The 230,686-nt window shown below is 36.2% G+C and carries 187 protein-coding genes, 15 tRNA genes, 3 rRNA genes, 9 pseudogenes, 5 riboswitches and 1 other annotated feature (1 of these 220 only partly in view); of the genes and pseudogenes, 154 read left to right on the forward strand and 60 right to left on the reverse strand.

The genetic code is table 11. The annotated features are described in order from the left end of the window. Positions 1-402, forward strand: the 3' portion of a protein-coding gene (locus tag QRE67_RS01975; protein WP_286123300.1) for a methionine ABC transporter permease. It extends 264 nt beyond the left edge of the window; 402 of the gene's 666 nt are visible here — the last part of the coding sequence; the start codon falls outside the window, past its left edge; its stop codon occupies positions 400-402. A 20-nt stretch (positions 403-422) separates the two neighbouring features. Beyond that, on the forward strand, positions 423-1,262 hold the full coding sequence (locus QRE67_RS01980; protein WP_286123301.1) for a MetQ/NlpA family ABC transporter substrate-binding protein: 840 nt from the start codon (positions 423-425) through the stop codon (positions 1,260-1,262). Between the two features lie 173 nt (positions 1,263-1,435). On the opposite strand, the gene QRE67_RS01985 is transcribed toward QRE67_RS01980, so the two are convergent. From QRE67_RS01985 to QRE67_RS02000, 4 genes are all read right to left on the reverse strand, one after another. Next, positions 1,436-1,924 (reverse strand): HXXEE domain-containing protein, encoded by a 489-nt coding sequence (locus QRE67_RS01985; protein WP_483298660.1) that lies wholly within the window; start codon positions 1,922-1,924, stop codon positions 1,436-1,438. Between the two features lie 74 nt (positions 1,925-1,998). Then, on the reverse strand, positions 1,999-2,193 hold the full coding sequence (locus QRE67_RS01990; protein WP_286123303.1) for a DUF3926 domain-containing protein: 195 nt from the start codon (positions 2,191-2,193) through the stop codon (positions 1,999-2,001). After that, positions 2,186-3,364, reverse strand: coding sequence for an ArsA family ATPase (locus tag QRE67_RS01995; RefSeq protein WP_286123305.1), 1,179 nt, complete (start codon positions 3,362-3,364; stop codon positions 2,186-2,188). Before QRE67_RS01995 ends, QRE67_RS01990 begins: the two co-directional genes overlap by 8 nt. A gap of 78 nt (positions 3,365-3,442) precedes the next feature. Further along, entirely contained in the window at positions 3,443-3,925 is a 483-nt protein-coding gene (locus QRE67_RS02000; RefSeq protein ID WP_286123306.1) for a MarR family winged helix-turn-helix transcriptional regulator, read from the reverse strand. A gap of 419 nt (positions 3,926-4,344) precedes the next feature. Here QRE67_RS02000 and QRE67_RS02005 point away from each other — a divergent pair, with 419 nt between their 5' ends. From QRE67_RS02005 to QRE67_RS02050, 10 genes and pseudogenes are all read left to right on the forward strand, one after another. Then, positions 4,345-4,581, forward strand: coding sequence for a YiaA/YiaB family inner membrane protein (locus tag QRE67_RS02005; RefSeq protein WP_286123307.1), 237 nt, complete (start codon positions 4,345-4,347; stop codon positions 4,579-4,581). Positions 4,582-4,723: 142 nt separating this feature from the next. Next, positions 4,724-5,014 carry an Asp-tRNA(Asn)/Glu-tRNA(Gln) amidotransferase subunit GatC gene (gatC, locus tag QRE67_RS02010; protein WP_003194647.1) on the forward strand — a complete coding sequence of 97 codons (291 nt, stop codon included), beginning with the start codon at positions 4,724-4,726 and terminating at the stop codon, positions 5,012-5,014. 14 nt (positions 5,015-5,028) lie between these two features. Next, entirely contained in the window at positions 5,029-6,486 is a 1,458-nt protein-coding gene (gene gatA / locus QRE67_RS02015; RefSeq protein ID WP_286123308.1) for an Asp-tRNA(Asn)/Glu-tRNA(Gln) amidotransferase subunit GatA, read from the forward strand. A gap of 14 nt (positions 6,487-6,500) precedes the next feature. Further along, positions 6,501-7,931, forward strand: coding sequence for an Asp-tRNA(Asn)/Glu-tRNA(Gln) amidotransferase subunit GatB (gatB, locus tag QRE67_RS02020; RefSeq protein ID WP_286123309.1), 1,431 nt, complete (start codon positions 6,501-6,503; stop codon positions 7,929-7,931). 666 nt (positions 7,932-8,597) lie between these two features. After that, positions 8,598-9,509 (forward strand): diacylglycerol kinase, encoded by a 912-nt coding sequence (locus QRE67_RS02025; RefSeq protein ID WP_286125170.1) that lies wholly within the window; start codon positions 8,598-8,600, stop codon positions 9,507-9,509. A 19-nt stretch (positions 9,510-9,528) separates the two neighbouring features. Then, positions 9,529-9,890, forward strand: a pseudogene (locus QRE67_RS02030) (HAD family hydrolase); the annotation flags it as partial. A 151-nt stretch (positions 9,891-10,041) separates the two neighbouring features. Beyond that, a complete protein-coding gene (gene gabT / locus QRE67_RS02035; RefSeq protein ID WP_286123310.1) occupies positions 10,042-11,403 on the forward strand; it encodes a 4-aminobutyrate--2-oxoglutarate transaminase in 1,362 nt (453 codons plus the stop codon). Positions 11,404-11,601: 198 nt separating this feature from the next. Next, positions 11,602-12,969 carry a sigma-54 interaction domain-containing protein gene (locus QRE67_RS02040; protein WP_286123312.1) on the forward strand — a complete coding sequence of 456 codons (1,368 nt, stop codon included), beginning with the start codon at positions 11,602-11,604 and terminating at the stop codon, positions 12,967-12,969. After that, on the forward strand, positions 12,962-14,413 hold the full coding sequence (locus QRE67_RS02045; protein ID WP_286123313.1) for an NAD-dependent succinate-semialdehyde dehydrogenase: 1,452 nt from the start codon (positions 12,962-12,964) through the stop codon (positions 14,411-14,413). The genes QRE67_RS02040 and QRE67_RS02045 overlap by 8 nt, the downstream gene beginning before the upstream one ends. A gap of 296 nt (positions 14,414-14,709) precedes the next feature. After that, a complete protein-coding gene (locus QRE67_RS02050; protein ID WP_286123314.1) occupies positions 14,710-15,033 on the forward strand; it encodes a DMT family transporter in 324 nt (107 codons plus the stop codon). A 46-nt stretch (positions 15,034-15,079) separates the two neighbouring features. On the opposite strand, the gene QRE67_RS02055 is transcribed toward QRE67_RS02050, so the two are convergent. The 4 genes from QRE67_RS02055 to QRE67_RS02070 all read right to left on the reverse strand — a co-directional run bounded on the left by QRE67_RS02055 (position 15,080) and on the right by QRE67_RS02070 (position 20,688). After that, positions 15,080-16,309, reverse strand: a complete 1,230-nt coding sequence (locus QRE67_RS02055) for an aminopeptidase (RefSeq protein WP_286123315.1) — start codon at positions 16,307-16,309, stop codon at positions 15,080-15,082. A gap of 148 nt (positions 16,310-16,457) precedes the next feature. After that, complete coding sequence (locus QRE67_RS02060; RefSeq protein WP_286123316.1) at positions 16,458-17,543, reverse strand: polysaccharide deacetylase family protein; 1,086 nt, start codon at positions 17,541-17,543, stop codon at positions 16,458-16,460. A gap of 529 nt (positions 17,544-18,072) precedes the next feature. Further along, on the reverse strand, positions 18,073-19,191 hold the full coding sequence (locus QRE67_RS02065) for a polysaccharide deacetylase family protein (protein ID WP_286123317.1): 1,119 nt from the start codon (positions 19,189-19,191) through the stop codon (positions 18,073-18,075). Positions 19,192-19,491: 300 nt separating this feature from the next. Beyond that, positions 19,492-20,688 carry a NupC/NupG family nucleoside CNT transporter gene (locus QRE67_RS02070; protein WP_286123319.1) on the reverse strand — a complete coding sequence of 399 codons (1,197 nt, stop codon included), beginning with the start codon at positions 20,686-20,688 and terminating at the stop codon, positions 19,492-19,494. A 206-nt stretch (positions 20,689-20,894) separates the two neighbouring features. Next, positions 20,895-20,996: riboswitch (purine riboswitch) on the reverse strand. Positions 20,997-21,116: 120 nt separating this feature from the next. Here QRE67_RS02070 and rlmD (QRE67_RS02075) point away from each other — a divergent pair. Together rlmD (QRE67_RS02075) and QRE67_RS02080 are read left to right on the forward strand one after the other, a co-directional pair. Continuing rightward, positions 21,117-22,493 (forward strand): 23S rRNA (uracil(1939)-C(5))-methyltransferase RlmD, encoded by a 1,377-nt coding sequence (rlmD, locus tag QRE67_RS02075; protein ID WP_286123320.1) that lies wholly within the window; start codon positions 21,117-21,119, stop codon positions 22,491-22,493. 261 nt (positions 22,494-22,754) lie between these two features. After that, positions 22,755-23,717 carry a tRNA dihydrouridine synthase gene (locus tag QRE67_RS02080; RefSeq protein ID WP_028399801.1) on the forward strand — a complete coding sequence of 321 codons (963 nt, stop codon included), beginning with the start codon at positions 22,755-22,757 and terminating at the stop codon, positions 23,715-23,717. Between the two features lie 274 nt (positions 23,718-23,991). On the opposite strand, the gene QRE67_RS02085 is transcribed toward QRE67_RS02080, so the two are convergent. Next, positions 23,992-24,225 (reverse strand): hypothetical protein, encoded by a 234-nt coding sequence (locus tag QRE67_RS02085; protein WP_286123321.1) that lies wholly within the window; start codon positions 24,223-24,225, stop codon positions 23,992-23,994. Between the two features lie 136 nt (positions 24,226-24,361). Then, positions 24,362-24,655 carry an RNA polymerase alpha subunit C-terminal domain-containing protein gene (locus QRE67_RS02090; protein WP_286123322.1) on the reverse strand — a complete coding sequence of 98 codons (294 nt, stop codon included), beginning with the start codon at positions 24,653-24,655 and terminating at the stop codon, positions 24,362-24,364. A gap of 115 nt (positions 24,656-24,770) precedes the next feature. On the opposite strand from QRE67_RS02090, the gene QRE67_RS02095 reads away from it, so the two are divergent. Further along, a complete protein-coding gene (locus QRE67_RS02095) occupies positions 24,771-24,995 on the forward strand; it encodes a hypothetical protein (RefSeq protein WP_286123323.1) in 225 nt (74 codons plus the stop codon). Positions 24,996-25,158: 163 nt separating this feature from the next. Here the strand turns inward: QRE67_RS02095 and QRE67_RS28555 are convergent. Further along, positions 25,159-25,422 (reverse strand): annotated as a pseudogene (locus QRE67_RS28555) (recombinase family protein). Between the two features lie 122 nt (positions 25,423-25,544). Between QRE67_RS28555 and QRE67_RS02105 the strand changes: the two are divergent. Both QRE67_RS02105 and QRE67_RS02110 read left to right on the forward strand, forming a co-directional pair. Continuing rightward, positions 25,545-26,648, forward strand: a complete 1,104-nt coding sequence (locus QRE67_RS02105) for a lactonase family protein (RefSeq protein ID WP_286123324.1) — start codon at positions 25,545-25,547, stop codon at positions 26,646-26,648. Positions 26,649-26,878: 230 nt separating this feature from the next. Then, positions 26,879-27,787: an alpha/beta fold hydrolase gene (locus tag QRE67_RS02110; RefSeq protein WP_286123326.1), complete on the forward strand. Its 909-nt coding sequence runs from the start codon at positions 26,879-26,881 to the stop codon at positions 27,785-27,787. A gap of 307 nt (positions 27,788-28,094) precedes the next feature. On the opposite strand, the gene QRE67_RS02115 is transcribed toward QRE67_RS02110, so the two are convergent. Further along, positions 28,095-28,613, reverse strand: coding sequence for a general stress protein (locus QRE67_RS02115; RefSeq protein WP_286123327.1), 519 nt, complete (start codon positions 28,611-28,613; stop codon positions 28,095-28,097). 460 nt (positions 28,614-29,073) lie between these two features. Between QRE67_RS02115 and QRE67_RS02120 the strand changes: the two genes are divergently transcribed. Beyond that, positions 29,074-29,607, forward strand: a complete 534-nt coding sequence (locus tag QRE67_RS02120) for a YehS family protein (protein ID WP_286123328.1) — start codon at positions 29,074-29,076, stop codon at positions 29,605-29,607. A 344-nt stretch (positions 29,608-29,951) separates the two neighbouring features. After that, on the forward strand, positions 29,952-30,659 hold the full coding sequence (locus QRE67_RS02125; RefSeq protein WP_286123329.1) for a M48 family metallopeptidase: 708 nt from the start codon (positions 29,952-29,954) through the stop codon (positions 30,657-30,659). A gap of 445 nt (positions 30,660-31,104) precedes the next feature. On the opposite strand, the gene QRE67_RS02130 is transcribed toward QRE67_RS02125, so the two are convergent. From QRE67_RS02130 to QRE67_RS02140, 3 genes are all read right to left on the reverse strand, one after another. Then, a complete protein-coding gene (locus QRE67_RS02130) occupies positions 31,105-31,596 on the reverse strand; it encodes a hypothetical protein (protein WP_286123330.1) in 492 nt (163 codons plus the stop codon). 538 nt (positions 31,597-32,134) lie between these two features. Further along, on the reverse strand, positions 32,135-32,830 hold the full coding sequence (locus tag QRE67_RS02135) for a GNAT family N-acetyltransferase family protein (RefSeq protein WP_286123331.1): 696 nt from the start codon (positions 32,828-32,830) through the stop codon (positions 32,135-32,137). Between the two features lie 13 nt (positions 32,831-32,843). Continuing rightward, a complete protein-coding gene (locus QRE67_RS02140; protein WP_286123332.1) occupies positions 32,844-33,953 on the reverse strand; it encodes a mandelate racemase/muconate lactonizing enzyme family protein in 1,110 nt (369 codons plus the stop codon). A 302-nt stretch (positions 33,954-34,255) separates the two neighbouring features. Here QRE67_RS02140 and QRE67_RS02145 point away from each other — a divergent pair, with 302 nt between their 5' ends. From QRE67_RS02145 to QRE67_RS02155, 3 genes are all read left to right on the forward strand, one after another. Further along, the gene (locus QRE67_RS02145; protein WP_286123333.1) at positions 34,256-35,362 is read left to right on the forward strand and encodes a M20 peptidase aminoacylase family protein; all 1,107 of its coding nucleotides are present in this window, start codon (positions 34,256-34,258) and stop codon (positions 35,360-35,362) included. 201 nt (positions 35,363-35,563) lie between these two features. Further along, the gene (locus tag QRE67_RS02150) at positions 35,564-36,490 is read left to right on the forward strand and encodes a DUF4145 domain-containing protein (protein ID WP_286123334.1); all 927 of its coding nucleotides are present in this window, start codon (positions 35,564-35,566) and stop codon (positions 36,488-36,490) included. A gap of 303 nt (positions 36,491-36,793) precedes the next feature. Then, entirely contained in the window at positions 36,794-37,402 is a 609-nt protein-coding gene (locus QRE67_RS02155) for a methyltransferase (RefSeq protein ID WP_286123335.1), read from the forward strand. Positions 37,403-37,977: 575 nt separating this feature from the next. Here QRE67_RS02155 and QRE67_RS28815 read toward each other — a convergent pair. Beyond that, positions 37,978-38,145: a helix-turn-helix domain-containing protein gene (locus tag QRE67_RS28815; RefSeq protein WP_483298696.1), complete on the reverse strand. Its 168-nt coding sequence runs from the start codon at positions 38,143-38,145 to the stop codon at positions 37,978-37,980. 188 nt (positions 38,146-38,333) lie between these two features. On the opposite strand from QRE67_RS28815, the gene QRE67_RS02165 reads away from it, so the two are divergent. From QRE67_RS02165 to QRE67_RS02200, 8 genes and pseudogenes are all read left to right on the forward strand, one after another. Continuing rightward, positions 38,334-39,119 (forward strand): hypothetical protein, encoded by a 786-nt coding sequence (locus tag QRE67_RS02165; RefSeq protein ID WP_286123336.1) that lies wholly within the window; start codon positions 38,334-38,336, stop codon positions 39,117-39,119. A 90-nt stretch (positions 39,120-39,209) separates the two neighbouring features. Continuing rightward, entirely contained in the window at positions 39,210-39,701 is a 492-nt protein-coding gene (locus QRE67_RS02170; protein ID WP_286125171.1) for a type I restriction enzyme HsdR N-terminal domain-containing protein, read from the forward strand. A 121-nt stretch (positions 39,702-39,822) separates the two neighbouring features. Further along, positions 39,823-40,425: pseudogene (locus QRE67_RS02175) on the forward strand (SAM-dependent methyltransferase). 219 nt (positions 40,426-40,644) lie between these two features. Then, complete coding sequence (locus tag QRE67_RS02180) at positions 40,645-41,046, forward strand: (deoxy)nucleoside triphosphate pyrophosphohydrolase (protein ID WP_286123337.1); 402 nt, start codon at positions 40,645-40,647, stop codon at positions 41,044-41,046. Positions 41,047-41,173: 127 nt separating this feature from the next. Further along, a complete protein-coding gene (locus tag QRE67_RS02185; protein WP_286123338.1) occupies positions 41,174-44,065 on the forward strand; it encodes a DEAD/DEAH box helicase in 2,892 nt (963 codons plus the stop codon). Positions 44,066-44,487: 422 nt separating this feature from the next. Next, a complete protein-coding gene (gene mtnK / locus QRE67_RS02190; RefSeq protein WP_286123339.1) occupies positions 44,488-45,717 on the forward strand; it encodes an S-methyl-5-thioribose kinase in 1,230 nt (409 codons plus the stop codon). A 13-nt stretch (positions 45,718-45,730) separates the two neighbouring features. Further along, positions 45,731-46,789: an S-methyl-5-thioribose-1-phosphate isomerase gene (mtnA, locus tag QRE67_RS02195; RefSeq protein ID WP_286123340.1), complete on the forward strand. Its 1,059-nt coding sequence runs from the start codon at positions 45,731-45,733 to the stop codon at positions 46,787-46,789. Positions 46,790-46,893: 104 nt separating this feature from the next. Further along, complete coding sequence (locus tag QRE67_RS02200; protein ID WP_286123341.1) at positions 46,894-47,535, forward strand: L-fuculose-phosphate aldolase; 642 nt, start codon at positions 46,894-46,896, stop codon at positions 47,533-47,535. Positions 47,536-47,594: 59 nt separating this feature from the next. Here the strand turns inward: QRE67_RS02200 and QRE67_RS02205 are convergent, their stop codons facing one another. From QRE67_RS02205 to QRE67_RS02215, 3 genes are read right to left on the reverse strand one after another with little or no spacing between them, the layout of a single operon-like run. Beyond that, on the reverse strand, positions 47,595-48,599 hold the full coding sequence (locus tag QRE67_RS02205; protein WP_286125172.1) for a FecCD family ABC transporter permease: 1,005 nt from the start codon (positions 48,597-48,599) through the stop codon (positions 47,595-47,597). Further along, the gene (locus QRE67_RS02210) at positions 48,599-49,633 is read right to left on the reverse strand and encodes a FecCD family ABC transporter permease (protein ID WP_286125173.1); all 1,035 of its coding nucleotides are present in this window, start codon (positions 49,631-49,633) and stop codon (positions 48,599-48,601) included. The genes QRE67_RS02205 and QRE67_RS02210 overlap by 1 nt, the downstream gene beginning before the upstream one ends. Before the next feature lie 48 nt (positions 49,634-49,681). Beyond that, positions 49,682-50,605: an iron-hydroxamate ABC transporter substrate-binding protein gene (locus QRE67_RS02215; protein ID WP_286123342.1), complete on the reverse strand. Its 924-nt coding sequence runs from the start codon at positions 50,603-50,605 to the stop codon at positions 49,682-49,684. Between the two features lie 306 nt (positions 50,606-50,911). On the opposite strand from QRE67_RS02215, the gene QRE67_RS02220 reads away from it, so the two are divergent. Continuing rightward, entirely contained in the window at positions 50,912-51,961 is a 1,050-nt protein-coding gene (locus QRE67_RS02220) for an NAD(P)/FAD-dependent oxidoreductase (protein ID WP_286123343.1), read from the forward strand. A gap of 152 nt (positions 51,962-52,113) precedes the next feature. Further along, on the forward strand, positions 52,114-53,049 hold the full coding sequence (locus tag QRE67_RS02225; RefSeq protein ID WP_286123344.1) for a DUF1963 domain-containing protein: 936 nt from the start codon (positions 52,114-52,116) through the stop codon (positions 53,047-53,049). Between the two features lie 304 nt (positions 53,050-53,353). Here the strand turns inward: QRE67_RS02225 and QRE67_RS02230 are convergent, their stop codons facing one another. Further along, positions 53,354-53,722 (reverse strand): hypothetical protein, encoded by a 369-nt coding sequence (locus QRE67_RS02230; protein WP_286123345.1) that lies wholly within the window; start codon positions 53,720-53,722, stop codon positions 53,354-53,356. Between the two features lie 188 nt (positions 53,723-53,910). Between QRE67_RS02230 and QRE67_RS02235 the strand changes: the two genes are divergently transcribed. The 3 genes and pseudogenes from QRE67_RS02235 (at position 53,911) to QRE67_RS02245 (ending at position 56,525) form a co-directional block, all read left to right on the forward strand. Further along, positions 53,911-54,150, forward strand: a complete 240-nt coding sequence (locus tag QRE67_RS02235) for a helix-turn-helix domain-containing protein (RefSeq protein WP_286125174.1) — start codon at positions 53,911-53,913, stop codon at positions 54,148-54,150. A gap of 518 nt (positions 54,151-54,668) precedes the next feature. Next, a pseudogene (locus QRE67_RS02240) lies at positions 54,669-55,895 on the forward strand (ATP-binding protein). 249 nt (positions 55,896-56,144) lie between these two features. Then, entirely contained in the window at positions 56,145-56,525 is a 381-nt protein-coding gene (locus QRE67_RS02245; RefSeq protein ID WP_286123346.1) for a hypothetical protein, read from the forward strand. A gap of 24 nt (positions 56,526-56,549) precedes the next feature. Here QRE67_RS02245 and QRE67_RS02250 read toward each other — a convergent pair whose 3' ends face one another. Next, positions 56,550-57,182 carry a cyclase family protein gene (locus QRE67_RS02250; protein WP_286123347.1) on the reverse strand — a complete coding sequence of 211 codons (633 nt, stop codon included), beginning with the start codon at positions 57,180-57,182 and terminating at the stop codon, positions 56,550-56,552. 91 nt (positions 57,183-57,273) lie between these two features. Beyond that, a riboswitch (SAM riboswitch) is annotated at positions 57,274-57,386 on the reverse strand. Positions 57,387-57,540: 154 nt separating this feature from the next. Here QRE67_RS02250 and QRE67_RS02255 point away from each other — a divergent pair. Continuing rightward, positions 57,541-58,650, forward strand: coding sequence for a PRK06851 family protein (locus QRE67_RS02255; protein WP_286123348.1), 1,110 nt, complete (start codon positions 57,541-57,543; stop codon positions 58,648-58,650). Positions 58,651-59,036: 386 nt separating this feature from the next. Next, on the forward strand, positions 59,037-59,816 hold the full coding sequence (locus tag QRE67_RS02260) for a nucleotidyltransferase domain-containing protein (RefSeq protein ID WP_286123349.1): 780 nt from the start codon (positions 59,037-59,039) through the stop codon (positions 59,814-59,816). 18 nt (positions 59,817-59,834) lie between these two features. On the opposite strand, the pseudogene QRE67_RS02265 reads toward QRE67_RS02260, so the two are convergent. Then, a pseudogene (locus tag QRE67_RS02265) lies at positions 59,835-60,044 on the reverse strand (MFS transporter); the annotation flags it as partial. Between the two features lie 62 nt (positions 60,045-60,106). Beyond that, complete coding sequence (locus QRE67_RS02270) at positions 60,107-61,633, reverse strand: FAD-dependent oxidoreductase (protein WP_286123350.1); 1,527 nt, start codon at positions 61,631-61,633, stop codon at positions 60,107-60,109. Between the two features lie 665 nt (positions 61,634-62,298). On the opposite strand from QRE67_RS02270, the gene desB reads away from it, so the two are divergent. Continuing rightward, positions 62,299-63,384 (forward strand): Delta(10) desaturase DesB, encoded by a 1,086-nt coding sequence (gene desB, locus QRE67_RS02275; protein WP_286123351.1) that lies wholly within the window; start codon positions 62,299-62,301, stop codon positions 63,382-63,384. A 228-nt stretch (positions 63,385-63,612) separates the two neighbouring features. Here desB and QRE67_RS02280 read toward each other — a convergent pair whose 3' ends face one another. From QRE67_RS02280 to QRE67_RS02290, 3 genes are all read right to left on the reverse strand, one after another. Continuing rightward, positions 63,613-64,305 carry an amino acid ABC transporter permease gene (locus QRE67_RS02280; RefSeq protein WP_286123352.1) on the reverse strand — a complete coding sequence of 231 codons (693 nt, stop codon included), beginning with the start codon at positions 64,303-64,305 and terminating at the stop codon, positions 63,613-63,615. A 165-nt stretch (positions 64,306-64,470) separates the two neighbouring features. Continuing rightward, the gene (locus QRE67_RS02285; protein WP_286123353.1) at positions 64,471-65,265 is read right to left on the reverse strand and encodes an ABC transporter substrate-binding protein; all 795 of its coding nucleotides are present in this window, start codon (positions 65,263-65,265) and stop codon (positions 64,471-64,473) included. A gap of 168 nt (positions 65,266-65,433) precedes the next feature. Beyond that, the gene (locus QRE67_RS02290) at positions 65,434-66,156 is read right to left on the reverse strand and encodes an amino acid ABC transporter ATP-binding protein (RefSeq protein ID WP_286123354.1); all 723 of its coding nucleotides are present in this window, start codon (positions 66,154-66,156) and stop codon (positions 65,434-65,436) included. A 522-nt stretch (positions 66,157-66,678) separates the two neighbouring features. On the opposite strand from QRE67_RS02290, the gene argR reads away from it, so the two are divergent. From argR to QRE67_RS02345, 11 genes are all read left to right on the forward strand, one after another. Continuing rightward, complete coding sequence (argR, locus tag QRE67_RS02295; RefSeq protein WP_286123355.1) at positions 66,679-67,128, forward strand: arginine repressor; 450 nt, start codon at positions 66,679-66,681, stop codon at positions 67,126-67,128. A gap of 635 nt (positions 67,129-67,763) precedes the next feature. Further along, a complete protein-coding gene (gene arcA / locus QRE67_RS02300; protein WP_286123356.1) occupies positions 67,764-68,996 on the forward strand; it encodes an arginine deiminase in 1,233 nt (410 codons plus the stop codon). Positions 68,997-69,026: 30 nt separating this feature from the next. After that, the gene (argF, locus tag QRE67_RS02305; protein ID WP_286123357.1) at positions 69,027-70,025 is read left to right on the forward strand and encodes an ornithine carbamoyltransferase; all 999 of its coding nucleotides are present in this window, start codon (positions 69,027-69,029) and stop codon (positions 70,023-70,025) included. Positions 70,026-70,118: 93 nt separating this feature from the next. After that, the gene (arcD, locus tag QRE67_RS02310; protein ID WP_286123358.1) at positions 70,119-71,534 is read left to right on the forward strand and encodes an arginine-ornithine antiporter; all 1,416 of its coding nucleotides are present in this window, start codon (positions 70,119-70,121) and stop codon (positions 71,532-71,534) included. A gap of 62 nt (positions 71,535-71,596) precedes the next feature. Beyond that, entirely contained in the window at positions 71,597-72,559 is a 963-nt protein-coding gene (gene arcC, locus QRE67_RS02315) for a carbamate kinase (RefSeq protein WP_286123359.1), read from the forward strand. Between the two features lie 313 nt (positions 72,560-72,872). Beyond that, positions 72,873-73,562 (forward strand): Crp/Fnr family transcriptional regulator, encoded by a 690-nt coding sequence (locus QRE67_RS02320; protein WP_286123360.1) that lies wholly within the window; start codon positions 72,873-72,875, stop codon positions 73,560-73,562. Positions 73,563-73,952: 390 nt separating this feature from the next. After that, on the forward strand, positions 73,953-74,624 hold the full coding sequence (locus QRE67_RS02325) for an ABC transporter permease (RefSeq protein WP_286123361.1): 672 nt from the start codon (positions 73,953-73,955) through the stop codon (positions 74,622-74,624). 464 nt (positions 74,625-75,088) lie between these two features. Next, complete coding sequence (locus QRE67_RS02330; RefSeq protein WP_286123362.1) at positions 75,089-76,753, forward strand: glycoside hydrolase family 13 protein; 1,665 nt, start codon at positions 75,089-75,091, stop codon at positions 76,751-76,753. 186 nt (positions 76,754-76,939) lie between these two features. Continuing rightward, positions 76,940-78,577 (forward strand): PTS transporter subunit IIBC, encoded by a 1,638-nt coding sequence (locus QRE67_RS02335; RefSeq protein WP_286123363.1) that lies wholly within the window; start codon positions 76,940-76,942, stop codon positions 78,575-78,577. A gap of 3 nt (positions 78,578-78,580) precedes the next feature. Continuing rightward, positions 78,581-79,372, forward strand: a complete 792-nt coding sequence (locus QRE67_RS02340) for an endonuclease/exonuclease/phosphatase family protein (protein ID WP_286123364.1) — start codon at positions 78,581-78,583, stop codon at positions 79,370-79,372. A 307-nt stretch (positions 79,373-79,679) separates the two neighbouring features. Then, positions 79,680-82,358: a YhgE/Pip domain-containing protein gene (locus QRE67_RS02345; RefSeq protein WP_286123365.1), complete on the forward strand. Its 2,679-nt coding sequence runs from the start codon at positions 79,680-79,682 to the stop codon at positions 82,356-82,358. 169 nt (positions 82,359-82,527) lie between these two features. Here the strand turns inward: QRE67_RS02345 and QRE67_RS02350 are convergent. Further along, positions 82,528-84,402 (reverse strand): annotated as a pseudogene (locus QRE67_RS02350) (DNA topoisomerase III); the annotation flags it as partial. A gap of 140 nt (positions 84,403-84,542) precedes the next feature. On the opposite strand from QRE67_RS02350, the gene QRE67_RS02355 reads away from it, so the two are divergent. From QRE67_RS02355 to QRE67_RS02385, 7 genes are all read left to right on the forward strand, one after another. Continuing rightward, positions 84,543-85,790, forward strand: coding sequence for a tyrosine-type recombinase/integrase (locus QRE67_RS02355; protein WP_286123366.1), 1,248 nt, complete (start codon positions 84,543-84,545; stop codon positions 85,788-85,790). Further along, on the forward strand, positions 85,768-87,720 hold the full coding sequence (locus QRE67_RS02360) for a helix-turn-helix domain-containing protein (RefSeq protein WP_286123367.1): 1,953 nt from the start codon (positions 85,768-85,770) through the stop codon (positions 87,718-87,720). Before QRE67_RS02355 ends, QRE67_RS02360 begins: the two co-directional genes overlap by 23 nt. After that, complete coding sequence (locus tag QRE67_RS02365) at positions 87,710-89,347, forward strand: site-specific integrase (protein ID WP_286123368.1); 1,638 nt, start codon at positions 87,710-87,712, stop codon at positions 89,345-89,347. The genes QRE67_RS02360 and QRE67_RS02365 overlap by 11 nt, the downstream gene beginning before the upstream one ends. Then, complete coding sequence (locus QRE67_RS02370) at positions 89,334-90,023, forward strand: hypothetical protein (protein WP_286123369.1); 690 nt, start codon at positions 89,334-89,336, stop codon at positions 90,021-90,023. The genes QRE67_RS02365 and QRE67_RS02370 overlap by 14 nt, the downstream gene beginning before the upstream one ends. A 431-nt stretch (positions 90,024-90,454) precedes the next feature. Next, a complete protein-coding gene (locus tag QRE67_RS02375; RefSeq protein WP_286123370.1) occupies positions 90,455-91,975 on the forward strand; it encodes a class I SAM-dependent DNA methyltransferase in 1,521 nt (506 codons plus the stop codon). Further along, entirely contained in the window at positions 91,965-93,230 is a 1,266-nt protein-coding gene (locus QRE67_RS02380; RefSeq protein ID WP_286123371.1) for a restriction endonuclease subunit S, read from the forward strand. The genes QRE67_RS02375 and QRE67_RS02380 overlap by 11 nt, the downstream gene beginning before the upstream one ends. Next, positions 93,231-96,326 carry a type I restriction endonuclease subunit R gene (locus QRE67_RS02385; protein ID WP_286123372.1) on the forward strand — a complete coding sequence of 1,032 codons (3,096 nt, stop codon included), beginning with the start codon at positions 93,231-93,233 and terminating at the stop codon, positions 96,324-96,326. It abuts the gene before it with no gap. Between the two features lie 403 nt (positions 96,327-96,729). On the opposite strand, the gene QRE67_RS02390 is transcribed toward QRE67_RS02385, so the two are convergent. After that, positions 96,730-96,960: a helix-turn-helix domain-containing protein gene (locus tag QRE67_RS02390; protein WP_286123373.1), complete on the reverse strand. Its 231-nt coding sequence runs from the start codon at positions 96,958-96,960 to the stop codon at positions 96,730-96,732. Between the two features lie 133 nt (positions 96,961-97,093). Here QRE67_RS02390 and QRE67_RS02395 point away from each other — a divergent pair, with 133 nt between their 5' ends. Both QRE67_RS02395 and topB read left to right on the forward strand, forming a co-directional pair. Further along, positions 97,094-97,348 (forward strand): transposase, encoded by a 255-nt coding sequence (locus tag QRE67_RS02395; protein WP_242302731.1) that lies wholly within the window; start codon positions 97,094-97,096, stop codon positions 97,346-97,348. Between the two features lie 75 nt (positions 97,349-97,423). Next, entirely contained in the window at positions 97,424-99,613 is a 2,190-nt protein-coding gene (topB, locus tag QRE67_RS02400) for a DNA topoisomerase III (RefSeq protein WP_286123374.1), read from the forward strand. Between the two features lie 98 nt (positions 99,614-99,711). On the opposite strand, the gene QRE67_RS02405 is transcribed toward topB, so the two are convergent. The 5 genes and pseudogenes from QRE67_RS02405 to QRE67_RS02425 form a co-directional block, all read right to left on the reverse strand. Beyond that, positions 99,712-100,329 carry a hypothetical protein gene (locus tag QRE67_RS02405; protein ID WP_286123375.1) on the reverse strand — a complete coding sequence of 206 codons (618 nt, stop codon included), beginning with the start codon at positions 100,327-100,329 and terminating at the stop codon, positions 99,712-99,714. A 29-nt stretch (positions 100,330-100,358) separates the two neighbouring features. Beyond that, on the reverse strand, positions 100,359-101,564 hold the full coding sequence (locus QRE67_RS02410; RefSeq protein WP_286123376.1) for a phosphorylase family protein: 1,206 nt from the start codon (positions 101,562-101,564) through the stop codon (positions 100,359-100,361). A gap of 1 nt (position 101,565) precedes the next feature. Next, the gene (locus QRE67_RS02415; RefSeq protein WP_286123377.1) at positions 101,566-102,027 is read right to left on the reverse strand and encodes a response regulator; all 462 of its coding nucleotides are present in this window, start codon (positions 102,025-102,027) and stop codon (positions 101,566-101,568) included. Continuing rightward, positions 102,008-105,658: a hypothetical protein gene (locus tag QRE67_RS02420; RefSeq protein WP_286123378.1), complete on the reverse strand. Its 3,651-nt coding sequence runs from the start codon at positions 105,656-105,658 to the stop codon at positions 102,008-102,010. The genes QRE67_RS02415 and QRE67_RS02420 overlap by 20 nt, the downstream gene beginning before the upstream one ends. A 688-nt stretch (positions 105,659-106,346) precedes the next feature. Further along, positions 106,347-106,661: pseudogene (locus QRE67_RS02425) on the reverse strand (toprim domain-containing protein); the annotation flags it as partial. A 439-nt stretch (positions 106,662-107,100) separates the two neighbouring features. Between QRE67_RS02425 and QRE67_RS02430 the strand changes: the two are divergent. The 7 genes from QRE67_RS02430 to ilvA all read left to right on the forward strand — a co-directional run bounded on the left by QRE67_RS02430 (position 107,101) and on the right by ilvA (position 114,184). Further along, entirely contained in the window at positions 107,101-108,054 is a 954-nt protein-coding gene (locus QRE67_RS02430; RefSeq protein ID WP_286123379.1) for an ABC transporter permease, read from the forward strand. Continuing rightward, positions 108,044-109,015, forward strand: coding sequence for an iron chelate uptake ABC transporter family permease subunit (locus QRE67_RS02435; protein WP_286123380.1), 972 nt, complete (start codon positions 108,044-108,046; stop codon positions 109,013-109,015). The genes QRE67_RS02430 and QRE67_RS02435 overlap by 11 nt, the downstream gene beginning before the upstream one ends. Beyond that, complete coding sequence (locus QRE67_RS02440) at positions 109,009-109,767, forward strand: iron ABC transporter ATP-binding protein (protein WP_286123381.1); 759 nt, start codon at positions 109,009-109,011, stop codon at positions 109,765-109,767. The genes QRE67_RS02435 and QRE67_RS02440 overlap by 7 nt, the downstream gene beginning before the upstream one ends. Positions 109,768-109,999: 232 nt before the next feature. Continuing rightward, on the forward strand, positions 110,000-110,947 hold the full coding sequence (locus QRE67_RS02445; RefSeq protein ID WP_286123382.1) for a siderophore ABC transporter substrate-binding protein: 948 nt from the start codon (positions 110,000-110,002) through the stop codon (positions 110,945-110,947). A 106-nt stretch (positions 110,948-111,053) separates the two neighbouring features. Next, positions 111,054-111,163: riboswitch (TPP riboswitch) on the forward strand. 74 nt (positions 111,164-111,237) lie between these two features. Next, positions 111,238-112,047 (forward strand): hydroxyethylthiazole kinase, encoded by an 810-nt coding sequence (thiM, locus tag QRE67_RS02450; RefSeq protein WP_286123383.1) that lies wholly within the window; start codon positions 111,238-111,240, stop codon positions 112,045-112,047. A 15-nt stretch (positions 112,048-112,062) separates the two neighbouring features. Then, on the forward strand, positions 112,063-112,716 hold the full coding sequence (gene thiE, locus QRE67_RS02455; protein ID WP_286123384.1) for a thiamine phosphate synthase: 654 nt from the start codon (positions 112,063-112,065) through the stop codon (positions 112,714-112,716). 259 nt (positions 112,717-112,975) lie between these two features. After that, on the forward strand, positions 112,976-114,184 hold the full coding sequence (gene ilvA, locus QRE67_RS02460) for a threonine ammonia-lyase (RefSeq protein WP_286123385.1): 1,209 nt from the start codon (positions 112,976-112,978) through the stop codon (positions 114,182-114,184). Positions 114,185-114,268: 84 nt separating this feature from the next. Here the strand turns inward: ilvA and QRE67_RS02465 are convergent, their stop codons facing one another. After that, the gene (locus tag QRE67_RS02465) at positions 114,269-115,582 is read right to left on the reverse strand and encodes an anaerobic C4-dicarboxylate transporter family protein (protein WP_286123386.1); all 1,314 of its coding nucleotides are present in this window, start codon (positions 115,580-115,582) and stop codon (positions 114,269-114,271) included. 790 nt (positions 115,583-116,372) lie between these two features. Then, a riboswitch (TPP riboswitch) is annotated at positions 116,373-116,476 on the forward strand. A gap of 101 nt (positions 116,477-116,577) precedes the next feature. Here QRE67_RS02465 and QRE67_RS02470 point away from each other — a divergent pair. From QRE67_RS02470 to QRE67_RS02540, 15 genes and pseudogenes are all read left to right on the forward strand, one after another. Further along, positions 116,578-116,898 carry an MTH1187 family thiamine-binding protein gene (locus QRE67_RS02470; RefSeq protein ID WP_286123387.1) on the forward strand — a complete coding sequence of 107 codons (321 nt, stop codon included), beginning with the start codon at positions 116,578-116,580 and terminating at the stop codon, positions 116,896-116,898. Beyond that, the gene (locus QRE67_RS02475) at positions 116,870-117,646 is read left to right on the forward strand and encodes an ABC transporter permease (RefSeq protein WP_286123388.1); all 777 of its coding nucleotides are present in this window, start codon (positions 116,870-116,872) and stop codon (positions 117,644-117,646) included. Before QRE67_RS02470 ends, QRE67_RS02475 begins: the two co-directional genes overlap by 29 nt. After that, positions 117,643-118,641 carry an ABC transporter substrate-binding protein gene (locus QRE67_RS02480; RefSeq protein ID WP_286123389.1) on the forward strand — a complete coding sequence of 333 codons (999 nt, stop codon included), beginning with the start codon at positions 117,643-117,645 and terminating at the stop codon, positions 118,639-118,641. Before QRE67_RS02475 ends, QRE67_RS02480 begins: the two co-directional genes overlap by 4 nt. Then, on the forward strand, positions 118,638-119,387 hold the full coding sequence (locus QRE67_RS02485) for an ABC transporter ATP-binding protein (protein WP_286123390.1): 750 nt from the start codon (positions 118,638-118,640) through the stop codon (positions 119,385-119,387). The genes QRE67_RS02480 and QRE67_RS02485 overlap by 4 nt, the downstream gene beginning before the upstream one ends. Positions 119,388-119,813: 426 nt before the next feature. Beyond that, the gene (locus QRE67_RS02490; RefSeq protein WP_286123391.1) at positions 119,814-121,349 is read left to right on the forward strand and encodes an ABC-F family ATP-binding cassette domain-containing protein; all 1,536 of its coding nucleotides are present in this window, start codon (positions 119,814-119,816) and stop codon (positions 121,347-121,349) included. Positions 121,350-121,557: 208 nt separating this feature from the next. Continuing rightward, a riboswitch (SAM riboswitch) is annotated at positions 121,558-121,676 on the forward strand. Positions 121,677-121,762: 86 nt separating this feature from the next. Then, positions 121,763-122,575, forward strand: a complete 813-nt coding sequence (locus tag QRE67_RS02495) for a MetQ/NlpA family ABC transporter substrate-binding protein (RefSeq protein ID WP_286123392.1) — start codon at positions 121,763-121,765, stop codon at positions 122,573-122,575. Positions 122,576-122,587: 12 nt separating this feature from the next. Beyond that, complete coding sequence (locus QRE67_RS02500; protein WP_286123393.1) at positions 122,588-123,628, forward strand: methionine ABC transporter ATP-binding protein; 1,041 nt, start codon at positions 122,588-122,590, stop codon at positions 123,626-123,628. Then, positions 123,603-124,271 carry a methionine ABC transporter permease gene (locus QRE67_RS02505; RefSeq protein ID WP_286123394.1) on the forward strand — a complete coding sequence of 223 codons (669 nt, stop codon included), beginning with the start codon at positions 123,603-123,605 and terminating at the stop codon, positions 124,269-124,271. Before QRE67_RS02500 ends, QRE67_RS02505 begins: the two co-directional genes overlap by 26 nt. 314 nt (positions 124,272-124,585) lie before the next feature. Further along, positions 124,586-124,708: a DnaJ family domain-containing protein gene (locus QRE67_RS02510; protein WP_483298661.1), complete on the forward strand. Its 123-nt coding sequence runs from the start codon at positions 124,586-124,588 to the stop codon at positions 124,706-124,708. Then, entirely contained in the window at positions 124,689-124,940 is a 252-nt protein-coding gene (locus QRE67_RS02515; protein WP_286123396.1) for a thioredoxin family protein, read from the forward strand. Before QRE67_RS02510 ends, QRE67_RS02515 begins: the two co-directional genes overlap by 20 nt. Positions 124,941-124,958: 18 nt before the next feature. Continuing rightward, positions 124,959-125,201 carry a YxzE family protein gene (locus QRE67_RS02520; RefSeq protein WP_286123398.1) on the forward strand — a complete coding sequence of 81 codons (243 nt, stop codon included), beginning with the start codon at positions 124,959-124,961 and terminating at the stop codon, positions 125,199-125,201. A 225-nt stretch (positions 125,202-125,426) separates the two neighbouring features. Next, positions 125,427-125,573, forward strand: a complete 147-nt coding sequence (locus QRE67_RS02525; RefSeq protein ID WP_483298697.1) for a histidine kinase — start codon at positions 125,427-125,429, stop codon at positions 125,571-125,573. Between the two features lie 82 nt (positions 125,574-125,655). After that, positions 125,656-126,237: a TetR/AcrR family transcriptional regulator gene (locus QRE67_RS02530; protein WP_286123400.1), complete on the forward strand. Its 582-nt coding sequence runs from the start codon at positions 125,656-125,658 to the stop codon at positions 126,235-126,237. A 60-nt stretch (positions 126,238-126,297) separates the two neighbouring features. Beyond that, a complete protein-coding gene (locus QRE67_RS02535; protein WP_286125176.1) occupies positions 126,298-127,497 on the forward strand; it encodes an MFS transporter in 1,200 nt (399 codons plus the stop codon). A 103-nt stretch (positions 127,498-127,600) separates the two neighbouring features. Continuing rightward, positions 127,601-127,684, forward strand: a pseudogene (locus QRE67_RS02540) (helix-turn-helix transcriptional regulator); the annotation flags it as partial. A 60-nt stretch (positions 127,685-127,744) separates the two neighbouring features. Here QRE67_RS02540 and QRE67_RS02545 read toward each other — a convergent pair. Together QRE67_RS02545 and QRE67_RS02550 are read right to left on the reverse strand one after the other, a co-directional pair. Then, entirely contained in the window at positions 127,745-129,028 is a 1,284-nt protein-coding gene (locus QRE67_RS02545) for an MFS transporter (RefSeq protein ID WP_286123401.1), read from the reverse strand. Positions 129,029-129,135: 107 nt separating this feature from the next. After that, on the reverse strand, positions 129,136-130,449 hold the full coding sequence (locus QRE67_RS02550) for an alkaline phosphatase family protein (protein WP_286123402.1): 1,314 nt from the start codon (positions 130,447-130,449) through the stop codon (positions 129,136-129,138). 347 nt (positions 130,450-130,796) lie between these two features. Between QRE67_RS02550 and QRE67_RS02555 the strand changes: the two genes are divergently transcribed. Both QRE67_RS02555 and proS read left to right on the forward strand, forming a co-directional pair. Then, positions 130,797-131,081 (forward strand): YesK-like family protein, encoded by a 285-nt coding sequence (locus QRE67_RS02555; protein WP_286125177.1) that lies wholly within the window; start codon positions 130,797-130,799, stop codon positions 131,079-131,081. Between the two features lie 102 nt (positions 131,082-131,183). Continuing rightward, positions 131,184-131,391, forward strand: a binding site (T-box leader). 193 nt (positions 131,392-131,584) lie between these two features. Further along, on the forward strand, positions 131,585-133,015 hold the full coding sequence (proS, locus tag QRE67_RS02560) for a proline--tRNA ligase (protein WP_286123403.1): 1,431 nt from the start codon (positions 131,585-131,587) through the stop codon (positions 133,013-133,015). 54 nt (positions 133,016-133,069) lie between these two features. On the opposite strand, the pseudogene QRE67_RS28820 reads toward proS, so the two are convergent. Continuing rightward, positions 133,070-133,230: pseudogene (locus QRE67_RS28820) on the reverse strand (sortase family protein); the annotation flags it as partial. Between the two features lie 425 nt (positions 133,231-133,655). Between QRE67_RS28820 and QRE67_RS02565 the strand changes: the two are divergent. The 8 genes from QRE67_RS02565 (at position 133,656) to QRE67_RS02600 (ending at position 143,930) form a co-directional block, all read left to right on the forward strand. After that, the gene (locus QRE67_RS02565; protein ID WP_286123404.1) at positions 133,656-137,243 is read left to right on the forward strand and encodes an SH3 domain-containing protein; all 3,588 of its coding nucleotides are present in this window, start codon (positions 133,656-133,658) and stop codon (positions 137,241-137,243) included. 84 nt (positions 137,244-137,327) lie between these two features. Next, positions 137,328-138,206: an ROK family protein gene (locus QRE67_RS02570; protein ID WP_286123405.1), complete on the forward strand. Its 879-nt coding sequence runs from the start codon at positions 137,328-137,330 to the stop codon at positions 138,204-138,206. 128 nt (positions 138,207-138,334) lie between these two features. Further along, positions 138,335-138,931: a TerD family protein gene (locus QRE67_RS02575; protein ID WP_286123406.1), complete on the forward strand. Its 597-nt coding sequence runs from the start codon at positions 138,335-138,337 to the stop codon at positions 138,929-138,931. Positions 138,932-138,956: 25 nt separating this feature from the next. Further along, entirely contained in the window at positions 138,957-139,541 is a 585-nt protein-coding gene (locus QRE67_RS02580) for a TerD family protein (protein ID WP_286123407.1), read from the forward strand. Positions 139,542-139,624: 83 nt separating this feature from the next. After that, the gene (locus QRE67_RS02585; protein ID WP_286123408.1) at positions 139,625-140,203 is read left to right on the forward strand and encodes a TerD family protein; all 579 of its coding nucleotides are present in this window, start codon (positions 139,625-139,627) and stop codon (positions 140,201-140,203) included. 71 nt (positions 140,204-140,274) lie between these two features. Beyond that, positions 140,275-141,066, forward strand: coding sequence for a TerC family protein (locus QRE67_RS02590; protein WP_286123409.1), 792 nt, complete (start codon positions 140,275-140,277; stop codon positions 141,064-141,066). Positions 141,067-141,194: 128 nt separating this feature from the next. Beyond that, positions 141,195-142,826, forward strand: a complete 1,632-nt coding sequence (locus tag QRE67_RS02595) for a YceG family protein (protein ID WP_286123410.1) — start codon at positions 141,195-141,197, stop codon at positions 142,824-142,826. 18 nt (positions 142,827-142,844) lie between these two features. Then, the gene (locus QRE67_RS02600; protein WP_286123411.1) at positions 142,845-143,930 is read left to right on the forward strand and encodes a toxic anion resistance protein; all 1,086 of its coding nucleotides are present in this window, start codon (positions 142,845-142,847) and stop codon (positions 143,928-143,930) included. A gap of 38 nt (positions 143,931-143,968) precedes the next feature. On the opposite strand, the gene QRE67_RS02605 is transcribed toward QRE67_RS02600, so the two are convergent. Together QRE67_RS02605 and QRE67_RS02610 are read right to left on the reverse strand one after the other, a co-directional pair. After that, positions 143,969-146,635 (reverse strand): cation-translocating P-type ATPase, encoded by a 2,667-nt coding sequence (locus tag QRE67_RS02605; protein ID WP_286123412.1) that lies wholly within the window; start codon positions 146,633-146,635, stop codon positions 143,969-143,971. A gap of 192 nt (positions 146,636-146,827) precedes the next feature. Beyond that, entirely contained in the window at positions 146,828-147,052 is a 225-nt protein-coding gene (locus QRE67_RS02610; protein ID WP_286123413.1) for a DUF1128 domain-containing protein, read from the reverse strand. A 170-nt stretch (positions 147,053-147,222) separates the two neighbouring features. Here QRE67_RS02610 and QRE67_RS02615 point away from each other — a divergent pair, with 170 nt between their 5' ends. From QRE67_RS02615 to QRE67_RS02625, 3 genes are all read left to right on the forward strand, one after another. Then, complete coding sequence (locus tag QRE67_RS02615) at positions 147,223-147,687, forward strand: low molecular weight protein-tyrosine-phosphatase (RefSeq protein ID WP_286123414.1); 465 nt, start codon at positions 147,223-147,225, stop codon at positions 147,685-147,687. A gap of 198 nt (positions 147,688-147,885) precedes the next feature. Further along, entirely contained in the window at positions 147,886-148,350 is a 465-nt protein-coding gene (locus QRE67_RS02620; RefSeq protein ID WP_286123415.1) for a DUF4075 domain-containing protein, read from the forward strand. 6 nt (positions 148,351-148,356) lie between these two features. Continuing rightward, the gene (locus tag QRE67_RS02625) at positions 148,357-149,226 is read left to right on the forward strand and encodes a YihY/virulence factor BrkB family protein (protein ID WP_286123416.1); all 870 of its coding nucleotides are present in this window, start codon (positions 148,357-148,359) and stop codon (positions 149,224-149,226) included. Between the two features lie 182 nt (positions 149,227-149,408). Here the strand turns inward: QRE67_RS02625 and QRE67_RS02630 are convergent, their stop codons facing one another. Next, positions 149,409-151,334, reverse strand: coding sequence for a heavy metal translocating P-type ATPase (locus QRE67_RS02630; RefSeq protein WP_286123417.1), 1,926 nt, complete (start codon positions 151,332-151,334; stop codon positions 149,409-149,411). Between the two features lie 276 nt (positions 151,335-151,610). Between QRE67_RS02630 and QRE67_RS02635 the strand changes: the two genes are divergently transcribed. From QRE67_RS02635 to lepB, 3 genes are all read left to right on the forward strand, one after another. Then, positions 151,611-152,558, forward strand: coding sequence for a DMT family transporter (locus tag QRE67_RS02635; protein ID WP_286123418.1), 948 nt, complete (start codon positions 151,611-151,613; stop codon positions 152,556-152,558). 131 nt (positions 152,559-152,689) lie between these two features. Continuing rightward, positions 152,690-153,370 carry a lysoplasmalogenase gene (locus QRE67_RS02640; RefSeq protein WP_286123419.1) on the forward strand — a complete coding sequence of 227 codons (681 nt, stop codon included), beginning with the start codon at positions 152,690-152,692 and terminating at the stop codon, positions 153,368-153,370. A gap of 204 nt (positions 153,371-153,574) precedes the next feature. After that, positions 153,575-154,111: a signal peptidase I gene (lepB, locus tag QRE67_RS02645; protein ID WP_286123420.1), complete on the forward strand. Its 537-nt coding sequence runs from the start codon at positions 153,575-153,577 to the stop codon at positions 154,109-154,111. A gap of 56 nt (positions 154,112-154,167) precedes the next feature. On the opposite strand, the gene QRE67_RS02650 is transcribed toward lepB, so the two are convergent. Further along, the gene (locus QRE67_RS02650) at positions 154,168-156,966 is read right to left on the reverse strand and encodes a dynamin family protein (RefSeq protein WP_286123421.1); all 2,799 of its coding nucleotides are present in this window, start codon (positions 156,964-156,966) and stop codon (positions 154,168-154,170) included. A gap of 556 nt (positions 156,967-157,522) precedes the next feature. On the opposite strand from QRE67_RS02650, the gene QRE67_RS02655 reads away from it, so the two are divergent. Next, positions 157,523-158,122: a DedA family protein gene (locus QRE67_RS02655; protein WP_286123422.1), complete on the forward strand. Its 600-nt coding sequence runs from the start codon at positions 157,523-157,525 to the stop codon at positions 158,120-158,122. Between the two features lie 9 nt (positions 158,123-158,131). Here the strand turns inward: QRE67_RS02655 and QRE67_RS02660 are convergent, their stop codons facing one another. The 3 genes from QRE67_RS02660 to QRE67_RS02670 form a co-directional block, all read right to left on the reverse strand. Next, positions 158,132-158,560, reverse strand: a complete 429-nt coding sequence (locus tag QRE67_RS02660) for an EamA family transporter (RefSeq protein WP_286123423.1) — start codon at positions 158,558-158,560, stop codon at positions 158,132-158,134. A gap of 241 nt (positions 158,561-158,801) precedes the next feature. Then, on the reverse strand, positions 158,802-158,951 hold the full coding sequence (locus QRE67_RS02665) for a BH0509 family protein (protein ID WP_000977681.1): 150 nt from the start codon (positions 158,949-158,951) through the stop codon (positions 158,802-158,804). Between the two features lie 152 nt (positions 158,952-159,103). After that, positions 159,104-159,520, reverse strand: coding sequence for a pyridoxamine 5'-phosphate oxidase family protein (locus tag QRE67_RS02670; protein WP_286123424.1), 417 nt, complete (start codon positions 159,518-159,520; stop codon positions 159,104-159,106). 187 nt (positions 159,521-159,707) lie between these two features. Between QRE67_RS02670 and cax the strand changes: the two genes are divergently transcribed. Further along, complete coding sequence (gene cax / locus QRE67_RS02675; RefSeq protein ID WP_286123425.1) at positions 159,708-160,763, forward strand: calcium/proton exchanger; 1,056 nt, start codon at positions 159,708-159,710, stop codon at positions 160,761-160,763. A 385-nt stretch (positions 160,764-161,148) separates the two neighbouring features. Next, positions 161,149-161,946 (forward strand): YfkD famly protein, encoded by a 798-nt coding sequence (locus QRE67_RS02680; RefSeq protein WP_286123426.1) that lies wholly within the window; start codon positions 161,149-161,151, stop codon positions 161,944-161,946. A 47-nt stretch (positions 161,947-161,993) separates the two neighbouring features. Here QRE67_RS02680 and yfkAB read toward each other — a convergent pair whose 3' ends face one another. Continuing rightward, complete coding sequence (gene yfkAB, locus QRE67_RS02685) at positions 161,994-163,121, reverse strand: radical SAM/CxCxxxxC motif protein YfkAB (RefSeq protein WP_286123427.1); 1,128 nt, start codon at positions 163,119-163,121, stop codon at positions 161,994-161,996. Between the two features lie 257 nt (positions 163,122-163,378). Between yfkAB and QRE67_RS02690 the strand changes: the two genes are divergently transcribed. The 9 genes from QRE67_RS02690 to truA all read left to right on the forward strand — a co-directional run bounded on the left by QRE67_RS02690 (position 163,379) and on the right by truA (position 172,145). Continuing rightward, positions 163,379-163,561, forward strand: coding sequence for an SE1561 family protein (locus QRE67_RS02690; RefSeq protein WP_002174720.1), 183 nt, complete (start codon positions 163,379-163,381; stop codon positions 163,559-163,561). 190 nt (positions 163,562-163,751) lie between these two features. Beyond that, positions 163,752-164,204 (forward strand): hypothetical protein, encoded by a 453-nt coding sequence (locus tag QRE67_RS02695; protein WP_286123428.1) that lies wholly within the window; start codon positions 163,752-163,754, stop codon positions 164,202-164,204. After that, positions 164,185-165,066: a tetratricopeptide repeat protein gene (locus QRE67_RS02700; RefSeq protein WP_286123429.1), complete on the forward strand. Its 882-nt coding sequence runs from the start codon at positions 164,185-164,187 to the stop codon at positions 165,064-165,066. Before QRE67_RS02695 ends, QRE67_RS02700 begins: the two co-directional genes overlap by 20 nt. A gap of 14 nt (positions 165,067-165,080) precedes the next feature. After that, entirely contained in the window at positions 165,081-166,337 is a 1,257-nt protein-coding gene (locus QRE67_RS02705) for an AAA family ATPase (protein ID WP_286123430.1), read from the forward strand. 111 nt (positions 166,338-166,448) lie between these two features. Continuing rightward, the gene (fumA, locus tag QRE67_RS02710; RefSeq protein ID WP_286123431.1) at positions 166,449-167,972 is read left to right on the forward strand and encodes a class I fumarate hydratase; all 1,524 of its coding nucleotides are present in this window, start codon (positions 166,449-166,451) and stop codon (positions 167,970-167,972) included. Positions 167,973-168,217: 245 nt separating this feature from the next. After that, positions 168,218-169,000, forward strand: coding sequence for a delta-lactam-biosynthetic de-N-acetylase (gene pdaA / locus QRE67_RS02715; protein WP_286123432.1), 783 nt, complete (start codon positions 168,218-168,220; stop codon positions 168,998-169,000). Positions 169,001-169,059: 59 nt separating this feature from the next. Beyond that, positions 169,060-169,923 carry a DNA-3-methyladenine glycosylase family protein gene (locus QRE67_RS02720; RefSeq protein ID WP_286123433.1) on the forward strand — a complete coding sequence of 288 codons (864 nt, stop codon included), beginning with the start codon at positions 169,060-169,062 and terminating at the stop codon, positions 169,921-169,923. A gap of 10 nt (positions 169,924-169,933) precedes the next feature. Next, the gene (gene rlmD / locus QRE67_RS02725; protein ID WP_286123434.1) at positions 169,934-171,313 is read left to right on the forward strand and encodes a 23S rRNA (uracil(1939)-C(5))-methyltransferase RlmD; all 1,380 of its coding nucleotides are present in this window, start codon (positions 169,934-169,936) and stop codon (positions 171,311-171,313) included. A gap of 94 nt (positions 171,314-171,407) precedes the next feature. Continuing rightward, entirely contained in the window at positions 171,408-172,145 is a 738-nt protein-coding gene (gene truA / locus QRE67_RS02730) for a tRNA pseudouridine(38-40) synthase TruA (RefSeq protein ID WP_286123435.1), read from the forward strand. Positions 172,146-172,418: 273 nt separating this feature from the next. Here the strand turns inward: truA and QRE67_RS02735 are convergent, their stop codons facing one another. Further along, complete coding sequence (locus QRE67_RS02735; RefSeq protein WP_286123436.1) at positions 172,419-173,849, reverse strand: sigma-54 interaction domain-containing protein; 1,431 nt, start codon at positions 173,847-173,849, stop codon at positions 172,419-172,421. A 532-nt stretch (positions 173,850-174,381) separates the two neighbouring features. On the opposite strand from QRE67_RS02735, the gene QRE67_RS02740 reads away from it, so the two are divergent. Both QRE67_RS02740 and QRE67_RS02745 read left to right on the forward strand, forming a co-directional pair. Beyond that, positions 174,382-175,803, forward strand: a complete 1,422-nt coding sequence (locus QRE67_RS02740) for an amino acid permease (protein WP_286123437.1) — start codon at positions 174,382-174,384, stop codon at positions 175,801-175,803. Between the two features lie 294 nt (positions 175,804-176,097). Beyond that, positions 176,098-176,256: a hypothetical protein gene (locus QRE67_RS02745; protein ID WP_080743487.1), complete on the forward strand. Its 159-nt coding sequence runs from the start codon at positions 176,098-176,100 to the stop codon at positions 176,254-176,256. 21 nt (positions 176,257-176,277) lie between these two features. On the opposite strand, the gene QRE67_RS02750 is transcribed toward QRE67_RS02745, so the two are convergent. Together QRE67_RS02750 and glsA are read right to left on the reverse strand one after the other, a co-directional pair. Then, on the reverse strand, positions 176,278-176,619 hold the full coding sequence (locus QRE67_RS02750) for a DUF3969 family protein (protein WP_286123438.1): 342 nt from the start codon (positions 176,617-176,619) through the stop codon (positions 176,278-176,280). Between the two features lie 216 nt (positions 176,620-176,835). Continuing rightward, positions 176,836-177,765: a glutaminase A gene (glsA, locus tag QRE67_RS02755; protein WP_286123439.1), complete on the reverse strand. Its 930-nt coding sequence runs from the start codon at positions 177,763-177,765 to the stop codon at positions 176,836-176,838. 436 nt (positions 177,766-178,201) lie between these two features. On the opposite strand from glsA, the gene nagE reads away from it, so the two are divergent. The 7 genes from nagE (at position 178,202) to QRE67_RS02790 (ending at position 188,386) form a co-directional block, all read left to right on the forward strand. After that, positions 178,202-179,704: an N-acetylglucosamine-specific PTS transporter subunit IIBC gene (nagE, locus tag QRE67_RS02760; protein ID WP_286123440.1), complete on the forward strand. Its 1,503-nt coding sequence runs from the start codon at positions 178,202-178,204 to the stop codon at positions 179,702-179,704. 290 nt (positions 179,705-179,994) lie between these two features. After that, positions 179,995-181,179 carry a serine hydrolase domain-containing protein gene (locus tag QRE67_RS02765; RefSeq protein WP_286123441.1) on the forward strand — a complete coding sequence of 395 codons (1,185 nt, stop codon included), beginning with the start codon at positions 179,995-179,997 and terminating at the stop codon, positions 181,177-181,179. Positions 181,180-181,342: 163 nt separating this feature from the next. Further along, positions 181,343-181,993, forward strand: coding sequence for a DsbA family oxidoreductase (locus tag QRE67_RS02770; RefSeq protein WP_286123442.1), 651 nt, complete (start codon positions 181,343-181,345; stop codon positions 181,991-181,993). Positions 181,994-182,198: 205 nt separating this feature from the next. Continuing rightward, positions 182,199-183,161: an N-acetylmuramoyl-L-alanine amidase gene (locus tag QRE67_RS02775; protein ID WP_286123443.1), complete on the forward strand. Its 963-nt coding sequence runs from the start codon at positions 182,199-182,201 to the stop codon at positions 183,159-183,161. 507 nt (positions 183,162-183,668) lie between these two features. Continuing rightward, entirely contained in the window at positions 183,669-185,918 is a 2,250-nt protein-coding gene (gene pflB, locus QRE67_RS02780) for a formate C-acetyltransferase (RefSeq protein WP_286123444.1), read from the forward strand. Between the two features lie 66 nt (positions 185,919-185,984). Further along, the gene (pflA, locus tag QRE67_RS02785) at positions 185,985-186,716 is read left to right on the forward strand and encodes a pyruvate formate-lyase-activating protein (RefSeq protein WP_286123445.1); all 732 of its coding nucleotides are present in this window, start codon (positions 185,985-185,987) and stop codon (positions 186,714-186,716) included. Between the two features lie 503 nt (positions 186,717-187,219). Continuing rightward, positions 187,220-188,386, forward strand: coding sequence for a diglucosyl diacylglycerol synthase (locus QRE67_RS02790; RefSeq protein WP_286123446.1), 1,167 nt, complete (start codon positions 187,220-187,222; stop codon positions 188,384-188,386). A gap of 451 nt (positions 188,387-188,837) precedes the next feature. Here QRE67_RS02790 and QRE67_RS02795 read toward each other — a convergent pair whose 3' ends face one another. From QRE67_RS02795 to QRE67_RS02810, 4 genes are all read right to left on the reverse strand, one after another. Next, positions 188,838-188,957, reverse strand: coding sequence for a YfhE family protein (locus QRE67_RS02795; protein ID WP_286123447.1), 120 nt, complete (start codon positions 188,955-188,957; stop codon positions 188,838-188,840). A gap of 396 nt (positions 188,958-189,353) precedes the next feature. Beyond that, the gene (locus tag QRE67_RS02800; protein WP_286123448.1) at positions 189,354-189,911 is read right to left on the reverse strand and encodes a GNAT family N-acetyltransferase; all 558 of its coding nucleotides are present in this window, start codon (positions 189,909-189,911) and stop codon (positions 189,354-189,356) included. 241 nt (positions 189,912-190,152) lie between these two features. Then, the gene (locus QRE67_RS02805; RefSeq protein ID WP_286123449.1) at positions 190,153-191,283 is read right to left on the reverse strand and encodes an amidohydrolase; all 1,131 of its coding nucleotides are present in this window, start codon (positions 191,281-191,283) and stop codon (positions 190,153-190,155) included. 422 nt (positions 191,284-191,705) lie between these two features. Then, complete coding sequence (locus QRE67_RS02810) at positions 191,706-192,614, reverse strand: TIGR01777 family oxidoreductase (RefSeq protein WP_286123450.1); 909 nt, start codon at positions 192,612-192,614, stop codon at positions 191,706-191,708. An 82-nt stretch (positions 192,615-192,696) separates the two neighbouring features. On the opposite strand from QRE67_RS02810, the gene recX reads away from it, so the two are divergent. Next, positions 192,697-193,509, forward strand: coding sequence for a recombination regulator RecX (recX, locus tag QRE67_RS02815; protein WP_286123451.1), 813 nt, complete (start codon positions 192,697-192,699; stop codon positions 193,507-193,509). 9 nt (positions 193,510-193,518) lie between these two features. Continuing rightward, on the forward strand, positions 193,519-193,836 hold the full coding sequence (locus tag QRE67_RS02820; protein ID WP_286125178.1) for a YfhH family protein: 318 nt from the start codon (positions 193,519-193,521) through the stop codon (positions 193,834-193,836). A 62-nt stretch (positions 193,837-193,898) separates the two neighbouring features. Here the strand turns inward: QRE67_RS02820 and QRE67_RS02825 are convergent, their stop codons facing one another. Next, entirely contained in the window at positions 193,899-194,051 is a 153-nt protein-coding gene (locus QRE67_RS02825; RefSeq protein ID WP_286123452.1) for a YpzG family protein, read from the reverse strand. Positions 194,052-194,109: 58 nt separating this feature from the next. Continuing rightward, positions 194,110-194,268 carry a small, acid-soluble spore protein K gene (locus QRE67_RS02830; protein ID WP_017153990.1) on the reverse strand — a complete coding sequence of 53 codons (159 nt, stop codon included), beginning with the start codon at positions 194,266-194,268 and terminating at the stop codon, positions 194,110-194,112. A 466-nt stretch (positions 194,269-194,734) separates the two neighbouring features. Between QRE67_RS02830 and QRE67_RS02835 the strand changes: the two genes are divergently transcribed. Beyond that, positions 194,735-195,001: a YfhJ family protein gene (locus tag QRE67_RS02835; protein ID WP_286125179.1), complete on the forward strand. Its 267-nt coding sequence runs from the start codon at positions 194,735-194,737 to the stop codon at positions 194,999-195,001. A gap of 30 nt (positions 195,002-195,031) precedes the next feature. On the opposite strand, the gene QRE67_RS02840 is transcribed toward QRE67_RS02835, so the two are convergent. Then, complete coding sequence (locus tag QRE67_RS02840; RefSeq protein WP_286123453.1) at positions 195,032-196,012, reverse strand: metal-dependent hydrolase; 981 nt, start codon at positions 196,010-196,012, stop codon at positions 195,032-195,034. 150 nt (positions 196,013-196,162) lie between these two features. Here QRE67_RS02840 and mutY point away from each other — a divergent pair, with 150 nt between their 5' ends. Both mutY and QRE67_RS02850 read left to right on the forward strand, forming a co-directional pair. After that, entirely contained in the window at positions 196,163-197,257 is a 1,095-nt protein-coding gene (mutY, locus tag QRE67_RS02845) for an A/G-specific adenine glycosylase (RefSeq protein WP_286123454.1), read from the forward strand. 115 nt (positions 197,258-197,372) lie between these two features. Further along, positions 197,373-202,628 (forward strand): lamin tail domain-containing protein, encoded by a 5,256-nt coding sequence (locus QRE67_RS02850; RefSeq protein ID WP_286123455.1) that lies wholly within the window; start codon positions 197,373-197,375, stop codon positions 202,626-202,628. Positions 202,629-202,767: 139 nt separating this feature from the next. Here the strand turns inward: QRE67_RS02850 and yfhS are convergent, their stop codons facing one another. Further along, complete coding sequence (gene yfhS, locus QRE67_RS02855) at positions 202,768-202,992, reverse strand: mother cell protein YfhS (protein WP_286123456.1); 225 nt, start codon at positions 202,990-202,992, stop codon at positions 202,768-202,770. A gap of 124 nt (positions 202,993-203,116) precedes the next feature. Between yfhS and QRE67_RS02860 the strand changes: the two genes are divergently transcribed. The 4 genes from QRE67_RS02860 to QRE67_RS02875 all read left to right on the forward strand — a co-directional run bounded on the left by QRE67_RS02860 (position 203,117) and on the right by QRE67_RS02875 (position 206,991). Continuing rightward, complete coding sequence (locus tag QRE67_RS02860; RefSeq protein ID WP_286123457.1) at positions 203,117-203,422, forward strand: gamma-type small acid-soluble spore protein; 306 nt, start codon at positions 203,117-203,119, stop codon at positions 203,420-203,422. Between the two features lie 387 nt (positions 203,423-203,809). After that, positions 203,810-204,064 (forward strand): YgaB family protein, encoded by a 255-nt coding sequence (locus QRE67_RS02865; protein WP_286123458.1) that lies wholly within the window; start codon positions 203,810-203,812, stop codon positions 204,062-204,064. Between the two features lie 261 nt (positions 204,065-204,325). Beyond that, positions 204,326-204,856 carry a nucleoside tri-diphosphate phosphatase gene (ntdP, locus tag QRE67_RS02870; RefSeq protein WP_286123459.1) on the forward strand — a complete coding sequence of 177 codons (531 nt, stop codon included), beginning with the start codon at positions 204,326-204,328 and terminating at the stop codon, positions 204,854-204,856. 374 nt (positions 204,857-205,230) lie between these two features. Further along, positions 205,231-206,991 (forward strand): ABC transporter ATP-binding protein, encoded by a 1,761-nt coding sequence (locus QRE67_RS02875; protein WP_286123460.1) that lies wholly within the window; start codon positions 205,231-205,233, stop codon positions 206,989-206,991. A gap of 11 nt (positions 206,992-207,002) precedes the next feature. Here the strand turns inward: QRE67_RS02875 and QRE67_RS02880 are convergent, their stop codons facing one another. The 3 genes from QRE67_RS02880 to hemL form a co-directional block, all read right to left on the reverse strand. After that, positions 207,003-208,091, reverse strand: a complete 1,089-nt coding sequence (locus tag QRE67_RS02880) for an aromatic acid exporter family protein (RefSeq protein WP_286123461.1) — start codon at positions 208,089-208,091, stop codon at positions 207,003-207,005. A gap of 550 nt (positions 208,092-208,641) precedes the next feature. Next, entirely contained in the window at positions 208,642-213,078 is a 4,437-nt protein-coding gene (locus QRE67_RS02885; RefSeq protein WP_286123462.1) for a glutamate synthase-related protein, read from the reverse strand. A 205-nt stretch (positions 213,079-213,283) separates the two neighbouring features. Beyond that, entirely contained in the window at positions 213,284-214,579 is a 1,296-nt protein-coding gene (gene hemL / locus QRE67_RS02890) for a glutamate-1-semialdehyde-2,1-aminomutase (protein ID WP_286123463.1), read from the reverse strand. A 143-nt stretch (positions 214,580-214,722) separates the two neighbouring features. Between hemL and QRE67_RS02895 the strand changes: the two genes are divergently transcribed. The 6 genes from QRE67_RS02895 to perR all read left to right on the forward strand — a co-directional run bounded on the left by QRE67_RS02895 (position 214,723) and on the right by perR (position 219,039). Beyond that, positions 214,723-215,736, forward strand: a complete 1,014-nt coding sequence (locus tag QRE67_RS02895; protein ID WP_286123464.1) for an ABC transporter ATP-binding protein — start codon at positions 214,723-214,725, stop codon at positions 215,734-215,736. Further along, complete coding sequence (locus QRE67_RS02900) at positions 215,729-216,520, forward strand: ABC transporter permease (protein ID WP_286123465.1); 792 nt, start codon at positions 215,729-215,731, stop codon at positions 216,518-216,520. The genes QRE67_RS02895 and QRE67_RS02900 overlap by 8 nt, the downstream gene beginning before the upstream one ends. A gap of 4 nt (positions 216,521-216,524) precedes the next feature. Then, positions 216,525-217,310: an ABC transporter permease gene (locus QRE67_RS02905; protein WP_286123467.1), complete on the forward strand. Its 786-nt coding sequence runs from the start codon at positions 216,525-216,527 to the stop codon at positions 217,308-217,310. 85 nt (positions 217,311-217,395) lie between these two features. Next, positions 217,396-217,800: a potassium channel family protein gene (locus QRE67_RS02910; protein WP_286123469.1), complete on the forward strand. Its 405-nt coding sequence runs from the start codon at positions 217,396-217,398 to the stop codon at positions 217,798-217,800. Between the two features lie 45 nt (positions 217,801-217,845). Next, a complete protein-coding gene (gene bcp, locus QRE67_RS02915; RefSeq protein ID WP_286123470.1) occupies positions 217,846-218,301 on the forward strand; it encodes a thioredoxin-dependent thiol peroxidase in 456 nt (151 codons plus the stop codon). Between the two features lie 309 nt (positions 218,302-218,610). Beyond that, complete coding sequence (gene perR / locus QRE67_RS02920) at positions 218,611-219,039, forward strand: peroxide-responsive transcriptional repressor PerR (protein ID WP_286123471.1); 429 nt, start codon at positions 218,611-218,613, stop codon at positions 219,037-219,039. 74 nt (positions 219,040-219,113) lie between these two features. Here perR and QRE67_RS02925 read toward each other — a convergent pair whose 3' ends face one another. Next, positions 219,114-219,470, reverse strand: a complete 357-nt coding sequence (locus QRE67_RS02925) for a YgzB family protein (protein WP_286123472.1) — start codon at positions 219,468-219,470, stop codon at positions 219,114-219,116. A gap of 362 nt (positions 219,471-219,832) precedes the next feature. On the opposite strand from QRE67_RS02925, the gene QRE67_RS02930 reads away from it, so the two are divergent. The 22 genes from QRE67_RS02930 (at position 219,833) to QRE67_RS03035 (ending at position 230,607) form a co-directional block, all read left to right on the forward strand. Further along, positions 219,833-221,384: ribosomal RNA gene (locus tag QRE67_RS02930) — 16S ribosomal RNA — on the forward strand. A gap of 142 nt (positions 221,385-221,526) precedes the next feature. Then, positions 221,527-224,448: ribosomal RNA gene (locus QRE67_RS02935) — 23S ribosomal RNA — on the forward strand. A gap of 101 nt (positions 224,449-224,549) precedes the next feature. After that, positions 224,550-224,665, forward strand: a 5S ribosomal RNA gene (gene rrf / locus QRE67_RS02940). Together the 16S, 23S and 5S rRNA genes with 15 tRNA genes alongside form the textbook arrangement of a ribosomal RNA operon. Positions 224,666-224,674: 9 nt before the next feature. Then, positions 224,675-224,749, forward strand: a tRNA-Asn gene (locus QRE67_RS02945). A gap of 4 nt (positions 224,750-224,753) precedes the next feature. Then, positions 224,754-224,845, forward strand: a tRNA-Ser gene (locus QRE67_RS02950). 10 nt (positions 224,846-224,855) lie between these two features. Beyond that, positions 224,856-224,930, forward strand: a tRNA-Glu gene (locus QRE67_RS02955). A 4-nt stretch (positions 224,931-224,934) separates the two neighbouring features. After that, positions 224,935-225,010 (forward strand) — tRNA-Val (locus QRE67_RS02960). 24 nt (positions 225,011-225,034) lie between these two features. Next, positions 225,035-225,111, forward strand: a tRNA-Met gene (locus QRE67_RS02965). A 2-nt stretch (positions 225,112-225,113) separates the two neighbouring features. Continuing rightward, positions 225,114-225,189, forward strand: a tRNA-Asp gene (locus QRE67_RS02970). A gap of 10 nt (positions 225,190-225,199) precedes the next feature. Further along, positions 225,200-225,275 (forward strand) — tRNA-Phe (locus tag QRE67_RS02975). A gap of 16 nt (positions 225,276-225,291) precedes the next feature. Beyond that, positions 225,292-225,367: transfer RNA gene (locus tag QRE67_RS02980), tRNA-Thr, on the forward strand. A gap of 10 nt (positions 225,368-225,377) precedes the next feature. After that, positions 225,378-225,461, forward strand: a tRNA-Tyr gene (locus tag QRE67_RS02985). Positions 225,462-225,475: 14 nt separating this feature from the next. Then, positions 225,476-225,549 (forward strand) — tRNA-Trp (locus QRE67_RS02990). Between the two features lie 12 nt (positions 225,550-225,561). After that, positions 225,562-225,637 (forward strand) — tRNA-His (locus QRE67_RS02995). Between the two features lie 64 nt (positions 225,638-225,701). After that, a tRNA-Gln gene (locus QRE67_RS03000) sits at positions 225,702-225,776 on the forward strand. A 5-nt stretch (positions 225,777-225,781) separates the two neighbouring features. Continuing rightward, a tRNA-Gly gene (locus QRE67_RS03005) sits at positions 225,782-225,856 on the forward strand. 10 nt (positions 225,857-225,866) lie between these two features. After that, positions 225,867-225,937, forward strand: a tRNA-Cys gene (locus QRE67_RS03010). A gap of 95 nt (positions 225,938-226,032) precedes the next feature. Further along, positions 226,033-226,115: transfer RNA gene (locus QRE67_RS03015), tRNA-Leu, on the forward strand. 378 nt (positions 226,116-226,493) lie between these two features. Continuing rightward, positions 226,494-226,955: an NUDIX hydrolase gene (locus tag QRE67_RS03020; RefSeq protein WP_286123473.1), complete on the forward strand. Its 462-nt coding sequence runs from the start codon at positions 226,494-226,496 to the stop codon at positions 226,953-226,955. 204 nt (positions 226,956-227,159) lie between these two features. Beyond that, complete coding sequence (locus QRE67_RS03025; RefSeq protein ID WP_286123474.1) at positions 227,160-227,750, forward strand: DUF6241 domain-containing protein; 591 nt, start codon at positions 227,160-227,162, stop codon at positions 227,748-227,750. A 1,236-nt stretch (positions 227,751-228,986) separates the two neighbouring features. Further along, a complete protein-coding gene (locus tag QRE67_RS03030) occupies positions 228,987-229,763 on the forward strand; it encodes a transglycosylase domain-containing protein (protein WP_286123475.1) in 777 nt (258 codons plus the stop codon). Positions 229,764-229,953: 190 nt separating this feature from the next. Beyond that, positions 229,954-230,607, forward strand: a complete 654-nt coding sequence (locus tag QRE67_RS03035) for a DsbA family protein (protein ID WP_286123476.1) — start codon at positions 229,954-229,956, stop codon at positions 230,605-230,607. Positions 230,608-230,686 lie beyond the last annotated feature (79 nt).

Raw genomic sequence — 230,686 nt, forward strand, 5'->3', positions numbered from 1 at the left:
ACAATCGGCACAGCCGCTGCTATCTTTCCGATGACGCTAGTAGCTTCTATTGGGATTGCAAGGATGGTAGAAACAAATTTGATTTCTGTTCCAAAAGGTATTATTGAGGCGGCACAAGCGATGGGGGCATCACCGCTGCGAATTGTTTTTGAGATTCTGGTTCCAGAAGCGTTAGCTCCATTAATTTTAGGTGTTACGTTTATGACAGTTGGTTTAATTGAATTTTCGGCAGTTGCTGGTCTTGTTGGCGGTGGCGGTCTGGGTGATTTGGCAATGACGTATGGTTATCAACGTTTTGATACTTCCGTTATGTTCGTGACAGTTGTATTACTTATTATTCTTGTACAAATTGCACAAAACTTAGGAAACTATTTTGCAAAGGTCTTTTTACACAGATCATAAAAGGAAAAGGGGAAAATGACATGAAAAAAATATTAGCATTTGTATTGTCAGCGATTGTGGGGATTTCACTTTTAAGTGGTTGCGGAGCTGATGCAAAAGAGAAAGTGGTTCGCGTCGGTGTAACAGGAACGGATGGAGATTCATGGAGTATTTTACAGAAGAAAGCTGAAAAAGAAGGAATTAAAATTAAGCTTGTGGAGTTCTCTGATTATACAACACCAAATAAAGCATTGGCTGACGGAGATATTGATTTGAACTCATTCCAACATATTGCTTTTTTAGAGCAATTTAAAAAAGAGCATAAGTTAGATATTACAGCAATTGGTACAACGCAAATTGCACCAATGGGATTGTTCTCTGAAAAATATAAGAAGCCAAGTGATATTCCAAATGGCTCAGAAATTGCAATTCCAAATGACCCAACAAACCAAGCGCGTGCATTAAAACTCCTTGATACAGCAGGATTATTAAAATTGAAAAAGGATTTTGGTCTGTTTGGTGACCCAAGTGGCATCGCTGAAAATCCGAAAGAGTTAAAAATTACACCGGTAATTGCACAGCAAACACCGCGTGTATTAAAAGACGTAGCAGCTTCTGTTATTAACAATGGTGTTGCGGGTCAAGCTGGTTTAAATCCAGCGAAGGATCCTATTTTCTTAGAAGATCCAAATAATGAGAATGCGAAGCCATATATTAATATCTTTGCAGCTCGCACGAAAGATAAAAACGATCCAACGCTCCAAAAAGTTATTGAATTGTATCATTCAGAAGAAGTGACAGAAGCCGTTAAAAAAGAAACAAAAGATGGTGCAATTTCAGTAGATCTTTCACTGGAAGAGTTAGAGAAAATCGTAAAATAATATTGAGTTAAACGAACTAACAGAAGGAACCCCTCCGCTGTTAGCTCGTTCAACATATATCATACCTAACAGACGATACCCTAATTTTGTACCTTCCAATTCTGTATAACATAGAATCTAATGTCTGTTAGGTAGAGTGAAAAAACCAGGAGTTTTCCTGGTTTTTTATTTGGTTAAGTAAAGAAACTAGCTGAAAATAAGGTAATCCAAATAATAATTGGATAGGAAAGTAAACTAAAAAACAGTGTAAGGGCCAATTTCCTTTTTTGAATTTTTACTAAGGAGAATAAGTAGAAGGAAAACAGTACAATTATAAATGCTGATATTGTCCCAGGATTGTAAGAACGGTAAATTAAAAGTAAAACAATATGTTGAACCGCGTTCAAGAAAATAGCTCCTTGTATGAAAATAATCCAGTAAATAGAAGATATAATTTGAAGTTGATATAGGATAATGAAGAGTAGAACAATGGCTGTTAATATACAAATCGCTATTATAAATTGATGATTACTTATGAAATTGATAGAGAATTGATTAGCAAGATACTGTGGCATTTGGTTAGCTTCTTCAAGATTGTGAATTAAAAAGAATAAGGGAATACACCAAATTATAATATCGGTGGCCATATTTTTACTTCTAGGTGTTTTAAACAAATGAATCATCTCCAATAGATGAATAGGTAGATAGTTGAAGGCATAGAAAGCCCGTAAGAAGAGGGCTCCCTATGTTATTAGAGTTATTCAATCGTAATGCTCTTTAAGTTACTTTCTGTAGACTGTGTTTTTTCTTCTATACAAGAAGAAAGCTCTTCTTGTAAAATGTTGATCACCTTTTTAGCTTGTTGCCCAATGGGAGTAGGTAATTCATGTATGATATACATCCCAACCTCAATCTTCGTCCGAATGATTTTTCGTAGTAAGTCTTCACGCATGTACAACACCTCCGAACCGAATGTTTAGTACATCCCCTTCAAATTTTGCACCTTGAATGGATAAATGCGTTAATGTTTTCGGTAATGTAATGTTTCGTTTGACAGAGCCAGCGCGAATGATGAGTTCATCACCTTTTTGATTTAAAGCTAGTTCATTTTTATCAGAGAATGGGATAGAAAGTACAAAAATGTACTCGTCTCCGTCCTTTGTTACATATTGCGTCCGTCCGTTAAATTTTACAGCAGTTGGATCGGGATCATTTTTGAACAAGGCATCTCCAACACGCTCCAGCATCGATAAACCGACGACTTCTTGCTCGAACATGGGTGCTTCATAAATAGGAAGTGGCTGAAAGCTATCTTGAATCAATGTTTTATATTTTTTTTGTGCATCTTTCCATGCTTGGAAGTAAGGATCGGTAACTGTATGAGGGATCACACGATTGATCATGACCGCATCAACGTTGTAATCATATAAATTTAAATACGTAAAACTGCGCTGTGCTTCTTTAATGACCATTTTTTCTGGATTTACAACAACGCGAATACTTGTTACTTCCCGGTTTGATAAAATATCTCTCATTTCACCGAGCTGTTCAAGTGTATTTGTTAGTTCACCCATTACATCATCGGTAGGAAGCGGGATTCCAAGAAGCGGCTGTGCAACAGGTCGCGCAATTTTTAATATTTTTCGTTTAATCGGGAATAGTTTTTCCATCCACCAGCCGAGCATATCAGGAAAACTTAACATGGCAAGTGTTTCTCCAGTTGGTGCACAGTCAATAATGATAACATCGTATGAGCTTTGTTTATAGTAATCTAATACACGCAGTAAGCTAATTAAATCTTCCATACCTGGGAACATTGTTAGTTCTTCGGTTGTAATATCGTCAGCAGCTTTTGAGGTGAATAGTAACGTAATATATTTTTGCAGCTTGCCCCAGCCTTTTTCCATTTCATAAATCGTATTAATTTCTTGTGCCCATAAGTTTTCGCGAATTTCTTGCGGTTCAGAAGATAGCTTAATGCCAAATGAATCTCCTAAACTATGTGCAGGATCTGTACTCATCACTAATGTTTTTAAACCTTGTTTTGCACTTTGGATTGCTGTTGCTGCTGAAATACTTGTTTTTCCTACGCCGCCTTTACCTGTGTATAAAATAATTCTCATATCCATATCCCCTTTGTTTCGATAGTCGAATATTACGGAAGTCGAAATATTTATTTGAATAAAAACCCGTAATGGGCTTTATTCAATCGGAATGTTTTTCATTTTAGGTGAGGGAAGCTTTTCTTCTTGCTTTTGTTGTGACGTAGCAATGTGATTCATAATCTTTTGGAAGATTTGCAGTAAAAATGCTTTTTCTTCTTCTGATAATGCTTCGGTCACAAGGTTAAAGTAATGAGCAGCATTTTGTTTCACTTCCTGGACAAGCTGTATTCCTGTTTCTGTTAGACGAATCAATACAATACGTCGATCACTTTCATTACGATAGCGCTCAATATACCCTTTTTTAACAAGGCGATTAACGACACCTGTCGTTGTACTCATTGGAATATCAAGAAGTTCCGTAATTTTAGTCATCGTAATGTCTGTATTTCGCTCCATCCATAGCAGGCAGAATACTTCTGTTTTCGAAAGTGATAAATCAAGGCTGACCCATTCTTCTGGATAGAAAAGCTTCCTAGCGTTATCTAGCAGTAAGTCTAAAAAATGTTCATATTGCAACAATTATTTCCACTCCCGTATATTTCGAGGTTCGTAATATTTATTTTATGTTTCAGTGTAATAAATGTCAAATATTATTTTTATTTTTCAAACTATATAAATCCATTTTGATTTTTCGACATATAGCCGCGGCTATGGATAACAAATGCACTCGTTTTCTCTCTTTGTTTTCATCACTTGGCATGGGGCAGGAAAAGGATCTGACCGCTTCTATGCATGGCCGGATGCTCTCTCCCACCTAAGAAGAAGGGTTTTATGTCTGCTTTTTAATTTATATTTATATATAAATTAAAAAGTTCTTTATAAAGAATTTCATATATGCTAGAGTAATAAAAAGAGAAGAGCATTTTACATAAAAATCCATAATAGAAATAGTAATATGCTCACCTATAATGGATTTACAGCTGATAAGGGGGAGAACAATGAGAAGGAGAAATACCCAAGCGTTCACATTTTTAGCATGGACTTCTTTTGTTTGTGCACTTTCCGGTATGTTAATTGGTATTTATACATTAGATGAAACACTTAGTGTAAAAGGATATTATTTAATCGGAACGTTATTTTTAACAATGTCTTGTTTTGTATTACAAAAAACAATTCGTGATAATGAGGAAGATAATGAACATCTTCCTAAAAAAGAACCAGTGGATAAATCATAAAATGATAGGAAAGGCACAAGCCTTTCTTTTTTTTGTGTAAAAATGCTGTAAGTACCGTGTGTTGACTTGCTTGAAGTACTGAAAATTTGGTATCATCAATAGTATTGTAGATTGAACGAAATATTATGGAGGTGGCCTAGCCGTGTCAAGAATTTCCGTTGAAAATGTAAAGCATGTTGCGCATTTAGCACGTCTTGCAATTACAGATCAAGAAGCAGAAAAATTCCAAAAGCAACTCGATGCAATTGTTACATTTGCTGAGCAGTTAAATGAATTAGATACAACAGGTGTTAAACCAACAACTCATGTATTAGATATGAAAAATATTATGCGTGAAGATGTACCAGAAAAAGGTTTACCAGTTGAAGAAGTATTAAAAAATGCACCGGATCACAAAGATAATCAAATCCGTGTTCCAGCAGTATTAGAATAGAGGAGGGAATTTCGATGTCATTATTTGATCATTCTATATCACAGTTACATAAGAAATTAAACAGCAAAGAAATTTCCGTTACGGATTTAGTAGAAGAATCTTACAAACGTATTGCTGATGTTGAAGACAATGTAAAAGCTTTTCTTACATTAGATGAAGAAAATGCGCGTGCAAAAGCGAAAGAGTTAGATGCGAAAATTGGTGCTGAAGATAATGGCTTACTATTCGGTATGCCAATCGGTGTAAAAGATAACATCGTAACAAATGGTCTTCGTACAACTTGTGCGAGCAAAATATTAGCAAATTTTGATCCGATTTATGATGCAACAGTTGTGCAAAAGCTAAAAGCTGCTGACACAATTACAATCGGTAAATTAAACATGGACGAGTTTGCGATGGGGTCTTCTAATGAAAACTCTGGATTCTATGCAACGAAAAACCCTTGGAACTTAGACTACGTACCGGGTGGATCTAGTGGTGGTTCTGCAGCAGCAGTAGCAGCAGGAGAAGTATTATTCTCATTAGGTTCTGATACTGGTGGTTCTATCCGCCAACCAGCTGCATATTGCGGCGTTGTTGGTTTAAAACCAACATACGGTCGTGTATCTCGCTTTGGTTTAGTTGCGTTCGCATCTTCTCTTGACCAAATCGGACCGATTACACGTACAGTAGAAGACAATGCATACTTATTACAAGCTATTTCAGGTGTTGATCGTATGGATACAACTTCTGCAAACATTGAAGTAGGCAACTACTTAGCTGGTTTAACAGGCGACGTTAAGGGCTTACGCATTGCTGTGCCAAAAGAATACTTAGGCGAAGGTGTTGGCGAAGAAGCTCGTGAATCCGTACTAGCGGCTTTAAAAGTGTTAGAAGGCATGGGAGCAACTTGGGAAGAAGTATCTCTTCCGCACTCTAAATATGCACTAGCAACTTACTACCTATTATCTTCTTCTGAAGCATCTGCTAACCTTTCGCGCTTTGATGGCGTTCGTTACGGCGTTCGTTCTGATAATGTGAATAACTTACTAGACCTTTACAAGAATACGCGTAGCGAAGGCTTCGGTGACGAAGTAAAACGCCGCATTATGCTTGGTACATTTGCACTTAGCTCTGGTTACTATGATGCATATTACAAAAAGGCACAACAAGTACGTACATTAATCAAAAACGACTTTGAAAATGTATTTGCAAACTATGACGTTATTATTGGACCAACAACGCCAACTCCAGCATTTAAAGTGGGCGAAAAAGTGGACGATCCAATGACAATGTATGCAAACGACATTTTAACAATTCCAGTAAACTTAGCGGGTGTTCCAGCGATTTCTGTTCCATGTGGATTCGGTGCAAACAACATGCCACTTGGTTTACAAATTATCGGTAAACATTTCGATGAAGCTACAATTTATCGCGTTGCACATGCGTTCGAGCAAGCAACAGATTATCATACAAAAAAGGCAAGTTTGTAAGGAGGCGAGCATAGATGAATTTAGAAACAATTATTGGTTTAGAGGTTCACGTTGAGTTAAAAACAAACTCTAAAATTTTCTCTGCAAGTCCAACAGAATTCGGAGCGGCTCCAAATACACAAACAAGTGTAATTGATTTAGGATACCCTGGGGTGCTTCCAACTCTAAATAAAGAAGCAGTAAACTTTGCGATGAAAGCAGCAATGGCATTAAACTGTGAAATCGCGACAGAAACAAAGTTTGACCGTAAAAACTATTTCTATCCAGATAACCCGAAAGCGTACCAAATTTCCCAATATGATAAGCCAATTGGAGAAAATGGTTGGATTGAAATCGAAGTAGACGGCAAAAAGAAACGTATCGGTATTACACGTCTTCACTTAGAAGAAGATGCAGGTAAATCTACGCATACAGACGAAGGCTACTCATTAGTAGACTACAACCGTCAAGGTATGCCGTTAATCGAAATCGTATCTGAGCCAGATATGCGTACACCAGAAGAAGCATATGCATACTTAGAAAAATTAAAATCAATCATTCAATATACAGGCGTATCTGACTGTAAGATGGAAGAAGGTTCTCTTCGTTGTGATGCGAACATTTCCCTTCGTCCTGTTGGAAGAGAGAAATTCGGTACAAAAGCAGAACTGAAAAACTTAAACTCTTTCGCTTACGTACAAAAAGGTCTTGAGCACGAACAAGTGCGTCAAGAAAAAGAACTATTATCTGGTGGTATTATCCAACAAGAAACACGCCGTTATGATGAAGCAACGAAGAAAACAATCTTAATGCGTGTGAAAGAAGGATCTGACGATTACCGTTACTTCCCAGAGCCAGACTTAGTTGAACTTTACATCGATGATGAGTGGAAAGAACGTATTCGTGCTTCTATTCCTGAGCTTCCAGATGCTCGTAAAGTACGCTACGTTGAAGAGCTTGGGTTACCAGCTTACGATGCGCACGTATTAACATTAACGAAAGAGATGTCTGATTTCTTTGAAGCAACAGTTGCAAATGGTGCAGATGCGAAATTAACATCAAACTGGTTAATGGGTGAAGTACTAGCATACTTAAATAAACAACAAAAAGAATTAAAAGACGTGGCATTAACGCCAGCTAGCTTAGCAAAAATGGTTCAATTAATTGAAAAAGGTACAATTTCGTCTAAAATTGCAAAAAAAGTATTTAACGAATTAATTGAAAAAGGCGGAGAGCCAGAAGAAATCGTAAAAGCAAAAGGTCTTGTTCAAATTTCTGATGAAGGCACACTTCGTAAGATCGTAACAGACATTCTTGATAATAACGAACAATCTATTGAAGACTTCAAAAACGGTAAAGACCGTGCAATTGGCTTCTTAGTTGGTCAAATCATGAAAGCAACAAAAGGACAAGCAAACCCGCCACTTGTTAACAAAATCTTATTAGAAGAAATTAATAAGCGATAAAAAAGAAAAGTGGAAGCGGCTCGTTTAGAATAGGAGGGCATTGGAGCTTCTGACAGAGAGGCGCTCTTTGCCTCGTAGGAAGAAGTGAAATGACCGAGTATTCTAGCCGCTGGAACTGGACAAAAACGAAAAGCGGAGCTAGCTCGATTAGAACTATCAAACATCAAAGATTAAACAGAAAAAACACCCATATTTGGGTGTTTTTTCTGAATTAAACAAACGTTTAATTAATGGCTGTTTAATCAAACGTTTGTTTAACTGACAAATGTGCAAAAATGTTTATATAGCAACTATGGTATGATAGTTGCAAAAAGGTGGGAATAATGATAAATCTAGACATAGAGAGTTTTTCATCTCATGTAGGAATAGGGAATCAGTATTTAATAGATCCGTTTTTTTTTATGAAAGAGATAGAATGAAATAGAACGCATTATGAATCATGGAACGTCATATATTTCTTGGTAACATAAAGTGAAACTTCCATCAGTGGGAGGTTCCTTATCCGGAAATGATGGTTAGCCCTCATTAATTGGGCTTTTACTGCCCGCTAGAGCGGGATAAAAGAAGGATATGGAGATGAGAGGAGGTAGGCATAGGAATACTTGGATAAAGGTTCGGTATATTCTTTTTCTTTGAGGATGAATGAGAGTTTTCCTGTGCTAACGAATTATGAAGCGAGCGAGAATAATTTATAATCCTACTTCTGGTCGTGAGTTATTTAAAAAAAGTTTACCAGAAGTACTGCAAAAATTAGAACAAGCTGGATACGAAGCGTCATGTCACGCGACAACTGGTCCTGGAGATGCGACCGTAGCGGCGAGGCAAGCTGCGGATCGTAAGTTTGACGTTGTGATTGCAGCAGGTGGTGATGGGACGCTAAATGAAGTTGTAAATGGTTTAGTAGGACATGAGCATCGTCCGAAGTTCGGTATTATTCCAGTTGGTACAACAAATGATTTTGCACGTGCAATTGGTGTGCCGCGTTCCATTGAAGATGCAGCTGATATTATTTGTGCGGGTCAAACAGTTCCGCTTGATCTTGGGAGAGCGAACGATACATACTTCATCAACATCGCTGGAGGCGGCCGTATTACAGAATTAACATATGAAGTGCCAAGTAAGCTAAAAACGGTACTTGGACAGCTTGCATACTATTTAAAAGGGATTGAAATGCTGCCATCACTACATCCGACATATGTTGAAATTGAGTATGATGGAAAGTTATTGCAAGAAGAGATTACGATGTTTTTAATTACGAATACGCGCTCTGTTGGTGGTTTTGAAAAAGTTGCACCATATGCGTCGATTAACGATGGTTTATTTGATTTATTAGTGCTGAAAAAAGGTTCCATTGCTGATTTAATTAAAGCAGCAACACAAGCACAGCGCGGTGAGCATATTAATAATCCAAAAGTATTATATACACAGGCGAATCGCATTAAAGTTCATTCGCCAGATAAATTGATGATTAACCTCGATGGTGAATACGGCGGAGATGCACCGATGGAGTTTGAAAACATATACCACTGTCTTGAGTTGTTCGTTCCAGAACGAGAACATGACGAGGATGCCTTATAAGGCATCCTTTTTTTATTGCGTGCTATCTCACGATTTTGTACCAACAGAACTATTTTTAAAGCAATAACAATTAGAATCCTTTTTTGATTGTATTGTAGCTTCAGATACATTTCTAGCACAAAAACCGGATAAACAAATTGTAGAAGCATTCTGTGAGAGGTTTAGGCTCTTGATCCGTGTGAAATAGCGGTGATTGGAGATACGCCGACAAATTTGTATTTAGCAAAAAATAGTGATGTGCGGTATGCGATTGGGGTTCTTTCTGGAACTAGCGATCGTCAAACGTTAGCCCCATTTGCTGATATCGTATTAGATTCTGTGGCTAATTTGATTTCTGAATCCGGTGAGTTTATTTGGGAGCAAGAGGAGTCTACTATGTAAGTAAAAATAAGTCTATACGGACTCATGGTAAGTCTGTATAGACTTATTTTTTATGTCGTAATTCTCAACAGATTAGAGTGTTATCGTATTTATAAGTTGGCATGCATTTTGCAATATAAATAGAAAATCATAGAAAAGGATGGAAGATACGATGAATACAAAATTTGCTAAAGTAAATGAACAAATTCCAGGACCAAAAGCGGCCTCTTTATTTGAGCGCCGTCAAAATATCGTTCCAAGAGGAGTTAGCAATGGCATTCAAACATTCGTACAGTCAGCTGATGGCGCACTTGTGACAGATGTAGATGGAAATCAATTTATTGATTTCGCTGGAGCAATTGGAACAATTAATGTTGGACATTGTCACCCTGCTGTTACAGAAGCGCTCCATAAACAAGTAGATCAATATATTCATACTGGTTTTAATGTAATGATGTATGAACCATATATTGAACTAGCAGAGAAGCTCGCAGCTTTAGCACCTGGAGAGTTTGATAAGCAAGTACTATTTCTAAATAGCGGTGCAGAAGCAGTTGAAAATGCAGTGAAAATCGCTCGTAAATATACGAAACGACCTGGTATTATTGCTTTTTCAAAAGGGTTTCATGGCCGTACATTGATGACAATGACGATGACAAGTAAAGTAAAGCCTTATAAATATGGATTTGGCCCATTTGCACCAGAAGTATACAAAGCGCCATTCCCATATGAATATCGTCGTCCAGAAGGGCTAACAGAAGAACAATACGATAACTTTATTATTGAAGAATTTAAGAGCTTTTTAATATCAGAAGTTGCGCCAGAAAGCATAGCGGCTGTTGTAATGGAACCCGTTCAAGGTGAAGGTGGTTTTATTGTTCCAAGTAAAAAATTTGTACAGGAAGTACGTCGTCTTTGCTCTGAACATGGCATTTTATTCGTCGCTGATGAAATTCAAACTGGCTTTAGCCGTACAGGAAAATATTTTGCGATTGAACATTATGATGTGGTTCCAGATTTAATTACTGTATCGAAATCATTAGGAGCAGGAGTGCCGATTAGTGGCGTAATTGGTCGCAAAGAAGTTATGAATGAATCCGCTCCAGGTGAGTTAGGCGGAACATATGCTGGAAGTCCATTAGGCTGTAGTGCGGCATTAGCTGTTCTTGATGTAATCGAGAAAGAAAAATTAAATGAACGAGCTGTACAGATAGGAAAAGTCGTTATGAATCGATTTGAAGAAATGAAGAAAACATATAACTGTATTGGTGATGTTCGTGGTTTAGGAGCAATGTGTGCATTTGAACTTGTTAAAGATCGTACAACGAAAGAGCCAGATAAAGTATTGACAGCAAACTTATGTGCAGAAGCAAATAAACGAGGCTTACTCCTTTTATCTGCAGGAACGTATGGGAATGTAGTTCGCGTTTTAATGCCACTGGTTATTACTGATGAACAATTAGAAGAAGGACTGACAATTATTGAGGATTCTCTTCAAGCTTGTTATGAGCAAGCTGATATAGCTCGGGTGTAAATCATGTAATATATTAAAATCTTGTTTGCGACCATTCTAGTTTTCTCTGGTTGATTCGAAAAGAGGGCGAATCATTAAAGTGAATGAATAAAATCCCCACGAATGGAAGTTTCACTTTATAATAAGGATAAATGTAAACGGTGTAGTAAAGTGAAACAATGGACTTGAAAAACTTTCATACTTCGGGGAGTGGCTAGAATGGTTACAGAAAAGGAACGAGCGCTTATGGATTTAAGAGATGTATTTGAGTATGCGTTTGATGAAATTTTTGTTACGGATGAGCAAGGTATTGTAGTTCGTGTAAATAGTACGTGTGAAAGACACTATCAACTACCGGCTGAGAAATTGATTGGTAGACATGTAAAGGATCTGCAAAAGGAAGGTATTTTTTATCCATCTGCGACATTGGAAGTTATTGAGAAGCAGAAGCCGATTGAACTTGTTCAAACAACAAAATCAGGAGAATATTTGCATGTCCGTACAAGACCAGTGTTTGATGAACAAGGAAACTTGCGACGAGTCATTAGCTATTCACGTGATTTAACGGAACTTTATCAATTACGAAAAAAAGTAGAAGAGATGGATGACCAGTTAAAAACGTATAAAAAAGAATTGCGAGAAACATATGAGCACGAAGGTCTTATTTTTAAAAGCGTAGCTATGCAAAAAATAGTCAAAACAATCAAAAAAGTATCCGTGGTAGATAGTACGGTTCTTGTCTTAGGAGAGACGGGAGTAGGGAAAAGTAGATTAGTGCGTCATTTGCATGAAGTGAGTCATCGTAAAAATGAGATGTTTTATGAGATAAATTGTGCAGCCTTGCCAACAAATTTAATTGAATCAGAGTTATTTGGGTATGCAGGCGGTACATTTACAGGGGCAAATCGTGAAGGAAAAAAAGGGATTTTGGAACTAGCTCATAAAGGAACTCTTTTTTTAGATGAAATTGGTGAAATGCCGCTTGAAATTCAAGCGAAGCTTTTACAAGTGTTACAGGAAAAAACATTTCGCCCGGTAGGAGGAAGAGAGTTAAAACAAGTAGATGTTCGTATTGTTGCAGCAACGAATCGGGATTTAGCGGAAATGGTGAAACAAGGAACATTTCGAAAAGATTTATACTATCGGCTAAATGTTATACCGATTCATATTCCGCCATTACGTGAAAGAACGGAAGATATTTTACCTTTAGTTTATCATTACTTGGATCATTCTAATGAAAGATATGGGCGTAATGTGAAATTATCCCCGGGTGTATTACAAGTGTTTGTAGGATGCCCTTGGGAAGGAAATAATAGGGAAATAGAAAATGTGATAGAACGGATTGTTATTACCGCGGATGACCTTGTTACAACAGAAGATTTACCATTGTCTATGCAAAAATCTACAATCGAACAATCCGGTAAAAGTCTTTATGAAATGTTAGAAGAAGTGGAAGGAAATATCATTCTTAAAGCGTACAAAACACATGGATCGAGTTATAAAGTAGCAGAGTCTTTAAAAATAAGTCAATCAGCAGCGACTAGGAAAATTAAGAAGTTTATAGGGGAGGAAGAAAACATTGGATAAGAAAGCAGCGTATATTAATTTAGATCAGAAGGCGATGTATATAAACGGGGAATGGATTCAACTGCAGGAACAAATTGAAATTAATAATCCGGCGACACAAGAAGTTTTTGCGGCCGTTCCGAAAGGTGGAGTAACTGAGGCGAAGCAAGCAGTGGATGCTGCGTACGAAGCTTTTAAAAGTTGGTCAAAGTTAACGGCAGCTGATCGTGCCCAAAAGTTGAGAAAGTGGTTTACATTAATTGATGAGAATAAAGAAGAAATTGCAGCGATTATGACGAAAGAGCAAGGAAAGCCATTTGCAGAAGCGCTTGGCGAAGTGAATTATGCAAATAGCTTTGTAGAATGGTATGCGGAGGAAGGAAAAAGAGTATACGGTGAAATGATTCCAGCTTCTCATCCGGACAAGCGCATTCTTGTAACGAAGCAGCCTGTTGGTGTTATCGCGGCTATTACACCGTGGAATTTTCCAGCTGCTATGATTACGAGAAAAGTAGCACCAGCACTAGCAGCAGGTTGTACAGCAGTCGTGAAGCCTGCAAGTCAAACACCGCTAACAGCGTTAAAGCTAGCAGAACTTGCACATGAAGCTGAAATTCCAAAAGGTGTTTTGAACATTGTAACGGGTAGTGCAAAAGCAATCGCTGATACGTGGATGAACGATGGGCGCGTGAGAAAGGTTTCTTTTACAGGATCAACTGAAATTGGGAAAGAATTAATGTGCGGTGCTGCGAAAACAATGAAAAAAGTTTCACTTGAACTAGGTGGGCATGCTCCATTTATCGTAATGAACGATGCAGATTTAGATAAAGCTGTAGAAGCAGTGATCGGCTCAAAATTCCGTAACGCTGGGCAAACATGTATATGTACAAACCGAGTGTTTGTTCAAGAAGCAGTGTATGACAGATTTGTAGAGAAGTTTCAAAAAGCTGTAGGCGAGCTTAAGGTAGGGGACGGATTTGGAGAAGGAACGACTGTAGGGCCACTTATTGATGGAGCTGCTGTTGAAAAAGTGCAGGAACATATAGAAGATGCCATCCAAAAAGGTGGAGAATTACTTTACGGAGGACAAAAAATCGCAGAGTTGAATGGTCACTTTATTCAGCCGACTGTAATTGGCGGTGCCAATGATACGATGTTATGCATGAATGAGGAAACATTTGGACCTGTTGCACCTGTCGCAAAATTTGAAACCGCTGAAGAAGTAATTGAACGTGCTAATAATACGCCGTACGGTTTAGCGGCATATGTATTTACAAAAGACATTAGCCAAGCATTTCAAATTAGCGAAGCATTAGAATACGGCATTATCGGTTTAAATGATGGTCTTCCATCTGTTGCACAAGCCCCATTTGGTGGGTATAAAGAAAGTGGCATTGGCCGTGAAGGTGGTCACTTTGGAATTGAGGAGTATTTAGAAATTAAATATATTTCGTTAGGATTGTGAAAAGAAGTAACTATATAAATGCAAATTAAAAACCCTTCTCTTTAGGTGGGAGAGAGCATCCGGCCATGCATAGAAGCGGTCAGATCCTTTTCCTCCCCCATGCTAAGTGAAAACAAAGAGAGAAAACGAGTGTAGGTCAGCTTTTGTTATCCATAGCCGCGGCTTATATGTTGAAAAATCAAAATGGATTTATCTAAGTTACAAGCAGATGTTATTTCGAATGAAGGAAATCTTGTTTGGGATAAAAAGAACATAGTATACTAGAATTCCAAATGATGAAAAATAAGGAGTTCTATATGGTCTATTGGTTATTACTACTTGTAACGATTGTATTTGAAGTAGCTGGAACAGTCGCAATGAAATTATCAAATGGCTTAACAAAGCTTGTTCCGAGTGTTCTTATTTTTGTATGTTACGGTATTTGTTTTAGCATATTTGCAGTGGTTGTAAAGAAGATTCATTTAAGTATTGCATATGCAATCTGGTCCGGTTTAGGGACATTATTTATTACAATTATTAGCGTATACTTTTTTAAAGAGCATATTAGCTTATTTCAAGCGTTCTGTATCCTTTGCATTGTTCTTGGTGTAATTGGATTGAAAGTATCATCAGCATCATAAAATAAAATGGCTACCTTCCTGAGAAGGTAGCCATTTCGTTTTCTTATTAAAATGCCCAGTTACCTTTACGGAAAATTGGCTCATGTGTTCCGTCGGCTGTAACACCATCAATGTCCAATGCTTCATTACCGATCATGAAATCTACATGTGTAATACTAGCGTTCGCTCCATTTTCAGCAAGCTCTTCTTTTGTCATTGTTTTCCCGCCATCTAAGTTAAATGCATAGGCATTTCCAATTGCTAAATGACAAGATGCATTTTCATCAAACAATGTATTGTAGAACAAAATGTTTGTGTTAGAAATTGGTGAATCGTGAGGGACTAATGCAACTTCTCCTAAGAAGTGCGATCCTTCATCTGTTTCTACTAAGTGTTTTAAAGTTTCTGCTCCAACTTCAGCTTTATAATCGACAATGCGTCCGTTTTCGAATGTAAGTGTAAATTTATCAATTACATTACCTGCAAATACTAGAGGTTTCGAACTTGATACATAACCACTTACGCCTGTTTTTAATGGCATTGTAAATACTTCTTCTGTTGGAATATTAGCCATGAACGGTACATTCTTTTCATTCAAGCTACCAGCACCAGCCCATATGTGTTTTTCGGGAAGTTCAATTGTTAAATCTGTTCCAGGGGCTGTATAGTGAAGAGCTTTATAACGTTTTTCATTTAAGTAGTCTACCTTTGTATGTAGTGTTGCATCATGTTCTTTCCATGCTTCTACAGGGTTTTCTAAGTCAGCACGAGTCGCTTGGAAAATAGCATCCCATAGTTTTTCTACTTGCTCATCAGGAGCGGCGTCAGGGAACACTTTTGCTGCCCACTCTTTCGTAGGAACAGAGATAACGCACCAGCTAACTTTATCTGCTTGCACATAATCACGGTACACTTTCATCGCTTCGCCAGCAACTTTCTGAGCAGCGGCAATATGTTTAGAGTCTACACCTTTTAATAAATCTGGATTTTCTGCGTAAATTGATAGGAAGGCAGCACCTTCTTTTGCTAATTCTTCACGTGCATGAGCTTTCCAAGCAGGAAATTCAGAAAATGCTTCTTCAGGAGCTAAATCAAACTTTAAACGTGTTAATGTTTCATCGTTCCAATCTACATAAACATGTTTCGCGCCTGACTTATATGCTTTTTCTGTAACAAGGCGTACAAATGGAGCAGCTTCAAGTGGAGCGTTAATAGATAGTGTTTGCCCTGGTTGAATATTGACACCGACATTCACTGCAAGAGCAGCATATTTTTCTAACGTTTGTTCAAATGACATAGGTATAATCTCCTTTATTTGAAAAATTTATCCCGCAGCAACGGGCGGTAATACTTCTAGCTCAAAGTTTCACTTTATTATATACATAATACTAGAAAATTCAAAAAATATAAATAGAGCTCAATCAACATTGAGCTCTATTTTTCCATTATTTAATAGAAAGTCCAAATTGTTCAACGGTTGTCGAGTTATGCATACGAATGCGCTTCATTTTTAGCAGTTCATCGGGTTCACCTTTTGTAATAAACTGCCCTGATTTTGTCGTTGTCGCAAACTGATAATATTTTCTCGTTTCTTCCACAACTTTATCATTTACATGACCAAACGGATACGCAATTGCAATAACGGGCTTGCCTGTTATTTTTTCAAGTTTCTCTTTTGATGCTTTTAATTCTTCTTCATAGTTTGTGATTTTTGGTAAATCAGCATGTGTTGCAGTATGAGATTGTACAGAGAAAATACCAGAGTCGACCATTTCTTTTACATCCACTGTTGATAAAGAACCTTCTACATCAACGTTATCAACAATCATATATTCAGTTGCAGTTGGGTTAAATGTATCATCCTTTAGCTTTTGTAAAATACGAAAGGCATTCATATTATTTTTCATACCGTCATCAAACGTAACAAAAATTGGTTTGTTTACTTTATTCATATCATTCCAGCGTTCGAACGTTAACAATGTATAGCCGTTTTCTTTTAAATACTTCATTTGTGCTTCAAAGTTAGCTGGAGACACAAATAAATCTTTAATTCCTTGGCCATGATAATCATCAATCGCATGATACATTAAAACAGGAACATGCTGCTGAAACGTAATAGCAGATGTCGCGAGTGGAATGGTTTTTCCATCTTCTTTTATACCAACTGTCTCGATTTGGTACTCGCCGCGTTTCCCTTCAAACTCTTTTACATCGAAAGGAAGAGAAAATTGCTTGCCTTTTTCTTTAGAAGAAAATGATTTTGCACTTTCTTTTCCATCGGCCGTACGCCAAATTTTATATTGTACCTCGGTTAAAGAATCTTTTATATCCGTTATATGAATAGATGTGTTTGTTGATTCATGCGTAATGGAATTCCAAGAGATTTTACCCTGTGTTTGAACCTTTACCTCTTGCTTTTTCGGTTGTTCTTGAACCGTTTTCTCTTTTTTCGGCTCTTGATGTGTAGTGCTCGTGTTACACCCTGTTAGAATAACAGATGTACATAAAGCGATCGCTGTGTATTTTTTCATAACAATCATCCTTCTATTGTGTATTATCCGTTATCACCATAGTAAAACGCCCACCGCTGTGAAAAAGTGGTGGGGAATGTTTCAAACTTCTGTAATGATGATAAGTACTTCTTTACCCTTGTTCATCATATCGTTAGGGGAAATATTTTTGGGGGGAGAATATATTATAGAAAGATCGGCCTATCTACGTCGAGCTACTTTTCTTTTTGTAGATTTGTTACAAGAAATAATAATATAACCTAGCGCAAAAATTGTAGGAATTAAAAATACATAACTAGGTATGCCAAAAACGTAATAACTTTTCATACTCAAAAATAGCAAATGTAAAAAGTCAAAAAGAGCATGTAATTTCATAAGAGCCTCCTGCACAAATATTTAACAAATTATAACATTTTTGTATGGGATATATATGTCCAGGGTTGTGATTTAAGCTGAATTTAAGGTAGGGAAAGAAATTTAACATTTATTATTTATAGAAAACAGGCAAGAAAAAAAGGCTGCTTTTGAAATAAAACAGCCTTAAAAACTATTAATATTTTTCTTTTACAAGAGATATAAATTGTTCCATTGTTGTATAAGGACCGACAAAGTGTCGTTTAATTAAATATTGTTCGTTCGGTGTACCTTTTGTAATATGAGTTCCGTGATCTGTTGTGACCGCAAATTCGTAATGTTTCTTTGTTTCTTCCACGGCTTGATCATTGTAAGAGCCTACTGGGTAGGCAAGAGCAATAATTTTTTTACCTGTAATACTTTCAATTTTTTCTTTAGATGTATGTAATTCTTCATCGTAATTATTTGTATGGGCCATCATTGTATGATTAGCAGTATGAGCTTGAATGGAAAAAATACCGGAATCAAGCATTTGTTTTACCTCATCTGTTGTGAGACGATTTGGTTTATCAAGGTCATTTGAAACAACAAATTCTGTGGCTGCCGGTTGGAACTTATCATCTTTTAATTTTTGTAAAATATGAAGAGCATTCATATTGTTTTTTCGGCCATCATCTAATGTGATAAAGATCGGTTTGTTCACACGGTTCACATCGCCCCAGCGTTCAAACGTTAACATCGTATAACCGTTATCTTTTAAATATTGCATATGTTTTTCAAATTGTTCTGGTGGCACGTACAAACCTAATTCGCCATCAGCTGGTCCAGGGTATTTCTCAATGGCATGATACATGAGAAATGGTACATGTTGTTGGAATGTAATCGTAGATTTAGTAAGAGGTACTTCTTTGTTGTCTTCTTTCAAACCTATCGTTTCAATTTGATATTCTCCGCGCTTTGAATTGAATGCTGTTAAATGAAATGGGAGCGCGAAATTATGATCTTTTTCCTGAGATACAAAGGTTTGCTTACTTTCAGGTCCATCAGCCGTACGCCAAATATGGTAACGTACTTGTGTAAACGAATCTCGTAGGTCTTTTGTGTAAAGTGTGGTGTTCTTTGCGTTGTATTCAAATGGGTCCCACGCCACTATTCCTTGTGTCAAAGGTACTTCTACTGTTTTTGCTTCTACCTTTTTCGTTTCTTTTTGACTCTCGGCAATTGCTGGTTTTGTCTGTTTATCACTAGTTGTACTAGTGTTGCAACCTACGAGAATGGTAGAAGAAAGTACAGCAATACATGCATATTTCTTCATCGAATCATCCTTCTATTGTGTTTTTTATTGTCTCCCATGTGCAATAAGATCCCTCGCTTCGATCTCCTAGAAAGGCGGGGGATAACTGTTCATAAGAGCCAATTCATTCAACTGTCCTTGCGTGAAGGAAGTTGAACGATACCCTTGTCCCATCATATCACTATGAAATATAGAGGGGAATATCCTTTTTTGGATGAATTCGACAAAAATTCTATTTATTCGAAGTTTGTAGATCGTATGTAAAATTTTTGTGAAGCAAAAAAAAAGCAGCTTTCTGTTTAGAGAAAGCTGCTTTTTTGACTAAATAAATAATCCGGCAATCGTTGCGGATAAAATAGAAGCAAGTGTAGATGCAAATAGCATTTTCCAACCGAAGCGAGATACGACGCTTCCTTGTTTTTCAGAAAGTGCACGAATTGTACCGACGATCGCACCGATTTGACTAATGCTTGCAAAGCTAATTAAGAATACTGTTACAATCCCAACTGTACGTGGAGATAATGTTTTGGCAACTTCTTTTAAATCAAGAATCGCTACAAATTCATTTAGGACAATTTTTGTACCCATAATGCCCCCAGCTGGAATGATATCATGTGCTGGAATTCCCATTAAGAATGCAAATGGTGCAAGAATGTAACCGAAAATTTGTTGTAGTGTAATTGCATATCCCATTGCTCCTGAAGCGGCGCTAATGACATAGTTTACAACTTCCATAACACCGATAAAGGCGATCATTAAAGCTGCAACAATACCAGCTACTTTTAAGCCATCTAACGCACCATTAATCATGGCACCGATTAAGCTATCACCAAATAGGTTTTTATCGAATTTCTGGATTGTTTCATCTTCCTTTGCTGTATCAACCGGTGTTAATAATGAACAAACGATTAAGCTAGAGAATAAGTTCAGCGGCAGAGCTGCTAGTACATACTTTGCATCTAACATCATGACATAAGATGCTGTTACGGAAGCTGAAACAGAACTCATTGCTGAACAGCAAATAATGAACATACGGTTTTTATTAAAATGTTTTAAATCATTTTTAATAACAATTAATGCTTCACTTGAACCGAAGAATACGGAGTTTACCGCATGGAATGATTCAACACGTGGCAGACCAGTAATTTTAGAAATTGCACCGCCAACAATGCGAACGATGAATGGTAAAATGCCTAAATAGCTAAAAATAGAAAGTAGTGCAGAGAAAAAGACGATAATTAATAGGACATTTAAGAAAAAGACAAAGTCTCGTTGGATTCCGTTGAAGAGAAAATCCACACCTGTTGTACCAAGTTTAATGAGTTTATTGAAGACCTTACTAATTACAATAATGATTTGCTGCCCAATTTTTGTACCAAACATAAACCAACCAATTAAAATTTGGAAAACAATCATAATAGCAATTGCACGGAAATTGATTTTACTTTTGTTGTTTGAGAAAGCAAAACATAGACCTAGTACGGCAAGAATACCGATAACACTCATTACATATTGCATGTAGTTGCCCCTTTCAGCAGTTCGTATAAAGTTTTTACATAAAACCGTCGTTATATAACTAATAAATAAAGTAACAGAGGTTTCATGTCATACGTAAGATGTCTGACCTTTTAGAAAAATAAAAAATAAAAAAGACTCATATGGATTCACTTTCATCTATGCGAGAAAGCTAATCCATATGAGTCTTTGTATACACAAAAAAGCTAATATTTATTAGTTTTCCCCATAGTCCAGCAATTTCCGGTTGCCAGGTAGAAACTCTCGATCCATATTATCGAGTATATATGAGGTAACATCATCCGTATTAAATTAGTAGTAGCGTATCATTAATCGACAAAATTCGTCAATAGCTTTTTTTCTTCCAATAGCTAAAGGGTAAAGGAATATGGTAAAATGTAACGCAGTGTATGGAAAAGAGAGGTCGGAAAATGAGTAATAAAATGACGCCACCAGTTGAAAAAAACGAGTTTATAGATGTAGTGTTTGAAGATTTAACACATGACGGTGCCGGTGTTGCGAAAGTAGAGGGTTATCCTATTTTCGTGAAAAACGGATTACCAGGTGAAGAAGCACAAATTAAAATTATTAAAGTGAAAAAGAACTTTGCTTTCGGGCGTTTAATGAAGCTTCATAAAGAAAGCCCATATCGCAAAGACGCAGAATGTCCAGTATATAACCAATGCGGTGGTTGCCAGCTTCAGCACTTAACGTATGAAGGGCAACTACAAGCAAAAGAAAAACAAGTGCGTGATGTGATGCAGCGCATTGGTGGACTACATGATGTACCCGTTCATCCAGTTCTTGGTATGAAGAATCCATGGGTATACCGAAATAAAGCACAAGTACCAATTGGAGAACGTGAAGGCGGACTTGTTGCTGGTTTCTATCGACAAGGAACACATGACATCATTAATATGGAAACATGCTTAATCCAGGCAGAAGAAAACGATACATTAATTCAAGAAGTAAAACGTATTTGTGAGAAGCATGATGTAACAGCGTACAACGAAGAACGTCATAAAGGAACGCTTCGACATGTGATGGCTCGCTACGGACAAGTAACAGGGGAAATCATGCTTGTCTTTATTACGCGCAGCGCAGAACTTCCAAATAAAAAGGCAATCATTGAAGAAATTACAGCGAAGTTCCCAAATGTAAAATCAATCGTTCAAAACGTAAATACGAAACGCACGAACGTCATCTTTGGTGACACAACAACAGTTCTATACGGATCGGAATATATTTATGACTTTATCGGTGACATTAAATTTGCTATCTCAGCACGTTCTTTCTATCAAGTAAACCCGGAACAAACGAAAGTGCTATATGACAAAGCATTAGAATACGCAAAACTAGATGGAAATGAAACAGTCATCGATGCTTACTGCGGAATCGGATCAATCTCCCTATTCCTAGCGCAAAAAGCGAAAAAAGTATACGGCGTCGAAATCGTCCCAGAAGCAATTGAAGACGCAAACCGCAACGCTGCCTTAAACAACATGACAAACGTTGAATTTGGTGTAGGCGAAGCAGAAGTAGTCATTCCAAACTGGTACAAACAAGGCGTTATCGCCGATACAATCGTAGTCGATCCACCGCGCAAAGGATGCGACGAAGCACTACTAAACACAATCATCGACATGAAACCAAAGCGTGTCGTATACGTATCATGTAACCCAGCAACGCTTGCACGTGACTTAAAGATTCTTGAAGAAGGCGGATTTAAGACGCAGGAAGTACAGCCTGTTGATATGTTCCCGCATACGACGCATTGTGAAGCGGTCGCGTGGTTGGAGTTGGTATAATAGAAAAGCAGTTGATATAGAAAAAATCTATACCATCTGCTTTTTTGTTTATAAAAATACCATTCAGGACCGATTTTAGTTAAAATAAACATTGCCGATTTTCACAATAGTTTTTCACAAATTATAAATGTCCAAATGTACTTGTGTTTGATAATAAGTTATTAAGCATGATATAAGTGTAAAAGAAATGGAACATTTGGCTTTATATTTTTTGACCGAGAGTTTGAAGTTGTATCCATAGTGAGAGGATTTGAGTTTGAAATGATAGATAATTTTTGGCGTGATTTACCACGACCATTTTTTGTACTTGCACCAATGGAAGATGTGACAGATGTTGTTTTTCGTCACGTAGTAAGTGAAGCCGGTCGACCGGATGTATTTTTCACAGAGTTTACAAACTCGGATAGCTATTGTCATCCAGAGGGTATGAAAAGTGTGCGTGGCCGTTTGATTTTTACAGAAGATGAACAGCCAATGGTGGCACATATTTGGGGGGATAATCCCGAATATTTCCGTCAAATGAGTATTGGCATGGCAGAGCTAGGATTTAAAGGCATCGATATTAATATGGGCTGCCCTGTACCGAATGTGGCATCGAGAGGGAAAGGTAGTGGCCTTATTCTGCGTCCAGACGTTGCGGCAGAACTTATTCAAGCAGCAAAAGCGGGCGGACTGCCTGTCAGCGTGAAAACACGACTTGGCTATAAGGATGTAAATGAGTGGGAGGAGTGGCTAACGCATATTTTAAAACAGGATATTGCGAACCTTTCTATTCATTTACGTACAAGAAAGGAAATGAGCCAAGTAGATGCGCATTGGGAGCTAATTCCGGAAATCAAAAAATTACGTGACCGTATCGCACCAAATACGCTACTAACAATCAATGGAGACATTCCTGACCGTCAAACTGGGCTGCAGCTTGCTGAACAATATGGTATTGATGGCGTTATGATCGGGCGAGGTATTTTTAAAAATCCTTTTGCTTTTGAAAAAGAGCCAAAAGAGCATAGCAGTAAAGAATACCTTGATCTTTTAAGACTGCAGCTTGATCTTCAAGATCAATATGCGGAAGCACTGCCACGTTCAATCACAGGGCTTCATCGCTTTTTCAAAATTTATGTCAAAGGATTCCGTGGAGCTGGTGAATTAAGAAATCAATTGATGAACACGAAATCAACAGATGAAGTGCGTGCATTGCTTGATAACTTTGGAAAAGAATGTTGATGGGACGGGGACAGTGAAATGATGTAACTCTCAAAAAGTTAGAGAAAAAATGAATCACATCAACTCATGTGTACTTATTTTATTCAGTTTCAAGTTCCTTTGCAGCCGGCAACTTTTGTTTTGATAAAGTCTGTTTTCTGAAAGAAAAAGGTCTTAAGAATGTAATAAACCCACCAGCACCCTTGTGTTGCCACATACACTCTGCACATGTGGAGTGTGTGGCTTGGCTCATTTTAAAAGAAGGCAACTAATCCCCTTGGGGAAGTTGCCTTTTTTACGTTTTTTGTAACGGATTTACAAAGCTGTATTGAATATGGACAGTGCTATCGTAATCACAAGTAATCTTTTCCACCAGTGAATGGAGTATTGTTGGTGTTAATTCCTTTAAGTTTATTATATCTTTTAGCTTTTTGCCGATATTGATGGCGTAATTTTCGTTTTCGCATTCCTTCAATTTTTCATCAAGTTGTGCTTTTTTGATTTGAAGATCTTTTATCTTGTTATCCATTAATTATCACTTTGAGCGTTGGTTTTAATGTTGTACTTAATCAATTAATGCATCCTTGACTTGCAGAAATAATCAAATAAAATCATACTCCCGTAGTCATAAAATACATTCCTGTAAGTATAATAATTCTTGGTGTTTAGTTTTTGAATGATAACCCATTTTCCATCAAAGCAGACCTAAGTTTAGGTAAAGAAGCTGGTCCCATACCGTGAAATTGCAAAATCTCTTTTTCACTAAATTTTGATAGCTGTTGTATAGAAGTTATCCCATTGTTTTCCAATGCTCGTCTGGCTGGTGCCGAGAGTAGTGAAAGAAATCCGTTGTCAGGTTTGCGTTCTTGCTCACAAATCGGGCAGGTCGGACAGTCGCTACTTTTATAGTATTTATGTCCTTTGTTGCAAGTCCTTAAATTTTTCTTTGAAGTTGTCATTTTTAATGTCTCCTTTTCTCAAGAATTTTTTTTATCTTTTTGATATTCCATCAGATGATTTATCGCTATTGATAGCACTATTTTAACAGTAAATTAAATATTATAAATGAAACATATGGCACTTAATAAAATAAAGGTTTACCGAAAAAGAGGTGGATTTCCTTATAATAGAACTCAAATTGGAAAAGGAATAAAAGGAGCTTTTGAATTTAATACAGTAGAAGTTGAACAAAAGATTTCTAGTACATTAGACGAAGCAGAAATGTGGGAGTTCGTATCCAAACTGGTGCAACAAATATTAAAAATAGTAACAAAAGCATCTGGATTCTTGTTTCGCTAACAGATGCTTTTGTTTAAGAAGAAAAATAAAAAAGGTATTTACATATTAGACATATCTAAAATGTAAATATCTTTATTTATTAGGGATTTTTAAAATTTAGGTCTTGATAACTAATAGTAAGTGCTCACCCTTTTTTCTCTTATTCTTGGGATGTCAGTAAGGATTATTTCAATAAGGTCTTTTTCTTTAACTGCATGATTCGTACAGGCAATATTCGTGAAAAAATATTTTTTCTTTCTCGTTTTACCTCTGCCTCTTTTAGCCTTTTAGCTTGGTCGAATCCTTCACTTGAAGTAATCGGCTCATAGGCATTAGGAATGACTATCAGATCTTCTTCACTATTTTCCTTTCGTTTCTTATTGGTGAAATTAATTGTTGTTTCTCATCCTTGAACAAGGTCGCCTACATAGTGCGGGTTCTGTAAAATCTTTTTAACAGATGAGCCTTGCCAATATAGACCTGCATTACTATGAAGGTACTAATACATTTTAGGGGGAATTGAAATGGCAAAAGCACCATATAAAAATATAGAAGGAGGGGATTCATAAAATGCAGATAATGAACAAATATTTTCGTGCGAGTATGGTTTACATTATGACCAATAATGAAGTAATGAATCAAATCATTGCCTTTTACAGGGACATGAATGGTATGCTCACCTTTGCGGGTTCCTACCCAACTTATGGCAGAGGTACTGGTACAAAGGAAGTCTCCACTGCAACAGCAAACGATGGCGTCGATCCCCTTGCCGCACAAGGCGCCCTGACTCTGTCCCGTGATGGACGTTTCCTACTTGCAGTTAACGCAGGCAGCAATAGTATTAGTAGTTTCATCATCACCGACAGCGGAGCACCCGTTCTCGTGGATATGAAGCCATCAGGAGGTGCTCAGCCCAATAGCGTAGATGTGTTTGGTAATCTTGTCTATGTTTCCAATGTAGGTAATGCCGCTAACAATTTTGCCTCCAATATCACTGGTTTTCGTATAGATACTAACGGACGCCTTACCCCTATTCCCAAATCCACCCATTCTCTCAGCACCTTCAATGCACAGCCGGCGCAGGTTCTCTTCACTCCAGATGGCAGTAAAATTCTTGTCTCCGAGCTTACATCAAACCATCTCAGTATATTCCATGTAAATAAAAATAGTACGATTACAGGACCAATCGTTAATGATTCTTATGGTCAAGGACCATTGGGCGCCTATTTTCTATCGTCTGGAATCCTCTTAGTTACAGAAGCAGTTTCAAATGCGCTGTCCTCTTATTCATTGACTAACGATGGTATCCTTCATGTGATCAGCGGCTCTGTACCAAACGGATATAAGACTGCTTGTTGGGTTGTAACAACGAGGGATGAACGTTTTGCCTACACTACCAACACCTTAAGCGGTACCATTTCCACCTACCGAATCGATCCCAATGGAGCACTGTCGGTGGTAAGGCATATTACCAGTACACCGTCAGGTACGGTACCAGGTCTGCCGATAGATGCTGGAGTGAGTAAAGATGGACGGCATTTTTACACCCTTAACGGAAATCAGGGCACGGTCTCAGTATTTAATATCCAAGATGATGGTAGTCTTGTCAGATTGCAGGTTGCTGTATGGACCGACTTTCCGTATTTTGGATCGCAAGGTTTAGCTGTTCTTTGATTCTATTTGGTCCATCACATTTGACGGAGTAGAAAGTTTCTCTTAGTGTATGAGTCATCTTCAACTAACGGGGGCTTGAGTTCAAGAGGGTCAGTTGCTGCAGCGACTACTTTTTTCTTCCTTTCTATTAAAAAACGTTCGCAAAAGTCTATCAAACTCGACGAACGTTCATAAATGTTTTTATAGACACATACCTTGGTTTGAAAAGTTTTAAAAAAGGGGGAATAAAAATGGATAGACAATTTCAATCAACTTATTATCCGCAATATACTGGTTACCATCCTCAATATTATCCGCAATATACTGGTTATCATCATCAGCATTATCCACATTATCCATACCATCATTATTATCCACATCAACAGTATTACCATCCTGGATATAAGGTGATTGATAAAATGCAACCAGAAGATAAATTTGCTTCTATCGGGGATTATAAGCTTCATTATAAGCAATCCGGTACAGGGACTCAAACTGTAGTTCTCCTGCATGGTATACCAACCAATTCCTTTTTGTGGCACGGGGTTATACCTTATTTAAGTGAAATGTATACAGTGATTGTACCTGACTTACTTGGCTATGGATTGTCTGAACGGGCACCACAAGATGAGTTAGCACTTCCCAATCAGGCAACGCATATTTTAAAACTTCTTGATACCCTTAATATCCAGCAAGCTCATTTCGTAGGTCATGACCTGGGTGGAGGAATTGTCCGAATATTGTCTGTTAAGTATCCAGAACGTGTGTTAAGCATAGTTGTAGCTGACGGAGTATGCTGTGCTAACTGGCCTCTCCCTTTAGTTACAGCGATACGTTGGCCTACTGCACCTGAATTCGAACCAGGCACAGCATTAATTGGGCGAATGATTCGTGGTGGTGTACATAATCCTGAAATCTTAACCCCTAAAGTTATGGAAGCTTTTACTGCACCTTTTGCTACTCCATCAGGCCCAGAAGAGCTCAAACGCGCTTCTCTCGCACTTGACCATCATCAAACTGAAGATATTGTACCTGATCTTCCGAACTTAAAAGTACCAGTTACTCTCTTATGGGGACAACATGACCCTTATACTACTATAAGTTTGGGGCAGGAAACGGGCAGTGTTTTTGAGAAATCAAAGCACTGCTTTTTCTTTTAGTCAACGCTGCGGGCTATTTTTACTGCAAGCATGATTTATGGAGATGTACTTGAATTCATGGTACCGAGGCAATGTCTATGGTTGCTATCTCCAGTTCTGTACAAATGGCAGCATGGGGCTGTGTAGAAGTAATAAAGTTCTTTAATTTTACTCTTAAAAACACAAAGGAGGTACTACTAAGAATGTAGCATCTCCTTTTAAAGTTATTTAAAATATCCTCTATTTCATAATTAGATTAATAAAAACAAATAATGGAGTTGTTTAATTTTTCTTATTCTTAAAGCTTCATAAGTTCAACATAATATTTTTATAAAATACGTTTAAAATCTTTGTTTATACTTGCTTGTTTTAGTCTTTTTGATTTCACCAGGTATTTAATATCAGAGATATTATCATATGAAAGTTGAACATAATAATAGTTAATATACTCAAGCAATGCAAAAACATAAATAAATCCCGCAATTGATAATCCTCCTAAAGGTAATAAAGGATACCAATAAAAAAAATCGATAACAAACATAATAAGTCCGGCGATAATCATTCCAATATTCACTTTCTGTAAATTTTTTAATCGTTGAACAATCCAAACGGGAGTAATAGATGTCTTTTCCTTTTTTAGTCTTTTCCATTTTACGTACCAGTAAACAGTCCCTTGTAGTAAGAGAAACTCCAAAAGAAGAAATGAAATCCAAAAAGAATATAGCGAGTATAAATGTAATTTAGGATAAACATAATTAATTAAATAACTTAGAAAAACAAAACTAATTATTGAAAATAATTCACCTGTATATAAATAGAATAGCCTCTTTTCTATATTTCTTCTCATAGTTCTCACCTTTTATCATTATTATTAGGTTTTAAACATCTTTATTATTTTTTTACTGACTTTATTATTTTTTCAACAACTTTATTGTTCACGAACAGCGGCGGAAAGAGTCTTATAAGCGTACTTCCGGGTTTAACAAATATGGACCAGATCCACAGGCGCAATGAAAGAGACAAGAATGAATCAAAACATCATTTTAATCTTTCCTCAGACTCAAGGTCTTCTTGGGGTTTTTGGTATAACCTTCACAAATATTAATTCGAGTAAAACTATAAAACATGTCTTTAAAGTGTTAAAGTATTAATTTAGCGGGCATTAGCTTAAAAGTGTTGGGTGATCCAATCTTAAGGACGATTCTTGGTGATACGATTATATTTAACATGATAATTTGGAATTTAGAGCATGTTAGAGGATACGCTTTGACTGCTGTGCAATAGTCAATATTTTAGGAGGGTTAACGATGAGTATGAGCAATAATGATATATTAATTAGATTAAGATATGCTCTGGATATAAAAGATATAGATATGGTGGAGATATTTAAACTTGGTGGCATTGAATTAACAAAAGAAGAAGTGCTGGAGATGCTTACAAAATCAAAAAACAGTTACCATAATGAAGCTGACAATGATGATGATATAGTTGAAAATGATTACGTAATAAAATGCAATAATATTATGTTAGAGTCATTTTTGAATGGTTTTATTACTTTTAAAAGAGGAAAACAAGATCCAAAACCAGGGCAACCGGATAGACAAGCGATGTCTTTAAAGAATAAAGGAAGTGTCAATAATCTCATTCTAAAGAAATTGAAAATAGCACTAGCATTAACAAGTGAGGATATGCTTGATATATTAGAAGACGTAGGAGTCATGGTAACAAAAGGAGAATTAAGCGCTCTATTAAGAAAAGAAGGCCATAAGAATTATAAAGAGTGCGGTGATAGATACGCAAGGAATTTCTTAAAGGGATTAACTGTAAAATATAGAGGATAAGGAATCACCAATTAATTCTTTAATATAAATTATAATTAGGACACATCTTTTACGCATAAATGATGCAGGGGAAAACTATCCCGAAGCAACAAGCGTTGTAACTAATTAACGTTCCATGTATTTCCATAAACGCTCGCTGCATGGTGAGCGCGCATGTATATTCATGTTAAGAAGCTAAATGATACAATGGATGGAGTAGGAATTTTTATCCTGCTCTCATTTTTTTCATCATTTTTGATGTTAATTTTATCATTTGTAGTTTTGAAACAATGCATTTTTCTCAACCAAATACCACGCATAGTCATAATGCGAAAATAACATGAACGAATACTCTAGGTGATGAAATGATACATACATACTCAGGTGAGACAATTAGTTTTGATATAAATTACAAAAAGCGGAAATCCATAGGCATTTATATAGATTCTTACGGAAATGTTGAAGTTCAGGCTCCTAAAGGGACGCCTGTTGAATACGTTCTCCAATTGTTAGAGGAAAAATGGGATTGGATTCAGAAAACATCCAAGGAAATGAAGGATAGAATGCTTGGGCCACAGGAGAAGGTCTATAATCATGGGGAGAGCTTTCTATATTTAGGGAACACATATCCTATACAGATCTCTCAAGATGCAAGTATTCAACAAGACCATGCAGTGTTTGAAGGGGATAAGCTGCATATATATGTGAAACAGCTTGAGGATGAGAAAATAAAACAAGCCTTAAAACGATTTTATTATCAGCAGTGTAAAGCGTTAGTAGAGAAGAGTATCCAATCCTATCAAAGCAACTTTAAAACAAAGCCGCGTTCAATCCGTATTTCAGATAGTAACCGTACCTGGGGAACCTGTGATTCAAAGCTGCAGTTAACATTTAATTGGAAGCTGGCAATGGCACCGCTGAGGGTGATCGACTATGTAGTCGTTCACGAAATGTGCCATATGGTCCATCTAAATCATGATCGATCCTTTTGGCGCCTTGTTGGGAAAATAATGCCTGATTATAAGGAACTGGAGAACTGGTTAGCATTATCAAGCTGGAAAATGACTGTTTAGCAGTGATATCGTTGGAGCGATTACTATTGCACTACAGTTTTAGTTTATAATTGCTTCTTCTCTTATAACTGAACTCACCAACATCCCATTGTATTGCCGCATACAATCTGGACATGTGGAGTGCATGGCTTGGCTTGGCTTGGCTTGTTAGAAAAGAAGAGTAGAGATGTAGCAGTGAGTAAGAGCCTCTCCGTGTGAAGAGGCTCTTGTTGATTTGTGAAGATAAGAAGAGGGGGCATGCTATTACATTTATTTTTTCGTTCGCGTCATCATAGTGGTTAAAATCAAAACCATCAGCAAGAGTAAATACTCGGAATCTATTTTAAAATACTGATTGAAATGACCTGTGTAACCATCCTATATTGAGACTGGTACACAATGAATATCCAGACATCAAAGCCTTTAGTGAATTTTAAGTGAAAATTGAGATGGGTTTTAAGTTCCTTTAACACATTACAATAATTTTATAGGGAGTGGTTTGGGCGGGTATACTTTTGGTGGTAGCGCCATAGACAACAATTAGATTCCGGTTTACAGGAATTCTGGTAAAGGTTTGCCCATTTACTAATAAAATTTGAGTATATGGGGAAATATTTAATCTTAAGTTGCCATCACTACTCTCTAATTGGCTGTTAAAATAGTCTACTTTCACATTTTGATATGGTGTATCTTTTGCCATAACAAGTGCTCGAAATTGTGGAGGGAATATGAGGGGAACAGCCGCGTTTGCATCATAAAATCCAGTTACTCTATCTCCTACTCCCACTATTACATTGTCAACAAAGTAAGTAGTGGGTGCCACTATGAAATTTATTAAAGTTCCGGATCCGTTATCTACAGATATTAATTTGTAACAACCGGCTCCTTCATCATTTTGCCCTATCAAAAAATCACTAATGCTGGTTACGGTACCATTAAAAGATTGAAAATTTATCATTCTTTTACCTCCATAGCTAATTAAACTCATACCTATATAGATTATGCATTCCTCAGACTTTGTGTTATTTGTCGTGCGATTCTTTCAAGTTCCCCAAAAATAAATCACTATTTTTTTATACAAGCAAAGTACGGAAAGAAACGTAATAGCGTTTACATGGCAACATCGAGTTTTTCAACCAAACCTGATAAGCTAGGATGAGGTATTTTTAAATTTGATGGTAACAGGGCGTTACAGTGCCCATTTATTAAAGGAAATACAGTAGGATCCTTTTCCATAGACTTTTTTGAACTATCGCGCAGTTCTTTTTGAATGCTTCTCCGTTCTAGAACGCTAAGTAGAACCCTAATTTTAATCAGGGTTCTTTTTTAGAAAGAGGGCAAATTTTGTATTAAATGAAACAGCCTAATCTCTGAAGATGGGTGTTTCATTTAAAGAAAGGTGAGCACTTACTATCAGTAGTGTCTCAGCTTTCTTCTATTTAGAATGATAAAAATCACCAAAAAGAATCGAATATCAGGGAGTAGCAGCCACCGTTCTACTTCCCAAACCGAACCCAATACTCTCCATCTCGCTCTTCCATCTCATACCCTCGATAACCTTCTGCCAACAGTCTTTGTTGACCAACTATGTCGCTCATTCGAAGTACTTCAATGCTTGTCCAATCTTTCTTGTCATCGCCCTGCAATTCTTTGACAAAAATATAACGTATCCGGTCGCTATATTTTTCTTTTAGCGCAGCAACTTCCATCCCTTGGGCAAATTTGTCTTTTAAACTAGGGATATTAAATGGTGCAACGGTGCAACAAACGTAATCGTATTTGTTATCTGACTGCTTTAATTGCTCCATAATAAGGTTTGCTAATGTTTTTTGGATCCCGTTCCCACGGTAGGCTGGATGAACGTTTGAGATTTCTTGATAGATGACACGTTCTAATTCCTCAGCTTTTAAGCCGATATCAAACCCTAAATGGTCGTCATCGATGGGAGGAACTAAGAGCCCGCGAAACGCAATCAGTTGTTCGTCCACAAACGCACCAATCATCAATCCATTTCCGTTTAATATATATTGATATTCTTCTAACGTAAGAGGTTGTAAGCTATCCTTATTTTCTAATGCTTCAATCACCACATCTTGTAAGAATAAAATTTGGTGGATATGGTCTAGAGACAATGGTGCAACCTTGAATGTTTCCTCGTTTTGTTGCAGCGTTCCTTCATAAAGAATGTTCATACTTTGGCCTCCTTTAGCGAACAATATCTTGAAAAACAGTCAATTCATTGAGTATATCTTCATCGACATCAACACCTAATCCAGGCTTTTCTGTTAAGCGAATAAAGGGTACATCATAGGAAAGGTTTCCGATATTTTTTGTGAATTTTAATGGTCCTGTTAGTTCAACACTTGTAATAATCTTTTTAGAAAAAGCAACATGGAATCCTGCGGAAGATGCAACAGATGATTCAACCATTGAACCAATTTGACATTCAATTCCAGCCATCTCTGCTTGATGAGCTAGCTTGACGGCTGGATAGATTCCGCCACATTTCATTAATTTAATGTTCACTTTATCAGCTGCCTGCTTTTGAATAATCTGCCGCATTTCACGTGATCCTTTCAATCCTTCGTCAATCATAAGCGAAAGATCTGTTTTTGATCTAATATAAGCCATTGCGTCGATATCATCGGCTATAACAGGCTGTTCAATCCAATCAATGTCCAAATGTCTAAGTGAACGTAATGCAGTTAACGTTGTAGCACTGTTTTTCCAACCTTGGTTCACATCAACACGAATAGCTATATCATTTCCTACCCGTTCACGTACAGCTTCAATTCTCTCAACATCTTTTTTGACATCTGTTCCGACCTTCATTTTAAAGGATTGATAACCTTTGTTTATCATGGAAGCGGCTTCTTCGGCCATGTTCTCTGGGGAAGCAATGCTTAAAACATGAGTAATTGGGAATTCTTCATGATAGCGACCGCCAATTAATTGATAAACAGGTTGCCCGAGCTTTTTCCCCATTACATCAAAGCAAGCAATATCAATCGCGGCTTTTGCGGTAGGTACCCCGTAGATGGTTTGATTCATTATGTCATGTATCTTCTCAATATTCATTGGGTTCACACCTAGTAGGGCCGGAGCTAATGTATGTTTTAAAACATGGAAGGTGCTTTCCCATGTTTCACCTGTGACATGATCATCGGCTACTCCTTCACCGTAACCGACAATACCTTCATTCGTCTCGAGTTTCACAATAATAGAAGGCATATCATGATAAGTGCCGTAGCTAATAATAAATGGATGACGAAGTGGTAAACGAATCGCATAAAGATGGATTGCTGTAATTTTCATTGAGTAGACTCCTTCCTGTGTATCATATTTTTTTAATAGACTCGACATTACATATTCATAAGGAGTTCGAACAATTTACGGTTAATATTTTGGTTATTCTAAAATGAATTTTCAGAATTTAATTATTTACCTTATTATATTTCAAAAGAAATGCGGGAACAATCTCTTGACATTTGAGTGAATATTCAATATGTTTTCGGGATAGGGCTGTTATAAATAAAAAAGCTGTTTTGTATCGAATAAATGTTATTTCAAAACATTCTTAAGAGAACTGCTTCGAGTCTAGGAAGGAGAATGGAAAATTGAAAACAGTAGAGTTACAGGATCGTTTAAATGAAATTTTTCAGTATTTGCATGAGAACCCTGAAGTGAGTTGGAAAGAATATAATACAACGGCTTATATTACTAAATTTCTAGAAGAAGAAGGAGTTTCATATAAAGTATTTGATGATTGTCCTGGAGTTATAGCAGAAATGGGGAACGGGAAACCAGTTGTTGCTATTCGCGCTGATATGGATGCGTTATGGCAAGAAGTAGATGGGGAATTTAAAGCAAATCATTCATGTGGCCATGATGCTCACATGACGATTGTGATGGGGCTTATTTTACAGTTGAAAAATGTAGAGTGGCAAAAAGGAACAGTCCGCTTTATCTTTCAGCCTGCAGAAGAAAAAGGAAGTGGCGCTTTGAAGATGGTGGAGAAGGGAGCTATAGATGATGCGGATTTCTTATTCGGTGTTCACCTAAGGCCCATAGAGGAACTACACTTGAAGCAAGCGGCACCATCTATTCGACATGGAGCTGCTGATTTTTTAGAAGCTGAAATATATGGGACTGATGCGCATGGCGCGCGGCCACACCAAGGTGTGAACGCAATTGATGTTATTTCAATGATTAATATGGGGTTAAAAAATATATGGCTTTCACCGCAACATTCATACTCCGTCAAAATGACGAGATGCCAAGCGGGTGGTGAAAGTTTAAATATTATTCCAGGGAACGGCCAATTTGCTTTAGATGTAAGGGCAGAAAGCAATCTACTGTTGGATGAATTAAAGAACAAGGTAGAAAAGGTTATCCAATCTACTGAATCGATGGGTGTGAAAATTTCATATAAATGGGTCGATTTTGTACCTGGAGCAGAGGTATCAGAGGAAGCAGAACAGTTACTTCGTAAAGGAATTCTTCCAACATACGGAGAAGAGGGCTGTACCGCATCGCTTCTCACAGCAGGAAGTGATGATTTTCATTATTATACGGTCAAAAGGCCCCATTTAAAAGCTACCATGCTAGGATTAGGCGCGAATCTAAAGCCAGGATTACATCATCCCCATATGAAGTTTGATCAATCTTGTGTACTAGATGGAGTGCAAATATTGAAGCAAACAGTAATGGGAGTTTTAAAATAATATTGTTTTTCCTGAAATTTAAGTGTTTTATTCCTTAAATTAAGAGATGATAGCTATCCTAAAAGGTCAAATTTACTTTTCCTTTTAGGATAGCTTTTTAATATGGTGCAGGTTCGAAACTTATATATGATAAAATTGAATGATATGTCATTAAAACACTATAAGATTTGATAAATACATAGTTATTAAGGAGATATGATAATGCCTAATCATTCTTTATTTGAATTTGTTGGACAATTTTCAAGTGAGTTAGCTGAACTTGCTCATCGTATTGAAAATCAGCTGTTGGATCAACCTCATGCGTCAATGATGCAGGCTCGTTTATATAGTGAACAACTGGTGAAGATCGTTAGTAAAGAAGAAGGGCTTGAGGATATCTATCCGCTTAAGCACTCAGAGAAAATACATAAATTATATCGTCAAAATTTGATTGAAGAAGATATTTATATGAAATTGGAATGGATTAGAAAGAAAGGAAATAAAGCAGTGCATGATGTAAAAGAAGTGGACATTCATGATGTGCTGCAAGCTCACAAGTTTCTATTTGAGATCAGCGTCTGGTATATGCAAGTATATGTGAGCTACGATTTTGAACCTCCCATTTACAATCTCCCTATTAAGGTTTCCAAAGAAACGAATCCACTAGAAGCAAAGGATTTTGATGGTTTGATCAAGCCGTATTTAGATCAAAAGATTGATGAGATGTGGTCAGAAGTTCAGCAACAACTTGAAGCGATTAGGGAGGAGAAGGGACAAGGCCCAGAAAGTGTAGTAGTTAATGAAGCAGCAAATAAAATGAGTAAAGTGCCGGAGAATCTATCTAATGTTTTTCTGAAAAATAATTTTCACTTCATAAATAAAACTACTAAAGCGGCAGAATTTGAAAATATTAATAATAAAGAAGTTGTGTATTTATTACCGAATAAAGAATTGACGGTTGTAATTCATCCGAATACAGCCGAAAATCATTCAAGCTTAAAAAGCGAAAGTGCCTATCATAATACTGGGCTGAAAAAATTCCCGAAGAAAATAAACAACGGAAAAACGCCAACGAATTATGGATATCCTTTCAAATTCCAAACAGAAGCTGAGCTAGATTCCTTTTTAAATCGTTTAGGTAATATTTAATTTATCCCGCTATTCGCGGGCAGTAATATCCCCGCCCAAAAATTCAGCAGAACCAAGGAAGATAGGTGGGGGATAAACTGCCCGTAAAACCCCCACTGATCATTAGTTGAACTTTATATACAGAGTTTAAAAAGATTATTTGAAGGAGCCCGAGTGCTTCTAGGTTGGTTCTTCAGTTTTTACCAACATCACATATTTTGTTGCATATACTTTGGACATATGGCGTGTGGCTTGGTGAGAAAAGAATGATAAGTAGAACCCTGATTTTTATTGGGGTTCTTTTTTAGAGAGAAGGAGAGTTTGATGAACGAACAATATTATGATGCATTGTTGAACATAAAAACAGTCGGAGACCAAAAGGGATTCAACAAATCTTTGCACTATCATCGTTATGAGCCAACGCCATATAGTGCATTAGAAACGCTATTTAATCAATATAACTTAAAAAGTAGTGATCGAGTTGTCGATTTTGGATGTGGAAAAGGAAGATTGAATTTCTACATTCATCATGTATGTGGTGCTTCAGCTGTTGGAATAGAAATGAACGAGACTTTCTACGAAGAAGCAATGGAAAATCGAGAACGTTATGCGAAGAAAGTGAGAAGTAGTAAAGATCAAATTCAATTTCAATGTTGCTTAGCGCAGAGATATGAGATTGATCCGCGCGATAATCGATTTTATTTCTTTAATCCATTTTCGGTGCAAGTGTTTATGAATGTTATTAATAATATATTGGTTTCAGTGGAGGAAGCAGGACGGCAAATAGAGCTTATTTTGTATTATCCATCGGAAGATTATATCTATTTTTTAGACAATCAGACGGCATTTGAGTTGAAAGAGGAAGTTAGGTTGCCTGGGATGTATGAGCGGAATGGGAATGAGAGGTTTTTGGTTTATCGGTTGGGAGGTTAAAAGGTGAAGTAGTATGATACTACTTCGCCTTTTATATAAGTAGCTAGAGTGGATGGGAATTTCAATAGTTAATTTCAGTAAGTAGTGGGGACTATTAATTTGCTTGGAGTAGATTGTAGTCAATATCTTGGACACTAAAAGTGAAATTAAAGCTATTTTTTAGCTCCACCTTCGATTGCTTGAGGAAATACTACTATGAATTCATTTGTGGTTCTATCATTCTTTAATGTATTAAAATAATGATCTATATTTGTTTGTTCAAAGCTTTTGTATACATTTTCTCTCTTTGAGATAGTGTGAGGGTACCTATGGACAATCTTTCGTACTAAAGGACGGGACTATTTTATAACTAGCGAGTAAATCTTGAAATTTCCAACTTATGTATTACGTTCGGAAATCAGTATACAGAAGTAAACCTTTAGGTGGATTTTGTGTATGGTAAGTAATTTTTAGCGATTTCACCACAGGATTTGTTGTTATATTTTGCGAAACAATACGAGCAATCCCATATTGTATAGAGATAGGTGATATCCACTACCAATTTTTCATTAATTGTATTTATAAAAAAAAGAATCTCACTTATTGGCGTAATAGGTGAGATTCTTTTTAATCCATTTGTAAATCGTAATTTCGGATACGTTATACTCGTTGCTTAGTTTTTTGATTAATCGTCCTGAATGATACAACCTAATTACCGTTTTGTGGAATTTTTCGTTATATTTTTTGCTCGTACTATTTTTTATCCGTACACATTTATACTAAATCTAAAGTATCAAGGATGTATTGTTACTAAATGTTTGCTGTTAAACAGTAAGAGGTATTAGTATGTATAAATTATACTATTTCATCTAGAATTAAATGGTATAATTTTACTACACAAGTGTGTTTTAATAATAAAAATGTTTTATTTGTTAAGGAGAAGAGGAGCTAGATGAAACTTTCAATTAACGTTCTTGACCTAATTCCTAATTTTATAAAAAATTTTTGTGGACGATATTCAAACAATAAGTTATTTGATTTCTATGGGCTAAAGGTATGGAGAAATCAATTAATTGAAATAGCGTGTAATCATGATGCTTTTGATGAACAATTGGCTAGAAGATTTGCTTATAGTAGAACTTTAACAAGAATATATTATTCAATGTTTGACCAGGGGAAAAGTTTAGAAATAAAAAATATTGCATTATCATTAGCTATGGAAGTTATTGATAATCACATTCAAATAAATGAGAAGATAATAATTCAATATGCCGTTGCTATTTATAAACAGTGGCATAAAGAACTTTTAGAGAATGAAATATTACGTGAACGATATGAGAGAATATCCGAGCACCCAGTGAAAAAATTCCCATTAAAACTAGATTCTAATATTGAGAGCGATCTATTAGACATCTTAAATAACAAAACAATAATAAGACAGGAGTTCTTTAAAAGTTACTCCATGAAAGAATGGGAATCTAATGAGACAATAATAGTATATTTACCTAATGATTTGGGGTTTATTGATTGGAGTTCAAAATTTTGTATTGAAGTAAAGGTGAATGCTTATGAGGGAATAGATTTGGGGTTTTTTAGAGTAGGCTATGATTATAACATCTTACCAAATAATTCAGGTGCTTGGTACGTCAGTATTTCTAAAAATAAAAGAAAAGAAGCAGTAAATTTCTTTGATAGCACAATTGGTAAAACAACGACAAATTATATCTGGGTCAAATAAAGAATTAATAAGGAGCTTGATTTGTTTATGTCTTTAAGAGTTAAATTTTTCTCATTTATTATTGCAATGGGAGTATACTTTTAATTATTTATAAATAGTAATCCCCTAGTAGTAATTGAACTAAAGAGGCCAAATGAAAAAATCACATCAAGGGATAGCGATCAAGGAATATCATATGCTCGATTACTTGATGAGATGCCTCCTATTGTAGTTGTAACCAATGGAATTGATAATGAATTTTATACAACATATGATAAGAAAAAATGGGAGCCTAGTACCATTGATGAAGAAACTTTACAAAGGGTATTTAAACAAATTTTGGAGATGGCAGCTACTGATAAAGATGAGGCGGTTCGTCTGCTACTTAGTACAAATGAAGGCATTTGGGAAGAAATAATATTGCAATTAAATCAAAGAAATTTAGAGAGTAAAATAGGTGAACTACAAAATTTTAGTAAACCAGTTGTTACGGAATTTCAAATTCCGAGAAAAATAACCGAGACACTAAGAGGAATGCTGTTAAAGAAAGTGCCTTTAATTACTTTAATTGGTGAACCATTAAGTGGAAAGACTAATATTTAACTTCAGTACTTCATACCTGTGGAATGTATAGCTTGATTTGAAAAGTGAAACAAGTAGAACTTTGGATTTATTAGAGGTATTTTGGTAGTTTATCGTTTTTGAATTAGGCGTAAAATGATGAATGAAGCAGTATTATGACGCAGTGCCAAACATAAAAACAGTAGGAGACTAAAAGGGATTCAACAAGTCTGTGCACTATCATCGTTATGAGCCAACGCCATATAGTGCGCTAGAAACGTTATTTAATCAATATGAATTAAAAAGCAGTGATCGAATTGTCGATTTTGGATGTGGAAAAGGAAGATTGAATTTCTATATTCATCATGCATGTGGTGCTTCAGCTATTGGAATAGAAATGAATGAGACATTCTACGAAGAAGCAAAGGAAAATCGAGATCGTTACTTGAAGAAAGCGAGAAATAGTAAAGATAAAATTCATTTTCAATGTTGCTTAGCGCAAGAGTACGAGATTAATCCACGTGACAATCGATTTTATTTCTTTAACCCGTTTTCGGTACAAGTGTTTATGAATGTTATAAATAATATATTGCTTTCAGTGGAGGAAGTAGAGCGGGAAATAGAGCTTATTTTGTATTATCCATCGGAAGATTATATCTATTTTTTAGATAATCAGACGGCATTTGAGTTGAAAGAGGAAGTTAGGTTGCCTGGGGTGTATGAGAGGAATGGGAATGAGAGGTTTTTGGTTTATGGGTTGGGGTAGTAGAATGTTGAGGAGAAAACTTTTTTTATTGTTTTTTCTGGCCAAGACTTCTCGTTATTAAGCAGTGCCATGGTACAATTCAGTACTATTTGATGGCTTGAAGTATTGTTATTTACTCTTATTTCAGCTACTCAAAAAATTAAGTTATAATAAAAAGAATTACTCGTATTTTAAGTGTGAAAATCGAGAATTATATAGTTTCTGTATAAGGAGGATATTATGAAAAAGGATATTCATGTTGTTGGAGCAGTAATCATTGAAAACGAGAAAATCTTATGTGCACAAAGAGGTTCAGCTAAATCATTACCTCTTAAATGGGAATTCCCGGGTGGAAAAATAGAAGAAGGAGAGTCACCTCAAGAAGCATTACGACGTGAAATAAGCGAAGAAATGCATTGTAAAATAGAGATTGGTGATCAAGTTGAACATACTGTATATGAATATGATTTTGGAATTGTTCATTTAACTACATTTTATTGCAAGCTTATCGAAGGAAAACCAGTTTTAACTGAGCATGTATCGATTAAATGGTTGTCACCAGATGAATTGAAATCTTTAGATTGGGCACCGGCAGATATCCCTGCAATTGAAAAGTTATCAAAGGGACTTTTGGTGAATTAATATTATAGAAAAGTACATCAAGCTACTCACTGTATGTGAATAGCTTTTTTAATTCCATAAAATATTTGATCTCCAATACAGCGAGTATTAAAATGAACACAAATAACTGTAAATGAATGGGGATCATATGGTGAATTTTATACAAAATTTAGAAGCATCCTTACATAAGGGATTTATCGATCAAAAGTATAGTAAATCTGGAAGTTATAAACCGAAGCTATTAGTCAATAATACGAAAAAAAATGAAAATGTATTAACGTCATTGTTAGAAGAACTCGATACTTGTCAGTCCTTTATTTTCTCAGTTGCTTTTATTACTGAAAGTGGACTAGCTACTCTTAAATCTCATTTTCTTGATTTAAAGCGAAAAGGAATAAAAGGGCGTATATTAACATCAACGTTCTTAAATTTCAATCAACCTAAAGTATTTAGAGAACTACTGAAAATTACGAATGTAGAAGTGAAATTGACAGATTTAGCAGGTTTTCATTCGAAAGGATATATATTTAACAATGAAAGCCATTATTCGTTAATTGTCGGGAGCTCTAACTTAACTGCACATGCATTGAAAGTAAACTATGAATGGAATGTAAAGCTGACTTCACATGAAGACGGTGAAATCGTCCATCACTTCAAAAATCAATTTGAAGAGGTATGGAAAGATGCCCAAACATTGACGGAAGAATGGATTGCTAATTATGAAAAGACATACACCCAGATTGTAGATAGTAGAGTAATAGGTCAAGTAACTGAGTTCCCTACCCCATACCAACCCAATTCTATTGAAGAAGCTCTGAAAATTGTGCCAAATAAAATGCAACAAGCGGCACTACAAGGAATCCAAGCGGTACGAGAAGCTAGTAAAGAAAAAGGATTGATTATTTCGGCAACGGGGACGGGGAAAACGTATCTATCAGCGTTTGATGTGAGACGTTTTGCTCCTAAACGCATGCTATTTATTGTTCACCGAGAGCAAATATTAAAGAAAGCAAAATCAGATTTCAAACGAGTTCTTGGTGGGCTTGAAGAAGACTTTGGGACCTTATCAGGTTCAAATAAACAAACAGATGCTAAGTATTTATTTGCTACGATCCAAACCATTTCAAAAGAAGAAACCTTGTATCAGTTCGACCCTGAAGCATTTGATTATATTTTAATAGATGAGGTTCATAAAGCAGGTGCCCAATCTTATCAAAAGGTGATGGATTATTTTAAACCTAAATTTCTCATGGGAATGACTGCTACCCCGGAACGTTCAGATGGTTTTAATATTTATGAACTATTTGATTATAATATTGCTTATGAAATTCGTTTACACGAAGCACTTGAAGAAGATATGCTTTGTCCTTTTCATTACTTTGGAGTGACAGATCTTGAATATAATGGAGAGACAATTGATGATACTGCACTTTTATCGAGGCTCGTAACAAAAGAGCGTGTAGATCATATGATTGAAAAGATTCAATACTATGGTTTTTCTGGTGAAAAAATAAGAGGATTGATATTCTGCAGTAGAAAAGAAGAAGCGGAGAAGTTATCTCTGGCATTGAACGAAAAAGGTTTTCGTACAGTTGCATTAACTGGTGAACATTCTCAAGAAGAAAGAGAACTACGAGTAAACGAATTAGAAAACGGTGTACTGGATTATATTTTAACTGTGGATATTTTTAATGAGGGAATCGACATTCCCAGCATTAATCAAGTCGTCATGTTAAGACAAACTCAGTCGAGTATCATCTTCATACAACAGCTAGGACGAGGCCTCCGTAAACATGATTCGAAGGATTTTGTTACGATCATTGATTTTATTGGTAACTATAAAAATAACTATTTAATTCCAGTTGCTCTTTCGGGAGACAAATCACAAAACAAAGACAATATACGCCGACGTATGAAGGATACAAGTTATATTAAAGGCATCTCAACGGTTAACTTTGAAGAAATAGCAAAAAAACAAATCTTTAAAGCGATTAATAACAATAATTTAACGACAATGAAGATCTTAAAAGAAGCCTTTGTCGAGTTGAAAAATAGAATTGGTAGAGTTCCATATTTATATGACTTTGTACTAAATCATTCTATTGATCCCGTGGTCATTGTAGAGAGATATTCGAATTACCAACAATTTTTATTAAAAATGAAAGAAGAAGTTTCTACATTAACTAGCTATGAAAATAAAGTTTTAACAATGCTTTCATTAGAGGTGTTGAACGGAAAGCGTGAGCATGAAATTATTTTGTTAGATTTATTATTACATCAGGAAAAGGTTGAATATCTCAATTATTTAGCTGAATCTAATTGTCAAATAGATGATGATACGATGGCATCAGTGCGGCGCATTTTTGATTTGTCTTTTTTCACACAAACATATAAGGTCAAATATGGAGAAAAACCCATTATTCTCTATAAAGATGATTCTTTTATATTTAATGAATCGATCATAGAGAGTATAAATTCAAATAGTCATTTCAAAAATATGATTATCGACATTATTCAAAGTGCAAAAAAAAAGAGCAAATTATATCAAGGTAATAAGCGATTTACGTTGTATGAAAAGTATACAAGAAAAGATGCTTGTAGGCTTTTGAATTGGAATAATGATGAAAGTTCAACTATGTATGGATACAAAACAAAACACCATACTTGTCCGATATTTATTACATATCATAAAAACGATGAGGTAGAATCCAGTGTGAATTATGGAGATGAGTTTCTCAGTCCAGAAGTTCTTAAATGGTATACAAGAAGTAATAGATCTTTGGAATCAGAAGAAGTTAAAAAGATTATTGAGGCAAAAGAAAACAATATTGATATTCATATCTTTGTGAAAAAGGATGACGATGAAGGAAGCGACTTTTACTATTTAGGTAAGGCAAATCCTGATAAAAATAGTGTTCAACAAGATAAAATGAAAGATAAGAATGGACGAGAACTTCCGGTTGTTCATATGAATATGGTTATGGAGCAATCCATTGATAGTAAGCTTTATCACTATATTAAGAGTGGGATAAATGATTAAGAGATGCGCGAACTAAGGAAAGCTACTTGAACCAAGGTGATTTGAAAGATTTGGTTGTAAGAATATCTCTAAAGCAGAACATCTAGCGAATATTTAAAACGTTATTTATAATACGGTGAACCGTATCATAAATAAAACACAATAAGCTATATCATATTTAACTGTGAGCATTATTATATCCAAAAACATATTGAAATAAATAAAAAAAGAAAACGAGAAGCGCTAAAATACAAACAGCTTCTCGTTTTCATATAGGAAAATATTGACTCCCACCCCCAACAAGCTATAATAAAAACGAGATGTTCGTTTCAAACAAAATCTGATTCAAAACAACCTATCACATAGATTGAATAAAATACTATCAATCTATTATTTTTTACGGCTTTTGGAAAACGCTTACATTTAGTGTGGAGGGAGAAACCATGTCTAAGTTCACGAAGTATTTTTTAATGGAAGCTCATGATGTAATCGAGTATGTGAAAGAGAAGTTACCTGCATTTGAAAATGCACAAAATTTACGTTGCAAGGAAATTGGGGATGGCAATTTAAATTATGTGTTTCGTGTTTGGGATGAGGAGAATGGAAGTTCTGTTATTGTGAAGCAAGCCGGGGATACGGCACGTATTTCGGATGAGTTTAAGTTGTCTACGAACCGGATTCGCATTGAGTCGGATGTGCTGCAGCTAGAGGGGAAGCTGGCACCTGAACTTGTGCCGGATGTGTATTTGTTTGATCGTGTGATGAACTGTTGTGTGATGGAGGATTTATCTGATCATACAATTTTGCGAACTGCACTTATGAATCATCAAGTTTTTCCGAAGCTTGCAGATGATTTGACGACGTTTATGGTGAACACACTTTTATTAACATCAGATGTGGTGATGAATCATAAAGAGAAGAAGGATCTTGTGGAAAATTATATAAATCCAGAGCTATGTGAGATTACAGAAGACCTTGTGTACTCCGAACCGTTTACAGATCATAACAAGCGCAACGAGTTGTTTTCTTTAAATGAAGGGTGGATTCGAGAACATATATATAGTGATGACGTCCTACGTATGGAAGTGGCGAAGCTAAAGTTTTCGTTTATGACGAATGCACAGGCGTTATTGCATGGTGATTTACATACTGGGTCTGTATTTGTACGAAAGGATTCTACAAAGGTGATTGATCCAGAGTTTGCTTTCTACGGGCCAATGGGCTATGACATTGGAAACGTGATGGCCAACTTAATGTTTGCATGGGTAAATGCGGAGGCAACAATGGCTGCTGGAGCAGAGAAAGATGCTTATATGAGCTGGTTAGAGTCTACGATTACAGATGTGATTGATCTATTTGGAACAAAGTTTTTAGAAGCTTGGAGTACTCATGTGACAGAGATTATGGCAAAGGAACCTGGGTTTGATCGCTGGTATTTACAGTCTGTGTTAGAGGATACAGCGGCTGTGACTGGCTTAGAGTTAATTCGCCGTATTGTTGGATTGGCGAAGGTGAAGGATATTACATCAATTATAGATGACGAAAATCGTGCAAGAGCAGAACGGATTTGCCTGCAAGCAGCGAAATTATTTATTTTACAAGCAAGTAAACATAAAACAGGCGCTGATTTTTTACAAACGTTAAAAGAACAAGCTGTGCATAGCGCAAAGTAAGGGAGAGAAGATCATGTCAGAGCAATTGATACCGATTCAGTGGAAAGATGATGCTTTAGTTTTGTTAGATCAAACGCTATTACCGAATGAAGTTGTCTATGAATCTTTTACAACTGCTGAGGGTGTGTGGGATGCAATTCAAGTCATGAAAGTACGCGGAGCACCAGCAATTGGTGTTTCAGCAGCGTACGGCGTGTATCTAGGAGTGAAAGAAGCATCTGAAGATTCCATGGAATCTTTTATAAAAGAGGTGCAAAAGGTATGCGCTTATTTAGCGACATCAAGACCAACAGCGGTGAATTTATTTTGGGCACTTGAGAGAATGGAGAATATCGCAAAAGAACATGCTCATTTATCTATTGTAGATTTGAAAAATAGATTGTTAGAAGAAGCGAAAGCGATTCATACAGAAGATGAAGAGATTAACCGCCAAATTGGTGAGCATGCATTAACGCTATTTCAAGATGGTATGGGCGTATTAACGCATTGTAATGCCGGAGCGCTTGCTACAACGAAATACGGAACAGCGACAGCACCGATGTATTTAGCGAAGGAAAAGGGCTGGGATTTAAAGATTTATTCTGATGAGACACGTCCTAGATTACAAGGGTCTACGTTAACGGCATTAGAATTGCAGCGAGCTGGTATTGATGTAACAGTGATTACCGATAATATGGCAGCGATGGTTATGTCACAAGGAAAGATTGATGCTGTAATTGTTGGTTGCGACCGCGTGGCAGCCAACGGTGATGTAGCGAATAAAATTGGAACGTTAGGTGTGTCAATTCTAGCGAAATACTATAACATTCCATTCTATGTAGCGGCACCGACACCAACAATTGATGTAAAAACAGAGACAGGAAAAGATATCCCGATTGAAGAGCGTGATGCTTCTGAGGTGATTAATCGTTTTGGACAATATTCAGCGCCAAAAGAAAGCAAAGTGTACAACCCAGCATTTGATGTAACGCCGCATGAGAATATTACGGCAATCATTACAGAAAAGGGCATTGTTCGTGCACCGTTTGCGGAGAATTTACAAAAGTTATTACAGATGAGCTTGCACCACTGACACCGCTGCAGCAAGAATGTATGACGAGCTATAGAGAATATGGTACGACAGTCATTCTAGTAAACTAGCCGTAACAAGTCTCTTACCGAGGAGGATGTATGTATATGTTACTACAACAAGAAAGAGAAGAAATTGTAGCGTACGGAAAGAAAATGATCGCTAGTGGATTAACAAAGGGGACTGGCGGTAATATTAGTATCTTTAATCGTGAACAGGGGCTTGTCGCGATAAGCCCAAGTGGTTTAGATTATTTTGAGACAAAAACTGAAGATGTAGTTGTTCTGAATTTAGATGGTGAGATTGTAGAAGGTGAGAGAAAGCCTTCAAGTGAATTAGATATGCATCTTATTTATTATAGAAAGCGTGAGGATATAAATGCGCTTGTGCACACTCATTCGCCTTATGCAAAAACAATTGCATCATTAGGATGGGAACTTCCAGCAGTATCTTACTTAATCGCCTTTGCAGGACCGAATGTACGCTGTGCACCTTATGAAACATTTGGAACGAAAGAATTAGCAGAAGCAGCATATGAAGGAATGGTGGATCGTCGTGCAGTTCTCCTTGCAAACCACGGATTAATTGCAGGCGGGCATAATATAAAAATGGCGTTTACTGTTGCAGAGGAAATTGAATTTTGTGCGCAAATTTATTATCAAACGAAGTGTATTGGAGAACCAAAATTGTTGCCAGAGGAAGAGATGGCAACATTGGCTAAAAAGTTTGAAGGATATGGTCAACAGTAAAACTAGTAATAAGAGAATAAAAAATCCCTCGAGAACAACTCCATTCTCAAGGGATTTTTTTATTTCTTCAACAACAAATACATAAAATAAGGAGCACCAATCAAAGCAACCATAATCCCCGCAGGAATACCACTTGGTTCAACGATATGCCGGCCAATTGTATCAGCAAATAACAATAGCCATCCACCAATTAAAATGGCAACAGGGATGAAGAGTTGATGTCTAGGCCCTACTAAAGATTTTGCAATATGAGGAGCCATGAGTCCGATAAAGGCGATTCCTCCTGTGACCGAAACGGCAGAAGCTGCTAATGCAACGGCTGCTAAAAGGAGGGAGCGGCGTTCTTTTTCAAGTGCAACACCAACACCAATTGCCACATGTTCGTTAAGTGCAAGGAGATTTAATCGATTTGCTTTATAGAAAGTAAATGGAATCAGCACAGCTAACCACGGAAGGAGTGCTAAAACAAAGACCCAATCATCTCCCCAAATGTTTCCGGCGATCCATTTTGCGATAAAGTCTACTTTCGTGCGTTCAGCAGATGAAATCAGTACAATCATTGCGCCAGAAAGCGCGAATGAAAATCCAATGCCTGTTAATGTTAATCTTACAGGTTGAAGTCCAGCAGTTTTGCTGTATGAAAAGACATAGATGAGACAGGCAGTAATGAAAGCACCGATAAAAGCAATAACTGGTAGTAAATAAACAAATGAATCGGCTTGTATTGGAAAATATAAAAAGAAAATCGCAATTGCGACGCCTGCTCCGGAGTTAATGCCGATAATGCCAGGTTCAGCTAAATCATTTCGGGTAATGCCTTGTAATATAGTACCCGATAATGCAAGTGCCATACCCGCTAATAGTGTAATTACAATTCTAGGTAATCGAAGAGAAAATAAAATAAATTCTTCTTTAAACGTACCTTGACCAAGAAGGGTTGGTATCAGCCTATCGTAGGATAGAGAAGCATCCCCTAGGCCCATTCCGATTGCGATCGTAGCGATAATGAGTATGAGTAATGCCAATACAATGACGCGTTGTTTTTTTGTTATAGATTGTTGAATCATGAGAATGCTCTTCCTCCTTTACGTACGATGAATAGGAAGAATGGTAGACCTATTATTGAGATAATCGCTGCGATTGGCGTTTCGTATGGAGCGTTAATTGTACGTCCAAGTGTATCCGCTAATAGCATGAGAGAGGCTCCGGCAATGGCAGACATCGGTATAACAAAACGATAGTCTGGTCCGACAATTGGACGAACCATGTGAGGAACCATTAAACCGATAAATGCCATGTTTCCAACAAGTGCGACAGAGGCACCAGCGAGAAGGATGATGACAATAAAAAGAATTGTTTTGATGACGATTATTTTTTGACCTAACCCAACTGCCACTTCTTCGCTTAGACTAAGAATCGTTAACTGTTTTGCAAATAAGAGGGCAATTAGGATACTAATTGAAATAACAGGAACGATAATTTGTAATTGACTCCACGATGTTCCAATTACGCCTCCTGCAGTCCACATGGATACATCTTGTGAGATTTTGAAATAAATCCCGACTCCTTCTGAAATGGCGATTAAGAATGCAGAGACAGCAGCACCAGCTAGTACAATTCGAAGAGGAGAAAGTCCACCTTTTTTCATCATTCCAATTCCAAATACCATAATGGCTCCGACAGCTGCTCCGATAAAACAAGCAATCATCATATAAACATAGTTTGCAGAAGGGATAAAGGCAATTGTAATTGCCAAGGCAGCATTGGCACCACCAGTTAGTCCAAGTAATCCTGGGTCTGCAAGTGGGTTTCGGGTGATCCCTTGCATAATTGCACCAGAAACAGCGAGTCCTGCCCCCACAAAAATTGCTGCAATTTCACGTGGCAAGCGGAGTTCACGGATGACGGAGATTTTTTCGCCACTTGCGTTAGAAGTAAGCGCCATCCATACATCCTTTACAGTAGTATCTGCCGCTCCAAATACCAACGCAATCATAAATATAATAAAGAACGCGATGATACTTAAAATGAACTTATATACAAAGGAAGTGGAACGTAGATTATCTTTTTTCATCAGTTTCACATCTTTTCTTTTTATAGAATAAACGAAGAGGAATCCTTATTTTAAGAATTCCTCTTTTTTGTATTATTTACCAAGAAAGCTTTTCTTAAAGAAATCTAATTGGAAATCTAATGTAAGTGGATCATTAAAGTAGAATTCTTTGTCATCTACTTCAAAAGCTTTATTGTTTTTTACTGCTGGAATGTTTTTATAAGATTCTGTTTCTTGGAATGAATTATCTAATTTATTGTTTGTACTTATAATCATATAATCTCCAGCGTACTCAGGAAGAACTTCGGCAGATAATGCAAAGTAACCATCTTTTGATGTTTTTTCTTTAACTTTTTCAGGCATTTTTAATTTCATTTCTTGATAAAGAATTTCTGTTCCATGGCCCCAGTTATCGCCGAGTACATAAAGTTGTTTGTCGAATTTGTTAAAAACAGAAACAGTTGTGTCTTCACCAATTTTTGCCTTAATATCTTTTCCTGCTGCTGCAGAACGTTTTTTGAAATCATCAATCCAAGCTTTTGCTTCTTTTTCTTTATTTAATAGTTTTCCGATTTCTAAGTGTTGTGTTAAGTAATCAACTTTTCCATATGTGTACGTTACAGTAGGAGCGATTTTCTTTAACTTATCGATGTTTTTAATGTTAGATAAACCAATAATTAAATCTGGATCTAGTTCAATAATTTTTTCAATATTTTCATCGGACACTTCTGCAACATCTTTTAACTCTTTTTCAAAACGTGGATTTATTTTAGACCATGAATCTACACCAACAAGATTTACGCCTAAAGACATTACGTCACCTGCGAATGAGGACAGGACAACAACGCGTTTTGGATTTGCGGGAACTTCAACTTTACCATTTTCAGATTGGTACGTAATCGTTCCTGATTTGTTTTCCTTTGCACTTGAATCGTTCTTCTTGTCTGTAGAGCCGTTACTACAAGCACTCATGACTAGCACGAATAGAACCGTGAGTGAAATGAATAGTTTTTTCATGTTGTATTCTCCTCTTAGAAAAGTTTATGTGATGCGTATGGCCGAATAATATGAGTGTTTTTTTTTCATTGTAAATCTCTCGTAGTCGTTTAGATCGTATACAATGAAATATCTATAATAGTGTAAGCTATATAAAAATTGTTAATAGTTTACAAAATGATAATGATTATCAATATAGATTCTTTAATAATATAATTTCATCTTTTCTATTGTCAATAGTTATTTTGATTGAAAATTAAAAAGAAAAAAGGTATATTTTACTGATAATGATAATCAATTAAAATGGTGGCTGAGGAGTGAACGCAAATGAATCAAGAGGAATTATTTGATGTAACCGTGATTGGAGGAGGTCCGGCAGGGCTTTACTCAGCGTTTTATAGTGGACTTAGAGAAATGAAAACGAAGATAATTGAATTTCAACCACAATTAGGTGGGAAAATACATGTATATCCAGAGAAAATGATTTGGGATATTGGAGGGCAGCCACCTATTACGGGAGCAAAATTAATTGATCAGCTTGTGGAGCAAGGGCTAACATTTCATCCAGAAGTAGTATTGAACGAAAAAGTAGCGTCAATCACTCGGAATCAAGAGGGGATTTTTGTGTTAACCACTTCCTCCGGCCAAAAACATTTTTCAAAAACAGTTATTGTAGCTATGGGAAGTGGAATATTAAAACCGCAAAAGCTAGAGATAGAAGGTGCGGAGCGATTTGAAGTATCAAATTTAAATTACACAGTGAAATCTTTAAAGCATTTCAAAGATAAAATAGTCATTGTTTCAGGTGGAGGAAATTCTGCAATAGATTGGGCAAACGAATTAGAGCCTATTGCGAAAAAAGTTTATTTAACATATAGAAAAGATGCTTTAGCAGGTCATGAAGCACAAGTAACACAACTGATGAATAGTTCAGCTGTTTGTTTTTTGAATACGTCGATTACAAAACTTATTGCGTGTGAAAATCATGAAGCGATTGAACGTGTTGAACTGACGAATCATGAAACAGGAGAAATTTCGTATGTATCAATTGATGAGGTAATCATTAATCATGGTTATGAACGTGATATGACATTATTGGAGAATAGTGAACTAGATATTGCAATAGCAGATCATTATTATATTGCAGGTAATTCTATTAGCGAATCTTCGATACCTGGACTTTACGCTGCTGGAGATATTTTAAAGTACGAAGGGAAAGTGCATTTAATAGCTGGTGCTTTCCAAGATGCGGCAAATGCTGTAAATAAAGCAAAACCATTTATCGAGCCAAATGCAAGTGATCATGCAATGGTTTCTTCAAATAATGAAATGTTTAAACAGCGTAACCGAGAACTCGTTAAGCAAATGATGAAATAAAAGAAGCATACATAGAAAAAGAGCATTCGTACAATAACGAATGCTCTTTTTTCTCTGTTTTAATCGCTTACAGCGGTAGACGAAAGTAAAATTATGGTATGATTTTGTTAGTTGTATTTAACTGGAAATAACAATAATTAGGAGGGGAAAAAATGCTACCAAAAAGTCTACAAATGGAATTAGATAATATTATAAAAGAGTACGGTCTTGAGGAAATAAAAGCTCAGCTTAACAAACATGCTGAAGCGAGTATTGAGCTTGTGCTAGGAGAACAAGAGAATTATGAAAAAATCGGTAACAGTAGAATTGCAGGATATCCAGATTTACCTTCTTCTATAGAATGGCCTTGTGATGAAGATGGGGAATATTGGACGTTTATTGCACAAATCAATTTGTCTGAACTTCCGCGAAATGTAGTAAATGAGCTACCTCAAGAAGGCATATTGTATTTCTTTTTAGGGTTAGATGAACCTGCTTACGATGTTGATCATAAAATTTTTTATTACAATGGTGATTTTAATGACCTACAAAAAACTCTTCCGCCAGAAGGTAAAGAAGAGATTGATTTTGAAAATAGAGATTTTATATCGCATCAAATTTCCTTTATAGCGAAGGTACATATACCATCTGAAAGTGAACTTGAAGAAATCCTATTAGAAGATTACGAAGATGTATACGAAATTTTATGTTATCATACTGATCGACTATGGGGGAATAGTGATACATACGCGGGTGATCCGAAAGAAGATGCTTATTTCTGTCGCAATGGATTAGAGAATTTGTTATTTCATTCTTACATGAAAGAAGAAGACCTTTTGAAAAAGATAGATAAAGTGGTTGCTGAAGGTAAAAAAGAATATGCAAAAACATTGGGAACTTGTGTGTTGCCACAATTAAGAGAATACAATTCTAATAAAGAAATGCATAAAAAGGGTATTGAGAATTGGCATTCCCTTTTAAAAATAGGTTCTATAGATGAAGTAGGTATGTGTTGGTGGGATGCTGGAGATCTAGAATTCTTAATTGATACAAATGATTTAAAGAACAAGAATTTTTCTAATACATATGCTCATATTTGTACTAGTTAACCGGAATAAAGTTATCCGTAGTAAAAAAACAAGTAGAATGAACTTATGGAAGATAGTTCAATATCTTTCGTGATATATACAAACACCCAGTCACTTTTCTATTTTTAATAAGTAGAGAAGTAGGCTGGGTGTTTGCGTTTTGAATCCTTGTTTTATCATTTTTATTACACCAGTTTCTTAAGTTCACGTCTTTTTGATGTATTCTCGAAAGAAGAGAATACATCAAAAAGACGTGAACCTTTCATTTGTAAATATCCCCAGAGTCCATGTAGCTTGTTCTGAGTAAGTTGTGCCATTCAACAAATCATGCAGTTCCTTTTTCGCGGTAATTAGGAAATTGCTCATTTTGTATAGAAGCAATATATTGTTTCCCATGTCTTCTAGCGACTGCTTCTAGCATGTTACGTACACGTTTTGTAAGGTATCCTTGGTTTTGCAACGCTTCACAGTATGCGTCATAGTAAGTGTATTTCGCCCACAGAAAGTCATTCTGTTGGAATAAGAAATGGTTTGCGTACCATTCTCCAATTGTGTTGTAGCTAACATCTTCATTTGTATTCTCTGTTTGCTGAATAATACGATTCGGCAGAGCTTGAGATAACTTAGAAGCAGTGTGTTTTGTTTCAGCCTGTAAAGATTGTTCTAATGTTGTAAGAATGTGATGTGTATTCATTTTTAACTCCCCTTTGTATGAATGATGATTGTTATCTGTTTTTAGGCTCACTATATTATTATACAATATCTGGTATGCTATCACCTGCATTTTGATCTGTATTTACAAAAACTTTTTATTTCATTTACAAAACTAAGTTATAATAAAGTACGATGAATCATGTGGAAATAATAAAAAATAATAAAGGAATGACTCCATTGTATATAACGATAAAAGAAGCAGCGGAATATTTAAATCTTCCGGAATCTTATATTGAAGAATTAGTTCAGCAAAAGCGTATTCGAGCTTTGTATGACGGTGAGCAATATTTGCTTAATAAAGAACAATTCAATACGCACTTAGAGCAAATGGAAAAATATAAGCAGTTAGTGGAAGAAATCTTAAATGAACCAATTCCAGAGGATATGGATGTGAAAGACGAGGACTAGATCATTTTGTATTCCAAATGTTATATGGTGTCATTTTTAAATACCGTTTTAAGATGTATAGGATAAACATCTCGAAACGGTATTTTTTTATGATGAAATAATCAACTTGAGTGAATGAGTAGGGGGCTAATATTATGCTAGGTATTGAAGAGAGCCCTGCTATATAAATACAAATTAAAAAACCGACATAAAACCCTTCTTTTTAGGTGGGAGAGAGTATCCGACCATGCATAGAAGCGGTCAGATCCTTTTCCTGCCCAGACATAGTGAAAACAAAGAGAGAAAACGAGTGCAGGTCACCTTTTGTTATCCATAGCCGCGGCTTATATGTTGAAAAATCAAAATGGATTTATATAGTTAGAGAATGCACGTACTTTATGAGAGTAGCTGTATAATATAAGGTTTTTAATATGTTTAGACAGATGCATGTTGTTCTGAAAGCAATTTCATAAGTATAATTTATAGCACTAGCAAGTGAAATGTAATATGCTGTTGCACCGCTTAAAAGGAGTATTCATATGAATAAGTTTCAAAGTTTGATTTAAGAAGAAAAGGAAGCTTTAAAGGTATTTTTAATATTATTTTATTTTATATTTTTGTTGTATGACATTATATATTATTTTATATATCCTGCAATGAACATAAATGAAGCACAGGTCGGATGGCCAGAAGGTGGATTGGGAATTGGAGTATATATTTTTGTAGGTTCATTACTCCCAATTTCAATTTATCTCCAAAAAAGGGATCATACTTATTTTGTGAAATATTTATTTTTTATTGGGTATATGCTAATTGATTTGATTAATAATTTAATGATTTATTTACGTACGGATCGAGTATTTGAAAATGGAAACATAGTAGAGATATTTTTCATACTTTTTGCACCAGTCTTTGCAAATAGAAAATACTTTTGTTTAGTCTCTTTTGGTGCGATTGGCAAGTATGTTTTCTTTGCTTTATTATTATGGGATTTAAAAGTAGTCATTCCTCTTGTGCTATGCATCTTTTTTTTCATTATTTCACGTTCTTTATTAAAGAGATTCCAATCGTATGTTAGCACAGTGGTGAAAGCATTAACGAATATAAAACAAACTGAAAACCTGGTATTGATCGGAAAAATATCTACAGCAATTGGGCATGAAATTCGAAACCCATTAACCGCTTTAAAAGGATTTACTCAAATTCAAAAAGACCGTAATCCTACTGATGTTGTTAGCTATGACATTATGTTACAAGAAATTGAGAGGATTAATGGAATTGTTAGTGAGTTAATGTTATTTGGAAAGCCAAAACCAATAACGTATCAATTGTGTGATATGCAAAAGATTTTGTTATATGTTGTTCAATTGATGGAAAGTTATGCAATGCAATATGCTGTGAATATTCATATACAAACAGATGAGCCTTTACCTCATATAAACGGTGATGAAAAACAATTAAAGCAAGTCCTATTAAATCTTATGAAAAATGGAATCGAATCTATGATGAATGGCGGAAATTTAAACGTTCATGCGTATAAAACTGGTGAAGGACACCTTTGTATTTGTATTCAAGACGAAGGGTGCGGTATGGATAGAGAGAAAATAAAGAAAATTGGTGAAGCGTTTTACACGACAAAGGAGAATGGAACAGGTCTTGGTTTAATGATTACATATAAAATTATTGAAGAACACCAAGGGGATATAAAAATTGAAAGTAATGTGGGCGTAGGAACAAAAGTTGAAATAATCTTACCGATTATATAATATATGAGAACAAGAGCACTTTGTCAGAAAAGTGCTCTTGTTGTGTAAATATAAACATTTTATAAAAGGTTCAAGAAGGCTTTTTTTTATAAAACACTTCGTTTATAATGGAGGAAAATATCGACATGTAGCATATAGCTAATGTACCGGTTTCAATTATTTAGATTTAAATAAAATTTGATTTTAAGTGAAAAAAGAGATGCGCACGCATCCTTTTTCTATGCTGATATTATGAAAGAGGTGGTATGGATGGAGTTAACATTATGGTCAAATGTATGTTTACACACGATTCAATTTCAAAAAGATGAAAAGAATTATATTGTAAAAGATACAGTTACAGGAGAAGCTTATAAAATGCCGCCGCTTTGTATTGATGCACTTGCGATGATGCGTGACGGGTTTTTACTAGGAGAAATTGAAGAAAAGTTAAAGGAAGAGTACCCAGAAGAAAAAGTGAATATTCTCGAATTTACGAGACAACTGTTAGAATTAGAGCTTGTTGGGATGATTGATGGGGAAGAAATTATTTGTACAAAAAAGAAAGACAAAGATTATCTTTCTTGGATCCGTCCTCGAATTGGACAGTTATTCTTGAACTGGAATAGAAAATATCGAGGCAGAGATCAATAATGGTCTCTGCTTTTTTGTGATGAACTAAAAGATAACAGCAAATGCTCTCGCGAAAGCACCATCACTATTTTTAATTTTTAGAGGTGCTGCGGAAAAGAAGAAACGCTGCTTTCCAATCGCATCTAAATTTGTTAAGTTTTCGATTAAGTAAATATCATTACCTAATAAAATATGATGGATAGGTGATGTTTCCGTTGTGACTTCATCTGGTGAAATGAAATCTAATCCAACAGATTTCACTTGTAATCGCACTAATTCTTCAGCAAGCTCTTCAGAGAGAGAGAATGCTTCTTCTGCATAAGCTTCTGTATTCCATTTTTTTGAGAGATTGGAATGGAAAATCACAATATCTCCTTCTTTCACTTCAACATCACGTAACACTTCTTTTGATAATTTTCTTTCTTGCACATGTGTTACATCAATGAGAATGGCTTCGCCTACAAACTGATCAAGCGGTAGTTGATCGATTGTTGTTGCTCCTGAAATAAAATGAGCGGGTGCATCACAATGTGTACCGACATGAACAACTGAATGAAAATCTGTTACTTGAAACCCGGTTTCTTCCACGCTTGTAATCGGTTCTAGATGAATCGGTGGTGTTCCAGGAAATTGAGACATATTATTTTCAAATGTTTGTGATAAATCGATAACTTTCATACTTGTATTCCTCCATTCGTGTTAGGTAAAAATAAAAAGCCCTTCTTTCAACCGAGAAAGAAGGGCTTTACATACAGTTATGTAAATTCATGTGTTATCTTCCAAAATGCAATGCATTTTGCAGGATTTAGCACCTGTTCAGTTTGTATAAACTGAGGTTGCCGGGCTTCAAAGGGCCAGTCCCTCTGCCTCTCTCGATAAGAAGTTTTATTAAGTTTTAAAATTAAGAATTTTCGTTATTTTGATTGTAATTCATTTCCTTTTCTATTGCAAGACGAAAAAAATAGGTGTTCACCCAATTGACGGGTGATGCATATTGTAGCTTATGTAAGTAAACTTCTGCAAAGGAGTGAGTGCAGTGACAGGGAGAATTTTAAATTATTATGCTGGTGGTAACACAGCGAGAGGTTTTTATAGCTTATATGAGGAAAATTTAATTGGGCTTGAAAGATTATTCATTTTAAAAGGCGGACCAGGAACAGGGAAATCATCACTGATGAAAGCGATTGGCCGCGAATGGGCTGAAAGAGGATATGATATTGAACTGCTACATTGTTCGTCTGATAATAACTCGATTGATGGTGTGATTATTCCAAAATTAAAAGTAGGGATTGTAGATGGCACCGCACCGCATGTTATTGAGCCGAAAGTGCCTGGCGTTGTGGAAGAATACGTAAACCTAGGAGTTGCTTGGGATTCAGAGCACTTGCGAAAGTATAAAAATGAAATTACACGTTATGTATCAGAAGCAAGTGGTGCGTTCCAATCTGCGTATGCATGTTTTCAAGAAGCGTTAGCAGTTCATGATGATTGGGAGAAAATTTATATTGATAATATTAATTTTCAAAAGGCGAATGAACTAACAGAAGAGCTCATTCAAAAACTGTTCACGGATAAACAAGGGAAACATGCGATTGTGAAACATCGTTTCTTAGGAGCTGCAACGCCAAAGGGTGCGGTTGATTTTGTTCCAAATTTAACAGAAGGTCTTCCGAATCGTTATTTTATAAAAGGGCGTCCTGGTTCTGGAAAATCAACGATGTTAAAAAAAATAGCAGTCGCAGCCGAAGAAAAAGGTTTTGATGTTGAGGTATATCATTGTGGATTTGATCCAAATAGCCTTGATATGATTATTGTAAGAGAATTAGGGTTTGCCATCTTTGATAGTACAGCACCGCATGAATATTTTCCGGTGCGAGAAGGCGATGAGATTATTGATATGTATGATCTTATTGTTACTCCAGGAACCGATGAAAAATACGCTACGGAAATTCGTGATGTTTCCATTCAATACAAAACCAAAATGAATGAAGCAATGTCTTTCTTAGCGAAAGCCAAAGCAGTGCGAGATAAATTAGAGCGCATCTATATTGCTGCGATGGATTTTACAAAGGTAGATGCTTATAAAAAAGAAATACAGAGCGAGTTTGAGCGAATTGCCAAGCTTGTTGCTCAAGGGCAGAAATAACGATAGCTGGACCACTTTTAAAAGGTGGTCCATTTTGTATATATATCCATTTTGATTTTTCGACATATAAGCCGCGGCTATGGATAACAAAAGGTGACCTGCACTCGTTTTCTCTCTTTGTTTTCACTATGTCTGGGCAGGAAAAGGATCTGACCGCTTCTATGCATGAACGGATGCTCTCTCCTACCTAAAAAGAAGTATTTTATGTCGGTTTTTTAATTTGTATTTATATAGAAAGCTGGATTCGGATTAGAATTGCTATAATCTTATATGGTATATTTTTCTAGAGAAGAAACGATAGGAAATATAGTTTTCAACATAATGAAGGAATTCTATTATTTTTGTCGAATTTCCGGGGAAATGATCAGAAAATGAGAGTGATACATATGAAAGAGAAAATTCAATTTGAACTACAGAGAATCGAGAAAGAGAACAACGTAAAAATCCTATTTGCAGTTGAATCAGGAAGCAGGGCATGGGGATTCCCATCGAAAGATAGTGATTATGATGTTCGTTTTGTATATATTCATCCAGTAGATTGGTATTTATCGATAAATGAAAAACGTGATGTCATTGAATACCCAATTAATGATGCTTTAGATATAAGTGGCTGGGATATTAGAAAAGCACTGCGGTTATTTGCAAAATCAAATCCAGCGCTATTAGAGTGGATTCGTTCCCCAATTTTTTATTCCAAGCAATCTGACTTTCCAGACCGCTTACAGAAGATGAGCGAAAATGATTTTGATCCAAAAGCAACGATTTATCACTACTTACATATGGCATCAAAAAATTATCGTGAATTTTTACAAGGTGAGAGAGTCAAATTGAAAAAATACTTCTACGTACTGCGTCCGATTTTAGCTTGTAAGTGGTTAGAAGAGAAAGGGGCATTGCCACCGGTGGAGTTTGAGCGGTTGATAACTGAACTAACATTGGATTCAATAATCGTAAGTGAAATTGAAGATTTACTAGTAAAGAAAAAAGCGGGTGTTGAGCTGGATGTTGGACCGGAAATTGCGGTATTAAATGAATTTTTAGAAGGGCAGATTGCGTATTATCAGGAGTATGTGAAAGGGATTGAAAAAGGGACGGGGATAGGTGTTGAGAAGTTAGATGTGTTGTTTCGGGATATGTTATTTGAAATAGAAAAAGAGCACCGATAATTTGGTGCTCTTTTTCTATTAGCTGATTTTCCTTTGTTTGTTAGGTATAAAGAAAACAGCAATGGATACAAGGAGTCCAGCGATTGCACCGATGCGTCCAAGACCAAGTCCCCATCCTAGCGATGTAGCACGAGCATGCGAAGGAAAGTATTGTGTTACATATGCATTTAATATTTGAGTGATTCCAACTGAGCCAATACCAGTTAGTCCAATTAATACATAAATAATGGGATGAAATGCATAATAAAGTAACTGTTTCAATTACATAGTTAAGTTTATTTTATAGGAAGTTAATTTCCGTCAACCCGTTTCAACGGTTCATCCGCTGGCCCCTCAATCACATCGCCATCAATCGAAAATCTTGATCCATGACAAGGACAATCCCACGTGCAATCACCGCTATTCCATTCCACCTCACAGCCAAGATGCGTACAAGTCGTGTCGACGATGTGTAGTTTTCCATCATCATCTTTATAAGCACCAGCACGCTTTCCATGTACTCTTACAACGGCACCTTCGCCATTTTCTAGGTCTTCTGGTTTGCGAAGAGCAAATTCTAATTTGCCTTCAATCAAATGTTTCGCGACATCTAGGTTTTGAGAAACAAATGTTTTAATATCTGGATCTGCATGGAATCGTGACGGAGCAAATAGTTCTTTGTAAGGGCTATCTACTTTTGTAATGGAAGCTTTCAGTAGTAGTGCTGCTGCTGTTCCAGTTGTCATGCCCCATTTTCGGTAACCTGTTGCGACGAATATGTTTGGGTTGTTTTCATTGATATGGCCGATGTAAGGAAGTTTATCTAGTGTGATTAAGTCCTGTGTTGACCATCTGTAAGGAATTTCATCTATCCCAAGCGTGTCTTCTGCAAAAGAGTGCAGCGCTTCATAGTGCAGCATTGTGTTAATTCCTTGCCCCGTTTTATGACTTTCTCCGCCAATAAGAATGAGTTTTTCTCCATCTACTGTTGTGTAGCGTACGGAACGCTTTGGATTATCAATGTTTAAGTACATGCCTCCGGGATAGTCTTGTTTTGCTTTTATTGCGAGAACATAGGAGCGTTCGGCATATATTCTCGCAAAGAAAAAGCTGTTTGCATCATAAAATGGGAAATGTGAACAAGAGACTATATACCCACACGTGATACGATGACCATCTTTTGTAATAACTTGTGGATAAAATCCTTTCTCTACATCGATCGCGGTTGTTTGCTCATAGATAATTCCACCAGCTTCAATAAATTGCTCTACAAGACTTTTTAAATAGCGAAGTGGATGGAATTGTGCTTGTTTTTTCATCACAAGTGCTGCTTGAATTGGGACCGGAAGGGGAATAGATTCGACGTATTCACAAGGGATATTTAGTTTTTTATAAGCTTCGTATTCTTTTGTTAACTTTCGAAGGTTCTCTGTATCATTTGTATATAAGTAGGCATCTTCTTCGGTGAAGTCACAATCAATGTTATGAGTTTGCACAGTTTTTTTTATAAATTGCAGTGCTTTGTCGTTTGCTTCATAGTATAAACGGGCCTTATCGGTTCCAAAGTGATTCATAAGCTCATCATAAATGAGATCGTGTTGCGCTGTAATTTTTGCGGTTGTATGTCCCGTTGTTCCATTCAAAATGTTTCCAGAGTCAATTAAAGTAACTTTCATACCTTCTTTTGCAAGCAAATAAGCGGTAGTAATTCCTGTAATGCCTCCGCCGATAATCGCAACTTCTGTTCTTATATTTTCTGATAGCTTAGGAAAAGTAGGCAGTGTAGTAGAATCTCGCCAGTACGGTTCCGGGAATTGGGGAAATGAATGTGTTTCCATAAGTATAGTCCTCCTAGTTTAGATCAATGTATTACTTAATTTTTCCAATTGCTATAGAATTTATGTACATCATTCTTAGTTCAGGAGAAGGAATGGATTTGATTTGCATAGAAGCGGTCACCTTTTGTTATCCATATAGCCGCGGCTATATGTCGAAAAATCAAAATGTTATATAAATATTTTTTCAAACAGAAAAACTATTTTAATATAATAAAAAAATGTGTGTATTTTACGAATGCATTTTGGGAATATTCAATTTTATAAAGCGGAATTCATATTCATATATAAGATATTCTTAAGTAAAGGTGGCTTCATTATATGTGTGATTATTTATATATATAATGGGTAGATGCCTATAAAATCTACGTTTTTCCTTTGGTGGAATACAAAGTAATTATAAAAATATAACCACATTTTATTACTAGGTCATAAAAGCTATTGACAATATGGAAAGTCTATTGATATGATTCATCATGTGGAAAGGTTGATAAAGAGTAAAAAGAGAAATGTTTTTCATTGATAATAAAAGCAAAAATGAGTGACAATAGAGTGAGTATGATTTACTTATTATAAATGCTTTTTGTAAGTACGTAGTGTTATCAATCTGGAAACAAGAATTGATTTATGCAAGTTGCGTAAGCGCGGCATAAGAAAGGGGCAAAAGGATGAAGGAGCTTCATACGTTTGGATGGTATGCAGCACGTGTAACGCCGCATTTGCCAAAAAAAGCATTTAAACCAGTTCCAACCCGTCTGTTTGGTGGACTGGCTTATTTACTTGTGGCGGTAGCTGGATTAGTAACGATTGGTTTATTTGATTTGAATGTGTGGGCAAATCTCGGGATTGCAATTGTTCTTGGGTTATGCTTTGCTTCACTTGGATTTTTAGGACATGAAATTTTGCATGGTACAGTTGTGAGAAAGGCTTGGCTTCGCGACTTTTTGGGAGCGATTGCATTTATGCCGTTGTCTACTGGTCCAAAATTGTGGAGAAAGTGGCATAATGCGACTCACCATGTGCATACGCAACATGAAGAGAACGATCCTGATGCTTGGCCGACGTTTGAAAAGTTAAAGAAAAGTAAATTTTTGAGCTGGGTATATCATTTGCCATTGCATGTGCGTTCTTTCTTTAGTTTTCTGTCGCTAACAATTCAATTTACATTGCATTCAACTCGGATGTTCTTTCATTTTATAAAAGAATTTAAGTCATCGAATCAAAAATCCGTATGGCTTCAGCTTCTTTTGCCGTGGACAGTGTGGATTAGTTTACTATTTATTATGGGTCCTGGGAAGTGGTTTTTTGCCTATATCATTCCATTATTTATCGCAAACTTTATCGTAATGGGATATATTGCAACAAATCATCGCTTAAATCCAATCGTTCCTGTGAATGATCCACTAGCTAACTGTTTGTCTGTAACAGTGCCGCGCTGGGTTGACGTTTTGCATTTCAATTTCTCATATCATACAGAACATCATTTGTTCCCTGCTATGAGTTCAAAATATTATCCGTTAGTAAAAGAGAAGATTAAAGAAATGTGGCCGGAGCGTTATCATGAAATGCCAATGACGAAAGCAATGGTAGCGCTTTGGAACACGCCTCGTGTGTACTATCAAGATAGTGAATTAATTGATCCTCATAGAGAGCATTTCTACGGTTCTTTAGGGCATGGGTTAGACCCTGAAAATATTTCCTATCGTCAGGAACACATTGAAGAACAGGAAGCTGTTAAAAAAGTGAATCAATGATTACTGAATAATAGTATAGAAACCCTATAAAAATAAAACGCAAGCTACAGAAAAAGTAGCTTGCGTTTTATTTTTATCCCGCTATTTGTGGGCAGTAATACCTTCACCTCAAAGTTCAGCAAAAAACAAAGAAGTTAGGTGGGGGATAAACTGCCCGTAAAAGCCCGATTGGTGAGGGCTAATAATCAGTGGGGGATGAAGAAAACCCCCGCTGATTAAAGTTTCACTTTATAAAGAAACTGCTTTTTCTTTCTTCGTATTGACTTGCGTAGAATTATTTTGTTTACGCTGTAGTCGTTTTTCTAATTGATTTACGAGATAAGTAAACAAAAGTACGAGCACAAGGTAATAGGTACCGACAACAATATACGTTTCTAATTGCTGAAAGTTAGCTGCAGCTATAGATAAACCAGAGCCCCATAACTCAGACATTCCTACGTATGCGACAAGTGAGGAATCTTTTAAACCAATAATAAATTGATTGCCAAGCGGTGGGATAGAAAAGCGTAAAGCTTGTGGCAAAATGATACGACGCATAGCGAGTGGATAAGACATTCCTAAAGAACGGGCTGCTTCTAATTGCCCTCGGTCAACTGATTGAATGGAGCCACGAAAAATTTCTGTAATATATGCACCGTTATGAATCGCTAAAGCGATTGCACCTGCCCAAAATGGGGAGAAGACGATAACAGATGTAATACCAAAGTAAAGAATAGCGATTTGAACAATAAGTGGTGTGCCACGGATAACCGCAATATATACATTTGCAATACTATTTAGCACTTTATTATTGGAAATGCGAAAGAAGGCAAATAGGAGTCCAATTAATGAACCAAGTAGCAGTGAAGTTAATGTTAATTGCAGTGTAATGACAACTGCTTTTAGAAATGTTGGATACGTAGATACGAAAATTTCAATCATTAGGGTCACCTCAATTTAAATAAATTGTATTTTAGTAAATAGATGCAAATGCCCCACGGGTCAGGTGGGGCATAGCTTATGGATTAAACATAGATCATTCTTTTTAAGGATAATAAAGGCTAAGTGATATAAGCACTTTCAAGTTATGAAAAGGATTGCGTTACTTTATTTCGTCTTAGCTTCTTCTCCAAGAATATTACGACCAAACCATTTTTTACTAATTTTTTCATATGTGCCATCTTTAATGATTTCATCTAATGCTTTGTTAACTTTCTTCACCATTTCTTTATCATCTTTGTGAACTGCAATACCCATTTCATCAAGGTTCAACGGTTTGCCAGCTTCTTTTATATTGGATTTTCCCTCTTTTATCATGCGAAGACCTACCATTTGATCGGTAATAACAGCATCTACACGACCTGGCTCTAAGTCCATAAGAGCCGTAATATCACTGTCGTATTCTGTGATTTGATCTGTATGCTTTTCAACAAGTGCTTTAAATGTGCTTGCTTTTACAACACCAATTTTTTTCCCTTTTAGATCTTCTGCTGAAGAGATAGCATTGTTCTTTTTAGCAACGAAAATTTGGGCGCCAGAGCGATAATATGGATTCGTAAAGTTAACGGCTTTCAAGCGATCTTCTGTAATTGCCATACTTCCTAAAATCACATCATATTTTTTTGCTTTCAGTCCTTGAATTAATGTTTCCCAAGGATTTGTAACAGGAACAGGTTTCATGCCCATTTTTTTGGCAAGTGCTTCACCGATTTCAACATCAAAACCGACGAGTTTTCCGTCATTTTCTTTATAATTAAAAGGTTTATATAAACCACTCATTGCATAGCGAAATTCTTTCTCTCCACTTGTCGAAGTTGAGCTACTTTCCTTACTACAGGCTCCAAGTATTAAAGATGTACATAACGTAATCGCTGCAAAAACAGTAAACATTTTCTTTTTCATAAAACCCCTCCTTTATATTTATCCTGCACATACGGGCAGTAAGGCCGTATTTTCAAGATGCTATGGAAAAGTTTCTATGGGTGGGGAGGCTAATCTGCCCGTAAGCGTTTAAATCGTTAAACTGACCATCAGCGTCGAATGAAGAACCTTGTTAATGGAAGTTGCGTTTTATAAAATGTTTCGTAAAAACTGTTTTGCTCGTTCATTTGATGGTGCTGAAAAAAATTGTTCTGGTGCTGCATCTTCCACAATTTGTCCATCATCCATAAAGATGACTCGATCTGCTACATCTCGTGCAAAGTTCATTTCATGCGTAACAATTACCATTGTCATTCCTTCTTGAGCTAGTTCTTTCATAACTTGTAGTACTTCTCCAACAAGTTCGGGGTCAAGAGCCGATGTAGGCTCGTCGAACAGCATAATTTTTGGATTCATCGCAAGTGCTCTTGCGATTGCGACACGTTGTTTTTGACCACCAGATAAAAGGTGTGGCGTTACGTTCGCTTTGTCTTGCAAGCCGACTTTTTCTAATAAGTCATTTCCAATTTCTTGAGCTTTTGTTTTTTCTAGCTTCTTAACGTGAATAGGTGCTTCTATGATGTTTTCTAATGAGGTCATATGAGGAAAGAGGTTAAAGTGCTGAAATACCATTCCAACATTTTCGCGGACTGTATTTAAGTTTGTATGCTTTGGATCAATTCGCTTTCCCTGTAAGTGTATTTCACCTTCATCGTACATTTCTAAAAAATTGAGACAGCGGAGTAAAGTACTTTTCCCTGAACCGCTGGCACCGATTAAAACAACAACTTCTTTTTCCTTTACTTCTAAATTGACGCCTTTTAATACGTCTAGTGAGCCAAATGATTTTACTAGATTTTGAACTTGAATCATACCAATCCTCCAGTCAAAATTGTATTTTACAAATGTTGCCCCTTATTTTTGTTATTAGTCATAAAACGGCAAAACCCTTTATTTTTTGCGAAAAAACATTGTTTAGATGCAGAGGATACTAGAAAGGTTGGCCCATTTTTTACTATATAAATCCATTTTGATTTTTTGACATATAGCCGGGGCTATAGATAACAAAAGGTGATCTGCACTCGTTTTCTCTCTTTGTTTTCACTATGTCTGGGCAGGAAAAGGATTTGACCGCTTCTATGCATGGCCGGATGCTCTCTCCTACCTAAAAAGAAGGGTTTTCTGTCGGTTTTTTAATTTGTATTTATCTTAAATGATTGATGTTTGAATACATTTGTGATCTGTATAGGAGAGAATATTTCATGGATTACAGATGAATTTGTTATAAAAAATATTTAAAACTATGAACGTTTCCGTAACATTTGTCTTCGTATCTTTTATATGAAAATTATAGCAAGATATAATAAAGTTATAATATTTGAAAGGGTGTCTTTTATGAAAAAGGAGAAAAGACAACAGTTAATTAAACAATTGGTGAGAGAGTATGAAATAGATACACAAGAGAAATTGGTAGAGTTGTTAGAGGAGCAAGGGGTATTAGTTACACAAGCAACTATTTCTCGAGATATTCATGAATTGAATTTAATAAAGGCAACCTCTTCAACAGGGGTAGTAACATATAAGATTTTTACAGAAGATAGTCTACAAGTCGATATGCAGTTAAAGAAAAAGTTAAGAGAAGTTGTTGTAAAGATCGATTATATAGATCAACTAACTATTATTAAAACAATGCCAGGTAATGCTCATGTGATTGGTGCTTTATTAGATTCTTTAAACTGGAAAGAAAAAATAGGGTGTATATGTGGAAATGATACATGTCTTGTGATTTCTCAATCAAAAGAAGATAGGGAAATTTTAGAAGGTAGAATAAAGTTGATTATGTAAATGAAAAGACTGTTTCTAATTATAATTAGAAACAGTCTTTTTTATCCCGCTATTCGCGGACAGTAATACCCTCACCTCAAATTTCTGCAGAAAGCAAAGAAGTTAGGTGGGGGATAAACTGCCCATAAAAGCCCGATTGGTAAGGGCTGATAATCAGCGGGGGATAAAGAAAACCCCCACTAATTAAAGTTTCACTTTATAAAGAATATATATGTATCCATTTTGATTTTTCGACATATAAGCCGCGGCTATGGATAACAAAAGGTGACCTGCACTCGTTTTCTCTCTTTGTTTTCACTTCGCATGGGGCAGGAAAAGGATCTGACCGCTTCTATGCATGGCCGGATGCTCTCTCCCACCTAAAAAGAAGGGGTTTATGTCGGTTTTTTAATTTGTATTTATATAGAATTTTAATATAAAATAGTAAACCAATATGCATTTAATATACGTAATATACGGCTGTTCTTTCATTTATGAGATGAAAGAACTTATAAAAATACGAACATATATATATTAAAAAAATAACTTGTGAAATATTTCACTTTGAAATGTTAGCGTTTTCACGGAGGTGTATGTACATACCGTTTATTATGTAATTGTAAGGCAGCAAACAAATTTAAAAGGAGGTACAACAAATGAAACATCCGATACATGTTACTTCAGAAATTGGAGAGTTAGAAACGGTTTTACTAAAACGTCCTGGTAAAGAAGTTGAAAATTTAACACCAGAATTTTTACAGCAATTATTATTTGATGATATCCCATACTTACCAATTATTCAAAAAGAACATGATTATTTTGCACAAACGTTACGCAATCGAGGTGTTGAGGTTCTTTATTTGGAGAAACTAGCAGCTGAAGCGTTAGTTGACAAAAAGCTTCGGGAAGAATTTGTTGATCGTATTTTAGAAGAAGGGCAAGCAGATGTAAATGTTGCACACCAAACTTTAAAAGAATATTTACTTTCCTTTTCAAATGAAGAATTGATTCAAAAAATTATGGGTGGAGTGCGTAAAAACGAAATTGAAACCAGTAAGAAAACACACCTTTACGAATTGATGGAAGATCATTATCCATTCTATTTGGATCCAATGCCGAATTTATATTTTACTCGGGATCCAGCAGCGACAATTGGTGACGGATTAACTATTAACCAAATGAGAGAACCAGCACGTAGACGTGAATCATTATTTATGGAATATATTATTAAACATCATCCACGTTTTGCAAGTCATAATGTGCCGGTTTGGTTAGATCGTGACTATAAGTTTCCAATTGAAGGTGGCGACGAACTTATCTTAAATGATGAAACAATTGCGATTGGAGTATCCGCTCGTACTTCTGCCAAAGCAATCGAACGTTTAGCAAAAAATTTATTTAGTCGTCAAGATAAAATTAAGAAGGTACTAGCAATAGAGATTCCAAAATGTCGTGCGTTTATGCACTTAGATACAGTATTTACAATGGTTGATTATGACAAATTTACGATTCATCCAGCTATTCAAGGTCCAAAGGGAAATATGAATATTTATATTTTAGAAAAAGGACAGGATGAAGAGACTCTCAAAATTACACACCGGACATCTTTAACTGAGGCTTTAAAAGAAGTATTAGGTTTAAGTGAATTGGTACTCATTCCTTGCGGAGGAGGAGATGTTATTGCTTCTGCTCGTGAACAATGGAACGATGGGTCTAATACGTTAGCAATTGCACCGGGAGTAGTTGTTACATATGATCGCAATTATGTATCAAATTCTTTATTACGCGAGCAGGGTATAGAAGTTATCGAAATATTAAGCTCTGAAGTGTCTCGCGGTCGTGGGGGTCCACGTTGTATGAGTATGCCAATTGTTCGAAAAGATATTTAGTACAAATAATAGAGAAGGTAGGGATGAATTATGTTAATGACAAAACCAAACTTAAAAGGAAGAAGTTTTCTTGCAGAAAAAGATTTTACAGAAGAAGAGTTGTTATACTTTCTTGATTTAGCAGCAGAATTAAAAGAGAAAAAGAAAAATGGCATCCCACATCGTTATTTAGCCGGTAAAAATGTTGCGCTCTTATTTGAAAAAACTTCAACTCGTACACGCTGTGCATTTACGGTGGCATGTACGGATTTAGGTGCAAATCCTGAGTATCTAGGTAAAAATGACATTCAGCTAGGAAAGAAAGAGTCTGTTGAAGATACAGCAAAAGTTTTAGGACGTATGTTTGATGGTATTGAATTCCGGGGATTTGAGCATTCTACAGTGGAATCTCTAGCAAAACATTCTGGTGTACCAGTATGGAATGGCTTAACGGACATGTGGCATCCAACCCAAACACTTGCAGATCTGTTAACAATAAAAGAACATGTAGGACACTTGAAAAACGTCAAACTGGTTTACGTTGGAGACGGACGTAACAATGTTGCTAATAGCTTATTAGTTGGTGGAGCGATTGTTGGAATGGAAGTACGTATTTGTTCCCCAGAATCATTATTGCCAGCACAGGAAATAATTGATATAGCGAAAAAGTATAATGACCGCGTAATGGTAACAAGTAACATCGAAGAGGCTGTTGCAGGTGCAGACGTTATCTATACAGATGTATGGGTATCTATGGGGGAAGAAGATAAATTTGCTGAACGTATTGAACTTCTTCAGCCATATCAAGTAAACATGAAAATGCTTAGAAAAACCGGAAATGAAAATGTGATTTTCTTACATTGTTTACCTGCATTTCATAATGTAGAAACGATGTATGGAGAGGAAACATACAAGAGATATGGATTGAAAGAAATGGAAGTAAGCGATGAAGTATTCCGCAGTGAGCATTCAAAAGTATTTGATCAAGCAGAAAATAGAATGCATACAATTAAAGCGGTTATGGCAGCTACTTTAGGAAATATGGAATAAAGAAGGAGGAGAATCTTCCTTCTTTATTCTCCCTTATACCACATAATTCACTATTTTTATCTATTCCTATCTTATAAAAGAGAGGTGAGTGTAATGGGTGAAGAAAAGAAACTAGGACTGTTTACTTTAACGGCTCTTGTTGTTGGTTCCATGATAGGTGGTGGAGCATTTAACTTAGCCAGTGATATGGCAAGAGGTGCCGGTGCGGGTGCCGTTATTATTGGTTGGATTATAACAGGTATTGGTATGATCGCCCTTGGATTATCATTTCAAAACTTAACTGTTAAAAGACCAGATTTAGATGGTGGCATTTTTAGTTATGCAAAAGCAGGATTTGGTAATTTTATGGGCTTTAACAGTGCATGGGGATATTGGTTGTCCGCTTGGCTTGGAAACGTAGCTTACGGTACATTGTTATTTTCATCACTCGGTTATTTTTTTCCAATCTTTGAAGGTGGTCAAAATGTAGCTTCGATTATTGGAGCGAGTGTATTACTATGGTGTGTTCATATGCTAATTTTACGAGGTGTGCAATCAGCAGCACTTGTTAATTTAGTAACAACGATAGCAAAATTAGTCCCTGTTTTTGTGTTTATTATTGTAGGAATCTTTGCATTTCATATTGATATTTTCTTAGATGGATTTTGGGGACAAGGAGCTACTTTTTCCTGGGCATCAGTAGGGAGCCAAGTTAAGAGTACAATGCTTGTAACTCTTTGGGTATTTATCGGAGTAGAAGGTGCCGTTGTCCTATCAAGTCGTGCAAAAAGCCGAAGCGACGTTGGAAAAGCGACTGTCATTGGATTAATTGGTACTCTCATTATTTACATCTTACTTACATTATTATCTCTAGGCGTCATGCAGCAAGCTGATGTTGCTAATCTGAAAAACCCATCAATGGCATATATATTTGAAAGTGTTGTTGGGAAATGGGGAGCCATTTTTATTAACTTAGGTTTAGTTATTTCAGTATTAGGTGCCTGGTTAGGGTGGACTTTACTAGCATCTGAAATTCCGTATTTAGCTGCTAAAGACGGCGTATTTCCGAAATGGTTTGCGAAGGAAAATAAAAATAAAGCCCCTGTAAATTCTTTATGGTTAACAAACGGTTTAATTCAAGTCTTCTTGTTAACATTTGTTGTTTCAGATCAAGCATATAATTTTGCGTTTTCTCTTGCTTCCTCTGCCATTTTAATTCCGTATGCCTTTTCGGCATTCTATCAATTTAAGTATAGTCTACAATCTGAAGAAAAAGATCGAACAAAGAATATAGTAATTGGTTTGGTTGCGAGTATTTATGGAGTCTGGTTAGTTTATGCAGCTGGTTTAGATTATTTATTATTAACAATGACTTTATATGCACCAGGAATTTTCATCTTTTACAATGTTCAAAAACAAACGAATCCAAAAAAAATATTTACTCGTGTTGAACTTGCTTCCTCTATAGCCATTGGAGCTTTAGCATTTTTTGCGATTTATGGATTGATTACAGGTAATATTACTTTTTAAATAAACGGGATGCATTCTCGTATAAGATCTTGTAAACATGAAACCAATTGGAGGGATGAAGTATGAAACGGAGAAAAATCGTAGTTGCATTAGGAGGAAATGCGATACAATCTGGAAATCCTACTGCACAAGCGCAACAAGAAGCATTGGAAAAAACAGCGGAACAACTTGCTAAAATTATGGAAAATGATGTGGATATTGTTATTGCACATGGAAATGGTCCGCAAGTAGGCAACATTTTATTGCAACAAAAAGCAGCGGATACGGAAAAAACACCTGCAATGCCATTAGATACTTGTGGTGCAATGAGCCAAGGGATGATTGGGTATTGGATGGAAAATGCGATTGAAAAGGCTTTGAAAAAGCGTAAAATAAAAAAAGATGTTGCGACGGTTATAACACGCGTTATTGTAGATGAAAAGGATGAGGCATTCGAAAATCCAACAAAACCAATTGGGCCTTTTTATACAGAAGAGGAAGCAAGAAAGTTAATGGAAGAAACAAAAGCGGTATTTAAAGAAGATGCAGGACGTGGTTGGAGACGCGTTGTACCATCACCAATGCCTGTGAGTATTCATGAACATAAAGTAATTAATTCTTTAGTGGAGGATGGAAATATAGTAATTGCTGTTGGAGGTGGAGGAATTCCGGTTATTGAATCTGAAGAGGGATTAAAAGGAACTGAGGCTGTTATTGATAAGGATTTTGCTGCTCAAAAACTAGCTGAATTAGTAGATGCCGATACACTTGTTATCTTAACTGCAGTTGATCATGTTTATATAAACTTTAATAAAACAGATCAAAAGAAATTAGAGGCTGTTACAGTTGATGAATTAGTACAATATATACAGGATAATCAATTTGCTGCAGGAAGTATGCTCCCGAAAATTCAAGCTGCTATCAACTTTGCTAATACAGATCCAAAGCGAAAAACGATTATTACCTCACTAGAAAAAGTGTATGACGCATTAGAAGAAAATGCGGGTACTATTATTTCTAAGCAGGATGCATGTGTTTGCGTATAAAATACAACTCTTTCATCACTATTACCTTCTATATGTATAAAAAGAATGAAGTGATTTGCTTCATTCTTTTTGTGTATAAATTATTTTTATCCCGCATTAACGGGCAGTAATACCCCACCTCAAAGTTCGGCAGGAAGCAAAGAAGTTAGGTGGAGGATGAAGAAAACCTCCATTGATCAAAGTTCCACTTTATGTAATTAACGTTCATAAAGTATTCATGATAAACAAACAATTCGGAAATTAATTATGATAAAATAATTTTTGAAGGCGCTTTCTTTAAGTTTCACTCCGATATATAGAAAGAGGGAGTTTTATGAAAAGGCGAAACGTAGTTGAAGACTTGAAGCAATTTGAATTATTTGCTCATTTAACAGATAAAAAATTGAAGAGTCTAACAGAACTTATTTATTGGCGAACCTATAAAAAAGGTCAATTTTTATTTCTAGAAGGCGATTCAAGAGAACGAATTTACCTTATGTTAGATGGATTTGTAAAATTAGAACGAGTCAATCAAAGTGGAAATTTATTATATGAAGACTATGTAAAGCGATTTTCTATGTTTCCTTATAGCGGTATGTTTACAGATGAGGCATATAATTATACGGCTGTAGCAATGACAGACGTAGATGTATATTATATTCCTACTATTATTTTTGAAGACATGGTTAAATCAAGCCGAAAACAGCTTATATACACTGTTCACCAATTATCTTCTATGCTGAAAGCAAATGAAAGTCGTGTACAAAATATTACAATTCCAAATGCACAAGATCGTGTCATTCAGACGTTAAATTACTTAATGAACGATTTAGGAGAACAAGAGGGAGAAGAGATTGTAATTCCATGTCCATTCACAACAATTGAAATTTCTAAAATGTCTGGAACGTCTCGTGAAACAGTTAGTGGAGTGTTAAAACAATTAAAAAATGATAGTATAGTTACAATTCTCGGTAAAAAAATTACGATACATGATCCAACATATTTTGAGGAAGTCTCGATGTGAAAACTTCATAAAGGTATTGTTACAATGATCATAAAATTGATTGTGAATTCTTCTTTTCATATTTTATATATATAAATCCATTTTGATTTTTCGACATATACCCGCGGCTACGGATAACAAAAGGGGACCTGCACTCGTTTGCTCTCTTTGTTTTCATTTGGCATGGGGCATGGGGCAGGAAAAGGATCTGACCGCTTCTATGCATGAACGGATGCCCTCTCCCACCTAAAAAGAAGGGTGTTATGTCAGTTTTTTAATTTGTATTTATATAATTAAAGTTCTTTATATATTTATAAAGAACTTTTTTCATGTTATTTAATATAAAAAGATTGTATATTCCTGTACTGTTGGCTAAAATCGATAATAAAACAAAGGGGGAAGGAAAAGAGAATGATTCGGATTGAATATGATAGGTTAGTAGCCATTTCCTACAGTATAGGAGTATTACTATTAATAAAGATGCCAGGTGATAATGAGTCAATCGGAGAAAAGTTGTTCCAAACGTATAGTATTCCAGCAGATACGCATATTTATATGAATTATAAAATTTCTAATATATGGATTTTGTCGTTTGTATTACAGTTCACTTCTGTTCTATTTCTTGTGAAATGGCTGAAAACAAAGGATTCTAATTGGTTACAAAAAATAAATAAAATAAAAGTAACGACTGTGTGTGTAGTGATTATAGGAATGCCATTTTTTCTAAATAAAATGCTCCAAACTCTTGATAAAACATGGTATTACACAGGCAAAAAGGGGACAGAAGCAATCGAATACAAAAAAGAGGATAGTAAATGTACATTCGAGAAAAAGGGAGATAACATTGCGGGAAATTGTTTCATTACTTTAAAAAACTATCAAAATCATTCACAAGCATTACAGCTCGTTTTATATCAAGATGGAAATCAGAAAGTACAGAGTTATAAAGTACCGAAACCTGTATACTTACATCGACATGAAACAAAGAAATTTCAATTTCAAATTCCAGTTGTCTACGGAGAATCCAGATTAGAAAACAGGGCACCAAATATTAAATTACAGTTATTAAATGAAAAGCTTTAGGCTTAAAATTAGCTGATGAAAAAGTCAGTTTGTATAAACTGTAAAGAAGTTATATAGGAGAAATATTTACAAATGAAAAAGAAAATTGAACTTTAGTCATCCAAAATGTCCTTAGTAGTGAGACAAAATTGGATGACTTTTTATTTTATCCCGCTATTCGTGGGCAGTAAAACCCCCACCTCAAATGTCTGCAGAAAGAAAAGAAGTTAGGTGTGGGATAAACTGCCCGTAAAAGCCCGATTGGTTCAACTAATAATCAGTGGGACCACTGATTAAAGTTCCACTTTATGTAAGATTAACCAAACTTACACGTTATTAATAAAATAGGAGTATTATTTCTTAGCTGAAAGTAGATATTTAATAGGAGTAACAAAATTCTCGTTGCAAACTCCTCATATTTTGTTATGATAGTGTTACGAAAACGTTTGCATAAATTTTAAAGAATGCAAAAGGAGAGAACTATTATGAATAAAACATGGTGGAAAGAAGCAGTAGCTTATCAAATTTATCCGCGGAGCTTTATGGATTCTAATGGCGATGGTGTTGGAGATTTACAAGGCATTATTGCAAAGCTAGATTATTTAAAGGATTTAGGAATAGATGTAATTTGGATTTGCCCAATGTATAAATCGCCTAATGATGATAATGGCTATGATATTAGTGATTATCAAGATATTATGGACGAATTTGGTACGATGGCGGATTTTGATAAGTTATTGGATGAAGTGCATAAACGTGGCATGAAGTTAATTATTGATCTAGTTATTAACCATACAAGTGATGAACATCCTTGGTTTATTGAATCACGTTCTTCCAAAGACAATCCAAAGCGTGATTGGTATATTTGGCATGATGGTAAAGAAGGAAAAGAACCGAATAACTGGGAAAGTATTTTTAGTGGTTCTGCTTGGGAATACGATGAGGCGACAGAGCAATATTTCTTACATTTATTCTCACGTAAACAGCCGGATTTAAACTGGGAAAATAAAGAGGTTCGTGAGGCTTTATATGGCACTGTGAACTGGTGGTTAGATAAAGGAATTGATGGATTCCGTGTGGATGCAATTAGTCATATAAAAAAAGAAGAAGGGTTGCCTGATATGCCAAATCCAGAAGGGCTAAAATATGTACCTTCTTTTGATAAGCATATGAATGTAAACGGAATTCAACCTCTCTTAGAGGAGTTGAAAGAGAATACATTTTCAAAGTACGATATTATGACTGTTGGTGAAGCAAATGGTGTGAAGGTTGAAGATGCTGATCTTTGGGTTGGAGAAGAGAATGGTAAATTCAATATGGTATTCCAGTTTGAGCATTTAAGTTTATGGGATGCAGAAAAGAAAAAAGAACTTGATGTTGTGGAACTGAAAAAGGTATTAACAAAGTGGCAAAAAGGATTAGAAAATAAAGGATGGAACGCGCTGTATATTGAAAATCACGATAAGCCACGTATTGTCTCTACATGGGGTGATGATAAAAAGTATTGGCGTGAAAGTGCAACGGCTTTAGGGGCAATGTACTTCTTTATGCACGGGACGCCATTTATTTATCAAGGTCAAGAAATTGGAATGACAAACGTTCAGTTCCCAAATATTGAAGATTATGATGATGTTGCGATTAAGAACTTGTATCGTCAAAAGATCGAAGAAGGTGTACCACATCAAGAAATGATGGAAATTATTTGGGCATCTTGTCGTGATAATTCACGTACACCGATGCAGTGGAATGGTGAAATGAATGCTGGTTTTACAACAGGTACTCCATGGTTTGGAATGAATCCAAATTATGAAGACATTAATGTTCAAAAGCAGCAAACAGAGCAAGATTCTATTTTAAATTTCTATAAAAAGATGATCGCATTGAAAAAAGAGCATGACATATTCACTTATGGTATGTATGACTTAATTTTAGAGGATGATCCGCAAATTTATGCGTATACGCGTACGTTAAATGATGAAAAAGTTGTTGTAATCAGTAATATATCGAAAGAAGAAGCTGTGTTTAATGAGGATACTTTCACTATAGAACGCAAACGTTTGCTTTTAAATAACTATGAAGTAGCAGAACATGATAATATTACTTCAATCGCGTTAAAACCTTATGAAACAAGGGTTTATCGTATTTCTTAATAAAAAAAGGATGCTCTCGTAGCATCTTTTTTTATAAAAATAATAAATTTGTATTGCAATGTGAAAACGCTTTTATTAAAATAGATTTATGAAAACGGTTGCGTAAAAAGAGATCGGTTTCAGAGTAAAAGAGAAATTATCATTTATATAATTAGGGAAGATAGAGTTAAAGGGAGGAAGAGACAGATGAAAATTACTTCATTTGATTTTTGGCAGAAGTTCGGGAAAGCGTTATTAGTAGTTGTAGCTGTTATGCCAGCTGCGGGTTTAATGATTTCCATTGGTAAACTCATTGGTATGTCTGCTGGTGATATGGCTTTTATCCATACAATTGCTAGAGTTATGGAAGATATCGGTTGGGCTATTATTACAAATCTTCATATTTTATTTGCAGTAGCAATTGGGGGATCTTGGGCGAAAGATCGTGCGGGCGGTGCATTCGCAGCGCTATTAGCATTCGTCTTAACAAACAGAATTACAGGAGCTATATTTGGCGTAAACGCTGAAATGTTAGTGGATTCAAAAGCGAAAGTTTCTTCTTTAGTAGCAGGGAATTTACTTGTAAAAGATTATTTCACTTCTGTGCTTGGTGCACCGGCATTAAACATGGGAGTATTCGTAGGAATTATTTCAGGTTTCTTAGGAGCTACATTATACAATAAATATTACAACTATAATAAATTACCACAAGCATTAGCATTCTTTAACGGAAAACGCTTCGTACCATTTGTAGTAATTGTCGGTTCTACAGTTATGGCAATTGTTTTATCGTTCGTATGGCCATTCATTCAAAGTGGATTAAATGAATTTGGTCGCTGGATTGCTGCTTCAAAAGATAGCGCACCAGTTGTTGCACCGTTTGTATACGGAACGCTAGAGCGTTTATTATTACCATTTGGATTACATCATATGTTAACGATTCCGATGAACTACACGGAACTTGGTGGCACGTACACGATGTTAACAGGTGCAAAGGCTGGTCAAATCGTCGCAGGGCAAGATCCATTATGGCTTGCATGGATTACTGATTTAAACAATTTAGTTGCAAATGGGGATATGAATGGATATAAGCAACTGTTAAATGATGTTGTTCCAGCTCGTTTTAAAGCAGGACAAGTAATTGGTTCTACAGCAGGATTAATCGGGATTGCATTTGCAATGTACCGTAACGTAGATAAAGAGAAACGCAGCAAATATAAACCAATGTTCTTATCGGCAGCATTAGCAGTATTCTTAACAGGTGTTACAGAGCCAATTGAGTTTATGTTCATGTTTATTGCACCGGTATTGTATGTTGTGTATGCGATTACAACAGGTTTAGCATTTGCATTAGCAGATTTAATTAACCTACGTGTTCATGCATTTGGTTTTATTGAGTTATTAACTCGTACACCAATGATGGTAAAAGCAGGATTAACGAGAGATTTAATTAACTTCGTTGTTGTATCAGCTGCATTCTTTGGCTTAAACTTTACATTATTCAATTTCTTAATTAAGAAGATGAATTTGCCAACACCAGGACGTGCTGGTAACTATATCGAGAATGAAGATGAGTCTGAAGGTAGTACAACAACTGGAAAAGCAGATTCATTAGCAACAGCAGTTATTGAAATGTTAGGCGGGAAAGATAACATTGCGGACGTAGATGCTTGTATGACTCGTTTACGTGTAACTGTAAAAGACTTAGATGGCGTTGCGCCAGAAGCACAATGGAAGAAAAATGGCGCGCTTGGTTTAATTGTAAAAGACAAAGGTGTACAAGCTGTTTACGGTCCAAAAGCTGATGTGTTAAAGTCAGACATTCAAGATATTCTAGGTGTGTAACCAATGAAAGTATTAACGTTAAATTGTCATTCTTGGCAAGAAGAGAATCAAATGGAAAAAATAAAACATCTTGCTAAAACGATTCAAGAACAAGATTATGATGTGATTGCGTTGCAAGAAGTAAGTCAGTCTATTACAGCCGAAAATGTATGCGGTAACATGAAAAAGAATAATTTCGGACTTGTGTTGCTTGCGGAGCTTGAGCAGCTAGGTGCAGAAGGTTATGATATTATTTGGGATTTTTCGCATATTGGCTATGACGTATATGAAGAAGGATTAGCGGTTATAACGAAACATCCAATTGTGAAACAAGATTCCTTCTTTATATCAGAAAATATGGATATGACTTATTGGAAAACACGTAAAATTGTCAGTGCAACAATCTCTTATAAAGGTAAGAACATAACATTCTATTCTTGTCACCTTGGCTGGTGGAATGATGAAGAAGAATCATTTCAAGGACAAGTGGATCGTTTGATAAAGCAAGTGAATGAGAAAGAACTTTCTTTCTTAATGGGTGATTTTAATAACAACGCTCGTTTGCAAGGAGAAGGGTATGATTATCTCATGCAACAGGGGCTCTATGACACATATGAATTAGCCAAGCAAAAAGATGAAGGAACAACCGTACAAGGGAAGATTGCTGGTTGGGATGAAAATAAGCAAAACTTACGGATTGATCTTATTTTAAGTAACCAACCTATAGAAGTTATTTCTTCGGAAGTTATTTTTAATGATATGAATCGAAGCGTGATTTCGGATCACTTTGGAGTTGAAGTAAAAATAAGTATATAAATAGAAGAAAATCCTCATAGCTACTCAAGGGCTATGGGGATTTTTTAATGAAGACAAGTATTTCCAAGACAAAATAGTTGTCTTTTTTATGACATTTCCTATATATTAGTTATTACTGAATGTAAAACCAAATTGGTCATTTTGTATTAATACTTTCATTTATTTATTATATAATGGAATGTATAAGGAAGTTTGATGGGAATATAGTGCATTTTCGTTTAATCTCCGATAAAGGAAATGATATAATGGCGAAATGCGTGTATCATTTTCACAAGAAAGAAAAATATATAATTAGGTGATAGCTTATATGAAACAAATATGGCGTATTTATACGACAGACTTACGGAATGTAGCAAAGCATTGGGCTGCAATTGTTATTGTGTTAGGGCTTACGATTTTACCATCACTCTATGCGTGGTTTAATATTGAAGCTTCCTGGGATCCATATGGAAACACAAAGGATGTTCCAATCGCAGTTTCAAATGAAGATGTAGGATCAAACTTACGAGGGAAAGATATTAATATCGGGAATGAGATTGTAGATTCATTAAAAGATAACAAGAATCTTGGTTGGAAGTTTGTTGATGAGGAGCAGGCAATTGATGGAGTGAAACACGGAGAGTATTATGCAAGTATTACGATTCCGAAAGACTTCTCAGAAAAAATTGCAACGGTAATTAGTGATAATCCGCAAAAACCAGAACTTGAGTATTTTGTGAATGAAAAAGTGAACGCCATTGCACCGAAAATTACAGCAAAGGGTGCATCAGGTATAACCGAAGAGGTAAGTAAAAACTTCGTCAAAACAGCAAACGGCGAGATTTTTAAAATCTTCAACGATCTTGGAATCGATTTAGAAGCAAACTTACCAAGCATTGAGAAAGTAAAAGAGCTTGTTTTCAAATTAGAAGCACAATTCCCAGAAATGTATAAGCTTGTTGACACGGCCTTAACAGATGCTGGTAAAGCACAAGGACTTGTGAAAACTGCGCAAGATACATTACCAACGGTGGAAAATGTGATTAAAGATGGACAGCAAATGACGAAGGATTTAGATGCATTTTTTGCAAGAAACAATGAAACTTTAGAGAAAGCACCAGCGACTGTGAAACAGGATTTATTAATGTTAAAACGAGGTGCTGATGGTGCTTCGCAAATTACAGACTTTCTGTTAAATCCATCTTCTCAGATTGACTTTAATAAACTGAATAAAGAAGGATATAAAAATATAGCAGAGAATGTAAATCAAACTGTGACAGGAGCATTGGGAACAACAAGAAATGTATTAGATGATTTGCAAAGTGGTGTGAATCGCATGCAAAATAATCAGCTCATCAATCCTGAAGAGAAAAAAGCGGCTCTCCAGGATTACTCGAATCGTATTCAAGGACGTATTGAGGGTATTTCTTCAGTTATTGAGTTTCTTCAAAAGCTTCAAGCAGGAGCCTCTACTCAGGCGGGTAAAGACTTCCTAGAGAACAGAATTGTTAATTTAAGCAAAGTACAAACCAGCCTTACGGGAATAGATGTGATTAATAACGGACAAGAAATTAAACAAACGGTTATTGATGACTTGAACAAAGGTATTAAAAATGCAAATGATTCAGTTAACAAAGCTGAAAGTGATTATAATAATACGTTTGTAGCTGATTATCAGACAATAGTTGGCGCAGTAGATGATTTAAAGAATAAAGGAATAAATGGATTAGACTCATCTAAAGAAGCATTAACTACTTTAAATGCAAGATTTACAACGATGAATCAAATGATTGATGACATAATTCCTGTATTAAATGATGCGAATAAGATTGCTGCTGATGTAAACAGTAGTAAAAATTTAAATGGTCCAATTGATAAATTAAATAAAACAAAAGCAGGTCTTGAAAAAGGAATTAATGCAACGAATGTGGCAATTAATGCAATTAATCAAGGCCAAAAGCCAGCAAAGGATGTTATTGAAAGCATCAACGCGGTATCAAAGGACACTTCGGCACAATTAGGCGACATTTTAGCAAGATACGATTCTGAGATCGTTCCAAGCTTCAACGAGGCAATTGCAAAAACAAAACAAATGTCAAAAGACACATCAAAGATTTTAGGTGAAGCAAATAAAAGTCTTCCAGATGTGAAAAAGTTGTTAGAAGATTCATCAAAAGGATTAGTAGAAGGTACAAAGAAAGTTGAAGATGTAAAAGCAGAGATGCCAGCTACTGAGAAAAAGATTAAAGAACTAGCAGATAAAATTCGTGAATTTGAATCACATGAGGATTTGAAAGACATCATACGCTTATTAAAAAATGATGTTGAAAAGCAAAGTGATTACTTTGCAAATCCAGTGAATTTAAAAGAAAATAAATTATTTGCGATGCCGAACTATGGTTCAGCAATGTCACCGTTTTACACAGTGTTAGCACTATGGGTAGGGGCATTGTTAATGGTTTCGTTATTAACAGTAGAAGTACATGAGGAAGGCGCAAATTATAAGAGCCATGAGATTTACTTCGGACGTTTCTTAACCTTCTTAACGATTGGTCTTGCACAGGCGTTTATTGTATCGATGGGGGATATATTCTTACTTGGTACGTACGTAGTTGATAAATTCTGGTTTGTGCTATTCAGTTTATTTATTAGTGCAGTCTTTGTTTGTATCGTATATTCGCTCGTTTCCGTTTTTGGAAACGTCGGAAAATCGATGGCAATTGTTTTACTTGTACTGCAAGTAGCTGGATCAGGCGGAACATTCCCGGTTCAAATGACACCGGCGTTCTTCCAAACGATTTATCCGTTCTTACCGTTTACGTATGCGATTAGTATCACTCGTGAAACAGTTGGCGGTATGCTTTGGGATATTGTATTACGAGATCTACTCGTGTTGAGCGTCTTTATCGTAATTATGCTCATTATTGCATTGGTACTGAAAAAGCCGATTAACAAGTCGAGTGAAAAATTTGTTGAGAATGCAAAAGGAAGTAAAATCATTCATTAATGAAAAAGGTTTCTACCAAGTTTGGTAGAAACCTTTTGTTTATCCCGCTATTTGCGGGCAGTAATATCCTGTGTGAAGAATCCATTTTGATCCAACTTTATTTAAAAGCTACAAAAGGGGCTATTCATAAAGATATTTAATCTTTATGAGTAGCCCCTTAAATATGGGTTTAATCAAACTTCAATCCCTTTAATGCTTCTGCTAACGCATTATTTAGAGGTTCTTCTTGTTTCTGTTGTTGTTTCATATAATTTTGTACATAGCGCTTATCTACTTTACCACCGGATTCTTTCTTACGGCGTTCTTGGAATGCAGAAAGTTTCTCGCGATAGCCGCATTTACATGCGAAGATTTGGCCGTCTCCTTCACCACGAAGTTCTAGTTTTTTCTTACACTGAGGGCAGCGTGCGTTTGTAGTACGGGATACATTTTTACGATGGCCACATTCACGATCCTGGCATACAAGCATTTTGCCTTTTTTGCCGTTTACTTCTAGCATCGGTTTACCACAGTCTGGACAAGTTTTTGTTGAAATGTTGTCGTGTTTATATTTTTTATCGCTCGATTTAATTTCGGCAACAATTTCTTTTGTATAGTTTTTCATTTCTGAAATGAATACTTCTTTTTTTAATTTGCCATTCGCAATTGCATCAAGCTTTTGCTCCCACTCAGCAGTTAGTGTAGGGGATTTTAATTCTTCTGGTACTAAATCAAGTAACTGACGGCCTTTTGATGTAATGTGAATGTCTTTACCGCGCTTTTCGATTAAGAACGAATTGAATAGCTTGTCAATAATGTCAGCACGTGTAGCGACAGTACCTAGTCCACCAGTTGATTTTAATGTGTCTGCGAGTTGTTTGTTTTGCGTACCCATGTACTTTGTAGGGTTTTCCATTGCTGAAAGTAATGTTGCTTCATTAAAGCGTGCAGGTGGCTTTGTTTGACCTGATGTTTGTACAATTAGTTTCACGTTTAATGTATCGCCTTTTTCGATGCGAGGTAAGATTTGTTCTTTTAAATCGTCTACTGCATCGTCATCTTCAAAGCGATTTTCGTATACTTCTTTCCAGCCAGAATTAAGAATTGTTTTGCCACGTGCGACAAATTTTTCATCACCAATTTTTGAACGTAACGTTAGTTGCTCGTATTCGAAGGCTGGGAATAAAACTGCTAAGAAGCGTTTTACAACTAAATCGTAAATTTTGCGTTCTCTATCTGTGAAAGCTGAGAAGTTTACATAACTTTCTGTTGGAATGATTGCATGGTGATCACTTACTTTACTATCATCAACAAACGCTTTAGAAGCTTTTATAGGTTTATTTAAAACCTTATTAGCTAAAGAACGATATTCTCCTACTCCACACGCTTTCAGACGTTCTGGAAGTGTTCCTACGATGTCGGATGAGATATAGCGCGAATCTGTACGAGGGTATGTTAATACTTTGTGCTGCTCATACAGTTTTTGCATAATATTTAACGTTTCTTTTGCAGAGTAACCAAAGATTTTATTCGCATCACGTTGTAGCTCTGTTAAGTCATAAAGACCAGGAGCAAACGACTTCTTAGGCTTTTTCTCAATTTCCACGACAATAGCATTTTGTTTTCCTAGTTTTTCCACAATCGCATCGGTTTTTTCTTTATCAAAACTACGACCATTTCCTTTAGCATCTTGCCAAGTCAGTTTTAACTTGTCTGTTGTTTGGGCTTCGATACCGTAGTATGTTTGTGCTTTGAAGTTTTTAATTTCGTCCTCACGACCTGCAATCATCCCTACAGTAGGTGTTTGTACACGACCGCAGTTTAGTTGTGCATTGAATCGAGTGGTTAATGCACGTGTTGCGTTAAGACCGATATACCAGTCAGCTTCCGAACGTGCGACAGCTGAAGCATATAAATTGTCATATGCTTTACCAGGCTTCAAGTTTGCGAAGCCGTCTTTGATCGCTTTATCGGTAACGGATGAAATCCATAGACGTTTGATAGGTTTATTAATTTTAACTTTATCAATAATCCAACGAGCGACTAATTCTCCCTCTCTCCCTGCTTATCTCCATAATGATGTACAATAATAATAATACTCAATATTAAAGAACATCAAAGATGCTTAGTTATTAATTTTAGAAGGATATAGGGGATGATAAACTATAAAATTCATTGCACATAATTAAAACAGGGGGAGAGCTAGTGGGGGAATTAATCTCAGTAAAAAGTGTGAATGAAAATTTAAAATTTATAACACAACCAGTTTGGATTGATTATGTAATTGAAGAAAATCAAACAGTTAAAGAGAAAAAACATATTTCATTAATTGCTCTTAAAAACATCGAAAAGAACACATATTTAATTCATCACCTTAGTAATTTTATTATTGAAAAATGGGGGTATAAGTCATTTAATACGCAGAAAAAACATGCTACAAATATAGTGAAGTTTTTAAACTACTTAATAAAATATTATCCAAGTTTGAAAATCAAAAATTTAACAGAATTGACTATTTCACATGGCTCAGCATACTTAAATTGGTTGGGTACCAATGGGGTTTCTCAAGATACTGTTAAAGACGCTGAAAGAACCCTAGTGTACTTCTATATTTGGGGAATAAAAAAGTTACTATTCTCAAAAGTTAGTTTGACCGATTTTAAACAAGAAAAAAATGAACACAATACGTTATATTATAAATCTCCTTTTACAGTGGTTTATCCACAAAAGAAAGTCAAAGAGATTGAACACATTTTACCATTCGAATACATACCATTATTTTTAGAGATTGCCTCTACACATACGCCCAGAATCGCTTTAGGAATATATCTACAAATATTTGGAGGACTACGAGTTTCAGAAGTAGTTAATTTAAAGCGTACACAAATTTCAAAATCTATAGCAAATAAAGAGTTGATATTAAAAATAGAAAATCAAAATTTTAGAACAGATCTAAAAGAGCATGCCTCAGTAAAAAAGACACGATCTCAGGTAGCATTAGATGTGAATGGTTGGGGAACTACCTTGATTCGACAACATTTAAAGTTATACTCCTCTAAACAAACCAATGCTTTGTTTTTAAATACTAATGAACAACCGATGTCTGGTAGAAGCTATAGACAGTACTTCGAAAAATGTAAAATTAAATTAATATCCACTCTAGAAACTTCAAACAATATTGAACATCGCTTAGTAGCTCAACATTTAAAAAGTATTAAATGGTCTACGCATATAGGACGGGGAACATTTACAAATCTCATTGCAAATGAGGCACAAAATCCTTATGAAATTGCACATTTACGAGGTGATTCTAGTTTAGAATCTGCGCTCTCTTATATGGTTTCAACACCAAGAATGCATCAAAAAATTGAAGGGAAATTAGATAATATGCATGAGAACTACATTCCTAAACTGATTGAAAGGAAGTTGAATGGCCGTGGTTCATTTGAATAAAGATTATTACTCAGTTAAAGAAGCCTCAGAAATTCTCAATAGGAGTATTGCTGCTATTCACAATAATATTTATTCGAAAAGATTGAATCATAAAATAAATGTAAAAAAAATAAATGGTCGAGTTTTTATATCAAAAGAAGAGTTAATAAAATATAAACAGTTTCTCAATGACCGTGATAACATTGTAGAAATTGACTGTGAATATGCGATAAATAAAATATTTAATGAAACAAAACAAAGTAATCTGTTTATCGATACTCGAAACATATTTTTAGCGTATTCACGAGTTTACTTTAATAAAAGTACAGGCTCTACAGTTCATAAGCAAAATACTATTAATCAATTTATTAACTTTCATAACAAACTCCAAAGAAACTTATCTAGAGAAATTTTCAAAAGCGATATAGAGGAATTAAATCAATTATCCTTAAAAGAAGGTTTGTTTACTTCAAAAGAAAAACTGTTATTTACTCGGTTTCTCTCATATGCATTTGATCAAAAAAATATACCTCAAAAGAATAAATTGTTAGCTGTTCAAAAGCATGAACATAAAGAACAAGAAATTTATTCGGCTTCAACCTTTAATCAAATATATAAGCATGTACAAAATATAGAACTTCATATCGAAAAAAGTCTTAATAGCAGACCGTATGCAAATATGTGGGTGTATGTTACTTTATTATGCTGTGACTTTATACGAGGAAGTGATTTAATTCTTAATACACCCAACTTGAATTTAAAAGAACTTGGCATTCAAGAATCAGATTTTTACACTGAAAATTTCACATTAAATGAACATCAAATTCAAATGATAATTAAAACTTTGTACCTTGCTTTTAGAAATAAGCGGGCATCTAAAACTAATGAGATACTTACTTTCTTAGTACCTTCAAACTTGGAGAAACCACTAGCTTATGCATTAGTTTTATCGGAGCGATTAAGAGAAACTAATACATTACAGCTGGAAACTTTTATTGAAGGCAAGTATCGTAAAACTAAAACCCAAGGTAGAAGAGGAACACATTCAAATTTCTTTGAAGGTTATAAAGAGTTTGAAGGGTTTAGATTTAGTAGCTTAATAATGAACCGTTCTTTGGCAACATACTTATATGGATCAGTAACTGAAGGAGATGCCTTTGATTCTGAACTAGCACTAACTTTAGCCCAAAATGCAAGGTCACATAAAAACGAAGATACCACAAAAACTTATATACAGCTAATGAATAAAGATGGCTCCATTGGAAGGGCTTCTATCAATATTTTTCGAAGAGGAAATTTTGGGTGGTTATATGAGCAATTATTAAGATTTACGTATACCGATAACTATAAAACCTTAAGCCTAGAAGATAGAACAACTATTGTGGAAGAAGTAAAAGAACATTTCTCTCTTAAAGAAATTGAGTCAATAGCTGCTTATGTTTCTGATTATTTAACCCCTGCCTTTATAGAGGAGACTGATAATGATTCGGTTGTGGAAGTAATGAATGTAATCTATGAAAAGCGATTAAAAGTTATACATCAAGTTATGCGTTTAAATAAACAGCAATTACATGAGTTGTTTTTGGAATTATCAATTTATTCTATGCCATCTAAAATTGAACATGCACAATGTTTAGTATTTCCAAATTGTGCTTATCCAGCTTTAATGAATTGCATGTATTGTGAATATGTCCTTCCACAAAATTTGATTCTAATTCAATTAAATCAGGAGATTCTAAGACTCCTAACTTCAATACAGGGAAGTGATAATGAAAATCTTTTAAAAAGGCAAAGTCGCTTTCTACTGCAATGTTTATTGATACTGAGTGAAGCTAATAACACTTTCGGTAAAAGTTATGTAAAAGCTTATGTAGATGTTAATCAAATCAATGGTTTATTGAAGCGATATGCTCACAAAATCTACTTGCCAGGAGTTGAATATGGAAATTAGAAAGCTTTTAAATGAATCGAGTTTTTATAAGATAGAATCTATTCAACAAATTTCTAAAGATGATTTGTTATTAAAAGACTATAAACAGATTTTTGATGGTTTAGTCGAAAGTGAGATTATAAAAAGTAACTCTTTTGAAGAAAATCAATGGTTTGTTTATGATCCTTTATCACAATTAAATTTACAAATAAGGTTTGATTTAATTAGTTATCCAAAAATTAATGAACATTTAAAGTTTTATATGTTGCTCAGGCTTATATCAGGTAAAAGGCCTAAAACTATTTATGATGAGTTAACTTCATTACGAAAGATTATACTTAGTTCGCAAGGTTTTGAAAATTTAACTCAATTAAAAAGTGTACTAGCTGAGAATATTGAGAAATATAAATACTGTGGTTATCATATGGTTAATGCTACGTCTAATTTTATCGATTTCTATAGGATTGATAATTATCAAGAAATCCTTAATATTTGCTCAAATATGCCTAAATACCCTCAAAGATCCAGAGATTTACCTGATTTTCAAGATGTACTTGAATTAGATGATATCATTAACCATTATTTTAAAAATCATACTGTAGAAGAAACTATAAGTTATACGCCAATTTTAGTTTGGTGGCTACTTACTAATACATTGCCTATACGCCCAAGTGAACTTCTAAAACTCAAAAAAGATTGCCTATCTTATGATGACAGTAAAAATGAACCCTATACAATTTCGGTTCCGCGAATAAAAAATAAGTCTGCTACCATTGGCTTTTCTATAAAGTATGATTCAGTTGTAATTGACCAGAAAACATATCAATTTTTAGTAGAAGTCAGGGACAAGGTAAATATGTATTTTCCTTACTCCGAATATTTTTTTCCATCAGAAATGTTCAGCTTAAATTATAAAGTTAAAAGAAAAAAGCAGAATCCGATAATGAATTTACGAAATTTTATTGATTTAAAAGATCGATTCTATAAATTAATCGTAGAAGAGAAATATGGACGATACAATTTAGAACGCGTGAAAGCTGGTGATACTCGTCATTTTGCTATCATCAATATGTGTTTACAAGGTTTTAGTATGCATAATATCGCTACACTAGCTGGTCATACGGAACTTAAAGTTACGCAAGGTTATTTTAGTCATGCCAAACATTTCGCGCAATCGTATGTATATAGGCTGGCCCAACTAAAGCTTGAAACAGAGATTGGCTATAGAATGGACAATTCTATCATAGGATGGAAAAAATATATTGTTCATAAATCTAACATTGAGAGGGAGAAGATAACCGAAATACACGTAGGTAGAGTTCAATACGGTTTATGTTCAGAGCTTAAAGAGAATTTCCCAAATACTTGTATTGAGTTTTGCGAGTTTTGTCCAAAATATATTTTCTCACCTAGTATAAATGAAAAAGACGATGCTATTAAGTGGCTATCTAGTCATTCTGAAGATTTAAAACAGCGAATTGAAGAGGCTATTTCACTTTTAGAAAGTTTATTTTCATTGCCACAAAGACATGGTCATGACTTAAATACTGTTGAAAGAAAATCAGCGGCGAAAAGGTTACAATATTATATGGAATTGAAATCTAAAGTAGATGCTAATATTGCAGGTGATATGAATGGTAAATACTAAAAGAGGTAAACCTCAAAAATGGTCTGATGAGGATTTAAAGCAAATTGCTTTAGAAGTTAAATACAAACAACCTAATCGTAAATTAACATCGCTATTATTAGAAAATGAAACTGGAATAGGGAGGAATACATGGAGTAGGCGAATGAAAGAATTTATAAATCATTTAAATTCACCTATTCACATTCCTAAACTTGATGAAAGTGGGATTATAACGATTCCTAGTGTTGAAGAATTGTTTTTAAAATATGGTGCTAACACAACAGAATTAAAAAATGAGATTGCAAAGTTATTAAACATTATTAGTGATCTTTACACAGACGCTAAAAAATTAGCAACACTTGAAGAAGCTACGCAAAAAATGAAGTTAGAAACAGAGCAATTAAAAGAACAACTATCTAAAGTAACTGTCCAGAGGACTCACTATGAGACACTTTATAATCAAATTGTTGCTGAAAGTTATTTCCCTCATTTATACGGACATTCAGAAAAGCTAAAACAGGCTAATGTGAAGGCAGAAGTTATTACTTTACCAAATCAGATTTCACAAGTCTTAGAATTAAACAGTCCTAATAAGGTTTTTCAAAATAAATCAGCAAATTTAAATACTGTTGATGTAAATAATAAAAAAATAGAACAGCTTAATGAGTTATTTAATTTAGATTGGGAAGATAGCTAGAGTAAATTCAAAAAAATTTATAGAATTACTCTTATTTATTAATTTAGGTTTAATTCTTACTATGTAGTTTATATTTGAAATAAAGTCGTGATGTTTATAAAAAAGATATGATTCTTTATCACTTCAAGTAAAGAATTCTAAGGAAGTTTTGAACAACCTTTTTTATAAAAATGAAAGTTCATTTAAAAAGAAAAAGATTCATTTTGATTAAAGTTTATTCAAAATGAATCTTTTTAATTACCTATAAAAAACGTTTTTAAAAGATGCTTTTACTCAAACTTTATTTTAAATCTACATGGAGAAGTATCACAAGAATTAGAACTGTTATAATAGATATATTGATGTGAAAAACTTATAAATGAAAATATATGAAACAAAGAAATTGATCATGTACTATGTGATGTTCCATAGAGTATCGAGGAGGTAGCAAAATGGCGACAGCAAACTTAGGTTTTGAAGAAAAGCTATGGCAGATGGCAGATAAATTACGTGGATCGATGGATTCAGGTGAATATAAAAATGTTGTATTAGGATTGTTATTTTTAAAATATGTATCGGATGCTTTTGAAGAAAAATACGAGGAATTAAAAGCGGATGAATGGGCAGATGAAGAGGATCGAGATGAATATGTAGCAGAGAATATTTTCTTTGTACCAAAAGAAGCACGTTGGTCATTTATCAAAGACAATGCTAAAAAATCTGAAATTGGGCAATTAATCGATGCGGCGATGGTTGCAATTGAAAAAGAAAACTCTTCACTTGTTGGGGTACTACCAAAATCATTTGCACGTCCAGAGTTAGATAAAATACGTTTAGGTGAAACAATCGACTTGTTTTCATTCAAAGTCGGTGATGAAGAAAGTCGCTCAAAAGATATTTTAGGTCGTGTATATGAATATTTCTTAAGTAAATTTGCAAGTGCAGAAGGAAAAAATGGTGGTGAATTCTATACACCTTCAACTGTTGTTCAATTACTTGTTGAGATGTTAGAACCATTTAAAGGTCGTGTATATGACCCTGCTTGTGGTTCAGGTGGTATGTTTGTTCAATCATCGAAATTCGTCAAAGAACATCAAGGACGTATTGATAATTTATCAATCTATGGTCAAGAATCGAATCCAACAACATGGAAACTTTGTAAAATGAACTTAGCAATTCGTGGTATAGATGGGAACTTGGGAACTCACAATGCGGATACATTCCATAATGATTTACATAAAGGATTAAAAGCTGATTATATATTAGCCAACCCACCATTCAATATTAGTGATTGGGGCGGCGAAAAGTTAACAGATGATGTCCGTTGGCAATACGGTATTCCACCAAAAGGAAATGCTAATTATGCATGGGTGCAGCATATGATTTCAAAACTTGCTCCAGCAGGAACAGCAGGCTTCGTTTTAGCAAATGGTTCGATGTCTTCAAATACTAGTGGCGAAGGAGAAATTCGTAAAAGTCTTATCGAAAATGATCTAGTCGAATGTATTGTCACTTTACCTGGTCAATTATTCTATTCGACACAGATTCCCGTATGCTTATGGTTCGTATCAAAAAATAAAATGAAAACGGGAAAACGTGAACGTAATAATAAGATTTTATTTATTGATGCACGTAATCTTGGTTTTATGGCAGACCGTACACATAAAGAATTTAGTGAAGAAGATATTAAAAAAGTAGCGGATACATTCCATGCGTGGCGCAGTACGAATGAACAAGAGTATTCGGACGAACTAGGTTTCTGTAAAGAAGCGATACTCGAAGAAGTACGTGACAATGACTATATTTTAACGCCAGGACGCTATGTAGGTTTAGCAGAGCAAGAAGATGAGGGTGAACCATTTGAAGAAAAAATGGCACGCTTAACAGGTGAATTATCAGAGCAATTCGCTAAATCAAAAGAGCTAGAAGAACAAATCCGCCGAGTGTTAGGGGGAATTGGATATGAAATCTAGTTGGGCGCTCTTAACTATTAATGATGTATGTTCTGTTACAGATTGTCAGCACAAAACAGCACCAACTGTAGATATTCCTACAGAGTATAGGATGTTAAGAACTACAAATATTCGTAATGGTCAATTAAGAGATGTTAATGATACAAATTCAGTAACAAAAGATACTTATGATAAATGGAGTGTTAGAGGATATTTAGAATCCGGAGATGTTATTTTAACAAGGGAAGCTCCTATGGGGGAAGTAGCTTTATTACGTGACAATGAAAAATATCAATATTTTTTAGGGCAAAGAATGCTGCAATTAAAAGCATATAAAGATGTTATTACACCAGAATTTTTATACTATTCATTACAGACCAGAGAATTACAACATCAAATTATGATGAATGAAGGAACAGGTTCAGTTGTCAGCAATATACGTATACCATTGTTGAAAAAAATGAAACTATTTGTTCCTAATTTGCAGGAACAACAAAGAATAACAAAATTATTATTTGATATCGATAATAAAATTATTGTAAATAAAGAAATCATTGATAACTTAGAGCGACTCGCCCAAACCCTTTTTAAACATTGGTTTATCGATTTTGAATTTCCAAATGAACAAGGACAATCCTATAAATCAAGTGGTGGCGAAATGGTAGAAAGTGAGTTAGGAGAGATACCTAAGGGGTGGAAAGCTGGATGTATTGGAGAAATATGCGAACAAGTTAAAGACAAAGTTAATTTAGATAAAATGAACGAAAAATTCAACTATATTGGTTTAGAACATATGCCCCAGGGAAGTATTGCATTGGCGAATTGGGAAAGCAGTGAAAAAGTTTCTGGGAACAAAGGCTTGTTTAAAAAAGATGATATTCTTTTTGGAAAGCTACGTCCGTATTTCAAAAAAGTAGGTATTGCATCTATAAATGGTGTTTGTTCTACAGATATTTTAATTTTCAATTCCAAGCAGTCATTTGAAAAATCATATCTTCTTTTGAATTTAATTCAAGATAGATTTATAGAATATGCTACCAATACAGCTACAGGGACTCGTATGCCTAGATCGGGATGGAAACAAATATCAAGTTATAAAATTGTTATACCTGATAAAATTGCGTTATCGAAATTTGAAGAAATAGTTTTACCTATGCTGACGAAAATTCAAGATATAACACATGAAAATCTTTATTTAGAACATCTTCGCGATACCCTTCTCCCTAAATTATTATCAGGGGAAATCAAAATACCAGACGAAGTGGTGGTGGATTAGTTGTTTAAGTATAACGAATCAGAGTTAGAAATAGCAGCACTTGAATGGTTAGAAGAAATGGATTATGAAATTGTAGAAGGTCCAGATATTGCACCAGATGGTGATTACGCTGAACGTGAGAGCTTCCATGATATTGTGTTAGTTGACCGATTACGTGATTCGTTACAAAATATTAATCCATCCTTAGATCGAAAGGTCATTGAAGAAGCCGTGCAAAAAATTATTGCCAATGCTTCGCCGAACGTTATTCTTAATAACAAGCAATTTCATAAGTTTGTAACAGACGGCATTGAAATACAAACACAAGGTACAGATGGTTACAATCCCACTGTATCTGTGTATGTGTTCGACTTTGAAAATCCTAAAAACAATAATTTTATGGCTGTGAACCAGTTTACAGTCATTGAAGGACAATCCAATAAACGTCCAGATATTATCGTGTTCGTCAATGGGATTCCACTCGTTGTCATTGAACTAAAAAATGCAACGAATGAAGATATTGATATTACAGACGCCTATAATCAGTTACAAACGTATAAGCAAGCAATACCAACATTATTTCGTTATAATGCTTTTTTAATTGCGAGTGATGGTATTAATGCACGCGTTGGTTCATTAACAGCCAATGAAGAACGTTTTATGAAATGGCGTACGGTAGATGGTGAAGCATTGGCTAGCCCTGCTGAACCACAACTTGAAGTGATGATTAAAGGGATGCTTGAGTCTAGTCGTTTGCTAGATGTTGTGCAAAACTTTATTTTATTTCAAACTGATGGTGTCAATACATTCAAAATTTTAGCAGCATATCATCAATATCATGCTGTAAATAAGGCCGTTGAAAAAGCAAAAATTGCGACAGCACAAGATGGCGACCATAAAATTGGTGTCGTGTGGCATACGCAAGGATCTGGTAAAAGCTTGTCAATGGTATTCTATGCTGGGAAGCTCATTAAATCGATGAACAACCCAACACTTGTTGTATTAACTGATCGAAATGACTTAGATGATCAACTCTATAAAACATTCTCTATGTCGAAGGATATTTTACGTCAAACACCGAGCCAAGCTGAATCACGTGATAGTTTACGAGAGTTATTAAGCGTGGAATCGGGAGGAATTGTTTTTACCACGCTTCAAAAATTTGCACCAGATGAAGAGACAGGAGAAATGCCATGCTTAACGGATCGTACAAACGTTATTGTAATGGCTGATGAAGCACACCGTTCACAATATGGTTTTAGTGCAACTGTGACAAAAGACAATACGAAGTATGGCTTTGCCAAGTATGTACGCGATGCTTTACCAAATGCTTCATTTATCGGGTTCACTGGTACACCTGTTGAAGCTAGTGACAAAAATACACCTGCCGTATTTGGTGATTATATTGACGTTTATGATATGTCGCAAGCTATCGAAGACGGTGCAACGGTAAAAATTTTCTATGAATCACGTGTTATACCACTGGAATTACCAGAAGGGTTATCAATTGATGATGATTATGAAGATATCACCGAAGACCAAGAAACATCTGTTAAAGAAAAATTAAAGTCAAAGTGGTCACGTCTAGAAGCAATTGCAGGTGCAGGATCACGTGTTGAAAAGATGGCACAAGATATCGTACATCATTATGAAGAGCGTCAACAAGCGATGTTTGGCAAATCGATGATTGTCGTGATGTCACGCAGAATTGCCATAGATTTATATAAAGAGATTGTGAAACTGCGTCCAGACTGGCATTCAGATGATGACGATAAAGGGGTTATGAAGATTGTGATGACTGGCTCGTCTAGTGACCCAGCCGAATGGCAACCATTTATCGGCAATAAAAAGCGTCGTGAATTTTTAGCACGTCGTATGAAAGATAATGATGATCCATTAAAAATTGTCATTGTCCGTGATATGTGGCTTACTGGCTTTGATGTACCTGCAATGAATACGATGTATATTGATAAGCCAATGAAAGGGCATAACCTGATGCAAGCTATTGCACGCGTTAACCGTGTGTTTAAAGATAAGCCAGGTGGTCTTGTTGTTGACTATATTGGGATTGCTGACAATTTAAAAGAGGCCTTAAAGCAATATACAGACAGTGATCGCAAAACAGCAGGGGTTGATACAACTTTAGCGGCTGATGTAATGCTAGAGAAGCATCAGCTTGTATTGGAAATGCTACATGGACATGATTATTCAGGTTACAAATCTGAAAAATCATCATTTCGCATTAAAGCGATTGTTAATACAATGGATTATGTTATTGGTTTAGGTGAAGATGAAAAGAAACGCTTTTTAAATACAGTGACAGAGCTTGCGAAGGCATATGCACTATGTGCGACAACGCCAGAAGCAGAAGAATTGAATGATGAGATTGGTTTCTTTAAAGCAGTTAAAGCGAGCATTGTGAAAACGATCGGTGATGGAAGTAAAAAGAAAACTGGATCACAGATGGATGCCCAAATCAACCAACTTATTTCGAAATCGGTCATTTCTGAAGATGTTGTTGATATTTATAAGGAACTCGGCTTAGAAAATCCTGATATTTCAATTTTGTCTGATCAATTCTTAGAAGATGTTCGGGCATTACCTCAAAAGAATTTAGCAGTAGAATTATTAAATCGCTTATTAAATGGTAAAGTAAAAAATGTTCAACGTAGTAATCTTATTCAATCACGTAAATTTTCAGAGATGCTACAGAACGCACTAAATAAATATAATAAGCGTACCATTGAAACATCTAAAGTTATCGAAGAATTAATCGAACTTGCAAAAGAAATGGATGCAGCATATAAGCGTGGCGAACAAACTGGTATGGCTAAGGAAGAAGTTGCTTTCTATGATGCCCTTGCTTCGCATGAAACCGCTGAACAAGTTTTAGGTGATGATACATTAAAAATTATTGCGCATGAATTAACAAGGTCAATCAAAGAAAACATGAGTATTGACTGGAATTTACGTGAATCCGCTCGTGCGAAAATGCGTATAACTGTTAAACGACTGCTTAAGAAGTATGGTTATCCACCTGATCTTCAAGAAGATGCGATTGAAATTGTAATTGAACAGGCAGAGCGGATGTCAGAACAGTTAGTGTTAGAATTATAAGTTATAAACTAGATACGAAATTGCTTTCGTATCTAGTTTATAATAATTAGCAAATTAAGGTTTTATTGTATATGCTACATATAGTTGTTCGGAACAATTTTGTTATTACTGAAATTGTATATATGTCATATATACACCTGGATTTTTATATTTGTTTCTGGTGAAATTCCCTATATAAATTATCTTGTATTAATTGTTTTACTTGGTGTTTTATGTTATTTGTTTTTCACATTAATATCCAATATCGTTCCTCCTAGTAAGTAGCAAGAATACTCCTTAAAAATAATCCTGCACGTTACTTTAAGTACAATTCTTCATAATCTCATCTTAACTTAAATAGCTATGCTCTTTTCTACAGAAAGAACCGAAAACGGCGTTTATGATAACGTCTTAGAGAATTTTATTACTGAGAATCTATCAGTTCTTCCATTTCTTTAATTAATTCATGTGGAGCAATATTTAATACCTTACATATAACAAATATGGTAGATATGCTTGGTTGTCTTTGAGCACGTTCAAGTAACCCAATATAAGTTCTATCTAGATTACATTGAAGGGCTAATTGTTCTTGCGAAAAATTAGCTTTTTTTCTATGTTTTCTTAACACTTCACCGAAAGCTTTTGGGATTTCCATGACATCACCTCTTAGTTAATTAACTAAGAAAAATGGCATTTCAATCGACCGACTATAGTCATCAAAAGGAGGTGGTGATACAATAATAAACTATCTAGGTAATAAAATTTTTTACTAGAAAGGGTTTTAAGTAATGACAAACAAAAAATATGATGAACACTTTAAAAAAGAAATTGTAAAGTTACACATTGAAGGAAAATCTGTTACGGATTTAAGCATTGAATATAAAATATCTTCTACTTCTATTTATAAATGGATTAAGTTGTATTCGAAACAGCAAGTGATAGTTACTCCAAAGCAGTTTAATGAGGTTTATAGGGAGAATAAGAAATTAAGACAAGAAGTAGAGATTCTTAAACAAGCTATGTCAATTATGACTGCCAAATAGAAGGTGTTCCTTACTGTTCTTCTTGAAAACTGTGGTATATTAAACGGTATATAGTTAGTAAAGGAGTTTGAATAAATGGCAAAGAGTGTAGTAATTGCTGAGAAACCATCAGTTGCACGTGATATAGCAAAAGTATTAAAGTGTACAAAAAAAGGAAATGGGTTTTTAGAAGGTGACAAGTATATAGTAACTTGGGCTCTTGGGCATTTAGTGACACTGGCAGACCCTGAGGTTTATGACAATAAATATAAAACATGGAACCTTGAAGATCTTCCAATGCTTCCAGAACGTATGAAATTAGTTGTTATAAAACAAACGGGAAAACAGTTTAATGCTGTGAAACATCAACTTACCCGAAATGATGTTAATGAGGTGGTTGTGGCCACAGATGCTGGAAGAGAAGGAGAGTTAGTTGCACGTTGGATAATTGAAAAAGCAAAGGTGAATAAACCAATTAAGCGTTTATGGATTTCCTCTGTAACAGACAAAGCAATTAAAGATGGTTTTGCAAACTTAAAGCCAGGTAAAGCATATGACAATTTATATGCTTCAGCTGTTGCTCGTTCTGAAGCTGATTGGTATATTGGCTTAAACGCTACTCGTGCATTAACAACAAAATTCAATGCTCAATTAAACTGTGGGCGTGTCCAAACACCAACTGTAGCTATTATTGCTGGTCGTGAAGATGAAATAAAGAATTTCAAAGCTCAAACTTACTATGGTATCGAAGCTCAAACAGCTGAGAGATTAAAGCTAACTTGGCAAGATACAAAAGGAAATAGTCGTAGTTTTAATAAAGAAAAAATTGATGGTATCGTAAAGAATCTAGATAAACAAAATGCCACTGTTGTGGAAATTGATAAAAAACAAAAGAAATCATTCTCTCCTGGTCTTTATGATTTAACTGAACTACAACGTGATGCGAATAAAATTTTCGGATACTCTGCTAAAGAAACATTAAACATTATGCAGAAATTGTATGAGCAACATAAAGTGCTAACGTATCCTCGTACAGATTCACGCTACATTTCATCAGATATTGTTGGAACACTTCCAGAACGTCTAAAAGCGTGCGGTGTGGGAGAGTATCGCTCTTTAGCACATAAAGTTTTAAATAAGTCGATAAAGTCTAATAAGTCATTTGTTGATGATAGTAAAGTAAGTGATCATCACGCAATTATTCCAACAGAAGGGTACGTTAACTTCTCAGCTTTCACAGATAAAGAACGTAAAATTTATGATTTAGTTGTAAAACGTTTCTTAGCTGTTTTATTCCCAGCATTCGAATACGAACAACTAACGTTACGTACAAAAGTTGGTAATGAAACGTTCATTGCACGCGGAAAAACAATTTTACATGCTGGTTGGAAGGAAGTATACGAAAATCGCTTTGAAGACGATGATGTAATTGATGACGTAAAAGAGCAACTTCTACCTCGCATTGAAAAAGGCGATACATTAACTATAAAGCTAATTATGCAAACATCAGGTCAAACAAAGCCACCTGCACGATTTAACGAAGCGACTTTACTTTCAGCAATGGAGAATCCTACAAAATATATGGATACACAAAATAAACAACTTGCTGATACGTTAAAATCGACTGGTGGATTAGGTACTGTAGCGACACGTGCAGATATTATCGACAAACTCTTTAATTCTTTCTTAATTGAAAAGCGTGGTAAAGATATTCACATTACATCAAAAGGTCGTCAGTTACTTGATTTAGTACCAGAAGAGTTAAAATCGCCTACACTAACTGGTGAATGGGAACAAAAACTTGAGGCAATTGCAAAGGGTAAACTGAAAAAAGAAGTATTCATTTCAGAAATGAAGAACTATACGAAAGAAATCGTTGCTGAAATTAAATCGAGTGATAAAAAATATAAACATGACAACATTTCAACGAAGTCTTGTCCAGACTGCGGTAAACCAATGCTAGAAGTAAACGGCAAAAAAGGAAAAATGCTCGTATGCCAAGACCGTGAATGTGGTCATCGTAAAAATGTGTCTCGTACAACAAATGCTCGTTGCCCGCAATGTAAGAAGAAACTAGAATTACGTGGTGAAGGCGCTGGCCAAATTTTCGCATGTAAATGTGGCTATCGTGAGAAATTATCTACATTCCAAGAGAGACGTAAAAAAGAATCTGGAAACAAAGCTGATAAGCGCGATGTTCAAAAATATATGCGTCAACAGAAAAAAGACGAAGAACCATTAAATAACCCATTCGCAGAAGCATTAAAGAAATTAAAATTTGATTGAAAATATTTCTTGAATCACCATTACTAATTAAATACAAAGAAGCCGTTTTGATTAGTTCTTTCAAAACGGCTTCTTTTATTTGTTTTTTATAAGATTGATTAGAACTTCTTGCTTTCTTTTTTTATTTTTTCCCATTCCGTTTTCACATGTTTTTTCAAAGATACCTTTAAATTGCTAAGTCGATTATCTAAAAAGCTTTTCAAAATGTTTTTTTGTTCTAAAGCATTAATTATAGTTGACTCTTCTTGTTCAAAATCTGCATGTATTATTGGGAAAGCTTCTTTAACTAAACTTTGTTTCAAATCCCTTATAGATACTGGACCCTCTACTCTTTCGGTTACAACAATTAATGCATTAATATGATTCAAAGTGCTACTTATTTCTAACTCATTAGTTTTTTCTTCATTTAGCTGAAAATTTATTTTAAATTTCCTATATTCTAATTCTTGAAGAAAGCTAGCTTTTTCTTCTGTATTTAACTCTAAGATTTGATATCTTCTAATTAGCGATAGATATTTAGCAACTTGTTCCTTAAGCTCTGTCATGGACTCAATTCGTTCTTTAGTCACAGAATTTAAATAAGCTGATTTCGAATTTATTCTTATAGTGTTTATTAATGTGAGTAAACTGATTACTGAAGTTAAGACTAGACCTATAAATGTAATTTGGTCTTTTGGCTCTAAATTTTTAAATGATTCTAAAATATTTGGTAGCAATTTTACGATCCTTTCTTTAAATAAAAATACTAATCTAGATGATTTAAAAGTAAAAATTTCGCAAACTGTGCACTTGTATAGGAGGCATAATTTTGATATGTATCATCTTTTTTTGCATCTCCATAATCACATATTGATTTGCAAATTATTACTTTAGGTTTTGGCAAATAACTGTTTTCGCATGCATAAACAACTCCATAGGATTCCATATCAATTCCTTTTATTTTTCTATTAAAAGGGAGAATGAAATCTCTTACTACTTGCTCATTTTGTATTACAATTGGACCGCATGCTATTGGACCTGATATAGCCTTTAGATTCTCGCTAATGTTACTTTTATTTTCCCAATTCTCTTCAATAATTTTGAGTTCCTTTGAAAAATCTTTATTTAAAATTTCCTTTATTTCAGCAGACATAGCCAAATATTTAGGCTCAGGTAGAAAACCAGTAGTCTGTGATTGTACACTGATTATTTTTCCACTACTAAATTCCCATACTTCAGATGCAAGGATTATATCACCAAAATTACTAGTTTCTTTTACTCCAGCTGCTATACCCGCCATAATAAAATACTTAGGCTTAAAATGCTGTATCATCTTCATTACCAAAACAGAGGATGCTGTCATCCCCATTTGATGTTGTTTTGCAACTACTACTCGTTTATCACCCATAGTACCAATTGTATAAAAGGTAGGATCTCCTTTAGCCTTAAATGATTGAGGATTGTTTAATAATTTTGTTACCGCAGCAAATTCAATATCTACTGCGGTAATTATTGCACAATCGTAATTATATCCAGTTTCTCCAATGTCACTTGCATCATCGGCTGATGACATTACGTATTTAATTCTATTGGTGATTTTTTCTTTCCAATCATCAGAGTATACGTCGTATTTAATAGCAACAAATACTCCTTTCGCAATGTCTTTTTGATATCTTTGTATCAATTCCTCATATGATGTAAGAATTATAATATCACTTGTCTTTTTTAAATGCTGTACACTTCGAATTTCCGTTAATAACATAAAACCAGCAAATTCTTGAGAATCTCCACCTTCTTCAAAGGGTAAATTCATATCTAAAATCATCAAATCATAATAATTTTTAGCTAATTTTTCTTTGGCTTTAAATATACAAGTTTGAACTTCCACTGATACATCTGGGAAATCATCGAAAATAGATTGTATATCTTGGGATTTTACAATATCATCTTCTACGATTAAAATTTTCATCATTTTACAAATTACCTTCCATGAGTAAATGCCGTAATTCATCTTTCCAATTAATTTGTGAGGAGTTGAAGTATATCATACCTTTGTATAGATACGGAAACTCTTTCTCTAATTCATCATTTAAAGTATGACTTTCTAAAACATTATTACCTTCGCCAAAGTAATCGAAAGAAGTAATCACGCATACTTTTAAAATAATATCTCGTCTTTTCATTTCCCTTAAAATATCCCAGCCAGCAAAAGTTTCAAATTCTTCATTTACATCGCCCACATTTGCATCATATCGTGGCATACTCATGTCCAATAATACCAAATCATATTTGTCTTTATTCTTTATTATCTCTATAATCCCGCTTTGCCAAGAATGCTTTCTAACAATTGAATCAGTAAGGTTACTTTCACTTGTTAGAAAGTCTATTATGATGTCTGCCTTTATATCATCATCTTCAATTAGAAGCAACTTCATGCACAGCCAACTCCTTTGCTTTTAGTTCTTCAATATTTAAAATAAACTCAGCAAACATTTTATGTTCATTTACATAATAGCGCTGAATAAAAGGTACCTTTAAGTTATGTTCTAAAATATAGTATACCTTGGAAATTCCTGTGCCTCCTTCGCCTAAAATCATTTCCTCAGATTGTTCCTTATCTAAAATCACATCAAACTTCTTTTTAATTATTTTTGCAATCTCTTTTGGATCTTTTTTCGCATCTAATGTATTAGATACTGTAATTTTTATATTGTAGTTACCTTCCGTATTAAATAAATCAGAAAAAGAACCATCATTAGCCCAATTTCCTTCTATTGTTTGATCATTTAAAGCTTTTTCAACTTCTGAGAATGCTATTCTTTTAATGTTTGTATAAATATTTAAATCTCCTAAGTTTTCAAAGCCAGAATGCTTAATAGCATTTGAATACAGCATGGTAAAAATATCAATTAGATAGTTAAAGTGTTCACCTTTTACTAGAGTATCTTCTTGGATTTCTGCAATTGTATTAAATACTACATTAGCCTTATTTGATTTTTTTACAATCTCTAAACCAGTTTCAATTAAATCACTAAATGAAAAATCATGGAATTCATTAGATCTTCTTACTATAAACCAATTACTAATTTCAAATAGGTCGTGTTTAATAGTGGCTTTAGCTACATTAATATCTCTAGAAATTAAGCCAATTAAATTTTCTAAGGAGCTATCTTTGTCCTTTAAATGTAAGAGTTTTGATTCTAAAGTATTGAGATTGTTAATTATAAATGAGTTTACTTCTTCTAAAAAGCGCTCTCTAATTTTATTCAAATGATATTCTGTCTGCACCCAAAAATAATCCGTTAAGGCTGAATAAAAAACATTGTAATTGGTTATTTCGTTAAAGTCAGAATATAGCATTAGAACATTAGCATCAAATTCGAATTGACTATAATTAAACATACCATTTGGATATTTCTTGTCTTGTAAACGAATCCAATTTTTAATTTCTTCAAATTGATTTACTATGGTATTTGAAAATTCATTTAAATAACCTTTTATTAATTCGATATTTTGGGAGTTTTTTTCCGAAACTATGCTTTCTAATTCTTGTTCTCTATATTTATTTAATATTAAATGACTGCCTGATTTATCTTGTTTCAATGATAATAAGTTATGATATTTTAAAGTTTTAGTTAAAGTATTCTCTAAAACACCATGACGTATTCTGGAACTTAAGAATTTTTCTAGACCATATTTTCGATTAGTAGTTAATTCATTTATAAAATCAATTAGCATTTCTTTGAATAATAAGTATCTATATTTTTTTTCAGGATTAGTTTTAAATTCTTCTTTTACATCATCGTTAAATTTAGTTAGTGTCGAATTAAAATCTTGAATATCATAGAAGGTAAGATTAGTATCTAGACTATCCATAAGTAGATATTGTTTGAATTTTTCTCTATAAATTTGATCATTCTCTCTTATAATGGCTGCAGTGTCTACAAATATTTTTTTCTCATCAACTGCTTTAATTCTTTTTTGGATACTTTCAAATTTATTTATTTCATCAATTTCACTTTCTTTTAACTTAAGGTTTCCATATTTTTGTTCAATTAAAAATTTAAGTACTTTTATTCTCTCTATATTTCGTAATTTTGGATCTAAAAACACAAAATATTTCATTACTTCCTTTGTATAGATATGTTCTAAGATAAAGTAAATTAAATACCTTTCTTTACTAGTAGTCTCCTCCAAACTCATTAGTTCACTTGGCAATGTCAAATTAATACTTTCAATATATGTAACAAGGGCCATATAATTTTGAATATGGTTTTTAGGATCAACTAAATAAACTAATATGACCAGTTTTAATGAATCGGTTTTTATGTCTTGCTCCTGTAAGCTTCTTAATAATTCACTACTATCCATTCTTAAGATAATACTTGGATCGATAAAGTATGAATCTACCAATAATTTGACCGCCTCGATGAGTTCGTTTTTCTTTAAGTAAAGATTGAAAAGTTCTACTGCAACTTTTTCATATTTATATTTAAAAATATGATCATTTTTTTCATCTATGGAACTAAGTAGCTCTTTAAATTTTTCTATTCCTAAGTCTAGGCTCCGCTTACTAACTCCTTTGGCATAATAGAAATTCTCTCTAAATATAGGAATATCGCTATCACTTTGTTTAGATTGGGAAGGCTTTATAACCTTTTCAAACACATCAATAGTTTGAGTATAGCCCATTAATTTAAACTGAGTTTTACTTACCTCACGCGTTTGTTCTAACTGATCTAATAATAGATGTTTGGGAGAAATTATTTCAGAATATATAGAAGCGAAATTCTCCTTAAAATTAAGTTTTTCTTGTTGATTAGAATATCTATGATTTAAATAAAATGTTTCGATTTCATATCTTACATTTAAATCTCCAAATATTTTTAAGGTATTTAATAATATATTTAAATTTTTCTCTTTTTCATTACAGGAATAAATATGGAAAATAGGTTCTAGAATATTTTTCTTAATTAAGTTACTGGTTACATTGATTTGTTCAGGCGGGGTGTTTAAATAAATACACATTTTAGATAGTAAATCAATTAATGTAAAGTTCAAACCGTACTCTTTATCGTAAGTCTCTACTAATTTAATGGCATCTCCATAATTTCCTATAGTATACAGCTCAATGATATCTTTAACCGCCGAGTTTTTCTCTTTAAATAAATTCGCATCATTTGATACCCCATCAATACTTGCAATTAAATTAATTACTCTTTGATCAGCTATATCAAGTTGTAGCAAGATTTCTTTTATTTCATGTTTTAAATCGACCGTGAATTGATTTGAACTAAAAATTATAGTGATCACTTTTATTAGATTTTCATACATATCAATTATTGGTAAGGTAGATGAGAAAGAGAGTATTTTTTTTAAGTTCTTCTCTTTAAGTATATCCAGTTCATCTGTATATAAAAATCTAAGGTAATCTGTTAGTATTTGATCACCAAAGTCTTCTGAGAGTTGTGTTATAAAATTATTTAATTTATGTATAAAACTAGTGTGACTACTCATTAATCCTACTTTAGAACTGTAAAATTCACTTATAAGTGCTACTAAAAATTTATTTGTTTTTTTACCTATTTCTGACAACGTTGTTCTATTACCTTCTAATCCACCATGTAATTCTGAGCATAATAATTCTTGTTCTATAGACCAAAATGAATATGTAATACTATTTATAGAGTTAATGACTTCTGCTGCTTTAGCATAATCAGCCACTAATAAATGATATGTATACTGTTCCTTTAATTTTAAAAACTCTTTAATCTCTTCTTTATAAAAGCTTAAAACTAATTGCTGCCACTCAATATCCTTGATAATTGGGCTCGCGTCATGATAGGGAATAAATTTTGTTAGATGTATTTTATCTATGGAGTCCACTTTAGTCCCGCTAAAAATATATGAATAGCCAGGTAAAGATTTTTTGGCTATTTTATTTAGTAAATAATTCTTATATGAGCCAGAGCTTAAAAAATATTTGCATTCACTGATAATTAAATTTAAATTTTTACGATTATAGATGAATTGTCTTTCAAAATCTTTAACTTTTTTATTTGCCATAGTCTTTTCTCCTTGAATGTAATTAGCTATTTTTTTACTTTTAATTTGTTTAAGAATTTTGTAATTTGAACTAAATTTATATCTAGTAAACTAAAGTATTTATAATAAAAATTTATATTAAATGGAATACATCCCCTTATACCTGGATTAGAAAATTAGTGTTTTTTATAAGAAATTCTATCCTTAATTTTACATTAATGAGGAAAGAAATACATCTTAAGCTTTATTAAGTTAACAGACTGTTTTAAAAAACTTTCTTAAAAAGGTACTACTTTATAAATAAGATTCAGAAAAAACTTTGTTTAAACTGATTAAAAAAGCGTATAAGTAACGTTTTAAAGTTTAAAAGAACTAGGGGAGATTTTACGGAGATAAATTGTAGCTGAGCGAGAAATGTTTTTAAAAGGTTGAAGAAAGAAGGAGAGGGTGGCTTTAGGGATATAAAAGAAGTACATAAATGATTAATGGCTTGTACAATAGATTAAATCGTTTAAATATGTTTGTACGTTTAATAAAATTATTTATATCAATTCAATTAAACTAGATTTCAAAGTGAGCTAAGATGCTTTGGATTTTATACTTGTTTATTTATGTACAATTATAAAAAAAGTAAATACTTTCATTAAATAAGGGGTTAGGTATATCTTGGGGTTTTTTGTACAGATATATTTTATGGAGATAAGGCTGGATCTGTAGCCACGATTATTTCATTTACATCATTTCTAGTCAGTTGACTTTTAACGGCATTGAACTGTTTGCCAGTCTGCTTAATCACTGTCAATTTCAAACGTTCAGGTAGCATTGGCAAATCTTCTAGATTCCACTTTTTATATTTCACATCATAATTTTCTGGATCTGCTAATGTAACGAGATGCCCTAAAGCCCAAGTAACGATATATTTATTTCCCTCAAGATAACCATTTCCTTTTTTATCACACTTCAATACACGTGCAATATCACGTGCAACAGAAGGTTTCTCAGCAATTACAATACTTTTTGCCATATTTAAAACAACATCCTTTCAAGTTTCCGTAAGTTAAATATAGCATACATCCTTTTTTGATTCAGTTATGCCGAAGATTCTAGCCTATTATTATCAATTAAATACTATACATCTTTGACTAGTTAAGGAGGGAGCATTCACTATTGTTATATATTTTACTTATACAAATAAAAAATTGGTATGAATGATAATTTATTAATGGAATTTGTTGACAATCTAAATGAAATTCATTATCATTAAAAGAGGTTATCTGATTATTGTTAAAATATCAGATAGGGAATCAATTACTGGATGTAGTAAAATACATCTTCGGTCGATAACGATAATCATTTTCATTTATAGTATTCTATGAATAGATGAGGGGGATAAAATGATAGGATTATAATCTGTTTTAAATCAAATGATGGCGACAGAACATAATCTGCACCATGAAGAAATTATGAAAAAAAGATATTTGTTTATCATGCTTATTGTTTTATCAATTGCGTCTATTTTTATCGGTGTAAAAGATATAAAACCGATAGATATTTTGCACTTAGATCAAGAACAAGTGCAAATCGTATTTATCAGTAGGCTGCCACGCTTGATCAGCATTATTGTTGCAGGAGTGAGTTTGAGTATAAGTGGCTTAATTATGCAGCAGCTGAGCAGAAATAAATTTGTATCTCCGACAACTGCGGGGACGATGGATAGTGCGAGATTAGGAGTTTTAGTCTCATTGATGCTATTCACAACAGCGAGTCCGCTTGAAAAAATGTTTGTTGCATTTGTTTTTGCGTTAGCTGGCACATTTTTATTTATGCAAATTTTGAAGAGAATTAAGTTTAAGGATACGATTTTTATTCCACTTGTCGGGATTATGTTTGGGAATATTATCAGTTCTATTACGACATTCTTTGCTTATAAATACGACTTAATTCAAAACATTTCTGCATGGCTACAAGGAGACTTTTCAATGGTTATGAAAGGAAGATATGAGATTTTATACTTGAGCATTCCGCTTGTAATCATTGCATTTTTATATGCAAACAGATTTACAGTTGCCGGAATGGGAGAGGATTTTGCAGCGAACTTAGGGATGAATTACAATCGAGTGTTAAATATCGGCCTAATTATCGTTGCGTTAATCTCAGCATTGGTTGTCTTGACTGTCGGAATGATTCCATTTTTAGGACTTATTATCCCGAATATCGTTTCGATTTATCGCGGGGATAACTTAAAGAATAGTTTACCTCATACAGCCTTACTAGGGGCAGTTTTTGTCCTGGCTTGCGATATATTTGGACGTATCATTATTTATCCGTATGAGATTTCCATTGGCCTTACAGTCGGTGTCATTGGAAGCGGAATCTTCCTTTATTTATTGATGAGGAGAAACGCGTATGCAGCATAGAAAACATACAAGTCATAAAAAAATGTTGGCAGTGCTTGCCGTTGTAACAGTCATAGTCATTGGGATTTTCTTATTTATTAACTTAAATATGAATAGTTTAGATTATGCATTGCCAAGAAGAGGAAAGAAATTGTTGGCAATGGTCATAACTGGCGGAGCGATTGCTTTTTCGTCTATGATTTTTCAGACAATTAGCAATAACCGTATTTTAACACCGAGTGTAATTGGTTTAGATTCGCTCTATATGTTTATACAAACCTTTGTTGTATTTGTGTTTGGGTCGAAACATATAACGATGATGAATACGAATGTTAACTTTCTTATATCGATTAGTTTAATGGTTGTTTTTTCAATGTTCCTTTATAGATTTCTCTTTAAGAGAGAGGGACAAAACATTTACTTCCTACTGTTAGTTGGATTAATATTTGGGGTATTATTCCAAAGTTTATCATCCTTTATGCAAGTGCTTATTGATCCGAACGAGTTTCAAATTATACAAGGAAAAATGTTTGCGAGTGTAAATAATGTGAAGACGGAGTTACTGATTACTTCGATCATCGGCATTATATTGGTTCTCGCTTATGTGTATAAAGAGTTAAAACTGTTAGATGTTTTATCACTCGGAAGAGATGAAGCGATTAACTTAGGAGTTGATTATGATAAGGTCGTGAAAAAGTTTTTGATTGTTATCGCGATTCTTGTTTCGATTTCTACAGCGTTAGTTGGACCGATTACGTTTTTAGGATTACTTGTGGTGAATGTCGCGCGTGAATGTTTACGTACATACCAGCACAAATATTTAATAGTAGGCTCTATCCTAATAAGTATTATCGCTTTAGTAGGCGGGCAATTAATCGTTGAGAGGGTATTTGAGTTTAATACAACTTTAAGCGTTATTGTTAACTTTGTAGGTGGAGTGTACTTCATTTATCTTCTATTAAAGGAGAGCAAGTCATGGTAGAAGTAAGAAATGTATCAAAGCAATATGGAAATAAAAATGTCGTCGAGGATGTCTCTATTAAAATAGCAAAAGGAAAAATCACATCTTTTATTGGGCCGAACGGAGCTGGGAAGAGTACAGTTCTGTCGATGATTAGCAGGCTATTAAAAAAGGATGCGGGTGAAATCTTTATTGAAGATAGGGAGATTAGTGAATGGAATAGCAGTGAACTTGCGAAAAAGATATCGATTTTGAAGCAAACAAATCATATTAATCTTAGACTTACGATTCGAGAATTAGTCAGCTTCGGAAGGTTTCCATATTCGCAAGGTAATCTGTCGAAAGAAGACTGGGACCATATTGAAGAGGCCATTCGTTATATGGAGCTAGAAGATATACAACATAAATATATCGACCAGCTTAGTGGTGGACAGAGGCAACGTGCTTATATTGCCATGGTCATTGCCCAAAATACAGAATACATTTTGTTAGATGAACCGCTTAACAACCTAGATATGAAGCACTCTGTTCAAATTATGAAGGTGCTGAGACGCTTAGTTGAAGAGCTTGGCAAAACGATTGTTATCGTAATTCATGATATCAATTTTGCCTCTTGTTACTCCGATTATATCGTTGCTTTGAAAGATGGAAAAGTAATGAAAGAAGGAGCAACAAATGAAATTATCGACCCAGCTGTTTTGAAAGACATATACGATATGGACATCCATATTGAAGAAATAGCGGGCAATAACATTTGTATTTATTTTTCATAATGGAAGTTATTTATATAAATCCATTTTGATTTTTCGACATATAAGCCGCGGCTATGGATAACAAAAGGTGACCTGCACTCGTTTTCTCTCTTTGTTTTCACTATGTCTGGGGCAGGAAAAGGATCTGACCGCTTCTATGCATGAACGGATGCTCTCTCCCACCTAAAAAGAAGGGTTTTATGTCGGTTTTTTAATTTGTATTTTTAATAAAAAATTTATAGAGGTGATTCGAATGAAGAAATTAGCAATGTTATTATTAACTTTCATGCTAGCTATCGTTGCTGTAGCATGTAGTAATAATTCTTCTGAAAAGAAGGAAGCAAGTGCAACAAAGAAAGATGAAGCAGAAATCACGATTAAGCATAAACTTGGGGAAACAAAAGTTAAGAAAAACCCTAAAAAAGTTGTGTTATTTGACTTCGGTTCATTAGATACATTAGATAAATTAGGTGTAGAAGTAACGGGCGTACCACAAAAGAGCATGCCTCAGTATCTTTCTAAATATAAAGATAAAAAATATACAAACGTTGGCGGCTTAAAAGAGCCAGACTTTGAAAAAATTAACGAAATCCAACCAGATTTAATCATTATTTCTGCAAGACAATCTGATTCTTATAAAGAATTCTCTGATATTGCTCCAACAATTTATGTAGAGCAAGAAACAAAAGATTACATGAAATCATTTAAAGACAACACAGAAATGTTAGCAAAAATCTTCGGTAAAGAAGATAAGGCGAAAAAAGAAATCGCAGCAGTTGAAAAAGATGTAAAAGCATTAAATGAAAAAGCAACGAAAAATGGTAAAAATGGTTTAATTATCTTAGCGAATGACGGTAAAGTAAGTGCATATGGTGCTGGTTCACGCTTCGGTATCATCCATGATGTATTTGGCGTAACTCCTGCAGATAAAGGTATCGAGGCATCTTCTCATGGTCAAAGTATTTCATTTGAATACATTCTTGAGAAAAACCCTGATTACTTATTCGTAATTGATAGAGGCGCTGTTGTTGGCGGAGAATCTTCTGCAAAACAAGTTGTTGAAAATGAACTTGTAAGCAAAACAAACGCTGCGAAAAACAATAACGTAGTTTACCTTGATGCAAACTACTGGTACCTATCTGGTGGCGGATTAGAGTCTGTTTCTGAAATGGTGAAAGAAGTATCTAAAGCCTTAAAATAATATGAGAAATAGTGGTAGGAATTTATTTCCTATCACTATTTTTATATAGTAAAGTAAAGAGCTTGTTATTTTCATAGAATAAGAGTAAACTCTGAAGTAGCTGAATAAGAAAACACATGGGAGCTTGCGGATGCAAGCTGAGAGTACGGCTAATCTGTCGTTGACCATTTGAACCTGTTGGATAATGCCAGCGTAGGGAGAGTGTAAAAGCACATGTTAAGGCACTTTGCATACGCGAAGTGTCTTTTTTGTTGTATCTCCCAATATTGAGACAAGGAGATGGAAAAGGAATGAAGATTCAAGAAATCGCAAAAGTAGTGGAAGTAGTGAGAGAGTCTAATCCACTTGTGCATAATATTACGAATGTTGTTGTGACAAACTTTACGGCTAACGGTTTACTTGCATTAGGAGCATCACCAGTGATGGCATATGCAAAAGAAGAAGTGGCGGAAATGGCTAGTATTGCGGGGGCACTTGTCTTAAATATGGGGACGCTTCGTCCAGAAGAAGTGGAAGCGATGATGATTGCCGGAAAATCAGCGAATTCACATGATGTACCTGTATTATTTGATCCAGTTGGCGCCGGGGCTACATCGTACCGAACAGAAGTAGCAAGACACATTCCAAGTGAAGTGAAATTAGCGATGATTCGCGGGAATGCAGCAGAAATTGCAAATGTTATTAATGAAAAGTGGGAAATTAAAGGTGTCGATGCAGGAGCTGGAAGTGGGGATGTTGTAGGGATTGCTAGGCAAGCAGCTGATGAGGTAGATACAGTCGCTGTGATTACCGGAAAAGAAGATATTGTAACAGATGGAGAGCGAACCGTTATCATTCGTAACGGTCATCCAATCTTAACGAAAGTAACAGGAACGGGCTGCTTATTAACATCTGTAATGGGGGCATTTGCAGCGGTTGAAAAAGATTATGTGAAGGCGGCAGTTGCAGCTTTAACGTTTTATGGCGTAGCAGCGGAAATTGCAGCAAGCAAAACAGTGGAGCAAGGGCCAGGAAGTTTCCAAATTGAATTTCTCAATCAGTTAGCAAATGTTACTGCAGCTGATATTGAACAATATGGAAATGTAGAAGAAGTTCGTTAAGAAGGGATGAGAGAAATGGCGCGTATTAATCAACAATATATATCCGAGTTGTTACAAGTGTATTTTATTATGGGGAGTAACAATTGCCGGAAAGATCCATTACAAGTATTGAAAGAAGCGCTCGATGGTGGAGTTACACTTTTTCAATTTCGTGAAAAGGGTGAAGGAGCTTTAACTGGAGAAGAACGGGTGCATTTTGCAAAGCAGTTACAGTCACTTTGCAAAGAGTATAAAGTTCCTTTTATCGTGAATGATGATGTAGAATTAGCAATTGCATTAGATGCAGATGGTGTGCATGTAGGGCAAGACGATGAAGGAATTACAACAGTTCGTGAAAAAATGGGAGATAAAATTGTTGGAGTATCTGCTCATACAATAGAAGAAGCACGTTTTGCAATTACAAATGGTGCAGACTATTTAGGCGTCGGACCGATTTTTCCAACGAGCACAAAAGAGGATGCAAAAGCAGTTCAAGGAACGAATGGTCTTCATCGTTTTAGAGAAGCGGGTATTAAGATACCGATTGTCGGCATTGGTGGAATTACAATTGAAAATGCCGCTTCAGTCGTTGAAGCAGGTGCAGATGGAGTATCGATTATTTCCGCAATTAGTTTAGCGGATTCTCCTTATAATAGTGCGAAGAGATTGGCTGAACAAGTGAAAAAATAATAAGTTGAAAAGCAAATTTATTTGTAGAAAACCCCTTCTCGATGTGAAGAAGGGGTTCTTTTTTATCTCGCATTAACGGGCAGTGGGAGATGAAGAAACCCCCACTGATCAAGGTTTCACTTTATTAATCATTTTCAAATAAAGAATTTTGAACGACCTAATTTATGAGTAAACAGTTTTATTGTCACTCTACAGTATAAAACAAACCGTGCCGCTCAAACTAACCTGTATGAATCTATTTCGTTTCGGAGGCGACAAAATGATTTCGTTACAAAATATTATAGCCGCTCATGAAAAAATGAAAGGCATTGTACATACGACACCATTAGATTACTCAAGTACATTTAGCGAGTTATCACATAATGAAGTGTATTTGAAGCTTGAAAATCTACAAAAGACTGGTTCTTTTAAGGTGCGTGGTTCTTATAATAAAATGGTTTCTCTTAATAAAGGTGAATTGGAGAATGGTGTAGTTGCAGCATCGGCTGGGAATCATGCGCAAGGAGTAGCCTATTCTAGTAATATGCTCGGCATTCCTTGTACGATTGTGATGCCAAAAGGTGCTCCGCTTAGTAAAGTACTTGCGACAAAGCGATACGGTGCACATGTGGAGTTACAAGGTGATGTATTTGATGATGCATTAGCTTATGCACTAGACTTAAAAGAACAAACAGGAGCGAAGTTTGTTCACCCGTTTGATGACGAATCCGTGATTGCTGGGCAAGGGACAGTTGGATTAGAAATATTGCAGCAGTTAGATAATGTGGATGCTGTTGTTTGTCCCGTTGGAGGCGGAGGATTGATTGCAGGTGTTGCGATGGCTATTAAAGAACAAAAGCCATCAGTAAAAATATATGGTGTACAAGCACTTGCTTGTCCCAGCATGAAGCAATCTTTACAAGAAAAGAAAGTCATTACAGTGGAATCCACGCCTACTATGGCAGATGGTATTGCAGTGAAAAGACCAGGGGAGCTCACGTTTCAGCTTGTACAGCGTTACGTAGATGATATTTTTTGCGTAGATGAAATGGAAATTGCGAGAACGATGTTAATGCTACTTGAACGTAATAAGTTATTAGTAGAAGGATCTGGAGCTAGTTCGTTAGCGGCATTGCTGTATCAAAAAATTCCTGTTCAAGAGAAAAAGGTTGTTTCGATTTTAAGTGGCGGTAATGTCGATGTAAACTTTATTGCTCGTATTATTGAGCATGGAATGGTTGAAGCAGGGCGCTTTGTTCATATTGCAACAACGATTAAAGATAAACCAGGGCATCTACAGCATTTACTCGAAATTGTAACAAGTTTTGAAGCAAATGTACTGCATATTCATTTAGAGAGGATTGGAACAAAAGTGTTTCCAGGGTATGCACAGCTTCATTTATCGCTAGAAACGAAGGATAAAAATCATATTGAAGAAGTATTAAGTGGGATAGAAAAGAAAGGATATAATGTAGAAATTATTGAATAAAAGTTTAAACAAACGTTTGATTAAATTTTTAACACAAAAAGCACAAACCTTTTGTTATGAAAAGGTTTGTGCTTTTTGAATGATTTAAAACATGATTGAAATTAATAGCATACCAATTCCAATAGAGGCGAATGTTGCGACAAGACCGGGAATCATAAAGCTATGATTTAAAACATATTTTCCAATACGAGTCGTTCCTGTACGGTCAAAGTTAATGGCAGCAACGATTGTTCCGTAGTTTGGAATGAAGAAATAACCATTTACTGCTGGGAACATTGCAATTAGTAGTGCAGGTGGAATGCCGAGTGACAATCCGAGTGGCACTAAAGCACGTACTGTTGCAGCTTGACTGTACAGTAAAATAGATAAGATAAATAGTGCGATGGCGAATAACCAAGGTGCGCTTGTTACTAAGTGCTGAATCGATCCTTGAATGATATTTAAGTTTCCATTGAAGAATGTATCACCCATCCAAGCGATACCGAAAATTGCAACAACGGCTGTAGCTCCAGCCTTAAAGACGTTGCCAGACACAATGCTTTCTACATTTGGCTTACAGAAGATAATAATAAGGGCAGCAATTGTAAGCATGACCATTTCAATTGTGTAAGGCATCGATAGACGAACCAATTTTCCATCTACCATCCAGCCTGGACGAAGTGCTTCAAATGAACCAAGAAGAACAACAAAAACTGTTGCGAATAAGAAAAGAAGAACGGATAGTTTTGCGCCTTTTGTGATGGTGAATTTTCCCTTTTCTTCGAGTTTAGGAATCATACCTTCTTTTAAACGCTTTAAGTATTCTGGATCTTCATTTAATTCTTTACCCATTTTGCTTGCAACGAAAGCTGCTAACATACAAGCAATAAATGTAGAAGGAATACTCACTTTTAAAATGTCTAGCAATGTGATTTTATAATCAGCTAGCATTGCTAGAAGTGCAACGGTTGCAGCAGAGATTGGACTTGCTGTAATTGCTTGCTGTGAGGCGATTACGGCAATCGACATCGGACGTTCTGGTCTAATTCCTGATTCGCGTGATACTTCTGCAATAACAGGGAGTACGGAATAGGCAACGTGACCAGTCCCTGCGCATAATGTAAATAAATATGTCACAATTGGTGCGAAGAATGTAATACGCTTTGGATTTTTACGAAGTGCTTTTTCTGCAAGATGGACAAGATAATCCATTCCACCAGCAGCTTGCAGTGCACCAGCAGCTGTAATGACTGCTAAAATCATCAGCATAACGTCAATTGGGGGAGCTGTAGGCTGTAGATGGAAGACGAATACGAGTATCGCCATACCAACACCGCCCATTACTCCTAGGCCAACACCACCAAGACGTGCACCGATAAAAATACAGAGTAGTAAGGTGATAAATTGTAGCCAAAACATGATAAAATACCTCCAAAATCCATATGGTAAGATATTTTTGAATAATTTAATTTGAATGATGATTATTAAATTAAACAAATGAAAGCTTTGTATATAAACCTTTTTTATTATATAACACATAAAAAGTAACATTCACTATATTTAGTGAAATTATTTTGACAGAATAATCATTAAAATTTAATGTTTTTTATATAAAGATATAATAAAAAACAAAATGAAGATGATGTGTAACTTATTCATCACGGAAGAGCAATTTCTGAAAAGTGAGGGAACGGAGCGATAGAGGCTAAGAGGGGGAACAGCTAGTCGGTGACTGGATAGTAGGGTGTATGTGCAAATAATCTCCTTTCTATGGTTCATATATAGAAAGGAGATTAAGAGAAATATGAGTTAGAAAAAACATAGAACTATATAAATCCATTTTGATTTTTCGACATATAGCCGCGGTTATGGATAACAAAAGGTGACCTGCACTCGTTTTCTCTCTTTGTTTTCACTTCGCATGGGGCAGGAAAAGGATCTGACCGCTTCTATGCATGACTGGATGCTCTCTCCCACCTAAAAAGAAGGGGTTTATGTCGGTTTTTTAATTTGTATTTATATAGATAGACGCCATATTTCGTATTTTAAATAGAATAAGATAAATCATTTTGGTCTTTAACAGTACTCCAACAGAAGTCCCCTTCTTCAAACGGCCCGTTAGAATGTTAAGGAGGGGTCATTCACAAAAAGGAGACAAGAAACACCTTATTTGTTTGTTTGAAAAAATAAATCATGCTACAATGAAAACAAATTAAGAACGGGGAGCCAATTGGCTGAGAGGATGCAAGAATGCATCGACCCTCAACCTGATCTGGATAATGCCAGCGTAGGGAGTTACTTAAAGTGATGTAAGCAAACGTTATTGTGTAATAACTTGCATACAAGGCTTTCCTACGTAATCGTAGGAAAGCCTTTTCTTTTTACTAAACATATTTTGCAAGGGGGATTTTAGTATGTCACAACAAGTTACGATTTCATTTTCAGTAGTACCACAAGCAAAAACGAAAGATCTATATGCCGTTGTTGATAAAGCAATTGAAGTTGTACAACAATCTGGTGTGCGCTACGAAGTGGGAGCTATGGAAACAACGCTGGAAGGAGAATTAGACGTACTTCTTGACGTAATTAAACGTGCACAACAAGCTTGCGTCGATGCTGGAGCAGAAGAAGTTATTACTTCTATTAAAATTCACTATCGTCCAAGTACTGGTGTATCAATTGATGAAAAAGTTTGGAAGTACCGTGATGAATATGCAAAACCAGAAGCGATCTAACATAACAATTACAACGATTTGGATTATCCTTCTCATTGCTATATGGGAAGGATCTGTTTCATTATTTAAAATTGAACCATGGATTTTACCAAAGCCTTCTGCAATTGTACAAGAGCTTATTGCGATGAAAGATTTATTATTACCAAATACGGTGCAAACACTGCAAGAAGTCGTAATAGGATTGTTTTTTGCGATTCTACTTGGAACGAGTATTGCAATTATTATGGATGTTATTCCGCTGTTTCGCATTTTAATTAATCCGTTACTCGTTATTTCGCAAACGATTCCGATTGTTGTGCTTGCACCTTTGTTTATTATTTGGTTCGGATATGGAATGCTGCCAAAGGTGATGGTCGTTATTCTTGTCTGTTTCTTTCCGATTGCTCTTAGTATTTTAGAAGGCTTTCAAACAGTTGATAAAAACATGCTCAAGCTATTACAGACAATGCGTGCGACAAAATGGCAAGTGTATCAAAAGGTGAAATTTCCAGCGGTGCTCCCATACTTTTTCTCTGGGCTAAAAATTGCCGTTACATATAGCGTGATGGGAGCAATTATTGGAGAATGGCTTGGGGCGAGTGAAGGGTTAGGCGTTATGCTGACACGTGCAACGAAATCCTTTTTAACAGCTCGTGTATTTGGCATTGCAACCATTATCGTAATGGTGACATTGCTCTTGTATTCTATCGTAGAATTTATGGCAAGACTAACAGCACCATGGATATACAGAAGGGACGATAAAAAATGAAAAAAGGCTTAAAAGTCATGCTCGCAGCTTTATTAGCAGTTGGCGTGGTGGGTTGTTCTACAGCGAAGAAAGAAGAGAGTGCAGATAAAGAGAAGAAAGTAAAAGTTGTCTTGGATTGGTTTCCAAATACAAACCATACTGGTTTATATGTAGCGAAGACGAAAGATTATTATAAAAAACAAGGTTTAGATGTGGAAATCATTCAGCCAGGAGATAACGTGTCTGCGGAACAAATGATTGCATCAGGAAAAGCAGATTTCGGTGTGAGCTATCAAGAAAACGTAACATCTGCTCGCGTTGAAGGGATTCCAGTTGTTTCAATTGGAGCAATTATTCAGCATAATACATCTGCTTTCGCTTCACTTAAAAAAGATAATATTACCTCTCCAAAAGATTTCGAAGGTAAACGTTACGGCGGTTGGGGTGCACCAGCGGAAGAAGCAACGTTAAAAACAATTATGAATAAACATAATGCTGATTTTAATAAAGTAGAGAAGATCGTTCTTGGACAAACCGATTTCTTTAAATCAATCGGGCGCGATGCAGACTTTGAATGGATTTATTATGGCTGGGACGGCATTGAAGCAAAACGCCAAGGAAAAGAATTAAATACAGTGATGGTAAAAGATTTAGATCCAGCACTGGATTTTTATAGTCCTGTAATTATTACGAGTGAAAAACATACAAAACAAGATAAAGATTTTGTGAAAAAATTCATGACTGCAACAGCAGAAGGGTATAACTTTGCAATTAAAGAGCCGAAAGAATCAGCTGACATTTTAATTAAAAATGTACCAGATATTAATAAAGAGTTAGTACAAGAGAGTCAAAAATGGTTAAGTACGAAGTATCAAGACGATGCGAAAGCATGGGGAGTACAGAAGGAAGAGGTTTGGACGAACTACATGAATTTCTTACATGATAATAAAGTTATTAAAAAGAAAATTGATGTAAACGCGGCCTTTACAAATGAATTCCTTCCAAGTGAAAAATGAGTGGATTACAAATAAAAGACGTTGTAAAAGCATTTGATGGGAAAAATGTGCTAGAAAAGATTAGTGCTTCCATACAAGAAGGAGAATTTGTCTCATTTGTCGGACCGAGTGGCTGCGGAAAAAGTACGCTATTAAATATGATTGCCAGTATTGAAGAGATGACTAGCGGTGAAGTGGTTTATAACGATGTGCCTGTTAAAAAGCAGGATATCGTAAGCTATATGCCGCAGCAAGATCTTCTCTTGCCGTGGCGCTCTGCCTTGCAAAATATTGTTCTTCCCCTAGAGATTGATGGAAAGGCAAAGAAAGAGCGGTTCGCAGAAGGAATGGAAGCATTGAAGCAGTTCGGTCTTTCTGAATATGCGAACCATTATCCAGATGCGCTATCAGGTGGCATGCGTCAGCGTATTAGTTTCTTGCGTACCTACTTATGTGAAAAGCCTATTATGCTGCTTGATGAACCGTTTGGTAAGCTAGATGCATTTACAAAAATGGAGGTGCATCGCTGGCTGCTAGATTCATGGCATCAAGAAAAACAAACGATCATTATGGTAACGCATGACTTAGATGAAGCGATTTTATTATCTGATCGCGTGTTTATTATGTCGCAACGACCAGCAACACTTGTAGGTGAAGTAAACGTAAACTTACCTCGTCCTCGTACGATGGATATGTTAACATCTCTTGAACTAAAAGAAGATAAAGCTGAAATTTTAGGGATATTAGCTCCTTATATGCGGAAGTAATGAAAGCCACTTAACAGTTTTTTGTATAATGACTGCTAAGTGGCTTTTTTCGTTTGGAAGAAATTTTTAAAGAAAAAGATTGAATGAAAGAGGAACAAAACAATTCATGACGAATAAAATATAAGAGCATGGAGCATGCTTATTATGAAACAATAATGATTTTTAAAGGAGTGAAAGGATAAGATGACTTTATCAACTGTTCTTCAAATGGTTTTAGCTTGATGCGGGAGAAGTCTGCCCATTTTTTAAGTTTAAGCCAAATTGAAGACAGCAGATAAAGAGCCTTAATCCTTTTTTACGATAATAAATTGTAATGGGTAAGGTGTGTTCGCCTTACCCATTTTTATGTATAAAATTAAATAACATCTTTATTTTTGCTGTTCTCTCTATTTGGCTTTTTATTTGAAGTAAAAAGGAGAGAATGAAATGAGTGTATTAACAGTAGAAAATCTTACGCATACGTACGGCGATAAAACCATTTTTTATAATGCTTGTTTTCGGTTATTAAAAGGGGAACATATTGGGCTTGTCGGAAGTAATGGAGCAGGGAAATCAACATTGCTTCGCCTTTTAACAGGAGAAATTTTACCGGATGCGGGGAAAATTGAATGGTTCCCACATGTGAAAATTGGCTTTTTACAGCAGCACATTGATTTACAAGCAGGAACAACCATTGAGGAATATTTACGAAGTGCATTTTCCCATTTATATACTGTTGAACGTGAAATGATGGTAATTGCCGAAAAGATGTCAGAAGCAACCGAATTAGAGAAGTTGTTAGTACAATATGGAGAATTACAAAGTGTACTAGAGAGCTCAGATTTTTATCAAGTTCATACAAAGATAGAAGAAGTAGCAGCTGGATTAGGATTACTCGATCTAGGGATGAACAAAGATGTTACGAAGCTAAGTGGTGGGCAACGTACAAAATTATTGTTAGGTAAACTACTCTTAGAGCAGCCACAAGTTTTACTATTAGATGAACCAACAAACTATTTAGATACAGTTCATATAGAGTGGTTAACATCTTATTTACGAGCGTATGAACATGCTTATATTGTTGTTTCACATGATGAGGTATTTTTAAATAAAATTACGAATGTAATTTATCATTTAGAGGGACAAAGGATAGACCGGTATATAGGAAATTATGAAGTATTTTTACAAAGCTATCAACAACGCAAACAACAATTACAAGCAGCGTACGAAAGACAACGAGAGGAAATTGGAAAATTAGAGGTCTTTATTCAAAAAAATAAAAATCGTAATGCAAAGCAAGCGAAAAGTCGTGAGAAAGTGTTAGACAAAATAAAAAGGATAGGAAAGCCTAACACAGTACCACAGCTGCGCTTTCAGTTCCAAGTTCATACTGATCCGGTGAGCCGTATATTACAAGCAAGCCAAATACAAATTGGTTATACAGAACCGTTATTTCCACCGTTTGATTTACAAATAAAGCGAGGCGAAAAGATTGCGATTGTTGGTCATAATGGAATTGGAAAAACAACGATGTTAAAAACGTTACTTGGGTATGTAAAGCCGTTAGGCGGAGCAGTATGTGCCGGAGAACGAGTAAAGCCTGCTTATTTTGCACAAGAAGAACTTGCTGTAGAATTAACGCCATTGGAACAAGTATGGTCGGATCGTCCTGATATGACACAAAAAGAAATCCGCCAATCTTTAGCAAGATGTGGCTTAAAAGAAGATCATATTCGCCAGCCGCTTTGTTTCTTAAGTGGTGGTGAACAGACAAAAGTACGTTTATGTGAGCTTATGCTAACAGAAAGTAATGTTTTGATTTTAGATGAGCCAACGAATCATCTAGACATACATGCAAAAGAGGCGTTACAAGAAGCGTTGAAGCAATATAAAGGAACCGTTTTACTTGTGTCACATGAACCTTCTTTTTATGAGTCATGGGTGACGCGTGTTTGGGATATGGAGAGTCGGAGTTTCATGTAGTTTGGTAAATTGAAGGGTGTTCGTAATAATAGCTAATGCCTTTTAGGTGGGGGATCAACTGCCCGTAAAACCTCCACTGATTAAAGTTTCACTTTATTTTAAAATAACATTTTTTGAAAAGAAAATATTTTTAGAAAAATATGATTGACAAAATTTTTTGTAAGATTTACTATTAGTACCATAGTTTTTTTAAAATTTTATAAAAATACTCTTATCCAGAGTGGCGGAGGGACTGGCCCGATGATGCCCGGCAACCCAGCTCATGAATTTTATTATGAGCTAGGGTGCTAATTCCTGCAAAACGATTTTCGTTTTGGAAGATAAGAGAGGAGCCTATTTTGTTTATTCGACACCTCTCTTATTAGAGAGGTGTTTTTTGTTTAGAAAAGAGAGAGATTGAGGGGGAATTGTATATGAAGAAGCTATTATTAAGTATTGTAAGTGGAGCCGTATTGCTATTAGGGGCATGTAGTGCCGATGCTGGGAAGGAAGCAAAAGCGCTAGATGAGAAGAAAATTACAGTCGGCGTAACGGGTGGACCGCATGAACAAATTTTTGAGAAGGTAAAAGAAGTAGCGGCGAAAGATGGTTTGCAATTGGAATTAAAGGTGTTCAACGATTATGTAATGCCGAATGTATCGTTAGATGAAAAAGACATTGATGTGAATAGTTTTCAAACGAAGACCTATTTCGATGCATTTAAAGAAGAACGTAAGATGGAGTTAACAGCGGTGTTTTCGACCGTAACATTTCCAATGGGCGTATATTCCAAACAAATTAAAGATGTAAAGGATTTAAAAGACGGAGATGCAATTGCGGTACCAAATGATCCAACAAATGAATTACGTGCATTGAAATTGTTTGAAAAAGCGGGCGTCTTAAAAGTTGATCCAAAAGCAACAGAGAAAGCAACTGCAAAAGATGTGATTGAAAATCCGAAGAACTTAAAAATTATTGAATTAGAAGCATCGCAGTTACCAACGCAGTTAAATGAGGTAAAAGCAGCTGCCATTAATACGAACTTTGCACTAGGAGCAAAACTGCATCCAGCAAAAGATTCTATTTTTCGAGAAGGAAAAGATTCACCATATGTGAACTGGGTTGTTGTTCGTACAGAAAATAAAGATGATGCAGCTGTGAAAAAATTAAAGAAAGCTTATCAATCTAAAGAAGTGAAAGAGTTTATTGAGAAAAAATTCGATGGTTCTGTATTGCCGTCTTGGTAGGAGCTGACTACGATGATTGAATTGAAAAATGTATCCAAAATATTTACAACAAAAAAAGGAGACGTGGAAGCTCTTAAACCAACTTCATTCAGAGTGAAAAAAGGAGAAGTATTTGGGATCATCGGGTATAGCGGTGCTGGGAAGAGTACATTAATCCGCTGTGTGAATGTATTAGAAAAACCGACGACAGGTCATGTAATTGTAAATGGAAATGATTTAACAGCTTTATCTACAAAAGAGTTAGCAAAGGCAAGACAAAAAATCGGGATGATTTTTCAAGGGTTTAACTTATTAAAGACAGTAAATGTGTATGAAAATATTGCTTTGCCTTTACGACTTACGGGAATTTCGAAAACGGAAATTGAAAATAGAGTAGAAAAATATTTACGCATGGTCGGTCTTTTTGACCGAAAAGATGCCTATCCAAATGAACTTTCTGGTGGACAGAAACAACGTGTTGCGATCGCACGTGCATTATCACATGAACCAGAAGTGTTGTTAAGTGATGAGGCGACAAGTGCGCTAGACCCTGAGACAACAGAGTCTATTTTAGATTTATTATTAGAGATCAATGAAAAAATAGGTATTACTATTTTACTGATTACACATGAAATGAATGTGATTCAGCGTATATGTGATCGCGTTGCGGTGATGGAGCATGGGGCTGTTGTAGAGAGTGGTACAGTAAAGGAAGTCTTTACAAATCCGCAACATGCAACGACGGAAAAATTTGTGAACAGTGCTTTTGCAGCCAAAATTCCAGCGGCATTACAATCGGAGCTAAAGGATACGGGTGAAATTGTGACACTCTCCTTCATCGGGAACTCTTCTGGTGAACCGGCACTTGCAGTAGCAACAAAACGATTCCAAGTGTATCCCAATATTTTATCTGGTAATATTACGCAGCTAAAACATGAAGCATATGGAAAGTTAATTGTTCATATGCAGGGGGAAAAAAGTGAAGTGCACCGAGCATTAGTGTTTTTACAGGAACAAGGAATCATCGTAGAAGGAGGCAGAGAAGAACATGGAAAGCAAATCCTTTTTGGCTGAATGGGGCAAAATTATTTGGGAGGCAACCATTCAAACATTCCAAATGACATCCATCTCACTGCTCATATCTATCATTATCGCCTTACCGCTTGGCGTAACACTTGTCTTAACAAGACCAGGTGGCCAGCACGAGAATAAACTTGTATATCCTATTTTAAATACGGTTATTAATATTATTCGATCTGTTCCATTTATTATTCTATTATTCTTTATTTTGCCGTTTACAAAGCTAATCATGGGAACATCGATTGGAGTAAAAGGTGTAATTGTACCACTTGTTGTATTTACTGCCCCTTATATCGCACGCTTAATGGAAACAGCATTATTAGAAGTTGATCGCGGTGTGATTGAAGCATATCAAGCAATGGGAATTTCCACAGTGAAAATTATTTGGCACGTAATGGTTAGAGAGGCCCGTCCATCTCTTGTGCTAGGCTTGACAATTGCGACAATCGGGCTAATTGGTGCAACGGCTATGGCTGGACTAGTAGGAGCTGGTGGACTTGGAGATTTAGCTTATCGTTTTGGGCATTTACGATATGAACCAGAAGTAATGTATGCAACAGTTTTTATTTTAATTATTCTTGTTCAAGGTTTGCAATCCTTTGGTAACGGGATTGCTAGGAAATTAAAGAAAGATTAATAGAAATGCGGTGTCTCTATCATAAGAGACACCGCATTTTTTAGTTCCCAGATATATATAAATACAAATTAAAAAACCGACATAAAACCCTTCTTTTTAGGTGGGAGAGAGCATCCAGCCATGTATAGAAGCGGTCAGATCCTTTTCCTGCACCACTAATTATAACTGTTTCCACAGCAGGAATTTCGTCATTCCGTCCAGCATTTGTAACCACATTTTGAGAAAAATTGTGGCACTGATTTCATTTCATAGCATGGTAGCATTTTAAATTTTCATGTAAAATAATAGTAAAAATAGGTAAGGGAGGGAATAACATGGATATTTTCTTGAGCTTTGCTGAGGAACGGATTCGTCAGGCAATAAATAATGGTGACTTTGATGATCTTCCTGGAAAAGGAAAACCCCCACTGATTAAAGTTGCACTTTATAAAAACTGAAAACTGTGGTGTTTGTGATGTCATGCTAGAGAAGGTAAGTCGTTTTCTAAAACAGTATCAGAATGTGGTAAATATTGTTCTTTCATTGCAGGACATGAAAGAAATTTCAGCGAAGTATTTAGTATTTACAGCACCAACGGTCTTATTATTTTATGAGGGCAAAGAGATATTACGTGAATCACGATTCATTTCGTTAGAGAAGATAGATCGAAAGCTACAACTATTTCAATAGTGGAAGGAGACGTTTTACATGGGAATTGCAATAGGTGCATTGTTCATTTTTATTGTAATCGGAATGATTGCAAAAGAAGTCAGATCTAGTAAGCGTAAGAAAAAATTATATAAATCAGATACTGGCGATAGCTCGGCTACGACTTCTACACCGTTTTTCTTTGCGGGATCTGATAGTTCAAATGACTGCGGTAGCTCTTTTGGTGGAGACAGCAGTTCTTCTGGCGGCGATGGAGGTAGCTGCGGCGGTGGCGGAGATTAATGTGTGATACGCCCTTTCAGGGTGTACTTCTTTTTTAAACAAACGTTTGATTAGTAGACTTCAACCCGCATGGAATAAGCTAAACAAACATTTGTTTAATTGATCCCGCATTAATGGGCAGTAAAACCTACACTGATTAAAGTTTCACTTGATATAGCAGCCGTAAAGGTATTTTTTTATTTAGACTATATTACAAAATAAAGAAAAAACAATGTTATAAAGGGAATAGAAATGAAAAAGACACCAAAAGTAAAAAACAAAGGGGAAATCGCGTTATTTTTAATAGCAGCAGGAGCGGTAGTTATCGTTAAATTCGCATTCAAAGTGGGCATCATTCATACGATCCGCATGTGGTTTGAAAATATATTTTAATAAGTAGGAATAAGGCCTCTTGTAATAGAGGTTCTTTATTTGTTAATATTAGACTGAATGGTCGGTTTAGTGAGGTGTGCAAATGAGAAAAAGTGCAGAAGAAATAAAAAAAGAAATTGCTTATCAAGCAGAAGTGTTATTTTCACAAAAAGGCTATGCTGCAACATCTATGGAAGATATTTGTGAAATTACAGAGCGTAGTAAGGGCAGTATTTATTATCACTTTAAAAGTAAGGAAGAATTGTTCCTATTCGTGGTAAAACAGCATACGTATGATTGGCTTGAAAAGTGGACAGAAAAAGAAAAGCAATATCGCACGAGTACCGAAAAATTATATGGTCTTGCTGAGTATCATGTAGAAGATACGCAACACCCTATATTTAGCGCGGTTGAAGAGTTTGTAACGAGTCAAGTTGTAAGCAAAGATATTATGGATGAAATGATAGCATTAACAAGAGAATCGTATCGTGTGTTCGAAACGTTAATTGAAGAAGGAATGGCGTCAGGAGAATTCCGTCAAGATGATGTACGGGATCTTATGTATATCGTAAATGGTTTATTATCTGGTCTTGGCGTTCTTTACTACGAAGTAGATTCTACAGAAATGAAACGAATTTATAAAAAAGCAATTGATGTATTGTTACAAGGAATGGCAGCTGAATAATCAGCAGCTTTTCTTCTGCATTAAAATAGACTGAACGGTCGGTTTAAAAAGTGGGGAGATATAATGAAAGATTTATTAAAAAATCGAGCATTTATGCTCGTTATGATTTCTGATATTTTACAGCAGTTTGCAATTTGGATTCGGAATATGGCACTTTTGTATTTTGTGATGGAGCAAACAAATAATGATCCTGTTTCTGTTTCATTATTATCTGTTATGGAATATGCGCCAATTTTTATCTTTTCCTTTATCGGCGGAGCACTAGCAGATCGTTGGAACCCGAAGCGAACGATGGTAGCTGGAGATATGTTAAGTATGTTATCTATCATTGGGATTGTCTTATTATTAAAAGTTAACTATTGGGAAGCTATATTTTTTATAACGTTTGTTTCAGCGGTCGTCGGCCAATTTTCACAACCTTCATCATCGCGTGTGTTTAAGCGTCATGTAGAAGAGAAACAAGTTGCAACCGCTATTGCAATGAGTCAAAGTTTACAGTCAATATTCCTTATTTTTGGGCCAGTTGTAGGGACAATTGTTTATACTCAGCTTGGACTTTTTGTTTCACTATATAGTTTAATTGGTTTATTTATGTTATCTGCTATCTGTCTTTCATTTTTGCCAAAGTGGATGGAAAAAGAAAAACCTGCACGCGTTTCATTATGGAATGATATAAAAGAAGGATGGAAATATGTTCTTCAAACAAAAAATCTATTGATGATTGCGATTGCTTTTTCTATTATTGGTTTAGCAGTTGGGTTAACACAACCACTAGAAGCGTTTCTTGTTATTGAGCGATTAGGGATGGAAAAGGAAGCTGTGCAATATTTAACAGCTGCTGATGGAATGGGTATGTTAATCGGAGGCGTGGTGGCAGCAGTATTTGCTTCGAAAGTAAATCCGAAAAAAATGTTTGTATTTGGTATGACAGTCTTGGCCATTTCGTTTCTTGTTGAGGGCCTATCTACATCGTTTTGGCTCACTAGTATGATGCGATTTGGAACAGGGATTTGTTTAGCATGCGTTAATATTGTTGTTGGAACGCTTATGATTCAAATGGTACCAGAAAATATGGTGGGGCGTGTAAATGGTACCATTTTACCGTTATTCATGGGTACCATGTTAATTGGAACCTCTTTAGCCGGAGGATTGAAGGAACTGACATCACTCATTGTTGTATTTTGTATAGCGATGCTTTTCATTTTACTTGCAATTGTACCGATATTACGAATGAACATGGAAGAAAAGCATGAGGCGTAGTAAAGGCACTTTAAAATCTAATTTTAACAATACTCCAACAGAAGTTCTCTTCCTCAAGCAGGTGCAGGGCATGAATGGGGGGGCTTACTGCCCTCTAATGCGGGATAAATACAATCCGAGTTGAGCGCTTGCGTTCCGTTTAGCTGAAGTGTTAGGCACAATCGTTGATAAGTTGTTTCTATCTAAATATATAGAAGATGAAAATATAAAAAATGTCCCATTCTATATGAATGGGACATTTTTTATATTATAACGTTTCTGATTTTGGCGCAGGTGGTGTAACGGAAGCTGTGTCTTCTGGTACGCGTGTTAATATAAATCCACCGATAATAAATAGAATGATAATGCTTAGTACACCAGCATTTGTTTTCCCTGTTAGTTGAGTTGTTACACCGACTAGAACAGGGCCCATAATAGCTGCAAATTTACCAAAGATATTGTAAAAACCGAAGAATTCATTAGCAGATTCTTTCGGTACAAGCTTCGCAAAATAAGAGCGGCTTAATGCTTGAATACCGCCTTGGGAAGTTGCGACAAGCATTGCTAAAATCCAAAAATCGAGTGTTGTTTTTAAGAAATAAGCGTATGCACAAATAATGATATAAATCATGATACCGATATATAACATTTTCTTTCCTTTGAATGTTTCAGATAGTTTCCCATACAATAAGGCAAATGGACAAGCAACGATCTGCGTTACAAATAAAATGATAAGTAAGTTTGTCGCGCTTATACCAAGGTCCGTTCCGTAAGCTGTGGACATTGTAATGATTGTATCGACACCATCAATATAGAAGAAGTAAGCAAGGAGAAACAAAAATACAGTTCGGTATTGACGGATGTTCTTAAATGTATGAGCTAAACGCTTAAAGCTCATTTTAATTGGTTTTGGATGACGTTCGATATAATGTGTTTGTTCTACATTTTTGAGCATTGGAATCGTAAATAGTCCCCACCAAAGTGCTGTGATGGCAAATGAAATTTGACTTGCAATGCTGACAGATAATGGGATGATTCCTTTTTGTGCAAGAATAATAAGAGCGATGCAACCGATAAATGGTATCGTACTCCCGATATACCCTAATGCAAAGCCGCGTGTTGAAATACGATCCATTCTGTCTTCTGTTGTAACATCAACTAAAAATGCATCATAGAAAATATTTGCTCCAGCAAACCCAACTAAAGCGAGCATATAGCAGCCTAGCAGTAAGAACCATTGTGAGGTTGGGACAATTGATAACATACTTGTAAATACAATACCAAGTGCAAAAAAGAATGTGAAGAAACGCTTTTTAAATCCTTTATAATCGGCAATTGTACCAAGAATTGGAGCAAGAATAGAAATTAAAAGCGTAGATAATGAGGTGGCATATCCCCAAAATGCTGTTGAATTTGCCCCGGTGATGCCAGCTTCTTTTGCCGCCGCTTTGAAATAGATCGGGAATAGTGCAGTTGTAATGACGAGCGAATATACAGAGTTTGCCCAGTCATACAATATCCAGCTCTTTTCTTGTCTGGACATTTTTTTCATATCATGTTCCTCCTCAAATTTGTTCTAACATTAGTGTACAAAATAAAAATCGTAAAAAGAGAAACAGAGGTAAGTTTTACGTAACTTTTACATATATACACATTTCTTTACAATTGAAGTAAATCCTCTATAACCGTTCCGTCTGTCTCACCGAGATGCAATCCAAGCAATCGTGCAATTGTCGGTCCTTCGTCAATGAGACGCATATAGGGAATAATTACTCCTGGGCGAATGCCTTTCCCAGCAGCCATAAAAATAGTTTCATAGTTTGGCTTTGTCGGAGAATATCCATGCGTACCAAACGTATATTTTTTACTGGAAGTTACATCTTTCTCCGTGATTTCTTTTATAAAATCCCCTGTATAGTTTTCTACAAAGTAATAGCCTTCTCGTGCTTCAAGCATAAAGAGACAACGGCCATCAGCTCCGCGTTCTTTTACCTCTTCATCATGTAGTATAAATTCAATTCCGTTTTGCTTATCTTGGAGAAGTTCTTCAAGAAGCAGTTGCACAGCTTGAATGGTTTCAATATCATTTTTATCTTTTACATACACGTAAGCTGAACCATCACAGCTTTGACAATATGCTTTCCAATCTGTTAATTTGCCTTTTGGATTAACGGAAATCAGTCCTTTTTGATGGAAAAGAACATTTAACTGAATGGCTTTATTTTCGCTTAAAGCACTATGATCACCGAGGGCAATAATTGTACTTTCTTCGTACATATCACTATCTTTCAATGCTTGAATAATCTTTCCTAGCCTTTCATCATGACGATGAATAGCGGCTGTCGTTTCGTCCGAAGAAAATCCATAATAATGCCGCTGTGTATCTAAATCTGTAAAGTGGACAAACATGACGTTAGGTTTTTTAGTTTGAATGGTATGTATAGCAGAAGCGAGAACGAAATCATCAAGCTCAGGCTGTGACAATCCATTTCTAATATGGCCAAAACGACGATTTAAATCTAGTTGATACCATGGACTTCCGCTAAATAATGAAACGAGAACTTGATTTTGCCACGGTCTGTTTGGAAAAATTTCTGGTAAGTTGTAGTCGATTTTGGCTCTACCTGTAACAGGCCATAGAAGTGCAGCGGTTGTTAAATTTGCTTTTCGTGCTTCATCATAGAGCGTTGTTCCTTTAATAGAACGGCGATACCAATGCCAATCAGGGGATTCCCTTCCAGGTTGCAGTAATGTATTACTTACAACACCATGTTTGGCAGGGTAATTACCAGTTACAATGGTGGTATGACTTGGATATGTTACGGAAGGATAAATCCCTTCTACTTTTCGGGCAAGGGCGCCTCGCTCTATTAAAGAACGAAAATGAGGAAGTTTTTGTAGTATAGGAAAATCTAAAGCTGATAAACAGTCAAAAGATAAAATAATTGCATGTTTTGTTAATGGTTTGCCCATAGAATATACCTCCGATTTATATAAATACAAATTAAAAAGCCGACATAAAACCCTTCTTTTTAGGTGGGAGAGAGCATCCGGCCATGTATAGAAGCGGTCAGATCCTTTTCCTGCCCAGACATAGTGAAAACAAAGAGAGAAAACGAGTGCAGGTTACCTTTTGTTATCCATAGCAGCGGCTTATATGTCGAAAAATCAAAATGGATTTATATATATAAAATGTATTAATATATATTACTATTAATACCTGGTTATAAAAACTTATTTTTGTAAAAAGTTTATTGTTTATTTTTTGAATTTTTAAACATATAATAAGTATAAGGAAATGAATGGAAGGAGGGGATATGATGAATGGATTTGAAACATTTTTTATTATTGGTGCTGTAACAATTCTTATTGTGTTTACTGTTTCTTTTTTGTTAAAGAAACAATTTCCACATAGAAGATTTGATATTATATTTGCACTCATTTTAATGCTCCTCTGTTTTGTTTTCTTCCCCGTTACAGTTTTTGCAATTGGTGGCTGGGATGGAATGGGTTATGCGATTGCGTGTTTCTTTGTCTTATTAGGCACAATTATCGGTATGATTGCTCATCAATTTGTAAAACTGTTTCAGAATAAATACGTGTAATTTCAGTATAAAACAGAAAAAAATGAAAAGAATATATAAATGAGGAAATTTTCTATTGTTTTAAAATAAATTTTATATTATGATGTTTAACAAATTTATTTCGTTATAACGATGAAAAAGGATTAGTACATGTCACATCTTTTTGCAGAGAGAGAATCCGTTAGGCTGGGAGATTCTTAAAAGGCGATATGGAACCTACCTTTGCGTTCTGCATTTGCAGCGGGAATTTCCCGTTATCAAGAAGAGAGCATGTACAATTTATTTGTATATGAATCAGGGTGGTAACGCCGGCAAAAGCTCGGTCCCTATTTGGGGACACGGGCTTTTTTTATTTTCTCCCGCTATTCGAGGGCGGTTAGACACCTAGCTTAAAATTCTGAGAAATCAAAAAAAGATAGATGGGGGATAACCGTCTGTAAAAGCCCGGTTGGTTCAATTAATGATTAGTAAGGGATGAAGCCCTCATTAACCAAAGTTTCACTTTATAAAGGAGGAGAATAGATATGGCAAAAGAACAAGTACAAGCGATTAAGAAAATGGAAGAAGATTTTGCACAGTGGTATACCGATATTGTAAAAAAAGCCGAGTTGGTTGATTATTCAAGTGTGAAAGGGTGTATGATTTTACGTCCGTACGGATATGCATTATGGGAAAACATGCAGAAAGTGATAGATGAAAAGTTAAAAGAGTCTGATCATGAAAATGTGTATATGCCAATGTTTATTCCAGAAAGTTTATTGCAAAAAGAGAAAGATCATGTGGAAGGATTTGCACCGGAAGTGGCGTGGGTCACACATGGAGGAGACGAGAAGTTAGCAGAACGCCTTTGTGTTCGTCCAACGTCAGAAACATTATTTTGCGAGCATTTTTCAAAAATTGTACAGTCTTATAATGATTTGCCAAAGTTATATAATCAATGGTGCTCAGTTGTCCGCTGGGAGAAAACGACAAGACCATTTCTTCGTACAACTGAATTTTTATGGCAAGAAGGTCATACGATTCATGAAACAGCAGAAGAGTCCCAGCAAGAAACACTGAATATTTTAAATCTATACGCTTCTTTCTGTGAAGATTATTTAGCGATTCCAGTTATTAAAGGACAAAAAACAGAGAAGGAAAAATTCGCAGGTGCAAAAGCAACGTATACGATTGAAAGTTTAATGCATGATGGAAAAGCGTTGCAAACAGGTACGTCCCATAACTTTGGTACAAATTTCTCTGAAGCATTTGATATTAAATTTTTGGATCGAAATGGAAAGTGGCAATATGCACACCAAACCTCTTGGGGGGTATCGACGAGAATGATTGGCGGACTTATTATGGTTCATGGAGATAATAACGGACTCGTTATGCCACCAAGAGTCGCGCCAGTACAAGTCATTATCGTACCAATTGCGCAGCATAAAGAAGGTGTGTTAGAAAAAGCAGCCGAGCTGAAAGGGCAAATTCAAAAAGTGGCCCGTGTAAAAATCGATGCAAGTAACAAAACACCGGGCTGGAAATTTAATGAGTACGAAATGAAAGGTGTACCAATTCGTTTAGAGGTTGGGCCAAAAGACATTGAAAAAAATCAGGTTGTACTTGTAAGGCGGGATACGAAAGAAAAAGAATTTGTATCAATGGACCAATTAGAAGAACGAATTAAATCGTTACTTGATGAGATTCATCATTCTCTCTTCCAAAAGGCAAAAGTATTTCGTGATGAAAACACATATAGCGTTACTACTTTTGAAGAAATGAAGCAAGCTGCAGAGGAAAAGCAAGGCTTTATAAAAGCAATGTGGTGTGGCGAGCTTGCTTGTGAAGAAAAATTGAAAGAAGAAGCGGGCGTTTCATCGCGTTGTATGCCATTTGAACAAGAACAAGTAGCAGAGCACTGCGTGTGCTGCGGGAAAGAAGCAAAGCATATGGTGTATTGGGGGAAGGCTTATTAAACATTTCATGTACAAGTAGTTAGCTTGTGCGGTTTGAAGATAATGTTTTTTCTTAATAAGCATCGCTTGGATAATATATTGTTTTGGAGCGTTCCCGACATAATTAAATGGATAATAAGTTGTTACAGTTAAAGTTGGTTCGTTTTTTTAAACAATAACAGTACGGTTATTTGCAGTCGTAATCCAAATTTTTTTACTTGATATATATAGGTTTTAAAATGGACTTTCATCTCGATTTTATAAAATTCGAGATGAGGGTCTATTTTACATACTAGTTCAAAAATATTTATCCCACTACTCGCGGGTAGTAATACTCCCACCTCACAGTTCTGCAAGAAGCAAAGAAGTTAGGTGGGGGAGTTTGTTCACAGAAGTTTAATAATTGTATTTAGAAAATGAATGAAGGAGGATATGTTAAGATAAAGTGAAACTTCCATCAGTGGGGGTTTTCTTCATCCCCCACTGATGGTTAGTTGAACGAATCGGGCTTTTACGGGCAGTTATCCCCCACCTATCTTCTTTGATTTCTCCGAATCTTGAGGTGGGGGTCTTACTGCCCGTTAATGCGGGATAAATAGTAAACCGATTTTTACCAAAGGAGGGTTGAAGAATATAACATCGTTTATATTCGGATAAGTATATGAAACAAACAACAAAACAAATCATAGCAGGTACATTTGTAGCAACAGCAGCATCATTTGTTTCCACTCATGCTTTTGCACAGGATGACAATTCAGCGACAGTAAATGCAACAAATCTAAATATACGTCAACAACCTACAACACAAAGTCCAATTGTTGGACATGTAAAGCAAGGCGAAACTGTAAAAGTTTTAGAGAAAGAAAAAGATTGGGCGAAAATTTCTCATGATGGGAAAGAAGGCTATGTTTCACTACAATTTTTAAAACTAGCAGGAGCACAGGCTCCAGTTGAAACGAAACAACAATCAACCATTAATAGCGGAAAAAAAGAAAACGGTATCGTTACAGCGACACGTTTAAATGTTCGAAAAAGTCCTGTTTTAGGAAGTTCAATTCTTGGATATGTTACAAAAGGTGAAAAGGTAACAGTTTTAGGAAAAGCAAATGGGTGGGCAAAAGTTGAATATAAAGGAAAAGAAGGTTATATCTCGTTAGAGTTTGTGAAAATTGGTGAGAATGCGGAAGGATCAAAACCATCGGAATCAAAGCAACAACCAACTATTAATAATGGTGCGCAAGAATCCGGAACAATTAATGCAACAAGTTTACGAGTAAGAAGCGAAGCGAATACAAGCAGTGCGATTCTCGGAAACTTGAAGCAAGGTGAAAAGGTAACAGTTCTAGGAAAAGCAAACGGCTGGGCAAAGATAAGCTATAAAGGAAAAGAAGGTTACATTTCGCTAGAATTTGTGAAGATAGAAGCAGGAAAGCAAGAAGAGAAACCTGGAGAAAATATCATAAACGGTGCGCAAGAAAGCGGAACAATTAATGCAACAAGTTTACGAGTAAGAAGCGAAGCGAATACAAGCAGTGCGATTCTCGGAAACTTAAAACAAGGTGAAAAAGTAACGATTTTAGGAAAAGCAAACGGCTGGGCGAAAGTAAGCTATAAAGGAAAAGAAGGTTACATTTCGCTAGAATTTGTGAAGATAGAAGCAGGAAAGCAAGAAGAGAAACCTGGAGAAAATATCACAAACGGTGCGCAAGAAAGCGGAACAATCAACGCAACAAGCTTACGAGTAAGAAGCGAAGCGAATACAAGCAGCGCAATTCTAGGAAACTTAAAACAAGGTGAGAAAGTAACGATTTTAGGGAAAGCAAATGGCTGGGCGAAGATAAGCTATAAAGGAAAAGAAGGTTACATTTCGCTAGAATTTGTGAAGATAGATGCAGGGAAACAAGAAGAGAAACCTGGAGAAGATATCACAAACGTTGCGCAAGAATCTGGAACAATCAACGCAACAAGCTTACGAGTAAGAAGCAAAGCGAATACAAGTAGTTCAATTCTCGGAAACTTAAAACAAGGTGAAAAAGTAACGATTTTAGGAAAAGCAAACGGCTGGGCGAAAGTAAGCTATAAAGGAAAAGAAGGTTACATTTCGCTAGAATTTGTGAAGATCGAAGCAGGGAAACAAGAAGAGAAACCTGGAGAAAATATCACAAACGGTGCGCAAGAAAGCGGAACAATCAACGCAACAAGCTTACGAGTAAGAAGCGAAGCGAATACAAGTAGCACAATTCTCGGAAACTTAAAACGAGGTGAAAAAGTAACGATTTTAGGAAAAGCAAACGGCTGGGCGAAAGTAAGCTATAAAGGAAAAGAAGGTTACATTTCGCTAGAATTTGTGAAGATCGAAGCAGGAAAGCAAGAAGAGAAACCTGGAGAAAATATTACAAACGGTGCGCAAGAAAGCGGAACAATCAACGCAACAAGCTTACGAGTAAGAAGCGAAGCGAATACAAGCAGCGCAATTCTAGGAAACCTAAAACAAGGTGAGAAAGTAACGATTTTAGGGAAAGCAAAAGGCTGGGCAAAGATAAGCTATAAAGGAAAAGAAGGTTACATTTCGCTAGAATTTGTGAAGATAGAAGCAGGAAAGCAAGAAGAGAAACCTGGAGAAAATATCACAAACGGTGCGCAAGAAAACGGAACAATCAACGCAACAAGTTTACGAGTAAGAAGCGAAGCGAATACAAGCAGTGCGATTCTCGGAAACTTAAAACAAGGTGAAAAAGTAACGATTTTAGGAAAAGCAAATGGCTGGGCGAAAATAAGCTATAAAGGAAAAGAAGGTTACATTTCGCTAGAATTTGTGAAGATTGGTAATGATTCTACAAATACGACAAACCCTGGGGGAGTGACAGAAGAACGAGCAGTTGTAAATGCTTCGTTATTAAATGTTCGCAAAGGTCCATCAACTGGGAAAGCAATTGTTGGCCATTTGAAAAATGGAGAAACTGTTACGATAGTTGGCAAAGAGAATGGCTGGGCAAAAATTCGTTTTAGTGGTGGTGAAGGCTATGCCTCATTACAATTTTTAAAAGTAAAACAAGGCTCTTCGTCTTATGAAATTGTTACTTCATCACAAAAGATTCAAAAACCGAATGAAGTTGAAGCTGAACAAATTATGCAAAATATGAAAGAAGATGCTTATATTACGAGTGACGGTAAAGTTGTGAATATGAAGCAAGGATTTGTTCGGGCAAATGGGGTTATCGATATTTATGATATTACGACTGGTAAAAAGCTTACATATGTAAAAGGTGGAGCGGACTTAAAGTTTGTGAAGACTGCTGGTGATCGTATTCATGTGAAAATTGATGGATTGACCGGGTATGTGAATGTAGATGATGTAACATTACATCCGACAATGACGGGTGCTAAAACATCATATTATTCAGCAAAAAATGGAAAAATGTATCATTATGTATATAACCCTTCGTCTGGTAAATATACAACGTATCAAGTTGGTAATGCACCGAAACACTTAAAAGAGGGCGAACGTTATGAAGTGTTTGATAAAACACAAGTTGGTGGACAAGATAGTTATCAATATTTTGAATATGTGCCACTGCGTGTAACGTCTACATATACAGGACAGGAAATTGATGATTTCTTACGCAAAGCCAGTCCGGACAGCCCGCTTATTGGATTGGGACAATATTTTGTAAATGCCGCGGCAAAATATGAGATGAATTCTAGTTATCTATTATCTCATGCCATTTTAGAGTCTGGTTGGGGAAAGAGTCATATTGCACAAGATAAGAAAAATTTATTTGGTTTTAGAGCGATAGATTCTGATCCATACAATGGAGCAACGGCGTTTAAAACGTGGGAAGAAGGAATTGACTTCAGTGCAGCGTATATTGATAAGCATTACTTAACACCAAGCGGAAACACATATAATGGTGGAAACTTAGGCGATAAGTCTCAAGGTATGAATGTCATGTATGCAAGTGATGAAAACTGGGGACAACAAATTGCATCGCTTATGCATAGATTGGATGCAATGAATGGAAGTAAGGATTTAAATAAATACCGACTTGGAACATTAAAGGAAGGTTCAACAATATACAAAAATTTAGCTGGTGATCAAAATGGTTCAGCGTCTCGTAATATGATGGTGGCTATTAAGCAAACAGTTCAAACGCCTTATGGTGCATATTATGAATTGGTTTCAGATGATAAGGCATATAACAGTGTGTATGTAAAAGCTGGTTCTGTAAATCTTGTAAACTCTTATTAAAATAAAGTGGAATTTTCATCAGTGAGGCCTTACTGCCCGTTAATGCGGGATAACTCGATTCATACTGTTAAAAGGAGCGGCAGGATGAAAAAATACATTGCATTTGATGTTGGTGGTACAGAGATTAAATATGGAATCGTTTCGGAAACAGGTATGTTATTGAAACATCAAGTTGTTTCAACAGAGGCTTCTTTAGGAGGCGAACAAATTGTTCACAAGCTAATTTGTTTGTCTCAAGAAGTAATGAAGCGGCATGCTATTTTTGGTGTTGGTATTAGTACAGCAGGAATTGTTGACATCAACAAGGGAATGATAACTGGCGGCGTGGATCATATTCCACGCTATGCTGGTATTCCGATTGTGAATAGGTTACAATACGCACTTAAAGTTCCTGTTGCGATTGAAAATGATGTGAATTGTGCTGCACTCGGAGAAGTATGGCAAGGGGCAGGAAGACAGAAGAAAAACTTTATTATGCTTACACTTGGAACGGGAATTGGTGGAGCGATTGTTATTGATCATACATTATATCGAGGGCATTCGTTTAGTGCTGGTGAATGGGGAAATATGTTAATAGAAGGAAAGCCATTTGAAGCAATCGCATCTATTTCAGGATTAATTCGTCTTGTGAAGCAATATAAGGGCGAAGGAAACTGGGATGGTAAAACAATTTTTCAACTGTATGACGAGAACGATAAAGAAGTTGTGCAAGCTGTTGGAGTGTTCTTTAAACATTTAGCTATTGGGATTAGCAATCTTGCTTATATTTTCAATCCGCAAACGATTATTATTGGTGGAGGTATTACGGCAAGAGGTATAAAGTTTTTAGAAGAAGTGGAAGAAGGAGTGCAAAAGTATTTGCAGCCTGATTTTTATAGGAATTGCGAGATTACTCTTGCACACAATCGTAATCATGCTGGAATGATCGGTTCGATTTATCACTTCTTACATCAACATGAATAAATACAATGACTGTTTTCATATAATTGAAAATTTATTCTTTTTTTCAATCGACAAATAATGATACAATATAGAAGAAGAATACAATATTTTCCCAGTAGGAAAATATCTTGAAGAAAGGAAGAAACTTCATGCCTATTATTCTAGAAAAAGGACAGAAGATTGATTTAACGAAAGGGCAACCAGGATTAATAAAATTACAGGTTGGCTTAGGATGGGATCCGATGGCACAGTCAGGTGGATTTTTATCTTCGTTACTTGGAAGCAAACCAAGCGTCGATTGTGATGCGTCTGTGGTTATGCTAGAAAATGATCGTTTTTTAAATAAGAATGATCTTGTTTATTTTGGAAATAAGCTATCTGCTTGTGGAAGTATTATTCATTCAGGTGATAATTTAACAGGTGAAGGTGCAGGCGATGACGAAACAGTGTTCGTAGAATTGCATAAAGTTCCAAGCCGTATTAATCGTTTAGTATTTGTTGTAAATATTTATGATTGTGTTAACCGTCGTCAAGATTTTGGCATGATTCAAAATGCGTATATTCGCATTCGAAATCCACAAACAGGTGAAGAATTAGCACGTTATAATTTATCAGAAAATTACGCTGGAAAAACAACATTGGTTGCAGGAGAAATATACCGACAAGGAAATGATTGGAAGTTTTCTGCAGTTGGAGAAGGCACACAAGATAAAAAATTAAGCGAAATTGTATCGCGTTATCAATAATACTATTTTCAAGGAGGAATATTATATGGCAGCTATCTCGTTAAAAAAAGGACAAAAGGTAGACTTAACAAAAACAAATCCTGGTCTTTCTAAAGTTATTGTTGGTCTTGGTTGGGATACAAATCGCTATGATGGACAAAATGATTTCGATTTAGACGTTAGTATTTTCTTAGTAGGTGCAAACGGTAAAGTATCAGGTTCAGAAGACTTCGTTTTCTACAATAATCCAATAGGTGCAAATGGTTCGGTACAACATTTAGGAGATAACCGTACGGGCGATGGTGAAGGTGATGATGAAACAATTAAAGTTGAATTAAATAATGTTCCTGCACATATTGAACGTATTTGCTTCACAATTACAATTTACGATGGAGAAGGTCGTAGCCAAAACTTCGGACAAGTATCTAACTCATTCGTACGTATTTTAGACGAAGAGAAAAATGCGGAGTTAATTCGTTACGATTTAGGAGAAGACTTCTCGATTGAAACTGCAGTTGTAGTCGGTGAATTATATCGTCATGCTGGTGACTGGAAATTCAATGCAATTGGAAGTGGATTCCAAGGTGGATTAGGATCTTTATGTAACAATTTTGGTTTAGATGTTGAATAATTAAGAAGAAACGTCCATCAGTGAAATTTTCGTTTCGCTGATGGACACATTTTTACGAATCATAACATTAGAGGTGAATATACATGGTCATTCAATTGCAAAAAGGACAGAAAATTGATTTAGGCAAGACAAGCCCAGGTCTTACAAAAGCAGTTATTGGTCTTGGTTGGGATATTAAGGGCTATGATGGTGGAGCAGAGTATGATTTAGATGCATCGGCCTTTTTATTAGATGTAAATGGAAAATGTACGAAAGAAACAGACTTCATTTTCTATAACAACTTACAATCTCCTTGTGGATCGGTTTTACATACAGGTGACAACCGTACAGGTGAAGGGGACGGAGACGACGAGCAACTTGTTGTTGATTTAAGTAAAGTACCAGCAGATGTACACAAAATTGCAATTACAGTAACCATTTATGATGCAGAAGGTCGTAACCAAAACTTTGGACAGGTTGCCAATGCGTTTGCTCGTTTAGCAAACCAAGAGACAAATGAAGAGGTACTTCATTTCGATTTAGGGGAAGATTTCTCCATTGAAACAGCAGTTGTTTTTTGTGAATTATACCGTCATAATGGACAGTGGAAGTTCAACGCAGTAGGAAGTGGTTTCCAAGGTGGACTAGGTGCTCTTGTAAGAGCCTACGGCTTGGATGCATAAGAAGGAAACGAACTTCGTTTCCTTTTTTCGCCTTTCTATAAATCTAGCAAAGAATAGAGGTCAATAGTAGGATGAGTATTTTACAGGGAATTCTTGATACGTATGCCCAATTTTTCGACTTGGACATGTGGATTAGAGTATTGCAAGATCCTGTATCGTGGGGATTAATTGGTACACTTGTTGTGCTTGAAGGTTTATTATCTGCCGATAACGCACTTGTATTAGCGGTAATGGTAAAACATTTACCTGAGGAAAAACGTAAAAAAGCACTATTTTATGGACTAATTGGTGCTTATGTATTCCGCTTTATTGCGATTGGAATCGGGATGTTCTTAATTAAATTAGCTTGGGTTAAAGTACTTGGAGCTCTTTACCTTGCATGGCTTTCTATCAAATACTTTATTGATAAGAGAAAAGGGAATGCTGAAGAGGAAGAGTCACATGAGATGAAGCAAGACAGTATTATCTTTAGAATATTTGGCGTCTTCTGGGGAACAGTTGTAATGGTTGAGTTAATGGACATTGCTTTCTCTGTAGATAGCGTTCTTGCAGCATTTGGTGTTTCCAATGAAGTTTGGATTCTACTATTAGGTGGAATGCTTGGTATTTTAATGATGCGTGGTATTGCAGGTGTATTCTTAAAATTACTAGAACGTATTCCAGAGCTTGAAACGACAGCATATATTTTAATTTTAATTATTGCAACGAAAATGTTGTTGTCTGTATTTGATATCCACATAAGCCATACTGTCTTCTTTATTATTTTAGTTGTTGCATTTGCTGGTACATTTGTTTTGCATTATATGCGAAATTCTGGACAAGCTCGTGAAGAAGTTGCGGCTACTAAAAAAGAAGATAAATAATTGAAATGGGTGTGCTCGTTATACGAGCGCACATTTTTTATAACCTAAAATCAAATGGGCAGTTTATAATAAAAGAGAAGGTCATTGGCCTTCAGAAAAAAAGTAAATGTTTTTGGAGGTGAATTGTCGTGTTTTCGCGTTTTGCACTTCATCCACATGCATTAAAAGAAGAAGCAGATTTGAAACAATTTGAAATGATTTTAGAAAAACGTCCACATTATGAAATGGCAGAGAACAGTATGCAATTTAGTTATATTGCTTGTCGTATTCTTGGTGTTCCAAACGATGTAGATGAATATTTCAATGAACTTTTTGATTATAGTGAAGCAAAAGGAATTACTGTATTACATGAACAAAATTTAAATAAAGTGATTGATTCTGAGAAGCTTCAGCACATTCAAGAAATATTTACACTGCATCAAGAACAACCGAATGGTCTTACTGTAAACCGTCTTGTGGCGCATTTGTCAGGAAAACAGTTATTACCGAAAGTAGAGAATCCTGATTTACAGCATTATATACATACAACCTTTATCTCTGTATTAAAATTGTATGAGAAGCAGCATAATCAATCATTAAAAACGGAAGGATTTCGTCGTTTTTTAATTGATATTATTAAATTAAGTGAGAACTACGTTGCAAAATGGTTTTCCACAATGAATTATAAGAAGCAAATGCCTCGCATCGTTTGGTACGGTGATGCAAAGGAAAGCCGTATATACTTCTTATATTTCCTTATTATGCTCGGTTGTGATGTTTTATATTATCATCCAGAAGGAAAAGATGGTTTTGAGAATGTTGATGACGAAGAAAGAACATTTGTTATTTCTCATCCGGGCCATATTGCATTAGAGCCGTTTCCTGATAAACGACGTGAACGTGTTGCAACGGTAGCTTATCAAGCATCAAAAGAAATTGAACAAGTGCTTCATCATGATAATTCTCTATTATACAAACCGTGGCAATTTCGTTCGTATACACCTGTTGCACGTACGTTAAAGACTACGTATGATGAACTATTTTTAATTACGAAAGAAAAGGCATTTATTCGTCCGACATTCTTTGTCGAAAATAAACATATTTATATTCCATCTTTATTTGCAAAAGTGTCGGGTGTTTCAAAAAATGATAAAGAATATTTCCAACGCTTGAAGACAGTAACATCTTTTGATAACAGCTTGTTAATCAATACATTCCCATTTACAAAAGAGCAAAAAGCAAACTTCCAATTTCATTACCGGGACGCATTAGACCGGGCTGGGAATCTTCATCCCGATCAGATTGTGAACAGTCATTGGTGGCCACATAAGCGTTTGCCTGAAGGGTTACAGCATGGGATTGCAGAAGCGATTATTCACACATGTGAAAGTGAACTTTGTAAGCCAGTTGGCAAAGAAACCAAGCAGGAGACAGCACTCTACGTATTTGCACAACTTTCGCAAATCCCACCAAAGATTTTAGAGCTACTAGAAAAATTTGATTACTCACAGGAAGTACCGAAAATCGTTGTATTTAACAATGAAAAGAGCGGTGAATTAACTCGTTCGGATGCGGTGATATTACTATTTTTAAATCAAATTGGAATTGATGTTTTACATTTTAATCCGACGGGAAGAAATGATATTGAACCATATATTGAAGCAGGAGCATTTGATTCTCATTGGCTCGAAGAAGTAAGCTTTGATCTTGAATATCATGGTCCATCTTCATACAAAAACCTATCACAAACTATAAAAGGGCTATTCCGTCCATTTTTATAAAGAAAGGAAGAATGACACATGAATAATAATCCAATCGTATTAGATCCAAAAACTGAATTAAATGAACAGACAGCTCAAGATGTTCGCTTGCAGCTTAGACAAGATGCTGAAGTGCAACGTATTTATAATGGAGTAGATATTAAAGATCAATTAGAGTTAATTGAACTTGGAAAAGAACCTTCAATGGAGATTTCTCGTTTCGCAGATCAAATTTTACATACGATGTCTTTATCTAAGATCGAAGATTCTGGGGAGTTACTAAAGCAACTCGGTAAAATTATGGATAAGTTTGATAGCAAAGATTTTGCGGAAGAAAAAAGTGGCTTTTTCTCTCGTATGTTTAAAAAAGCAGATAAAATGATTGAGCAAATCTTTAGTAAGTATCAAACGATGGGCCGTGAAATGGATAAAGTATATGTGGAAATTACAAAATACCAAGATGAAATGAAGAAATCGATTGGTACGTTAGACGGTCTATATGAACAAAATTTAAAGTATTATTTAGACTTAGAGAAGTATGTCGTTGCAGGGGAAATGTTACTAGAGCGTCTGCAAACAGAATTAGTTCCAATGTATGAAGAACGAGTTCGTAACAACGATCAATTAGCAGGTATTGAATTAGAATCTTTGAGAAACTCTGTTGAAATTTTGGAGCAACGCATTGATGATTTAGAGAAAGCGCGTATGGTTGCTTTATTGACAGCACCACAAATTCGTATGATTCAACGTGGTAACAACAAATTAATCGGTAAAATTAATACGGCGTTTATTACGACAATCCCTATTTTTAAAAATGGTATTATTCAAGCAGTAAATGCAAAACGTCAAAAGCTTGTTGCAGACTCAATGGCGGAACTTGACCGTCGTACAAATGAGCTATTGAAGAAAAATGCTCAGAACATTGCAACACAAAGTGTAGAAGTAGCAAGATTATCTGGTTCTTCTAGCATTAAAATGGAAACACTTGAAGAAACATGGAATATTATTTCGAGAGGTATGCAAGAAACGCAGCAAATTGAGGAACAAAATAAACGTGAGCGTGAAGAAAGTCGTAAACGTATGGCTGATCTAACAGCGAATATAAAAAAAGAATTACAAGGATAAGGTATGAAAAAGGCAATGAGGAGAATCCTCATTGCCTTTTAATTTTTCTTAAAAACTTTTACAATTTCGTTTACAACAAGTGGAATGATACTAAGCAATGCAACAAAAATCCAATCTTCTCCGGTTAAGGCGTGTACTCCAAATATATTGGCAAGCGCTGGAATAGAAATGATACAAATTTGCATCAGTACACCGATAAGGAAAGAAAAGACCAAATATTTATTTGTAAATAGTCCAATTGAAAAGATTGATTTTGTAGTGGAGCGTAAGTTAAATGAGTGAACAAGTTGTGAAAAACTTAGTACGACAAACGCCATCGTTTGGGCATGTAGTAAAGCATCATCATCAATTTGAGATGGGAAGAGCGGGAAGACATCCGTATCCCCTGTATACAATTTTGCCCCAACGATAAAGGCTGTTAATGTAATAAGTCCAATTAAGATTCCGTTTAGAACAAGAAAAGGAATGCTGCCGCTAAATAAGCTTTCATTTGTACGACGAGGCTTTTCTTTCATTACGTCAGGATCTTCTCGATCAACACCAAGCGATAATGCAGGCAGTGTATCTGTAATTAAATTGACCCATAAAATGTGAATCGGGCGAAGTGGTGTAGCCCAGCCGAGTAAAATAGCTAAAAATAGCGCAATGATTTCTCCGAAGTTACAAGAGAGTAAGAAAAGGATCGACTTTTTAATGTTGCGATAAATATTTCGTCCTTCCTCGACAGCTTTTACAATGGAGGAGAAGTTATCATCTGTTAGAACCATATCAGCTGCACCCTTGGCAACATCTGTTCCTGTAATCCCCATGGCAACGCCAATATCTGCTTGTTTTAAAGATGGAGCATCGTTTACACCATCCCCTGTCATCGAAACAATATTTCCTTTTTCACGCAATGCTTTTACAATTTTTACTTTATGCTCAGGAGATACGCGAGCAAAGACGTTTAAATGATCAATTTCGTTTGCTAGTTTTTCATCTGAAATACGATCTAATTCTGTTCCAATCATCACTTCTGATTTTTTTTCAGCAATGCCGAGTTCTTTTGCAATGGCAAAGGCGGTGTCTTTATGGTCTCCTGTAATCATAACCGTGCGAATCCCTGCTTTTTTACACTCTGTAATTGATGCTTCTACCTCTGTTCGAGGCGGATCAATCATACCAACAAGTCCAATGAAAACAAGATTTTCTTCGATGTGATCAAGGATGATGTTTTGTGTATCATACTTTTTGAAAGCAAATGATAGCACTCGTAGGGCTTCTTGAGACATAGCGTGAGCAGCTTGTAATATTTGTTGTTTATCTTCTTCGGTTAATGGTTGAGTCGTATCATTGATAAAAATATGACTACAACGTGGTAAAAGTTTATCAATTGCTCCTTTTGTCATGCTGTAGTAGTTCTGGTCGTATTGATGCAGTGTTGACATCATTTTGCGATCAGAGTCAAAAGGTAATTCATTAACACGTCTATGTTCAAATTCGAGTGCATCCTTTTGAAGATGAAAGGCAGTTCCTGCAACAAGAAGAGCAATTTCTGTTGGATCACCGGTTTGTGATTCTGCCGTATAAGAAGCGTCGTTACATAAAATCATGTTTTCTAATAATAAGCGGTGCATATTATTATTTACGTTTAATTGTTCTAACTTATCGTATGTACCATCCCCATAAAAGTGGGTAACTGTCATTTTATTTTGTGTTAATGTACCAGTTTTATCTGAACAAATAATTGTAACAGATCCAAGTGCTTCGACGGCTGGAAGCTTACGAATGATGACGTTTTGTTTAATCATGCGCTGCACACCAATCGCTAGAACGATAGATACGATAGCTGGTAATCCTTCTGGAATAGCTGCAACTGCTAAACTAATGGCAGTCATAAACATTTCTAATGTGTCTCGACCTTGGAAAAATCCAATGAAGAACATAATAATACAAATACCAACAGCGACAAAACCTAAATACTTTCCGACTTGTGCTAAGCTTTTTTGAAGAGGTGTTGCATCATCTTCTGCGTCATGTAAGAGCGTCGCAATTTTACCGATTTGTGATTTCATTCCGGTTTCAACAGCTACACCAACACCGCGTCCATATGTAACGAGCGTTGACATAAATGCCATGTTTTTTTGATCGCCTAACGGTATTTGCCCTTCATTTTGAAGAGACGAATGATACAGTGAATCTTTATCAACAGGAACGGATTCACCTGTTAAAGCAGACTCTTCAATTTTTAAGTTCGCTGTTTCGATGAGACGTAAGTCACAAGGGATATAACGTCCAGCATCAAGCATAATAATATCACCAGGGACAACATCTTCTGAGGGGATTTCTTTTAATTCGCCATCTCGTTTTACAATTGCCTTTGGTGTGGCCATCTTTTTTAATGCTTCTAAAGCTTGTTCGGCTTTCGATTCTTGAATGACACCGATTACAGCATTTAAAACAACAACAAGAGCGATAATACTAGCATCGGCCCATTCACCTACAAAGGCAGAAATGAGGGCGGCAATCAAAAGAACATATACGAGAACGTCATTAACTTGGGCAAAAATACGTTGCCATAATGTTCGTTTTTGCTTCGTCGCTAGTTCATTTCGTCCATACTTTTTTAAACGACTTGGAACCATTTCTTCTGTCAAACCACATTGTTCATTTGTTTCAAGTTCTCGTATTGTTTGATCTTTCGTCTTACTGTACCAATTGCTCATATTTAAGCACCTCCAGTAAATACAGTTGGCAATGGTAGTGTGGCAGTTACTTATGCGTAGTAAGTATCGGGATGTGAGGTCTATGGTGAGGTTCTATTTGTATTGTATCGTATTTAAAAATAGAAAGAAGAAAACGGAAGATTTGTCACGAATTTGTTGAAAATGAAAAAAGCCCCATATAGAGGGCTTTCATTATTTTTTGATTAATGTACCTAATTCTTCTGTAATAGCTTGCATTTCGCTAATGCTAAATGTTTCACGCTTCATCACATGTTCAAAGATGTCTCGTAAATCCTCGTACATTTCTTCATTAAAGCTAGTAGCTCTCATTGCACCAGCGTTTACCATGCGTAATTTTTCTTTAATTGCTTCTACCATATATTCAACGTTTTCTTGCGATTTTACGGATAAATCCACGGATGTGTCCCCCTTTAAAATAACATAAGGCTATCTTAACATTTTTTATCATTTTCGTTAATGAAACTTTTCAATCATATTCAATTAGTAGGGATTTCCTTTATAATTAATATTTGGTTGTTTATACTATATGTATATATAAGAAATGTACACGAAGGGAAGAAACAAATATGGTTCAAGTATTATTTGTTTGTCTTGGAAACATTTGTCGTTCTCCGATGGCAGAAGCAATTTTTCGTGATCTTGTGAAGCGAGAGGGATTAGAAGATAAAATTCATATTGATTCAGCTGGAACAGGAGATTGGCATATCGGTCATCCACCTCATGAGGGAACACAAAAAATTTTAAAAGAAAATGAAGTCTCTTTTGAAGGAATTAAAGCACGTCAAGTAGAAAAAGAAGACTTAACAAAGTTTGATTATGTGATTGCCATGGACAACAAGAATATAGCGGATTTAGAAAGTTTAGGTCAAACAGGAAGCTATATTGGGAGGCTGTCCGATTTCGTTCCAGACGGTGGCTGGACGGATGTTCCTGACCCTTATTTTACAGGGAACTTTCAAGAAGTATATAACCTTGTAACAGAAGGGTGTACAAAGTTGTTAACATTCATTCGTAATGAGCAAGGAATGTGAGTGAGTTTAGAAAGAAATACTTTCTAGTGCTTGTTCAAAAAGGGGGATAAAGAGAGCCGAGTAGTTCGAGGCGCGGAAGCCAGGAAAATACGGAGTGTAGATTGAACTACATGAGTACCGGAGTGGCGACGTAACGAAGAAATGCGAGGACCTTTTGAACATCTTTTTCTAACACAATAGACGAAAGGGTGAAGGAATATGGCAAAGAAGAATAATATAGCGCGAAACATTGCAATCGGTGTGGCAGCAGGTGTGGCTGTTTCTATGTTAAAGAAAGAAAACCGTGAAAAAGTTAAAAATACAGCAGGAAAAGCAAAAACAAAAATGATTGAAATTGGCGAGAATGCAAAGATAAAAGAAAAAGTGCAAACTGTTACAGATAAAGGACGCGAACTTGCAGATTTCAATGTAGTAAAGGCGAAGGTAGCGGAAATTAAGAAATTAACACCGGCTGTTGTTGAAACATTAAAAGAAACGAAAGAAATTTTCAGTAAAAAGAAAGTGGAGCCAGCGGAAAAACCAGAAACAATCGAAATTCAAGCCATTGCTCCAGTAAAAGAAGAGCCTGAAGACGAAACAGAAGTAGCTCTTAGTACAGTGCAAAAAAAAACTGAAGCGTTCATTGAGCTAAAACAAGATAAAGAAGAGAAGAAAAGCGTTTAGAGATATATGAAAAAATTCTTAGAAAAAGCAAGGGGAAATCGTGTGTATTCGTTCGGAAAAGATTTGTATGACCGAACGATGCAAGACGATGTGGCGGGTTTAGCAGCACAGCTCGCTTATTTCTTCTTGCTTGCTATTTTCCCTGGACTTGTCTTTTTAATTACGCTTCTTGGATATATTCCCATCAAAACAGAGGATGTACTAGTGTTGTTAGAAGTTTATATACCTGACGATGCAATGAACTTAATTGAAGTGAACGTAGATAAAGTTGTAAATGAACAAAACGGTGGTTTATTATCCTTTGGTTTATTATCAATGCTATGGTTTGCTTCGAATGGGGTAAATGCAGTTATGAATGCATTTAACCGTGCCTATGATGTGAAAGAAACACGTTCTTTTATTGCGACGAGGGCTTTGTCTATCGTATTTACGTTAGCAATGATTTTTATGATTGTCTTTGCGTTAATTGTTCCTGTGTTTGGCCAAGTAATTGGGGCCGCAGCTTTTAAAGCGCTTGGTTTATCCGAGAGTTTTTCTATTGTGTGGAGTATTACGCGGTTAGTAGCCAGTTTTTTAGTGTTATTTGCCTTATTTAGCTTTCTATATACATTTGCACCCGATCGAAAGCTGAAGAGGAGAGAGGTTGTATCGGGAGCGTTATTTGCAACGGTTGGATGGATTGTGGTATCGTACTCATTTGCATATTACGTAGATAAATTTGCAAATTATGCTAATACATACGGTGGTCTTGGTGGGATTATCATTTTAATGTTATGGTTTTACTTAACAGCTTGGGTCATTTTACTTGGTGGGGAAATTAATGCATTACTGAATTTTTACCGAACGAGTGACAATAATTCCCGTAATGAAAAATAAGATTCTGTTCCATAATAAAAAGGAACAGGAGGGGAATAAAAATGAGCAACAATAAAAAGAATCATAATGATAAAAACCAACGTAAACAAAAAAGTAGCTCACAGCCGAAACATAAAACGAGCAGCAGTGCGAATGGTCATAATAGCTACCATTAAAAAAACGGGTTCCCAATGGGAGCCCGTTTAATTATTCCCTTTTAGTAATCGTAAGCCATTTAAAATAACAAGAATTGTACTTCCTTCATGACCGATAACGCCAAATGGCAGAGCTAAAAATTGTAGGAAGTTTGAGCAAATTAGCATCGCGATTACTGTTAATGAAAAGATAACGTTTTGCTTTACAATACGGTTCATTCGTTTGGATAAACGAATGGCCTGAGCAAGGCGAGAGAGTTCATTTTTCATAAGAACAACATCGGCTGTTTCTAAGGCTACGTCTGTTCCTTCTCCCATGGCAACGCCAATACTTGCTGTAGCGAGGGCAGGAGCATCGTTAATACCGTCACCAACCATTGCTACCGTACCGTATTTCTCTTTTAGTTGTTTAATCGTTTCTACTTTCGTTTCTGGTAAGCATGATGCATAGTATTCTTTTATGTTACTTTCAGTTGCGATTGCTTTAGCTGTTTGTTCATTATCACCGGTAATCATAATTGCTCCTACACCAAGACTTTGTAAATCACGAATTGCGGCAATTGTTTCTTGGCGCAGGGTATCTTTTAAGGCGATAAGACCAAGAATCCCTTCTTCATCGCCAATATATACGACTGTTTTTCCTTCTTGCTCAAGTGTAGTCGCGATACCATTATGAAATATTTTTGCTTCTTCGCCCATAAAATCTGCCTTTCCGATTTTATAAGCTTTATTTTCAAGTACACCTTTTAAGCCAAATCCAGTTACATCCTCTACCTTTTCAGGTTTTGTTACTGTAATGTCATACGCGTGTTTGGCATATTTGACGATGGATTCTGCAAGCGGATGTGTTGAATGACTTTCAATAGAAGCTGTAATATGCAATACTTCTTTCTCGGATATTTCCTCACGTACATATACGTCTGTTACAGCTGGCTTTCCTTGTGTTAATGTGCCTGTTTTATCAAAAGCAATTGCTTTTACAGAGGCAAGTCGCTCAAGGTGAATGCCGCCTTTAAATAAAATACCGCTGCGTGCTCCGTTGGAAATAGCAGATAGTGTTGCTGGTGTAATCGATGCGACGAGCGCACAAGGAGATGCGACAACGAGTAAAATCATAGCGCGGTAAAATGTTTCATTCCAGCTCCAATCTAGTAAAAAATGGGGAACGAACATCATAAGAGCAACGATGATGAGTACAGCTTTTACATACGTACCTTCAAATTTTTCAATAAAAAGCTGCGATGGTGACTTTTCACTTTGAGCATTTTGAACGAGACGAATAATTTTTTGGAACAACGTTTGATCGCTTCGCTTTGTAATTTTAACTTCAATAGCACCGCGTAAATTCACAGTTCCAGCAAATACTTCATCACCAAATTTTTTCTCATTCGGGATTGGTTCCCCTGTAATTGCTGCTTCATCAATATTCGTTTCACCATTGTGAATGATACCATCAGCCGGAACACGTTCACCTGGTTTGATTAAAATGATATCTTCAATTTGTAACTGACTTACTGGAATACGTTCTTCTTTTCCGTGAGAGATACATAAAGCTTCTTCAGGTTGTAAATCAAGCAGTGCAGAAATTTCTTTTTGGCTTTTGTTTAATGTATAAGATTCCATGGCACCGCTTAATGCAAAGATAAATATTAGGATGGCACCTTCTGCCCAGTAGCCAATAATAGCGGCACCAATTGCTGCAAAGAGCATTAACATCTCAACGTTTAGTTCTTTTTCTTCGATTGTATCTTCAATGCCTTCTTTTGCTTTTGCGTAGCCTCCAATTATATATGCAAGGATATATAAAACAATCCCAGCGATTTGCGCCTCGCTTTTTGTTAATAACCAACCAGCTAAAATAAAAATACCTGATGTAATCGCGAAAATAAGTTCATAATGTTTTTGTAATGATTGCATCCAAGAAGAACTAGGCATGTTCTTTTTTGTTGGCAATGTTTTTACTTCTGAATTCATTGTTTCCCGCTCCTTTCACATTCTTATTGAGAAAAAGAATCAAAATCGAAACCCCTATAAAACGACGAAAGCTGCCATCCATATGGATAGCAGCATTTCTGAATAAACACAAAAATTTGTGAAATTATTTACTTTATAATTATTCAATAGTATAACATATGTTCCTACCTCATGATATGTTTTTGCTTATATGAAAAATTGAAAAACTTGTTTTTTTAGTTTTCCTTTGGTATATATGAGTATTGTTCATAAAAAGGTCGGAAAGGAAGACAACAAGTGAAGACAGAAAGATTTTTTACCCATCCGATTGGTGTATTTATTGCTGCATTAGCAGCGACATTTCTCTGGGGCAGTGCATTTCCGTTTATAAAATTAAGTTATACTGAGCTTGGAATTCAGCCTCATGAAGTAGGGGAGCAAATATTATTTGCTGGTTATCGTTTTTTCTTATCAGGTGTGATGCTCTTATTCTTTTTTAAAGCGTTAGGAAAAAATATGTACTTTAAAAAAGAAACAACGAAGCAACTGGTGCAAATCGGTTTATTTCAAACGTTTCTACAATATGTATGTTTTTATATTGGCATGAGTTATAGTTCGGGAATCGAAGGTGCTGTTATTTCAGGCACGTCATCCTTTTTTCAAATCTTAATGGCACATTTTTTGTATAAAGATGACGCGTTAAATATGAGGAAAATTATCGGGGTTTCGATTGGCTTCTGTGGTGTGGTTCTTGTAAATATTCCAAGCGGACATATGGAATTTCATTTTGGAATCGGGGAGTTACTACTTCTTGGTGCAGCGATGATGTATTCATACGGAAATATATTAGCAAAAGAAGGAAGCAAAACGTTAGATGTTGGCTATATGACAGCCTACCAAATGATCTTTGGATCATTTGGGCTATTATGTATTGGTATTTTCCAAGTTGGATTTATGCCATTTGTGTTTAGTACGAAAGCGATACTTATGTTGTTATATTTATCCTTATTATCAGCGGCAGGCTTTTGCATATGGAATACGATTATGAAATATAATAAGGTCGGAAAAGTATCGATGTACATGTTCTTTATTCCGGTATTCGGTGTGTTGTTATCCAGCATGATTTTAGGAGAAGCAATTCACTCATTCGTTTTAGTTGGTTTAGCATGTGTAGCAGCTGGCATTATTGTTGTAAACAGAACCCCTGCGGCGAAGCAAAAAGAGCAGGAGAAACCAGTAGCGTAAAAAGAAGAACGATTGCGTTCTTCTTTTTCTTTTTGAACATCCTCTTTAGAAATTTTATAAGATAAACAGGAAAAGGTGAGCTGTATCACGAAAAAACATAAAAACTATATATTCATTGAGGAGAAATTTGTATGAACGCACTATACATATTATTAATTGGGCAAGCAATCTTATTTGTTTTTGGTGCCATATATGCAATGTGGCAGACAAAACAAACACGGGAAAATGAGCCGTTGCCTTTACCTATTCGGCTAATTCTTAGTTTTTCTTTAACAGGTGGTGCAGTATGGATGTGGCTGCAAGATCCAGCTGTAGAATATCGTCAATGGGTGGCAATCGGTATGACGTTATCCACGCTTGGAGATTTATTTATGGCAGGGCTCATTCCGTTTGGGCATCGGCTAATTGGCGGTATGGTCGCTTTTGCAATTGCACACTGCTTTTATGTGACGGCATTTTTACAAACGGGCATTTCATGGACAGGATTTTGGATTGGGATAGTAGCGTACGGCTTGTTTTTAATCATTGGCTGGTTCTTTTTTATCCGTAATACAAAAAAAGATAAACTGTTTACGATTGGTGCACTTGTTTATGGTTTGTGGGTTGGTGGAATGGCATGTGTGGCATTTGCGTTATTCTACGCAAATAATGGAATGTGGTGGATACCAGCCCTTGGTGGATTTTTATTTGTCATTTCTGATTTTATTATCGGTGTAACGGATATTGGTGAGCGTAAAGTGAAGTATGATCCGCTCTGGATTTGGTTGACATATGTTGGTGCGCAGATGTGTATTATATATGTTGGAATATGAAAAAAGGATAAACTGCCCGTAAAAGCCCGATTGGTGAAGGCTAATAATCAGTGGGGGATGAAGAAAATCCCCCACTGATCAAAGTTTCACTTTATGAGAGTAGGTCTTTTTTTTAGGTAAATTAAGTGAACAATTAACGGATAATATAGAATTTATTTACAGAAAGGCTTTATAATAGAGAAATGAGGGAGAAAGGGGAAATGGATGAAGAAGAAGAAGAGCCGTTTTCGTGAATTCTTTGAAATACTTGCTGTTGCATGTGTGCTCGCCTTTTCAGTGAAGATATTTGTGCTTTTTCCGACAACTGTACAAGGGGCATCTATGGGACCAACATTGCGAGACGGGGATAAAGTAATTATTAATAAGCTAGCAAAACGATTTGAAAGTTATGAGCGTGAAGATATTATTGTTGTGAAGACTGATAATTTTTATGTGAAGAGAGTTATTGGATTGCCAGGAGATGTAATCGAGATGAAAAATGATCAATTATATGTAAATCATCAATTGCAAAATGAACCTTACTTAGACAAAAATAAAAAACATGCAAAACAACTCCTTATTAACTTAACAGAAGATTTTGGACCTATTACAATACCGAAAAATAAAATTTTTGTTATGGGGGATAATCGTTTAGTGAGCAGAGATAGCCGTAACGGTTTAGGTCTTATTCAAAAAAAAGAAGTGCTTGGAACATTAACGGCGATCTATTATCCATTTAATCATATGAAAATTGTAAATTAGAATATAAGAAAAAAACCAAGCAGTTGTTACGAGTTGCTTGGTTTTTTTACTTATATTTAAATGGTTGGTGCCTCATCAATTTCTACTTTTGAAGGGGAAGCCGCACCGTTTCTTTTTGTATTTATATTCAGCATAAATTTATATTGCAGTAGTTGTAATTCAAAAAGTGTTAAAGGGTCATGATAAATTTCTGGGTTTGTTTTTAGTTTCGTTAACGCATTTTCATCCTCGTGTATTTCGAGATGTGTTTCTTCTACTGTCTGTTTTAATATACTAAGAGGATCTTTAAAGAACATCATAATATCACGTTCCAATGCACTCTCAAATAATTCAAATTGTAAGAAGAACTGTTTTGTAATGGTAGTTGTTACATCTGTATAGTCTTCCGTTTCTATATAGTGTTTGTATTTCTTATAGAGCATTGCTTGATTTGTTTGCATATTCCCGAATAACTTTCCAGCACTTTTAAGGAAAAATTGTGTTGGTGTAAATCGAAGTAAAATGTTTACTTCATCAACCTTTATCCGGTTTGTCATTCTAGCAACATCGCGGCGCCAATCATCAAGTAATTGGAAGTCGCATGGTAAACTGATACGCTCTTCTTCGTATAAAGTATTAAATGTTTCGCTCATCTCATCTAAATAAGATTGACTATGAATAAATTCATTATGAGTCGATTCAATCCACTCTTGAATAGAATGAGTAAACTTAGGTAATATCACTTGCTGTAAATGCTTCTGAATTCTTTCATTCATTGCTGTATTTACTTCTTCGTGAATTTTCTTAAAGTCGCTCTCTTCATTAATTAAGTCGGAACAGCTTTGCAATAGCTCAGGAATTTGTTCTGTCAGATCATGTATAATTTCTTCTTTAGTTATACGATAAGATTCTGAGATGACACGAACTTTATCTTTTTCGATAGCAGTAAGATTATTGATAAGACCATTTAGTTTCACTAAAATATGTTTATTCCAACGGATAGATTTTGCTAAGAGATTTTCTAGTTCTACTCGTTTATTTAAAAGATGCTTAACTGTTTTTTGTATAAACCATAATAGTTTTTCCATACGTTCTTTCTTTATATCTCTATAACTGAAATTAGAGGTGATACATTCAGTCAAATCACTTAGTTGTTGACTACTTTCATATAAAGAAGAATAAGGAAATACTCGTGCATTTGGAAAGTGTGTACGGACGGTAGTTTCTGTTTCATTTACTATTCTACTTGCTGCTTCATCGCTAAAAATAGTATCGATCTTATTTAAAATAAAATTAACTTGTAGGTCAGGTACCTGTTCTCGCATGTGTAGTAGCGTATCAAGTTCTTCATCAGTTAAAGGTGAAGAGGCACTTAGTACATATAATAGGTTATCAGCCGCATGTAAATATTCAAATGTTGTATTTTCTTTATCGTTATTGTCAGGAAGGCTTGGCATAACCATGAATGAAAATTTATTTTTACTTAAAAATCTACACGGTAGTTTAAATTCAATGCATCTCTTCTCTAATTCTGCTTTTCGAGGTATAGCCATCATTTCATAGAAATCATTGAAATTTGAAGTCTTTCTTATCTCTGTATCCGTGAATTCAGTAATTTCTGTCTGGGTATTATCTTTAAAAACAATAGTGGTAGAAAGTGAATCGCTTAATATATGTTCTCCTAATATAGAGTTAATAAAGGATGACTTACCATTTCCACATCCCCCAGTTACAATCAGGTGCTGCACTTTTACATCGGAAAGTTCACGAACGAGCCGTGTGAAAGGATTGTCCAATTCAACGTCATTCTTTTCGGCCCAACTTATAATAGATTCAAAAAGTTTTGCAATATTTTCTAAGTCATCTGTGTGATAATTTGAGCTGGAAAGGAGAGTTTCAGCACTTTTTACGATTAATGTATCTATACTGGAAGGTGAAATCTCATTCCAAGCTAATGCTGCTGCAGACACAAATAAAGAATGATCTGACTTCGTTAAGCTAAACCAATTTGTTAACAAGTCTGGAATAAGATCCTGTAAGTCCTTCATCAAGTACTGTTCTGCAATTAATTCACAGTAGGTGTCTTGATAAAGAGCTGAAATTTCATCCCATGTATCATAGGAATCTACTTCGATATGTAAAAATAGATGATTAATTGTTTTGAGCCATACTAAATAGTTTGGTTCTGACTTATAACTATTCCAAAGTGATGAGACGAGTTGTTTAAATTGAATTTGATCAATCGTATATAACACTTTTAGTGCTTCATAAAAGTATTTAGGTTCAATTGTTTTCGTAAATCCTTGATCAACATAGTTTGTTAGAATTTTAAACCACTGTAATGTTTCCGCTCGAATCCCTTCCTGAACAGCGAGCTCAATGGCATTGTTCCAATCCTGTTGTTTTTCATAAAAAGCACGAGCGATTGCTGTAATGTTTGGATAGTCTGGTTGCAGTGAAACGGCTTCTTTAATGATTTGGAAAGCGAGTTCTAAGCGATTTTGTTCAATGTAAAGAGAAAGGAGTTGTAAGAAAACCTCCATCGTAAGAGTTTGATCTTTTCCGTCAATCGATGTATAGATTCCTTCTGCTATTGAAAGCGAGCCAAGTTCAAAATGAGCATCTGCTATATTTTTTTGAGCCCATGGCATTAGGTCGTTACTTACTTTCTCCCATTTGAAAATAGCTGTTTCAAAGTCTTTATGATGATAATAAAATTCCCCTTGTGCGAAGCGAATATTAGATAGGTTAGAAGGCTCATTCATTTCTTCATTTATATAAGCTTCTCCAAGAATTTGAAGAGGTTGATTGGTAGCTTGGTCTATTAAGAAAGTTTCATAATATATCTTTTTTATTAACTGTTTTTCCATTGTCATGTTTTTTCCCCCTGTTTTATTTTGAAAATAATTTTCATGTAAAGGGATAAGAATAGGTTTATGTGTAAAAGTGTGACAGTTACGGTTGCCTATATCAGTTCTCTTGAGAGTTAAACTATTGCTGATAGTAACTTCCCTTTATTGTAACAAAAATTCATGCTAGTAAAATTTCATTTTTCTTACAAAACCAAAATAGATTTACATATATAAATCCATTTTGGTTTTTCGACATATAAGCCGCAGCTATGGATAACAAAAGGTGACCTGCACTCGTTTTCTCTCTTTGTTTTCACTATGTCTGGGCAGGAAAAGGATCTGATCGCTTCTATGCATGGCCGGATGCTCTCTCTCGCCTAAAAAGAAGGGTTTTATGTCGGTTTTTTAATTTGTATTTATATAAAAGAATAAACGGAATATAGTCTAATATAAAGCAAAAAAGATTAAAAGTAGAGTTCAGTATAAAAACGATGTATAGTGAATACGTATACCATGTTTGCTTCACAGGGGGAGAGGGCACAATATGGAATAACGATCGTGCATAGGATGTGTCATCCGAATGGAACAACATATTGGTGAATTAATTGCACACTATGGATATTTCGGAATTATTATAGCTCTTGCTGGTGGTATCGTTGGTCTTCCGATACCGGACGAGTTCTTACTTACATTTGTTGGTTATAATATTTCGAGAGGGAATATGTCAGGTTCAGCTGCCTTTCTAAGCGGAATGGCTGGTGCGCTACTTGGGATTACATTAAGTTACCTACTTGGCTTGAAACTTGGATTGCCTGTGTTGAAAAAGTATGGTCCAAAGGTGCGAATTACAGAACAACAAATTGAAAAAACACATGTTTTATTTGAAAAATATGGTCCTTTTTTATTAATGATTGGATACTTTATACCAGGAGTTCGTCATTTGACAGCGTACTTTGCTGGCATGTCAAATTTAACATTTTGGAGATTTTGTCTATATGCATACATTGGTGCTTTCATTTGGATTAGTATTTTTATTGGGCTTGGTTGGAAGCTTGGAGCGAAATGGCGCTTTGTTGAACATAGTTTGCATCATTATGGGATATGGATATTCATTATTTCGGCAGTGGTCGTGTTAATTATATGGCTGTACATAAGAAGACAAAAAAAACCGCTAATATAAGCGGTTTTTTTAGCTGAAAGCAATAAATAGAACGCCAGCTGTAATACATACAACACCCATTCCAGTCATGAAGTTTAATTTTTCTCCTAATATAATCATCGCAAGAATAATGGAGAGTACGACACTTGACTTATCTACAGGAGCTACTTGTGAAACCTTTCCTGTTTTTAAGGCAAGAAAATAAAATAACCAAGATGAAGCACCAGCTACACCACTTAAAGTAATAAATAGCAGTGCTTTTTTATTCATTAGGACGTCACCAATATTTTGAAACTTCCCTTGTATCATAATAACCCCGATCATGAATAGTGCCATGATGATGGAACGGACAGTTGTTGCAACATTGGCATCAATTCCGTCTAAACCGATTTTTCCAAAAATAGATACAAGTGCTGCAGCAATTGCTGATAATAATGCGAATAATAGCCATGAACTCATAGTAAAATTCCTCCAGTCTCGTATCATTATACATGAAAACCATTCTCATGCCCGCGAATAGCGGGATAGAGGACCTTTATCCCGCTATTCGCGGGCAGTAATACCCCTATCTCACAGTTCGGTGGGGGATGAAGAAAACCCCACTGATCAAAGTTTCACTTTATAATATACCAATCTGGAGTTTCTCTATGAAAATAGCAAAAGCCCCTTTGTATAAACATACAAGGGGGCTTTCTATATACTATTCTGCAATTTCTTCGTATAGAAAGTACGTTACATTATAAATATGCTCCACTTCATCATCTGTCATGAATAATAGTTCGTCGCGCTCAATTCCTTTTTTCTTTTCGATAAACTCAATCATATTCTTCCGTTCTTCTCTTTTCATCATTTTTATTTCTCCTCCCAATCTGTTTTAATACAGTTTATTTAAGTTAATGCTATTATATAACAGAATCTTTAGAAAGTTCCAGCTTTTTTATGTTTTTTTGAAAAAGAACTTTTCGACAAAACAAGCCCCTTTTGAAGGGGCTTGTTTTAAGATTATAGTCGCAAAAACTCCGGTTCCGTCGCACCAGCACTATCGATGTAGTAAATTGTATTTGGATTAATTTTTATAAGTACATAGTTTGGATCTTCAGCACCAAGTAGCCAGCGTTTTAAGCTGTTAGTCCAAAATTTACTTTTTAATGTTGGATCTTCTTCAATAGAAGCGGTGCCTTCCACTTCAATATAATCTTCATCCCATTTTTTTCCTTCATTTCCAAGTAACACATGTACATTTGGGTTTTGCTCAATATCCGATAGTTTTTTGGATTTACGATCTGTTGCTACGTATAATACAAAATCTTCATGAAAAAACATCATAAAAGAGCTGTGGGGTTTATTCTCACGAACGGTAGCTAGTACGCCTGTTCTTTGTCCCTCAATGATGACCGCAATTTTTTCTTTTAAATGCATTTTTTTACCCCTTTCTATAATCCGCAATTTTTTTTGCGAAACTTTCATTGCTTAGAATTGCTTGTGATCCTCTATACTTTTTTCTACAATTCCATTTTTTAAACGTAATTGTGATGAAATGGGACAAGTTAGGAGAAGAATAATGATATTAATAGGGAGAAATACATGCGATGAAAGGATGGAAAACATGTTCAATAAAATTTTTTTAATACTTGTACTTATTGGAGTCCCGCTTTCTGTACTTGGAAAAACGTTACATTGGCCGCAGACGCTTATGTTCGCCGTATATTGCATTACAATTATTGCTCTTGCTGGATTTATGGGGCGAGCAACAGAAAGTTTAGCAATCGTGTCTGGACCACGAATTGGTGGGTTATTAAATGCGACGTTTGGGAACGCGGTTGAACTTATTATTTCAATTTTTGCATTGCAAGCAGGATTAACAGAGGTGGTACTTGCCTCATTAACTGGTTCTGTACTTGGAAACTTATTGCTAGTTGGGGGTCTTTCCTTTTTTGTAGGAGGGCTTAAGTATAAACGACAAAGTTTCAATGTTTATGATGCAAGGCATAATTCCGCATTATTGATATTTGCAGTTGTGGTAGCGTTTGTTATTCCAGAAGTCTTTTCGATGAAAATGAATATAGAGAAAACATACCAATTAAGTATTGGCATTTCGATTATCATGATTATCATGTATTTAGCAGCACTGCTTTTTAAACTCGTCACGCATCGCGGCGTATATCAGCATAAAAGTGATGAGGTAGAGCATGAGGAAGAGCCGGAATGGTCAAAAGGAAAAGCATTGCTTATTTTAGCAATTGCAACGCTGGCAGTTGCCTATGTATCAGAGGCACTTGTTCATACATTTGAAATAGTTGCGAAATCATTTGGATGGTCGGAATTATTCATTGGGGTAATCATTGTTGCCATTGTCGGCAATGCAGCTGAGCATGCATCCGCAATTATTATGGCATATAAGAATAAGGTGAATATTGCAGTTGAAATTGCGGTTGGCTCTACATTACAGATAGCTATGTTTGTTGCTCCTGTACTCGTATTACTTTCGATGTTTTTCACAGTAAAAATGCCGCTTGTATTTACAATGCCAGAACTCGTGGCGATGGTCACAGCTGTTTTTTTAACAATTGCGATTTCAAACGATGGGGATACGAACTGGTTTGAAGGAGGAACATTATTGGCTGCTTATTTTATTATGGGGATTGGCTTCTATTTGTTATAAAAAATTTGGATAACAATATCAAGCAGAGAAAACAATAGAGATAGTACAACAGCTGTTTAAATGTTTTCTTTGGTCAGCGAATTGTATCCATTTTTATCCCGCTATTCGCGGGCAGTAAGACTCCCACCTCAAGATTCAGAAAAACCAAAGAAGATAGGTATGGAATAACTGCCCGTAAAAGCCCGAGTGGTGAGGGCTAATTATCAATGGGGATGAAGAAAACCCCCACTGATAAAAGTTTCACTTTATCTCACTCTAACGGACAGTAAAACCACTAGTATAGAAAGAAGACAGCAGTCCAGTTGGAGAGAGCTAACTATGAGCGAGAGAGGAAGAAAGCTCCCGCTCATAGAAGTTTCATTTTATCTAGAAAGGAGTCAGGCAGGTGAAACGAGTATACAGCATATGTCTTTCAACTATGGCCTCGTTGATCTTATTATTTCCTTGCAGCAGTTTTGCAAAGACAACGGTAAATGTAAAAATGCCTTCATCTGTTTTAAATATTTCAAAGGATAATACGTATCCAAATGTGGAGCAGGATTTGCCGCGTTTACAGCCAAGTAAGCTCGCGAAAGAATTACTTAAAACATCATCAATCCGCATTGAAAATCCAGATTTAATTCGGATGTTCAATGAAACGTCGATTTCAAATGCACCGCTTGCAGTGGGGTATAGGGCAAAAATTTATTTAGGACAGTGGCCTTTAAACTATGAATCAATAGAGACAACAATGAATTGGGAGTATAAACAGGTAAGCCGTAATGTTTATGACAACCGAGGAATAGAACGATATTATCCGCTTCGTTACAAACAGGAATCACAGAAAATAGTCGAAGGTGGTTTAACTGCCTATATTAAAGATGCAGAAGATGTGAAAAAAATGATGTTGTTACAGGCAATGGAGAAAGTACAGTTGCCGCTTTCTTTTAAAACAATTATCGGTTACGGTACTGGGAATGCACGTGTATACAATATTAGTCCAAAACAACTTGGATATTTATATGCGTATACACCAGCGGTAAATGAAAAAGGAAAAGTTACATTTGGAGAAGTATATCTTGTTTTAAAAGGGAATCAAAAGAGGCTTCTCATTAAAAATATTACTTCACAAGGAATTGGGGCCTCTATTCCAATTCAGGATCATTTGTCCTTTAAATTTATATCTTCATCTCAGCCACAATAAAGTAAATGAACTACAAAACGTCAGCGTATTCTGCTGACGTTTTGTAGTTAAATCGTAATATTTGTTTCTTTTGTTAAGAAATCCTCGGTTGGATAGTAGCTGTTTTTTACAAGAATATTTGGTCCGAGACATTTTACGGCTGGACAATGACAGCTTAATGATTGTGCTGTTTTTGAACTGCTCCATTTGTCATATGCTTCTTGCAATGTGTTTGTTTGTACGTTACCAAGCAATGGAATATCCCCAAAGTCTGTTACGATAATATTGCCATCAAAAATATTTACATTTAAACGAGAACGTCCATCTGGGTCATTACGAACTGTTACGTTTTTGCTTCCATGTAATTTTTGTAATGTAACCAAGTCACGTTCATCATCACTACATGCATAGAATGGCAATGTTCCAAATAGCATCCATACATTTTCATCGCGAATATGTAACAGATGCTCGATCGCACTTCGAATTTCATCTTTTGTTAAAATTTCAAGGTTGCTAGCGAAGTCACTTGGATACATTGGATGTACTTCATGGCGCTTACAGCCCATTTCTTCAACGATTTGACGATGAATGTGTTCAATATGTGGCAATGTACGCTTATTTAACATTGTTTCCGCAGAAACGAGAACACCTGCATCTGATAATGCTTTACTATTTGTAATCATTCGTTCAAATAGCTTAGCACGTTGTTCGTAGGTTGGCTTGCGCTCCATCATTGCAAATCCGCCTTCAACGAAATCATCAATCGTTCCCCAGTTATGTGAAATATGCAGTACATCTAAGTATGGAATAATTTGTTCGTAACGAGCTAAATCTATAGTTAGGTTTGAATTAATCTGAGTGCGAACGCCTCGTTCATGGGCATATTTTAAAAGTGGTGTCACATAGTTATCAACGGATTTTTTTGAAAGCATAGGTTCTCCGCCAGTAATACTTAAAGAACGTAAATGAGGAATCTCATCTAGTCGTTGTAATAAAAGCTCCATAGGAAGCGGATTTGGATCTTTCGGCTGTAATGTGTAACCAACAGCGCAATGCTCACAGCGCATATTGCATAATGTTGTCGTTGTAAACTCAACATTTGTTAATAGTAATTTGCCGTACTCTTCAAGGTCCATATACGCTTCCCATGGATCGTAAGAAGGAGTAATCGGCTTCATTGTTTGTGATATACTCATCTGAAATACTCCTTTGACTGTTGAAATAACAATTTGTCCATCCTCTATAATAGAAGAATATGGGCCTTTTATAAAGTGAAACTTTTTGTAACAAGAATTTCTTTATCCGCTCTTTTCATGTCAAAGGATAAAAAAAGTCTTACATTTCTATTTGTATATAGTTAAGTACTGTTGACAAAATTGATGAAAATTCATGCCCGTGACAATTGTTTTTGCGGTATAATAAAAGCAACTCGAATAAAAAGGAGAGTGCCTTCGTGGGAAAAGCAATTCAAGATAAAGATTCACAACTAGTATATTTAAAAGAACGTTTAAATATGTTCATAGAAGTAATTGATACAATTGAACCAGAAGAGGTAGAACTAGAAGATGTAGATCGCCTTCTTGCAATGTTAGATGAATTAGAACTGAAATGTGAGCAATTTAAAAAAGACGAATAATATATTTATATTAAAGCGGCTGCCAATCATGTCTTGGTAGCCGCTTTTTATATGGCGAAGCTGTCCCAAAAGGTCGTTAAAAACGACCTTTTGGGACAGTCTCCAAGAAAATCTGTTTTAGTTTTCTACTTTACAGTATAAATGGGCAGAAAAAATAGTTTATAATATGAAGGTGAAAAGGAGGAATTATATGGAATATCATTCGGTGGAGCCTGTATTACAAGGAAAACAAGCAAGAGAAACAAAAACGTACAATATTTACAATTTTTTTATTATCGGAATCATTTTTGGAATTATTCCAGTTATGATTTTAGGAACTTGCAATGCGATTTGGTTAAAAGAGTCTAAGCAGAAAATATACGGACTCTTTATAATAGGAATAATGACTTTATTAGCAATGTTCATCTGTGCTGCTTTAATTGGTAATATAGATGTGCTGAAGATTGTTTCTCGAATAGCTGCTGCAGTTGTAGCAGGTGCGTATATGTATGCAATGCGAGAGCGATTTCGAATTCATAGTTTAGTAAATGAAAGAGTAGAGTCATTACGATGGATAGGTTTTATCATTGGAATAATTGGTATCATGGCCCAAACGGCATTGTTAGTAGGAGGGGAGATGCTGTATGTCAACTTCACAGAGTGAAACGATGTTGTTGCAAGAGGCGCAGCATTATTACGGGATTGGTCATATTGAAAACGCACAGCAGAAATTAGAAACGCTGCTTTCTTATAATCCGCAGCATGCGGAAGCATTGTACAATTTAGGATGCTGCTATGCAGATTCAGAACAATATGATGAAGCGAAAGAGCTTTGCATATCAGCGTTGCAGCATGGTTATAAGCCAGAAGAAGTGTACTATACACTTGGACATATATATACATACACGAATGAACTTGAAAAAGCGGAGCAAAGCTTTTTGAATGTTCTGTATTCAGACCCTTCCCATGCGCAAGCAATGGTGAAATATGCATTTGTTTTATTAAAAACAGGCCATATTGAAAAAGCCAAACAATTCATACAAAAAGCAGCAGAAATTGACCCGAATCATCCTACGGTTCTTCATTATCAATTTGTTTTATTACTTGCAATAGGAACGAAACAAGAAATAGAGGAATCCTTAAAAGATAATTATTATGGATCAAATAACGAAGTTCATTTTTTAGTACAGTTAGGAGCCCATGCAGCAACAAGGAAGAGGTATAGGGAAGCATACAAATATTACCGACAAGCGTTTTTGTTGGCGCCTAATGATAAAGAATTACTTGAAATCTTAGAAGAAGCGGAAGAGCTGATTCATCCGATTTTCTTTCCGAATGTTCTCGTGAATAAAGTGGGTGGGCCGCTTATCTTTTGGGCAATATGTTTTGGAACATTAGGCTTATTCATCACATTAAATTGGGAAAATATGACGATGATCGGAATGCTATTTTATATCATCATTTGTATATGGAGCTGGCTATCTACACCGATGTACAAATTGTATAAAAAAATAAAAAGATCATGACGGGGGAGAACACGGTGAATAAAATAGATGTGTTAAAGCAAGTGTTAGCGCAAGATGAAGAAAACGGATCGATTTGGTATTTAATTGGAGTCGAGTATAAAGAACAAGGAGATATAGCAAATGCGCTGCAAGCTTTATCGAAAGCCCTTCAGTATGGTGATCAAGAATGGAAAGATAAAGTTGCCGCTGAATTGGGAGCTTTATCACAGGCGCTTACAAGTCCGAAAGAAACAATAGATGTAACAGAAGAGGGGAGCCATTTTGAAAAAAACGAGCATCACGTAATAGAGCGAGATCCGGAAAAGGAAAAACAGTTACATACAGCTTATGTAAACGAAAATGTGGAAGAAAATGTGATTCCGATGAACGTGCTTCAAGGCGGAAGAAGCAAGCAAAAACGTGAGCAAGACCAGATTACATTTGAGGATGTCGGCGGTTTGCATGATGTGAAAAAAGCGATTCAAATGAAAATTATTAAACCGTTTACTTCACCAGGATTATTTGAACGTTTTAAGAAAAAAGTTGGCGGCGGCATTTTATTATACGGTCCTCCTGGCTGCGGCAAAACATATATTGCAAAAGCAACTGCAGGGGAGTGCAGAGCACATTTTGCGACGATGAGCATTACCGATATTCTTGATCCGTATGTTGGCGTGAGTGAACAAAATGTACGGGAAATTTTTCGACATGCTCGTTCCCAAAAGCCATGTATTTTATTTTTAGATGAAATGGATGCGCTTGGATTTAACCGGAGCAAAGCGTCGGGACATCCGACACTAAGAACAGTTATAGATCAATTGTTAACAGAGATCGAAGGTATTGATACGAATACAGACAAACTATTGTTAATTGGTGCGACCAATATGCCGTGGGATATTGATCCTGCGTTTAAAAGACCGGGTCGTTTTGATAAAATGATTTTCGTTTCCCCACCTGATTTAGACGCACGGAGCAGTATTTTTCAAATTAAGCTGGCAGGAAAACCAATTTCAACAATAGATTACGATATGTTAGCTAAAGAAACAGAACTGTATTCCGGTGCTGACATTGAAAATGTAGTAGAGCTGGCCGTAGAAAATGTTTTAGGAGAAATTATGACAACAGGTGTGGAACGAACCGTTACAATGAAGGACTTAACCGATGCTATAGTAGAAACGAAGCCGTCTACGTTGGAGTGGTTCCGCACGATTAAAAATTATATTAAATATGCAAATGAGAGCGGTGCATACGATGATGTACAAGCGTATTTAAAAAGATATAAAAAAATATAATCCCTTTCAGATGCTATCGAAATAGAAGGAATATAGAAAAAAGGGTATAATCAAATTGTGAAAATTTTTTTTAGCGTTTTGGTAGCGTTCACAATTGAGGGGGAAGTAACAATGGAAAAGCTTCAAGAAAGCATGTATCAACTAATTGTTGAAACATCGACGAACTTACCGAAGGATGTTCGCCGTGCAATTCAACGAGCAAAAGAGCGAGAAAGTGCAGGGACTCGTTCTGCGATGGCACTTGGCACCATTACAAACAATATTAAAATGGCAGATGATAATATCTCGCCAATTTGCCAGGATACAGGGATGCCAACTTTCAAAATTTACACACCAGTTGGCATAAATCAATTACACATAAAAGAAGCTATTTATGGTGCGCTTGAGCAAGCGACAAAAAACGGAAAACTTCGTCCGAACTCTGTTGATTCACTTTTTGGCGACAATAGTGGGAACAACTTAGGACCAGGTACACCAGTTATTAAGTTTGAACAGTGGGAGAAAGACTATATTGATGCTCGTTTAATTTTAAAAGGTGGTGGCTGTGAGAATAAAAACATTCAGTACAGCTTACCTTGCGAACTAGAAGGACTTGGACGAGCGGGCCGTGATTTAGAAGGGATTCGTAAATGTCTTCTTCACGCGGTATATCAAGCACAAGGACAAGGGTGTAGTGCAGGTGTAATCGGAGTCGGTATCGGGGGAGACCGTACATCAGGTTATGAGCTAGCAAAAAATCAATTATTCCGTACATTGGATGATGTAAATCCAATTCCAGAATTAGAGAAGCTTGAAGACTACGTATTAGAGAACGCCAATAAGCTTGGTATTGGAACAATGGGCTTTGGCGGCGAAACGACTTTACTTGGTTGTAAAATCGGCGTATACAATCGTCTGCCAGCTAGTTTCTATGTGTCTGTTGCATACAATTGTTGGGCATATCGCCGCTTAGGTGTAAACATTCATCCGGAAACAGGTGAAATCATCGATTGGTTGTATCAAGAAGGTGAAGATACACTGGAGCAAGAAGCACAGCAAGAAAAAAATGAACAACGTGAAATTGTACTGCAAGCACCAATTACAGAAGAGCAAATTCGTGAGCTTCGCGTTGGTGATGTTGTTACAATTAACGGAATGATGTATACAGGCCGTGATGCAATTCATAAACACTTAATGGATAACGATTGTCCTGTAGATTTAAATGGACAAGTCATTTATCACTGTGGTCCAGTTGTTGTTAAAGATGAAAATGAAAATTGGAAAATTAAAGCTGCAGGTCCAACGACAAGTATTCGTGAAGAGCCATACCAAGGCGATATTATGAAAAAGTTTGGTATTCGTGCGGTCATCGGTAAAGGCGGCATGGGTGCGAAAACATTAGCTGCACTTCAGGAGCATGGCGGTGTATATTTAAATGCGATCGGCGGTGCCGCGCAGTATTATGCGGAATGTATTAAAGAAGTAAAAGACGTAGACTTTTTACAATTTGGTATTCCAGAAGCAATGTGGCATTTACGTATTGATGGATTTAAAGCAGTTGTAACGATGGATTCACACGGTAAAAGCTTACATGCCGATGTCGATAAAACTTCACTTGAAAAATTAGCAGAGTTTAAAGAACCGGTATTTAAATAAAATGAAACTTTGATTAGTGTTTCTTCATCCCCACTAATCATTAGCCCTCACGTAATTTCTTTGCTGCTTGCAGAATTTTGGGGTGAGGGTATTACTGCACGTGAATGCGGGCTAAGTAGAAAAATGCATCTCGAATGATTCGAGGTGCATTTTTCTTTGGTATATATGGAAAAACATGTTCAGCATGAAACAAATATTGAAAACAGAAACTACAGGTACGATTATATATGGAAAGGAGACTATTTATGAAGCATAAATGGTTATATATAGGTCTCATTTTTTCAATTATGATGGCATTTGTTCCGGCTTCTGTATTTGCTTATACAAACACACCAAATCACTGGGGAATTCCGCGGGCGAAAGATGAAACGCCACCAGATGCTGGAAAGAGGTTTACTGACTTACTACGTAACAACGGTGGTTTTTATCTAGGGGACATGAAGAAAAAGGACATATATTTAACATTTGATAACGGATATGAAAATGGATATACTGGAAAAATCTTAGACGTATTAAAAGAAAAGAAAGTACCAGCAACTTTTTTTGTGACAGGACATTATATAAAAGGACAAAAAGATTTATTAAAAAGAATGGTAAACGAAGGACATATTATTGGGAATCATTCACAGACACATCCAGATTTCACAACAGTAAATGATGCTAAACTTCGTGAAGAGTTGCAAAGTGTAACAGATGAAATTAAGAATGTAACCGGACAAAAGGAAGTAAAATATTTACGTCCACCACGTGGGATCTTCAGTGAACGTACATTGGCATTAGCAAAAGATATGGGGTATTATAATGTATTTTGGTCACTTGCTTTTATTGATTGGAAGATAGATCAACAACGAGGCTGGCAGTATGCTCACAATAATGTAATGAATATGATTCATCCAGGGGCAATTATTTTATTACACGCAGTATCAAAAGATAATACAGAAGCACTTGCAAAAATCATTGATGATTTACGAGAGAAAGGGTATCATTTTAAAAGCCTAGATGATTTCGTAAAAAGCAATCAACCGTAAGCATGTATGCTTACGGTTTTCTCATGCTATAATGATGTGTAAAAAGGATGGGGAAATGTATGTGGAGCGAGCATGTTACGTTAGAATATCCATATCATTTTGACGAAGTGTTAAGGCGGCTATCTTTTGATCCGTTGAATGCTGTGAATTTAGAAGATAAAACAATTCAAGTCCCACTCATCGTAGATGGAGAACATATTGTTGTACGCGTGCAAGGGATTGGCACGCTTGAAAAGCCACAATTTTGGATTTCAAGCCAGATGGGTGAGCAAGAGCAAATTATGAAACGTATTCATTCAATTTTTCAATGGAATCAATCCTTTCATGATATGCAAAACCATTTTATAAACACATCATTACGTCCGCTTTTCGAAACATTTGCATATACACCACTTATTTTAGAGTTTGACTATTTTGCCTGCCTTCTTCGCTGTATTATTCATCAACAAGTCCATTTGAAATTTGCAACTACACTTACAGAACAATTTGTAAAAAGGTATGGAACAGAGAAGAATGGCGTTTTCTTTTTTCCAACACCTGAAAGGGTAGCAAATATTACAGTAGAAGAATTGCGAAATCAAAAGTTTAGTCAGCGAAAGGCTGAATACATCGTTGGACTTGCGAAACATATTGCGGAAGGTAAGTTACATTTAGAAGAACTAGAGGCAAAAACAGACCAAGAAGTAACAGCACAGCTATTGCCACTGCGAGGCATCGGTGCATGGACGGTACAAAACTTCTTACTGTTTGGGCTAGGGCGTCAAAATATGTTTCCGAAAGCAGATATCGGGCTTCAGCGTGCACTTCAAGGATTATTTCAATTAGAGAATAAACCGGATGACGCATTTTTAGAACAAATGAAACAAGAGTGTGAACCATACTGCAGTTATGCAGCGTTATATTTATGGAAAAGTATAGAGTAGAGGTGTAACAATGATACAAAAACAACATGAGAGTAAGTTGGAAGTTGGTCAAACGTTTCCTGTGACAATTAAACGTCTTGGGATTAACGGAGAGGGCGTTGGTTATTTCAAGAGACAAGTTGTCTTCATTCCAGGGGCATTACCAGGAGAGGAAGTAGTTGCAGAAACAACTAAAATTCAGCGTGGTTTTGCTGAAGCGAAAGTGAAAAAAATCCGTAAAGCGTCACCACATCGCGTAAAACCGCCATGTCCTGTATACGATGAATGCGGCGGTTGTCAGTTGCAACATTTAGCGTATCAAGAGCAATTGAATCAAAAGCGTGATATTGTTGTACAGGCATTTGAAAAGTATATGAACGGAAGTATGGAAGCGGATATTCGTCCGACACTTGGCATGGGAGATCCGTGGCATTATCGCAATAAAAGTCAATTGCAAGTAGGACGTAAAGACGAAAAGGTTATTACAGGATTATACAAACAAAACTCACATCAATTAATTGATATTTCTCATTGTATGATTCAGCATAAAGCAACGAACGAAGCAACAAAAGTTGTAAGACGTATATTAGAAAAACTGAACATTTCTATTTACAATGAGAAAAAACAAAAAGGTCTTGTACGTACAATTGTGACACGTGCTGCGGTTCAAACAGGGGAAGTACAAGTCACATTAATTACAACAAAAGAAGAACTGCCAAATAAAGATCAATTTATCGCAGAAGTACAAAAACAGATGCCAACTGTAAAATCGATTATGCAAAACGTGAACTGGCGTAAAACATCTGTTATTTTCGGTGATAAAACATTCCGTTTAGCTGGGAAAGAAGTCATTCAAGAAACACTTGGTGATTTATCATTTGAATTATCAGCACGCGCTTTCTTCCAGTTGAATCCAGAACAAACGGTTGTTTTATATAATGAAGCGAAAAAGGCTGCTGCGTTAACAGGTACAGAAAAAATTGTTGATGCATATTGCGGCGTTGGTACAATTGGACTTTGGCTTGCGAATGATGCAGCGGAAGTACGCGGCATGGATGTAATTCCAGAAGCGATTGAAGATGCGAAGAAAAATGCGAAGCGTCATGGCTTTACAAACACGAAGTATGAAGCTGGAAAAGCAGAACAATGGTTACCGAAATGGGTAAAAGAAGGATGGCGTCCAGACGTAATCGTGGTTGATCCACCGCGTACAGGTTGTGATGACAAATTACTCGAAACGATTTTAAAAGTGAAACCGAAACAAGTTGTTTACGTTTCTTGTAATCCTTCATCATTAGCACGTGATGTGAAAGCATTGATGCAGAGCTATGAAGTGGAATATGTGCAGCCGGTTGATATGTTCCCGCATACGGCGCATGTTGAGAATGTAGTTAAGCTTGTTAGAAAATAAACTACCTTGAAATAATAGGATCTGTTCCCTCATACAGCAGGAGTCTGTGTGAGGGATTGTATTTTATTCAGCCAATGAAAGTAAGGAGAATACAATGAACAATTATAAATTGACGATTCAATATGATGGTGGACGCTATAAGGGATGGCAAAGACTTGGTAATAACGATAATACCATTCAAGGAAAAATTGAAAGTGTATTATCAGAAATGGTCGGAAGAGATATCGAAATTATCGGTTGCAGCAGAACAGATGCTGGTGTACACGCTCTTAACCAAGTAGCTAATTTTATGATTGAGGAGAATTTGACGGAACCTAAAGTTAAAAAGTATTTAAATCAATACTTGCCAAACGATATTAGTATTACTGATGTGAAGCTAGTTCCAGAGCGTTTTCATGCTCGCTATAATTCTAAAGCGAAAACGTATTCATATAAGATTTGGAATGAGGAACATACAAATCCATTTATGCGTAAATATAGCATGCATGTTGAGAAAAAGTTAAATATTGAAAGCATGAAAAAAGCAGCGCAATATTTAATCGGTTCACATGATTTTACTGCTTTTTCAAACGCTAAATCTAAGAAGAAGTCTATGGTTCGAGAAGTATATATGCTCGATATAGTAGAAAATGAAGGTTTCATCCAAATTAGAGTGAGCGGAAACGGATTTCTTCACAATATGGTGAGAAAGATCGTTGGAGCGTTAGTAGAAGTTGGCTTAGGTCAGTTAGATGCTAACGCAATACCACAAATTTTAGAGGCGAAACAACGAAACCAAATCAATTGTCTTGCTGATGCAAGTGGGTTGTATTTGGAGAAGGTTGATTTTTAGACAAACAGATGTAATTTATCCCGCATTAACGGGCAGTAAAACCCTCACTGATTAAAGTTTCACTTTATGTTGTAAACTCACTAGCATCCCATATGTTCCTACATACACTTTGGACATGTAGAAAATGTTGTGCGGTTGGTGTAGATAGAAGCTAAATCAAAAAGAAAGAGTTAATAACTCTTTCTTTTTTTTGTTTGTGCTTATAGAAACTGTAAAGAAATCAAGGTGATGTATATGTTTGATGCATACAAGTTGTGATGGAGTCATGATAAATCAATAATCTTGATAACTATTTAAATTATATTTTTTTAGTCGATATTGTAGGTTTTGCCTACTCAAGCCTAAAAACTTTGCTGTTTGTGAGATATTACCTTTATTTTCTTTCAGAACTTGATTAATGTATTCTTTTTCCATTTCTTTTATTGTATGCTTTAAAGTTTTAGACGTATCATTGGTAGCATCATTTGCATCCCGCCTCATTAGAGGGGGATGAATGTTGAATTCACTTTTGGTTAGTTCATAAAAACGTGTTGGAATATGGCGTGTTGTAATGATTTCCTCATCTTCTATTAAGTTCATAGAGCCTTCAATCATGTGTTCCAACTCTCTTATATTTCCAGGCCAATCGTGTTTATAGAAAAACTCTCTTACGTTATGATCCACACCTTTTACTTTTAAGCCAAATTGGGTATTATACTTTTCAATAAAACAATGAAGAAGAGTTAAGATATCTTCTTTTCTCTCTCTTAAAGGTGGAAGAAATAAAGTAACAACGCTTAATCTATAGTATAGGTCTTTCCTTAATCGATTGTGTGTAATAGCTTCAACAGGATCTTCATTAATGGTTGCTATGATTCGGACATCTACTTCTTTTTCTTGTGCTCCTCCGATTCTTCGTATTGTTTTATCTTGTATAGCACGCAGTAATTTAGCTTGAAGAGCTGCACTTAATGAGTTAATTTCATCTAATAATAAAGTCCCTCCATTTGCTTCTTCAAATAAACCTGGTTTATCTATTGCACCTGTAAAAGCACCTTTGTTCGTGCCAAATAATAGGCTTTCCATTAGGGTTTCTGGTATAGCAGCACAGTTTTGCGAGATAAAAAGATTTGCTGAACGATGACTTTCATTATGAATGCTTTGTGCAAATAATTCTTTACCAGTTCCCGTTTCTCCCACGATAAGTATGGAGGAAGAGGTACGTGTTACTTTTTTTGCTTCTGTAATGATGGATTGAATTGCCCTAGAATTACCTATTATATGATTAAAGGTAAACTTAGTATTTTGTTTTCGAGGAACATTTGTTTTAATCGGTTGCTTTAATTGGGTAATATCTTTTGAAATCTCAATAGCACCTTTAATTTTTCCATTTTCTATTATGGGGAAGGTATCATTAATTGTCGTAATCTCTTTTCCTTTATTATTAAAATAAGTTTGTTTTATGTTTTTTTTTGTTTTTCCAAGTTTTAGTGCCTCTATGAGAGTACTGCTTTTGTTCTCTTCAAATGCAAATACCTCTAAAGGATTTTTATGTAATACATCCCTACAATCCATTGATTCAATTTCCATCATTTTGCGATTATAGATTATCGTTTTACTTTCTTCATTAATAATGTGAATTCCAATATCAATTTCATTGAGTAAAGTTTCATATAGCATATTCATTTCAACTAATTTTTTGAAATTGATTTCTTTTGTATGCATGTACCATCTTCTCCTCGTTATATCTTATGAAGACTGACTTTTTATAATTTTATTAAAATTCTTATAAAATAGCAAAAATTTTTGCGCTTTTACTATTGAAAATTTTAAAATGATAGAAAAATTTTGCACTTATTAAGATCTTTTTCGCACGAACTCCTAATTTTACATAGGAATTGAGGTTGGTATGTATCTTGCATTAATAGTAGTGGAAAGCTTTAAGTTTAAAGATTAGGGGTGAGTTGAAAGTTTTATCCCGCTATTCGGGGGGCAGTAATCCCCCGGTTGGTGAGGGCTAATAATCAGTGGGGGATGAAGAAAATCCCCACTGATTAAAGTTTCACTTTATGTTAATGCCAAGCAAATCATAAGAAAGTTTAAGAATTGATTATTGCGTTACGGTTTATTTCCGGTTTGTAGTAACAATGAAATACAAATGTACGCTATTATTTTTTATATTTTAAATTTCTTTTTTAGATTAATTTTTAAAGCGTTTACATTTATATGTTCTTGCAAAACCAAAAGGGGGATTTATATGACGAATCAAAATCAGGAATTAAAACGGGAGTTGAAAAGTCGACATTTATTTATGATTGCACTTGGAGGGGTTATTGGTACCGGACTTTTCTTAGGATCCGGTTATACAATCCATGAAGCTGGGCCGGGCGGGGCACTTGTAGCGTATCTTGTTGGGGGATTTGTTATGTATTTAACAATGCTCTGCCTTGGGGAATTGGCTGTTGCTATGCCTGATGCAGGATCCTATCAAACGTATGCTACAAATCATATTTCGCCTGCAGTAGGTTACGTAGTGGGGTGGATGTCATGGTTAAACTGGTCTGCTACGATAGGGATTGAACTGATTGCAGTTAGTATCTTAATGAAACGCTGGTTTCCAGATGTATCATCTTGGATCTGGTGCGTAGTTTTTGCAGTGCTTCTTTTTGCTATTAATGCATTATCCTCACGGAGTTTTGCAGAGGTTGAGTTTTGGTTTGCAAGTATTAAAGTAATTACGATTATCGCATTTATTATTTTAGGCGGGGCAGCTATGTTTGGATTCCTAGATATGAAAGGAAATGAAACAGCACCAATGCTTTCTAACTTTACTGATCACGGGGGACTGTTTCCAAATGGGCTAACAGCTATTTTAATTACAATGATTGCCGTCAACTTTTCCTTCCAGGGAACAGAACTAGTTGGTATTGCGGCTGGAGAGAGTGAAAATCCGGAGAAAACAATTCCAAAAGCAATTAATAATACAGTTTGGCGTATATTAGTTTTCTTTGTACTTTCTATTTTTATACTTGCTGGGTTATTCCCTTGGCAACAAGCAGGAGTAGTAGAAAGTCCATTCGTAGTTGTATTTGATAAAATTGGTATTCCTTATGCAGCAGATGTTATAAACTTCGTTATTATCACAGCGGTATTATCAGTAGCAAATTCTGGCTTATATGCAACTTCTCGTATGCTTTGGTCTATGTCGAATCAAGGAATGATTAGTCCGATTTTTGGTAAGTTGTCCAAAAATGGTGTTCCAATTTATGCATTGATTGTAAGTACCATTGTTGGCTGTCTCTCTTTATTATGTGGTATATATGCAGAGGATACAGTTTATTTATGGCTGCTTTCTATTGCAGGATTTGGTGCAATACTGGTCTGGGCATCTATTGCTTTATCGAATCTTCTCGCTAGAAGAACGTACTTAAAGCAGGGCGGGGATATTAAGGATTTGAAATTTAAAACGCCGTTGTATCCGTATGTTCCGCTTCTTGCTTTTCTATTAAATATGACCGTAATTGTGAGTATGGCATTTATTCCAGAACAACGCATGGCATTGTATTGTGGTATTCCATTTATGATTGTTTGCTTACTGTTTTACCGTGTTACAAAAAATAAGAAAAGAAAAATGGAACATACTGAAAAAACGAATACAACAGAAGCGCAAAATTTATGATGAAATTTCAGGTGGGATTTTTATTCCTAGAAATAATTTTTTAAGATTTGAATAAAAATGAGTTGTTGTGTAGTCAGATAGAATTCTACAAAATCAACTGGAGTGAACCAATCGTATTTTCATGTAGAACATAGCGGGTGCGTTACTTATTCTCATTGGAATCGATCAATTATTGTAAAATAAGACCAAAACCAATCTTCGAGTATTTCCCAGGAAAACCAACAAAAACTTGTATATGTCGACAGGCTTTCATTCATACTAACAATGATTTCTTTTAAAGAAAGGGGTATGGACATGGGACGTGGTAAAGCTTTCGATCATAAGAAAAAGGGTCACGATCATCAACCACCAAAAGGTGCTCACATTCATAAAGATGTGAATGAGCATACGTTAGAAGAGGAAGAATTGCCTGTTAACATTGAAACGTATAAAAATAGTTTGAAAAAGCATTAAAGCACCTAATATAGGTGCTTTTTAGCGTATATCCTCGATTAGTTGTTCGGTTTCTTCATACATTCCGTATTCACTTAATACTTGAATACATAGCCACTTTAGTTCTTCAATACTCGGTTCAATTTCTTCTGGAATTACATGCTGGATATCTTCAAGTCCAATGCCAAAGTGAATGAGTTCAAGTACTTGGTCGTCAATATTTCGATCCATTAATAATTCTAATACTTCTAGATTGAATATGTATCGATAAGCCTCATCGAGTGAAACGACTTTCAGTTTTAAGCTTTCTACAATACCGAGTATAAAAAGAAGAATCGTTTTTTCAAGAACAGGTTTTTCCTCCATTTGAAAAATTAGCTTCATTTGTATTTGCACCTCCACAGTATAGCGCTAGGTTGTACTATACTATTCGGATAGGTGTAGCGAATATGCATAATAAGGTGAAACTTTTCTTAGTAGGGGACTTCATCCCCCGCTGAAAAGTAGCCCTGACCAATCGGGCTTTTATCCTGAACGGACAGGCAATAAGAGTTCAATTGTTTTGAGCGAAAGAAAAAGCGTCATCATGACGCTTCTTTTCTAAAAAATACTCCATCCTTCTTGCGCAGAAAGTAGTTCTAATAGTTTAAAGCCAGCGATACTATTTCCGTTTGCGTCTAAAGCTGGTCCGAAAATACCGATACCTATTTCACCTTTTACACAGCCAAAAATCCCACCAGATACACCACTTTTTGCAGGAATTCCAACGCGAATTGCAAACTCACCAGATTCGTTGTACATGCCGCATGTTACCATAAATGTTTTACAAATTTTTGTGATGTGTTCTGGGATAATTTGTTTTTTCTGATACGGGTCGTAACCGTCCATTGCAAAAATTAAACCGATGCGTGCTAAGTCAATACAATTTACTTCAATTGCACATTGACGTGTGTATAAGTCCATTAGTTCTTCGATATCTCCATCGATAATGCCATTTTGCTTCATATAGTAACAAAGAGAACGGTTTAAGAAAGCAGTTTCTAGTTCAGAAATGGCAACTTTTGAAGAGTAATTAATTGAAGGGTTGTCTGTAATATCACGTACAAAGCGGAGAATGCGTTCCATCTTTTCTTCATTACTATCTCCTGTAATCATACTTGTAACTGCTAATGCACCTGCGTTAATCATCGGATTAAGTGGTTTAGAAGAGCTTGTTGTTTCTAATTTAATAATAGAGTTGAATGGATCACCAGTTGGCTCCATTCCGACTTTAGAAAATAAATATTCTTCACCACGGTCTAGAAGGGCAAGAGCAAGTGTAATTACTTTTGAAATGCTTTGAAGAGTAAAGGGTGTTTGTGAGCTGCCAGCATGGACATAATCCTTATCTTTATGATAAATAGCAATCCCTAAATCGTCTGGATTTGCATTTCCTAGTTCGGGGATATAAGTAGCAAGTTTACCTTTTTGTGTGTATGGTTTTACTTTGTTTAACAACTGTTGTAAGTTGTTTGTCTCGACGCACTGCATAGTACCAACGCTCCTATTTCTTTATCACTAAGTGTACTGTTCCCAATAAACTCGGAAATAAATAATAACATGAAAAAGTGGAATGATAAAATAAAACTTCGATGTAGCACGTAACAGCCTAATTGATGTAACGAATGATTAGTGAGGGATGAAGCGCCCCGTTAGTGAAAATTTCACGTTATCTCATGTGAATGAGCAGTACGTTTTTTACTTTGAAATGGTAAAGAATGAAAGAAGAAAAATAGAGGGTATATTTCACTTTATATTTATAATTTTCCTTATAATACATACTGTTACAAAGATAAATTCCCACAAAAATTTCGTAAATAAAAACTACACATCTATACAACTATATGTTATTATTGTGTAACAGAAAGCGTTTTCTTAATTTAATTTATTGGTAACGATTTCATAAATTTGAATAGGGGGAATTAAAATGTTGCAGTTTTTACAACGTATTGGTAAAGCGTTAATGCTTCCAATCGCAGTATTACCAGCAGCAGGGTTATTACTTCGTTTAGGTCAACCTGATGTGTTTGATATTCCTGTTATGGCACAAGCCGGCGCAGCAATTTTTGATAACTTAGCACTTATTTTTGCAATTGGTATTGCGATTGGTTTATCTGTTGATGGTAGCGGTGCAGCAGGTCTTGCGGGGGCGATTGGTTACCTTGTAATGAAAAATAGTATTAATGCACTTAGTACAGGATATTCAACTGTAGAATTACAAGATAAATTAGGGAAAGTTCAAGATTTGATTGGCACAAGTGCTAATTTGGATCCGTCTAAACTCGCAGACACAATGACACAAGTATCAAAAGCGGCCGAGTTATCGACGAAAGTTGATATGAAAGTATTAGGCGGTATTATTGTAGGTATTATTGCAGGATTACTATATAATAAGTTTCATAAAATTAAGCTTCCAGAATGGTTAGGATTCTTTGCTGGAAAACGTTTCGTTCCAATTATTACATCTGTTGTGATGTTATTATTAGGAATTGTATTTGCACAAATTTGGCCAACAATTCAAAATGGTATTGATGCATTGGCCCATGGTATTGTTAATCTAGATGCAGTAGGTGCAGGTCTTTTTGGATTCTTAAACCGTTTATTAATTCCAATCGGTTTACACCATGTAATGAACACATATTTCTGGTTCGTATTTGGTGACTTTACAAATGCAGCAGGAAATGTTGTCAATGGTGATATTGCACGTTTCCTTGCGGGTGATAAATCAGCGGGTATGTTCATGACTGGCTTCTTCCCAGTAATGATGTTTGGTCTACCAGCAGCATGTTTCGCAATGATTGCAGCTGCTAAGCCAGAAAAACGTAAAGCTGTTACAGGTATGTTAGCAGGTCTTGCATTGACTTCTTTTTTAACAGGTATTACAGAACCAATTGAATTCTCATTTATGTTCTTATCACCGTTTTTATATGGTGTCCATGCTGTATTAACAGGTATTTCTTTATTTGTAACAACAACACTGGGCATTCATGACGGTTTCACATTTAGTGCAGGTGCGATTGATTACGGATTAAACTTTGGTATCGCAACAAAACCATTATTATTAGCGGGTATCGGCTTAATTTACGCAGCCATTTACTTCTTTGTATTCTATTTCTTAATTAAGAAATTCAACTTAAAAACACCAGGTCGTGAAGATGATGATGAGCTAGTAGAAGACGGAGATGCACCAGTTGCAGGATCTATTGGTGAAACTTACGTAGCGGCATTAGGCGGAAAAGAAAACTTAGCAGTTATCGATAACTGTGCAACTCGTTTACGTCTACAAGTAAAAGATGCAACCTTAGTAAATGAACCAGCATTAAAACGTGCAGGTGCAAAAGGTGTTATGAAATTAAGTAATACAAGTGTACAGGTAATCGTTGGTACAAACGTTGAATCTGTAGCTGATGATATGAAAAAACACGTATAATTTACATTGAAAGAGGATGTCCTAAAAGATCGACGAAATCGGTCCTTTAGATGACATTCTCTTTTTTTTGTTTAAAAATTCCAATGACAATCTTACTTTTGGAAATTTTCTTTTTCTTTTTTTTACATATCGATTGGTAATATGTTCATCACATGATACAGTAAGGATGACATAAAATGAAATTCCTATTATTAGGAAAGAAAAGACTATGGAATGTGGTCATTGAAGCGATTGAATAACGGTAAATAAGGGAAAAAGCAATTATGAAATAAAGAAAGGGTAATGTCGGTATGAAGTCTCAAAAACCGATTATATACATAAAAAGAACAGTCATTTTTAGTGTGTTGTTCGCACTTGTATATTTCGGATATACAAAAATTATTTCGCATAATAAAAAAGAGAATGAGTTAAAAGTAGCAACAGAGATAAAAAAAGAAACGGTACAAAAGCAACCGGAAAAACCTGCAGAGCAATCACAACAAGCTCACGAGGCAGAACAGCCTGTTGAAGAAGGACCGCCACAAGAAATTAACGAAAATGCACAATTAGATGAGTATTTAAAGAGCAAAAATTTTAGTGGAACAGCAGTTGTTGTGAAAAACGGAAAAGTACTTCTGAATAAAGGATATGGACTTGCAAATAGAGAGAAAAATGTACCAAATAATTCAGATACAACATTCTACATTGGTTCAATTACAAAAGCCTTTGTAGCAACAGCTATTATGCAGTTAAAAGATCAAAATAAACTTCAAACAGAGGATACGGTAGCGAAATATATTCCTGATTTTCCACAAGGTGGTGAAATCAAATTAGCTCATCTTTTGACACATACGTCTGGTATTCCGGAATATGAGGCAGGAGCAGACCAAATTTCTCATGATGAGTTATTGAAGCGGATTGGACAACAAAAACGTTTATTTAATCCAGGGGCAAAATGGAAGTATTCTGATTCCAATTACTCAGTACTTGCGTATATTGCGGAGAAGGTTAGTGGACAACCGTTAGAAGAATATATTAAACAGCATATTTTTAATGTCATAGGCATGAAGCATTCAGGTTTTGGTACGGAATTAGAGCAAACAAAGTATCCTTCTACTGGTTATAAAATAAAAAATAATAATATGACAACACCCGCTATTCCAAGTATGTCACAATTGTACGGATGCGGTGATATATATACAACTGCAAACGACTTATACTTATTTAATGAAGCGTTATTTTCAGGAAAATTAATTTCAAAAGAAAGTTATAATCAAATGTTTACAGGGGGTAAAAAAGACTACGGATTCGGGTGGTATGTGAATCCGGGAAGTTACACTAATCATGGTGTAATGCCGGGATGGAACTGTTTAAACGGTTTTAGCAAAAACGGAAGTGTACATGTTGTTTTATTATCTAATATTCAAAATAACATTAAATCATTTGGTTCAGTGAATAATGACATTTATATGATGTTGCAGCAGATTGAAGTGTAGAAGGCTATCTTTTGAGATAGTCTTTTTATTATTTCAACCGAGAAGACCCCCTCCTCTAAACGAAGTGAAGTTGGGGGTAGTTCAATGGAAAAGTATTAGAGTTGACACCAAACTAAGTTGTAACTATAATTATTACAACAAGAATGATAAAGGAGAAGTTATTATGACATTAAAAATAAAAGTTTATTCGGATTATGTTTGTCCGTTTTGTTTTTTAGGAGAACAACCACTGCAAGAAGCAATTCAAGGAAAAGATGTAGAAGTAGAATGGATGCCGTTTGAATTAAGACCATATCCAGCGGAGCGAATTGATCCATGGAATGAGCCAGATAAATTAGGAATGTTCCAAAGTACAATTATACCGTGGGCAGAGCAAATGGGAGTTGATATGAAACTGCCTCGACTTTCACCGCATCCTTATACACATACTGCATTTGAAGGATATCAATTTGCGAAAGAACATGGAAAAGGAAATGAATATCAGCACTGTGTATTTACGGCATTTTTCCAAGAAGAACGAAATATTGGTGAAATTGATGTGCTAGTAGAAATTGCTGGAGAAGTCGGATTAAATCAAGATAAATTTAAAAAAGCATTAGAAGATCGTACCTATAAAGCTGCTCATGAAAAAGCTGTACATCATGCGTACTATGAACAGGGTGTACAAGCTGTACCGACATTTATTATTGGCGATAGCGTTGTACAAGGTGTCAAAGATAAAAAAGCGTTAGAAGCAGTGATTGAACAAGAATTGAAAAAAGAAACGGCAACTATTTCAGAAGGAATGACATGCAACATAGATGGTTGTGAGTGATGGAAAAGCAGGTGCTAATAGCATCTGCTTTTTTGTTGCGTTCTGATGAATTATAATTATTTCAATAAAGTGAAACTTTAATCAGTGGGAGTATTACTGCCCGCAAATAGCGGGGGAAATTAGGATTAATTTGTAGATGAGCGTTGCCACTTCTTTGTGTTCAAGCTTATGTATATAGCGAAAACAAAAAGAGGAGGCGCTTGAAATGAAGTATGTCATCACACCGCGATATTTACCTGTCCCAAGTAAAAGGCGTTCTGGATTACAAATGGAGAAAGTTGCTTTTGTGGTCGCGCATGATACAGGAAATCCGAATGCAACAGCTGCTCAAAATGTATTGTATTATGAAAGATCCTGTAATGAGATGAGTGCATCTGCACATCTATTTGTTGATGATCGGGACATTATTGAATGTATACCAGCGTTAACAGCTAAGCCTGAAAAGGCATGGCATGTTAGATACGATGTCCCAGGTGATAATAACCGCTTTGGGCAGAATGCAAATGATGCAGCAATCGGAGTGGAGCTTTGCTATGGCACAAGTGGGAAGATTGATAATGAAGAAGCATACACGCGATATGTATCGGTAATTGCGTATATTTGTAATAGATTTTCTTTGCATCCTTCCGTCAGTTTAATTAGTCATAAAGAGCTAGACCCTTCGCGGAGAGAGGATCCACATACAGCTTTTGCCTACATGGGAAAGTCATGGGGAGAATTTGTGCAAGATGTAATGCGAGAATTTGAAGGAACATCCCCAGCAGTAACAGTACGTACAGGCATAGTTGAAATTGTAGCAGACTCTTTAAATGTTAGAAAAGAAGCAAGCTTCACCGCGCGAATTGTAAAAGTTGTGCATAAAGGAGAACGCTATCAAGTATTCGGGGAAGAAAACGGCTTATATTGTGTTGGAACGAATGAATGGATTAGCACAAATTCACAATATGTGAAATTCCTTTCAGGTTCACAGCAAGTAGCCAATGAGCGTGTTAGAGTAGTCGAGATTGTAGCAGATTCATTATATGTAAGAAGCGCCCCTAGTTTTAACGCGCGAATTGTAAAGGTTGTGCACAAAGGAGAAAGCTACAAGGTGTATGGGGAAGAAAACGGTTTGTATTGCGTAGGAACAGATGAATGGATTAGTGCAAATTCAAAATATGTAAAGTGAAACTTTGATCAGTGGGGGGGCTTTATCCCCCACTGATCATTAGCCTTCACCAATCGGGCTTTTATGGGCAGTTTATCCCCCACTTAACCTCTTTGCTTTTTGCTGAACTTTGAGGTGGGGATATTACTGCCCGTTAATGCGGGGTAAAAGGTATTTCCAATTAATAATGAAAAAAGTGTGCCAAACAGGCACACTTTTTTACTATTCTGTTTCAAAATGACTATAACAGAATAGTAAGTAAGGGTATTACAGTTTACAACGGGTATGACTCTTCAAACTACATAATATAATTCTTTTATTATAATATAAAAAAATACAATTAATTAAAGGGTAAATTTAGTAGATTTTTAAATGATGTTAATACTATGTGAATAGTGGTTTGCTCAACATTTCACAAATGTGTCACAACTATCTCATTCACTTTTCAAAAAAAGTAGTATCCTAAATGTATAAGCTGTTATATAAAAATTCTTAGTCCTGTACTAATCAAAAATGGAGGAGATTAGGATGACTCAAGTAATAGAAACTGTAAAAAAAGCATGGACAAACTTTAAAGGTGAAAAATGGAAAGCAGAGATTGATGTTCGCGATTTCATTTTAAATAATGTAAACGTTTACGAAGGTGATGAGGCCTTCTTAACTGGTGCAACAGAAGCAACGAAACAACTTTGGGATCAAGTAATGGATTTAACAGAACAAGAACGCGATAATGGTGGCGTTCTTGATATGGATACAAAAATTGTTTCTTCTATTACATCACATGACCCAGGATACTTAAATAAAGATATTGAAACAGTAGTTGGTTTCCAAACTGACAAACCATTCAAACGTTCTTTACAACCATACGGTGGTATTCGTATGGCAGAGCAAGCTTGTGAAGCTTACGGATATGAAATGGATAAAGAACTGAGCCGTATTTTCAGAGAATGGCGTAAAACGCATAACCAAGGTGTATTTGATGCATATACTCCGGAAATGAAATTGGCTCGTAAATCAGGTGTTATTACTGGTCTTCCAGATGCATATGGCCGTGGTCGTATTATCGGTGATTATCGCCGCGTTGCATTATACGGTGTAGATCGTTTAATCGAAGCAAAAAAAGTAGATTTGAATTTAACTGGCGGTGTAATGAGCGAGGATACAATGCGTCTACGTGAAGAGTTATCTGAGCAAATGCGCGCACTTCAAGAACTAAAACAAATGGCAGCTTCTCACGGTTTTGATATTTCTAAACCAGCAACAAATGCACAGGAAGCATTCCAATGGTTATACTTTGCATATCTTGCAGCAATTAAAGAACAAAATGGGGCAGCAATGAGCCTTGGTCGTACTTCTACATTCTTAGATATCTTCATTGAAAGAGATATCGAAAACGGTACTTTAACAGAAGAAGCGGCACAAGAAATTGTGGATCACTTCATTATGAAGTTACGTCTTGTAAAATTTGCAAGAACACCTGATTACAATGAATTATTCTCTGGTGACCCAACTTGGGTAACAGAATCTATCGGTGGTATGGCACTTGATGGTCGTCCATTAGTAACGAAAAACTCATTCCGTTTCTTGCACACATTAGATAATTTAGGTCCAGCACCAGAGCCAAACTTAACAGTTCTTTGGTCTAAACAATTACCACAGAATTTTAAAAACTACTGTGCGAAAATGTCTATTAATACATCTGCGATTCAATATGAAAATGATGACATTATGCGCCCAGAGTACGGCGATGACTATGGTATTGCTTGCTGCGTATCTGCAATGAGAATTGGTAAACAAATGCAATTCTTCGGAGCACGTGCAAACTTAGCAAAAGCGTTATTATACGCAATTAACGGCGGTAAAGATGAAAAATCAAAAGCGCAAATTGGACCTGAATTTGCACCAATTACTGCTGAAGTATTAGATTACGAGGAAGTTATGCGTAAATTCGATATGACAATGGAATGGTTAGCAGGTCTATACTTAAATACATTAAATGTAATTCATTACATGCATGATAAATATAGCTATGAACGTATTGAAATGGCACTTCATGATACTGATGTTCTTCGTACAATGGCAACAGGTATCGCTGGCTTATCTGTAGTAGCCGATTCTTTAAGTGCAATTAAATACGCAAAAGTAAAACCAATTCGTGATGAAAATGGCATTGCAGTTGATTTTGAAATCGAAGGTGATTTCCCTAAATACGGTAATAATGATGACCGTGTAGATGAAATTGCAGTAAGTCTTGTAAAAACATTTATGAACAAGCTTCGCAAACATAAAACATACCGTAATTCTGTTCATACAATGTCAATCTTAACGATCACATCTAACGTAGTGTATGGTAAGAAAACAGGTAACACACCAGATGGTCGTCGTACTGGTGAGCCATTTGCACCAGGGGCAAACCCAATGCATGGTCGTGATACAAAAGGTGCATTAGCATCACTATTATCTGTTGCGAAATTACCATATGAAGATGCGCAAGATGGTATCTCTAACACATTCTCTATCATTCCAAAAGCACTTGGTAAAGAAGAAGATGTACAAGTACGAAACTTAGTATCTATGCTAGATGGATATGCAGTTAAAGAAGGACATCACTTAAATATTAACGTATTTAATCGTGAAACATTAATGGATGCAATGGAACATCCTGAGAAATATCCACAATTAACAATTCGTGTATCTGGTTACGCTGTTAACTTCATTAAGTTAACTCGTGAACAACAAATTGATGTAATTAACCGTACAATGCATGAAAGCATGTAAGTAAAAAGTTTCCCTCTATTTTTAATAAAAATAGAGGGAGGCTGTTTCAATAGAGGAGGAAGTAACATGGTAAAAGGAAGAATTCATTCTGTAGAGTCTTGTGGTACTGTCGATGGCCCAGGAATTCGTTATGTAATATTTACACAAGGGTGTTTATTACGCTGTCAATATTGTCATAATGCTGATACGTGGGAAATTGGTAAAGGAAAAGAAATAACAGTTGAAGAAGTGATGCAGGATATTACATGTTACCTTCCCTTTATTGAAGCTTCTGATGGGGGCATTACGGTCAGTGGTGGGGAACCATTACTGCAGTTAGAATTTTTGACTGAGCTGTTTAAAAAATGTAAAGAAGTCGGTATTCATACGACAATCGATTCTTCAGGAGGATGCTATTCTGAAGAGCCAGAGTTCCAAAGAAAATTAGATATTTTAATGGACTATACAGATTTAGTTTTATTAGATTTAAAACATATCGATTCCAAGAAACATCGTAAATTAACAGGTAAGCCGAATGAACATATTCTACAATTTGCTCGTTATTTATCTGAGAAACAGAAGCCGATATGGGTGCGACATGTATTAGTTCCTGGTGTTACAGATAGTGAAGATGACTTACAAAGATTATCTAGCTTCATCCAAAGTCTTTCTAACGTAAAGAAAGTCGAAGTCTTACCATATCATAAGCTTGGTGTATATAAATGGGAAGCTCTTGGACATAAATATCCTCTTGAAGGAGTACAGCCTCCAACAGAAAAAAGTGTTCAAAATGCAAAGCATATTTTACAAGCAGTCTAATCCGAATTCTGGATTAGGCTTTTTGTTTTCTTCTAGTGCATGTTCAAAAAGGAGGATAAAGAGAGCCGAGCAGTTCGAGGCGCGGAAGCCAGGAGGATACGGAGTGTAGATTATATTACATGAATACCGGAGTGGCGACGTAACGAAGAAAAGAGTATACTGAAAGTGGAATATCCATATTTTTGTAAAGAAGCAAATGAATAACTTTACATAATTGTAAAGGGAAAACCAAATAGTAACAAGAATTAAGAAGTAGTACAATGAGTATCATTGAGTAAGGATCATTTGTAAGTTATTGCGAAAGCTCTTATAGGAAAGTATAATATAAAGATATGAGTACAGATAGGATTAAGGGGTCAATCTTATATGTTTTGCATATCCACGACAGGTACATAGCTAACATGAAAGTGTTGGAATCCAAACATGTAATTTTTTAAGGAAAATGTTTTTCCTATTGTCGTATATGCAATATGGAAGAGCGAAAAAGCTAGGAGTGGATTTGTTTGATAAAAAACCCCAAGGTATTAATATTAACTGCACATTACGGCAATGGTCATGTGCAAGTAGCCAAAACATTAGCACAAACATTTCGACAAAAAGGAATTGAAGATGTGATCGTATGTGACCTGTTTGGAGAGTCACATCCTGTCATAACGGATATTACAAAATATTTATATTTAAAAAGTTATACAATAGGTAAAGAACTGTATCGCTTATTTTATTACGGTGTAGAAAAGATTTATGATAAGAAAATTGCATCGTGGTATGCGAATTTTGGGAGAAAACGTTTAAAAGCACTATTACATGCGGAAAAACCAGATATTGTTATTAATACATTTCCAATTATTGCAGTACCAGAATTGAAAAAACAAACAGGTTTTTCAATTCCTGTTTATAATGTGTTAACAGATTTCTGTTTGCATAAAATATGGATTCATCGTGAAGTAGATCGTTACTTTGTCGCAACAGATTATGTGAAAAAAGTTATGGTTGAAATTGGTGTGCCTTCAGAGCAAATTGTAGAAACAGGGATTCCAATTCGTAAAAACTTTGAATCAATCATTAATCCAGAAATCCTGTATAATAAATATCATTTATCGCGTGAGAAAAAGATTTTACTTATTGTAGCAGGTGCCCATGGCGTATTAGGAAATGTGAAGGAATTATGTCAATCCTTTATGTCGGTTCCTAATCTTCAAACAGCTGTTGTCTGTGGGAAAAATGAAACTTTAAAACAAGAGTTGTTAGAACTACAGGAACAGAATCCTGAGGCATTAAAAGTATTTGGTTATGTAGAGAACATCGATGAGTTATTTCGTATTACCTCTTGTATGATTACGAAGCCAGGTGGCATTACATTAAGCGAAGCTGCAGCTTTACAGGTACCTGTCATTTTATATAAACCAGTACCAGGACAAGAAAATGAAAATGCGATATATTTTGAAAAAAAAGGAGCTGCGGTTGTTATTCGCGAAGATGATGATGTTTTTGCGAAAACAAAAGCATTATTACAAGATGATATGAGGCTCTTACAAATGAAAGAAGCAATAAAAAGCATTTATCGTCCAGAGCCAGCTTGCCATATCGTGGATGCGATTTTGGAAGAAAATCATGTACAGGTTAATCATATGCCAATTAAATCACAGGCTCTTGCACAATCTTTTACGTAATATGAAGCCCTCTTTACTGTTTTGAAAGAGGGTTTTTTTCTGTTTTATCCCGCTATTCGCGGGCAGTGACCTCCCCATTGATTAAAGGTTCACTTTGTTATGGTGGTAATATCAGAAAGAGAGTGCACATTGGACAGGTAACAGAACTCGCTTACTCAGGGAAGTGTCACTTTATCCACAAAAGAATACGCTTGCAATAGATGGTAAAATCGAAATATTAACAATGTTATCCACATTGTCCACAATTTTCAGAAAACATATCCACAAATCGAACAGTATATATGTGATTAAATTCTTATATATCCAAAAGGATGAATTAATTTATACACAATTCTATTAATTCTGTGGATAAAGTTTTCCACAGAAAAATGCCCCTTCCGAAGAAGGGACATACCTTTATCCTGTACTAATGGGCAGTAAAATCCCGACTGATTAAAGTTTCACTTTATGATTATATGCTTTTTGAACGGTAGCCCCCTGCGCGATCTGCTTGCTTGAATGCTCGTTGATAGAGAACTTCTTGTGTACTAGATAATTTCTTTCTTGCTTTTTCGCGTCTTTTTTTCTCCATTACAATTCACCTCGTGTCATAAAGTCATTACCTATCGTTTCCAATGACACAGGGTGATATACATAAAAAAGTGAAACTTCCATTAGTGGGATTCTTCATTTATCACTGATGGAAGTTTCACTTTTTGGAGTCTTACTGCCCGTTAGAACGAGGTAAACTAGTATCTTTGTTTTTCGAAAACTAGTTCGCATATAATTTGTTATATAAATCCATTTTGATTTTTCGACATACAAGCCGCGGCTATGGATAACAAAAGGTGATCTGCACTCGTTTTCTCTCTTTGTTTCCACTATGTCTGGGCAAGAAAAGGATCTGACCGCTTCTATGCATGGCCGGATACTCTCTCCCACCTAAAAAGAAGGAGTTTATGTCGGTTTTTTAATTTGTATTTATATATTATGCTTCTTTTAAATGATGCGTATCTTGGAATGTAGTATCGCGCATTGTAGAAAGTGTATATTGGTCTTTTGGAATTTCATATAAGTTATATACTTCTTCATTTGCGTTAATTTGATCATAAACAGCTTTTCGCGTTTCATTTGCTAAGTTTACATATAGAAGTTTTTCAGCAGCTTTAATAGAGCGAATGTTTACTTTGCGAATGCGCATAAAGATTGTTTCAATATCTAGTTCATAGAAAAGTTCGCTGAAAAAAGCATCTTTTGCTAATTTATTATATCCTTGGCCGTGGTATGGTTTGCCGAGCCATGTACCAAGAAATCCTGCCTTTTCTTGCACATCAAATAAAGTGATTGTGCCGATAGGATTTCCCCATTCATCTAAAATTGTACGTGAAATCAGTTCCCCACGCTCTTCAGCTTCAATTGTTTGTTTTGTTAAAAATAAAAATTCTTCATATGAATATGCCTTTTGACGCACAAAAGGGAAGACAGCAGGATCCACCATCAAATCGTATAGAACGTGGCTGTCGTGTAGGTCGCGTTTTTTTAACAAACTAACTCCTCCTCGCATGAGGGTAGCATGACGAAAAAACAATCCACCCTCGAAATTTTTATATCAATCTTTAAAAAATTTCGGGGTGGGAATCGAACCCACTAGAACCAGTCTATAAAGCTGGTGGCGCACCATTTGCCTTCCCCATTCATCAATTTGAAATAAGCCATCACGACACAAATTGATTATGGTTTCATTCAGTTTATAATCGTATAATACTTTATCTAGTCAAAAAAATAAACTAGTTTTTTTTATTTTTTTTGTAAATTATTTTTCCATCGATTATTGTTAATACGGGCTTGGATAAGTAGTGAAATGGGTGATGCGTCCAGAGGACAAGATCGGCATCTTTTCCAACTTCAATACTTCCAATTCTTCTCTCTAAACGTAAGTTTCGAGCTGGTAAAATTGTGATACCTTCTAAGGCTGTTTGTTCGTCTAATCCTTCTCGAACAGCGATTGCTGCACAAACATTTAAGTGCTGAATGGGAGTATACGGATGATCTGTTGTGATGGAAACTTCTATACCATGCTTTGATAAAATATGGTATGTATCCCATGATTTATTTTTTAGTTCAATTTTTGAACGACGTGTTAACGTCGGACCAACAGATACTTTTAAATTGTGGTTAGCGAGCTCTTTTACAATGAAGTGTCCTTCTGTGCAGTGTTCAATCCGTACATCAAGATTGAATTCTTTTGAAAAGCGAAGAGCGGAAAGAATATCATCTGCACGATGAGCGTGGATTCGTACCGGGATTTCTCGGCGTAGTGCTTTTAGTATCGGCAACATTCGAAAATCAGCATCGTTTCGATAATGCTGTGCTTCGTAGAAAGACTCACGAAGTAAACCCATAATTCCCATACGAGTGATGGATTCTTTTGTACCATTACTATGAACTCGTTTCGGATTTTCTCCGAAGGCAATTTTTAGCCCAGCGGGTTCTTGAATAATCATATGATCGATGCAATTTCCTGCGGTTTTAATCACACATGTTGTACCGCCGATAATGTTTTGACTTCCAGGCATAATATGAACAGTTGTAATTCCATTTTGAACCGCGTCTTGAAAAGCGATATCAAAAGGATGGATTCCATCTAAAGAACGGATATGTGGTGTTAATACTTCAGAAGTTTCATTGGCATCATTTCCAGCCCATCCGGTTCCTTCATCATATAGACCAAGATGTGTATGAACATCGATAAAGCCTGGTAAAAGGTGAAGAGCTCTTGCATCAATAACAGTCATTTCCTGAGTGGGCTCAATATACGGTTCTACCGCAACAATCTTTTCATGTTCAACCAATACATCTCCTTGAAACTTGGAAGAGGTAATGGGATATACAATGGCTTGTTTAAGTAGTATTTTCATAGAAACCTCATTTCCATTAACAGGTAATCCTTAGGCTATATAAATACAAATTAAAAAACCGACATAAAGTGAAACTTTAATCAGTGGGGGTTTTCTTCATCCCCCGCTGATTATTAGTTGAACCAATCGGGCTTTTACGGGCAGCTTATCCCCCACCTAACTTCTTTGCTTTCTGCAGAAATTTGAGGTGGGGGTATTACTGCCCGTTAATGCGGGATAAAACCCTTCTTTTTAGATGGGAGAGAGCATCCGGCCATACATAGAAGTGGTCAGATCCTTTTTCTGCCCAGACATAGTGAAAACAAAGAGAGAAAACGAGTGCAGATCACCTTTTGTTATCCATAGCCGCGGCTTATATGTCGAAAAATCAAAATGTATTTATATAGTAAATAGAATAATTCGAATGAATCCCTTCAGAAGTACTACTGTTTATGCAATATAATATTTTGTAATGCCTGTTTTAATGTTGGAAAAGAATGCTGATATCCATGTTGCACGGCTTTATCAGGCAAAACATGCTGTCCTTGTAACACAAGCATACTCATTTCTCCTAATAAAGTTTGCAATGCAAATGCTGGAACAGGAAGCCAATGGGGGCGATGCATGACACTGGCAAGCATTTTTCCAAACTCTTTCATTGTTGCAGGCTCTGGAGCTGTAATGTTGAGAGGACCTTCTATTTCTTTTGTTTCTATTGCAAAATGAATCATACGAATGGCATCGTCAAGATGAATCCAAGAAAGCCACTGATTACCTGAACCAATTGTTCCGCCACTAAATAATTGATAGGGAAGCAGCATTTTTGGAAGAGCTCCACCATCTTTTCCAAGAACAATGCCAAAGCGTGTATATACAGTTCGAATTCCGAGAGAAGTAGCTTGATCTGCTTCTTTTTCCCATAATTTCACCGTGGTTGCTAAAAAATCATTTCCATATTCTCTACTTTGTTCTGTAAAGCTTTTTGTCTCAGATGTACCATAATAGCCAATTGCACTGGCGTTAATAAAAGTATGGGGCTTCGTTTGCATTGTTTGTAATTGATGAATGAGACCTTTTGTTGTGTGAATCCGGCTCGTTATAATATTGTCTTTCTGTTGTTTTGTCCAGCGACCATTATTAATAGACTCTCCTGCTAGATTAATAACAACATCAACAGAAGAGAGAGGAAATGTGTTCGAAGTGGCATCCCATTGTATGTATTGAATGTTGGATTTGGTAGTATTGTTCCGTGCTTGCCGGGTGAGAATATAAATCGTATGCCCTTTCATGCTTAAAAACTGAGATAATGGTTTGCCGATAAATCCAGTTCCTCCAGAAATCGCGATATTCAACAGAAATTCCTCCTCATTATATATATTCTTGAAAAGCAAAAATGTTCCACAACTATGTTAAAATAGTAGCGAGGTGAAATATATGGCTGTCATTACAAAGATAGAAGTACAGAAACGAACGAAAGAACGATTTAATGTTTATATTGATAAAGGACAAGGGGAAGAATACGGCTTTAGTGTGAATCAAGTTACGTTGATAAAACATGGTTTACAAAAAGGGTTAGAGTTTGATGACGTAGAACTAGCAAATATTTTGTACAATGAAGAAGTACAAAAGGCATATTTGCAAGCAATTTCCTACTTATCCTACCAAATGAGAACGAAACAGGAAGTAGAAGAGCATCTACGAAAAAAAGAAATAGGACAAGCCATCATCTCTGAAGTTACTTCGAAATTATTACATGACCACTATATTAATGATAAAGAGTACGCAATTTCTTATGTGCGAACTCATAGTAATGTGAATCAAAAGGGTCCGACTGTTATTAGGCGTGAACTTTTTGGTAAAGGTGTCCAAGATGTTATTATTACTCATAGTTTACAAGAATATTCGAAAGAGAAGCAAATAGAAAATGCCTTTATGCTTGTAGAGAAAAAGAAAAAGTCCTATCAAAAGCATTCATTTTTACAAATGAAACAAAAGCTAGAAGAAATGCTAGTTCGTAAAGGATATAGCCGTGATGTGATTCAAATTTGTTTAGAAGAATTGAAGGATGAAAAGGATGACTCGCAGCAGCAAGAAGCACTGATATACCATGGGAACAAGTATCATGAGAAGCATAAAAAGCATGATGGATGGACGTATGAAAATAAGATGAAACAAGCGTTATATCGAAAAGGATTTACTATTGAAGAAATAGAGACATTTTTACAAATGAAACGTGAAGAGGGATGAGGGAAAATGATGAATATGCCAAAACGGTATAGTGAGATGACACCACATGAGCTAAGAAAAGAAATTGGCATTTTAAAAGAGCAGGCAGTGAAAGCAGAACAGCTCGGCATTGTAAATGAATTTGATGTGTTGATGAGAAAAATGGCAATGGCTCGTGCTTATATGACGGATATAAACGCCTTTCAGGTTGGTGAAACGTATGAACTTATAGAAGAGCCAGGAGTATTATTTACCATTACGTATTTTAATGGCGTATTTGCTTGGGGACACAAACAAAATGAAACAGAGGAAATTGGTATTCCTATTTCGCTATTGCAAAAGAAATAAAAACCAGAGAGCCTTGGCTGCTCTGGTTTTCACTTTTCGTAGTTGTTAAAGGAGATAGGCAATTAAACTTGGCGTTTTCTCATCTCATTCGCCAAAATAATGAGAGACTGGTTTTGCTGCGTCTGTCCATTTACTTGCGCTTTCGCATGTTTCGGACGTGCCCACGTAGGGTTGAATAATTCAGAACGACGGTCTAAATGATTACGGTAGCTCATCTTTATCACCTCGTGTAGGAAGTTAAGTGCAATAATCTTTTATAACTGACTATTTGTGTTACTCTTCCTGATGATTTGCAGCACGCATACGTTCTTGTGGGTGCGTGTTAATTGTGCCGTTAGGTCTTTTTGAAGCGAAACGATCTTTTGCTTTTGGTTGACCGTCAATATTGTTATTATTTCTTGCCTCAGACCAAATTTCAGATTGTTTACCCAAAAAGAACGCCCCCTCATTATAAATTGATACTTACTAAGAAGTATCAATAATAGAATGTGCAAAAATAGATGAAAATATCCTTTATATAAATACAAATTAAAAACCGATATAAAACCCTTCTTTTTAGGTGGGAGAGAGTATCCGGCCATACATAGAAGCGGTCAGATCCTTTTCCTGCCCAGACACAGTGAAAACAAAGCGAGAAAACGAGTGCAGGTCACCTTTTGTTATCCATAGCCGTGGCTTATATGTCGAAAAATTAAAATGGATTTATATAGAAATAAAGTGGAACTTTAATCAACGTTTTTTTTCATCCCCACTGATTATTAGTCCTCACCAATCGGGCTTTTATGGGCAGTTTATTCCCACCTGTCTTTTTCGGTTTCCTTAGCATCTTGGGGTGAGGATCTTACTGCCCGCGAATAGCGGGATAAAGTGAAGAAATAAATAAAAGGAGAAATAAATGATGAATGATATATATGAAACATTAACAAAAGAGTTGCTTGAAAAAAACAGCTTTCTTTCTTACTCTCAAGCACGTGCATGGATTGAATTATTATGGGAGGATTTTCAAGCGACGTATGCAAAGTCTGGTCGTTACCAGGGTGAAGAAATGACAGAGCAAGTTGTAAGAGCATGGATTAACAATCATGGTGAACGCCTTCATGAAATTCGCACGAACAATCCGAAATATAGTCATTTAATTAATCGAGAAGATCATTTGAAGCATTAAAGAAAAGCGACCATAATGGGTCGCTTTTCTTTAATGAGGAATCAATTCCAATTTTTTACGTAGCTTTTCTTCACTAAAAATCCAGCCTGTATAGGAACTAATGATATTTAAGTTTTGATCAAGTTGGACGATTGCGACAAATGGATAATAATCTTTACTCCGGTAGCGGAGATCAATGAAACGAACTTCATAATAATCGTCATAGTCGAAAATATCCCAGCGATATACGGGTGAAAAAGATAAAAAGGCAGAAATGTTTTCATCTTTTTGCGCCGCCCGAATGATCTCATTATCTGGAAGTGGAATGCGTTCAAATTTGTCGTGGACCATAATATTTCCGCGGTGCCAACGAGCCACATAATAGTGTTTTTTTGTTACAATTGCTAAATGATAGTGATAGAAGCGGTAAGAAGGAGAAATAATGACTTCTTCTACATCTTCAAATCGTTTGTAAACAACACTTTTTACATTTTGTCTCATCATAACCCGGCCAATGTAGTAGACAAACATTAATATATACGCAGCTAAAGCGGTATATCCTTTATGAGAGCCGACAAGAATGCAGGCGATAGCGAGCATATGGATAAAGAAAATCACGGCATCGAATGTATTAATTACACCTAATGCAACCCACTTTTTTGTAAACGGCCGCAATGCCTGTGTACCATAAGCATTAAAAATATCAACAAACACATGAAGAAAGATCGCAATAAATGACCAAAGTAGAAGATGAAGATAAGGTGCCTCTCGGAAGAATACAAATGCAATTCCGCTGATAAGGAAGGACCAAAGCATAACAGCAGGAAGTGAATGGGTAATCCCGCGGTGATTGCGTATATATTTTGCGTTATTACGCAGTTTTAAGACAGTATCAATATCAGGAATATTAGAGCCAGCAATCGTTGCAAGCATGACTGCTTGCGGTCCAAAATCACTTTGACTAATAGCTGGATCTAATGTTGCTAAACCACCTAATGTTACGCCCATAACAAGGTGAGTGGCTGTGTCCATGAACAAACACCTCCGTTTTTTTATTAATGTAACTCTTTTTATTCGATATCACAAGGCTTTTGCCTGCTATTTCTTACACCATCTTACTTAAATTTTTTCCTAAAATCTTTATAATAGTACTTATATGCAAAAAAATGAGGGGGATCAAGTTTGACACTTGAAATATTAGACGATTTTAACATAGAGCAGTTTCAGCATGATTTAATTAGTTGGTTTGAAAAAGAACAGCGTGACTTACCATGGCGTAAAAATAAAGACCCGTATCGCGTTTGGGTTTCTGAAATTATGTTGCAGCAAACACGGGTGGAAGCGGTAAAACCATATTACGCAAATTTTATGGGAAAGTTCCCAACGCTAGAAGCATTGGCAGATGCTGATGATGAAGAAGTGTTAAAAGCATGGGAAGGTCTTGGCTATTATTCTAGAGCACGAAATTTACATGCAGCAGTAAAAGAAGTAAAAGAAGAATATGGCGGAAAAGTGCCAAGTGACGTGAAAAAAATTGAAAAATTAAAAGGTGTTGGACCGTATACAAAAGGTGCGATTTTAAGTATTGCATATGGGATACCAGAGCCAGCTGTAGACGGAAATGTAATGCGTGTTTTATCACGTATTTTATCAATTTGGGACGATATCGCGAAACCAAAAACACGAAAAATATTTGAAGATATTGTACGTGAAATCATTTCAAAGGATAATCCATCTTATTTTAACCAAGGTTTAATGGAGTTAGGCGCACTTATTTGTATTCCGAAAAGCCCAGCTTGTTTGCTTTGTCCGGTTCGTGAGCATTGCCGCGGACATGCAGAGGGTGTGCAAAAAGAATTGCCGGTTAAAAGTAAGGCGAAAGCACCGAAAATGGTGCCGCTTGTTGCAGGTGTGTTGCAAACCAAAGATGGAAGTTATGTAATTAACAAAAGACCGAGTACAGGCTTACTTGCGAACATGTGGGAATTTCCTAATGTTGAAATCAGCGAAGGAATCCGAAATCATAAACAACAGCTTACTGATTATATGAAAGAGAATTTTTCTCTTGCCGTTTCAATTGATGAATACGCAATGAATGTACAGCATACGTTTACACACCGTACGTGGGATGTTTTTGTATTTTATGGAAAGGTAAAAGATCCTATTGTGGAAACCGATACATTAAAAGTTGTATCCCCAGAAGCATTTGAACAATTACCATTTTCAAAATCACATCGAACGATTTATGAAGAATGCGTTAAAAAACTCCAGTCTTAATGACTGGAGTTTTTTCGACATAAACATAACAATTTCTTACAAAAATTTCATATTCTCTTAACAAACGACAAATAAAATGAAAGTTGTAATGGGAATTTTCAAAGGGGGATAGGACATGTTTAAAAAAGCAATTCGTTCAGCTATTGTAGCAACTTTTTTACTCCAAACGTTAGCTGGACCGGCTCACATTACTTTTGCAGAGGAGAAGGAGCAACATCAATCAGTTCTCATTTCAGAAGTTCATTATACGGATGAGTTCCGCTATATTGAGTTGTATAATTCATCAACTAAAGTATTAGATATGAGCAAGGTTCAACTGAAAGTAAATGGAAAAGAGCTAACGTTTAAAAATGAAAAGGAAAAACAATCTTTGCAGCCAAAAGAAACGAAGTTAATTTTACTTGGAAATAAAACAGTTAATGAGGTAAATGAGCATTATAAGACAGGAATGAAAGAAGACCAAGTATTATTTGCTTCCGATGACATAAGTGACGAACAAATCAAGGTGGAAGTAACAGATGAGCAAAATAAAACAGTAGATGTTCTTGAGGCACGTAAAACGAATACTGATCGTTCGATCCATTCTTTTTGGAATGATACAAACAAAGAAACAAGAAATGAAATGCCATCACCTGGAACTTATACGATAGTACCATCACAGGAAAATGAAAAAACAACTACAGAGTCCACAAAAAAGGAATCCACACAACCAGAATCCAAGGAAAATACAGAGAAGCAACCCGTTAGAGCAGATCAAAATAAAGATGAAAAGCCACATCAAGAAACATCACATGTACCAAAAACAAAAGTAAATGCACGAGAAGATTTACCGATCGAATTTCAGCTAGCAAACACATATGATGATGCGAAAGTAAATATTGTGTATCAAAGCGCTTCACAGTTGTTAGTAAAGAAACAGGAAATGAAAAAAGGCGAGAACAACCTGTATTCTACCGTTGTTCCAAAACTAGATATTTGGTCCGATACGTTTACATATTGGTTTGAAATTGAAGAAAATGGAAAAGTCACTGTATTTCCAGAAAAGGAACGATATGCAAGTACTATTCAGCATCAAGCAGAAGATTATACAAGGAATAGGACGGTTATGATTACTGAATTAATGCCTGATACGATAAATGTAAATGGGAAAGATGGATATGAATTTATAGAGATATACAACAATTCAAGTGAAGCAATACAATTAAAAGATTATAAGCTTATTTATAAGTATTCGGAAAATGGAAGCGAAGATTGGAATTTTACAGAAAATACGACGATTCCATCGAAAGGAACGGTAGTATTTTGGATTAAAAACGGAGAGAATACAGCATTATCAAAGCAAGACTTTATTCAAGCTTATGGTGGAAATATAAAAGAAGAACAGGTGATTCAAATTGAAACGGATGGAATGTCTAATAGCGGCGGAAGAACCATTCAATTTGCTGATCAGTATGGAACTGTTTTATCGTCTGTCACATATGAGAAAGCAGATGTAAAAGCTGGTCAAAGTGTCGCTTACGCATATGGACCTGGACAAGTAGAAATGTATAAAGTGGGTTTATTTGAAAAAGGAACACCTGGATTACAAGAGCCATTTCAAGTACCGCTAGAGCCAGTAAAGCAACCGGAACAAGATGAAATTACGATTGAGCATACAGCACCGGGTACTCATACAGAGAAAGAGGATCTCACTATTACAGCAACCATTAAGGGTGGAGAAAATGTTCAAAATGTAGCTGTCTTGTATACGCAAGATGGGAAACTAGCATATAAAAAAATTCAGATGAATAAAGAAGGAAATGGAGATGTTTATAAGGCGACGATTCCAGCGAAAGAGTTATGGGGCAACTCGTTATTTTATAAAATTGTCGTGCAAGGTAATCAACAAACAATTGAAAAGTCTTATGAAACAAAAATTGAGCATGCAAAAATAGACTCGCAAAGCATACCACCATTTTTAATTACCGAAGTGACTCCAGATACGACGAATGTTGGGAAAGCAGATGGATATGAATTTATTGAAGTGTATAACAATAGCAATCAAGATATTAATTTTAAGGATTATACGATTCGATATCGTTATCCAGCTGAAGGGCCAGAAGGAGATTTGATTTGGGGTTCTACTCCAGATGATGTTGTAATTCCATCAGGACAATCCCTCGTATTTTGGATTATAACCGGTGAAAACAATGAGAAAACCGTAGCTGATTTTAATAAACAATTTGGCGCGAACTTAATAGAAAATAAAAATATCGTTAGAATATACTCAAATGGAATGGCAAATGGAAGTTCCCGTGGCATTATTGTAGCAACGAAGACAGGAAAAGAAATTGCCGCTGCGTACTACAATGATGAGGCAAACCCAGCGGATGTGAAAGCGAATAAGGGAATTCTATATCGATATCCACAAGATGGCTCACAGATGATGCAAAAAGTTAGTGGTACAGAGCATAACGCATCACCCGGAACTGTTTTAGAAGGACAAGTTCCAGCTGAACGAGTTGCGTTGAAAGAGGATACGATTGCACCGACGATTTCACATAAAGCGGTAACAGAGCCGATCGCTGAATTTCAAGATCATAAATTGACCTTCGGCGTTCTTGATAACGAACAAGTTAAAGCCGTAAAGTTGTATTACAAGACGAATCTAAATGAAGAATATAAAGCTGAAAGTTTAGTAGAAAATCGCGTGGATAAAAAATATCATTATACCATTTACTCACCTGAATTAATTGGAAAAGAAAATATAACATATTACGTGGAAGCTTCTGATGGCATCAATGTAGTGAAAAGTGATACGTATACCGTTCAAATTGCTGGAGAGAAAGATAAAGGGCCACTTCGTTTAAATGTAAAAGATGATGAAGTACTGGCAAATCAAGCTTTATTAAAAGGAACTTCTTCATCAGTCAGCCCAGAACAAGTTTCTCTTTCGGTGGACGGGAAAAAAGTAGAGACGAATACGTATCGTGCTTTAGAAAAACCTGCTTATTTTGCTTTTGATGTAAAGCAGACAGATTTATATTTTAAAAATGCAGTAACGATTGGAAACGAAGTATTGCGTGTATTTGATGATACATATCGTGATTACGTTACATTAACTGTAAAAATTGATCAATCAAAAATTAAATATAATGAACCATTTAAAATCGATATTCGGTCTGGAACGAAAAGTTCCCCGTTTGATGATCGAGTAGAAGAGAATAAAGATGATTTTTATGTGAAGAATGTTCGTCTTGTGTTAGCAGATGGCACGACATTATATGATCCGAATTTTGCAAATCCAAATCAAGAATTATCAGTTGGAGATGGTGAAACATCAACACCAGTGTTTACATTTGGTTTCCAAGTTCCAGAAGACAAATTTATTTCAAATGCGTATTTATGGGATACAAAACAAGTAAAGGATGGAAAGCATCAAATTGCAGTGCAAGATGGTGTGAATAAAGAAGTCGTTGCAAATGTAAAGGTGGATAATACGCCACCACAACTTTCTACGACTGTACAAAATGGAAAAAAATATAAAGGGAAAATTCCAATCGATGTAACAGCTACGGATGACATAGCAGGAGTGAAAAATAAAAAAGTTATATTGGACGGGAAAGAAATTGTAACTCCTTATGAAACATCATCTGGACAATTAGACGCAGGTAAGCATGAGTTACATGTAGAAGCAGAGGACCAAGTGGGAAATCGGCAAGAAAAAACAATTGTATTTGAGACGTGGGCAGAAGATCCAACAGATCCAACTCCAATCGCTCCAAAAGATGAGGAAGAAAATGTGAGTACAAATGCTACGCTTGAGGCAAAAGTAACCGATCCGACGAACGATGCAATGAAAGCAACATTCTATAAAGGGTATACTTACAAGCCAAATCAAACGGACCGTATGAAAATTACAGAAAACGCTATAGAACACGAACCACCGCAAGCTTTTGAAGTAAGTGGAGAGAAGACTTTTAATCAGGATCAATTAAGTAAAATCAGTAAAAAAGATGGGGAATATTATACAACAGAATCGATAGAGAAGTTTCCATATCATCGTTTTGATGTGACAGTTGCCGATGATGTAAAGAATGATGATAAAGTAGAAGTGAAGTGGTATGGTCATTCTTTAGAAGGAAGAAAAGTAACGATGTATGCTTGGAATTATACGAACAATAAGTGGACGGAACTTACATCTAAAATCGCTGGCGATAAAGACTTTGAATTAAAAGGTGCTGCCGTAGCGAAAGAATATGTGAAGGATAAGAAAGTAAGTGTAATCGTACAAGACCAAATTCCAAGTTCACCAGATAAATTCGATTATACATTTGTATGGATGTCAGATACGCAGTATTATGCTGAAAGCTACCCGCACATTTATAAAAGTCAGGTAGATTGGATTGCAGCGCAAAAAAAACCATTGAATATTCAATATGTATTCCATACAGGTGATCTTGTGGATAAATCCTATCAAGAATTCCAATGGCAGCGTGCAGATGAATATATGAAAGTGCTTGAGAATGCAAATGTACCGTATGGTGTATTAGCTGGAAATCATGATGTAAACCATAAAGATGAAGATTACACAGCATACTCGAAATATTTTGGAGACTGGCGTTTTAAAGATAAGTCATATTACGGTGAAAGTTATAAGGATAATCGTGGTCATTATGATTTGATTTCAGCAAAAGGTAATGACTTTATTATGATATATATGGGATGGGGCGTTACAGATGAAGATATTCAATGGGTGAAGGACGTATTGCAGAAATATCCAAATCGAAAAGCGATTTTATCATTCCATGAATATTTACTTGTATCTGGTAATCGGAGCCCAATCGGTGACAAAATTTTTAATGAAGTAGTTAAGCCGAATAAGAATATTTTAGCGGTATTAAGTGGGCATTATCATGACAGTGAAACGTTAGTTGATGAAATTGATGACAATGGAGATGGCGTAGCAGATCGTAAAGTATATCAAATGCTGGCAGATTATCAAGGTGGTCCAGAGGGTGGACAAGGTTATATGCGCCTTTTACAATTTGATACAACGGCAAACAAGATGTATGTTAAAACATACTCTCCTTATTTAAATGAATACAATTTCTATAAACCAGAAGAACACCCAGGGAAAGATGAATTTGAACTTGATGTCGATCTAAAACCTGCAGTAAAACAAGTTGTAACGGATTACGTGGAAGTAAATGTATATACAGATGAAGTGATTGGTAAAGATGACTTTGTTGCAAACTGGCGTAATGCAAAAGTAAAATGGCAGAACTTAAAGGAAAATACGACGTATCATTGGTATATAAAAGCGGAGGATCGTTATGGCGGTCAAGTGACTTCACCAGTTTGGTCCTTCACAACAGGAAAGAAAATATGAAGATGGAACGTGTTCCCCAATTAGGGAACACGTTTTTTCAGTACTGCAATAGAAGTCCTCTTCCTCAAGCACGTGCAGGGCAGCACAGGTGGTAGGGAGGGGATGAATGTGTGCATAGCACGAAGTTTCTATTTCTTTTTTATTCGTAAGAAATTTTCGTACCATGCGCCCAATCAGCTTCGTTTCTTTGAAGACTGCCTCGTGATTCAATTTCTTTTATAATTTCTTTGTAGATGGTTTGGCCTTCAACGTTTAAATAAGGCATGATTTGCTGTAAGGAATGATGAAAGTAAGCTAATTCATCTTTGTCCCACTTTTCTTTTGAAATCATAGATAGTTCTGTCATATCTCGTCCAACGTACATGGTCACACCTCCATCATCTGTAGTTTGAATGAGCTGTTAGAGATATATGCGCTAATTTAAAAATATTTTTACGGATATCTTTTTGCAAGATTGGTTACATTATTTGTTGTGGAGGTGAGAAAAGATGAACAACAAAAAACAAGGCTACAATAAAACAACTTCTGGTGCTAGCATTCAAAGTGCGAAACAACAAAACGCTAGCTATGGTACAGAGTTTGCAACTGAAACGAATGTGCACCAAGTAAAACAACAAAATGCACAAGCTGAAGCGAAAAAATCACAAGCTTCTGGTGCTAGTCTTCAAAGTGCACAACAACAAAATGCTAGCTATGGTACAGAGTTTGCAACTGAAACAAACGTGCACCAAGTAAAACAACAAAATGCACAATCAGCAGCGAAAAAATCACAAGCTTCTAGTAATAATCAGTAACAAAGAAAAACGCTCCTCGGCTCAAGAGGAGTGTTTTCTTTGTTATGCTTCAATGGGATTTTTACCTGCTTGGAATGAATGAGAAAAGTAGAGAACAACAGGGAAGGAGTATTACTTCTAGAATTTTTGAGAGGCGACATAACTTCTAATAAGTCAACAAATGTAGTCAAAGGAGAAGTAAGGGGAATATCCGAAATTATGTAATAGAGGATGTTCAAAAAGTCCGGTAAAGATAGCAGTCGCATTTCTTCGTTACGTCGCCACTTGGGTACTCATGTAGTTCCATCTACACTCCGTATCCTCCTGGCTTTCGTTCCTCGAACTGCTTGGATCTTTTTATCCTCCTTTTTGAACACGTGCTAATAGATATATTAAAGGGGGTAAACGATGAATTCATTTGATAAGTTGGTAGGAGAGCAGTTGCAAACAATGGACGAATTGTTGAAGTTACAAGCACATTTAGAGAAGTATCAACAGATAGAAGCAAGTAAACAAGAAGAGCAGGATAAGAAAGATTTGCATTTTATTCGCCAAGAAATACATAAAACAGAGCAGGCTTTAAAGCTGTTACATGAAAGATTTGAACAGCAAACAAATGAAGTAATTCATTCTTTTGAAACTGAAAAAGTGATTTCGAACTAAGAGGCGATGTTATATATCGGCTCTTTAGTTGTGAATGCTCCCCCTTTAACACTCTAACAAGCTGTTGAAGGGGAAAATTTTTGTCATTGAGCTATGCCTGCACATGCTTGAGAAAAGAGGATTCCATCGGTTTAGTTTTAAAATTTTGACAAAAACGTTATAATAGAAAGAAAGTGAATTCGGCTCAATGCGTTTTTAAAAAGGGCTATAATAGATAGGACAGCTTTAGAAGAGAGTTCACAGTGAAAGAAGGGAGCATGTATGGGATTTCCAAAAGAAGGAGAAAAAGTACAAATACATAGTTATAAACATAATGGCTCCATTCATAGAATGTGGGAAGAGACTACGATTTTAAAAGGGACACAAAGTCTTGTAATTGGTGCAAATGATCGAACTATCGTAACGGAATCAGATGGTCGAACATGGATTACTCGTGAGCCTGCCATCTGTTATTTTCATGCGAACTATTGGTTTAATGTCATCGGGATGTTAAGACAAGAGGGTGTATACTATTATTGTAATTTAAGCTCTCCATTTGCATATGACTCTGAAGCGTTAAAGTATATTGACTATGATTTGGACATTAAAGTATATCCAGATATGACATATACACTTTTAGATGAAGATGAGTATGAGAAGCATAGCCAGCTTATGAATTACCCTGCTGTAATTGATCCGATTCTAAAGCGAAATGTAGCGTGCTTAACACAGTGGATTCATCAAAGAAAAGGACCGTTTGCACCAGATTTTGTTGACATGTGGTATGAACGGTATTTAATGTATAGGGATTAGAACAGACCTGCAGGGAAATTCCCGCAGGTTTATCCTATTAAAGAGGAAGTTCAAAAAGTCCGGTAAAGATAGCAGTCGCATTTCTTCGTTGCATCGCCAGTCCGGTACTCATGTAGTGTTAGCTACACTCCGTATCCTCCTGGCTTCTGCGCCTCGAACTGCTCGGCTCTCTTTATCCTCCTTTTTGAACAGGTATTTTTAGAGGAAGTTCAAAAAGTCCGGTAAAGATAGCAGTCGCATTTCTTCGCCTGCGTCGCCAGTCCGGTACTCATGTAGTGTCAGCTACACTCCGTATCCTCCTGGCTTCTGCGCCTCGAACTGCTCGGCTCTCTCTTTATCCTCCTTTTTGAACACGCACTTAAAGGGGGGACTGTATGGAAGGTATAAAACGATATTTGCAATTTGTGAGGCCATACCGGTGGCTCATTGCAATCACAATTATTATTGGGTTGATTAAGTTTGGTATTCCGCTTATTATGCCATGGTTATTAAAATACATTATTGATGATGTAATTCAAGGAGGGGGGTCTCTTCAAGAAAAAACATCGCAATTAGTAACGGCAATTGGAATTGCCTTTTTTATTTTTGCAGTACTTAGACCGCCAGTTGAATATTATCGTCAATATTTTGCACAACGTATCGGGAATACCGTGCTATACGATTTACGGAAATATATTTTTGGTCATTTGCAAAAGTTAAGTTTACGCTATTATTCGAATACAAAAACAGGTGAAATTATTTCGCGTGTGATTCATGATGTAGAACAGACAAAGGATTTTGTTATTACGGGACTCATGAATGTCTGGTTGGATACAGCAACTATCTTTATTGCAATTGCAGTTATGTTTTCGATGAACATAAAGCTAACGCTTGTTGCGTTATTAATTTTGCCAATCTATGTCGTAGCAGTGAAATATTTTTTCGGACGCCTTCGAAAATTAACGAAAGAGCGTTCGCAAGCATTGGCAGCGATGCAAGGTTATTTACATGAACGTATTCAAGGGATGCAGGTGACGCGTAGTTTTGCATTAGAAGAATATGAAAAAGGACAGTTTGAAGAGAAAAATAATGATTTTTTAACGAAAGCATTAACACATACAAGTTGGACGGCGCGAACATTTTCTACAGTCAATACATTAACGGATTTAGGTCCGCTCCTTGTCATTGCATTTGCAGCATATGAGGTTATTCAAGGCTCCATAACACTTGGAACGATGGTTGCTTTTGTTGGATATATGGATAGTTTATATAGCCCATTGCGTCGCCTTGTGAATTCTTCTACGACATTGACACAGTCATTTGCTTCAATGGATAGAGTTTTTGAATTACTAGACGAAAAATATGATATTGTGAATACTCCAAATGCAATAGAGCAAAAAAAGTTACAGGGTGAAATTGTCTTTGATCAAGTTTCTTTTCGTTATAATGCGGATGAGCAAGATGTATTACATCACCTTTCTTTTTCAATTGAGCCAGGAGAGAAAGTTGCACTCGTTGGAGCAAGCGGTGGAGGAAAATCATCACTTGCTAGTTTGATTCCGCGCTTTTATGATGTTTCAAGCGGTGCAATTTATGTAGATGGTATTGATGTGAGAGATTATGATGTAAGAAATTTACGTAGTCATATAGGCATTGTGTTACAAGATAATATTTTGTTTAGTGATACAATTCAAGCTAATATTTTATATGGGAATCCGAAAGCTACAGAGGAAGAGGTAATTGCTGCAGTCAAAGCAGCACAAATCCATGATTTTATTACGAGTTTGCCAGAAGGCTATGATACAGTCGTTGGAGAACGAGGTGTGAAATTGTCTGGCGGACAAAGACAGCGCGTAGCGATTGCACGTGTGTTCTTGAAAAACCCATCCTTGCTTATATTAGATGAGGCAACGTCGGCTTTAGACTTGGAGAATGAACGACATATTCAAGAAGCTTTGCAAACATTAGCTTTTGATCGTACGACGATTATTATTGCTCATAGATTAGCTACGATTACGCATGTAGATACAATCATTTATATAGAAGATGGTGCAATTAAAGAAAAGGGATCTCATGAGCAATTAATGCAAAAACGAGGGTTTTATTATAATTTATATCAAATTCAACATATAACAGAAACAGCCCCTTCATCGTGAAAGGGCTGTTTTTATTCATCTTCTTTTTTTTCTTCAATTCGTAGTTCATCTTTTGGACTGTGGTAGGTATAAAAGCTATCTACAAGTAAATCTAAATGTTCCACTTCTTCACTATAGTTAATAATAGATGAAATAAGAGGAAAGAGGTGTAACCATATGGTATATGATTCTTCATCATCCTTGTTTTGATAGTCCATAAATATATCAATAAGTTCTTGTTTGCCAGTCTCTATTTCATCAAGCATTTCAATAGATTGTTGTTTTTTCGCCTTACCAATAAATTTTAATAAGACTTGTTCATGATAATGCGTTAATGAATCAAGTTCGTTCTGAATGGATTCTTGAAATGATTCTGGCATATATCGTAATTCGTTTTCAGTGCGATGTAATGCCTTTAACAGGCTTAAAGCACGACTTGTTGTAGCTAACATTTGTCTAAATAAGACGAGTTTACGAATTTTTGCAAATTGCACTTTCTTCGTATAACTTCTTTCTTCTTTATAAAGTAAGTAGTAATGATTTAATTTAATCATTTTTTCTTTCATACGATCGATATCTGTTTTTAGCGTTGTAAAATCAGAAGCTTGCCTGCTGTTCATACGAATCCATTTCACAATTTCTTCTGTATTATCGACAATGCGATGATACAGCTTTGTTTCGTATTTCGGTGGCATAAAGACTAAGTTTACAAGTGAAGCTGCAATAATTCCGGTCATAATGGTTGCGAAGCGGAGTAAAGCGAAATCAAAGAAATCATTTCCTTGATATTCCATAATCGCAATGACCGTTACTAAAGCAATTGATATTGTGTTCTCTAAACGTAATTGTAGTGTGAGAGCAATAACTAATATACAAGTTAATCCAATAATAAAAGGATTGTTTCCAAAAGCAAATGCAAAAGCAATAGCGAATACAGCACCGATTACATTCGCTTGAATTTGTTCCAGTGCTGTCAAATATGAGCGGTATACAGAGGGCTGTACAGCAAAAATTGCTGAAATTCCCGCAAATACTGGACTCGGCAGGTGGAGCAAGATACAAGCAAATAAAGCTAATGTAATGGCAATACCGGTTTTTAAAATGCGAGCACCAAGTTTCATACCCTTTTTAATATCCTTTCTCTTGTCATAATGAATGTACAACATGATACTATACATTCATTATAATATGTTAGCAAGTGATATTTTAGTGGATGTTCAAAAAGTCCGGTAAAGAGAGCTGTCGCATTTCTTCGTTGCGTCGCCAGTCCGGTAAAGAGAGTTTTCGCATTTCTTCGTTGCATTACCAGTCCGGTACTCATGTAGTTCCAGCTACACTCCGTATCCTCCTGGTTTCTGCGCCTCGAACTGTTCGGCTCTCTTTATCCTCCTTTTTGAACACGTATTTTTAGTGGATGTTCAAAAAGTCCGGTAAAGAGAGCTGTCGCATTTCTTCGTTGCGTCGCCAGTCCGGTACTCATGTAGTGTCACCTACACTCCGTGTCCTCCTGGCTTTCGCGCCTCGAACTGCTCGGCTCTCTTTATCCTCCTTTTTGAACACGTATTTTTAGTGAAAAAACCTGCTGAATTTCAGCAGGCTTTCAAATTGTTATTATAGATTACTATGTGATGCTTGCTTCGTCAATTGTTAACAGCGGTAAATCGTAGGGTATCATTCAGTTGAAATGGATGGATCCGCTTGTTCTTTTTTCGGAATGACTTCATAAAAGTGAAGCGGAATGTCATCTAACAATGGCGTTAAGAAAGCAACTTCCTCATATTGTTCATGCTCATTTAATACGCGAATATAGTCTAATAATAATTCTGTGACGTCTGATTTTCCGTTTTTGCTAAGTGGGCGTAATGTGACATTCGCTCCTTTTGCAATTCTTTTTTGTAAAGCGGATTCTGTTAAGCCAAGTTCTGGTTGATGACGTAAGTAGACAACACCGCCCGTCATACCAGCACAAATCCAAGGACCAGGATCGCCAAGGACAACAGCGCGCCCATTTGTCATATATTCAAAAGCAAAGCCTTTTATATTCGCATGAACCCCAAGATTACCGTGCTCTTTTTCTCGAAGTGGATTTGTGATTCTACCCCCAATAATCATATCGGCTCCAGATAGGCGGATGCCAGCGCGGGCATCCGCATTTCCTTGTACGTATAATGCTCCTTTTTGAGCACCGTATCCAAATCCTTTTCCGACAGAACCGTTATAATATGCGCCATCTTTCCCTCTTGCTTTTGTAATATAAATCCCACCGCCAAACGCCGTTTTTCCGATGCCATCTTGTGCGCCACCATTTACGTGAATAAATAAATTTTCGCTATTATAAGCACCTAATCCGTTTCCAGGAACCGAACCATTTGTATATTTTAATGTAATTGGTTCAAGCACACTGTTTTCGTATAATTTACTACGGACACGGTAGCAAGATTCAATACCGCCCATAACGCGTTGCTCTACACCAACTCCAACTAGTTCTTTTGACTGGAATGAAGAGGTTGCTGCACTATGTTTCTGCTGGTTCGTTTCTGTTACGTCATAAGGTGTTTGATTGATCATGTGTAGTAAATTTTGTAAATCTAATAGCTGCGTTCCGCGTATTTGTTCTAGCAAATCGGAACGACCGACAATTTCTTGTAAATTTGTATAACCAAGTTGGCCTGTTAAACGTTTGAGTTCTGTGCCAAAGGTAGTAAATAAATGCAATAATCCCCCTACAGCAAGTTCAAATTGGCGGGGAACAAAGCGGCGCAGGCCGTGTTCTTTCGCTTGTGCTTCTGACTCAATTTGCGTTGCAATCCCGACGTGACATGTATCTAAGTGACAGCCGCGACATGTTGTACAACCAATTGCAATCATGGAAAGGGTACCAAAGCCAATACGATTTGCACCTAGAAGTATAATTTTTAATACATCATTTACACTACGAATACCGCCGTCTGCCCAAATTTCTACATTGTGTCTCATATCGGCCTCTAATAGAGCATTATGAGCAGCCTTTACGCCAATTTCAACTGGAAGACCGACGTGTTGTAAGGCGTGAATACGTGCAGCACCTGTTCCCCCATCGAATCCACTAATATTAATAAAATCAGCACCAGCTTTCGCAATCCCTACAGCAATGGTTCCAATATTCGGAACGACAGGAACTTTAACAGCAACTTGTGCGTGTTGGTTAGCTGTTTTAATTTCCGTAATAATCTGTGCTAAGTCTTCAATTGAATAAATATCATGATTATTGGAAGGAGAGATTAAATCTGAACCAATTGTTGCATTTCGGGCTTCTGCAATTTTGGAAGTTACTTTTGATCCAGGTAAATGTCCACCTTCACCCGGTTTTGCGCCTTGCCCAATTTTTATTTCAATTAAATTCGATGAGTTTAACAGTTCTGCATTCACACCAAAGCGCCCTGATGCAATTTGTTGTCCGCGTGTATGCGGATATTTGCCAATCATATCTTTAATTTCTCCGCCCTCACCGTTTAAGCTAATCATATTAAGGCGATTCGCGGCTTCTGCATAAGCACGGAAGGCAATTTCGTTTTGGGAACCGAATGACATGGAACTAATAATAAATGGAAAGTTATGTTTTTTTACGTGAATGGAAACACGTTCAGTTGGCACAGGTTGATTCGCCTTTTTTATTTGGAGAAGATGACGAATTGAAATTGGATTTTTGTCTTCTAATTCCGCCAGCTTTTCACGGTAATCATCGTAAGCATTTCCTTTTGCGATATCACCAATTGCTTTCCAAACGCGTGGGAAAATATGAAACGTCTTTCTCATTCTCACCTTTGGATCATTATAATCAAGTGCCCGTGCTTTTGCGTCTTCTGCTAGAGAATCGAGTGAAAATGCTAATGCATCGGATCCTAAAAAGTTCGTGATTTGTAATGCGTGTGCAATTTCCTCATGTAAGCCAATAGAAGAGAAGAGACGACCGTAGCCGCGCAATTCATGAATTCCAATCGTTGAAATGACCTTTTCTAGTCCTTTATTTAAGGCAGTGTATAAGTTAACAATTGGCTTTGTCGTTCCGTCATTTACAGTTGCAAACATTAAGTATGGATTAATAACATCAGCACCTAAACCATATAGTGTAACAATGTCGTGTAAGGAACGAAGGGCACCTGATCTTATCACAATGGAGCATTTCCGTCTTACTTTATTCTGCGTTAGTTCTTGATGTACTTTTGCTGTAATTAAATGTGGATCAATCCATAATTGTTCATTTTGATGTGCCTTTGCATCATCTAGTAATAAAAGAGAGGCTCCTTTTTTAATAGCTGTCACTGCTTCTGCGCTAATCCGATTTAGTGCATTATCTAAAGTTTCTGATGCTGTAAAGGTAACAGATAATGTATAAACAGTGCTATGGGTTGCAAATAGGCGTACGAGTTGTTCGTATGTTACTGTTTCTACATCTTCAGTTGCTAATTGTCCTAGTTCACCTTCCAGGACAATTGGAGATAGAAGTTCAGTGACAAAGGATGGTTCAGTTTGACCGGATAAACTCGGACGTTCCCCTAGCACTGTACGTGTAGAAAAGTGTTCAACTTCTCGGTCACGGTCAATTGCTGGATTTGTAACGACAGCAACGCTTTCTTTTATAAAATCAGCGATATTTCGTCTGTCGGTATCAAGTGCGGCGAGCGGGGCATCGTGTCCGAGTGAACGAATGGGTTCTACGCCTTTCGTTGCCATTTGCTCAAGAAGCTGGATATGTTCACGGTCCCAGCCAAAAGCTACATATTGCTCTGTTTCGACTTGAGAAAGATTAGATAAATCTTCTAATTTATCTACAGCTGGTGTAGATAAATTGAAATGATAGTTTGTAAAGTCAATGCGCTGTTTCAAACGTTTATATACTTCTTTTTGATATGATTCATATTCATACAGCACAAGAGTACCTTGATCATCCCATTTCAATCCGACTTTTTCTCCAGGAGCGAGTGATTTTGGTTCTGCTACATATTCTACTGGTGAGACAACACCCGGCTCAGAAGAAAAGATATAGGAGCTTTCGGTTTCAACTTTCCAAACTGGTCGTAATCCGAGCGAATCTACACTAAAAACCGCTTCATCTTTATAGCGTGAAATGATGCCAGCTGGTCCTTGTGCAAAATGTCCCCATGCCTCACGGATATACGTATATAAGTCTTGCATATGTGGTTCGTATAATTTGATTTCACTAATAATAGGTGGAAATAATACATCCATTGCTTCAAATAGGCTGTAGTTGTAGTTTACGAGAAGTGTTTCTAAGGTGCGGTTTAAATCTTGAGAGTCACTGCCTCCAGCAGTAAGTGGTACATCAATCATTTCAGCTTGGTCACGTAATTTGGCAATTGTGTTAATTTCGCCATTATGTCCAAGGGTGCTAAATGGTTGCACACGAAAAAAGTTAGATAATGTGTTTGTTGAATAGCGATTATGTCCAAGTGTCATTGTTGATGCAATGAGAGGATGTTGTAAGTCATCATAGTATGCGACAAGTGTATCGCCAGCTCCAAGAACTTTGTAAACAACATGATCATGGCTTAATGAAGCCACATGGACTGCTTCATTTTCTTCAATTGCAATGGTTAAAGAAAATAGTGCTTGATCCATATTTTCTTTTGCTGTTTCTGAAAGGATAGCAACTTGCCAAAATACAGGCTCTTCTTGTTTGCCAAGAGGGCCAAGAGCATCAGAATTTATAACATCCTCGCTTTCGAAGATAATTGTGAAGTTTTCATTTTGTAATTTTGTACGAATCTCACTTTGTAAATCAGCCGGATTGCCTTTTTTATTTAGAAAAAAATGTCCAACGATAAAGTGGGGATGATCCACAATCGCTGGATTATATCCGCTATTGTCTAACTTTTTTTTCCAAAGAGCTTTCGGTAAATCGATATGAACCCCAATGCCGTCACCTTCGCCATTAATAAAGCCAGCGCGATGATTCATTTTTACAAGCGATTGTATACATAAGTCGATGTTTTCTTTTGTTGGAACATTTTTCTTCTCCATAACGGAAACGATTCCACAAGCATCGTGTTCTGCGTTTGCATAATTTCGAAATAAAGACGGTGTCCATTTATTTGTATTGTTAGGCATCCGTCAATCCCCCCTCTGATATAAAATTAGCAATAATCTAACTATTCAAGACGTAAATTGCCTTGTAGACAATGAAACAACAAATGCGAACGTTAAAAAAGCGAATAATTATGAATAATTATACTATTAATGTGCAATTTATGAAATAGAAAAAAGAAAAAAATAGAGGATGACCTCTATTTTTTTCTTTTTAGCATGTATTTTTTTATGCGTTTGCTAAGGCAGCAAACGCTCTGCCAACAGCTTCAATTGTATATTCGATATCTTCTTTTGTATGCTCTGTTGTTAAGAACCATGCTTCGTATTTAGATGGAGCTAAGTTGATTCCTTCATGAAGCATAAGCTTGAAGAACTTACCAAACATCTCACCGTCTGTATTTTTTGCAGTATCATAATCGTCTATTGTATCTGTTGTAAAGTAGACCGTTAATGCACCTTTTAGGCGATTTATTGTAATGTCGATGTTATGTTTTTCAGCTTGCTCTAGAATACCTTTTTCAAGCATTGCGCCAAGCTCATCTAATTTTTCATATAAACCTTCTTGTTGCAGTACTTCTAAGCATGCAATACCTGCTGCCATAGAAGCTGGGTTTCCAGCCATTGTACCAGCTTGGTAAGCAGGTCCGAGCGGAGCAACTTGTTCCATAATTTCTTTCTTACCACCGTATGCACCGATTGGAAGACCGCCGCCGATTACTTTACCAAGCGCTGTTAAGTCAGGTGTTACACCAAGTAAGTCTTGAGCACCACCATACATAAAGCGGAAAGCTGTAATCACTTCATCATAAATGACTAATGCGCCAGCCTTGTGAACAAGTTCGTTTACTTTTTCAAGGAAGCCAGGTTTCGGCTCTACAATTCCGAAGTTCCCAACGATTGGTTCTACAAGAATGGCAGCTACTTCATGTCCCCATTTATCTAATGCTTCTTTTAATGTTTCTACATTATTAAATGGAACTGTAATTACTTCTTGAGCGATGCTTTGCGGTACACCAGCAGAATCTGGAGTACCAAGTGTAGAAGGACCAGAACCAGCTGCTACAAGTACTAAGTCAGAATGGCCATGGTAGCAACCAGCAAATTTCATAATTTTTGTGCGACCTGTATAAGCACGAGCCACACGAATTGTTGTCATAACAGATTCAGTACCAGAGTTCACGAAACGAACTTTATCTAATGCAGGCATTGCCTCTTTTAACATTTTTGCAAATTTTACTTCTAGTGCTGTTGGTGTTCCGTATAATACACCATTTTCAGCAGCTGTTTTGATTGCTTCTGTTACATGAGGGTGAGCATGCCCTGTAATGATTGGGCCATATGCTGCTAAATAATCGATATATTTGTTACCATCTACATCCCAGAAATAAGCACCTTTCCCGCGTTCCATTGCAACAGGTGAACCGCCACCAACTGCTTTGAAAGAACGAGAAGGACTGTTTACACCACCAACGATATGTTCTAATGCTTCTTTATGTAATGCTTCTGATTTTGTGAAATTCACTACAATTCATCTCCTTACAAAAATCTATCTATTATTCTAACATGTTTTTCACAAAGAGTGCGTGTTCAAAAAGACGTATTGTTTGTGATAGGAATGGCAGTTGGGTAAACTATTCGTTGTGGTATTTAGGAAGGAGGCCGATTATGAATTCGGTTATTGAGGTAAAAGGATTGCGTAAAGAGTTTACATCATACTCAAGCCGTTCAGGCTTAAAAGGAGCTTTTCGTGATTTATTAAATCGTAATTATAAAATTGTGCCAGCAGTAAATGATGTTTCGTTTACTGTGAAACAAGGTGAAATGGTTGGTTACATTGGTGAAAATGGTGCTGGTAAATCGACTACGATCAAAATGTTAACTGGGATTTTAACACCAACGTCCGGTCAGATTACAGTAAATGGTATGAATCCGCATAAACAACGAGAAGAATTTGTAAGAACAATTGGTGTTGTATTTGGTCAGCGTTCACAGCTTTGGTGGGATATTGCGGTACAAGAGTCATTTCGTTTATTAAAGAAAGTATACGGTGTATCGGATAGGCAGTATAAAGAACATATGGAGCATGTCATCGAAACGCTAGATATTGGTCCCTTGTTAGATAAACCAGTGCGTAAATTATCGCTCGGCCAACGGATGCGTTGTGAATTAGCAGCGGCATTAATTCATAATCCACCGTTACTGTTTTTAGATGAACCAACAATTGGACTAGATGTCCTTGTAAAATTGAAAATCCGTGAATTTCTAAAAGAAATGAATGAGCGTTATAAAACAACAATTTTATTAACGACACATGATATTACAGATATTGAAGCGTTATGTGAGCGCGTCATTATGCTGGATGAAGGAAATATTATGTATGATGGCTCATTAGAAAAACTTCGTTCACAGTGGGGAACAGAAAAAGAAATACATTTTCAATTTATAGCACCAGTCTCCTATCAGCAGATATCAATGGTGATGCCGGATAATAACGTAGCTTGGTCACAGGGGAAAGAAGAGAATACATGGATTGCGAAAATCCCGAACGAAGAAGTTATCATTTCAATGCTTATTTCAAAAGTAGTCCAAGCTTTTCAAATTAAAGACTTAAAAATTAACGAAGTATCAACAGAAGAAATTATTCGCAACATTTATGAAGAGGGTATGATTCATGGGTAAGTACATCGAAATGATTCGTATTCGGTTTTTAATGATGCTTGCCTACCGAACGAATTATTACAGCGGAATCTTAATTTATACAATTAACATCGGAGCTTATTATTTTCTATGGCAAGCAATTTATAGCGGAAAAGAGAATATTGAAAGCTTATCGATTTCTCAAATGACAACATATATTGCAATTGCATGGATGGCTCGTGCTTTTTATTTTAATAATATCGACAGAGAAATTGCGATGGAAATTCAGGAGGGACGTGTAGCGGTTGAATTAATCCGTCCATACAACTACTTAGGAATGAAAGTAATGCAAGGACTTGGAGAAGGGATATTTCGCTTCGCCTTCTTTTCTATTCCAGGTATGGTTATCGTTACGCTTCTATTTTCATTACAAATTACAACAAACTTTCAAACATGGCTTTATTTTTTCCTATCGTTAGTCTTTAGTTTTATCATTAATACACAAATTAATTTAATGACGGGGATGCTTACATTTTTCTTATTTAACAATAGTGGAATTATGTATGCAAAGCGCGTTGTCATTGATTTATTTTCAGGATTATTGTTACCGATTAGTTTCTATCCTCTATGGGCACAAAAAGCAATGGTGTTCTTGCCGTTTCAAGCAATCAGCTACATTCCAAGTATGATTTTCTCAGAAGGGATACAAGGGAGTGCATTGTATCAGGCTTTATTATTTCAAATGATTTGGTCAGTAGTCCTTATTATTCCAATTGTACTTATGTGGAAAACAGCAAGAAAACGATTGATTGTACAAGGGGGATAATGAGATGTTATATATAAAGCTGTTTTTACAGTATGCAAGCCAATATATAAAAACAAAATTAGAATATCGCGGCGATTTTATCATCGGGTTATTATCTGATTTACTGCTACAAGCTGTAAACTTAATTTTTATTCTTGTTGTTTTTGGGCATACACAAGCATTGAAAGGTTGGAGTAGAGAAGAGGTTATTTTTATATATGGCTTTTTCTTAGTTCCGTTTGCTATTTTCTCTGCGTTCTTTAATATATGGGATTTTAATGATCGTTACATTATTAAAGGAGAGATGGATCGCGTTTTAACGAGACCGATTCATAGTCTGTTTCAAATTATATTAGAGCGTATGGAACTGGAATCTTTAATTGGTGCAGTGACAGGGATCGTTGTAATGGGATATGCAGCGGTGCAATTACAGTTATCCTTTTATTGGTACGATTTCTTTCTATTCATATTGATGGTAGCTGGCGGGGCACTTGTATATGGAGGAATCTTTATAACACTCGCAAGTATTGGTTTTTGGTCAGATGCGAAAAGTTCCATTATGCCACTCATGTACAACATTGGGAATTACGGGCGTTATCCAGTAAATATTTATAATCGTGTCATTCGCTTTATTTTAACATTTGTATTACCGTTTGCCTTTGTTGGTGTATATCCTGCTGCTTATTTTCTTAGAAAAACAGAATGGAACAGTTATGCATTTGCGACACCAGTCGTTGGTGTGATTTGTTTTACGATTGCATTAACGCTTTGGAATGTAGGCGTGAAAAAGTACCGCGGTGCGGGGAATTAATGAAGGGTTAACATCCTATATATTGCCCGGTAACTTTGGGATAAATAGGCCTTTGTCCTCATACATATAAGATGAGGTGGGGGACATGTTGTGGGGACTTATTTTATTAATTGCAGCGATTGCTGTTTTAAGAAGCATTCAATTGTTATGGAACTCAGCTGTGGAATCAAAGCGTTTCTTTTCATTCTATAATTTAGCTTCGCTATTTCTTATTTATACAACGGTACTTATTGCATTTGGATTAAGTTATGTTGTGTTAGAAGAAACGGGTTTAGTTGTGTTAAGAGAAGATGGAGAAGAGCTAACGGTTCGTTCTTTTCATCTTGTAGAAGTATGCCTATACTTTAGTGCAGTAACATTATTATCAGTTGGATATGGAGATGTAACCCCGATTGGAATTGGGCGCTGGATTGCAATTGTTGAAGCATTGATTGGATATACATTACCGTTTGCTTTTGTGGTTCGAACGGTAATGGAAAATGAAAAATAAGGGAACATTTGTTATAGTAGAAGGAAAAGGTAAGGAGTGATAAAAATGGTCGCAGTAGGAGAAATGGCACCAGATTTTACACTAGAAGGAAGTAATGGAGAGCAAATCAAATTGTCCGATTTTCACGGCAAACATGTTGTATTGTATTTTTATCCGAAAGATATGACACCAGGATGTACGACAGAAGCATGTGATTTTCGTGACGCGTACGGGTTGTTCCAAGAGAAAGATACGGTTATTTTTGGGATAAGTCCAGACCTAGTAAATAGACATTTAAAATTTATTGAAAAGCACGATTTACCATTTGTACTTTTAGTGGATGAAGATCATAAAGTGGCAGAACTATATGATGTTTGGAAACTAAAGAAAAACTTTGGAAAAGAGTATATGGGAATCGAGCGCTCTACATTCCTTATTAATAAAGACGGCGAGCTTGTAAAAGAGTGGCGTAAAGTGAAGGTAAAAGGTCATGTAGAGGAAATTCTTTCTTATATAAAATAAGATACCTGTTCGAAAGGGATAAAAAGAATAATGATGGAGTATGAGGCATATGCCTATACTCTTTTGCTGACGTTCCATATATTAAAAGGGTAGGGCATACCTCCTCAGGTGATAGTATTTTAAGTGCGAGTTTTCGCACTTTTTTTATGTGCAAATGTATAAACAGGGGACGAGTTTACATAAGAATAAGTATGATCCGAAAATAAACCACATAGTTATAGGAGAAATATTGACGATTGAAAAGAAAAGGAGTACACTCTTTATAAGAATTATAAAATAATAATCCGTATAGAATCGGGGGGCATGACGGTGGTCAAAGAAGAATTAAAAGAAGCGCTAGAAATGCTGAAAAATACGGGTGTACGTATAACTCCACAGCGTCATGCTATTTTAGAGTACCTTGTGGAATCTATGACGCACCCAACAGCGGATGAAATTTATAAAGCGTTAGAAGGTAAGTTTCCAAATATGAGCGTTGCGACTGTCTATAATAACCTACGTGTATTTAAAGAAGTCGAGCTTGTAAAGGAATTAACTTACGGAGACGCTTCAAGTAGATTTGATTATGTTACAAGTCAACATTACCATGTGATTTGTGAAGACTGTGGTAAGATTGTTGATTTTCCTTATGTAGGTTTGGAAAAAATTGAAGATGAAGCTGCGAAAACAACGGGCTTTGTTATTAATAGTCATCGTTTAGAGATTTATGGTGTATGTCCAGAATGTCATAAGGCGTAATATATAATAAAGAAAGAGGCTGATGATTTTCATCAGCCTCTTTCTTTATTATATGGAAATGGTACATGTCCTGTTTAAGCTTTGTAATTTTTTCTATTATACTTCTCATCAAACTCTTTTCCTTCTAAATTTCGATCAAGCGTTAATGGCTGATTACAATGCATACATGCATCTACGCGTCCAAGTATTTTGGTTGGTTTATTACAGCTTGGACAAATAATTTGTACGGTTTTTGTAGATAACATTCCAATCCAAAAGTAGACAACTGTACTAGCGATAACAGCTAAAAAGCCAACCATCATAAAAGTTGTCATGATAATAATATTCTCACGGAAAAATACGCCTAAGTATGCAATGAAGAGGCCGATAAATACTAAACTTAATGCAAAGGTTCGAATTTTATTGATCTTGTTAGAATACTTAATCCCCATTCCCATCACGCTCCTATAGCAACAATATAACATAAAATTTAGAATCTTTGGTTAAAAAAGAAAGGTACTATATTGAAATTGTAGAAATGAGAAGTGTGAAGAAGTAAAATGAGATGTGAAATTTTTTTATAAAAAGTATTGACCCTATACATTCAGCATGATATATTAATAACCGTCGCTGATGCGAAACAACAGAAAGCAGAAAGCGAAAAACAAAATGAAAAACTTAGTTGACATCAAAAAACGAAGATGTTAACATAAGGAAGTCGCCAATCGAGCGGCAAACAAGTTCTTTGAAAACTGAACGAAACAAACAACGTGCAACGTCAATTTTTATTTTTATGATGCTAGACAAACTAACTTTATTGGAGAGTTTGATCCTGGCTCAGGATGAACGCTGGCGGCGTGCCTAATACATGCAAGTCGAGCGAATGGATTAAGAGCTTGCTCTTATGAAGTTAGCGGCGGACGGGTGAGTAACACGTGGGTAACCTGCCTACAAGACTGGGATAACTCCGGGAAACCGGGGCTAATACCGGATAACATTTTGCACTGCATGGTGCGAAATTGAAAGGCGGCTTCGGCTGTCACTTGTAGATGGACCTGCGTCGCATTAGCTAGTTGGTGAGGTAACGGCTCACCAAGGCAACGATGCGTAGCCGACCTGAGAGGGTGATCGGCCACACTGGGACTGAGACACGGCCCAGACTCCTACGGGAGGCAGCAGTAGGGAATCTTCCGCAATGGACGAAAGTCTGACGGAGCAACGCCGCGTGAGTGATGAAGGCTTTCGGGTCGTAAAACTCTGTTGTTAGGGAAGAACAAGTGCTAGTTGAATAAGCTGGCACCTTGACGGTACCTAACCAGAAAGCCACGGCTAACTACGTGCCAGCAGCCGCGGTAATACGTAGGTGGCAAGCGTTATCCGGAATTATTGGGCGTAAAGCGCGCGCAGGTGGTTTCTTAAGTCTGATGTGAAAGCCCACGGCTCAACCGTGGAGGGTCATTGGAAACTGGGAGACTTGAGTGCAGAAGAGGAAAGTGGAATTCCATGTGTAGCGGTGAAATGCGTAGAGATATGGAGGAACACCAGTGGCGAAGGCGACTTTCTGGTCTGTAACTGACACTGAGGCGCGAAAGCGTGGGGAGCAAACAGGATTAGATACCCTGGTAGTCCACGCCGTAAACGATGAGTGCTAAGTGTTAGAGGGTTTCCGCCCTTTAGTGCTGAAGTTAACGCATTAAGCACTCCGCCTGGGGAGTACGGCCGCAAGGCTGAAACTCAAAGGAATTGACGGGGGCCCGCACAAGCGGTGGAGCATGTGGTTTAATTCGAAGCAACGCGAAGAACCTTACCAGGTCTTGACATCCTTTGAAAACCCTAGAGATAGGGCTTCCCCTTCGGGGGCAAAGTGACAGGTGGTGCATGGTTGTCGTCAGCTCGTGTCGTGAGATGTTGGGTTAAGTCCCGCAACGAGCGCAACCCTTGATCTTAGTTGCCAGCATTTAGTTGGGCACTCTAAGGTGACTGCCGGTGACAAACCGGAGGAAGGTGGGGATGACGTCAAATCATCATGCCCCTTATGACCTGGGCTACACACGTGCTACAATGGACGGTACAAAGAGCTGCAAGACCGCGAGGTGGAGCTAATCTCATAAAACCGTTCTCAGTTCGGATTGTAGGCTGCAACTCGCCTACATGAAGCTGGAATCGCTAGTAATCGCGGATCAGCATGCCGCGGTGAATACGTTCCCGGGCCTTGTACACACCGCCCGTCACACCACGAGAGTTTGTAACACCCGAAGTCGGTGGGGTAACCTTTATGGAGCCAGCCGCCTAAGGTGGGACAGATGATTGGGGTGAAGTCGTAACAAGGTAGCCGTATCGGAAGGTGCGGCTGGATCACCTCCTTTCTATGGAGAATTGATGAACGCAGTTCATCAATATACGTTGACTTGTTTCGTTTCGTTCAGTTTTGAGAGAACTAAATCTCTCGAAATGTATGTTCTTTGAAAACTAGATAACAGTGTAGCTCATATTTTTTTAATTAATTTTGGTTAAGTTAGAAAGGGCGCACGGTGGATGCCTTGACACTAGGAGTCGATGAAGGACGGGACTAACGCCGATATGCTTCGGGGAGCTGTAAGTAAGCTTTGATCCGAAGATTTCCGAATGGGGAAACCCACTATACGTAATGGTATGGTATCCTTACCTGAATACATAGGGTATGGAAGACAGACCCAGGGAACTGAAACATCTAAGTACCTGGAGGAAGAGAAAGCAAATGCGATTTCCTGAGTAGCGGCGAGCGAAACGGAATCTAGCCCAAACCAAGAGGCTTGCCTCTTGGGGTTGTAGGACATTCTATACGGAGTTACAAAGGAACGGGGTAGACGAAGCAGCCTGGAAAGGCTCGTCATAGAAGGTAACAACCCTGTAGTCGAAACTTCGTTCCCTCTTGAATGTATCCTGAGTACGGCGGAACACGTGAAATTCCGTCGGAATCTGGGAGGACCATCTCCCAAGGCTAAATACTACCTAGTGATCGATAGTGAACCAGTACCGTGAGGGAAAGGTGAAAAGCACCCCGGAAGGGGAGTGAAAGAGATCCTGAAACCGTGTGCCTACAAATAGTCAGAGCCCGTTAATGGGTGATGGCGTGCCTTTTGTAGAATGAACCGGCGAGTTACGATCCCGTGCGAGGTTAAGCTGAAGAGGCGGAGCCGTAGCGAAAGCGAGTCTGAATAGGGCGTTTAGTACGTGGTCGTAGACCCGAAACCAGGTGATCTACCCATGTCCAGGGTGAAGTTCAGGTAACACTGAATGGAGGCCCGAACCCACGCACGTTGAAAAGTGCGGGGATGAGGTGTGGGTAGCGGAGAAATTCCAATCGAACCTGGAGATAGCTGGTTCTCCCCGAAATAGCTTTAGGGCTAGCCTTAAGTGTAAGAGTCTTGGAGGTAGAGCACTGATTGAACTAGGGGTCCTCATCGGATTACCGAATTCAGTCAAACTCCGAATGCCAATGACTTATCCTTAGGAGTCAGACTGCGAGTGATAAGATCCGTAGTCAAAAGGGAAACAGCCCAGACCGCCAGCTAAGGTCCCAAAGTGTGTATTAAGTGGAAAAGGATGTGGAGTTGCTTAGACAACTAGGATGTTGGCTTAGAAGCAGCCACCATTTAAAGAGTGCGTAATAGCTCACTAGTCGAGTGACTCTGCGCCGAAAATGTACCGGGGCTAAATACACCACCGAAGCTGCGGATTGATACCTATGGTATCAGTGGTAGGGGAGCGTTCTAAGGGCAGTGAAGTCAGACCGTAAGGACTGGTGGAGCGCTTAGAAGTGAGAATGCCGGTATGAGTAGCGAAAGACGGGTGAGAATCCCGTCCACCGAATGCCTAAGGTTTCCTGAGGAAGGCTCGTCCGCTCAGGGTTAGTCAGGACCTAAGCCGAGGCCGACAGGCGTAGGCGATGGACAACAGGTTGATATTCCTGTACCACCTCTTTATCGTTTGAGCAATGGAGGGACGCAGAAGGATAGAAGAAGCGTGCGATTGGTTGTGCACGTCCAAGCAGTTAGGCTGATAAGTAGGCAAATCCGCTTATCGTGAAGGCTGAGCTGTGATGGGGAAGCTCCTTATGGAGCGAAGTCTTTGATTCCCCGCTGCCAAGAAAAGCTTCTAGCGAGATAAAAGGTGCCTGTACCGCAAACCGACACAGGTAGGCGAGGAGAGAATCCTAAGGTGTGCGAGAGAACTCTGGTTAAGGAACTCGGCAAAATGACCCCGTAACTTCGGGAGAAGGGGTGCTTTCTTAACGGAAAGCCGCAGTGAATAGGCCCAAGCGACTGTTTAGCAAAAACACAGGTCTCTGCGAAGCCGTAAGGCGAAGTATAGGGGCTGACACCTGCCCGGTGCTGGAAGGTTAAGGAGAGGGGTTAGCGCAAGCGAAGCTCTGAACTGAAGCCCCAGTAAACGGCGGCCGTAACTATAACGGTCCTAAGGTAGCGAAATTCCTTGTCGGGTAAGTTCCGACCCGCACGAAAGGTGTAACGATTTGGGCACTGTCTCAACCAGAGACTCGGTGAAATTATAGTACCTGTGAAGATGCAGGTTACCCGCGACAGGACGGAAAGACCCCGTGGAGCTTTACTGTAGCCTGATATTGAATTTTGGTACAGTTTGTACAGGATAGGCGGGAGCCATTGAAACCGGAGCGCTAGCTTCGGTGGAGGCGCTGGTGGGATACCGCCCTGACTGTATTGAAATTCTAACCTACGGGTCTCATCGACCCGGGAGACAGTGTCAGGTGGGCAGTTTGACTGGGGCGGTCGCCTCCTAAAGTGTAACGGAGGCGCCCAAAGGTTCCCTCAGAATGGTTGGAAATCATTCGTAGAGTGCAAAGGCATAAGGGAGCTTGACTGCGAGACCTACAAGTCGAGCAGGGACGAAAGTCGGGCTTAGTGATCCGGTGGTTCCGCATGGAAGGGCCATCGCTCAACGGATAAAAGCTACCCCGGGGATAACAGGCTTATCTCCCCCAAGAGTCCACATCGACGGGGAGGTTTGGCACCTCGATGTCGGCTCATCGCATCCTGGGGCTGTAGTCGGTCCCAAGGGTTGGGCTGTTCGCCCATTAAAGCGGTACGCGAGCTGGGTTCAGAACGTCGTGAGACAGTTCGGTCCCTATCCGTCGTGGGCGCAGGAAATTTGAGAGGAGCTGTCCTTAGTACGAGAGGACCGGGATGGACGCACCGCTGGTGTACCAGTTGTTCTGCCAAGGGCATAGCTGGGTAGCTATGTGCGGAAGGGATAAGTGCTGAAAGCATCTAAGCATGAAGCCCCCCTCAAGATGAGATTTCCCATAGCGTAAGCTAGTAAGATCCCTGAAAGATGATCAGGTTGATAGGTTCGAGGTGGAAGCATGGTGACATGTGGAGCTGACGAATACTAATAGATCGAGGACTTAACCATATAATATGAAGCAATGTTATCTAGTTTTGAGAGAATATAAAAAAACTTGTTGACTTTTTAAATCAATCAGGTATAATAATGATTGTCTCAAATGAATATAGTCTGGTAATGATGGCAGAGAGGTCACACCCGTTCCCATACCGAACACGGAAGTTAAGCTCTCTAGCGCCGATGGTAGTTGGGACCTTGTCCCTGTGAGAGTAGGACGTTGCCAGGCTAACATTATTCCGCAGTAGCTCAGCGGTAGAGCTATCGGCTGTTAACCGATCGGTCGTAGGTTCGATTCCTACCTGCGGAGCCATGATGGAGAGCTGTCCGAGTTGGCCGAAGGAGCACGATTGGAAATCGTGTATACGTCATAAGCGTATCAAGGGTTCGAATCCCTTGCTCTCCGCCATAACATTTTTGGCCCGTTGGTCAAGTGGTTAAGACACCGCCCTTTCACGGCGGTAACACGGGTTCGAATCCCGTACGGGTCACCACTTCGGAGGATTAGCTCAGCTGGGAGAGCACCTGCCTTACAAGCAGGGGGTCGGCGGTTCGATCCCGTCATCCTCCACCATATAAAATATATGAATAGTAACGTCGCGGGGTGGAGCAGTCTGGTAGCTCGTCGGGCTCATAACCCGAAGGTCGCAGGTTCAAATCCTGTCCCCGCAACCAATGGTCCCGTGGTGTAGTGGTTAACATGCCTGCCTGTCACGCAGGAGATCGCCGGTTCGACCCCGGTCGGGACCGCCATTTATTTTTTGGCTCGGTAGCTCAGTCGGTAGAGCAGAGGACTGAAAATCCTCGTGTCGGCGGTTCGATTCCGTCCCGAGCCACCATTTTAAAAATGAATATGCCGGCTTAGCTCAATTGGTAGAGCAACTGACTTGTAATCAGTAGGTTGGGGGTTCAAGTCCTCTAGCCGGCACCATGTAAGTTTCGGAGGGGTAGCGAAGTGGCTAAACGCGGCGGACTGTAAATCCGCTCCTTCGGGTTCGGCAGTTCGAATCTGCCCCCCTCCACCATTTACATTTTATATAGGGGCATAGTTTAAAGGTAGAACAGAGGTCTCCAAAACCTCCAGTGTGGGTTCAATTCCTACTGCCCCTGCCAAAACACAACATGGCGGTTGTGGCGAAGTGGTTAACGCACCGGATTGTGGCTCCGGCATTCGTGGGTTCGATTCCCATCAGTCGCCCCATTTTTATTTTAAACATTTACAAATAAAATAATGGTTACACACATACAATGTATTAAAACTTCGGTGGGCTATAGCCAAGCGGTAAGGCAACGGACTTTGACTCCGTCATGCGCTGGTTCGAATCCAGCTAGCCCAGCCATTCTTGCGGAAGTAGTTCAGTGGTAGAATACAACCTTGCCAAGGTTGGGGTCGCGGGTTCGAATCCCGTCTTCCGCTCCAAGTTTAATACGGCGGCATAGCCAAGTGGTAAGGCAGAGGTCTGCAAAACCTTTACCACCGGTTCGAATCCGGTTGCCGCCTTTTTTGTTATCTAGATATAGTGAAATTAGTAGACGAGTACAACTTAAAAGAGTAGTGCAATACTAAGTTCGTTATGTCGAATTTTTTTATATTTTGCCTGAGTGGTGGAATGGCAGACACGCCGGACTCAAAATCCGGTGCCTTCACGGGCGTGTGGGTTCGACCCCCACCTCAGGTATCTAGTAAACAAGGCTTCGTATTTAATTATACGAGGTCTTGTTTTATTTGCTTATATATTACTTCTGGTTAACTTGTGATTAATGAGGTGGAAATTCATATACTATATAAATACAAATTAAAAAACCGACATAAACCCCTTCTTTTTAGGTGGAAGAGAGCATCCGACCATGCATAGAAGCGGTCAGATCCTTTTCCTGCCCAGACGTAGTGAAAACAAAGAGAGAAAACGAGTGCGGGTCACCTTTTGTTATCCATAGCCGCGGCTTATATGTCGAAAAATCAAAATGGATTTATATAAAAGGGATTTTATAGTGTCTGAAGAACATTAATATATATTATAATTTAAATGTTATTGATATTCTCTGGAGGATGAAAGATGGGACATACACCACCTAAACATATTATTGCAGTTTCTGCTTATATCACGAACGAAAATAATGAAGTTCTTTTAACACAGGTTCAGTGGAGAGCTGATACATGGGAAATGCCTGGTGGACAGGTAGAAGAGGGAGAAGCACTTGATCAGGCAGTCTGTAGAGAAGTACTTGAAGAAACAGGTCTTATTGTAGAACCTATTGGAATAACAGGTGTTTATTATAATGCATCAAAGCATATTCTAGTAGTTGTATTTAAGGTGGAGTATGTTAGTGGAAAAATAAAAACACCACCTGAAGAAATAAAGGAAGCAAAATTTGTTGCATTAAATGAAAGTAATATTGACGAGTATATAACACGCCCTCATATGAAGTCGAGGACACTGGATGCTATGAAAGCAAAGTATTTTACCCCATATGAAACTTGGAAAGTAGATCCTTATAATTTGATAGTAAGATTATAAAAAGAAGTAAAGTTTTTTGGTGTGTGTATATTTTATTTTAGTTCCTTATTGAATAGCTTTTAACATTTATTCTGCTGTTTTCAACACCACATACTTTGAGAGTAAGGTTTAGTTATAACTATTATTTGAAAATTAATCATAAATTTCCTGTTATAATATGTCTTATACATAATATTTAAAAAATTAAAAACAGGAGGAGAGATTATGAAAAAAAAGTTATTGTACTGGGTGGGCTCAATTGCTGGTTTAGCTCTTGTAGGATTTGGAATATTTTATGGATTAACGGCTACATCTACTATAAGCGTGGAGAAAGAATCTGTTTCCTCTGAAGCAGTAAAAGAAAAAAAAGAAGAACCAGTATTGGAGGAAAAAGATTCACAAGAAAATACGGCACAGATTGAAGGTGTTGATTTACAATTAGATATTGATAACAGCTCACCCGAATCGGCAGTTATAGCAGCTATGCATAAAATGACTCATCAAAAAGTACGTGCACAAGAAAAGTGGGGCGCAATTCCAATGACTAAGCAAGGTACAGATCTCATATATAATATCGTCGCTCAAAGCTCATTCAAGGAGAAAGATAGATTATTACAAATTGCTGAAAGATGGAAGAATCGTGATTTTAGTCAAATATCAGATGACCATAATTTCTTTTGGACTTTTGATGGAGGAACAATCGGAAAAGCGTATGGTATGCTGAATACTTCAGAAGAAAGAACTTTCGCCATTAATAACTTTGGTGAGGAAATGACTGGGAAGTTAGTTAAATCTGGTGATCTTTCAGCTAAATAATGAAATAACTTAGTAAAGAAGTAGAAAGTGAAGCAAAATGAACTTATATAAATACAAATTAAAAAACTGACATACAACCCCTCTTTTTAGGTGGGAGAGAGCATCCGACCATGCATAGAAGTGGTCAGATCCTTTTCCTGCCCAGACACAGTGAAAACAAAGAGAGAAAACGAGTGCAGGTCACCTTTTGTTATCTATAGCCGTGGCTTATATGTCGAAAAATCCAAAATGGATTTATATAGTAGATATTGAGAATAATGAAGATGTATTTTTTTGTATTCATTAAGGACGAGTTGTTTGATCCCGAATCAAACAATTCGTCCTTTTTATCCCGCTATTTGCGGGCAGTAATCCCCCACTGATCAAAGTTTTACTTTATGTATAGTGTGTGGACGCAGGGACGTCTAATATGCTGTTAGAACGGATAGGCTAGGAGAATAGAGAAAATAGGTGATTATCCACTGTATTGGGTCATCAGCCCCTATTGAATTACAGGTAGAGAGATTTTATATGTTGATAAAAGGAACGTTCGTTTGGTATGATATCTATATTGTTCTAATGGAGAGTAAAAATTGTTATTTCAACCTTTAAGATATTTTGGTAAGGGAAAAGTTTGTATTATGTTATATAAATACAAATTAAAAAACCTACATAAAACTCTTCTTTTTAGGTAGGAGAGAGCATCCGGCCATGCATAGAAGCGGTCAGATCCTTTTCCTAACCCATGCCAAGTGAAAACAAGGAGAGAAAATGAGTACAGGCCACCTTTTGTTATCCATAGCCGCGGCTATATGTCGAAAAATCAAAATGGATTTATATAGAAAGCACTTAAAGGTCAAGAAAATCCAAAGTGATATAATAGAAGAATAGATACATTATATTGACGTTTTTGAATGAGTAGGAGTTTGTGCTATATAAATACAAATTAAAAAACCGACACATAAAACCCTTCTTTTTAGGTGGGAGAGAGCATCCGTTCATGCATAGAAGCGGTCAGATCCTTTTCCTGCCCCATACCAAGTGAAAACAAAGAGAGAAAACGAGTGCAGGTCACCTTTTGTTATCCATAGCCGCGGCTTATATGTCGAAAAATTAAAATAGATATATATAGAATATGTATTTTATACCTTACAACAATGTAAGGTAGGTGTAAGAGAAATCGATGGGATCTTCCGCACATTAAAGGTATTTTTAAGATAAGAACCATACATGCTGTAAAGAAAAGAGGTGTGCACGATGAAAGAACGAGTACTGTCTAGAGTAAACTATCATCAACGAGTTTCATTCAATCCAATTGCAAAGTTTCTTTATAAAGCTATCATTTTATTATTATTATTAAGTTGTACATTATTATTTATCGGAAATGCAATGGTTGAACGAAGTAATATTAGCAAGTTACATGTACCTGCTAAATTTGAGGTGCCAGAGTCATTAGCTCACGCATTTATTGCGACAGAAGATAAACGATTTTATCATCATGACGGTTTAGACTATATAGCAATTGTTCGGGCTTCAATTGAAAATATAAAAGCTGGTGGCGTTGTACAAGGTGGAAGTACAATTACACAGCAGCTTTCTAAAAATGCTTTTTTATCAAATGAACGTACATTTTCTCGTAAATGGAAAGAAATTTTTTATACAAAAAAAATTGAACGCACATATACAAAAAATGAAATTTTAAAATTATATGTGAGCAATATTTATTATGGAGAAGGTGCATGGGGGATTGAGAAAGCAGCGCAGTTATACTTTGGTAAAGAGGTGAATCAATTAACACTAAGTGAAAGTGCAATGATGGCTGCTATTGTAAAAGCCCCTTCCTATTATTCACCTGTTCAGAATTATGATAAAGCGGTAGAGAGACGGAATGTCGTTTTAAAATTGATGGAGAGAGAAGGCTATATTAGCCATGCTGAATATGTACAAGCAACAAGTGAAAAATTAGTGATTCGTCATGATATTAAAGCGGAGCACCCAGTACAAAAAGTTGCTCGTGAAAAGCTTGTAAGTTAAAAACTAAGTTCCATATGGAACTTAGTTTTTTTATGAATGAAACAGTCAAAATTGAGACACAATATTGACACATTTTCCATGTTTTTGGCGATTTTGTGAGCGTGTTCATTGCGTGACTTATATAAGTATTGATATCATGTGTAATGTATACAACAATGTATACAGAATATGAATTTAAAGAGGAATGTATATGAAATCATCAAACAAAATTATGGTTCTTGGCGTTGTTTTTTCTGTTGCAGTACTGATCGTAATTGGGACAATTGTGTACAGTATTATAAATGATAAAAAAGATAAAGGAAATGAAATGTTTGCGTACTCTACGCAGCAATCATTAGGAGAGAAAGATGCTCCGATTAGGGTTGTTGAATTTGGCGATTTTAAATGCCCAGCTTGCCGAACATGGGATGCAACGGTATTACCTCGTTTAAAAGAAGAGTATATCAATAAAGGGAAAGTACAGTTTTATTTTATTAACTTCCCATTCATCGGAAAAGATTCTAAGCTAGGAGCAGCGGCTGGTGAGGCGATTTATAAACAAAATCCAGAAGCGTTTTGGAAGTTCTATGATGAAATATACCAAAATCAAAAAAGTGATAAGGAAGAATGGATTACAGAAGAACTGCTTGTGAATATGGTGAAGGAAAAACTTCCAAATATTGATGTGGAACAGTTCAAAAAAGATATGCATAGTAAAGAAATAAAAGATAAAGTACAGAAAGATCTTGATCGTGCATTGAAACTAAAAGTACAAGGTGCACCCTCAGTATATGTAAGCGGCGAGCTTGCAAACCCAGATTATGATAGTATGAAAGCAGCAATCGAAAAAGAATTGAAAAAGTGATGAGTATTCATCACTTTTTTTCGTCTTTTTTCGACAAAATTCTTGCTTCAGCTTTTTGTACATGCTATACTATTTTACA

Origin of the sequence: Bacillus sp. DX3.1, assembly GCF_030292155.1 — a bacterium.
Classification (GTDB): domain Bacteria; phylum Bacillota; class Bacilli; order Bacillales; family Bacillaceae_G; genus Bacillus_A.

What these genes read in the sequence shown, in the direction of transcription:
- QRE67_RS02925 (WP_286123472.1), bottom strand. Translation starts at nt 219,470, where the DNA reads ATGGGGATTAAGTATTCTAACAAGATCAATAAAATTCGAACCTTTGCA.
- QRE67_RS02665 (WP_000977681.1), bottom strand. Translation starts at nt 158,951, where the DNA reads ATGATGAAAAGAGAAGAACGGAAGAATATGATTGAGTTTATCGAAAAG.
- QRE67_RS02225 (WP_286123344.1), top strand. Translation starts at nt 52,114, where the DNA reads ATGCTACCAAAAAGTCTACAAATGGAATTAGATAATATTATAAAAGAG.
- QRE67_RS03025 (WP_286123474.1), top strand. Translation starts at nt 227,160, where the DNA reads ATGAAAAAAAAGTTATTGTACTGGGTGGGCTCAATTGCTGGTTTAGCT.
- QRE67_RS02565 (WP_286123404.1), top strand. Translation starts at nt 133,656, where the DNA reads ATGAAACAAACAACAAAACAAATCATAGCAGGTACATTTGTAGCAACA.
- arcA (WP_286123356.1), top strand. Translation starts at nt 67,764, where the DNA reads ATGAAACATCCGATACATGTTACTTCAGAAATTGGAGAGTTAGAAACG.
- QRE67_RS02590 (WP_286123409.1), top strand. Translation starts at nt 140,275, where the DNA reads ATGAGTATTTTACAGGGAATTCTTGATACGTATGCCCAATTTTTCGAC.
- thiM (WP_286123383.1), top strand. Translation starts at nt 111,238, where the DNA reads ATGAAGATTCAAGAAATCGCAAAAGTAGTGGAAGTAGTGAGAGAGTCT.
- QRE67_RS02745 (WP_080743487.1), top strand. Translation starts at nt 176,098, where the DNA reads ATGGGACGTGGTAAAGCTTTCGATCATAAGAAAAAGGGTCACGATCAT.
- QRE67_RS02360 (WP_286123367.1), top strand. Translation starts at nt 85,768, where the DNA reads ATGGCCGTGGTTCATTTGAATAAAGATTATTACTCAGTTAAAGAAGCC.
- QRE67_RS02605 (WP_286123412.1), bottom strand. Translation starts at nt 146,635, where the DNA reads ATGAGCAATTGGTACAGTAAGACGAAAGATCAAACAATACGAGAACTT.
- QRE67_RS02885 (WP_286123462.1), bottom strand. Translation starts at nt 213,078, where the DNA reads ATGCCTAACAATACAAATAAATGGACACCGTCTTTATTTCGAAATTAT.
- QRE67_RS02200 (WP_286123341.1), top strand. Translation starts at nt 46,894, where the DNA reads ATGTTACTACAACAAGAAAGAGAAGAAATTGTAGCGTACGGAAAGAAA.
- QRE67_RS02380 (WP_286123371.1), top strand. Translation starts at nt 91,965, where the DNA reads ATGAAATCTAGTTGGGCGCTCTTAACTATTAATGATGTATGTTCTGTT.
- QRE67_RS02825 (WP_286123452.1), bottom strand. Translation starts at nt 194,051, where the DNA reads ATGAGCTACCGTAATCATTTAGACCGTCGTTCTGAATTATTCAACCCT.
- QRE67_RS02545 (WP_286123401.1), bottom strand. Translation starts at nt 129,028, where the DNA reads ATGAAAAAAATGTCCAGACAAGAAAAGAGCTGGATATTGTATGACTGG.
- QRE67_RS02820 (WP_286125178.1), top strand. Translation starts at nt 193,519, where the DNA reads ATGAATATGCCAAAACGGTATAGTGAGATGACACCACATGAGCTAAGA.
- QRE67_RS02775 (WP_286123443.1), top strand. Translation starts at nt 182,199, where the DNA reads ATGAAGTATGTCATCACACCGCGATATTTACCTGTCCCAAGTAAAAGG.
- QRE67_RS02085 (WP_286123321.1), bottom strand. Translation starts at nt 24,225, where the DNA reads ATGGATAACAAGATAAAAGATCTTCAAATCAAAAAAGCACAACTTGAT.
- QRE67_RS02220 (WP_286123343.1), top strand. Translation starts at nt 50,912, where the DNA reads ATGAATCAAGAGGAATTATTTGATGTAACCGTGATTGGAGGAGGTCCG.
- QRE67_RS02445 (WP_286123382.1), top strand. Translation starts at nt 110,000, where the DNA reads ATGAAGAAATTAGCAATGTTATTATTAACTTTCATGCTAGCTATCGTT.
- QRE67_RS02905 (WP_286123467.1), top strand. Translation starts at nt 216,525, where the DNA reads ATGTTATATATAAAGCTGTTTTTACAGTATGCAAGCCAATATATAAAA.
- QRE67_RS02325 (WP_286123361.1), top strand. Translation starts at nt 73,953, where the DNA reads ATGATTCGGATTGAATATGATAGGTTAGTAGCCATTTCCTACAGTATA.
- QRE67_RS02135 (WP_286123331.1), bottom strand. Translation starts at nt 32,830, where the DNA reads ATGAACATTCTTTATGAAGGAACGCTGCAACAAAACGAGGAAACATTC.
- QRE67_RS02795 (WP_286123447.1), bottom strand. Translation starts at nt 188,957, where the DNA reads ATGGAGAAAAAAAGACGCGAAAAAGCAAGAAAGAAATTATCTAGTACA.
- thiE (WP_286123384.1), top strand. Translation starts at nt 112,063, where the DNA reads ATGGCGCGTATTAATCAACAATATATATCCGAGTTGTTACAAGTGTAT.
- QRE67_RS03030 (WP_286123475.1), top strand. Translation starts at nt 228,987, where the DNA reads ATGAAAGAACGAGTACTGTCTAGAGTAAACTATCATCAACGAGTTTCA.
- QRE67_RS03035 (WP_286123476.1), top strand. Translation starts at nt 229,954, where the DNA reads ATGAAATCATCAAACAAAATTATGGTTCTTGGCGTTGTTTTTTCTGTT.
- QRE67_RS02550 (WP_286123402.1), bottom strand. Translation starts at nt 130,449, where the DNA reads ATGGGCAAACCATTAACAAAACATGCAATTATTTTATCTTTTGACTGT.
- QRE67_RS01980 (WP_286123301.1), top strand. Translation starts at nt 423, where the DNA reads ATGAAAAAAATATTAGCATTTGTATTGTCAGCGATTGTGGGGATTTCA.
- QRE67_RS02165 (WP_286123336.1), top strand. Translation starts at nt 38,334, where the DNA reads ATGAAACTTTCAATTAACGTTCTTGACCTAATTCCTAATTTTATAAAA.
- QRE67_RS02850 (WP_286123455.1), top strand. Translation starts at nt 197,373, where the DNA reads ATGTTTAAAAAAGCAATTCGTTCAGCTATTGTAGCAACTTTTTTACTC.
- gabT (WP_286123310.1), top strand. Translation starts at nt 10,042, where the DNA reads ATGAATACAAAATTTGCTAAAGTAAATGAACAAATTCCAGGACCAAAA.
- QRE67_RS02895 (WP_286123464.1), top strand. Translation starts at nt 214,723, where the DNA reads ATGAATTCGGTTATTGAGGTAAAAGGATTGCGTAAAGAGTTTACATCA.
- yfhS (WP_286123456.1), bottom strand. Translation starts at nt 202,992, where the DNA reads ATGTACGTTGGACGAGATATGACAGAACTATCTATGATTTCAAAAGAA.
- QRE67_RS02050 (WP_286123314.1), top strand. Translation starts at nt 14,710, where the DNA reads ATGGTCTATTGGTTATTACTACTTGTAACGATTGTATTTGAAGTAGCT.
- pflA (WP_286123445.1), top strand. Translation starts at nt 185,985, where the DNA reads ATGGTAAAAGGAAGAATTCATTCTGTAGAGTCTTGTGGTACTGTCGAT.
- QRE67_RS02700 (WP_286123429.1), top strand. Translation starts at nt 164,185, where the DNA reads ATGTCAACTTCACAGAGTGAAACGATGTTGTTGCAAGAGGCGCAGCAT.
- QRE67_RS02865 (WP_286123458.1), top strand. Translation starts at nt 203,810, where the DNA reads ATGAATTCATTTGATAAGTTGGTAGGAGAGCAGTTGCAAACAATGGAC.
- QRE67_RS01990 (WP_286123303.1), bottom strand. Translation starts at nt 2,193, where the DNA reads ATGCGTGAAGACTTACTACGAAAAATCATTCGGACGAAGATTGAGGTT.
- QRE67_RS02720 (WP_286123433.1), top strand. Translation starts at nt 169,060, where the DNA reads ATGTGGAGCGAGCATGTTACGTTAGAATATCCATATCATTTTGACGAA.
- QRE67_RS02345 (WP_286123365.1), top strand. Translation starts at nt 79,680, where the DNA reads ATGAAACAAATATGGCGTATTTATACGACAGACTTACGGAATGTAGCA.
- QRE67_RS02365 (WP_286123368.1), top strand. Translation starts at nt 87,710, where the DNA reads ATGGAAATTAGAAAGCTTTTAAATGAATCGAGTTTTTATAAGATAGAA.
- QRE67_RS02055 (WP_286123315.1), bottom strand. Translation starts at nt 16,309, where the DNA reads ATGTCATTTGAACAAACGTTAGAAAAATATGCTGCTCTTGCAGTGAAT.
- QRE67_RS02530 (WP_286123400.1), top strand. Translation starts at nt 125,656, where the DNA reads ATGAGAAAAAGTGCAGAAGAAATAAAAAAAGAAATTGCTTATCAAGCA.
- QRE67_RS02880 (WP_286123461.1), bottom strand. Translation starts at nt 208,091, where the DNA reads ATGAAACTTGGTGCTCGCATTTTAAAAACCGGTATTGCCATTACATTA.
- QRE67_RS02245 (WP_286123346.1), top strand. Translation starts at nt 56,145, where the DNA reads ATGGAGTTAACATTATGGTCAAATGTATGTTTACACACGATTCAATTT.
- QRE67_RS02080 (WP_028399801.1), top strand. Translation starts at nt 22,755, where the DNA reads ATGATAGATAATTTTTGGCGTGATTTACCACGACCATTTTTTGTACTT.
- bcp (WP_286123470.1), top strand. Translation starts at nt 217,846, where the DNA reads ATGGTCGCAGTAGGAGAAATGGCACCAGATTTTACACTAGAAGGAAGT.
- QRE67_RS02340 (WP_286123364.1), top strand. Translation starts at nt 78,581, where the DNA reads ATGAAAGTATTAACGTTAAATTGTCATTCTTGGCAAGAAGAGAATCAA.
- QRE67_RS02280 (WP_286123352.1), bottom strand. Translation starts at nt 64,305, where the DNA reads ATGATTGAAATTTTCGTATCTACGTATCCAACATTTCTAAAAGCAGTT.
- QRE67_RS02065 (WP_286123317.1), bottom strand. Translation starts at nt 19,191, where the DNA reads ATGAAGAAATATGCATGTATTGCTGTACTTTCTTCTACCATTCTCGTA.
- ntdP (WP_286123459.1), top strand. Translation starts at nt 204,326, where the DNA reads ATGGGATTTCCAAAAGAAGGAGAAAAAGTACAAATACATAGTTATAAA.
- QRE67_RS02150 (WP_286123334.1), top strand. Translation starts at nt 35,564, where the DNA reads ATGCCTAATCATTCTTTATTTGAATTTGTTGGACAATTTTCAAGTGAG.
- QRE67_RS02230 (WP_286123345.1), bottom strand. Translation starts at nt 53,722, where the DNA reads ATGAATACACATCACATTCTTACAACATTAGAACAATCTTTACAGGCT.
- QRE67_RS02615 (WP_286123414.1), top strand. Translation starts at nt 147,223, where the DNA reads ATGGTTCAAGTATTATTTGTTTGTCTTGGAAACATTTGTCGTTCTCCG.
- QRE67_RS02110 (WP_286123326.1), top strand. Translation starts at nt 26,879, where the DNA reads ATGGATAGACAATTTCAATCAACTTATTATCCGCAATATACTGGTTAC.
- rlmD (WP_286123434.1), top strand. Translation starts at nt 169,934, where the DNA reads ATGATACAAAAACAACATGAGAGTAAGTTGGAAGTTGGTCAAACGTTT.
- QRE67_RS02655 (WP_286123422.1), top strand. Translation starts at nt 157,523, where the DNA reads ATGGAACAACATATTGGTGAATTAATTGCACACTATGGATATTTCGGA.
- QRE67_RS02390 (WP_286123373.1), bottom strand. Translation starts at nt 96,960, where the DNA reads ATGGAAATCCCAAAAGCTTTCGGTGAAGTGTTAAGAAAACATAGAAAA.
- QRE67_RS02570 (WP_286123405.1), top strand. Translation starts at nt 137,328, where the DNA reads ATGAAAAAATACATTGCATTTGATGTTGGTGGTACAGAGATTAAATAT.
- pflB (WP_286123444.1), top strand. Translation starts at nt 183,669, where the DNA reads ATGACTCAAGTAATAGAAACTGTAAAAAAAGCATGGACAAACTTTAAA.
- QRE67_RS02520 (WP_286123398.1), top strand. Translation starts at nt 124,959, where the DNA reads ATGGGAATTGCAATAGGTGCATTGTTCATTTTTATTGTAATCGGAATG.
- QRE67_RS02260 (WP_286123349.1), top strand. Translation starts at nt 59,037, where the DNA reads ATGAAAGAGAAAATTCAATTTGAACTACAGAGAATCGAGAAAGAGAAC.
- QRE67_RS02480 (WP_286123389.1), top strand. Translation starts at nt 117,643, where the DNA reads ATGAAAAAAGGCTTAAAAGTCATGCTCGCAGCTTTATTAGCAGTTGGC.
- mtnA (WP_286123340.1), top strand. Translation starts at nt 45,731, where the DNA reads ATGTCAGAGCAATTGATACCGATTCAGTGGAAAGATGATGCTTTAGTT.
- QRE67_RS02735 (WP_286123436.1), bottom strand. Translation starts at nt 173,849, where the DNA reads ATGCATACAAAAGAAATCAATTTCAAAAAATTAGTTGAAATGAATATG.
- QRE67_RS02500 (WP_286123393.1), top strand. Translation starts at nt 122,588, where the DNA reads ATGATTGAATTGAAAAATGTATCCAAAATATTTACAACAAAAAAAGGA.
- pdaA (WP_286123432.1), top strand. Translation starts at nt 168,218, where the DNA reads ATGAAGCATAAATGGTTATATATAGGTCTCATTTTTTCAATTATGATG.
- QRE67_RS02285 (WP_286123353.1), bottom strand. Translation starts at nt 65,265, where the DNA reads ATGAAAAAGAAAATGTTTACTGTTTTTGCAGCGATTACGTTATGTACA.
- QRE67_RS02410 (WP_286123376.1), bottom strand. Translation starts at nt 101,564, where the DNA reads ATGATGAAAATTTTAATCGTAGAAGATGATATTGTAAAATCCCAAGAT.
- QRE67_RS02415 (WP_286123377.1), bottom strand. Translation starts at nt 102,027, where the DNA reads ATGAAGTTGCTTCTAATTGAAGATGATGATATAAAGGCAGACATCATA.
- QRE67_RS02370 (WP_286123369.1), top strand. Translation starts at nt 89,334, where the DNA reads ATGGTAAATACTAAAAGAGGTAAACCTCAAAAATGGTCTGATGAGGAT.
- rlmD (WP_286123320.1), top strand. Translation starts at nt 21,117, where the DNA reads ATGAGTAATAAAATGACGCCACCAGTTGAAAAAAACGAGTTTATAGAT.
- desB (WP_286123351.1), top strand. Translation starts at nt 62,299, where the DNA reads ATGAAGGAGCTTCATACGTTTGGATGGTATGCAGCACGTGTAACGCCG.
- QRE67_RS02660 (WP_286123423.1), bottom strand. Translation starts at nt 158,560, where the DNA reads ATGAGTTCATGGCTATTATTCGCATTATTATCAGCAATTGCTGCAGCA.
- ilvA (WP_286123385.1), top strand. Translation starts at nt 112,976, where the DNA reads ATGATTTCGTTACAAAATATTATAGCCGCTCATGAAAAAATGAAAGGC.
- QRE67_RS02125 (WP_286123329.1), top strand. Translation starts at nt 29,952, where the DNA reads ATGATACATACATACTCAGGTGAGACAATTAGTTTTGATATAAATTAC.
- QRE67_RS02860 (WP_286123457.1), top strand. Translation starts at nt 203,117, where the DNA reads ATGAACAACAAAAAACAAGGCTACAATAAAACAACTTCTGGTGCTAGC.
- QRE67_RS02070 (WP_286123319.1), bottom strand. Translation starts at nt 20,688, where the DNA reads ATGCAATATGTAATGAGTGTTATCGGTATTCTTGCCGTACTAGGTCTA.
- argR (WP_286123355.1), top strand. Translation starts at nt 66,679, where the DNA reads ATGAAAAAGGAGAAAAGACAACAGTTAATTAAACAATTGGTGAGAGAG.
- QRE67_RS02900 (WP_286123465.1), top strand. Translation starts at nt 215,729, where the DNA reads ATGGGTAAGTACATCGAAATGATTCGTATTCGGTTTTTAATGATGCTT.
- QRE67_RS02005 (WP_286123307.1), top strand. Translation starts at nt 4,345, where the DNA reads ATGAGAAGGAGAAATACCCAAGCGTTCACATTTTTAGCATGGACTTCT.
- QRE67_RS02095 (WP_286123323.1), top strand. Translation starts at nt 24,771, where the DNA reads ATGGCACTTAATAAAATAAAGGTTTACCGAAAAAGAGGTGGATTTCCT.
- QRE67_RS02670 (WP_286123424.1), bottom strand. Translation starts at nt 159,520, where the DNA reads ATGCATTTAAAAGAAAAAATTGCGGTCATCATTGAGGGACAAAGAACA.
- truA (WP_286123435.1), top strand. Translation starts at nt 171,408, where the DNA reads ATGAACAATTATAAATTGACGATTCAATATGATGGTGGACGCTATAAG.
- QRE67_RS01985 (WP_483298660.1), bottom strand. Translation starts at nt 1,924, where the DNA reads ATGATTCATTTGTTTAAAACACCTAGAAGTAAAAATATGGCCACCGAT.
- QRE67_RS02695 (WP_286123428.1), top strand. Translation starts at nt 163,752, where the DNA reads ATGGAATATCATTCGGTGGAGCCTGTATTACAAGGAAAACAAGCAAGA.
- QRE67_RS02510 (WP_483298661.1), top strand. Translation starts at nt 124,586, where the DNA reads ATGGATATTTTCTTGAGCTTTGCTGAGGAACGGATTCGTCAGGCAATA.
- QRE67_RS02575 (WP_286123406.1), top strand. Translation starts at nt 138,335, where the DNA reads ATGCCTATTATTCTAGAAAAAGGACAGAAGATTGATTTAACGAAAGGG.
- mtnK (WP_286123339.1), top strand. Translation starts at nt 44,488, where the DNA reads ATGTCTAAGTTCACGAAGTATTTTTTAATGGAAGCTCATGATGTAATC.
- QRE67_RS02430 (WP_286123379.1), top strand. Translation starts at nt 107,101, where the DNA reads ATGAAAAAAAGATATTTGTTTATCATGCTTATTGTTTTATCAATTGCG.
- QRE67_RS02805 (WP_286123449.1), bottom strand. Translation starts at nt 191,283, where the DNA reads ATGAAAATACTACTTAAACAAGCCATTGTATATCCCATTACCTCTTCC.
- QRE67_RS02555 (WP_286125177.1), top strand. Translation starts at nt 130,797, where the DNA reads ATGAATGGATTTGAAACATTTTTTATTATTGGTGCTGTAACAATTCTT.
- gatB (WP_286123309.1), top strand. Translation starts at nt 6,501, where the DNA reads ATGAATTTAGAAACAATTATTGGTTTAGAGGTTCACGTTGAGTTAAAA.
- QRE67_RS02835 (WP_286125179.1), top strand. Translation starts at nt 194,735, where the DNA reads ATGAATGATATATATGAAACATTAACAAAAGAGTTGCTTGAAAAAAAC.
- QRE67_RS02155 (WP_286123335.1), top strand. Translation starts at nt 36,794, where the DNA reads ATGAACGAACAATATTATGATGCATTGTTGAACATAAAAACAGTCGGA.
- QRE67_RS02600 (WP_286123411.1), top strand. Translation starts at nt 142,845, where the DNA reads ATGAATAATAATCCAATCGTATTAGATCCAAAAACTGAATTAAATGAA.
- QRE67_RS01995 (WP_286123305.1), bottom strand. Translation starts at nt 3,364, where the DNA reads ATGAGAATTATTTTATACACAGGTAAAGGCGGCGTAGGAAAAACAAGT.
- QRE67_RS02140 (WP_286123332.1), bottom strand. Translation starts at nt 33,953, where the DNA reads ATGAAAATTACAGCAATCCATCTTTATGCGATTCGTTTACCACTTCGT.
- arcD (WP_286123358.1), top strand. Translation starts at nt 70,119, where the DNA reads ATGGGTGAAGAAAAGAAACTAGGACTGTTTACTTTAACGGCTCTTGTT.
- QRE67_RS02495 (WP_286123392.1), top strand. Translation starts at nt 121,763, where the DNA reads ATGAAGAAGCTATTATTAAGTATTGTAAGTGGAGCCGTATTGCTATTA.
- nagE (WP_286123440.1), top strand. Translation starts at nt 178,202, where the DNA reads ATGTTGCAGTTTTTACAACGTATTGGTAAAGCGTTAATGCTTCCAATC.
- QRE67_RS02465 (WP_286123386.1), bottom strand. Translation starts at nt 115,582, where the DNA reads ATGTTTTGGCTACAATTTATCACCTTACTACTCTGTATTTTTATCGGT.
- QRE67_RS02335 (WP_286123363.1), top strand. Translation starts at nt 76,940, where the DNA reads ATGAAAATTACTTCATTTGATTTTTGGCAGAAGTTCGGGAAAGCGTTA.
- QRE67_RS02765 (WP_286123441.1), top strand. Translation starts at nt 179,995, where the DNA reads ATGAAGTCTCAAAAACCGATTATATACATAAAAAGAACAGTCATTTTT.
- QRE67_RS02640 (WP_286123419.1), top strand. Translation starts at nt 152,690, where the DNA reads ATGAACGCACTATACATATTATTAATTGGGCAAGCAATCTTATTTGTT.
- QRE67_RS02475 (WP_286123388.1), top strand. Translation starts at nt 116,870, where the DNA reads ATGAATATGCAAAACCAGAAGCGATCTAACATAACAATTACAACGATT.
- arcC (WP_286123359.1), top strand. Translation starts at nt 71,597, where the DNA reads ATGAAACGGAGAAAAATCGTAGTTGCATTAGGAGGAAATGCGATACAA.
- fumA (WP_286123431.1), top strand. Translation starts at nt 166,449, where the DNA reads ATGGAAAAGCTTCAAGAAAGCATGTATCAACTAATTGTTGAAACATCG.
- QRE67_RS02375 (WP_286123370.1), top strand. Translation starts at nt 90,455, where the DNA reads ATGGCGACAGCAAACTTAGGTTTTGAAGAAAAGCTATGGCAGATGGCA.
- QRE67_RS02270 (WP_286123350.1), bottom strand. Translation starts at nt 61,633, where the DNA reads ATGGAAACACATTCATTTCCCCAATTCCCGGAACCGTACTGGCGAGAT.
- QRE67_RS02115 (WP_286123327.1), bottom strand. Translation starts at nt 28,613, where the DNA reads ATGAGAAGAAATATAGAAAAGAGGCTATTCTATTTATATACAGGTGAA.
- QRE67_RS02910 (WP_286123469.1), top strand. Translation starts at nt 217,396, where the DNA reads ATGTTGTGGGGACTTATTTTATTAATTGCAGCGATTGCTGTTTTAAGA.
- yfkAB (WP_286123427.1), bottom strand. Translation starts at nt 163,121, where the DNA reads ATGAGTATATCACAAACAATGAAGCCGATTACTCCTTCTTACGATCCA.
- QRE67_RS02840 (WP_286123453.1), bottom strand. Translation starts at nt 196,012, where the DNA reads ATGGACACAGCCACTCACCTTGTTATGGGCGTAACATTAGGTGGTTTA.
- QRE67_RS02105 (WP_286123324.1), top strand. Translation starts at nt 25,545, where the DNA reads ATGCAGATAATGAACAAATATTTTCGTGCGAGTATGGTTTACATTATG.
- QRE67_RS02330 (WP_286123362.1), top strand. Translation starts at nt 75,089, where the DNA reads ATGAATAAAACATGGTGGAAAGAAGCAGTAGCTTATCAAATTTATCCG.
- cax (WP_286123425.1), top strand. Translation starts at nt 159,708, where the DNA reads ATGTTCAATAAAATTTTTTTAATACTTGTACTTATTGGAGTCCCGCTT.
- topB (WP_286123374.1), top strand. Translation starts at nt 97,424, where the DNA reads ATGGCAAAGAGTGTAGTAATTGCTGAGAAACCATCAGTTGCACGTGAT.
- QRE67_RS02060 (WP_286123316.1), bottom strand. Translation starts at nt 17,543, where the DNA reads ATGAAAAAATACACAGCGATCGCTTTATGTACATCTGTTATTCTAACA.
- QRE67_RS02235 (WP_286125174.1), top strand. Translation starts at nt 53,911, where the DNA reads ATGACTCCATTGTATATAACGATAAAAGAAGCAGCGGAATATTTAAAT.
- QRE67_RS02585 (WP_286123408.1), top strand. Translation starts at nt 139,625, where the DNA reads ATGGTCATTCAATTGCAAAAAGGACAGAAAATTGATTTAGGCAAGACA.
- QRE67_RS02875 (WP_286123460.1), top strand. Translation starts at nt 205,231, where the DNA reads ATGGAAGGTATAAAACGATATTTGCAATTTGTGAGGCCATACCGGTGG.
- gatA (WP_286123308.1), top strand. Translation starts at nt 5,029, where the DNA reads ATGTCATTATTTGATCATTCTATATCACAGTTACATAAGAAATTAAAC.
- QRE67_RS02420 (WP_286123378.1), bottom strand. Translation starts at nt 105,658, where the DNA reads ATGGCAAATAAAAAAGTTAAAGATTTTGAAAGACAATTCATCTATAAT.
- QRE67_RS02090 (WP_286123322.1), bottom strand. Translation starts at nt 24,655, where the DNA reads ATGACAACTTCAAAGAAAAATTTAAGGACTTGCAACAAAGGACATAAA.
- lepB (WP_286123420.1), top strand. Translation starts at nt 153,575, where the DNA reads ATGAAGAAGAAGAAGAGCCGTTTTCGTGAATTCTTTGAAATACTTGCT.
- QRE67_RS02040 (WP_286123312.1), top strand. Translation starts at nt 11,602, where the DNA reads ATGGTTACAGAAAAGGAACGAGCGCTTATGGATTTAAGAGATGTATTT.
- argF (WP_286123357.1), top strand. Translation starts at nt 69,027, where the DNA reads ATGTTAATGACAAAACCAAACTTAAAAGGAAGAAGTTTTCTTGCAGAA.
- QRE67_RS02395 (WP_242302731.1), top strand. Translation starts at nt 97,094, where the DNA reads ATGACAAACAAAAAATATGATGAACACTTTAAAAAAGAAATTGTAAAG.
- QRE67_RS02740 (WP_286123437.1), top strand. Translation starts at nt 174,382, where the DNA reads ATGACGAATCAAAATCAGGAATTAAAACGGGAGTTGAAAAGTCGACAT.
- proS (WP_286123403.1), top strand. Translation starts at nt 131,585, where the DNA reads ATGGCAAAAGAACAAGTACAAGCGATTAAGAAAATGGAAGAAGATTTT.
- QRE67_RS02435 (WP_286123380.1), top strand. Translation starts at nt 108,044, where the DNA reads ATGCAGCATAGAAAACATACAAGTCATAAAAAAATGTTGGCAGTGCTT.
- QRE67_RS02320 (WP_286123360.1), top strand. Translation starts at nt 72,873, where the DNA reads ATGAAAAGGCGAAACGTAGTTGAAGACTTGAAGCAATTTGAATTATTT.
- QRE67_RS02490 (WP_286123391.1), top strand. Translation starts at nt 119,814, where the DNA reads ATGAGTGTATTAACAGTAGAAAATCTTACGCATACGTACGGCGATAAA.
- QRE67_RS02750 (WP_286123438.1), bottom strand. Translation starts at nt 176,619, where the DNA reads ATGAAGCTAATTTTTCAAATGGAGGAAAAACCTGTTCTTGAAAAAACG.
- QRE67_RS02470 (WP_286123387.1), top strand. Translation starts at nt 116,578, where the DNA reads ATGTCACAACAAGTTACGATTTCATTTTCAGTAGTACCACAAGCAAAA.
- QRE67_RS02650 (WP_286123421.1), bottom strand. Translation starts at nt 156,966, where the DNA reads ATGACAATGGAAAAACAGTTAATAAAAAAGATATATTATGAAACTTTC.
- QRE67_RS03020 (WP_286123473.1), top strand. Translation starts at nt 226,494, where the DNA reads ATGGGACATACACCACCTAAACATATTATTGCAGTTTCTGCTTATATC.
- glsA (WP_286123439.1), bottom strand. Translation starts at nt 177,765, where the DNA reads ATGCAGTGCGTCGAGACAAACAACTTACAACAGTTGTTAAACAAAGTA.
- QRE67_RS02485 (WP_286123390.1), top strand. Translation starts at nt 118,638, where the DNA reads ATGAGTGGATTACAAATAAAAGACGTTGTAAAAGCATTTGATGGGAAA.
- QRE67_RS02440 (WP_286123381.1), top strand. Translation starts at nt 109,009, where the DNA reads ATGGTAGAAGTAAGAAATGTATCAAAGCAATATGGAAATAAAAATGTC.
- QRE67_RS02250 (WP_286123347.1), bottom strand. Translation starts at nt 57,182, where the DNA reads ATGAAAGTTATCGATTTATCACAAACATTTGAAAATAATATGTCTCAA.
- QRE67_RS02180 (WP_286123337.1), top strand. Translation starts at nt 40,645, where the DNA reads ATGAAAAAGGATATTCATGTTGTTGGAGCAGTAATCATTGAAAACGAG.
- QRE67_RS02185 (WP_286123338.1), top strand. Translation starts at nt 41,174, where the DNA reads ATGGTGAATTTTATACAAAATTTAGAAGCATCCTTACATAAGGGATTT.
- QRE67_RS02505 (WP_286123394.1), top strand. Translation starts at nt 123,603, where the DNA reads ATGGAAAGCAAATCCTTTTTGGCTGAATGGGGCAAAATTATTTGGGAG.
- QRE67_RS02630 (WP_286123417.1), bottom strand. Translation starts at nt 151,334, where the DNA reads ATGAATTCAGAAGTAAAAACATTGCCAACAAAAAAGAACATGCCTAGT.
- QRE67_RS02130 (WP_286123330.1), bottom strand. Translation starts at nt 31,596, where the DNA reads ATGATAAATTTTCAATCTTTTAATGGTACCGTAACCAGCATTAGTGAT.
- QRE67_RS02290 (WP_286123354.1), bottom strand. Translation starts at nt 66,156, where the DNA reads ATGATTCAAGTTCAAAATCTAGTAAAATCATTTGGCTCACTAGACGTA.
- QRE67_RS02625 (WP_286123416.1), top strand. Translation starts at nt 148,357, where the DNA reads ATGAAAAAATTCTTAGAAAAAGCAAGGGGAAATCGTGTGTATTCGTTC.
- recX (WP_286123451.1), top strand. Translation starts at nt 192,697, where the DNA reads ATGGCTGTCATTACAAAGATAGAAGTACAGAAACGAACGAAAGAACGA.
- QRE67_RS02580 (WP_286123407.1), top strand. Translation starts at nt 138,957, where the DNA reads ATGGCAGCTATCTCGTTAAAAAAAGGACAAAAGGTAGACTTAACAAAA.
- QRE67_RS02770 (WP_286123442.1), top strand. Translation starts at nt 181,343, where the DNA reads ATGACATTAAAAATAAAAGTTTATTCGGATTATGTTTGTCCGTTTTGT.
- QRE67_RS02620 (WP_286123415.1), top strand. Translation starts at nt 147,886, where the DNA reads ATGGCAAAGAAGAATAATATAGCGCGAAACATTGCAATCGGTGTGGCA.
- QRE67_RS02215 (WP_286123342.1), bottom strand. Translation starts at nt 50,605, where the DNA reads ATGAAAAAACTATTCATTTCACTCACGGTTCTATTCGTGCTAGTCATG.
- QRE67_RS02120 (WP_286123328.1), top strand. Translation starts at nt 29,074, where the DNA reads ATGAGTATGAGCAATAATGATATATTAATTAGATTAAGATATGCTCTG.